The organism is Ruegeria sp. ABM4_193 (genome assembly GCF_056158705.1).
On record NZ_JBSWTT010000001.1, the window covers coordinates 2,669,635 to 2,892,961 of the forward strand.

Annotated in this window: 222 protein-coding genes, 4 tRNA genes, 2 pseudogenes and 1 riboswitch (2 of these 229 running past the window's edge); of the genes and pseudogenes, 103 read left to right on the plus strand and 125 right to left on the minus strand. The window is 57.1% G+C overall.

Going from position 1 to position 223,327, the window contains the following annotated elements; genetic code table 11:
• Together ACXADZ_RS13350 and amaB are read left to right on the plus strand one after the other, a co-directional pair.
• Positions 1-167, plus strand: partial view of a saccharopine dehydrogenase family protein gene (locus tag ACXADZ_RS13350; protein WP_475197048.1) — the 3' portion only. It extends 940 nt beyond the left edge of the window; 167 of the gene's 1,107 nt are visible here — the last part of the coding sequence; the start codon falls outside the window, past its left edge; its stop codon occupies positions 165-167.
• 18 nt (positions 168-185) lie between these two features.
• Positions 186-1,682, plus strand: coding sequence for an L-piperidine-6-carboxylate dehydrogenase (amaB, locus tag ACXADZ_RS13355; protein WP_475197049.1), 1,497 nt, complete (start codon positions 186-188; stop codon positions 1,680-1,682).
• 96 nt (positions 1,683-1,778) lie between these two features.
• Here amaB and ACXADZ_RS13360 read toward each other — a convergent pair whose 3' ends face one another.
• Positions 1,779-2,684: a LysR substrate-binding domain-containing protein gene (locus ACXADZ_RS13360; RefSeq protein WP_171091264.1), complete on the minus strand. Its 906-nt coding sequence runs from the start codon at positions 2,682-2,684 to the stop codon at positions 1,779-1,781.
• A gap of 98 nt (positions 2,685-2,782) precedes the next feature.
• Here ACXADZ_RS13360 and ACXADZ_RS13365 point away from each other — a divergent pair, with 98 nt between their 5' ends.
• Genes ACXADZ_RS13365 through ACXADZ_RS13380 form a run of 4 tightly spaced genes read left to right on the plus strand, consistent with a single transcriptional unit; the run spans position 2,783 to position 8,392 of the window.
• The gene (locus ACXADZ_RS13365) at positions 2,783-3,958 is read left to right on the plus strand and encodes a pyridoxal phosphate-dependent aminotransferase (RefSeq protein WP_475197051.1); all 1,176 of its coding nucleotides are present in this window, start codon (positions 2,783-2,785) and stop codon (positions 3,956-3,958) included.
• Positions 3,955-5,157: an acyl-CoA dehydrogenase gene (locus tag ACXADZ_RS13370; RefSeq protein WP_171668919.1), complete on the plus strand. Its 1,203-nt coding sequence runs from the start codon at positions 3,955-3,957 to the stop codon at positions 5,155-5,157. Before ACXADZ_RS13365 ends, ACXADZ_RS13370 begins: the two co-directional genes overlap by 4 nt.
• A gap of 11 nt (positions 5,158-5,168) precedes the next feature.
• Entirely contained in the window at positions 5,169-7,358 is a 2,190-nt protein-coding gene (locus ACXADZ_RS13375) for a dehydrogenase E1 component subunit alpha/beta (protein WP_475197052.1), read from the plus strand.
• A complete protein-coding gene (locus ACXADZ_RS13380; protein ID WP_475197054.1) occupies positions 7,355-8,392 on the plus strand; it encodes an ACP S-malonyltransferase in 1,038 nt (345 codons plus the stop codon). The genes ACXADZ_RS13375 and ACXADZ_RS13380 overlap by 4 nt, the downstream gene beginning before the upstream one ends.
• A 48-nt stretch (positions 8,393-8,440) precedes the next feature.
• Here the strand turns inward: ACXADZ_RS13380 and ACXADZ_RS13385 are convergent, their stop codons facing one another.
• Together ACXADZ_RS13385 and ACXADZ_RS13390 are read right to left on the minus strand one after the other, a co-directional pair.
• On the minus strand, positions 8,441-9,184 hold the full coding sequence (locus tag ACXADZ_RS13385) for a nucleoside 2-deoxyribosyltransferase (RefSeq protein ID WP_475197056.1): 744 nt from the start codon (positions 9,182-9,184) through the stop codon (positions 8,441-8,443).
• Between the two features lie 24 nt (positions 9,185-9,208).
• Entirely contained in the window at positions 9,209-12,298 is a 3,090-nt protein-coding gene (locus ACXADZ_RS13390; protein WP_475197057.1) for an ATP-binding protein, read from the minus strand.
• 180 nt (positions 12,299-12,478) lie between these two features.
• Here ACXADZ_RS13390 and ACXADZ_RS13395 point away from each other — a divergent pair, with 180 nt between their 5' ends.
• Positions 12,479-13,900 carry a metallophosphoesterase gene (locus ACXADZ_RS13395; RefSeq protein WP_475197058.1) on the plus strand — a complete coding sequence of 474 codons (1,422 nt, stop codon included), beginning with the start codon at positions 12,479-12,481 and terminating at the stop codon, positions 13,898-13,900.
• A gap of 92 nt (positions 13,901-13,992) precedes the next feature.
• On the opposite strand, the gene ACXADZ_RS13400 is transcribed toward ACXADZ_RS13395, so the two are convergent.
• From ACXADZ_RS13400 to ACXADZ_RS13425, 6 genes are all read right to left on the minus strand, one after another.
• Positions 13,993-14,067, minus strand: a tRNA-Phe gene (locus ACXADZ_RS13400).
• A gap of 79 nt (positions 14,068-14,146) precedes the next feature.
• Entirely contained in the window at positions 14,147-14,329 is a 183-nt protein-coding gene (locus ACXADZ_RS13405) for a DNA gyrase inhibitor YacG (protein ID WP_171091294.1), read from the minus strand.
• A complete protein-coding gene (locus tag ACXADZ_RS13410; protein WP_475197060.1) occupies positions 14,326-15,348 on the minus strand; it encodes a ribonuclease E/G in 1,023 nt (340 codons plus the stop codon). The genes ACXADZ_RS13405 and ACXADZ_RS13410 overlap by 4 nt, the downstream gene beginning before the upstream one ends.
• Positions 15,345-15,923 carry a Maf family protein gene (locus ACXADZ_RS13415; RefSeq protein ID WP_475197062.1) on the minus strand — a complete coding sequence of 193 codons (579 nt, stop codon included), beginning with the start codon at positions 15,921-15,923 and terminating at the stop codon, positions 15,345-15,347. The genes ACXADZ_RS13410 and ACXADZ_RS13415 overlap by 4 nt, the downstream gene beginning before the upstream one ends.
• A gap of 11 nt (positions 15,924-15,934) precedes the next feature.
• A complete protein-coding gene (gene infA, locus ACXADZ_RS13420) occupies positions 15,935-16,153 on the minus strand; it encodes a translation initiation factor IF-1 (protein WP_005978431.1) in 219 nt (72 codons plus the stop codon).
• A gap of 91 nt (positions 16,154-16,244) precedes the next feature.
• Entirely contained in the window at positions 16,245-17,120 is an 876-nt protein-coding gene (locus ACXADZ_RS13425) for a carbon-nitrogen hydrolase family protein (RefSeq protein ID WP_475197064.1), read from the minus strand.
• Between the two features lie 271 nt (positions 17,121-17,391).
• Here ACXADZ_RS13425 and ACXADZ_RS13430 point away from each other — a divergent pair, with 271 nt between their 5' ends.
• The 3 genes from ACXADZ_RS13430 to ACXADZ_RS13440 all read left to right on the plus strand — a co-directional run bounded on the left by ACXADZ_RS13430 (position 17,392) and on the right by ACXADZ_RS13440 (position 19,581).
• Complete coding sequence (locus ACXADZ_RS13430; RefSeq protein ID WP_475197065.1) at positions 17,392-18,603, plus strand: GTP-binding protein; 1,212 nt, start codon at positions 17,392-17,394, stop codon at positions 18,601-18,603.
• A complete protein-coding gene (locus ACXADZ_RS13435; RefSeq protein WP_475197066.1) occupies positions 18,600-19,253 on the plus strand; it encodes a DUF1826 domain-containing protein in 654 nt (217 codons plus the stop codon). Before ACXADZ_RS13430 ends, ACXADZ_RS13435 begins: the two co-directional genes overlap by 4 nt.
• A gap of 112 nt (positions 19,254-19,365) precedes the next feature.
• A complete protein-coding gene (locus ACXADZ_RS13440) occupies positions 19,366-19,581 on the plus strand; it encodes a hypothetical protein (RefSeq protein ID WP_475197067.1) in 216 nt (71 codons plus the stop codon).
• Positions 19,582-19,588: 7 nt separating this feature from the next.
• Here the strand turns inward: ACXADZ_RS13440 and ACXADZ_RS13445 are convergent, their stop codons facing one another.
• The 9 genes from ACXADZ_RS13445 to ACXADZ_RS13485 form a co-directional block, all read right to left on the minus strand.
• Complete coding sequence (locus ACXADZ_RS13445) at positions 19,589-20,182, minus strand: GNAT family N-acetyltransferase (protein WP_475197068.1); 594 nt, start codon at positions 20,180-20,182, stop codon at positions 19,589-19,591.
• Entirely contained in the window at positions 20,175-20,573 is a 399-nt protein-coding gene (locus ACXADZ_RS13450; RefSeq protein WP_475197069.1) for a ketosteroid isomerase-related protein, read from the minus strand. The genes ACXADZ_RS13445 and ACXADZ_RS13450 overlap by 8 nt, the downstream gene beginning before the upstream one ends.
• Positions 20,574-20,576: 3 nt before the next feature.
• Complete coding sequence (locus ACXADZ_RS13455; RefSeq protein ID WP_171091313.1) at positions 20,577-21,029, minus strand: arsenate reductase/protein-tyrosine-phosphatase family protein; 453 nt, start codon at positions 21,027-21,029, stop codon at positions 20,577-20,579.
• Between the two features lie 3 nt (positions 21,030-21,032).
• Complete coding sequence (locus ACXADZ_RS13460; RefSeq protein ID WP_171091315.1) at positions 21,033-21,512, minus strand: UPF0262 family protein; 480 nt, start codon at positions 21,510-21,512, stop codon at positions 21,033-21,035.
• 98 nt (positions 21,513-21,610) lie between these two features.
• Positions 21,611-22,912 (minus strand): histidinol dehydrogenase, encoded by a 1,302-nt coding sequence (gene hisD / locus ACXADZ_RS13465; protein WP_475197070.1) that lies wholly within the window; start codon positions 22,910-22,912, stop codon positions 21,611-21,613.
• 61 nt (positions 22,913-22,973) lie between these two features.
• Positions 22,974-23,495, minus strand: coding sequence for a GNAT family N-acetyltransferase (locus ACXADZ_RS13470; RefSeq protein WP_475197071.1), 522 nt, complete (start codon positions 23,493-23,495; stop codon positions 22,974-22,976).
• Positions 23,496-23,972, minus strand: a complete 477-nt coding sequence (locus ACXADZ_RS13475; RefSeq protein WP_475197073.1) for a DUF2948 family protein — start codon at positions 23,970-23,972, stop codon at positions 23,496-23,498.
• On the minus strand, positions 23,969-25,237 hold the full coding sequence (murA, locus tag ACXADZ_RS13480; RefSeq protein ID WP_475197074.1) for a UDP-N-acetylglucosamine 1-carboxyvinyltransferase: 1,269 nt from the start codon (positions 25,235-25,237) through the stop codon (positions 23,969-23,971). Before murA ends, ACXADZ_RS13475 begins: the two co-directional genes overlap by 4 nt.
• 6 nt (positions 25,238-25,243) lie before the next feature.
• Positions 25,244-25,399 carry a hypothetical protein gene (locus tag ACXADZ_RS13485; protein ID WP_171188337.1) on the minus strand — a complete coding sequence of 52 codons (156 nt, stop codon included), beginning with the start codon at positions 25,397-25,399 and terminating at the stop codon, positions 25,244-25,246.
• Between the two features lie 83 nt (positions 25,400-25,482).
• Here ACXADZ_RS13485 and ACXADZ_RS13490 point away from each other — a divergent pair.
• Positions 25,483-25,557: transfer RNA gene (locus ACXADZ_RS13490), tRNA-Thr, on the plus strand.
• 96 nt (positions 25,558-25,653) lie between these two features.
• Here the strand turns inward: ACXADZ_RS13490 and ACXADZ_RS13495 are convergent.
• From ACXADZ_RS13495 to ACXADZ_RS13515, 5 genes are all read right to left on the minus strand, one after another.
• A complete protein-coding gene (locus ACXADZ_RS13495) occupies positions 25,654-26,235 on the minus strand; it encodes a hypothetical protein (RefSeq protein WP_475197075.1) in 582 nt (193 codons plus the stop codon).
• Complete coding sequence (locus tag ACXADZ_RS13500) at positions 26,232-26,624, minus strand: hypothetical protein (RefSeq protein ID WP_475197076.1); 393 nt, start codon at positions 26,622-26,624, stop codon at positions 26,232-26,234. The genes ACXADZ_RS13495 and ACXADZ_RS13500 overlap by 4 nt, the downstream gene beginning before the upstream one ends.
• Positions 26,622-26,731, minus strand: a riboswitch (SAM-I-IV-variant riboswitch). It overlaps the preceding gene by 3 nt.
• A 773-nt stretch (positions 26,732-27,504) precedes the next feature.
• Complete coding sequence (locus tag ACXADZ_RS13505; RefSeq protein WP_475197077.1) at positions 27,505-28,710, minus strand: alpha/beta hydrolase; 1,206 nt, start codon at positions 28,708-28,710, stop codon at positions 27,505-27,507.
• A complete protein-coding gene (locus tag ACXADZ_RS13510; RefSeq protein WP_475197078.1) occupies positions 28,661-29,635 on the minus strand; it encodes a mechanosensitive ion channel family protein in 975 nt (324 codons plus the stop codon). The genes ACXADZ_RS13505 and ACXADZ_RS13510 overlap by 50 nt, the downstream gene beginning before the upstream one ends.
• 137 nt (positions 29,636-29,772) lie before the next feature.
• Positions 29,773-32,271: a sulfatase-like hydrolase/transferase gene (locus tag ACXADZ_RS13515; RefSeq protein ID WP_475197080.1), complete on the minus strand. Its 2,499-nt coding sequence runs from the start codon at positions 32,269-32,271 to the stop codon at positions 29,773-29,775.
• 272 nt (positions 32,272-32,543) lie between these two features.
• Between ACXADZ_RS13515 and ACXADZ_RS13520 the strand changes: the two genes are divergently transcribed.
• Positions 32,544-33,497, plus strand: coding sequence for an AraC family transcriptional regulator (locus ACXADZ_RS13520; protein ID WP_475197082.1), 954 nt, complete (start codon positions 32,544-32,546; stop codon positions 33,495-33,497).
• 428 nt (positions 33,498-33,925) lie between these two features.
• Here ACXADZ_RS13520 and arsH read toward each other — a convergent pair whose 3' ends face one another.
• The 5 genes from arsH to ACXADZ_RS13545 are packed head-to-tail and all read right to left on the minus strand — an operon-like array spanning position 33,926 to position 38,458.
• Complete coding sequence (arsH, locus tag ACXADZ_RS13525) at positions 33,926-34,636, minus strand: arsenical resistance protein ArsH (protein ID WP_171676469.1); 711 nt, start codon at positions 34,634-34,636, stop codon at positions 33,926-33,928.
• Positions 34,633-35,823 carry a MalY/PatB family protein gene (locus tag ACXADZ_RS13530; RefSeq protein WP_475197085.1) on the minus strand — a complete coding sequence of 397 codons (1,191 nt, stop codon included), beginning with the start codon at positions 35,821-35,823 and terminating at the stop codon, positions 34,633-34,635. The genes arsH and ACXADZ_RS13530 overlap by 4 nt, the downstream gene beginning before the upstream one ends.
• Positions 35,816-36,481: an aquaporin gene (locus ACXADZ_RS13535; RefSeq protein ID WP_475197087.1), complete on the minus strand. Its 666-nt coding sequence runs from the start codon at positions 36,479-36,481 to the stop codon at positions 35,816-35,818. Before ACXADZ_RS13535 ends, ACXADZ_RS13530 begins: the two co-directional genes overlap by 8 nt.
• Positions 36,478-37,491, minus strand: coding sequence for a threonine ammonia-lyase (locus ACXADZ_RS13540; RefSeq protein WP_475197088.1), 1,014 nt, complete (start codon positions 37,489-37,491; stop codon positions 36,478-36,480). The genes ACXADZ_RS13535 and ACXADZ_RS13540 overlap by 4 nt, the downstream gene beginning before the upstream one ends.
• Positions 37,457-38,458 carry a succinylglutamate desuccinylase/aspartoacylase family protein gene (locus ACXADZ_RS13545; protein WP_475197089.1) on the minus strand — a complete coding sequence of 334 codons (1,002 nt, stop codon included), beginning with the start codon at positions 38,456-38,458 and terminating at the stop codon, positions 37,457-37,459. The genes ACXADZ_RS13540 and ACXADZ_RS13545 overlap by 35 nt, the downstream gene beginning before the upstream one ends.
• A 94-nt stretch (positions 38,459-38,552) precedes the next feature.
• On the opposite strand from ACXADZ_RS13545, the gene ACXADZ_RS13550 reads away from it, so the two are divergent.
• On the plus strand, positions 38,553-38,912 hold the full coding sequence (locus ACXADZ_RS13550; protein WP_475197091.1) for an ArsR/SmtB family transcription factor: 360 nt from the start codon (positions 38,553-38,555) through the stop codon (positions 38,910-38,912).
• A 244-nt stretch (positions 38,913-39,156) separates the two neighbouring features.
• Here ACXADZ_RS13550 and ACXADZ_RS13555 read toward each other — a convergent pair whose 3' ends face one another.
• Positions 39,157-39,579 (minus strand): Crp/Fnr family transcriptional regulator, encoded by a 423-nt coding sequence (locus ACXADZ_RS13555; protein ID WP_475198574.1) that lies wholly within the window; start codon positions 39,577-39,579, stop codon positions 39,157-39,159.
• 84 nt (positions 39,580-39,663) lie between these two features.
• Between ACXADZ_RS13555 and ACXADZ_RS13560 the strand changes: the two genes are divergently transcribed.
• Positions 39,664-41,015, plus strand: a protein-coding gene (locus ACXADZ_RS13560) for an IS3 family transposase (RefSeq protein ID WP_475191855.1) whose coding sequence is annotated in 2 segments (ribosomal slippage) — positions 39,664-39,999 and positions 40,002-41,015 — 1,350 coding nt in all. Because the reading frame shifts where the segments join, the coding sequence is not laid out codon by codon here.
• 223 nt (positions 41,016-41,238) lie between these two features.
• Positions 41,239-41,919, plus strand: a complete 681-nt coding sequence (locus ACXADZ_RS13565; protein WP_171183741.1) for a GntR family transcriptional regulator — start codon at positions 41,239-41,241, stop codon at positions 41,917-41,919.
• A gap of 399 nt (positions 41,920-42,318) precedes the next feature.
• On the opposite strand, the gene ACXADZ_RS13570 is transcribed toward ACXADZ_RS13565, so the two are convergent.
• Positions 42,319-43,137 carry a dipeptidase gene (locus ACXADZ_RS13570; RefSeq protein ID WP_475197093.1) on the minus strand — a complete coding sequence of 273 codons (819 nt, stop codon included), beginning with the start codon at positions 43,135-43,137 and terminating at the stop codon, positions 42,319-42,321.
• Positions 43,138-43,318: 181 nt separating this feature from the next.
• Entirely contained in the window at positions 43,319-44,269 is a 951-nt protein-coding gene (locus ACXADZ_RS13575) for a PhzF family phenazine biosynthesis protein (protein WP_475197095.1), read from the minus strand.
• Positions 44,270-44,901: 632 nt separating this feature from the next.
• Here ACXADZ_RS13575 and ACXADZ_RS13580 point away from each other — a divergent pair.
• Positions 44,902-44,985, plus strand: a pseudogene (locus ACXADZ_RS13580) (integrase); the annotation flags it as partial.
• 438 nt (positions 44,986-45,423) lie between these two features.
• Here the strand turns inward: ACXADZ_RS13580 and ACXADZ_RS13585 are convergent.
• Genes ACXADZ_RS13585 through ACXADZ_RS13595 form a run of 3 tightly spaced genes read right to left on the minus strand, consistent with a single transcriptional unit; the run spans position 45,424 to position 47,789 of the window.
• Positions 45,424-45,903 (minus strand): GNAT family N-acetyltransferase, encoded by a 480-nt coding sequence (locus ACXADZ_RS13585; RefSeq protein WP_475197096.1) that lies wholly within the window; start codon positions 45,901-45,903, stop codon positions 45,424-45,426.
• A 51-nt stretch (positions 45,904-45,954) separates the two neighbouring features.
• Entirely contained in the window at positions 45,955-46,785 is an 831-nt protein-coding gene (locus tag ACXADZ_RS13590; RefSeq protein ID WP_475197098.1) for a carbon-nitrogen hydrolase family protein, read from the minus strand.
• A complete protein-coding gene (locus ACXADZ_RS13595; RefSeq protein WP_475197099.1) occupies positions 46,782-47,789 on the minus strand; it encodes a LysR family transcriptional regulator in 1,008 nt (335 codons plus the stop codon). The genes ACXADZ_RS13590 and ACXADZ_RS13595 overlap by 4 nt, the downstream gene beginning before the upstream one ends.
• Before the next feature lie 109 nt (positions 47,790-47,898).
• On the opposite strand from ACXADZ_RS13595, the gene ACXADZ_RS13600 reads away from it, so the two are divergent.
• From ACXADZ_RS13600 to ACXADZ_RS13635, 8 genes are all read left to right on the plus strand, one after another.
• Positions 47,899-49,233, plus strand: coding sequence for an aminotransferase family protein (locus ACXADZ_RS13600; RefSeq protein ID WP_475197100.1), 1,335 nt, complete (start codon positions 47,899-47,901; stop codon positions 49,231-49,233).
• Between the two features lie 3 nt (positions 49,234-49,236).
• Positions 49,237-50,166: a 3,5-dioxohexanoate:acetyl-CoA acetone transferase gene (gene kce / locus ACXADZ_RS13605; RefSeq protein WP_475197102.1), complete on the plus strand. Its 930-nt coding sequence runs from the start codon at positions 49,237-49,239 to the stop codon at positions 50,164-50,166.
• 3 nt (positions 50,167-50,169) lie between these two features.
• Complete coding sequence (locus tag ACXADZ_RS13610) at positions 50,170-51,201, plus strand: histone deacetylase family protein (protein WP_475197104.1); 1,032 nt, start codon at positions 50,170-50,172, stop codon at positions 51,199-51,201.
• A complete protein-coding gene (locus ACXADZ_RS13615) occupies positions 51,198-51,677 on the plus strand; it encodes a thioesterase family protein (protein ID WP_475197106.1) in 480 nt (159 codons plus the stop codon). The genes ACXADZ_RS13610 and ACXADZ_RS13615 overlap by 4 nt, the downstream gene beginning before the upstream one ends.
• 202 nt (positions 51,678-51,879) lie before the next feature.
• Positions 51,880-52,884 carry a TRAP transporter substrate-binding protein DctP gene (dctP, locus tag ACXADZ_RS13620; protein WP_475197107.1) on the plus strand — a complete coding sequence of 335 codons (1,005 nt, stop codon included), beginning with the start codon at positions 51,880-51,882 and terminating at the stop codon, positions 52,882-52,884.
• Positions 52,885-52,969: 85 nt separating this feature from the next.
• Positions 52,970-53,584 (plus strand): TRAP transporter small permease, encoded by a 615-nt coding sequence (locus ACXADZ_RS13625; protein WP_475197108.1) that lies wholly within the window; start codon positions 52,970-52,972, stop codon positions 53,582-53,584.
• Positions 53,581-54,873: a TRAP transporter large permease gene (locus ACXADZ_RS13630; RefSeq protein WP_475197110.1), complete on the plus strand. Its 1,293-nt coding sequence runs from the start codon at positions 53,581-53,583 to the stop codon at positions 54,871-54,873. The genes ACXADZ_RS13625 and ACXADZ_RS13630 overlap by 4 nt, the downstream gene beginning before the upstream one ends.
• Positions 54,874-55,579: 706 nt before the next feature.
• Entirely contained in the window at positions 55,580-55,795 is a 216-nt protein-coding gene (locus tag ACXADZ_RS13635) for a hypothetical protein (protein WP_475197112.1), read from the plus strand.
• Between the two features lie 96 nt (positions 55,796-55,891).
• Here the strand turns inward: ACXADZ_RS13635 and ACXADZ_RS13640 are convergent.
• Positions 55,892-55,967 (minus strand) — tRNA-Trp (locus ACXADZ_RS13640).
• Positions 55,968-56,109: 142 nt separating this feature from the next.
• Between ACXADZ_RS13640 and ACXADZ_RS13645 the strand changes: the two genes are divergently transcribed.
• The gene (locus ACXADZ_RS13645) at positions 56,110-56,814 is read left to right on the plus strand and encodes a lysophospholipid acyltransferase family protein (protein WP_475197114.1); all 705 of its coding nucleotides are present in this window, start codon (positions 56,110-56,112) and stop codon (positions 56,812-56,814) included.
• Here ACXADZ_RS13645 and ACXADZ_RS13650 read toward each other — a convergent pair.
• The 5 genes from ACXADZ_RS13650 to ACXADZ_RS13670 form a co-directional block, all read right to left on the minus strand.
• The gene (locus ACXADZ_RS13650) at positions 56,811-57,056 is read right to left on the minus strand and encodes a MoaD/ThiS family protein (protein WP_171105585.1); all 246 of its coding nucleotides are present in this window, start codon (positions 57,054-57,056) and stop codon (positions 56,811-56,813) included. The two genes, ACXADZ_RS13645 and ACXADZ_RS13650, sit on opposite strands and share 4 nt — an antisense overlap.
• Positions 57,049-59,304: a xanthine dehydrogenase family protein molybdopterin-binding subunit gene (locus tag ACXADZ_RS13655; protein ID WP_475197115.1), complete on the minus strand. Its 2,256-nt coding sequence runs from the start codon at positions 59,302-59,304 to the stop codon at positions 57,049-57,051. The genes ACXADZ_RS13650 and ACXADZ_RS13655 overlap by 8 nt, the downstream gene beginning before the upstream one ends.
• Positions 59,304-59,783, minus strand: a complete 480-nt coding sequence (locus tag ACXADZ_RS13660; RefSeq protein WP_171091513.1) for a (2Fe-2S)-binding protein — start codon at positions 59,781-59,783, stop codon at positions 59,304-59,306. Before ACXADZ_RS13660 ends, ACXADZ_RS13655 begins: the two co-directional genes overlap by 1 nt.
• Positions 59,780-60,646: an FAD binding domain-containing protein gene (locus ACXADZ_RS13665; RefSeq protein ID WP_475197117.1), complete on the minus strand. Its 867-nt coding sequence runs from the start codon at positions 60,644-60,646 to the stop codon at positions 59,780-59,782. The genes ACXADZ_RS13660 and ACXADZ_RS13665 overlap by 4 nt, the downstream gene beginning before the upstream one ends.
• 125 nt (positions 60,647-60,771) lie before the next feature.
• Complete coding sequence (locus ACXADZ_RS13670; RefSeq protein WP_475197119.1) at positions 60,772-63,984, minus strand: reductive dehalogenase; 3,213 nt, start codon at positions 63,982-63,984, stop codon at positions 60,772-60,774.
• 75 nt (positions 63,985-64,059) lie between these two features.
• Here ACXADZ_RS13670 and ACXADZ_RS13675 point away from each other — a divergent pair, with 75 nt between their 5' ends.
• Entirely contained in the window at positions 64,060-64,962 is a 903-nt protein-coding gene (locus ACXADZ_RS13675) for a LysR family transcriptional regulator (RefSeq protein ID WP_171091519.1), read from the plus strand.
• On the opposite strand, the gene ACXADZ_RS13680 is transcribed toward ACXADZ_RS13675, so the two are convergent.
• Positions 64,953-65,804 (minus strand): LysR substrate-binding domain-containing protein, encoded by an 852-nt coding sequence (locus ACXADZ_RS13680; RefSeq protein WP_171669530.1) that lies wholly within the window; start codon positions 65,802-65,804, stop codon positions 64,953-64,955. The two genes, ACXADZ_RS13675 and ACXADZ_RS13680, sit on opposite strands and share 10 nt — an antisense overlap.
• Before the next feature lie 103 nt (positions 65,805-65,907).
• Between ACXADZ_RS13680 and ACXADZ_RS13685 the strand changes: the two genes are divergently transcribed.
• The gene (locus ACXADZ_RS13685; protein ID WP_475197121.1) at positions 65,908-66,609 is read left to right on the plus strand and encodes an SDR family oxidoreductase; all 702 of its coding nucleotides are present in this window, start codon (positions 65,908-65,910) and stop codon (positions 66,607-66,609) included.
• Between the two features lie 2 nt (positions 66,610-66,611).
• On the opposite strand, the gene ACXADZ_RS13690 is transcribed toward ACXADZ_RS13685, so the two are convergent.
• The 3 genes from ACXADZ_RS13690 to ACXADZ_RS13700 form a co-directional block, all read right to left on the minus strand.
• Complete coding sequence (locus ACXADZ_RS13690; RefSeq protein WP_475197122.1) at positions 66,612-67,883, minus strand: NAD(P)/FAD-dependent oxidoreductase; 1,272 nt, start codon at positions 67,881-67,883, stop codon at positions 66,612-66,614.
• 167 nt (positions 67,884-68,050) lie between these two features.
• Positions 68,051-69,208 (minus strand): acyl-CoA dehydrogenase family protein, encoded by a 1,158-nt coding sequence (locus ACXADZ_RS13695; protein ID WP_171091526.1) that lies wholly within the window; start codon positions 69,206-69,208, stop codon positions 68,051-68,053.
• Between the two features lie 140 nt (positions 69,209-69,348).
• Positions 69,349-69,912 (minus strand): TetR/AcrR family transcriptional regulator, encoded by a 564-nt coding sequence (locus tag ACXADZ_RS13700; protein WP_171186290.1) that lies wholly within the window; start codon positions 69,910-69,912, stop codon positions 69,349-69,351.
• Between the two features lie 305 nt (positions 69,913-70,217).
• Here ACXADZ_RS13700 and ACXADZ_RS13705 point away from each other — a divergent pair, with 305 nt between their 5' ends.
• Genes ACXADZ_RS13705 through ACXADZ_RS13715 form a run of 3 tightly spaced genes read left to right on the plus strand, consistent with a single transcriptional unit; the run spans position 70,218 to position 71,521 of the window.
• Entirely contained in the window at positions 70,218-70,682 is a 465-nt protein-coding gene (locus ACXADZ_RS13705) for a nuclear transport factor 2 family protein (protein ID WP_171091529.1), read from the plus strand.
• Positions 70,683-70,693: 11 nt separating this feature from the next.
• Complete coding sequence (locus ACXADZ_RS13710) at positions 70,694-71,314, plus strand: pyridoxamine 5'-phosphate oxidase family protein (protein WP_171091531.1); 621 nt, start codon at positions 70,694-70,696, stop codon at positions 71,312-71,314.
• 48 nt (positions 71,315-71,362) lie between these two features.
• Complete coding sequence (locus tag ACXADZ_RS13715) at positions 71,363-71,521, plus strand: hypothetical protein (RefSeq protein ID WP_171091533.1); 159 nt, start codon at positions 71,363-71,365, stop codon at positions 71,519-71,521.
• 7 nt (positions 71,522-71,528) lie between these two features.
• Here ACXADZ_RS13715 and ACXADZ_RS13720 read toward each other — a convergent pair whose 3' ends face one another.
• Positions 71,529-71,900 (minus strand): hypothetical protein, encoded by a 372-nt coding sequence (locus tag ACXADZ_RS13720; RefSeq protein ID WP_475197124.1) that lies wholly within the window; start codon positions 71,898-71,900, stop codon positions 71,529-71,531.
• Between the two features lie 34 nt (positions 71,901-71,934).
• Entirely contained in the window at positions 71,935-72,192 is a 258-nt protein-coding gene (locus ACXADZ_RS13725) for a TetR/AcrR family transcriptional regulator (RefSeq protein ID WP_475197126.1), read from the minus strand.
• A gap of 65 nt (positions 72,193-72,257) precedes the next feature.
• On the opposite strand from ACXADZ_RS13725, the gene ACXADZ_RS13730 reads away from it, so the two are divergent.
• The 8 genes and pseudogenes from ACXADZ_RS13730 (at position 72,258) to ACXADZ_RS13765 (ending at position 83,233) form a co-directional block, all read left to right on the plus strand.
• The gene (locus tag ACXADZ_RS13730) at positions 72,258-73,574 is read left to right on the plus strand and encodes a flavin-containing monooxygenase (RefSeq protein WP_475197127.1); all 1,317 of its coding nucleotides are present in this window, start codon (positions 72,258-72,260) and stop codon (positions 73,572-73,574) included.
• Positions 73,571-74,473, plus strand: a complete 903-nt coding sequence (locus ACXADZ_RS13735; protein WP_171091538.1) for a bile acid:sodium symporter family protein — start codon at positions 73,571-73,573, stop codon at positions 74,471-74,473. Before ACXADZ_RS13730 ends, ACXADZ_RS13735 begins: the two co-directional genes overlap by 4 nt.
• A complete protein-coding gene (locus ACXADZ_RS13740) occupies positions 74,470-75,402 on the plus strand; it encodes an SDR family oxidoreductase (protein ID WP_475197129.1) in 933 nt (310 codons plus the stop codon). Before ACXADZ_RS13735 ends, ACXADZ_RS13740 begins: the two co-directional genes overlap by 4 nt.
• Complete coding sequence (locus ACXADZ_RS13745; RefSeq protein WP_475197131.1) at positions 75,399-76,163, plus strand: SDR family NAD(P)-dependent oxidoreductase; 765 nt, start codon at positions 75,399-75,401, stop codon at positions 76,161-76,163. Before ACXADZ_RS13740 ends, ACXADZ_RS13745 begins: the two co-directional genes overlap by 4 nt.
• Before the next feature lie 78 nt (positions 76,164-76,241).
• Positions 76,242-78,710 (plus strand): heavy metal translocating P-type ATPase, encoded by a 2,469-nt coding sequence (locus ACXADZ_RS13750; RefSeq protein WP_475197134.1) that lies wholly within the window; start codon positions 76,242-76,244, stop codon positions 78,708-78,710.
• The gene (cueR, locus tag ACXADZ_RS13755) at positions 78,707-79,096 is read left to right on the plus strand and encodes a Cu(I)-responsive transcriptional regulator (RefSeq protein WP_475197135.1); all 390 of its coding nucleotides are present in this window, start codon (positions 78,707-78,709) and stop codon (positions 79,094-79,096) included. The genes ACXADZ_RS13750 and cueR overlap by 4 nt, the downstream gene beginning before the upstream one ends.
• A 78-nt stretch (positions 79,097-79,174) precedes the next feature.
• Positions 79,175-80,059 (plus strand): annotated as a pseudogene (locus ACXADZ_RS13760) (NAD(P)-dependent oxidoreductase); the annotation flags it as partial.
• Between the two features lie 108 nt (positions 80,060-80,167).
• Positions 80,168-83,233 (plus strand): aminotransferase class III-fold pyridoxal phosphate-dependent enzyme, encoded by a 3,066-nt coding sequence (locus ACXADZ_RS13765; protein ID WP_475197136.1) that lies wholly within the window; start codon positions 80,168-80,170, stop codon positions 83,231-83,233.
• Between the two features lie 50 nt (positions 83,234-83,283).
• Here the strand turns inward: ACXADZ_RS13765 and ACXADZ_RS13770 are convergent, their stop codons facing one another.
• Both ACXADZ_RS13770 and hemP read right to left on the minus strand, forming a co-directional pair.
• Complete coding sequence (locus ACXADZ_RS13770) at positions 83,284-83,760, minus strand: hypothetical protein (RefSeq protein ID WP_171186309.1); 477 nt, start codon at positions 83,758-83,760, stop codon at positions 83,284-83,286.
• The gene (gene hemP, locus ACXADZ_RS13775; protein ID WP_083445319.1) at positions 83,757-83,924 is read right to left on the minus strand and encodes a hemin uptake protein HemP; all 168 of its coding nucleotides are present in this window, start codon (positions 83,922-83,924) and stop codon (positions 83,757-83,759) included. Before hemP ends, ACXADZ_RS13770 begins: the two co-directional genes overlap by 4 nt.
• Before the next feature lie 206 nt (positions 83,925-84,130).
• Between hemP and gph the strand changes: the two genes are divergently transcribed.
• Positions 84,131-84,790, plus strand: a complete 660-nt coding sequence (gene gph / locus ACXADZ_RS13780; protein WP_475197140.1) for a phosphoglycolate phosphatase — start codon at positions 84,131-84,133, stop codon at positions 84,788-84,790.
• Positions 84,791-85,112: 322 nt separating this feature from the next.
• Positions 85,113-86,813, plus strand: coding sequence for a SulP family inorganic anion transporter (locus ACXADZ_RS13785; RefSeq protein ID WP_475197142.1), 1,701 nt, complete (start codon positions 85,113-85,115; stop codon positions 86,811-86,813).
• Positions 86,814-86,823: 10 nt separating this feature from the next.
• On the opposite strand, the gene dld is transcribed toward ACXADZ_RS13785, so the two are convergent.
• From dld to ACXADZ_RS13805, 4 genes are all read right to left on the minus strand, one after another.
• A complete protein-coding gene (dld, locus tag ACXADZ_RS13790; RefSeq protein WP_475197144.1) occupies positions 86,824-88,503 on the minus strand; it encodes a D-lactate dehydrogenase in 1,680 nt (559 codons plus the stop codon).
• Positions 88,504-88,522: 19 nt separating this feature from the next.
• Complete coding sequence (locus ACXADZ_RS13795; RefSeq protein WP_171091562.1) at positions 88,523-89,674, minus strand: alpha-hydroxy acid oxidase; 1,152 nt, start codon at positions 89,672-89,674, stop codon at positions 88,523-88,525.
• Positions 89,675-89,686: 12 nt separating this feature from the next.
• On the minus strand, positions 89,687-91,750 hold the full coding sequence (locus tag ACXADZ_RS13800) for a TRAP transporter large permease subunit (protein ID WP_475197147.1): 2,064 nt from the start codon (positions 91,748-91,750) through the stop codon (positions 89,687-89,689).
• Between the two features lie 116 nt (positions 91,751-91,866).
• On the minus strand, positions 91,867-92,916 hold the full coding sequence (locus ACXADZ_RS13805; RefSeq protein WP_171176032.1) for a TRAP transporter substrate-binding protein: 1,050 nt from the start codon (positions 92,914-92,916) through the stop codon (positions 91,867-91,869).
• Between the two features lie 333 nt (positions 92,917-93,249).
• On the opposite strand from ACXADZ_RS13805, the gene ACXADZ_RS13810 reads away from it, so the two are divergent.
• Positions 93,250-94,023 (plus strand): FadR/GntR family transcriptional regulator, encoded by a 774-nt coding sequence (locus ACXADZ_RS13810; RefSeq protein WP_171669513.1) that lies wholly within the window; start codon positions 93,250-93,252, stop codon positions 94,021-94,023.
• 14 nt (positions 94,024-94,037) lie between these two features.
• Here the strand turns inward: ACXADZ_RS13810 and ACXADZ_RS13815 are convergent, their stop codons facing one another.
• A complete protein-coding gene (locus tag ACXADZ_RS13815; RefSeq protein WP_475197153.1) occupies positions 94,038-94,520 on the minus strand; it encodes an Lrp/AsnC family transcriptional regulator in 483 nt (160 codons plus the stop codon).
• Between the two features lie 108 nt (positions 94,521-94,628).
• On the opposite strand from ACXADZ_RS13815, the gene putA reads away from it, so the two are divergent.
• Complete coding sequence (gene putA / locus ACXADZ_RS13820) at positions 94,629-98,027, plus strand: bifunctional proline dehydrogenase/L-glutamate gamma-semialdehyde dehydrogenase PutA (protein WP_475197156.1); 3,399 nt, start codon at positions 94,629-94,631, stop codon at positions 98,025-98,027.
• A 42-nt stretch (positions 98,028-98,069) separates the two neighbouring features.
• On the plus strand, positions 98,070-98,813 hold the full coding sequence (locus tag ACXADZ_RS13825; protein ID WP_171669511.1) for a rhomboid family intramembrane serine protease: 744 nt from the start codon (positions 98,070-98,072) through the stop codon (positions 98,811-98,813).
• 12 nt (positions 98,814-98,825) lie between these two features.
• Here the strand turns inward: ACXADZ_RS13825 and ACXADZ_RS13830 are convergent, their stop codons facing one another.
• Together ACXADZ_RS13830 and ACXADZ_RS13835 are read right to left on the minus strand one after the other, a co-directional pair.
• A complete protein-coding gene (locus ACXADZ_RS13830; protein WP_475197160.1) occupies positions 98,826-99,611 on the minus strand; it encodes an inositol monophosphatase family protein in 786 nt (261 codons plus the stop codon).
• Positions 99,612-99,709: 98 nt separating this feature from the next.
• A complete protein-coding gene (locus ACXADZ_RS13835) occupies positions 99,710-100,615 on the minus strand; it encodes a LysR family transcriptional regulator (protein WP_475197162.1) in 906 nt (301 codons plus the stop codon).
• Positions 100,616-100,709: 94 nt separating this feature from the next.
• Between ACXADZ_RS13835 and metF the strand changes: the two genes are divergently transcribed.
• Both metF and ACXADZ_RS13845 read left to right on the plus strand, forming a co-directional pair.
• Positions 100,710-101,576, plus strand: coding sequence for a methylenetetrahydrofolate reductase [NAD(P)H] (gene metF / locus ACXADZ_RS13840; protein WP_475197164.1), 867 nt, complete (start codon positions 100,710-100,712; stop codon positions 101,574-101,576).
• 228 nt (positions 101,577-101,804) lie between these two features.
• Positions 101,805-102,470: a J domain-containing protein gene (locus tag ACXADZ_RS13845; RefSeq protein WP_475197167.1), complete on the plus strand. Its 666-nt coding sequence runs from the start codon at positions 101,805-101,807 to the stop codon at positions 102,468-102,470.
• A gap of 58 nt (positions 102,471-102,528) precedes the next feature.
• On the opposite strand, the gene ACXADZ_RS13850 is transcribed toward ACXADZ_RS13845, so the two are convergent.
• On the minus strand, positions 102,529-103,047 hold the full coding sequence (locus ACXADZ_RS13850) for a YHS domain-containing (seleno)protein (RefSeq protein ID WP_171091582.1): 519 nt from the start codon (positions 103,045-103,047) through the stop codon (positions 102,529-102,531).
• Between the two features lie 236 nt (positions 103,048-103,283).
• On the opposite strand from ACXADZ_RS13850, the gene yghU reads away from it, so the two are divergent.
• The gene (gene yghU, locus ACXADZ_RS13855) at positions 103,284-104,162 is read left to right on the plus strand and encodes a glutathione-dependent disulfide-bond oxidoreductase (protein WP_475197169.1); all 879 of its coding nucleotides are present in this window, start codon (positions 103,284-103,286) and stop codon (positions 104,160-104,162) included.
• A gap of 61 nt (positions 104,163-104,223) precedes the next feature.
• On the opposite strand, the gene ACXADZ_RS13860 is transcribed toward yghU, so the two are convergent.
• Positions 104,224-105,012, minus strand: coding sequence for an SseB family protein (locus tag ACXADZ_RS13860; RefSeq protein ID WP_475197171.1), 789 nt, complete (start codon positions 105,010-105,012; stop codon positions 104,224-104,226).
• Complete coding sequence (locus tag ACXADZ_RS13865; protein WP_475197172.1) at positions 105,005-105,592, minus strand: uracil-DNA glycosylase family protein; 588 nt, start codon at positions 105,590-105,592, stop codon at positions 105,005-105,007. The genes ACXADZ_RS13860 and ACXADZ_RS13865 overlap by 8 nt, the downstream gene beginning before the upstream one ends.
• A gap of 214 nt (positions 105,593-105,806) precedes the next feature.
• Here ACXADZ_RS13865 and ACXADZ_RS13870 point away from each other — a divergent pair, with 214 nt between their 5' ends.
• From ACXADZ_RS13870 to ACXADZ_RS13885, 4 genes are read left to right on the plus strand one after another with little or no spacing between them, the layout of a single operon-like run.
• A complete protein-coding gene (locus tag ACXADZ_RS13870; RefSeq protein ID WP_171091597.1) occupies positions 105,807-106,466 on the plus strand; it encodes an ABC transporter ATP-binding protein in 660 nt (219 codons plus the stop codon).
• Positions 106,444-108,027, plus strand: coding sequence for a KpsE/RkpR family capsule polysaccharide export protein (locus ACXADZ_RS13875; protein WP_475197174.1), 1,584 nt, complete (start codon positions 106,444-106,446; stop codon positions 108,025-108,027). The genes ACXADZ_RS13870 and ACXADZ_RS13875 overlap by 23 nt, the downstream gene beginning before the upstream one ends.
• Positions 108,028-108,032: 5 nt before the next feature.
• The gene (gene kdsA, locus ACXADZ_RS13880) at positions 108,033-108,866 is read left to right on the plus strand and encodes a 3-deoxy-8-phosphooctulonate synthase (protein ID WP_475197176.1); all 834 of its coding nucleotides are present in this window, start codon (positions 108,033-108,035) and stop codon (positions 108,864-108,866) included.
• Between the two features lie 15 nt (positions 108,867-108,881).
• Positions 108,882-110,378: a phosphomannomutase/phosphoglucomutase gene (locus tag ACXADZ_RS13885; protein WP_475197179.1), complete on the plus strand. Its 1,497-nt coding sequence runs from the start codon at positions 108,882-108,884 to the stop codon at positions 110,376-110,378.
• 41 nt (positions 110,379-110,419) lie between these two features.
• On the opposite strand, the gene ACXADZ_RS13890 is transcribed toward ACXADZ_RS13885, so the two are convergent.
• A complete protein-coding gene (locus tag ACXADZ_RS13890) occupies positions 110,420-112,375 on the minus strand; it encodes an AsmA family protein (RefSeq protein WP_475197182.1) in 1,956 nt (651 codons plus the stop codon).
• A 95-nt stretch (positions 112,376-112,470) separates the two neighbouring features.
• Here ACXADZ_RS13890 and rimO point away from each other — a divergent pair, with 95 nt between their 5' ends.
• Together rimO and ACXADZ_RS13900 are read left to right on the plus strand one after the other, a co-directional pair.
• Positions 112,471-113,859 carry a 30S ribosomal protein S12 methylthiotransferase RimO gene (gene rimO / locus ACXADZ_RS13895; protein WP_475197184.1) on the plus strand — a complete coding sequence of 463 codons (1,389 nt, stop codon included), beginning with the start codon at positions 112,471-112,473 and terminating at the stop codon, positions 113,857-113,859.
• A 112-nt stretch (positions 113,860-113,971) separates the two neighbouring features.
• A complete protein-coding gene (locus ACXADZ_RS13900) occupies positions 113,972-114,331 on the plus strand; it encodes a hypothetical protein (RefSeq protein ID WP_475197186.1) in 360 nt (119 codons plus the stop codon).
• Between the two features lie 106 nt (positions 114,332-114,437).
• Here the strand turns inward: ACXADZ_RS13900 and ACXADZ_RS13905 are convergent, their stop codons facing one another.
• Positions 114,438-114,626, minus strand: coding sequence for a hypothetical protein (locus ACXADZ_RS13905; protein ID WP_170346096.1), 189 nt, complete (start codon positions 114,624-114,626; stop codon positions 114,438-114,440).
• Between the two features lie 229 nt (positions 114,627-114,855).
• Between ACXADZ_RS13905 and ACXADZ_RS13910 the strand changes: the two genes are divergently transcribed.
• Complete coding sequence (locus tag ACXADZ_RS13910; RefSeq protein WP_475197190.1) at positions 114,856-115,098, plus strand: CDGSH iron-sulfur domain-containing protein; 243 nt, start codon at positions 114,856-114,858, stop codon at positions 115,096-115,098.
• Here the strand turns inward: ACXADZ_RS13910 and ACXADZ_RS13915 are convergent, their stop codons facing one another.
• From ACXADZ_RS13915 to ACXADZ_RS13935, 5 genes are all read right to left on the minus strand, one after another.
• Positions 115,099-115,359, minus strand: coding sequence for a DUF6455 family protein (locus ACXADZ_RS13915; RefSeq protein ID WP_475197195.1), 261 nt, complete (start codon positions 115,357-115,359; stop codon positions 115,099-115,101).
• Entirely contained in the window at positions 115,359-115,628 is a 270-nt protein-coding gene (locus ACXADZ_RS13920; RefSeq protein ID WP_171091614.1) for a DUF6455 family protein, read from the minus strand. The genes ACXADZ_RS13915 and ACXADZ_RS13920 overlap by 1 nt, the downstream gene beginning before the upstream one ends.
• Before the next feature lie 14 nt (positions 115,629-115,642).
• On the minus strand, positions 115,643-115,894 hold the full coding sequence (locus ACXADZ_RS13925; protein ID WP_475197198.1) for a DUF6455 family protein: 252 nt from the start codon (positions 115,892-115,894) through the stop codon (positions 115,643-115,645).
• 70 nt (positions 115,895-115,964) lie between these two features.
• A complete protein-coding gene (locus ACXADZ_RS13930) occupies positions 115,965-116,333 on the minus strand; it encodes a YigZ family protein (RefSeq protein WP_171091616.1) in 369 nt (122 codons plus the stop codon).
• Positions 116,330-117,037: a M48 family metallopeptidase gene (locus ACXADZ_RS13935; protein ID WP_475197204.1), complete on the minus strand. Its 708-nt coding sequence runs from the start codon at positions 117,035-117,037 to the stop codon at positions 116,330-116,332. The genes ACXADZ_RS13930 and ACXADZ_RS13935 overlap by 4 nt, the downstream gene beginning before the upstream one ends.
• A 121-nt stretch (positions 117,038-117,158) precedes the next feature.
• Here ACXADZ_RS13935 and ACXADZ_RS13940 point away from each other — a divergent pair, with 121 nt between their 5' ends.
• Entirely contained in the window at positions 117,159-117,407 is a 249-nt protein-coding gene (locus ACXADZ_RS13940; protein ID WP_475197207.1) for a hypothetical protein, read from the plus strand.
• Here the strand turns inward: ACXADZ_RS13940 and ACXADZ_RS13945 are convergent.
• Positions 117,395-117,670, minus strand: a complete 276-nt coding sequence (locus tag ACXADZ_RS13945; protein WP_475197209.1) for a DUF167 domain-containing protein — start codon at positions 117,668-117,670, stop codon at positions 117,395-117,397. The two genes, ACXADZ_RS13940 and ACXADZ_RS13945, sit on opposite strands and share 13 nt — an antisense overlap.
• Before the next feature lie 135 nt (positions 117,671-117,805).
• Here ACXADZ_RS13945 and ACXADZ_RS13950 point away from each other — a divergent pair, with 135 nt between their 5' ends.
• Positions 117,806-118,384 carry a nitroreductase family protein gene (locus ACXADZ_RS13950; protein WP_171091622.1) on the plus strand — a complete coding sequence of 193 codons (579 nt, stop codon included), beginning with the start codon at positions 117,806-117,808 and terminating at the stop codon, positions 118,382-118,384.
• On the plus strand, positions 118,381-119,079 hold the full coding sequence (locus tag ACXADZ_RS13955; protein WP_475197211.1) for an EI24 domain-containing protein: 699 nt from the start codon (positions 118,381-118,383) through the stop codon (positions 119,077-119,079). The genes ACXADZ_RS13950 and ACXADZ_RS13955 overlap by 4 nt, the downstream gene beginning before the upstream one ends.
• Positions 119,080-119,086: 7 nt before the next feature.
• On the opposite strand, the gene ACXADZ_RS13960 is transcribed toward ACXADZ_RS13955, so the two are convergent.
• Together ACXADZ_RS13960 and mce are read right to left on the minus strand one after the other, a co-directional pair.
• Positions 119,087-119,359 carry a DUF1467 family protein gene (locus tag ACXADZ_RS13960; protein ID WP_475197213.1) on the minus strand — a complete coding sequence of 91 codons (273 nt, stop codon included), beginning with the start codon at positions 119,357-119,359 and terminating at the stop codon, positions 119,087-119,089.
• Between the two features lie 24 nt (positions 119,360-119,383).
• On the minus strand, positions 119,384-119,788 hold the full coding sequence (mce, locus tag ACXADZ_RS13965; RefSeq protein WP_171091628.1) for a methylmalonyl-CoA epimerase: 405 nt from the start codon (positions 119,786-119,788) through the stop codon (positions 119,384-119,386).
• A gap of 136 nt (positions 119,789-119,924) precedes the next feature.
• Here mce and ACXADZ_RS13970 point away from each other — a divergent pair, with 136 nt between their 5' ends.
• Positions 119,925-120,644 carry a response regulator gene (locus tag ACXADZ_RS13970; RefSeq protein WP_171091630.1) on the plus strand — a complete coding sequence of 240 codons (720 nt, stop codon included), beginning with the start codon at positions 119,925-119,927 and terminating at the stop codon, positions 120,642-120,644.
• 180 nt (positions 120,645-120,824) lie between these two features.
• Here ACXADZ_RS13970 and aspS read toward each other — a convergent pair whose 3' ends face one another.
• From aspS to ACXADZ_RS13990, 4 genes are all read right to left on the minus strand, one after another.
• Positions 120,825-122,600 (minus strand): aspartate--tRNA ligase, encoded by a 1,776-nt coding sequence (gene aspS / locus ACXADZ_RS13975; RefSeq protein WP_475197220.1) that lies wholly within the window; start codon positions 122,598-122,600, stop codon positions 120,825-120,827.
• 79 nt (positions 122,601-122,679) lie between these two features.
• Positions 122,680-123,351 carry a CPBP family intramembrane glutamic endopeptidase gene (locus ACXADZ_RS13980; RefSeq protein WP_475197221.1) on the minus strand — a complete coding sequence of 224 codons (672 nt, stop codon included), beginning with the start codon at positions 123,349-123,351 and terminating at the stop codon, positions 122,680-122,682.
• Positions 123,348-123,995: an aminotransferase class IV family protein gene (locus tag ACXADZ_RS13985; RefSeq protein ID WP_475197223.1), complete on the minus strand. Its 648-nt coding sequence runs from the start codon at positions 123,993-123,995 to the stop codon at positions 123,348-123,350. The genes ACXADZ_RS13980 and ACXADZ_RS13985 overlap by 4 nt, the downstream gene beginning before the upstream one ends.
• Positions 123,950-125,077, minus strand: a complete 1,128-nt coding sequence (locus tag ACXADZ_RS13990; RefSeq protein ID WP_475197224.1) for an aminodeoxychorismate synthase component I — start codon at positions 125,075-125,077, stop codon at positions 123,950-123,952. Before ACXADZ_RS13990 ends, ACXADZ_RS13985 begins: the two co-directional genes overlap by 46 nt.
• Before the next feature lie 178 nt (positions 125,078-125,255).
• Between ACXADZ_RS13990 and carB the strand changes: the two genes are divergently transcribed.
• The gene (gene carB / locus ACXADZ_RS13995) at positions 125,256-128,600 is read left to right on the plus strand and encodes a carbamoyl-phosphate synthase large subunit (protein WP_475197225.1); all 3,345 of its coding nucleotides are present in this window, start codon (positions 125,256-125,258) and stop codon (positions 128,598-128,600) included.
• 229 nt (positions 128,601-128,829) lie between these two features.
• Here the strand turns inward: carB and ACXADZ_RS14000 are convergent, their stop codons facing one another.
• From ACXADZ_RS14000 to ACXADZ_RS14010, 3 genes are read right to left on the minus strand one after another with little or no spacing between them, the layout of a single operon-like run.
• Positions 128,830-131,871, minus strand: a complete 3,042-nt coding sequence (locus tag ACXADZ_RS14000; RefSeq protein ID WP_475197227.1) for an efflux RND transporter permease subunit — start codon at positions 131,869-131,871, stop codon at positions 128,830-128,832.
• A gap of 11 nt (positions 131,872-131,882) precedes the next feature.
• Positions 131,883-132,920 carry an efflux RND transporter periplasmic adaptor subunit gene (locus ACXADZ_RS14005; protein WP_171091644.1) on the minus strand — a complete coding sequence of 346 codons (1,038 nt, stop codon included), beginning with the start codon at positions 132,918-132,920 and terminating at the stop codon, positions 131,883-131,885.
• Positions 132,917-133,384: a MarR family winged helix-turn-helix transcriptional regulator gene (locus ACXADZ_RS14010; RefSeq protein WP_171091646.1), complete on the minus strand. Its 468-nt coding sequence runs from the start codon at positions 133,382-133,384 to the stop codon at positions 132,917-132,919. Before ACXADZ_RS14010 ends, ACXADZ_RS14005 begins: the two co-directional genes overlap by 4 nt.
• A gap of 159 nt (positions 133,385-133,543) precedes the next feature.
• Here ACXADZ_RS14010 and ACXADZ_RS14015 point away from each other — a divergent pair, with 159 nt between their 5' ends.
• The gene (locus ACXADZ_RS14015; RefSeq protein WP_171669491.1) at positions 133,544-134,668 is read left to right on the plus strand and encodes a beta-ketoacyl-ACP synthase III; all 1,125 of its coding nucleotides are present in this window, start codon (positions 133,544-133,546) and stop codon (positions 134,666-134,668) included.
• A 7-nt stretch (positions 134,669-134,675) separates the two neighbouring features.
• Here the strand turns inward: ACXADZ_RS14015 and ACXADZ_RS14020 are convergent, their stop codons facing one another.
• Positions 134,676-136,478 (minus strand): hypothetical protein, encoded by a 1,803-nt coding sequence (locus tag ACXADZ_RS14020; protein ID WP_475197233.1) that lies wholly within the window; start codon positions 136,476-136,478, stop codon positions 134,676-134,678.
• Between the two features lie 178 nt (positions 136,479-136,656).
• Positions 136,657-137,118 (minus strand): hypothetical protein, encoded by a 462-nt coding sequence (locus tag ACXADZ_RS14025; protein ID WP_171091651.1) that lies wholly within the window; start codon positions 137,116-137,118, stop codon positions 136,657-136,659.
• Between the two features lie 354 nt (positions 137,119-137,472).
• On the opposite strand from ACXADZ_RS14025, the gene ACXADZ_RS14030 reads away from it, so the two are divergent.
• Positions 137,473-138,051, plus strand: coding sequence for a thymidine kinase (locus tag ACXADZ_RS14030; RefSeq protein ID WP_171186377.1), 579 nt, complete (start codon positions 137,473-137,475; stop codon positions 138,049-138,051).
• Here ACXADZ_RS14030 and ACXADZ_RS14035 read toward each other — a convergent pair.
• The 5 genes from ACXADZ_RS14035 to ACXADZ_RS14055 form a co-directional block, all read right to left on the minus strand.
• Positions 138,048-138,998: a 2-hydroxyacid dehydrogenase gene (locus ACXADZ_RS14035; RefSeq protein ID WP_475197236.1), complete on the minus strand. Its 951-nt coding sequence runs from the start codon at positions 138,996-138,998 to the stop codon at positions 138,048-138,050. The two genes, ACXADZ_RS14030 and ACXADZ_RS14035, sit on opposite strands and share 4 nt — an antisense overlap.
• Positions 138,998-139,336, minus strand: coding sequence for a tRNA-binding protein (locus ACXADZ_RS14040; protein ID WP_475197237.1), 339 nt, complete (start codon positions 139,334-139,336; stop codon positions 138,998-139,000). The genes ACXADZ_RS14035 and ACXADZ_RS14040 overlap by 1 nt, the downstream gene beginning before the upstream one ends.
• Positions 139,329-140,144, minus strand: coding sequence for a pyrroline-5-carboxylate reductase (proC, locus tag ACXADZ_RS14045; RefSeq protein ID WP_171669488.1), 816 nt, complete (start codon positions 140,142-140,144; stop codon positions 139,329-139,331). The genes ACXADZ_RS14040 and proC overlap by 8 nt, the downstream gene beginning before the upstream one ends.
• Positions 140,145-140,183: 39 nt before the next feature.
• Complete coding sequence (locus tag ACXADZ_RS14050) at positions 140,184-140,684, minus strand: type III secretion system chaperone family protein (RefSeq protein ID WP_171091662.1); 501 nt, start codon at positions 140,682-140,684, stop codon at positions 140,184-140,186.
• Between the two features lie 321 nt (positions 140,685-141,005).
• Positions 141,006-141,254, minus strand: coding sequence for an accessory factor UbiK family protein (locus ACXADZ_RS14055; RefSeq protein WP_171669487.1), 249 nt, complete (start codon positions 141,252-141,254; stop codon positions 141,006-141,008).
• A 97-nt stretch (positions 141,255-141,351) separates the two neighbouring features.
• On the opposite strand from ACXADZ_RS14055, the gene lgt reads away from it, so the two are divergent.
• The 4 genes from lgt to ACXADZ_RS14075 all read left to right on the plus strand — a co-directional run bounded on the left by lgt (position 141,352) and on the right by ACXADZ_RS14075 (position 145,574).
• On the plus strand, positions 141,352-142,239 hold the full coding sequence (lgt, locus tag ACXADZ_RS14060; protein WP_475197239.1) for a prolipoprotein diacylglyceryl transferase: 888 nt from the start codon (positions 141,352-141,354) through the stop codon (positions 142,237-142,239).
• Positions 142,236-143,303, plus strand: a complete 1,068-nt coding sequence (locus ACXADZ_RS14065; RefSeq protein WP_475197240.1) for a class I SAM-dependent methyltransferase — start codon at positions 142,236-142,238, stop codon at positions 143,301-143,303. The genes lgt and ACXADZ_RS14065 overlap by 4 nt, the downstream gene beginning before the upstream one ends.
• Entirely contained in the window at positions 143,300-144,058 is a 759-nt protein-coding gene (pgeF, locus tag ACXADZ_RS14070) for a peptidoglycan editing factor PgeF (protein ID WP_475197243.1), read from the plus strand. The genes ACXADZ_RS14065 and pgeF overlap by 4 nt, the downstream gene beginning before the upstream one ends.
• 733 nt (positions 144,059-144,791) lie before the next feature.
• Positions 144,792-145,574, plus strand: a complete 783-nt coding sequence (locus ACXADZ_RS14075) for a Hint domain-containing protein (protein WP_475197245.1) — start codon at positions 144,792-144,794, stop codon at positions 145,572-145,574.
• A gap of 119 nt (positions 145,575-145,693) precedes the next feature.
• Here the strand turns inward: ACXADZ_RS14075 and ACXADZ_RS14080 are convergent, their stop codons facing one another.
• The gene (locus ACXADZ_RS14080; RefSeq protein ID WP_171091673.1) at positions 145,694-146,194 is read right to left on the minus strand and encodes an Lrp/AsnC family transcriptional regulator; all 501 of its coding nucleotides are present in this window, start codon (positions 146,192-146,194) and stop codon (positions 145,694-145,696) included.
• Between the two features lie 217 nt (positions 146,195-146,411).
• On the opposite strand from ACXADZ_RS14080, the gene trxB reads away from it, so the two are divergent.
• On the plus strand, positions 146,412-147,353 hold the full coding sequence (gene trxB, locus ACXADZ_RS14085; protein WP_171091675.1) for a thioredoxin-disulfide reductase: 942 nt from the start codon (positions 146,412-146,414) through the stop codon (positions 147,351-147,353).
• Between the two features lie 70 nt (positions 147,354-147,423).
• On the opposite strand, the gene ACXADZ_RS14090 is transcribed toward trxB, so the two are convergent.
• Positions 147,424-147,672: a hypothetical protein gene (locus ACXADZ_RS14090; protein ID WP_475197247.1), complete on the minus strand. Its 249-nt coding sequence runs from the start codon at positions 147,670-147,672 to the stop codon at positions 147,424-147,426.
• Positions 147,673-147,717: 45 nt separating this feature from the next.
• Here ACXADZ_RS14090 and ACXADZ_RS14095 point away from each other — a divergent pair, with 45 nt between their 5' ends.
• The 3 genes from ACXADZ_RS14095 to ACXADZ_RS14105 all read left to right on the plus strand — a co-directional run bounded on the left by ACXADZ_RS14095 (position 147,718) and on the right by ACXADZ_RS14105 (position 152,041).
• Positions 147,718-149,154 carry an adenylate/guanylate cyclase domain-containing protein gene (locus ACXADZ_RS14095; protein WP_475197249.1) on the plus strand — a complete coding sequence of 479 codons (1,437 nt, stop codon included), beginning with the start codon at positions 147,718-147,720 and terminating at the stop codon, positions 149,152-149,154.
• 196 nt (positions 149,155-149,350) lie between these two features.
• Positions 149,351-151,069 (plus strand): bifunctional sulfate adenylyltransferase/adenylylsulfate kinase, encoded by a 1,719-nt coding sequence (locus ACXADZ_RS14100; RefSeq protein ID WP_475197253.1) that lies wholly within the window; start codon positions 149,351-149,353, stop codon positions 151,067-151,069.
• 117 nt (positions 151,070-151,186) lie between these two features.
• Positions 151,187-152,041, plus strand: a complete 855-nt coding sequence (locus tag ACXADZ_RS14105) for a hypothetical protein (RefSeq protein ID WP_475197257.1) — start codon at positions 151,187-151,189, stop codon at positions 152,039-152,041.
• A 110-nt stretch (positions 152,042-152,151) separates the two neighbouring features.
• Here ACXADZ_RS14105 and ACXADZ_RS14110 read toward each other — a convergent pair whose 3' ends face one another.
• The 3 genes from ACXADZ_RS14110 to ACXADZ_RS14120 all read right to left on the minus strand — a co-directional run bounded on the left by ACXADZ_RS14110 (position 152,152) and on the right by ACXADZ_RS14120 (position 153,784).
• Entirely contained in the window at positions 152,152-153,036 is an 885-nt protein-coding gene (locus ACXADZ_RS14110) for a PhzF family phenazine biosynthesis protein (protein ID WP_475197260.1), read from the minus strand.
• A 104-nt stretch (positions 153,037-153,140) separates the two neighbouring features.
• A complete protein-coding gene (locus tag ACXADZ_RS14115) occupies positions 153,141-153,365 on the minus strand; it encodes a DUF1150 family protein (RefSeq protein WP_475197262.1) in 225 nt (74 codons plus the stop codon).
• 5 nt (positions 153,366-153,370) lie between these two features.
• Positions 153,371-153,784: an Hsp20 family protein gene (locus ACXADZ_RS14120; RefSeq protein ID WP_171091687.1), complete on the minus strand. Its 414-nt coding sequence runs from the start codon at positions 153,782-153,784 to the stop codon at positions 153,371-153,373.
• 163 nt (positions 153,785-153,947) lie between these two features.
• Between ACXADZ_RS14120 and ACXADZ_RS14125 the strand changes: the two genes are divergently transcribed.
• From ACXADZ_RS14125 to ACXADZ_RS14140, 4 genes are all read left to right on the plus strand, one after another.
• On the plus strand, positions 153,948-154,172 hold the full coding sequence (locus ACXADZ_RS14125; protein WP_050604880.1) for a YdcH family protein: 225 nt from the start codon (positions 153,948-153,950) through the stop codon (positions 154,170-154,172).
• A gap of 76 nt (positions 154,173-154,248) precedes the next feature.
• Positions 154,249-154,734, plus strand: coding sequence for a 5-(carboxyamino)imidazole ribonucleotide mutase (purE, locus tag ACXADZ_RS14130; protein ID WP_475197266.1), 486 nt, complete (start codon positions 154,249-154,251; stop codon positions 154,732-154,734).
• On the plus strand, positions 154,731-155,486 hold the full coding sequence (locus ACXADZ_RS14135) for an NAD(P)-binding domain-containing protein (RefSeq protein ID WP_475197267.1): 756 nt from the start codon (positions 154,731-154,733) through the stop codon (positions 155,484-155,486). Before purE ends, ACXADZ_RS14135 begins: the two co-directional genes overlap by 4 nt.
• A gap of 2 nt (positions 155,487-155,488) precedes the next feature.
• On the plus strand, positions 155,489-156,556 hold the full coding sequence (locus tag ACXADZ_RS14140; RefSeq protein ID WP_475197270.1) for a 5-(carboxyamino)imidazole ribonucleotide synthase: 1,068 nt from the start codon (positions 155,489-155,491) through the stop codon (positions 156,554-156,556).
• A 13-nt stretch (positions 156,557-156,569) separates the two neighbouring features.
• Here the strand turns inward: ACXADZ_RS14140 and ACXADZ_RS14145 are convergent, their stop codons facing one another.
• The 6 genes from ACXADZ_RS14145 to ACXADZ_RS14170 all read right to left on the minus strand — a co-directional run bounded on the left by ACXADZ_RS14145 (position 156,570) and on the right by ACXADZ_RS14170 (position 162,441).
• On the minus strand, positions 156,570-157,733 hold the full coding sequence (locus ACXADZ_RS14145) for an alpha-D-ribose 1-methylphosphonate 5-triphosphate diphosphatase (RefSeq protein WP_475197272.1): 1,164 nt from the start codon (positions 157,731-157,733) through the stop codon (positions 156,570-156,572).
• Positions 157,730-158,503, minus strand: a complete 774-nt coding sequence (locus ACXADZ_RS14150) for an esterase/lipase family protein (protein ID WP_171091697.1) — start codon at positions 158,501-158,503, stop codon at positions 157,730-157,732. The genes ACXADZ_RS14145 and ACXADZ_RS14150 overlap by 4 nt, the downstream gene beginning before the upstream one ends.
• 38 nt (positions 158,504-158,541) lie before the next feature.
• The gene (locus ACXADZ_RS14155; RefSeq protein WP_475198577.1) at positions 158,542-159,384 is read right to left on the minus strand and encodes a DMT family transporter; all 843 of its coding nucleotides are present in this window, start codon (positions 159,382-159,384) and stop codon (positions 158,542-158,544) included.
• 246 nt (positions 159,385-159,630) lie between these two features.
• The gene (gene groL, locus ACXADZ_RS14160) at positions 159,631-161,271 is read right to left on the minus strand and encodes a chaperonin GroEL (RefSeq protein WP_171091699.1); all 1,641 of its coding nucleotides are present in this window, start codon (positions 161,269-161,271) and stop codon (positions 159,631-159,633) included.
• A 55-nt stretch (positions 161,272-161,326) separates the two neighbouring features.
• The gene (gene groES / locus ACXADZ_RS14165; protein WP_170352338.1) at positions 161,327-161,614 is read right to left on the minus strand and encodes a co-chaperone GroES; all 288 of its coding nucleotides are present in this window, start codon (positions 161,612-161,614) and stop codon (positions 161,327-161,329) included.
• Between the two features lie 152 nt (positions 161,615-161,766).
• Positions 161,767-162,441 carry a DUF2161 domain-containing phosphodiesterase gene (locus tag ACXADZ_RS14170; protein WP_475197276.1) on the minus strand — a complete coding sequence of 225 codons (675 nt, stop codon included), beginning with the start codon at positions 162,439-162,441 and terminating at the stop codon, positions 161,767-161,769.
• Between the two features lie 124 nt (positions 162,442-162,565).
• On the opposite strand from ACXADZ_RS14170, the gene ACXADZ_RS14175 reads away from it, so the two are divergent.
• From ACXADZ_RS14175 to ACXADZ_RS14195, 5 genes are all read left to right on the plus strand, one after another.
• On the plus strand, positions 162,566-163,546 hold the full coding sequence (locus tag ACXADZ_RS14175) for a TraB/GumN family protein (RefSeq protein WP_475197278.1): 981 nt from the start codon (positions 162,566-162,568) through the stop codon (positions 163,544-163,546).
• A 109-nt stretch (positions 163,547-163,655) separates the two neighbouring features.
• A complete protein-coding gene (locus tag ACXADZ_RS14180; protein WP_475197280.1) occupies positions 163,656-164,576 on the plus strand; it encodes a manganese-dependent inorganic pyrophosphatase in 921 nt (306 codons plus the stop codon).
• Positions 164,577-164,791: 215 nt separating this feature from the next.
• Positions 164,792-165,784, plus strand: coding sequence for a DUF389 domain-containing protein (locus ACXADZ_RS14185; RefSeq protein ID WP_475197282.1), 993 nt, complete (start codon positions 164,792-164,794; stop codon positions 165,782-165,784).
• A 102-nt stretch (positions 165,785-165,886) separates the two neighbouring features.
• Positions 165,887-166,762 (plus strand): TIGR01459 family HAD-type hydrolase, encoded by an 876-nt coding sequence (locus tag ACXADZ_RS14190; RefSeq protein ID WP_171186421.1) that lies wholly within the window; start codon positions 165,887-165,889, stop codon positions 166,760-166,762.
• A 101-nt stretch (positions 166,763-166,863) separates the two neighbouring features.
• Positions 166,864-167,307 carry a MaoC family dehydratase gene (locus ACXADZ_RS14195; RefSeq protein ID WP_171091711.1) on the plus strand — a complete coding sequence of 148 codons (444 nt, stop codon included), beginning with the start codon at positions 166,864-166,866 and terminating at the stop codon, positions 167,305-167,307.
• A 71-nt stretch (positions 167,308-167,378) separates the two neighbouring features.
• On the opposite strand, the gene ACXADZ_RS14200 is transcribed toward ACXADZ_RS14195, so the two are convergent.
• The gene (locus ACXADZ_RS14200; RefSeq protein WP_475197289.1) at positions 167,379-168,389 is read right to left on the minus strand and encodes a methylenetetrahydrofolate reductase; all 1,011 of its coding nucleotides are present in this window, start codon (positions 168,387-168,389) and stop codon (positions 167,379-167,381) included.
• Complete coding sequence (locus tag ACXADZ_RS14205; RefSeq protein ID WP_475197292.1) at positions 168,386-168,967, minus strand: methylenetetrahydrofolate reductase C-terminal domain-containing protein; 582 nt, start codon at positions 168,965-168,967, stop codon at positions 168,386-168,388. Before ACXADZ_RS14205 ends, ACXADZ_RS14200 begins: the two co-directional genes overlap by 4 nt.
• Positions 168,968-169,226: 259 nt before the next feature.
• Between ACXADZ_RS14205 and ACXADZ_RS14210 the strand changes: the two genes are divergently transcribed.
• The 3 genes from ACXADZ_RS14210 to ACXADZ_RS14220 are packed head-to-tail and all read left to right on the plus strand — an operon-like array spanning position 169,227 to position 171,663.
• Positions 169,227-170,159, plus strand: a complete 933-nt coding sequence (locus ACXADZ_RS14210; RefSeq protein ID WP_171186426.1) for a bifunctional riboflavin kinase/FAD synthetase — start codon at positions 169,227-169,229, stop codon at positions 170,157-170,159.
• The gene (locus ACXADZ_RS14215; RefSeq protein ID WP_475197295.1) at positions 170,156-170,629 is read left to right on the plus strand and encodes a YcgN family cysteine cluster protein; all 474 of its coding nucleotides are present in this window, start codon (positions 170,156-170,158) and stop codon (positions 170,627-170,629) included. Before ACXADZ_RS14210 ends, ACXADZ_RS14215 begins: the two co-directional genes overlap by 4 nt.
• Positions 170,629-171,663 (plus strand): threonine aldolase family protein, encoded by a 1,035-nt coding sequence (locus ACXADZ_RS14220; RefSeq protein ID WP_475197298.1) that lies wholly within the window; start codon positions 170,629-170,631, stop codon positions 171,661-171,663. Before ACXADZ_RS14215 ends, ACXADZ_RS14220 begins: the two co-directional genes overlap by 1 nt.
• On the opposite strand, the gene ACXADZ_RS14225 is transcribed toward ACXADZ_RS14220, so the two are convergent.
• Together ACXADZ_RS14225 and ACXADZ_RS14230 are read right to left on the minus strand one after the other, a co-directional pair.
• Positions 171,650-172,474, minus strand: coding sequence for an alpha/beta fold hydrolase (locus ACXADZ_RS14225; protein ID WP_475197302.1), 825 nt, complete (start codon positions 172,472-172,474; stop codon positions 171,650-171,652). The genes ACXADZ_RS14220 and ACXADZ_RS14225 overlap by 14 nt on opposite strands.
• Positions 172,471-173,073: a DsbA family protein gene (locus ACXADZ_RS14230; RefSeq protein WP_475197305.1), complete on the minus strand. Its 603-nt coding sequence runs from the start codon at positions 173,071-173,073 to the stop codon at positions 172,471-172,473. The genes ACXADZ_RS14225 and ACXADZ_RS14230 overlap by 4 nt, the downstream gene beginning before the upstream one ends.
• Positions 173,074-173,180: 107 nt before the next feature.
• On the opposite strand from ACXADZ_RS14230, the gene ACXADZ_RS14235 reads away from it, so the two are divergent.
• Positions 173,181-174,200, plus strand: a complete 1,020-nt coding sequence (locus tag ACXADZ_RS14235) for a ribose-phosphate pyrophosphokinase (RefSeq protein ID WP_171091728.1) — start codon at positions 173,181-173,183, stop codon at positions 174,198-174,200.
• Positions 174,201-174,312: 112 nt separating this feature from the next.
• Positions 174,313-174,762, plus strand: coding sequence for a ribose 5-phosphate isomerase B (rpiB, locus tag ACXADZ_RS14240; protein ID WP_475197309.1), 450 nt, complete (start codon positions 174,313-174,315; stop codon positions 174,760-174,762).
• A 39-nt stretch (positions 174,763-174,801) separates the two neighbouring features.
• On the opposite strand, the gene ACXADZ_RS14245 is transcribed toward rpiB, so the two are convergent.
• From ACXADZ_RS14245 to ACXADZ_RS14275, 7 genes are all read right to left on the minus strand, one after another.
• A complete protein-coding gene (locus tag ACXADZ_RS14245) occupies positions 174,802-175,152 on the minus strand; it encodes an H-type lectin domain-containing protein (protein WP_171091731.1) in 351 nt (116 codons plus the stop codon).
• Between the two features lie 114 nt (positions 175,153-175,266).
• The gene (locus ACXADZ_RS14250) at positions 175,267-175,677 is read right to left on the minus strand and encodes a F0F1 ATP synthase subunit epsilon (RefSeq protein ID WP_171091733.1); all 411 of its coding nucleotides are present in this window, start codon (positions 175,675-175,677) and stop codon (positions 175,267-175,269) included.
• A 12-nt stretch (positions 175,678-175,689) separates the two neighbouring features.
• Positions 175,690-177,114, minus strand: a complete 1,425-nt coding sequence (atpD, locus tag ACXADZ_RS14255; RefSeq protein ID WP_171091734.1) for a F0F1 ATP synthase subunit beta — start codon at positions 177,112-177,114, stop codon at positions 175,690-175,692.
• 18 nt (positions 177,115-177,132) lie between these two features.
• Positions 177,133-178,011: a F0F1 ATP synthase subunit gamma gene (locus ACXADZ_RS14260; protein WP_475197312.1), complete on the minus strand. Its 879-nt coding sequence runs from the start codon at positions 178,009-178,011 to the stop codon at positions 177,133-177,135.
• A gap of 12 nt (positions 178,012-178,023) precedes the next feature.
• Positions 178,024-179,562, minus strand: coding sequence for a F0F1 ATP synthase subunit alpha (gene atpA / locus ACXADZ_RS14265; protein WP_171091738.1), 1,539 nt, complete (start codon positions 179,560-179,562; stop codon positions 178,024-178,026).
• Positions 179,563-180,123 carry a F0F1 ATP synthase subunit delta gene (locus tag ACXADZ_RS14270; protein ID WP_171091740.1) on the minus strand — a complete coding sequence of 187 codons (561 nt, stop codon included), beginning with the start codon at positions 180,121-180,123 and terminating at the stop codon, positions 179,563-179,565.
• A gap of 302 nt (positions 180,124-180,425) precedes the next feature.
• Entirely contained in the window at positions 180,426-181,160 is a 735-nt protein-coding gene (locus ACXADZ_RS14275) for a class I SAM-dependent methyltransferase (protein ID WP_475197314.1), read from the minus strand.
• A 43-nt stretch (positions 181,161-181,203) separates the two neighbouring features.
• On the opposite strand from ACXADZ_RS14275, the gene gloB reads away from it, so the two are divergent.
• The 3 genes from gloB (at position 181,204) to ACXADZ_RS14290 (ending at position 185,513) form a co-directional block, all read left to right on the plus strand.
• Positions 181,204-181,989 carry a hydroxyacylglutathione hydrolase gene (gloB, locus tag ACXADZ_RS14280; protein WP_475197316.1) on the plus strand — a complete coding sequence of 262 codons (786 nt, stop codon included), beginning with the start codon at positions 181,204-181,206 and terminating at the stop codon, positions 181,987-181,989.
• Positions 181,990-182,163: 174 nt separating this feature from the next.
• Positions 182,164-184,488 carry an ATP-dependent Clp protease ATP-binding subunit ClpA gene (gene clpA, locus ACXADZ_RS14285; RefSeq protein ID WP_475197317.1) on the plus strand — a complete coding sequence of 775 codons (2,325 nt, stop codon included), beginning with the start codon at positions 182,164-182,166 and terminating at the stop codon, positions 184,486-184,488.
• Between the two features lie 137 nt (positions 184,489-184,625).
• On the plus strand, positions 184,626-185,513 hold the full coding sequence (locus tag ACXADZ_RS14290) for a YHYH protein (RefSeq protein WP_475197319.1): 888 nt from the start codon (positions 184,626-184,628) through the stop codon (positions 185,511-185,513).
• Positions 185,514-185,531: 18 nt separating this feature from the next.
• On the opposite strand, the gene ACXADZ_RS14295 is transcribed toward ACXADZ_RS14290, so the two are convergent.
• The 4 genes from ACXADZ_RS14295 to ACXADZ_RS14310 form a co-directional block, all read right to left on the minus strand.
• Positions 185,532-186,188, minus strand: coding sequence for a BUD32 family EKC/KEOPS complex subunit (locus ACXADZ_RS14295; RefSeq protein WP_475197320.1), 657 nt, complete (start codon positions 186,186-186,188; stop codon positions 185,532-185,534).
• Positions 186,189-186,299: 111 nt separating this feature from the next.
• The gene (locus ACXADZ_RS14300) at positions 186,300-188,042 is read right to left on the minus strand and encodes a peptidoglycan -binding protein (RefSeq protein ID WP_475197322.1); all 1,743 of its coding nucleotides are present in this window, start codon (positions 188,040-188,042) and stop codon (positions 186,300-186,302) included.
• A 3-nt stretch (positions 188,043-188,045) separates the two neighbouring features.
• Complete coding sequence (locus ACXADZ_RS14305; RefSeq protein ID WP_475197323.1) at positions 188,046-189,224, minus strand: biopolymer transporter ExbB; 1,179 nt, start codon at positions 189,222-189,224, stop codon at positions 188,046-188,048.
• A gap of 69 nt (positions 189,225-189,293) precedes the next feature.
• Positions 189,294-189,824 carry a gamma-glutamylcyclotransferase gene (locus ACXADZ_RS14310; protein ID WP_171091757.1) on the minus strand — a complete coding sequence of 177 codons (531 nt, stop codon included), beginning with the start codon at positions 189,822-189,824 and terminating at the stop codon, positions 189,294-189,296.
• Between the two features lie 67 nt (positions 189,825-189,891).
• Between ACXADZ_RS14310 and ACXADZ_RS14315 the strand changes: the two genes are divergently transcribed.
• Positions 189,892-190,893, plus strand: coding sequence for a DUF2125 domain-containing protein (locus tag ACXADZ_RS14315; protein WP_475197326.1), 1,002 nt, complete (start codon positions 189,892-189,894; stop codon positions 190,891-190,893).
• Here ACXADZ_RS14315 and ACXADZ_RS14320 read toward each other — a convergent pair.
• The 4 genes from ACXADZ_RS14320 to ACXADZ_RS14335 form a co-directional block, all read right to left on the minus strand.
• Positions 190,890-191,693: an extensin-like domain-containing protein gene (locus ACXADZ_RS14320; RefSeq protein ID WP_475197327.1), complete on the minus strand. Its 804-nt coding sequence runs from the start codon at positions 191,691-191,693 to the stop codon at positions 190,890-190,892. The two genes, ACXADZ_RS14315 and ACXADZ_RS14320, sit on opposite strands and share 4 nt — an antisense overlap.
• A complete protein-coding gene (locus tag ACXADZ_RS14325; RefSeq protein WP_475197329.1) occupies positions 191,690-192,610 on the minus strand; it encodes a prephenate/arogenate dehydrogenase family protein in 921 nt (306 codons plus the stop codon). Before ACXADZ_RS14325 ends, ACXADZ_RS14320 begins: the two co-directional genes overlap by 4 nt.
• Positions 192,607-193,692 (minus strand): histidinol-phosphate transaminase, encoded by a 1,086-nt coding sequence (hisC, locus tag ACXADZ_RS14330; protein ID WP_475197331.1) that lies wholly within the window; start codon positions 193,690-193,692, stop codon positions 192,607-192,609. Before hisC ends, ACXADZ_RS14325 begins: the two co-directional genes overlap by 4 nt.
• 65 nt (positions 193,693-193,757) lie before the next feature.
• Positions 193,758-195,173: an aminotransferase class V-fold PLP-dependent enzyme gene (locus tag ACXADZ_RS14335; RefSeq protein ID WP_475197332.1), complete on the minus strand. Its 1,416-nt coding sequence runs from the start codon at positions 195,171-195,173 to the stop codon at positions 193,758-193,760.
• 102 nt (positions 195,174-195,275) lie between these two features.
• Between ACXADZ_RS14335 and ACXADZ_RS14340 the strand changes: the two genes are divergently transcribed.
• Positions 195,276-195,737 carry an Lrp/AsnC family transcriptional regulator gene (locus tag ACXADZ_RS14340; protein ID WP_171091768.1) on the plus strand — a complete coding sequence of 154 codons (462 nt, stop codon included), beginning with the start codon at positions 195,276-195,278 and terminating at the stop codon, positions 195,735-195,737.
• A 3-nt stretch (positions 195,738-195,740) separates the two neighbouring features.
• On the opposite strand, the gene ACXADZ_RS14345 is transcribed toward ACXADZ_RS14340, so the two are convergent.
• Complete coding sequence (locus ACXADZ_RS14345) at positions 195,741-196,565, minus strand: SDR family oxidoreductase (RefSeq protein WP_475197335.1); 825 nt, start codon at positions 196,563-196,565, stop codon at positions 195,741-195,743.
• 146 nt (positions 196,566-196,711) lie between these two features.
• Between ACXADZ_RS14345 and ACXADZ_RS14350 the strand changes: the two genes are divergently transcribed.
• A complete protein-coding gene (locus ACXADZ_RS14350; RefSeq protein ID WP_475197337.1) occupies positions 196,712-197,614 on the plus strand; it encodes an AraC family transcriptional regulator in 903 nt (300 codons plus the stop codon).
• A 51-nt stretch (positions 197,615-197,665) separates the two neighbouring features.
• Here the strand turns inward: ACXADZ_RS14350 and rpsD are convergent, their stop codons facing one another.
• Together rpsD and ACXADZ_RS14360 are read right to left on the minus strand one after the other, a co-directional pair.
• The gene (gene rpsD / locus ACXADZ_RS14355) at positions 197,666-198,286 is read right to left on the minus strand and encodes a 30S ribosomal protein S4 (RefSeq protein ID WP_171091779.1); all 621 of its coding nucleotides are present in this window, start codon (positions 198,284-198,286) and stop codon (positions 197,666-197,668) included.
• A 264-nt stretch (positions 198,287-198,550) separates the two neighbouring features.
• On the minus strand, positions 198,551-199,015 hold the full coding sequence (locus tag ACXADZ_RS14360; RefSeq protein WP_171669453.1) for a hypothetical protein: 465 nt from the start codon (positions 199,013-199,015) through the stop codon (positions 198,551-198,553).
• Positions 199,016-199,366: 351 nt separating this feature from the next.
• Here ACXADZ_RS14360 and ACXADZ_RS14365 point away from each other — a divergent pair, with 351 nt between their 5' ends.
• Positions 199,367-200,131 carry a DUF3299 domain-containing protein gene (locus ACXADZ_RS14365; protein ID WP_475197340.1) on the plus strand — a complete coding sequence of 255 codons (765 nt, stop codon included), beginning with the start codon at positions 199,367-199,369 and terminating at the stop codon, positions 200,129-200,131.
• Between the two features lie 125 nt (positions 200,132-200,256).
• Here ACXADZ_RS14365 and ACXADZ_RS14370 read toward each other — a convergent pair whose 3' ends face one another.
• Positions 200,257-201,090, minus strand: a complete 834-nt coding sequence (locus ACXADZ_RS14370) for an AraC family transcriptional regulator (protein WP_475197342.1) — start codon at positions 201,088-201,090, stop codon at positions 200,257-200,259.
• Between the two features lie 121 nt (positions 201,091-201,211).
• On the opposite strand from ACXADZ_RS14370, the gene ACXADZ_RS14375 reads away from it, so the two are divergent.
• Positions 201,212-202,174, plus strand: a complete 963-nt coding sequence (locus ACXADZ_RS14375; RefSeq protein ID WP_171669451.1) for an acetyl-CoA carboxylase carboxyltransferase subunit alpha — start codon at positions 201,212-201,214, stop codon at positions 202,172-202,174.
• Positions 202,175-202,177: 3 nt separating this feature from the next.
• On the opposite strand, the gene ACXADZ_RS14380 is transcribed toward ACXADZ_RS14375, so the two are convergent.
• The 3 genes from ACXADZ_RS14380 to ACXADZ_RS14390 form a co-directional block, all read right to left on the minus strand.
• Positions 202,178-203,308: a lytic murein transglycosylase gene (locus ACXADZ_RS14380; protein ID WP_475197344.1), complete on the minus strand. Its 1,131-nt coding sequence runs from the start codon at positions 203,306-203,308 to the stop codon at positions 202,178-202,180.
• Between the two features lie 113 nt (positions 203,309-203,421).
• The gene (locus ACXADZ_RS14385) at positions 203,422-204,069 is read right to left on the minus strand and encodes a GntR family transcriptional regulator (protein WP_171091790.1); all 648 of its coding nucleotides are present in this window, start codon (positions 204,067-204,069) and stop codon (positions 203,422-203,424) included.
• 30 nt (positions 204,070-204,099) lie between these two features.
• The gene (locus tag ACXADZ_RS14390; RefSeq protein ID WP_475197346.1) at positions 204,100-204,795 is read right to left on the minus strand and encodes a M48 family metallopeptidase; all 696 of its coding nucleotides are present in this window, start codon (positions 204,793-204,795) and stop codon (positions 204,100-204,102) included.
• A 100-nt stretch (positions 204,796-204,895) separates the two neighbouring features.
• On the opposite strand from ACXADZ_RS14390, the gene ACXADZ_RS14395 reads away from it, so the two are divergent.
• From ACXADZ_RS14395 to ACXADZ_RS14405, 3 genes are all read left to right on the plus strand, one after another.
• A complete protein-coding gene (locus tag ACXADZ_RS14395) occupies positions 204,896-205,222 on the plus strand; it encodes a TIGR02300 family protein (RefSeq protein ID WP_171091794.1) in 327 nt (108 codons plus the stop codon).
• A 141-nt stretch (positions 205,223-205,363) separates the two neighbouring features.
• A tRNA-Ala gene (locus ACXADZ_RS14400) sits at positions 205,364-205,439 on the plus strand.
• Between the two features lie 327 nt (positions 205,440-205,766).
• Entirely contained in the window at positions 205,767-206,363 is a 597-nt protein-coding gene (locus ACXADZ_RS14405) for a Spy/CpxP family protein refolding chaperone (protein WP_475197347.1), read from the plus strand.
• A gap of 1,262 nt (positions 206,364-207,625) precedes the next feature.
• Here the strand turns inward: ACXADZ_RS14405 and ACXADZ_RS14410 are convergent.
• Genes ACXADZ_RS14410 through ACXADZ_RS14420 form a run of 3 tightly spaced genes read right to left on the minus strand, consistent with a single transcriptional unit; the run spans position 207,626 to position 209,597 of the window.
• Positions 207,626-208,279 (minus strand): DsbA family oxidoreductase, encoded by a 654-nt coding sequence (locus tag ACXADZ_RS14410; RefSeq protein WP_475197348.1) that lies wholly within the window; start codon positions 208,277-208,279, stop codon positions 207,626-207,628.
• Between the two features lie 3 nt (positions 208,280-208,282).
• Positions 208,283-209,002 (minus strand): glutathione S-transferase family protein, encoded by a 720-nt coding sequence (locus ACXADZ_RS14415; RefSeq protein WP_475197350.1) that lies wholly within the window; start codon positions 209,000-209,002, stop codon positions 208,283-208,285.
• Complete coding sequence (locus ACXADZ_RS14420) at positions 208,989-209,597, minus strand: NAD(P)H-dependent oxidoreductase (RefSeq protein ID WP_475197351.1); 609 nt, start codon at positions 209,595-209,597, stop codon at positions 208,989-208,991. The genes ACXADZ_RS14415 and ACXADZ_RS14420 overlap by 14 nt, the downstream gene beginning before the upstream one ends.
• Positions 209,598-209,727: 130 nt before the next feature.
• On the opposite strand from ACXADZ_RS14420, the gene ACXADZ_RS14425 reads away from it, so the two are divergent.
• Complete coding sequence (locus ACXADZ_RS14425; protein ID WP_475197352.1) at positions 209,728-210,096, plus strand: winged helix-turn-helix transcriptional regulator; 369 nt, start codon at positions 209,728-209,730, stop codon at positions 210,094-210,096.
• Positions 210,097-210,816: 720 nt separating this feature from the next.
• Here ACXADZ_RS14425 and ACXADZ_RS14430 read toward each other — a convergent pair.
• Positions 210,817-211,746: a LysR family transcriptional regulator gene (locus ACXADZ_RS14430; RefSeq protein ID WP_475197355.1), complete on the minus strand. Its 930-nt coding sequence runs from the start codon at positions 211,744-211,746 to the stop codon at positions 210,817-210,819.
• Positions 211,747-211,851: 105 nt separating this feature from the next.
• Here ACXADZ_RS14430 and ACXADZ_RS14435 point away from each other — a divergent pair, with 105 nt between their 5' ends.
• Genes ACXADZ_RS14435 through ACXADZ_RS14475 form a run of 9 tightly spaced genes read left to right on the plus strand, consistent with a single transcriptional unit; the run spans position 211,852 to position 221,155 of the window.
• Positions 211,852-212,913 carry a maleylacetate reductase gene (locus ACXADZ_RS14435; protein WP_475197359.1) on the plus strand — a complete coding sequence of 354 codons (1,062 nt, stop codon included), beginning with the start codon at positions 211,852-211,854 and terminating at the stop codon, positions 212,911-212,913.
• A gap of 25 nt (positions 212,914-212,938) precedes the next feature.
• Positions 212,939-214,213, plus strand: coding sequence for an ABC transporter substrate-binding protein (locus tag ACXADZ_RS14440; RefSeq protein WP_475197361.1), 1,275 nt, complete (start codon positions 212,939-212,941; stop codon positions 214,211-214,213).
• 49 nt (positions 214,214-214,262) lie between these two features.
• Positions 214,263-214,982 carry an ABC transporter ATP-binding protein gene (locus tag ACXADZ_RS14445; protein ID WP_475197362.1) on the plus strand — a complete coding sequence of 240 codons (720 nt, stop codon included), beginning with the start codon at positions 214,263-214,265 and terminating at the stop codon, positions 214,980-214,982.
• Entirely contained in the window at positions 214,982-215,692 is a 711-nt protein-coding gene (locus ACXADZ_RS14450; protein ID WP_475197364.1) for an ABC transporter ATP-binding protein, read from the plus strand. The genes ACXADZ_RS14445 and ACXADZ_RS14450 overlap by 1 nt, the downstream gene beginning before the upstream one ends.
• A complete protein-coding gene (locus ACXADZ_RS14455; RefSeq protein ID WP_171182525.1) occupies positions 215,689-216,552 on the plus strand; it encodes a branched-chain amino acid ABC transporter permease in 864 nt (287 codons plus the stop codon). The genes ACXADZ_RS14450 and ACXADZ_RS14455 overlap by 4 nt, the downstream gene beginning before the upstream one ends.
• Complete coding sequence (locus ACXADZ_RS14460) at positions 216,552-217,649, plus strand: branched-chain amino acid ABC transporter permease (RefSeq protein WP_475197367.1); 1,098 nt, start codon at positions 216,552-216,554, stop codon at positions 217,647-217,649. The genes ACXADZ_RS14455 and ACXADZ_RS14460 overlap by 1 nt, the downstream gene beginning before the upstream one ends.
• A 1-nt stretch (position 217,650) precedes the next feature.
• Complete coding sequence (locus ACXADZ_RS14465; protein ID WP_475197370.1) at positions 217,651-219,408, plus strand: FAD-dependent oxidoreductase; 1,758 nt, start codon at positions 217,651-217,653, stop codon at positions 219,406-219,408.
• A gap of 39 nt (positions 219,409-219,447) precedes the next feature.
• Positions 219,448-220,332, plus strand: coding sequence for an intradiol ring-cleavage dioxygenase (locus tag ACXADZ_RS14470; protein WP_475197372.1), 885 nt, complete (start codon positions 219,448-219,450; stop codon positions 220,330-220,332).
• Position 220,333: 1 nt separating this feature from the next.
• Positions 220,334-221,155, plus strand: coding sequence for a 3-oxoadipate:acetyl-CoA acetyltransferase (locus ACXADZ_RS14475; protein ID WP_475197374.1), 822 nt, complete (start codon positions 220,334-220,336; stop codon positions 221,153-221,155).
• A 46-nt stretch (positions 221,156-221,201) separates the two neighbouring features.
• Here ACXADZ_RS14475 and ACXADZ_RS14480 read toward each other — a convergent pair whose 3' ends face one another.
• Together ACXADZ_RS14480 and ACXADZ_RS14485 are read right to left on the minus strand one after the other, a co-directional pair.
• Positions 221,202-222,179, minus strand: coding sequence for a pirin family protein (locus ACXADZ_RS14480; protein WP_475197376.1), 978 nt, complete (start codon positions 222,177-222,179; stop codon positions 221,202-221,204).
• 81 nt (positions 222,180-222,260) lie between these two features.
• Positions 222,261-223,327, minus strand: partial view of a xanthine dehydrogenase family protein molybdopterin-binding subunit gene (locus ACXADZ_RS14485; RefSeq protein ID WP_475197378.1) — the 3' end only. 1,114 nt of this gene lie beyond the right edge of the window; 1,067 of the gene's 2,181 nt are visible here — the last part of the coding sequence; the start codon falls outside the window, past its right edge — the gene reads right to left on this strand; the stop codon is at positions 222,261-222,263.

Sequence of the window (223,327 nt, forward strand, 5' to 3'; positions counted from 1 at the left end):
CGACAGCCGCAGGCGTTCTGGGTGTTGTCGACCTGATGCGCACGGGTGCGCTGCCTTCGAAAGGCTTTGTCCGGCAAGAGCAGGTGAAGCTGCCCGACTTCCTGAACACTGAATTTGGCGCGCTCTATCGCGCTGGTGATGCAACCCCTCAAAACAAAGCGGCTTGAGACATGAAAGACGTTGTAATGACAGCAGAAACCACACTTTCGAAACTGGACCTGACTGTGGCTGAATTGACCGGCGGCACCTTGCAGGTGACGTCTCCGATCGATGGTCGTGTATTGGCCGACGTACATGAGACGCCCGCCGCTGAGATGAACTCGATCATCGCCCGGTCGCAGGCTGCGTTCAAAGCCTGGCGCGTGGTGCCCGCACCGCAGCGGGGCGAGTTGATCCGGCTGCTGGGTGAAGAACTGCGCGCAGCCAAAGACGATCTTGGAGCACTTGTGAGCTGGGAGGCCGGCAAGATCACGTCCGAAGGTCTGGGCGAAGTGCAAGAGATGATCGATATTTGCGACTTTGCCGTTGGTTTGTCGCGGCAGCTTTACGGTCTGACCATCGCGTCCGAGCGTCCGGGCCACCGGATGATGGAAACCTGGCACCCTGCCGGGCCGGTCGGTGTCATCTCGGCCTTCAACTTCCCGGTCGCAGTCTGGTCGTGGAACGCGGCGCTGGCGATTGTCTGTGGCGATCCGGTGATCTGGAAACCGTCCGAGAAGACACCGCTGACTGCAATGGCATGCCAGAAGATCTTTGAACGCGCTCTGGCTCGTTTTGGCGACGCCCCTGACGGTCTGTTGCAGACCGTGATCGGCGGCGCGGCTTTGGGCGAGGCTATGGTTTCAAGCGAAGATGTACCCGTGATCTCGGCAACCGGCTCGACTCGCATGGGTCGTGCGGTGGCGCCCATCGTGGCGGCGCGCTTTGGCAAGTGCATTCTGGAACTGGGTGGTAACAACGCGATGATCGTTGGCCCCTCGGCAGATCTGGAAATGGCCGTGCGCGCCATTGTGTTCTCGGCCGTTGGCACCGCAGGTCAGCGCTGCACAACCTTGCGCCGCCTGATCGTTCACAACTCGATCAAGGACGAATTGGTGGCCCGCCTCAAGAAAGCTTATTCTGGTTTGCCCATCGGCGACCCAATGGCTGAAGGCACTCTGGTCGGGCCTTTGGTGGATGAAGCCTCGGGCGCAGCCATGACAGCTGCGCTGAAGGCGGCAGAGGGTGAAGGTGGTAAGGTGTTCGGCGGCAACCGCGTGACCGAAGGTGTCCCCGGCGGCGTCTATATGGAACCCGCGATCGTCGAGATGCCCGGACAGTCCGATACTGTGAAGACCGAAACATTTGCGCCTATCCTTTATGTCTTGGGCTATGAGGATTTCAACGAGGCCATCGAGCTGCAAAACGATGTGCCACAGGGGCTGTCTTCTTGCGTGTTCACCCTGAACATGCGCGAGGCCGAGCAGTTCCTGACCGCAGCCGGATCCGATTGTGGCATCGCCAACGTCAATATCGGGCCATCAGGGGCCGAGATCGGCGGCGCGTTCGGCGGTGAAAAGGAAACGGGCGGCGGACGTGAAAGCGGCTCGGACGCGTGGAAAGCCTATATGCGTCGGCAAACAAACACAGTGAACTACTCTGCTGAATTGCCTCTGGCACAGGGTGTGAAGTTCGACATCTAAGACCTGTGCAACTCACAAAACAGCAGCCTTAGAAATCAAAACAAGGTGGCCGCATCAGGAGGGCAAACCCGGTGCGGCCTTTTTTGATCCTCATAGCTACCCGGCTGATCGCCGTTGCTTCGACTGTTTGATCAACCAGTTCGAAAAGAGCTGAACCGCTTCATTTTTCTGCCCTGTTGGAAAAGCGACGTAATACGCGCTGCCCGACATGTTCGCGATCTGACCAATCTCGACAAGCGTTCCCGAGGCCAACTCGGCCTCGATCAGATAAGACGGCAGGATCGCAGCCCCCAACCCGGCCACGGCCCCCTCGATCAGCATCGAAAACTGATCAAAACGCATACCTGGGAACACAGCACGCGCATCCAACCCCAGACTCGCATGATAATCTGACCATTGCTGGGACCGAGACGTGAGATGCAACAGCGGAAGATCGAACACATCTTGTTTTTCCTCCAGCCCAGCGCTGCCCACCAGTGCAGGCGCAGCCGTGACCACCAGATGTTCCGGGAACAGCTTGCGCAGCGTGGCACCCGGCCAGTCTTCGTGACCAAAGTGAATGGCAACGTCCACGCGTCTTTCTTCCAAGCTAAATGGCGTCGTATAGGAATGAAGGTCCAGTACTATCTCGGGATGTGACGCTTTGAAATCGGCCAGGCGCGGCACCAGCCATCGCGACGCAAAGGTAGGCAGTACAGCCATGGTCAACAGCGTTGCACCATCCCCAGCAGCAATGGCGCGGTTGATCGTGCCGCTAAGGCGTTCAAGATCACCTGCCAGTTCCTCGCGCAACGCGCGTCCTGCCTTGGAAAGGCGCACCGCGCGCCCGACACGTCGAAACAACGTGACACCAATCGCCGCCTCCAACTCGCGCACCTGACGACTGACCGCGCCCTGCGTAACGCCCAGTTCCTCTGCCGCCATGGTATAGCTTTCATGGCGCGCGGCGGCCTCAAAACTGCGCATCAGGGCAAGAGACGGAAGAGCGTTAATCCTGGGCATGACATCCATGAGCGTTAGTCACAGAAAAGATACCTATTGAGGTGTTTTTCTCAAGTAATTTAGGCATTAGTTTCATGCTGAATTTCAAAGGAAATGCCATGTTGTTCCAACGTGCAGAGCGGCTAAACGGGATCGAACTCTCTGAGATCGTGCAGATTTCCGAGGGTGCTGCCCGTTTACGCGCGGATGGCCGCGATATTGTGGCGCTGTCAACGGGTGAGCCGGATTTGCCCACGCCGCCACATGTGGTTGAGGCGGCCCACGCCGCAGCGCAAGACGGGAAGACAAAATACCCGCCAACCGCAGGTATCCCCGATCTGCGTAGCGAGATCGCCCGGCAGGCAAGGGTCGAGATGGCACAGGTCATCGTGTCGACCGGTGCAAAACAGGTGATTGCTAATGCCATGCTGGCCAGCCTCAACCCCGGCGACGAGGTGATCATGCCCGCGCCCTATTGGACCAGCTATTCCGATATTGTTCGCATGGCGGGCGGAACGCCGATTGTCCTACCCTGCCCGATGCAACAGGGTTTCAAGCTACTGCCTGAACAGCTTGAGGCCGCGATCACGCCCCGTACCCGCTGGCTGATGCTCAACACACCGTCGAACCCGTCCGGGGCCATCTATTCGCAAGATGAAATCGCCGCGCTGTCCGCCGTTTTGGCACGGCACCCGCAGATTTGGGTTCTGGCGGATGAAATCTATCAGCACCTCAGCTTTGTCCCTTTCACCTCGGTAGCCGAAGCCGCACCAGAACTTACCGAACGCATGTTGGTCGTCAATGGCGTGGCCAAGGCTTGGTCCATGACTGGCTGGCGCATCGGGTGGGGGATCGGACCGGCCGAATTGATCAAGGCGATGGTGGCAGTGCAAGGTCAGGTGACCTCGGGCGCGTGTTCGATTTCGCAATGGGCCTCTTTGGCGGCCATCACCTGTGACCCAAGCTTACTGGAAGAACGCCGCGACCTGTTCGCCCAACGCCGTGATCTTGTGGTTGCCGGGCTGAACGCGGTTCCTGGATTGCGTTGTGACGCGCCAGACGGGGCCTTTTATGCCTTCCCCTCTTGCGCGGAATTGCTTGCAGATCGCGGCGGACCCTTCAAAAATGATGCGGACTTTTGCGGCTGGGCCCTGGAAGATGCCGGTGTCGCCCTTGTCCCCGGTCGTGCTTTTGGCTTGCCCGGACATTTCCGCCTGAGCTTCGCTTACGCCCAAGATACAATTGTAGCTGGTCTTGAACGCCTTAAATCAGCTGTAGAAAGGAAACTCTCATGAAACCACAATCCCGCCCGCAGCTTGGCCCCTTCACCTGGGAAGACCCCTTCTTGCTGGAAGATCAATTGGCCGAAGACGAGCGCATGGTGCGCGACGCCGCGCGTGCTTATGCGCAGGACAAGCTGCTGCCGCGCGTGACCGAAGCCTTTGCCAAAGAAGAAACCGACCCTGGCATATTCCGCGAAATGGGTGAGATGGGGCTGCTGGGCACCACCATCCCCGAAGAATTCGGCGGCATCGGGTCTAGCTACGTGACCTATGGCCTTGTGGCGCGTGAAGTTGAGCGTGTCGACAGCGGATATCGCTCGATGATGTCTGTGCAGTCCAGCCTTGTGATGTACCCGATCTATGCCTACGGCACCGACGAACAACGCCAGAAATACCTGCCGAAACTGGCCAGCGGCGAGTTCATTGGGTGTTTTGGCCTGACCGAACCCGACGCAGGTTCGGACCCTGGCGGGATGAAGACCGTCGCGAAAAAGACCGAAGGCGGGTATGTGCTAAATGGCTCGAAAATGTGGATCTCGAACGCGCCAATCGCGGATGTGTTTGTGGTCTGGGCCAAGTCCGAGGCACATGATGGCAAGATCAAAGGCTTTGTTCTGGACAAGGGCATGGCGGGACTGTCTGCGCCCAAGATCGAAGGCAAACTGTCACTGCGCGCCTCGATCACCGGTGAGATCGTGATGAACAATGTCGAAGTCTCAGAAGATGCGTTGTTGCCTAATGTCGAGGGGCTCAAAGGGCCGTTCGGCTGTTTGAACCGCGCGCGGTATGGCATTGCCTGGGGCACCATGGGCGCAGCCGAAGCTTGCTGGTACGCCGCACATCAATACGGGATGGATCGCAAGCAATTCGGGCGGCCTTTGGCGCAGACCCAGCTGTTCCAGTTGAAACTTGCCAACATGCAAACCGAAATTGCGCTTGGCCTGCAGGCCGCCCTTCGCGTGGGTCGCCTGATGGACGAAGCCCGCGCCGCGCCCGAGATGATCAGCCTGATCAAGCGCAACAATTGCGGTAAAGCACTTGAGATCGCGCGCCACGCCCGTGACATGCATGGCGGCAACGGTATCAGTCAGGATTTCCACGTCATCCGGCACATGGTCAATCTGGAAACGGTGAACACCTATGAAGGCACCCACGACGTACACGCGTTGATTTTGGGGCGCGCGCAAACGGGCCTGCAAGCCTTCGCCTAAGGACATTCGATATGGATCGCGCAGCCATTGTGCACGAAAACTTCCTGCGTCGCGTGGCGGCGCAGGATTTCCCCGCAGGTAACGCCCCTGCTGGCCCTTTGACCCAGACCGAGGCCGTTGGGCTGTATCGCGCACAATGCCTCAGCCGGGCGCTGGATCGGCAAAGCCGCGCGATGCAGAAAGCCGGTCAGGGGTTTTACACCATCGGCTCTTCCGGGCACGAAGGCATGGCGGCTGTTGCCGCCGCCTTGCGTCCGACCGATCCGGCCTTTCTGCATTATCGCGATGCTGCCTTTCAAATCGCCCGCTCTGATCAGGTTCCAGGGCAAAGCCCAACCTGGGATATTCTGCTGTCCTTCGCCTCATCCTCTGAAGATCCGATCAGCGGCGGGCGGCACAAGGTACTGGGGTCCAAGGCGCTGAGTATCCCTCCGCAGACCTCAACCATTGCCAGCCACCTGCCCAAAGCGGTGGGCGCGGCTTATGCCATTGGCGCGGCCCGCCGCCATCGCCCCGAACATGCTGACATGCCGGATGATGCGATTGTCTATTGTTCCTTTGGCGATGCTTCGGCCAACCATTCAACCGCGCAAGGGGCGTTCAACACTGCACAATGGACGTCGTTCCAATCGGTCCCTCTGCCATTGCTGTTTTGCTGTGAAGACAACGGCATTGGCATTTCGACCAAGACACCTCAGGGCTGGATCGCAGCCACCTTCCGGAACCGGCCGGGACTGAAATACTTCAGTTGCAACGGGCTTGATCTGTTCGACACATTCCGCGTCGCGCAAGAGGCGGCCGACTATGTGCGCCGCCGTCGCAAACCCGCCTTCCTGCATGTCCGCACTGTGCGTCTTTACGGTCATGCCGGGGCAGATATGCCGACCACCTATCTGCCGAAGTCAGAAGTTGAGGCAGAGGAGACCAACGATCCCCTGCTGCATTCTGCCCGCCTGCTGGAACAATCCGGGGCGATGCAGCCCGAGGACGCCTTGGGCGTCTATATCGACACCTGCGCACGAGTCGCTCGTGTCGCAGACAAAGCCGTCACTCGCCCGCGACTGAAAACAGCAAGTGACGTGATGGCCAGTTTGATCCCGCCCACGCGTCCCTGCGCGCAGACCAATGGCCCAAGCCCAGAGCAAAGAGCCGAAGTTTTCGGCAGCGATCTAAAGGCGCAATCCGAGCCTCAGATCATGTCGCGCCTGATCAATTGGACACTGACCGATCTGATGCTGGAGTACGGCGAAATCGTGATGATGGGCGAAGATGTCGGACGCAAGGGCGGCGTATATGGTGTGACACAAAAATTGCAGGCCCGCTTCGGCCCCGACCGGATGATCGATACTTTGCTGGACGAACAATCGATCCTAGGTCTTGCCATCGGTATGGCGCAAAACGGATTTGTTCCGATGCCGGAAATCCAGTTCCTGGCCTATCTGCACAATGCCGAAGACCAGCTGCGTGGCGAGGCGGCCACCCTGCCCTTCTTCTCGAACGGGCAATACACCAACCCGATGGTCGTGCGTATTGCCGGGCTGGGATACCAGAAAGGCTTTGGCGGGCATTTCCATAACGATAACTCGGTCGCAGTACTGCGCGACATTCCGGGCCTGATCCTAGCCTGCCCGTCGAACGGCGCTGATGCCGCGCGGATGCTGCGGGAATGTGTCCGTCTGGCGCGCGAAGAACAGCGGCTCGTTGTCTTCCTTGAGCCCATCGCGCTCTATCCGATGCGGGATTTGCACGAAACGGGCGATGGTGGGTGGATGCAAACCTATCCCGACCCTTCCGAGCGCATCGAGTTAGGGGAGGTCGGCGTAGAAGGTGGCGGGGACGATCTGGCCATCGTGACTTTTGGCAATGGCGTCTATCTCAGCCACCAAGCGCAAAAGGCGTTGCAGGCGGATGGCATCAAAACCCGGATCGTTGACTTGCGTTGGCTGTCACCCTTGCCAAAGGATGCGCTAACCCAAGCAGTTGCCGAAGCCAAACGTATCTTGATCGTTGACGAAACCCGCCATCATGGCGGTGTGGCCGAGGCCCTGATGGCCCATTTCCACGAAACGGCAACTGTGCCACTGGCCCGCATCACGGCCGAAGACAGCTTCATCTCAACCGGCCCGGCCTATGCCGCCACAATGCCGTCCAAAGACAGCATCGAGGCCGCGGCGCGGCGCCTGATGGAGACTGAGGTATGAGCAAAGGAAAACAGACCGCCGTTGTCATCTGCCCCGGTCGGGGTACGTATAATAAATCCGAACTTGGTGTGCTGGGGCGGCAATTTTCGGACAAGGCTCTGTTGTCGCGGTTCGACCAGATGCGCAGCGCGCAGGGACAAAAAACTCTGACTGCGCTGGACGGCGCGGCACGGTATTCGGTTGCGAAACACACACGCGGCGACAATGCATCAGCCTTGATCTATGCCGCTACACTGGGCGATTTCCGCACCATCAACCCTGAAAAGATCGACGTGGTGGCGGTGACGGGAAACTCGATGGGTTGGTATTCGGCCCTGGCCTGCGCGGGTGCGCTAACCGCCGAAAGTGGGTTCGAGGTGGTCAACACCATGGGCACGCTGATGCAGGACAACATGATCGGCGGGCAACTGGTTTATCCATTCCTGAACGCGGATTGGCACCCGGATCCTGTCCGCAAGGCTAAGCTTTTGGCTCTGGTCGATCAGATCAACGGAACGGGCGCGACGCTGACTCTGTCAATTGATCTGGGTGGAATGCTTGTGCTGGCCGGGGATGAGACCGGGCTGGCCGCGTTCGAAAAAGCCGTACCGGTGGTACAGGACCGCTTCCCCCTGCGCCTTGCCAATCACGCGGGCTTTCATTCACACCTTCAAGCCCCCGTGGCCGCACAGGGTCGCGCGCAGTTGGGCGCAGACCTTTTCCAACAGCCGAGTCTGCCAATGATCGACGGTCGAGGCCAGATTTGGTGGCCTGGGGCTTGCGACACAAACGCTTTGTGGGAGTATACGCTGGGTCATCAGGTCACGGAGACCTACAACTTCACCCACGCGATAGCGCAGGCCGCACGTGAGTTCGCGCCTGACCTGTTTATTGTCGCGGGTCCGGGCACCACGCTGGGCGGTGCCGTGGCACAATCCCTGATCCTAAGCAACTGGGACGGGCTGAGCGCTAAGGCATCTTTCCAGAACAGGCAGCGCGAAGAACCACTGCTGGTTTCAATGGGTATGGATGATCAAAGGGCGCTGGTCACTTAACCTGACGCCCGATCTCAAACGGGGCCAATAGCCGAGAGTTATCGCTGGCTAGAGGCTGACAAGTTTATGCTGTCCGTCAGCGCCCAGGAAACTTGTTTGACCAGACCCGAAAGCCGCTTGAAAGGCCTTGTCCGTCTTGGCCCATTCCAAAAGTGCCTTGGCTTCTTTCAACGCATCCGGCCCCGTTGGTGCAGCAGCAATCGCCGCGAGGATTTGCCGAAGTTTCGAGTTCTTGTCTGCGACGCTTGAACCAACCTCAAGTACAAGACCAACGACCGGTGGCGGGGTATACACATAGTCCGCATCGGATTGCGCCGCGATACGGGCCTGCAGGGCCGGAACGATATCGACTGTGTCATGGACATAGGTCCAACTGGTAGACAGCCCCTCGATCATGGGGTTGTCGGTCCCGGCCAGCATTGTGATCGGCGTGGTTTTGTAAATTACGATTGGTTTTCCAGCCGCATAGGCAATGGAAAATTCAACAAGACTGCCACCGTCAGGCACACGCCCATCCATGTTGAAGACCAGACATGTGCACCGGCCGATTAACTGATAAATATCCAGCGAATAAGTGACTTTGCGCACGATCGAGAGCGCAATTTGCCCTTCCTGCGAAGAAATCTGGGGATCAAGAAGCAGCGCCATTAACTTGCCCACTTCAAGCCCGTCACGCTGCGGCAAATAGGTTGTGAACCCTCCGGCTTCTAGCACGGCGGCAATGTTCTGCTGCTCCCAAAGGTCCCCGACGCTGAACATCGGCCCCGAGCAATACACGATCTGTTCTGACATTTGAAAAAGCTCCACAAATTGACTTCAGGAATTCACAGAAGCGAGGACACGGGATGCCTTTTGCGCATCCACAGTGTCAGTCCCAGGCTCAAGTGCTTTTAGGACAGTCGCCAATCGATTTCGGGTGGTCCGATCCTCGGACCCAAGCACATCGTCCAGGGTTAGTAACGCGCGCAATTCCAACGAGCGGGCGTGGTTACCGCGTGCCAAGTCCACGGCTTCGGACACGCTTTCAACCGCCGCTGTGCGGTCGCCCATTGTTGCCTGAACCACGCCCAACAATCGTTTTAGTTCAGCGTCCCAGAAATGCTGACCCAACATCGCCGACATCTGGCTGCCCGTTTGCAACACACCCAACGCGATCTCGGGGTTGCCCTGATCTGCCTGCGCGCTGGCCATAATGGAAAAACCCAATCCCACAGCGGATTGGCTGCCGCTGCCCGACAGAATTCCAAGCCCCGCTTCTATGTCTTGCAGACGTTTTGCAGGCTGATCGACTTTTTGACCAGCGCGCAGCAACAGGCACAACCCTTGCCAAAACGGTATCCCAAGGTTGGCGCAGAACAACACTGTTTCGTCAGCAACCTCGTATGCGAGTTCTTCATCCCCGCGGTAGTGGTGAATAAGTGCCAAATAAGACTGGGCTGCAGCAAGGCTCAGGGCGGATTCAAGCCCCTCGGCAAGAGCGACACCCTGACGGGCCCGTCTCAGTCCGGTTTGCGCGTCCCCTAACCACCAATGCGACGCCGCTGCAGCCCCATAGGCGACAACGCCCTGATCGGTTCCAACACCATATGTTACGTTTGCAAAGTCATCAGGTTGATAGAGTGAGACCGCCGTTTCGGCATGATCCAGCGCATCTTTCACATCGCCAATTTGAAACTTTGCATTCGCAAGCGATGAATGCGCCCGAAGCATACCAATGCGATGGTTGGCAGGTTCTGACCACGACAATATCTGAAGTGCAAAATCGCAGGCCTTTGCGCAATCGCCTTTGCCAATCCAATATGCGGCCAGACCATTGAGCGCCGATGACCGCTCATCGTAATCCTTCAGCGTTTCCGCAATGCTCAGGGCGCGTTCCCAAACCGGTACAATTTCATCGGATCCAAATCCACGCACACCCATCAATGCGTTGCCCAACAGTATCTGCAACGACAGTTCTGAATTGTGGCGTTCGGGCGTTTCCGAAGCACCCTCCAACGCTTCCAGAGCACGTCTGTACAGTGTCGCGGCATCCTCTACCGCAGCCTGCTTTGCAGCACTCCGCCCCGCTTTTTTGAACCATTCTGCGGCTGGCGTGAATTGTTCGGACGCCAGAAGGTGATAGGCGACGACAGACGGGTTCAAGTCACCCTGTCCGCTGAATTGCGTCATCAACTGATCCGCCGTCGCTGCGTGAAGGGTCTTGCGCCTTTGCCGCAGCAACGTGCCATAAGCACCGTCGCGTGTCAGAGCATGGCGGAAGAAATAGCTGCCCGGTTGACCCGCATGACGCCGGATCAGATCAGCATCCAGCAAAACATCAATTGATGCATCCAAACCTTCCGCATCAAGTTCAGACACCGCCGCAAGCAGCGTCTGATCAAAAGCCTGCCCCAAAACCGCAGCAACCTGAGCAGTGCCTTTGGCGCTCATGGGCAAGCGATCAAGCTGTTGCATGACAAGGCCGTCGAGCGACGTAGGAATGAGAGATTGGTGCCCGACCTCGTCACGCAGCGCTTGCCGTGTCAGTTCTTCCAGAAACAGCGGCACACCCTGCGCCCGCTCAATCAATTGCTGAATGTCTTCGGTGTTCAGACGCTGCGCAGCGTCAATCGCGCGAATAAGCTGGTGCGCCTCTGAATTTGCAAGTGACGACAGCTCAATCACACGACCAATCAACTTTTTGTCGATACCGTGTTTGGCGTTCCGCGACGTGACAAGGCACAACAGCTTTGCCGGCGTTTCCCTCTGCAACATCAGATTTAGCAAGTCGATCGTTGTTGCATCGCTCCAATGCAGATCCTCGCATACCAAAACAACAGGGCGTTGATTGGACAAAAACTCGATCCAGAGAACCAGTGTTTCCAGCGTCAGTTTGCGCAGGCTTTCAGGGCTTTCACTGGCCAAAACCGATAACTCTGGCACCCGGAGTCCCAAAAAATTGGCGATGACGGGAAACGCGTTTTCCGGCCTTTCATCCCAAGCTGCCAACCCCTCGTTCAACCGAAACGCAGCGTCTTCGGTATTCTGTGGGTCGGCTATTCCAAGGCTTTTCAACCCCAACTCGATGAACGGATGCAAAGCCGCGCCGGTTTGCAAAACATCACATCTCGCCTCTAGCCAGGTATGCGGCGTTTCGGACAGACCAGCCTGAAACCTGTCGATCAACGTGCTCTTGCCCACGCCGGGGTCAGCCACAAGGCTAACACTGGACCGTGTGCCGCTAAGCACAGCCTCGAATTCTGAGGTCAGCGTGGATAGCTCTTCCTCTCGTCCCACCAGCGTGCTGAGGGGCCGCGCCACTGATCGCTTCGCTGGCGTGGATTGGCGCAATTGATGAAGAACAACTTCATTCACAAGCCCCTTTAACCGGGCCGGGGGTTGCGGTCGGGACGCGAATTTTCCTTTCAGAAGATGCAGGGCAGATTCGCTTGTAAAGATCGTTCCGGGCGATGCGGCTGATTGGATGCGGGCAGCAACATTCACCGTTTCGCCCAATAGGATATCGCCCAAACCATCGCTGCTTTGCCCCACGATCACGGGTCCGGCGTGGATACCCACGCGCGCTTGTAGTGGCGATTTAAGCCGGGGCTGGCCAACTTGACCCAATCCTTGCAGCATCTCAAAAGCCGCGCGCACGGCCCGTTCGGCATCGTTTTCCTGCGCCTGTGGATATCCAAAATAGACAAGAAGACCATCGCCCAGATAATGGGCAATTTTTCCACCAAATTTCTCGAATGTCCGGCTTCCGAACTTTTGAAACGCCAGCATCAAGTCAGCGAAATCTTCGGAATCCATCCTGGTGCTTAACTCGGTTGAGCCCACAACATCGACAAACGCAAGAACAAGCCGCCGACGCTCACCGCTAAGCCCAGAGTTGTTTTGAGTACCAGCGGAGGTCTTCGCCATAAAGTCACCTGCGCGCAAAAATGAAAAAACATTCTGGTCAAAATCCAGGTATTGTTCAAACAAACACGCAAAGGTGTCACAAGGTCAAGTTTTGTGATAAGTCAACGGAATAGTCAGACCTCGTGTCAAAACACCGATGCGACGCAATAAATCGTAGTTTAAACATGTTTTGGGTGGATTATGGGCGACATCAGATATGTCTGTCTTTCAGATATGCATTTTGGGGCAGATAACAGCATTTTGACGCGCCTGAACGCGACGGACGGCAGTGTTGATCCGATGCACCCCAGCGATGTTCTGATACACCTGGCGAACTGCCTGAGGCACCTCATCAACGACAATTCAGGTGATCGCCTGCCGACACTCATTTTGAACGGGGATATTTTCGATCTGGCCTTCAGTACGGAAAACGTGGCTGCGATGGCCTTTCGCCACTTTCTTGAGCTGACCATGCCGGAAGATCCCGCCGCCCGGCTTTTCGACCCCGAGATTGTGTTCATTCCCGGCAATCATGACCATCATCTTTGGGAAACCTGCCGAGAGCGACAATATGCGGATTGTCTAAGCTCAGCAGATTGGAGCACCGCCCTGCCCCGCCCACCGCACATCACTCCGATGCGCGAACCCGATGGTGTTCCCAGCTATTTTGTCAACGCAATCGCACACAGTCTTCCCTGGCTTGCTGACGTCAAGATCAAAACCGTTTATCCCAATTACGCCATCACATCCGGCGACACGCTTATTGTGGTCAGCCACGGGCACTTTATCGAAGACGCATATCTGATGGTCAGCGAATTTGCGGATCTCCTCTACCCGAAAACAACACCGCCTGAGACGATGGAAGCCTGGGAAGCCCAGAACTTTGCCTGGATTGACTTTGTCTGGTCCGTTCTTGGCCGTTCTGGCCACATCGGTGTCGATGAGGAAAACGTTTACAACACTGAAAACAGCCCCAAGGCGATTGGATCACTGCTGGGCAGTGCAGCCCGAAATCTGGTTCTGAAAAAAGGCGGTGAGACTGGGAAAACACTTGCCAAGGGCGTCGGCGAAATGGTCAGCGCGTTGGTCACTGATTATTTTGAACGCGGGCAGACTGACACGTTGCTCAGCGACGATGGCGCAGGCGTCAAGCGGTTCATGCAGGTTCCGGTTCAAGAGCAAATCAGATCGGAATTTGGCGAGACAGTTCCGTCAAACGTAGCACTTGTTTTTGGGCACACTCACAAGCCTTTTGAAGCAATCATGCCGTTGGAGCATTTCTTTGCCGCAAGTTTCGCCGCCTACAACAGCGGTGGATGGGTCGTGGACAGCCCTGAGGTCAAACCGCTCATCGGAGGCGCGATTGTGTTGATCGACGATGACGCCAACCTTGCCTCGCTGCGTATGTATAACGAGGGTGACGACACCTCGGACTATCGCGTTTCGGTCCAAATCGCCGAGACGACGGACGACGCAGACAATCCGCTGTTTTCACAACTGTCCAAATCCATTGACCCCCAGAACTGGCCTTGGTCAGACTTTTCCAAAGCCGCCGCCGTTGCCGTCAAACAGCACAACACACGACTGGCCAGTTTTCTGAAAAACGCAGGTGATACCAGTTAGCGTCGGCGTGCAGTTGATTGTCGGAACGTCATGAGACTGCTCAGTCTGCGGAAAAGCACCTGCCGACAAGTTTTGCATAGCTGATTGCAAAATGGTGCCCGGGGGCGGAATCGAACCACCGACACGAGGATTTTCAATCCACTGCTCTACCCCTGAGCTACCCGGGCACGGGAACGACATTCGTCGTTAGGTGGAGGCGTTCTATGACTTGCCACCGGCAGTGTCCAGAGGCTTTTTTACATTTTTTCAGTGCGGTCGTTTCGGCATAAGGTCTTGGGCTTCAGCGTCTGCTTCAAGGTCGTCTTCGCGCTGCGAAGGGACTGCGTAAGAACCGTTCAGCCACTTGGCCAAATCAATGTCTGCGCAGCGTTTTGAGCAGAACGGACGGAACTTCTGCACTGTGTCTTCTCCGCAGATCGGGCAGCTCATTTCAGGATCTCCGCCAGCGGCAAACGGCTGCGTTTGCGTTGCAGTTCGAAATGTCCCAGCGGGGTCCAGCCTACCAGAATCGTCTCGTCCGGATCCGACTTGAAAGCAGCGCGCAGAGCGGATTCAAAACCACGCCGGTCCTTCTTGGGCATCGGTGCCAAATCCAGGGTGATCTGCCCTGCCAATCCACGCACGCGCAGGGCGCGGGGTAACAGCTTGGCACAGGCAAAGTTGGCTTTGGTACCAGCCGCCAAGGATGTGTCCGCGCCGGTATTCACATCCACTGCAACCAATGCGCGCGTAGGTTCGATATAAAGATATCCGCCACCCGGCAAAGGTTCGGAAACACCATGCGCAACATCTAACGCGTCCAGCACACCATGAGTTTCGAAGCCTCCGGCCCGCGTGACAACCTCGGCCGGGTCTGTCCAGTCCCGCCAGGCCAGTATGTGAGGGCTGTCGCCTTCACTCAGAATCTCTGGTTCGGTGCCATCGTCATTCATCACCTGATCCGCTTGCGCCAACATGGCCGAGATGTCTTCGGCAATGTCATCCGCATCCGCACCCACGCAGCAGGAGCGAAGGATCAGGCCGTAACGGCTGTCACCCATCTGTTCGTGTGCAATTTCCAGCAACCGGTCACGGACTTCTTCATCCCTGATGCTGCGCGAAATGTTCAGGCCCGGCGCTTCGGGCGTGACAATGGCATAGCGGCTTTTAAACAGGATCCGGTTGCTCACTGGAATGGCTTTGCCTGGTTCGGCATAACCACTCACCTGCACCAGAAGCATGGCACCAGGGGCCAACCCTTTGACTTGTCGCAAGAAGGCAGGCCCATCCGGGGTTGTCAGGAACATACCCCCCTGCCCTTTGACCGGACGGTCGGCACGGGCGCGATAGATCGTACCGGGCGTAGGCGCGTCCGCTGCAATCAGGAAGTCATCAAGCTTGCCGTCAACCATAAGGGCCGCGGCTTCGCGGTCCTCGATATGGTCCAGAACGATAGTGCGGCCCTTCATGATGCCTCGCGATATAACGGATAGCCGATACCCTGTAGCAGGGCGGCGGTTTCGGACAGCGGCAGTCCGACAATGCCGGTGAACGACCCTGAAATCCAGGGAATGAACGCGCCTGCGGGGCCTTGAATGGCATAGGCACCCGCTTTGCCCTGCCAGTCCCCTGTCGCCAGATATGCGTTGATTTCGACATCCGACAGGCGCTTGACCTTCACCTGCGAGACGACGTCACGCTGCAATATTCGCTCCCCACGCCGTATCGCGACCGAGGTTATGACCCGGTGACGGCGACCGGACAACGCGTGCAGAAATTCGGCGGCCTGGCCTGCATCTTCGGGTTTACCCAGAATGCGACGCCCTAAAGCAACGGTGGTGTCTGCGCACAACGTGATGTCATCGCTATCCGCTTGTACCGCCTTCACTTTTTCGCGTGTGATACGGCTGCAATAGGGAACCGGAAGCTCGCCTTTCAGCGGTGTTTCGTCGATGTCAGGGGGGTGGATGGCATCGGGCTGCACACCAAGCTGGGCCAGCAGGTCCAGCCGTCTCGGGCTGCCCGATCCTAAAATAAACGCCATTGCGGCAGGCGTTACTTGAAGCGGTAGTTGATCCGACCTTTGGTCAGATCGTACGGGGTCATTTCGACCTGGACTTTATCGCCGGCCAGAACACGGATGCGGTTCTTGCGCATCTTGCCTGCCGTATGTGCGATGATCTCATGGCCGTTTTCCAGCTCGACCCGAAACGTCGCATTAGGCAGGAGTTCCTTCACGACACCGGGAAATTCGAGCGTATCTTCCTTGGCCATGTTGTCTCCATCATTACGTTGCACCCGCAGAATCTGCGGGGATGTGCGCTTAAATGAGCCTATTTCGCCCTTATTTCAAGGGCGGAATCACCTAAAGGCTGGATATTGTGACCGATTCGACTCGGGGGGCTTGTTCCTGCCAATGAGTGCGGTTCAGCACATGGCCGTCCGCACGGACATGTGCAATTGCTTCCAAATCGACCTCGGCATAGGTCCAGCCGGGTTGGTTCAGCACGCCTTCGGCCAGCACTCCTGTGGCTGGAAAGCCCTTGTCCGGCGGGCCGAATATGCCACCCGTACCAGTGTTTTTGTCCACGGCCTCGGACCATTCGTTATTTCCGACCAGCGAAGCCATCACTGTAACACATTGATTTTCCAATGCTCTTGACATCGCTCCGATGCGGACACGCCAATAGCCGGAAAGGGCTTCGGTGCAGGACGGAACAAGGATCAGATCCGCCTCGCTAAAGGCGCGGCCCAACAAAGGGAACTCGCTGTCATAACAGATGAGCACCCCGATCTTGCCCAGCGCGGTGTTGAACAGCTTCAGCGGACCACCGGGGGCAATGTCCCAATCTTCACGCTCGAACCGGGTCATGATCTGCTTGTCCTGATGGTCGCAAGCGCCGTCCGGCGCATAGAACGCGGCGCGGTTCACTGGACGACCGTGGCCATCCACAACCGGGGCGGAAGCGCCCAGAATGTATGTGTTGTATGTCTTCGCAAGGCGGCTGTGCAGAGTTTGCACATCCCCCATTCGCTCAGACACTGAATGGATCGAGCGTTCCAGATCGCCTGCCACCTCGACCCCATCGAGGGTCGAAAGCTCCATCGCTCCGTATTCGGGAAAGACCAGCAATTCGGCCCCCTGCCCTGCGGCTTCGGCGACCCAGCGGTCCAATTTGTCTTCATACTGTGCCCAACTGTCGAGCCAGCTGAGATCGTAAGCGGCAGTGGCGATTTTCATGATTTGGCATCTACTAAGACTCAGTTGCCGCGACACTAGAAGAGGACGGCGCGGCATGTACAGGGCATTTGTTTCCGCACCGTCCTTCTGGCCCGCACTCAAACGCTGTGGAGGTTTTGCGAGACGCTGGTTCAGCAATCAAACGATAACCCGTCAAAAACCGGCTTGTCATTAATAATGTAATAACATTACATGATCGGCAATTTATAGCGGGAGAGGATAGGCAACCGCCTGCGCCCCGAAACGAGCCATATACACAGGAGCACATTCCATGAGTGACACCCGACTTCCGGTCACAGTACTGTCCGGCTTTCTGGGCGCGGGCAAAACAACCCTCTTGAACCGCGTACTCAACAATCGCGATGGCCGCCGGGTGGCCGTGATTGTCAACGACATGTCCGAAGTGAATATCGACGCCGATCTTGTTCGCGCTGATACCGAGCTTTCCCGCACAGACGAGACGTTGGTCGAAATGTCGAACGGCTGCATCTGCTGCACTTTGCGCGACGATCTGTTGGACGAGGTGCGGAGACTGGCATCCGAAGGTCGGTTTGATTACCTGTTGATCGAATCCACCGGTATCTCCGAGCCTCTGCCCGTAGCGGCAACTTTCGATTTCCGCGATGAGCTTGGCGAAAGCCTGTCGGATGTTTCACGCCTGGACACGATGGTGACGGTTGTAGACGCGGTCAATCTGCTCAATGACTTCTCAAGCCATGATTTCCTGCGTGACCGGGGCGAGACCATGGGCGAAGAAGATGAACGCACGTTGGTACATTTGCTGACCGATCAGATCGAATTTGCCGATGTGGTCATTTTGAACAAGGTTGCCGACGCCGAGCCGGACCGCGTGGATGCTGCGCGCAAGATCATCCGCAGTTTGAACGCGGATGCTAAGATTATTGAAACCAACCACTCAGATGTTGCAGCAGACGAAATTCTGGATACCGGGCTGTTCGACTTCGAAAAGGCGCATGAGCACCCGATGTGGGCTAAAGAGCTGTATGGATTTGCCGATCACGTACCGGAAACCGAGGAATATGGCGTTACCAGCTATGTCTACCGGGCGCGGCAGCCCTTTATCCCCGAAAAGATCCTTGAAATCTTGAACGGAGATCTGCCTGGTGTGATCCGGGCCAAGGGTCATTTCTGGATCGCCACGCGCCCGGACTGGGTGGCCGAGTTTTCACTGGCAGGCGCGTTGTCGTCCGTGCAGCCTCTGGGCACTTGGTGGGCAACAGTGCCCGAAGACCGCCGCCCTGATCATGAAAGCGCACGCGCGTACATGCAGGCCCATTGGCAAGAACCCTGGGGCGATCGTCGGCAAGAGATCGTATTCATCGGCAGCGGTATCGACTGGCCTAAACTGAAAGCCCGATTGGATACAGCACTGCTGCCCGCTGTCGCTGCAAGCCGTCTTGAAGACCTGCCAAAGCTGCCAGACCCCTTCCCGATCTGGCGCCGTGCCGAGGCTGCGGCATGAGCATTGTTCAGAACATCGCCCAAGACGCGGCTATGGGGATCGAGATTTGCACTACGCCGGACAGTCTTTCAGCGATTCATCAGCCCGGCTGCGCAGCGGCCGTATGGAACAGACAACCTTTGCAGGGTTTTCAATCGTGGCTAAATGGGCTCGAACCCGAACAACTGCCCAAAACCCGCGTAATCCTACGCCCCGAGTTGGTGCGCGAGGCTGTTTCTGAGGTATGCGACGCGCGCGGCACCCCACCGGGTGCAGAGCGCGACCGGCTGGTGGATGACGTTGCAGCTCTGTCCGATATCTTTGCCGGTCTGATGAACGCGAAATGGCTGCGGCTGCGGTTGGACGTGATAACGACCAATGCATGCCGCAGGTTCCACATCGATGCCGTGACCGCGCGCCTCGTATGCACCTATAAGGGAACGGGAACGCAATATGGGGTCTCGACAGGTGGCGCAGACCCATCGCGCGTTTTCACGACCCCAACCGGCGCACCAATTCTGTTACGTGGCACGCTCTGGCCCGCACAACCAGACCCCGGTTTTCTGCACCGCTCGCCTCCGATTGAAGGCACGGGCGAGACGCGGTTGGTGCTTGTTCTGGATCCGGTCCTTGACCCTGAAAGTGAGTTTGACCCGATCTTGGGGCACTGAAAACAAATGCCCGGGCATGCTCTGCCCGGGACCTGCTCTAAGTCCTGCACAGACGGGAACGTGAATTGGCATCTGCGGTCTGACGTGCTTGAATGTACGAAGGAGGCTGGTGATGCAAAAACAGGAAGAATTCGAGAAGTTCTATTTCGCCAAGGTTGGGATGGGTGAAGCCTGCGGATGCGCCGAGCGTGTCATTGACGTCTATGAGTTCAACCGCAAAGGCGGTCAGCAATCCGAGAAAGCCGTGAAACAAGACAAGCGCAAACGCCTCTCGCTTCGGGCTTGGGCCGTGAAATACGGTTTCTTAAGCCGTAGGCGCGCACCGTAAATGGTGCCTATAGATCCCTGATCCAGAACTGTAGCGGTTTGAGCGTCTCGCCGTCTTCTCCAATGTCTTTCCAGGAAAACTGTGCAATGACACCGGGTAGAGGCGTGTAACCACGCGCGCGCCAGAAGGTGTCGAGCGGGCGGTATTGTGCAGGTCTCATCGGGTGGTCGTCCGGGCGTTGCACCCCGCAGAATGCAGCTTTGGAGAACCCAAGACGGCGAGCATGGGCTTCACGTTCGTCAAAGAATTTGTGGCCGACACCTTGCCCACGATACTCCGATAACAGTACCGACTCTGCGCAATAGAAGATGTCGCCCAACTCAAGGCCTGTGCCTTCAAACGCTGCGGCGAAATCTTCGGCGTGATCCGTCAGGGGGGCACCGGTTGACGCGCCGATCAGGCGGTCGCCGTCGAAAGCACCCACCACGATGGCCTGATCGCTCTCGCGATAGGACTGCAGGTATTTACGCTCGTATTCGAGGTCGCCATCATAGAGATAAGGCCAGTCGTGAAAGACCTTGATCCGCAGACGGGCGACATCGTCCAAAGCGGCTTCAAGCGCCGCTCCGGTCAGGGGGCGGACAGCGCTGACCTCAGCCATTCGAGACCTGTTTGGTCCAGTCCGCAAGGTTATAAAAAGTGGTGACGCGGGTGATTTTGCCGTCTTTCAGATCAAAGAATGATCCGGCAGGCAGGCGATAGGTCTGGCCGTGCGCTTCGGGCAGGCCCTCGTCGGTTTCCAGATAGGTGCCGTTCACGACGAATTCGGCCGCAGCGCGGGTGCCACCTTGGGCGTCGAAAACGACGATATCGGTCAGATTCTCTTTGTAGCAGCGATTCATATGGGCGCAGAAGGCCGCGAACTTTTCCTTGCCCACACGGATTTGGCCCTCGTTCATGTGATGGGCCACGTCGTCGGACAAACAGGCCAACATGCCATCGACATCACCGGCGTTGAATGCCTCGAAATAGGTTTGAACGGTCTGGTTCATGGGTCACTCCGTTGGTTCGCCCCAGCGGTCTTTCAGATGCTTGATGATCTGATCGCGGGTCTGTCGGTAGTGGTGTAGCTTGGTTTCTCGCGTCTCACCCATCCCGGTAGGGTCCATTATTGGCCAATAATCGACATCGAGGTGAAAAATCCGGGTCAGTTCCAGCGCTTTGCGCTGACTGGCAGGTGACAAGGCGACAATCAGATCGAACGAGCTGAGGTCGTCGCCCCACTCTTCCATCTCGTCGAAGGATCGAGTGCGGTGGCGGGACAACTCGACGCCGATTTCGTGGCATACAGAAATACAGAAACCGTCAATATCAAGATCGTTATGAACTCCGGCAGACTGCACATAGGTGCCGGTGCCGTAGAATTTCTTCATGATGCCCTCGGCCATCGGGGACCGAACCGAGTTGTGGTCGCAACAGAACAGGATCGACTGCGGCAGAGGCGTCACCCGTTAGCCTCCGAAATGCAGCACGCAAATCAGCGTGAAGAGGCGGCGGGCGGTGTCGGTGTCTACATCGGCTTTACCCTCTAACCTCTCCTGCAAGACGCGGCTGCCTTCGTTGTGGATGCCACGTCGGGCCATATCGATGGTTTCGATCTGGCTGGGCGGCAGCGATTTCACCGCGTCGAAATAGCTTTCGCAGATCTGGAAATAGTCTTTGACCACTTGCCGAAAGGGGCCGAGCGATAAATGAAATTCCGCCGCTTTCTGCTCTTCCTCTGTTGCAACGTCAAAGACCAGCCGCTTGTCGCGGATCGACAATTGCAGGTGATAGGGCCCATCGGGCACAACGCGGTCATCGCGTTTGGGTAGAGAGAAACTGTTCTCTTCCAGCAAATCATAGATGGCAACCTTGCGTTCCTGCTCGATCTCTGGCGTCGGCGGAGGCAGGTTTCGGTCATCCAGTTCGATATGCGAGATGCGGGTCATCTTTACAGCTACAATCCTTGTGTCAGCACAGACCTATAACAACGAAATTCGCGTAGCAACGCACAGAAACGCCATATGGGCCCGGTCTTTGCGTCAATTCAACCATTCAAGCGGTTCAGCCGGGCCGTAACCGACAAGCCATGCGCCTCAAGGCTTTCTGAATGGGCCAGTTGTTCGGCGCGCGGTCCGATGGCGCGCAGCGCTTCGGGGGTCATCTGGCTAAGCGTCGTGCGTTTGAGGAAATCCATCACGCTGAGACCCGATGAGAACCGAGCAGACCGGGCAGTCGGCAGCACGTGATTTGGGCCGCCGACATAGTCGCCGATGGCTTCGGGCGTGTATTGACCCAGAAAAATCGCCCCGGCGTGGATTGTCTTCTCGCTCAACGCCACCGGGTCTGCGACGCACAGTTCCAGATGTTCTGGGGCGATGCGGTTGGACAATGTTGCAGCCTCGTCCAGATCACCGACCGTGATGATTGCGCCGAAGTCACGCCAACTTGCCCCAGCGATGGCGCGACGTTGCAGAGTTTCGAGGCGTTTTTCGACTGCCTCAGCTACGCGTTGACCGAAAGTGGCATCATCGGTGATCAGAATGGATTGCGCGCTTTCGTCATGTTCGGCCTGACTGAGCAAATCCAGCGCGATCCAGTCGGGGTCATTGTCCTTGTCGGCAATAACCAGAATTTCCGACGGGCCAGCGATCATGTCGATTCCGACCTTACCAAAGACGCGCCGTTTGGCGGCTGCGACAAAGGCATTGCCCGGGCCGGTGATTTTGTCGACCGGCACAATGGTGTCGGTGCCATAGGCCAGCGCTGCCACAGCCTGCGCTCCGCCGATGCGATAGATCTCGTCCACGCCCGCCAATTGCGCGGCCAGCAGCACCAGCGGGTTCACTTGTCCATCCGGCGTAGGCACCACAATGGCCAGCCGCTCCACACCTGCCACTTTGGCCGGAATGGCGTTCATCAACACCGACGACGGATAGGAGGCCAGACCACCCGGCACGTACAGCCCTGCAGCAGAGACCGCAGACCAACGCCAACCCAACGTGGCTCCGGCTTCGTCCGTCCAGCTGTGATCGGTGGGCATCTGTTTTTCGTGGTAAGATCGGATGCGGGATGCGGCAAGTTCCAGCGCCGTACGATCTTCCGCCCCAACCTCAGCCACCGCGTCTGAGATTTCTTGCGCGCTGAATGCTAGTGTTTCAGGTGTCAGCTCTAGCCTGTCAAATTTAGCAGTCAACTCGATGACCGCCGCGTCACCGCGGTTGCGAACATCATCGATGATCTGAGCCACGACTGCGTCCACATCCGGGCTGTCTTCGCGCTTTGCTGACAGCAGCGTTTGGAAGGCACTCTCAAAATCGGGCGATGTGGTGTCGAGGAAAACGGGCATGATCAGGCACTCCGGGCGTTGCGCCATGGGACATATCGCTGCGAGGGTCGGGTCTCAACCCTCAGTCGCCAGGGTGCAACGATTTGCGCATCGCCAAGCAGGACAAATCCTGGCGGTCACTGCACCGTCCGGTATCTTCCCAACCATGGCGTAGGTAAAACTCCCGTGCCGTCCGGGTCGCATCAAGATGCGCTTCGGTGCAACCGCACGCAGCCAGTTGCTGTTCCAACTGACTGAGCAGAGCGGCCCCAACCCCGCTGCCCACATGACCCGGATCAACGTAAAGCAAGGTGATCTTCCCAGTCTCGAACAAACCTCCGACGGCAGCCACCTGCCCTTCATGCTCGGCCACCCAGATCTGCGACCCTGATTTGAACCAACCCCGGATGGTTTCCGGATCCTTGTTTGCTGTCCATTTTTTCAAATGGCCAGGATCATTATTGTGGTCGGCCACACAAAGCTGCGCGATCGACCGGATCAACACCTGGCTGATGTCGAACACGTCGAATACGGTGGCCGGACGCAGCGCGACGCCTCCTGACGGTTTGGAAAACGCCTGAGAGATACCGCGCTTGTTCTGCATCTATTCGGGGTGATGTGGGGCCTGACCCGACGGGGCCTGATAGGGGCGGGTTACGTCCTTGAGGGTCACGTCGACGGCTTCGACCTTAAGACGGATCACACCGTCGCCCGCCAATGTCAGCAAGATTTGACCAGCGCCATCCTTACCCGCTTCGAAATCGACCGAGAGAAGGGACATAATCATATCTGTGTCACTTCGATCAACGCCTTGGCTGGCCACGGAAAGGACCGAATCAAAGACCAGCACGGACTGCACACGCTCGAACGGGCGATCACGGCGGGTGGCCGCGTCCTTATCTTCCCAGCGAAAGCGGTTCAGCAACAGGCCAAAACGGCGCTGCGACGGATGCCATTTCATCTCGGTCACCGGGAAAACCGCGTCCTGCGCCAGGGTTGAGATGACCTGAAGGTCGTCGCCGTCCTCGGCACCAAGATTTAATGGGGCCTCGCGCCCGTCTTCAAAACTTGCGTCTGTCATTGGCCCTTGATCCGTTCGATTTTTGCACCCACGCCTTCCAGCTTGCGCACCACATGCTCATATCCGCGGTCCAGATGATAGACCCGGCTGACCGTTGTTTCACCTTCTGCCGCCAGCCCCGCCAGAATCAGCGAGACCGAGGCGCGCAGGTCCGTTGCCATAACAGGCGCACCTTTCAGGCTTTCAACACCCGTGACAGTGGCCGTACCGCCATGCACCTCGATATTCGCGCCCATGCGCACCAATTCGGGCGCGTGCATGAATCGGTTTTCGAAAATGCGTTCTTCCAGCACCGAGGTTCCTTCGGCAGAGCACATCAGCGCCATCATCTGCGCCTGAAGGTCCGTTGGGAAGCCCGGAAACGGCTCTGTCACCACATCCACGGCCTGAACGCGACCATTCTTGCGCGCCACTTTCAGTCCCTTTTCGGTTTCCGCGACGCTGACTCCTGCTGCGTCCAGCTTCTCGGCAAAGGATTCGACCAGAGACATACGCCCGCCCAGCAACTCAACCTCACCGCCGCAAATCGCCGGAGCCAGCATATAGGTACCCAGTTCGATCCGGTCCGTAACGACCTGATGCGTGGCACCATGCAACCGGTCGACACCCTGGATTTCAATGGTCGAGGTCCCCTCGCCTGAAACCTGGGCCCCCATCTTGCGCAGACATTCGACCAGATCGACGATCTCAGGCTCGCGCGCGGCATTCTTCAGAACAGTGGTTCCCTTGGCCAGCGTCGCAGCCATGACGATGTTTTCAGTTGCCCCAACCGAGGCAAAGCGCATCTCATGCACCGCGCCTTTCAACCCGCCCGGGGCCTTGGCGTGCAGATACCCGTCTTTCAGTTCGATCTCTGCACCCAACGCCTCAAGCCCTTCGACATGCAGGTCCATAGGACGCGCGCCGATCGCGCACCCACCAGGCAGTGACACAACCGCCTGACCAAAGCGCGCCAACAAAGGGCCAAGCACCAGGTTCGATGCGCGCATCTTGCGCACGATGTCATAGTCAGCTGTCTGACTGGTCAGGCTGTGGCTCGACATTGCGATCACCTGCCCGTCCTGCAGCGAAGACACTTCGGCCCCCAGCGATTGCAGCAAGGCGGTCATGGTTTTGATGTCGCTCAGTCGCGGCGCATTGGTCAGCGTCAGCGGTTCTTCGCTCAGCAAAGTTGCGGGCATCAGCGTCAGGCACGCGTTCTTGGCCCCCGCGATCGGAATTTGCCCGTTCAGCGGGCCGTTGCCCGTTACAAGAATCGAATCCATCTGCTCTTATCCCTCGTCCTTATCGGCTTTGTCCCCCGAGGCCGCCCGCGCCTTGGCCTGCGCCTTGCGCCGCGCCATATTCGCCTTCAGCGCCGCCTTCAAACGCTCTTCCCGCGCTTCCCCGGATTTGCCTTGTTTTTTGGGTGAATTTTTATCTGTCATGATCTTTCTCTACAGGAGGCGAAAAAAACCGTCCAGACACCCTTGCGCCGCGTTTCGTTTGAGTCTAATCACCCGCCCACAGCGCTGCTGTAGCTCAGAGGTAGAGCACTCCCTTGGTAAGGGAGAGGTCGAGAGTTCAATTCTCTCCAGCAGCACCATAATTAACCTATCAATTACAGCTCACTAGAGATGCTATCGGCGAGCACAATTGCCGATGTATTGGCTCGGGTCCCCGTAGGGTCCCCGCTACCCTCTCATTTATGCTGCGACACCGCTTTCAGCACCCGACGCCGCGCCAACTCGCCTGCAGCAACCTGATCGTCATTCGCGTGCACCTGATACAGCAAAGCCTCGTCCGTCAGCACTGTATAGTCTTCTATGATCAGTGGAGGGTTCATCGCCCGACGCATCGCCTCGGTACCAGCACGCTCCATCAGTTGTCCGCGCGCATCCAGTTCCTCGAACGGGACAAGCAGGTCGTTGTTGAGGTATTGCAGGGTATCCTCCTGCGCCATGTGGATCGCCCACTCGTGACGCACCTGCGCAGGGGTCATGGTGCCACCGCTCTGGATGAACGTCGCGGCCAACTTCAGGACACATCGCCACTGGCGCTCGGACACTGCAGGTGGATCGATGTCGATGTCATGACCACCGATGCCATAGACCACCTTGTTGTAGGCCTCGGCCACCCGGTGAATTTGACGGACGGCGTTGAGGTCATGACGGCGGTGTTGTAGGTCGGACTGCGTCAGCGCCTTGGCCAGTGCGTCATCCTGCTCGGCCTGTGCTGGATCGATGATCTGCTCCTCACCGGAGCCCGCCATGTGAATGCTCATACTCGACCTCCTTCGACTTGGGCGTTGATAAGGGCACGCAGCAGTTCTTCCTCTGAAAGCTCGTCAGAGATCGGGGCATCAGTGTCTTCTTCAATCTCGTCCGGCAGTTCGCCCGCCCAGAGACGGTACCAACTCGCCACATGGTGCGTGGCTATTGCGTCGGGACAGTCCAGAACAAAACTCTCACCGTCACGTACGCGCCAGATTTGATCCGGGTAATAGATTGGGTAGCCTAGCTGTTGTGCCGTCTCTACCTGCTCGGGCCGCACGATCAGGTCAGACCGAACCCATGTCTCAGGTTTGATGTTATCGGGTTTGGCATGTGGGTCACGGTCTTGGCCCCACGGGATTAGCTCAGACCATCCGAGCAGTGTGTTGATGTCAGCCATTGCTGATCCCCTTCTTCAACTGAAGCGCATGCCGCAACGTGCGAAAACCACCGGTGGAGTGCCGGTTGGTGGCCGGACGGAATTGTCCGGCGCTCTTCATGCTTTGGTTTGGGTTGGGAAGATGGGACTTCCTATAAGGACCCTATAAATTCGGAGAGCTTAAGAACACTGGCGCGCGACAAAAACCTGCAAATGGTCTGTTATGCGCCGACAGCCATCATCGGACCAAAAGCTTCAGATGACGGTATTGAGCCCAAACCGAGAGTGACACGGCGCTGACACTCGCAGCTGCAGCAATGCCACAAGTGAAGCCGATAGCCGCATCGCAGAAGGAAAAGCTGCCGTTCGTCCCAACCGCAGCAAGATTTTGGCGGCCGATGTCTCACTTGCGGACCTTGCCGACGTACAGCTTTCCGGCTTGAACGGCTGGTATCTGCAGTTCGCGACCGTGGCTCGCGTCTCTGAAGGCGCTACTGGAGGCTGCTGCGGGTGCAAAAGAGAAAGCCGGACGAAAGAAGAAGCGGTCGTTCAAGTATCCAATTTCTGACCGAAACATTCGGATGCCCGGGTCGAGCCCGAAGCGGACGCTAGGCGGGCACTTTTTCGCCTCAGTATTGCGCTTTCGCCGTATCTCTGAGTTAAATTGGGCGACGCTTTGGAAGTCGCGTCGCCCAGACATTGCTTAAATTAATCCTGGTTACCCCACCACAATCATTTACCGTGCAAAGAATAACCCCAAGTGAGCAGAAATCCGCTCGAATTTTTAACGCACATGGAAAAACTTCGTTTCTCTTTCAGAAGCAATAATCAAATTTTGAGATGTGTCCGATGAGAGCTTACCAAATTGCTGGCCCGGTAAATTGCAGGGCGCGATACGCACTTACTGCGTCAGAACAACGCCGGTCTGAGCTTCCAGTGTTTCCGCATCGATAGTAATGACGCGACCTGTCGCTTCGCCGCTGATGACGCCGCCTCCTGACTGGTGCAGCGACTTCAGAAATTTAAGAACCTCCGGAGACGTGCCGATCTTAAAGTGTTTGAGTGGATCGCCGGATTGAATATTGGTCAAATCGAATACGGCCACCTGCAGGCCACCAAGCTCCGACACGGACGTAATGTCGCCAACTCTATCCCCCTGCCGCCGGATTTTTGAAGACAGGCTGAGCGCCAGATCATCGTTCGTTGTGAGCAGCACAATGGGTATGCCTTGATCGAGGACGGGCTTTGCTTGCTTGCGAAAGACATCAATATCCAGATCGGCTGATATGAGGACCAACGCTCTTACTTTCCTCAGAACCGACGTTTTGTTTTGCTGGGCCAATTCACGCATCGTGTCCATTGCCACAAAATTCCCCATGGAATGGGCGACAACCAGATAGTTCGACAGACGCGACGCCGACATGGCCGTCAATGTCTCGTTGAACGAATCCCGGGCGAACAGCGCGCTTTCGCGGTCATCCAGGTACTTGAGCACACTTCCAGCTGACGGCCAGGAATAGACAACCTCGACACCTTCGCGCCCGGTGTCTTCTGCCAGAGCCGTGGCACGTATGACAGCCTCCGCCGAGTTTGTGTTAAAGCCGTGCACAAAGACAAAGCCTTGCCGCTCACCTGCTGGAAGTTGGCTGGCCTCGGCATTGATCGCACGCACAAAGGCCTGTTCGTTGTCGAGCCGTGACATAGAAGAGACAAGAAATTCAGTCTTCGGATCAACGTCGTCGCCTCTGGGATAGTTAACTTCACCAATCTCTCGTTCGGGCGGTATGGAGATTTCAAACTTGGAATAGCTGGTTTGATAGGACCGAGTTTCGGCAAAAAAATCAGGGGGTGGGGCTGGTGTCCGGGAGGCAGCGACCAACACTGTTCTTTCACGTGTCGGCGTAGCTTGTTCCGGCATCAGAGCCAGAGTTCCACGTACACCGCAGCCGCTAAGGGTTGTCACAGAAACGATAAATATCAAAGTCAAAATTCGCATGGCCAGGTTCTTTCCGGTTAGCTTATCAAACACTGAAGATGATCCACTGATACACATTACATCAGCGAACAGCCGGTACACGCGGTGCCTCGATGTCGTCAGCGGTAGCAATTATGTCGTCGGTTCGATCAACTTTAACCGTCCGTTCGGCAAACTCTATTCCGTTTTCTGCGAAACCTTGTTGGACAAGCCTGTAGACTTCTCGCCGGATGAGAAACTGTTCCCCCGGCAAAGTTGTAAACTTGACGCGAACAGTCAGCCCATAAAGGTCAACGCCGTAAATACCTTGGAACTTTACCGGAGCCAGCATTTGCTGGCCAAAATACTCATCCTGTTCAATTTCCTTGGCAACCTGCTTGATCACTCGTTTGATTTTCATGATGTCGCTGTCGTGCGGCACCTGAAATTCCAGTTTCGTAATGACCCAATCTCGGCTCAGATTCTTGACCGACTGAATTGCGCCATAGGGGAGTGTTTGCAGAGCCCCCCGATGGTGCCGGATTTGCATGGAACGCAAGGAGATCTTCTCAACGGTACCGCGCGTCTCACCAATCTCGACGTACTCGCCAAGACGAAAGGCATCATCGACCACAAAGAAAATACCAGCCAAAATATCCTTGAGGAGGCTCTGTGCCCCCATGCCCAATACGATTCCGGCAACACCGGCACCCGCAAGCATTGGACCGATGTTCACCCCAATCTCAGACAGAGCGACGAGCACGGACAAGACGAGTATAAATGATATGAGAATGGCTCGGATCAGCGGCAGGACGCTCAGCGTTCGGGTCGACTGTTCGCCTTCGCGGTCCGGCTCTTTTAGTTGCGACATCAAGTGACGTCTCAAGCACCCTGTCAGCAGCAGCGACAGGACGCTGCCGACTGTAAGCACGACAAGGACACGCATCGTTGACGTCAGTTCTTTCGTCTCTCCATGGAATAAGACGTCGTTGAGGAACAACTCAGCCAAGCCAAACCCAACAGTCAAAAGGCCAAGGCCGATCCAGTACTTCTGTCCATGTTTTATTTCACGGTCCATGCGTTTTCGTACCTTCGAGTCTGTGCGTTTTGGTCCTCGCCAGGTTGGCTTTTGTCTTTTTGACCTCAATGTCGAGAACGTTTGACTGAGAGCTGAAGTGCCGGGCCCCGAAGCCGTCCGCGGCCCGGCAAGCTTAGCTAGTCACTGGCGCGTTGCATGGCGTCTTCCAGCCGTTTCTTGTCGGCGTCCGACAGCTCAGGACGGTCGATTTTCAGCGTCAGCTTGTCGAGCTTGGCCGTCAGCTTGAAGGGAGGTTTGTAGTCGTCGTCATATACCCCTGTCAGCGTATCCTGTCCGATGTCGAACGATTCATCCCACTGCAGAATAACTGGGATGGTGTTCTTCATTTTCTTGGTCGCGACGACCTTGCCATCCACGCTCAAAGTACCGGTTCCGCCTTGTCCGATGCCGCTCGGATCACCGTAGGCCAGTGTCCCGTCACCCAGTCCATCATATTTGAAATCGAACACGACAGTGTGTTTTCCTGGTGTCAAAGCGTCTTCACCTTGCCACTGGATGCGTTCAAGATTGAGCATGTTCCAGGTGAAAGTCGGTTTGCCGTCTTTCAGGTAGAACCCGTAGCCTGCGAACCTGCCGCCCGACGTTACGATCATCCCTTCTGCTCCACCATCAGGCACCTCGATCTCGGCCGTGAAAGTGTAGGACGAGTTCAAGATACTCGGCGAGTCGCCCTGAGGCACACCAATCATTGGTTGCGTATAGACAAACTCGGTGCGACCTGCGGTGATGCTGGGGCGCGGCTTGGCGAGGCGCGACGTCACAGAGGCATCCAGCGGAAAAACCTGGTATTTTTTGGCTTCCTCGATGAAGATCGCTTTCAGTTCTTCCACCTTCTCCGGATGATCCTTGGCCACGTTCTTTTGCTGGTTCATGTCCGATCTGAGATCATAGAGTTCGAACTCCTGATTGTTCAGCGGGTCGGGGTTGGGTGTCTTGGGGGTTTCCCATGGCATCCGGTTGACCTTGGTGCTCAGGAACCAACCTTCGTGATAGAGCGCCCATTGGCCCATCATCTCGAAGTACTGTGTGCGGTGACGGCTGGGTGCATCCGCGTTTGCCTTGTCGAATGTATAGGCAAAGCTGGTGCCTTCGATCGGCGACTGAACGATGCCATCCACCTCTTCGGGTTCGGCGATGCCTGCAACTTCAAGGATTGTCGGAACCACGTCGATCACATGCATGAACTGGTCCCGCATGCCGCCCTTGTCGGCAATCCCGTTGGGCCATGCTACGACCATGTTTTGACGCACACCGCCAAGCCGGTTGGCGTTTTGCTTGAAGTAGTCAAACGGTGTGTCAAACGCCCATGACCAACCTGCGGACATGTGGTTGTAGGTCTCTTCGGTGCCCCAGTCATCGTACCACTGAAGTTGGGTCTTTGCGGGCATGGCCGAAATACCGTTGAACCATGCAACTTCGTTTGGCGTACCCAGAGGGCCGCCTTCGGCGGAGGTTCCGTTATCACCGTTGATATACATCACCAGCGTGTTATCCAATCGGCCCAGATCGTCGATGGCATCGACAACGCGACCGATCTCATGGTCGGTGTAAGCTGCATAAGCGGCAAAGACCTCCACCTGCTTGATGAACAGCTTCTTCTCGTCATCGGTCAGTTGATCCCAAGGCTTGATCTTGTCCGCCGGCCATGCCGTCAAGGTCGCGTCTTGCGGCACAAGCCCCAGCTTCTTCTGGTTTTCAAAGATCGTCTGACGCAACGCTTCATAGCCGTCGTCAAAGAGGTTCATTGCCTCGATCTTCTCGACCCATTCCTTGGTCGGATGGTGCGGAGCATGGGTCGCGCCTGGGGCGTATTTTACAAAGAACGGCTTTTCGGGTGCGATCTGCGTCAGCCGTGTGATGTGTTGGATTGCGTCATCCGCCATGCCCGTGATCATGTTCCACTCCGGATCACCGTCATAGGGATAAATCTGCGTCGTATTGCGGAAGAGGTTCGGCTGCCACTGGTTTGCGTCACCGCCGACGAAGCCGTAGAAATACTCGAACCCGAGGCCCGTTGGCCATTTATCGAAGGGGCCAGACTGGCTGGCTGCAAATGCGGGTGTGTTGTGGTCTTTGCCGAACCATGACGTCGCATACCCGTTGTCCGTCAAAATCCGGCCAATGGTTGCCTTATTTTCGGGGATGATGCTGTTGTAGCCGGGAAAGCCGGTTGACTGCTCGGAGATTACGCCAAAGCCGACTGAGTGGTGGTTGCGCCCGGTGATGAGCGCCGCCCGCGTCGGCGAGCATAAAGCGGTTGAGTGGATATTGGTGAAGCTTAGACCTTCTGCGGCGAGTTCGTCCATTGTGTCCGTCGGAATCACACCGCCGAAGGTGCTCGGCACGCCAAACCCTGCGTCATCAAGGATGATCAGCAGCACGTTGGGCGCGTCTTCCGGTGGCACCACTCTCGGTGGCCAGTATTCAGTCGATTTGAGTGCTTGCGGTTCAATGGTGCCGCCAAAGTCGGCAGGAGGAGGTGGCAGTTGCTTGCCATCAATTGTTGTCGTTGCACCTGGAGCACCTGAAGGCGTCTCAGATTGGGCGCAATCGCCAAGGCTTACGAATAAAACCGAAGCTGCTGCCACCATGCCAGTCAAATTGGAATTTATCATATGTGTTTTCCCACTCAATTTTCATTGCTCATAGCGAGTTGGTGCACACCTAAGTGCAGAGATTGTTCGGCAGGTGTGCTGTCCCGATTCCTCGTAGTTGGCGAACATGTGGAGAATGGACGGCGCGAGTATTGATTTACATCAAGCGAGCACCCAAGATTTGACTTCAGCGGCCAAAATCAATTCCATACAGAAGGAGCGATGCTGTGGCTTATTCAATTCCCCTCATTCGCGCAGCATCGATTCATCCGATGCGCCGTTGGGCGACAGACATGAAACTTGATCTTGAAGGGCTACTGGCGAAATCCGGTCTGGATTGGGTCCCTGATGGCGACCCTTATCTGCCGATCCCGCTGCGCGGTGCAGTTCAGTTTCTCGTGGAGATTTCGAAGGAAGCGGGGCGCGACGCCCCGCATCGGATGGTGAATGGTCGTGGCGGTTTCGAAATCGGCCTGATTGGTGCCGCGGCCTTTGTCGGACCGACGGTCCGCGATGGTTTTCTTAGGATTTCAAAGAAGATGCCTAATCATTCCACGCATGAGATATTCTCCGTCATTGACGAGCCTCATGCGCTACAAATCACGGATGGGTGGGCTATGGACATCGGCGATTTGGAAGTTGTGCATTGCGTTCAGCAATACGTTGCGTCTCTGATCGATATGATCTGCAGCGTGGCCACAGGACAAGCACCGTCTGTCGCTCGTGTCGCGTTGGTACCTCATCCGGAAACCGGCCTTTCTCACCTGAAACCTTGGCTCGGGGACCGCGTGCAAGCGGCCGAAAACCGTGCCCTCAACGTCTTAATCGACGACAGTGTTTCAGGTGTTCCGTTTTCAGACGCAGTGATAAAGGCCGCAACCAAAATAGATGCGACGAACCAAACTGCTTTACGCTTGGGGCATACTCTTTCAGATCAAGTCGCAGTACTGGTCGGAAGCATGCTCGGAAAAGCACGACCGACCCAGGGCAGAATGGCTGCGGCAGCTGGAACCAGCGAGCGAAGTTTCAGACGGCAACTCTCAGAAGAAGGGACGACCCTCGCTCAGATTGTAGAGAAGGTGCGCACTGAGAGAACCCTCGATCGGCTTCGCAACGACCTCAGCACTTCCCTGAGGGAATTGTCGCACGAACTCGGCTATGCAAATCAAGAAACCCTCTCCCGTGCCGTCAAACGGTGGACGGGTGAAACGCCGAGCAGCTATCGCAGGCAGCACACCCAGCCGTAAGTGTGTTGATATGGTTTCAGGGGCAATAGCCAGTCACATTGATGAGTGGAATGGCACGTTACTTTTCTGCTCCATCTCGCATGGCGGCTTCGTCCGCAACTCAGTCATTCGCCTAGCCCATCGCGCGGCTCAGCGCGCCAACGGCCGGTTTGGTGAAGCTGCATTGCAGCGACGCGGCGATCCACGAGAAATCGCAGTCGGCTGCCTATTTCATGTGCAATGTCCGCAAACCGCGCATCGCGTTAGTTCCGCTCTATTCAGCATGGTCTGCAGTGGGCTCACTCCTGTTGTTGGAGCGGACGCAGCAACTTACTTGACGGCCCAGATGTAGGTGTTGGGGACGGCCCGAACCAGACCTTGAGCGGACGGGCTAATGCCGCGGCGCAGCTTCACCAAAGCGGACTTTGGTTGCTGTCTTAGGCAGCAAATCAACTTGCAGTTCTGTTGACCCGCGCGATCAGCGCTTCGCCTGTTTCTTTTCGTTCGCTGTAGCGATCAACGAGGTAAGAAGACACGTCGCGGGTCAGCAACGTGAACTTCACCAGTTCTTCCATCACATCGACCATGCGGTCGTAATATGAGGACGGCTTCATTCTGTCGTCGTCGCCAAACTGTTGAAACGCTTTCGGAACCGAAGATTGGTTCGGGATAGTCAGGCACCGCATCCAGCGCCCCAAAACGCGAAGCTGATTGACGGCGTTGAAGCTTTGCGAGCCGCCACAGACCTGCATGACCGCCAGTGTCTTGCCTTGTGTCGGGCGCACTGCGCCAATGGACAGTGGTATCCAGTCAATCTGGGACTTCATGATACCGGTCATGGCACCGTGGCGTTCTGGTGAACACCAGACCATGCCCTCGCTCCACGTGACGAGATCTCGTAGTTCCTGCACTTTCGGGTGGTCGGCGTCGGCATCGTCCGGCAGCGGCAGTCCGGACGGATCAAAGCTGCGAGGTTCCGCACCAAGCCGTTCCAAAACACGTGCGGCTTCCTCGGTCATTAGTCGGCTGAAGGATCGCTGCCTGAGCGAGCCGTAGAGTAACAAGATACGCGGTCCATGAGTTGATCGTTTTTCGGCAAACAACCGGTCGTTGGCGAATGGCTGGAAATGATCTTCGGACAACTGAGGCGTGTCGGTCATGTTGCGTCCTTTCGGTGCTCGGCCATTGCGCGTTCCAGAGTCTCCAACGCCGCGATAAGTTTACTTCTTGGGCAAGCAATGTTCATGCGGCCAAATCCAGCCCCTTGAGGGCCAAAAGCGATGCCTCGCGTAATTGCCCAACCGGCCTTTTCGCGAAGAACGGTTGTTAGCTCATCCGGCTTGAGGCCCAGTTTCCTGAAATCGAGCCAAAGCAGAAACGTGCCGTCTGGCTCGATCAACTTTACCTCTTGTAGCTTTGCGATACGGGTGCGCACGAGAGCGAGGTTGCCCAGAATGTACCGGTTTGCAGCGTCCAGCCATGGGCCACCCTCGGCGTAGGCCGCCTGCATGGCGACAGAGGCAAAGGCGTTGTTTTTATTGACCGTGAGGCGGCTATTTTCGGCCTGAAAGGCCTGTCGGCGGGCCTCATCAGGGACGATTGTGAAGGCCGAACAGCACGCGGCGATATTGAAACTCTTGGCGGGCGACAGGCAGATGATTGCGTTGCGAGCATCCGCCTCTGACACGTTGGCAAAGGGCGTATAAGCATGGCCGGGAAAGGTGATGTCGCCATGTATCTCGTCCGCGACAACAAGAACACTATGGCGGCGGCAGATGTCACCCAGCCGGGCAAGCTCATCTCGGGTCCAGACACGGCCCACTGGATTGTGCGGGTTACACAGAAAGAGCATGCGCGCCCGCGGATCGCACGCAGCCCGCTCCAGCCCATCAAAATCCATATGGTAGCGACCGTCTTCCAGGATCAGAGGGTTCTCGACCAGAACGCGGCCGTTCTCGGCGATGATATCCGCAAAATCGAAGAAGACGGGCGGCTGCACGATAATCCCGTCACCCACTTCGGTGAACAGGTTCGCGGCCATGGAGAGCGCATTGAGTATGTTCGGCGAGCGCAGGATATGGGCGGGATCGACTATCCAGCCATGTCGGCTTTCCAGCCAGCCGGTTAATGCAGGCATCAAGCCATCCGGCACGGTTTCGTATCCGAACACGCCGTGCGCGGCGCGTTCTGCCATTGCATCAGTGATGCAAGGGGCTACGCGGTAATCCATATCAGCGACACCTGCCGGAAATAGATCCATCCCGTCCTCGCCCAGTACCATCTTATGGTGCTTCAAACCGGGAACCACGCGCCGGTCGATCACTTCATCAAAGTCAAACTCAGCCATCGGACGCGTCCTCAAGCATCCAGCGGAAGAACCATGTCGCGAGGACAGCCGCGACCAGCTGCATCGCAATGAAAGCGGCGACGTCTCCCGGCGCAATTCCAGCGAAAGTGTTCGAGAACCCGCGCGCGATGGTGACGGCAGGGTTGGCGAAAGAGGTAGAAGACGTGAACCAGTAAGCCGCCGTTATATATAGCCCAACGGCCATCGGCACCGCCTGAGGGCGCGCCTTGATGCAGGCAAGGATTGTGCCAATCAGACCAAAGGTCGCAACGAATTCGCCCGCCCATTGGCCAATGCCCGTCCGCGCTGTCGTAGAGGCATCAATCAACGGGTGTTCGAACATGACGTGCGCCGCGAGCACGCCTATGATGCCTCCGAAGATCTGCGCCATGACATAGAGAGTGGCTTCTTTTGGTGCGATCTCGCGCCGCAAGACAAAGGACAGCGTCACGGCAGGATTAAAGTGCGCACCCGAGATAGGCCCGAACACGGTGATCAGCACAACGAGGATCGCTCCGGTGGGGATCGTGTTGCCCAACAGGGCTACCGCCACGTTGCCGCCTGCCAGTCGTTCGGCCATGATGCCGGAACCGACGACTGTCGCGAGCAGGGAAAAGGTGCCGAGCCATTCGGCCATCAGGCGGCGATCAAGGGTCATTGGGGTGTCTCCAAAAGCTGTGCAAAGCGCAGGGGGTCGATATTGCCACCCGTGATCACGGTCGCGACGGTGCGGTTCTCAATCGGCACCTGTCCGTTTAGAATGGCGGCCAGACCCACCACCGCGCCGGGCTCTGTCACGATCTTGAATTGTTGATACGCAAAGCGCATTGCGCCTCGTACCTCGTCATCCGTGGCGGTCAAGCCACCGGCCAGAAGGTCGCGATTGATGGCAAAGGTCATTTCGCCGGGGATCGGCGTCATGATTGCGTCACAGATGGTTCGCTGGCCTTTTGGGTTCGGCACGCGTTTGCCCGTTGAGAGCGAGCGGCGCGTATCATCGAAAAGCGTTGGTTCGGCGGCAAAGACTTCGGTTCCGGGTGAGGCTTCTGCCATGACCACAGCCGTCGCCGCCGTGAGCCCGCCGCCGCCGCAGGGGATTAGGACTGCATCAATCGGCCCGCCCGCGGCCTCAATAATTTCCAAAGCAGCGGTTCCCGCCCCGGCCAGGATTTGCGGGTGCGCACTCGGGGGAACTTCAATCCGCCCAGTATTGGCGATGATCTGCGCCACAACATCCGCGCTGTCCTGTGTGTCGCGGTCATAGGTTGCGATCTCGGCCCCCATGGCCCGGACGGCGGCTTGCTTGGCCTCGGGCGCGTCCGACGGCATGACGATCACTGCCGAGGTTCCCATGATCGCGGCCGCCTGCGCCAGCCCGAGCGCGTGGTTGCCGGAGGAATAGGACACCGCGCCCCTCGCCCGCTCCTCATCCGTCAGGTTCAAAAGCCGATGATAGGCACCTCTGATTTTGAAAGCTCCGGTGCGCTGCATATTCTCGGCCTTGAGCAGCAGACGCCCTCCGAGCATCGCGTTCACATCCGGGTTTTCCAGCAGCGGCGTGCGGCTCACCACGCCGTCCAAGGCGGTCGCTGCCTCGCGCATGTCACTGAGGGATACCGGATGCCGCCCCATATCAACCCGCATCCGCCGCGATTTGACAGAGCGCATCGCCACGCCTGACCTGTGCCATGGCGCGCTTCGCCAGAACGATGCCGTCGTAGGGCGATGTAACCTCATCCGGGGCGCGGCCCGGAGTTTCGGGATGATGGATCCGCGCGATGACCTCGCCTGCAACAACAGCATCGCCGATGGTTTTCAGCGGCTCGAACAGGCCTGCGTCATAGGCGTAAACAGAGCCCTTCGCATTGAGCGCACGTGTGCCCTGCGCTTCATCGGGTTCATGGCCAGGCAACATACCAAGGGCGTGCAGGATCCGTCGCAGCCCCCTCTCTGTTTGGCGCAGAATGTCCGGCGTTACGCAGTTGCCGCCACCAAGTTCCGCCATGACATTGACGACGCCCTTACGGTTGGCAGCCCCCATGGCCGTCCGCGCTGAACTGTCTTTTCCACCACCACTGGTAAACACCCACGCATAAGGCAGATCGAAGGCCTCAGTCAGTAGCGACAAACCCTGTTCTTCTTCCGGCGAATGGGACGGACCTCGCAGAACGGTGGAGGGATAGATCAGAGACGATCCGCCGGAATGCAGATCGACCGCGTAGTCAGCCAAGGGCAGGATTACCTCCTCATGATAGTGCGCAATCATTTCAGAGGGCGTTCCCTTCGGATCACCCGGATAAAGCCGGTTCAGGTTGCCATCATCGATTGGGGACACTCGGCAACCGGCCTCTGCGGCCGGAAGATTCACCATCGGCAGCAAGATCAGCCGTCCGCGGATATCGGACGCGTCGAGCTGGCGCGCAAGGTTGGCCACCGCGATCTGGCCCTCGTATTCGTCTCCATGCACGCCGGCTGAAACAACCAGTGTCGGTCCGTCATCATTGCGCAGGACAGTGATCGGCAACGGGATCCACCCATAGGCGGAGCGATGGACCGAATGCGGCACCCGCAGGTAGCCCTGCTGTTTGCCTATCGCCTCAAAATCAACTTCCGATGTGATCGATGTTCCGCTCATGCGCCCCTCATTTCGGCGATTGCCGAATTGGCTTTTGGGGTATTGCAGTCTTGCCCACTGGTCAAGCTTCGATATTTCGGGCATTGACGAAATTATGGACCAAAACTCCGCTATCGACACCTTTGCCGCTCTCGCCCATCCGACACGATTGGCTGCGTTTCGGCTTTTAGTGAAAGCGTCGCCCAATGGTGTTCCCGCGCTGACAATTGCAGAGCAGCTCGATGCGAAGCCTTCGACACTATCAGGCCATCTTGCCATCCTCAAACGCGCCGGTTTGTTGACAAGCACCCGTAACCAACGTGAAATCCGCTACGCTGCACATCTACCTGCGATCAACGGCGTCGTCGGCTTTCTCCTGGCGGACTGCTGCGGTGGACGTATAGATAACTGCCAGGACATTCTGACATTGCTTAGCGCCGGAGACGAAGGCGCTATAGACCAAAAAGACTTGTGAGTTGCTCGGCTTTACTTGAACGGCCCAAACCTGCCGTTGGCGCCTGAGTCAAGATGCTGCGGCGCGGCCCGTCAGAGCCGACTTTCGCTGCAGCGCCGAAATCCTTACCCACCCGAACTTACAAATCGCGGACGGAGCGCCATTTCGCTGCGCTTGCTCCAATGGCTGCTCCCACAAACTGTGAACTTTTAGAAACGGTGGTTATTGCCTGCGCCAGAAACGTATGGGGTTATTCACTCGAAGCCTATTTGCGCCGCCCGGCGAGTTCACGATAGAGCGCCTCGCGCGATACGCCGAGAACGCGCGCCAGGTCTTGTATCTCACCTTTCGGCGGCAACTTATTTCGCAACCCGAGCCATGCGTCCAATCGTTCAGCCACGGTTTTGAGCGACCTAATTTCGGACTGCATCCGCGCGTTCTGCAATTCGCGAGCCAACTGGGCAGCCCAAGTGCGCGCAACGTCTGAGGAGCTATGAAGCCCTTCCAGGAACTGCGAAACCGGAAGCGATTTTAGCTGGGTCTTCGTGCTGGCTAAACCGTCGCAATGGTATTGCGCTGAATAGGCGGAAGCTTCGGCCAGAACGTTGCCTGGGCCGACACGGTTCAAGATCAACGAGATGCCGCTCTCTGTATAGCGCACAAGGTCGACCCCACCTTCGACGACCAGTGTCTGACGTCAGCACCCACCGGACAGATTTAGGGTTTGAGCAACGGAGGATTTCTGGTTCGTCGAAGCCATTATGGAGCGAAGATGAACAAGAAATCCGGAACATCGAAGGATGCCGCTGACAAGTTGGTCAGGGGTATCAAACGCAAAACGCGCAAGCACTACTCTGCTGAAGAGAAGATCAGGGTCGTCCTGGCGGGCCTGCGGGGCGAGGAAAGCATTGCTGCACTGTGCCGTCGCGAGGGGATTGCAGAGAGCCTGTATTACTCCTGGTCGAAGGAATTCCTCGAAGCTGGGAAGAACCGCTTGGCGGGTGACACGGCGCGACAAGCGACATCCCCGGAAGTCAAAGAACTGCGGTCGGAATCTGCCGCCCTGAAGGAGGTGGTTGCCGAGCTGACGCTTGAGAACCGACTGCTCAAAAAAAGCATGATCGGGGATGGGGGCGACGAAGAATGAGATACCCCGCCTCAGAGAAGCTTGAAATTATCCGCACGGTTGAAGCGTCACATCTGCCGGTAAAGCAAACCCTGAAGATGCTCGGCATCCCCAGCAGCACATACTACGACTGGTATGCCCGCTGGAGCGACGGTGGCGTTGATGCCCTGGCTGACCGTTCCCCACGGCCCAGGTCAGTGTGGAACCGCATCCCAGAAAAGGTACGCGAGGATGTTGTCGATTTTGCCATTGAGCATGAAGATCTGACGCCGCGCGAACTGGCGGTCAAATACACCGACGAGAAGCGGTACTTCGTATCTGAATCCTCCGTGTATCGCATTCTCAGCGCCGAGGATCTGATCACCGCCCCGGCCCATGTCGTGATACGCGTGGCCGATGAGTTCCGGGACAAAACAAGCCGACCAAACGAGCTCTGGCAGACTGACTTCACGTACCTGAAGGTCATCGGTTGGGGCTGGTTCTATCTCAGCACCATCCTCGACGACTACAGCCGCTACATCATCGCCTGGAAGCTCTGCACCACGATGAAGGCTGCGGACGTCACTGATACGTTGGACCTGGCACTGGAGGTCTCGGGCTGCGATCAAGCCACGGTCGTACACAAACCCCGGCTGCTCAGCGACAATGGCTCGTCCTACGTCGCCTCTGATCTTGCCGTTTATCTTGAGGACAAGGGCATGGACCATGTTCGCGGTACGCCGCACCATCCGCAAACCCAAGGCAAGATCGAACGCTGGCACCAGACCATGAAGAACCGTGTCCTCTTGGAAAACTACTTCCTACCGGGCGACCTCGAATGCCGGATCGGGGCGTTCGTCGATCACTACAACAACCATCGCTACCACGAAAGCTTGGACAACCTAACCCCTGCGGACGTCTATCACGGCCGCGGCGCGAAGATCCTGAAGATGAGAGAGGAAATCAAGAAACAGACAATCCGAAAACGCCGGTTGCAGCACCAAGCCGCTGCTGCCTAAACTCAAACAGAAACCGAACCAGAGCCTCTGTTACGAAAACGCTTCAGCTTTCCGAAAAGCTCTGACGACGGACACAATCCATGTTTCTAGAGTTTGCAAAGACGCCCCTCCCGATGCCGTCTCTTTGTGAGAATCAAAACTGGCATACAGTATGCTAATGTGTCAACACTAACACATTGTATGCCAGATACATCGCTGCTACTGTCGAACTGAGGAGAGCGACATGAGCCCATTCAACAGACCGAAATCATTGACGGAATTGGTGACAGAAAACCTGCGCGAGCGGATTATCAAAGGCGAGTTCGAACTGGGTGAGCAGCTGTCTGAGGCTCGAATCGCCAAGAACCTTGAGGTCAGCCGCACACCTGTTCGTGAGGCAATCAATCGACTTGAAATGGAAGGGCTGCTCGTAGTCGAACCGCAACGTGGGTCCTTCGTGTTCAACTTGGAGCCCGAAGAATTGGCAAAGCTCTGCGACGCGCGTGTCTGCCTTGAGACAACCGCTTTAACCTCGGCCATGCAGGCAAACCCGCAAGAGCTGTATACCGCGCTTAACGATTGCATCAATCGGATGAAAGCGGCGCGAGGGGCGGCGGATGATGCAGAATACCTGTATCAGGATACTCTTTTCCACCAATGCCTGTTTGATTGTGCGGATAATCGGTTTCTGAATGACGCGTACCAGACGATTGCTCTTAAAATGGCAGCATTGCGCAGCCGGTTGGGGCACCACCCGGATCACATGGCTAAGTCCTATCGGGAGCACATTGAGTTGCTTCAGTGCGTCGAGAATGGCGATGTTTCAAAAGCGCTGGACGTGCTGAAACTCCACATAGACAGGAAAGAAGGGTCCTATTGGAGTGACGCAACTAAAGCGGACAGCCAGACCCAGCACGTGAATTGAGCGCTTCTGTGTCCTGCCTGCAGCACGCACGACGTCTCAACTCGCACCCGCAGCGAAGGTCGGGTTACCCTCGCGATTGACTAGACCACGCGAAAAAGTCGAGGTCGGCGTTGGGCTCGAAACAGCCATTCGCTACAGCTTGCATGAATGTCCGCTCTGCGGACGAAGCTGCCATTTGGAATATGCTTGGGAATGACCCCTGTCGACCCCAAGCGGACCTTGAGCACGGTCGTTGGTTCTACGTTTGCATTCCGCTTCTAGGCATTCGCCGCGAGTGCAAAACACACATAGATCGAGTTGGTGAAACGCGGGCCTCTACAGTCTTACAATTTGAAAATCAGAGCGTCCGTTTGGGTTGGAATGTACTCTTAGCCAATTGGGATTTTCGTAGAGGTCACTTCATACATTTGTCTGTTTGGTTTGTATTTCACCCTTCCAAGACTGTTCCGCAACACGGGCGAAATTCCCTCCAACGACACCCCGAATTTCCTCCCCGGTCAGTCCCCAGCTTTGCATCGCTTCAACCAAAACCGGAATACAGTCGGGCCCTGCGTGGCCAATCATAGATGTGTCATACTGTTGGCCAGCGGGCCAATAGTCCGGCCTGGCAGACAGGATGACACTCAGATCAATTTTCAAGTCTGGGGTGTAGTCAAAACCAAGACCAACATGCTGCCAACCTGCTACGTCCAACAAGTGCTGTAGGTGTCGTAACAGCGCAGCTTTGCTAACGTCATTTTCACCAAGGAATATACCAAGTCCGTTCAGGCCGACGACGCCCCCCTTTGCGGCACAGGCTTTGATCTGATCATCGCAGATATTGCGCTGATGCCGCCAAACCGATGCAGGGTTTGAATGAGAAAAAACAACCGGCGTGGCAGATCTTTCGATCAGTTCCATACTTGTTTGATAACTGGTGTGACTGGCATCAACGATCATGCCGACACGGTTCATTTCACTGAGTATGTCGCATCCAAATGGAGTAAGCCCGGTATCTGCATTATGGCAGCCCCCTGCTGCGTCATTTCCAAGGTTGTAGGCAAAAAGCATCTGCCGAACGCCCAGAGCATGGTAAATGCTGACCATGTTCAAGTCACCGCCCAGTGCGTTCATCCCCTCTATATCGAAACTTATCGCCAGTTTACCTGTTTCGTGGGCCGCTTTGATATCTTCCAATGTTCCAGCCAGAACGTAGTTTTCGGGACGGCGAGTATCCATCTGCGATAGGCTGCGAGTGTCGCCAGTGTTTCATCACGTCGCATGACGTCGAAACCGACGTTAATGCTCAGATAGTTAACGTGGTGGGTCTGCCAAGTGCCAAGAGTGTCCAGATCAACGTTTGGCGACGGAAAAATTCCAGCGTGGGCATCCCACACCAGAGCTTCACTTATCAAATTTATCATGTCTGTGCGAACGCGACGTTTAGCGTTCCCTCCATTACTTGTGTAGCCACCCCACCGACCTGAAGTCGCAAGACTTGCCCTTCATGCATTTGAACCCGACTAGTCACTTTGCTCGGCCTGCCAAGTTCAATCCCCTGTTCCGCCAGCACAGTAGCGACCCCTTCTGTATTGGCCTGCACAAGCCCGTGACGCAGGGCGTAAGTTGCGAGAGCTGCGTTCGTCGTTCCAGCCGCAGCGGATTCCGCCACCCCGACTGCTGGGCAGAAATCGCGAACATGCAAATGCCGGTCTGTATTCATAACGTCAGTTGAAAACGCGGCAACCGTCTCTAGGCCATGCGCAACGCAGAAAGAAGCAAGCCTGCTGAAATTCGGCCTTAGAGCTTCCATAGCGGCGAGGTCACGCATTGGTAGGCAAAGATGGACAAAATCACCACGCGCCACTTCTACTGGTAATTCTGTCGACAAATCGGCCGTTTGAATGCCCAGCAAGTCTGCGAGTTTTTTCATGTCTAGGTCTGCCGATGAGAAATCCGCCACGGCGACATCCAGCATCGCTTCGACACGAGACATCTCATTGAGGTGGTACTCAACGTTTGCTTCACTGTTTGGAAGAACCAAAGTGATATTTCTGGCGCCTTTGTGCGGCAGATCAAGCAGGCCAGTATCCACCAAACGGGTAACCAAGCAAATTGTGCCGTGCCCACACATCGGCAACTCCATCACCGTGGAGAAGAATTGAAGAACAACGCGGCCATCTTCAACACAGTCCACAAATGAGGTGGCGGGCGCGCCAATCTCTTGCGCAATACGCGACCTCTCTGATCTTTCGAGACCTGAAGCATTCAATACGATGCCAGCTTGGCTTCCGGAGTATGGAGTGGCCGTAAACGCATCATAAAGCGCGAAAGGGAGTTCACGGGCTCTATTGTTGTGCTCATTTTCCATTGCGCAGTTCCAATTGAAGGAAGAGGTTCTGAGTGAATAGCTCAACAGGAAAACGTGCACCTAGGCAATCAATTGAGAGAGGTGGCATCACACTTACGGAATTAAACGTTGAGCGCGCGGTAGGTGAAAACAGTCGTTAGTGTTTTGCGCAGCATTCGGTAAAATTGGGCTCGATGCCGACATCGGAGCAGGTGCGGCAAGCCCCTTGCCCCATGTCATGCTGCCACCGAGGGCGGCCCATAGCCGACTTTGAGTACTCTGCTGGATTTCTGCAGCCGCAGACCGCAGTCCGGTTATTGGCTGCAAGCGCGAAATTGATAAATCTGTCGTAGAGGATCGCGTGAGAAAGGCGACAACTGGCCCCTGATCGTGACTTTCGATTTCATTTCTGCATTCTGCGTTGGTTGTCGAATTTGACCATCCTACGAATGGTGTACCTACCAAAACTTCACTTTGCAGCATTTGGGAGTTAAGGCTTGATGCGGACCTTAGAGGCGGCACGGCATCCTGTGATATCCTCTCTCGTCAACGCCGGGTTGTCGTTGTGGGCGGGAATGGCGGATCGGATGATCAGTTATTGAAACACCAAACTTACCTGTCATTCGCGCGCTTCGCCCAGCTTGGAACATAGGCATACAAAGATGGACAGTACTGTTCGGTATCTCGGTGTTGAGCCTGAGGATGCACTGGCCATAGCAGAAGCCACTGAAATTTGACCACTACTGACCGCTTTCGTCGGCGGGTCGTTGCTTCAGCTGGCTATCAGTTGGTGATGCTGCGACACGACCCGTCGAACCTGCCGTCCACTGTAGGCGCAGAGCCAGAACCTGTTCGAAGTGATACTTTGCGGACAAAACAGTCAATGATGGTGCGCGCATCAATGACCACTTCGGATAAAGCCATACCTAGGACCATAAAATGGTGGTGCCAGTTCAGTTCTCCAAAATCAGAATTCCACTAAAGCATCGACGCACTAACCTAAAACAGTATCGATTCTTTGCCCGACTGACCTTGCGATAATTTTGATTCAGATATGGCAGCTGAGTTTCTCGCCATCGCTCCAAACGCACTATCGTCGCCTTATAGGCTACTAATACCTGGATTGAGAAAGTTCGAATACTTGAGCACGATAATGGTTTCGTCACCACTGACGTTCAGAGCTTCTTGAAACGCTGTAAAAAAGCGCCTTCGAGGATCATGGCCGACATGTCGGTTTCTTCCTTAAATCCAATATGAGTGTAAAAGGAAAAGGCAGAGGGGTTGGTGCGATGGACTGCCAGTTTAACAAAACACGCGCCAGAAGATTTGTCCGCATCGAAAACCGCGCGAGACAGCAGTCTGCTTCCAATACCTTGCCCTCTCGCCGAAGAGGAAACCCAAAGATCACTTACAAATAAGCCGCCACCCCCTCTGGTGGTTGAAAACAATGGGGTCCAAACAAGTGCACCGACGGCTTCGTTACCACTGTGAGCGAGCAACGCGTTGAAGGCCGGATGGTCACCTGCGAAGGCCGCTTTCAAAATGTGGACATTCGCGACATGTCTGTCGCCCATTTCAGACGACAACGCCCTTAGTGCAAAATCCAGATCGCGTATTTTGTCGAGCGTCACCCCAGCGATGGTAACCTGTGTCATTCGAGACCTTACCTATGTTTCGCTACCGCCAACAGAAGGCTGTCCGACCCTTCAGAGTGAATCGTAATCCGCAAGTCGGTCGTCGAGGAATGTGTAGCTTTCTCTTGCCTGCAAGAGTTGGCTCTTACCTAAGGTCACGTAGCGAAAATCCTCATTTGTCTCGGCAAACCGCACCGGCAGAGTATTTTCATCCATCCAAGGCCAGCAAAAGATCGAATTGCCCCAGTTTTCCCCGGCCCGGTTAATGGAAAGGAAGAAGACCTGGTTTTCCATCGCGCGTGACATGGCGAAATTGTGCCAGGTTTCGAAGGACTCATCGCGATAATAGGCCCCGCAATGCAGAATGAGATCGACGTCGTGCTTTAGGGTCAGGGTGCGTGCAAGCTCGGGAATACGAATGTCATAACAAATTATTGGTGAAATCTTTAAACCATTGATTACAAAAGTGAAAATGTGATTCCCGGCGTCAAAATACTTTTTCTCCATTGAAGCGCCATAGTGGCAGAGGTGAAGCTTGTCGTAATGGCCGTCCAGCGCACCGTCCGGGTTGACGACAGCAACTGAAATATGCGTCCCCGATGTCCCCCGGCGCGCAAAACTGTAAGAGACATGGACACCGAATTCCTTGGCGATCTCGCGCCATGTTTCAAAAGAAGCTCCTTCCAAGGGTTCCGCAATCTCATTGAGCCGGTCGAAGGCTGCGCGCGAATAATCTATACTGGAAAGCTCAGGAAGAACCACGAGATCCACGTTCCGGCGGCTGAGCTGATCGCGCACTTTCGCCGCGCTTTCCGCAAGATGTTTGTCTCGCGCGGCAGCGCTCTCGGTGGCGGGGATTTCGATCTGGCAGGCCAGCAGGGACAGAGTGTCATTTGAAGTCATTTTTTGGCTTTCCCCTCTTGAACCTTTGGCCGGATTGTTTCGGCTGGATGGTAACTGCGCTGTTCAAGTGGCACCGATGCAAGCCGGCTTCGAAACATTTCAAGCAGTGCTTTTTCCGCCCGGTTCAGGCGTGCGCTTTTGTGGTGCACGAGATGAATATCAATTGCCAAGGTGTTTTCGTATGGCGGCAAACGCCACAGTTCGCCGCGATTGACGAAGCGTTCGGCGACGTGAACAGGCAGCGGACCGAACCCGAGTCCCGCGCCTATCATCCGCTGTGCCTCACCCAGATCAGATGTGTAGCCGATCACCTTGTTGTCGAGCTTGTGCTGCGCTCGTAGCAATGCCACCGGACGCAACGCATCCCAAAGCTGGTCTGTCCGAAATGAAACCGACGAATGGTCTCGCAGGTCGTCGAGTTTCAGATCATGTTGCCCGAACAATGGATGGCTCGGACCACAGTAAAACCCAAAGTAAGAACGATAAAGAACCTCATGCTGCAAACTCGGGTGCGTGTCGTGGACCAAGCAAACGCCAAGTGTCGCTGATTTTTCAAGAACCGCCTGCCTGACGGCTTTGCTGGACATAACCTCGACATCAAAGCTGACTTCGGGAAATCGGCGATGAAAATCTGCCAATATCGCATCAAAAAACTCGCTTTCAATCCGGCTTAGAAGAGCAAGCTTGATTGTGCCCGTCACGATATCTTCTGTACCCTGTGCGCTCTGGATCGCCCGCGCCAGACTGCCGAACATGTCCAAACATTCCTGGTACAGCTTCTGCCCGGCCGGAGTGATGCGGAAATGCGATGGGCTGCGATCAATAAGAGGCATTCCAAGCCTTGTCTCAAGACGTTTCAGTGCCTGGCTGACGGAAGGTTGTCGCCGCATCAGTCGCTTGGCGGCCAGTGTGATGCTGCCTTCCTGAACAATGACCATAAAGGTGCGCAGCAGATTCCAATCCAACTCTCTGATCAACTTGTCCTGTTCAGTGGCGTTGTCCATTGATCCCATCAATATGCTTAATTCTCATTATCTATTTGCCGTATAATAGAATCCAACACAAGGTTGGGTATCGCTCCTGCAACGCCACACCTGTCAAAGAAGAAAAACCGTGAAGGCATCGAACCTTTTCTATCAAAGTCGCGCGCGCCGCCCCGAGGTTGATCGCGCAGAAGGAATCTATATTTGGGGCAAGAACGGCCAGCGTTATATTGATGGTTCGTCCGGGGCGATGGTCAGTAATATCGGCCATTCAAACCCTAATGTTCTGGCTGCGATGAAAGCGCAGATGGACAGCGCAACCTTTGCCTATCGTTTACATTTTGAAAACGCCCCAGCCGAGAACCTGGCCACAGCGATTGCAGATCGCACACCGGAAGGCTTGGACAAGGTCTTTTTTGTTTCGGGCGGGTCCGAGGCCATGGAATCTTGCGTGAAGTTCGCGCGGCAATGGGCGGTTGCTGGGGGGCAAGCCAGTCGGTGGAAAGTCATTTCGCGCTTTCCATCCTATCACGGTTCTACCTTGGGCGCGCTGGCAATTACCGGATACGGGCCGCTTACAAACGCGTTTGGGCCGCTTTTCAAGGAAATGCCGAAAATTCCTGCGCCCACTTGCTATTTGGACCGCGATAACCTGTCCGACCACGATCGTGGTCTGAAGTATGCCGAGATGCTCAGGGATGAGATCATTGCCCAGGGGCCTGACACGGTTCTGGCCTTTGCCATGGAACCGGTGGGCGGTGCATCCACCGGCGCGCTAGTTGCGCCCGACAGCTATTACGGTCGGGTGCGTGAGATCTGCGACGAGTTTGGCGTCATGCTGATCATGGATGAGGTCATGTCAGGTGTTGGACGCACTGGTACGTTCTTAGCATCGGAGCACTGGAACATCCGCCCAGACCTTGTGGCTCTGTCAAAAGGGTTTGGTGCGGGTTATGCACCGTTGGGGGCCATGATTGCCGATGATCAGATGGTCGAAACAGTGCTGGACAGCGGCGGATTTGCCCACGGCCACACTTATGCCGGAAACCCGCTTGCTTGCAGCGCCGGATTGGCGGTTCTGAACGAGATCGACCGACTGGACCTGATGACCAATGCGCGCATCATGGGCGACGTGTTGATGGCGGGGCTCATGGACCTCATGACGCGTTACCCGTTTATCGGTGATATACGCGGAAAAGGCCTACTAACCGCCTTTGAAATGGTGTCGGATCGGGACACCATGTCACCATTGGGCAAGGACATTAACGCCTATGAACGGTTTGTAGAAATCTGCTACGAGCGCAACCTGATCACTTATTCGCGCCGAACCCGCGGCGGTATAAAGGGCGATCATTTCCTGATTTGCCCGCCTTTGATCGTTACCGAACCGCAGATCAACGAAATACTGAATATACTAGACGACAGTCTCCGAGACTTCGCCGGTGAATGCGCATTGGGGGTCTGACACATGGCGCAAAAAATTATCTTGACTTGCGCTGTGACGGGCTCGATTCACACGCCGAGCATGAGCCCACATCTGCCTGTTTCGCCCGACGAAATCGCCAAGTCTGCAATCGAGGCAGCGGAAGCCGGTGCATCTGTTTTACATCTGCATGCGCGCGACCCGGACACCGGCCGCCCAAGCGCGGATATCAAAGTATTTCGCCAGTTCCTGCCGAGGATCAAGGACGCGAGTGATGCCGTTATTAACTTGACCACGGGTGGCAGCTCACAGATGAGTGTGGAACAACGGCTTTCGGCCCCTGTAGAACTGGCGCCAGAGATGTGTTCGCTCAACATGGGCTCCATAAATTTCGGCCTCTTCCCGATGAAGGACCGCTATTCCGATTGGACCCATGATTGGGAAGAGACCTTTCTGGAGAACACGCGCGACACTGTGTTTAAGAATACATTCCATGACATAGAAACCGTGTTTCGAATGCTGGGCAATGCCGGTGGAGCGCGGTTTGAATGTGAATGCTACGATGTGGGGCACATTCAGACGCTCGCCTTCTATCTGAAACAAAAGCGCATTGTGCCACCGGTCTTTTTGCAATTTGTGATGGGAGTACTGGGCGGGATCGATGCCAGCCCACACAGCCTGATGTATTTGAAGGAAACGGCTGACCGCCTGTTGGGCGACGCCTATGAGTTTTCGGCACTTGCCGCTGGGCGACAGCAGATGCCACTGGGCGCGATGAGCGCCATTCTAGGCGGGCATGTTCGTGTAGGTCTTGAAGACAGCCTGATGATCGGGCGCGGGCAGCTTGCAACTAGCAACGCCCAACAGGTCACTAAAATTCGGTCCGTTCTGGAAGAGCTGGGATACGAGATCGCTACACCTGATGAGACGCGCGTGATGCTCGGTCTCAAGGGAGCAGATAAGGTGGGGTTCTGACACATGAAAGTCTTTTCTGATCAGGAACGGCAACGCCAGCATAATCCTAGCGGGTTTCTGGTAAACGGTGTGATGCAACCCAACCCCGAAAAACCTGAGCGGTTGGAGCACCTGCTTGCAGGCGTCGCGGCAGGCGGTCACGCGGTGTACACGCCAACTGATCATGGCCTAGCTCCGATCGCAGCGGTACACACCCCGGCCTACTTGAAGTTCCTGTCGACGGTCTATGAACGGTGGGCACGCATTCCCGACGCCACGCCCGAGATTTTCCCGAACGTCCACCCGGATCGCCGCACGGCCAGCTATCCCTTATCGGCAGTTGGTCAGGCGGGATTTCATGTCGCTGACATGTCCTGCCCCATCGGCGCGCACACCTGGGAGGCAGTGCGTTGGTCCGCAAACTGCGCCGTGAGCGCAACCCAAGCAGTATTGGACGGGGACAATGTGGCCTATGCGCTCTGCAGGCCACCGGGTCATCATTGCTTTAGCGATCTAGCCGGCGGTTTTTGTTATCTCAACAACAGCGCTATCGCTGCTCAATTCTTGCGGCAAACCCACGACCGAGTGGCGATTGTCGATGTTGACCTGCACCACGGCAACGGAACGCAAGGCATCTTTTACGAACGCAACGACGTGTTCACCCTGTCAATCCACGCGGACCCGGCGCGGTTCTATCCGTTTTTCTGGGGCCACGCTCATGAGGTCGGCGAAGGCGCAGGCCATGGTTATAACTTGAACATTCCGCTCCCGCGCGGCACCGGCGATGACGGCTTTCTTAAAGGGCTGTCGAGCGGTTTGACCCATGTCAGGAGCTTTGCACCTGGCGCCATCGTCATCGCGCTCGGTCTCGATGCTTTTGAAGGGGACCCATTCGGAGGTCTTGCCGTCTCAACACCTGGATTTTCCGAAATGGCAAAGATGCTCTCAGCGCTGAATCTACCCACCGTGATAGTGCAGGAAGGAGGTTATCTTTGTGATGAGTTGGGCGACAATTTACATGCATTCCTGCAGGGCTTCGAGGGCGACGTGGAATGACAAACTGGGTAACATCAGAAAACCGTCGAGTACCGGACGCATGGATTGACTATAACGGCCATATGAATCTGGCTTATTACGTCATGGCCTTTGACGAGGCCCTGGATGTCATGCTGGATCGAGAGCTTGGCGTTGGCCCAAGTTACGCGAAGGCTTTCAATGCCGGACCGTTTGTACTCCAAAACCACGTCCACTATCTGGGTGAGCTATTGGTAGGCGAAGAGTTCTTTTGCCAGTTTCTAATGCTGGATGCCGACGTTAAACGTCTGCATATCGCGGGATCGATGATAAAGCTGAAAGATCAAACAACTGTCTGCGTGATGGAGCAGGTATTCGTGAACGTCGATCACGGCACACGCCGCTCCGTCCCTTATCCGGTCGACATTCAAAACCGAATCGCCACTTTGATGGCTGAACACAAACCGATCGCCTGCCCTGCTCAAGTTGGAAGTCCAATCGGATTGATAAGACGATAATGGATCCGACGAACGGTCGTAGCCACCTCAGAACACACCCCCAAAAATCCAAAATAGGGAGGAAACCGATCCAAGCAAGAATAACCCGTGAATAAAATTGCACTGCAATTTGTGTTCGCATAGTGTGACCAAACGCAACAATTCACAGCGGTCAGCAAAATAAGCCAACGTAAAGAAGAACCGCAAACTGGGAGAAATCTAGATGAAATTCAAAAACGTTACCAAAGGCCTGATGCTTGGTGCCGTAAGCGCTCTAATGTCAACCGCGGCGCTGGCAGAAGACATGAAGCTGCGCTTTGCCGGTGTGTTCCCGATCGACCATCAGGGCACCAAGATGATGGAGCAGGTCGCCGCAGATGTCGCTGCGGCGGATGTCGGCCTGACAATTGAAGTTTTTCCGGCCAACCAGCTTGGGTCGGGCGAGGCGCTCTTTGAAGATGTAGCACGTGGTAACATCGATTTGGCGGCGGCATTTATCTATGCCGACACTGACCCGCGTCTGGAATTCCTGTCGATGCCGTTCCTCGTAGGTGGCTGGGACGACATGGACAACATCATGCGCAACATGGACTCCGAGTATAATAAAATCTTGCAGGAAATCACCGACGAGTACGGTGTGCGCGTAATGGCACAGAATCCCGAAGGGTTTGTTGGCATCGTGGCCACGCAGGAACCGACCAACTGGAACAACTTCGACGACAAAGGCATGAACATTCGTGTTTGGTCGTCGCCCGCCGTGAAAGCCATGGTGGAAGCGCTTGGTTTCCAGGCCACGACCATGGCATGGGGTGATATCTTCCCCGCGATCCAGTCCGGTATCGTTGATGGTGCAATCTGCTGTACCAAGACGGCAACCTACTCGATTTTCGCCCAGTCGGATGTTGGTACGCACTTTGTCGAGTACAACTCGATCTCGGAGCTGACCACGTTCTACGCGTCGCAGCGTACTCTGGACAAGTTGAACGACGAACAGCGCGCCGCTCTGCAGAACGCGATGACCAAGGCGTCAGACGACTTCTTCCAGTATAACCGCGACAATGACGCGGCTTTTGGACAGAAGCTGATCGACAAAGGCTACACCATCCTAAGCCTGAGTGATGAAGAGCAAGCCGCCATGGCCGCACATATCCAGGAAAACATCTGGCCCATGATGGCCCAGAGCGTTGGCCAGGATGTGATCGACCGCCTGCTGGCCAGCAAAAACTGATAGTTAGCACAATCAATCGGGCCGGCATCTATGCCGGCCCTTTCGCTATTTACTCTCTAAAAAAGAAAAAAGCGGGGGGACAGGCATGTCGATTGAGAAAGATGACATGACGACATATGTCGGCGACGACGACGCTGATAAACCGCAGAAAATCACGGACGAACTTCCACCTATCATCGGGTATCCCATGAAAGCCATTGCATTTGTCATGCGGCAAATAGTGATGGCTTGTGGCTTCTTGATGGCTTTCACGTTTGGTGCAGTCGTCGTGATCAGATATGGATTTAGCGGCGATCTTTTTGCCTATGAGGAATGGCTATTGGCCTTCTCCATCGTGGGCTTCTTCGCCGGAGCGGTTCTGGCATCTGCGCGGAACCTGCACATCAACGCCGACATCCTTGGCATCGTGATTCAAAACCCCCGGCTCATCTGGTGGCGCGGCTTCATTGTTTTGCTAGTTGAGCTTATCGTTATCCTCTTTCTGGTTTGGGCCTGCTATGTATCGCTGCTTGACGACTTCTCGTTCCCACGGTTGAGGTCGACACCGGTGTTGCGCATTCCGTTTGTCACCTGGCGTATCGCGATCATGTGCGCATTTGGCTTCATGGCGATGTTCACCTCGGCATATCTTTACGTGCATATCCGAAAGGGGCTCGGGCTTCCTTTGCGGTCCGAAACCCTTAAAGGAGCCGCGAAATGATTATCGGCGGAAGTCTTATTATTGTCTGCCTGATGCTCTTGCTGGGCGTCAGCGTCTATGTGGCGTTTGGAGCCGTTCTGATCTTTATTGCGCTGGTTGGGGATCAATCCATTACGGGTTACCTACCGACCGGTGCAACTGGGATCCGCTCTTTGGTGCTGTTGGCAATTCCTCTCTTCATGATTGCCGGCGGCATCATGGAGAAAGGCCGGATTGCGGCGCCGCTGGTGGCGCTGGCCGAGATGTTCATCGGTCACATCAAAGGCGGTCTGAACGCGGCATCCGTGCTGGCCTGTGGGGTATTCGGCTCAATTTCGGGCAGTGCGAATGCGACTCTGACCTGCATCGGCGGGATCATGATGCCGCACCTTAAGAAGGCGAATTATCCGAAAGGACAGTCCGCAGCGCTTATCGTGTCGGCAAGCCCTCTGGGCCTTTTGATCCCACCCAGTTCATCGCACATCCTTTATGGTTGGGTAGCACAACAACACGTACTAAAATGTTTCCTGTCTACGGTCATCCCCGCGATTATTCTGATCACGCTTCTGATCATTACCAACCAGTTCATGTTACGGAAGTATGACGATATAAAACTGTCTGATCGTCCCGATCCGTTTATGCCTGCTCTCTTGGGTCAGGGCCGTCTGGCCGGACCTGCGCTAATGATGCCGCTTATCATTCTTGGGGGTATTTATGGCGGTATCATGACCCCGACCGAGGCTGCTGGCATCGCGGTTTGCTATGCGATCCCGGTTGCGATCTACTTCTATCGCGGCTTGACTTGGAAAACCCTTGCGCAAACGATCCAGAACTCAGGCGTGACCATTGGCGTAGTTATGGTCATGATTTTCATGGTTCTGATCGTGTCGGACAACCTGATCTCGCAGGGCGCTCCGCAACTGGCCAAGGACATGGTTTACTCGGTTTCAGACAACCCAATCATCATCCTTTTGATGATCAACTTCGTGATGATCTTAATCGGGATGCTGATGGACGACATCTCAGGCTTGCTGTTGGCGACGCCGATCCTGCTGCCGATCGCCCAAAGTGTCGGAGTTGATCCGATTCATTTTGCCGCAATCATCGGCGTAAACCTTGGGATGGCCAACATCACCCCGCCCACAGCACCACTACTCTATCTAGGGGCTCAGATCTGCGACACGCCGGTGTCCAAGATGCTGTGGCCGACTCTGGTCTTCATAGTGTTCGCTTGGCTGCCGACGCTGATGTTGACCACGTTCATTCCTGAGCTTGCTCTGTGGCTGCCGGATCTGCTGCTCAGCCGATAAGAGAACCGGCCGTGAACAGTAAAAGGCGCCCGAATTCCGGGCGCCTTTTACGTTACCGGATGGTCATGTGACCAACCTATTCCAAATCAATCATTCTGCATACTTTAGATCAAACGCGGCCGCGTTTGACTTACTGAACATACAACCAGGAATGCAGACCGATCAGCGACGCGGTTACAACGACCAAGCTCAAGAGGCTGAGCGCGTCTCTATATTCTTTTGCCATTGCTTTGATCCTAATCATGAGCTTCATTTACTCGGCTTACTTATGAGGCCATTCTCGTTCTGACTACCAAGAATTCTCGCATACTCGCTTTGCAAATTCTGCATACCAGAGATGTTTCGCAAACTATTGAAGAGGTTGTAATCGACCTCTTACGTGCCAAGCTAATCGTGGCAGCTGATCCCTTTTGGGGGTTTGCTTCAGACCCTGAGCCTCCCCAACTGAACGGGTCCACCGTTATGTTTATGAAACGGAGGACTACGAAAGGCTGCCTCGCGGACAAAGCCGTCGTTTGCTTCGGCAACGATCAATTGGGGAGATCAACCCATCAACCCAGAAAGAACTCGAACGGGTTATCTTAAGGCGTCACAAACCAGACAAAATTGGCTGCACAGTCGCCGACATGGCGGTATTACTGCACTGCTAGAGGCAGGTGTTCCGCTGGAGATCGTGTCCAAGCACGCGGGCCATGCAAATACGGACATGACTGAGACCGTTTATGGCTGGGTGACTGACGACCTCGCAAAGAAGCAGGTGGCAGCGATCACGGGCGGTTTGGCCAAGCCCGACACGAATGTCGCGCCACTGTCCGATGATGTGATGAAAATGGCGCTGGATTACGCCATGAAGACAGGCCAGCCGCTAGACCAGGTCATTGCGGTGCTGACGGGTGGCAATGCTGCGAAGGCTGCGGAATAGGTTGCAAAGATCGGATTGTTACACCTCCGCGTTACACGCACGCGAAAGTCTCCAAAGCCGTAAAGCCTCAAACGCCTTGTTTCATTGGGAGGTTAATGGCAGGGGCAGCAGGGTTCGAACCCGCGACCTACGGTTTTGGAGACCGTCGCTCTACCAACTGAGCTATACCCCTGTGGTGAGCACCCAGATATGCCAGCCGCGCGGCGGACTCAAGAGGCTTTTTCAGATTCCACACCACTATCTGATCCGACAAACAAGTTGCGCAAAATGTGCAGTGCGCTAAGACAAGGTCCGGTCAGCAAAAGGAAGCCCGTGTGAACCTCCGCAAGAAGATCGCAGACAGCGAAGTGGTGCTGAACTGGGTGGCACGACGGATTGCCAGCTACATTCGATGGGTCAACCGCAACACGCGCTGGCAACGCATCGGGTACGAAGAACTGGACCAATTGGCCGAACAGGGAGAGCCGGTTATCGTTGTACTGTGGCACCAGCGGTTGGCGCAGTCCCCGTATTTCTTTCCACTGGACAAAGGCAGGATCTGTTCGATCACGTCCGCAGCCCGCGCCGGCAGCATGGTGGGCCGGGTGCAGGAACAGTTCGGTATGGACACAATCGCCATGTCCAGCCACAAGCGGCACGTGGCCCTGTCGCGTGAAGTGCTTGGTAAGATGAAGCAGGGTATTTCCATCGGCATTGCTGCGGATGGACCGCGCGGGCCTGAACGAGTGCTGTCGACTGTACCTCTGGTCTGGGCGCGTACATCGGGCAAACGGGTATTTGGCATCACCTTTTCTGCGAAACACGGGCGCGAGGCCGGTACATGGGACCGCCTGCTGATGCCGCGCCCCTGGCGCAACGAAGGGGTATTTTTGTGCCGCGAATGGACGGAGAAGGTATCTCGCAAGGCCAGCGAAGAAGAGTTTGAGACCCTGCGCCTGAGCCTTGAACAGCACATGAACGATATCACAGCCGAAGCCGACCGAATGGTGGGGCGTGAGCCGTGGTCGCCTGATGCCTAACCGCCCCTGAGGCGTTGCATCAAATAGACTTCGCTGCCCTCGGGGATTGGTTCCGTAAGCCCGGTGGCAATGACGCGCCCGTCAATCGCGATGGAGACCCCCGCATCGATGGGGGCCTGCAATTGCGGGTGGGCCTGAACCAACGCCCGCAAAAGTTCGCCAGTGGTTTTGGCCTCAACCTCCACTACCTGTTGGCCCCCGGTCAATGACCGGAGGCCGGACCAAAGGTGGACCTCAACCATTGTCCTTGAGCGCAGCCAGAATGCGCGGTGGTGACATGGGCAGTTGCTTCAACCGCACGCCAGCCGCGTTGGACACAGCGTTCGCAATAGCAGCCAATGGCGGCACGATGCCTGTCTCACCCACGCCGCGCACACCAAACGGGTGGCCGGGGTTGGGCACTTCGACAATCACCGTGTCAATCATCGGCAGGTCGCTGGCAACGGGAATGCGATAGTCGAGGAAGATCGAGTTCTGCAAGCGCCCGTCCTCGCCATAAATGTATTCCTCGTTCAGCGCCCAACCGATGCCTTGTGCGGCTCCACCCTGGAATTGACCCTCAACATAGGTCGGGTGGATCGCTTTACCGGCGTCCTGAATGACCGTGTAACGGGTGATAGAGGTCTTGCCGGTTTCAGGATCGACTTCGGCATCGACAATATGAGTGCCAAAAGACACGCCCGCACCTTCCGGGGTGGCTTCAAAGTGACCCGAGATCGGGCCGCCGGTTGACCCCATATCCGCAGTGATGTCGGCCAGCGGCATCGGATCGAAATCGCCTGCATTGGGGCCCGAAGGCACCGCGCAACCGTCTTCCCATTTCACCGCATCAACCGGGATGCCCCACTTGGCCGCCGCGCGTTCGCATAGTTTCTCGACTGCATGTTTTGCGGCTTTGATCGTCGCCAGACCGCTTGCATAGGTCACGCGCGAGCCGTGGCTCACGTCGTTGTAACCCAGTGTCGCGGTGTCGGCGACGGTGACACGGATGTTCTCATAGGCAATACCCAGAACCTCGGCCGCCATCAGCGCCATCGACGCGCGCGACCCGCCAATGTCAGGCGTTCCGACCATCAGCTGGGCCGAGCCATCTTCGGACAGGGCCAAAGATACGCTGGTCTCACCACCATGGTTGAACCAGAACCCGCAGGAAATCCCCCGCCCCTGCCCTGGTTTCAGCGGTGCTGCGTAATGCGGATGTGACTTGGCAGCCTCAAGCGTTTCGACCAGACCGATGCGTTCATAGGTCGGGCCATAGCTGGCCTTGGTACCCTCATGGGCGGCGTTTTTCAGGCGCACGTCGACGGGGTCGAGACCAAGCTTGTTGCACAGCTCATCGATGACCGATTCAACCGCAAACGCCCCCATCGGCGCACCAGGTGCCCGGTAGGCCGCCTGCTTGGGCCGGTTCGACATCACGTCATAGCCAATTTGCTTGACGTTGGTCAGGTTATAAGGCGCGAAGGCGCACATAGCGGTCATGTCGCCCGGTGCGCCAGGGAACGCCCCACCCTGCAGGCGGAACACGCCTTGTGCTGCCGAAATCGTACCGTCCTTCTTCATCCCGATCTTTACGTCCATCGATGCGGAAGACGTCGGACCGGTTGCTCGGAATACCTCGGATCGCGTCATGACGATCTTAACCGGACGATTGGCCTTGCGGCTCAGCGCCAGTGCAACAGGTTCAATGAAAACTGTGGTTTTGCCACCAAACCCCCCGCCAATTTCAGACGCGGTGACACGCAGTTGCGAGGTTTCGATGCCCAGCAACGCGGCACAGGTTTTCTGCGCAATCCAGTGGCCTTGCGTTGTGCACCACAGTTCGCCCTTGCCGTCATTACCCAACATGCCCAGACAGGCGTGCGGTTCGATATAACCCTGGTGGGTCGCCTCGGTCACAAAGCTGTCTTCGATCACCAGATCGGCCTCGGCAAATCCGGCCTCGACATCGCCGTGACCGCTTTCATGGTAGCGGACCACGTTGGGGGGCATCCCTTCGGGTACGGAATAGTCTGCCGCGCCTTCGCGGATGATAGGTGCGTCCGAAGCCATTGCCTTGTCCACGTCGGTGACATGGGGCAGTACTTCGTATTCGACCTCGATCAGCTTGAGCGCATCACGGGCCGCCAGCGCAGATGTCGCCGCCACGGCAGCTACCGCGTGACCGTCATAAAGCGCCTTCTCACCAGCCATGACGTTTTCCAGAACATTCCAGAACTCGCCTTCCAGCCCCGGCTTGAAGGGCACGTCCGCAAAATCCGCACGGGTCACAACGGCTTTGACATCCTTATGAGCCTCGGCCTTTGACGTATCGATCTTCACAATCCGTGCATGGGCGTGAGGAGAGCGCAGAACAGCGCCGTGCAACATTCCAGGTGCCGAAATATCCGCGCCGAACTTGGCACGGCCTGTAACCTTGTCCAGACCGTCAGGGCGGTTTGGGCGAGTGCCCACAAATGTGAAACCTGATTTACGATCGTCCAGAGCCATTACGACGCCTCCCGCATCTCAGCCGCCGTATCCATCACGGCGCGAATGATCTTGTCATACCCGGTGCAGCGGCACAGGTTGCCTGCCAGCCAATACCGGGTTTCCTCTTCGGTCGGGTTCGGGTTTTTCTCCAGCAGCGACTTGGCCGCCACCAGAATACCCGGAGTACAGATACCACACTGCAAAGCAGCGTATTCGATCATCTTCTTTTGCAGCGGATGCAGAACGTCGCCGTCTGCAATGCCTTCGACGGTTTCGATTTGCCTACCCTCGGCCTCGACGCCCAGCATCAGGCAAGAACAGACCAGACGGCCATCAACGGTGACGGAACACGCACCGCAATCCCCGGTGCCGCAGCCCTCTTTCGCGCCGGTCAGGTTCAGCTTGTCGCGCAGACAATCCAGCAAAGTTTCGCGCGGGTCACAAAGGTATTCAACCGTGTCCCCGTTCACGGTAGTGGATACGTGGAGCTTGCTCATGCGTTTTCTCCCTTTGCGCGGGTATAGGCGATTTTCGCGGCGCGCTTGGCCAGAACGCCAGCCACCTCGGTTCGGAATGCGATCGTGCCGCGTTTGTCGTCGATCGGATTGCAGGCGGCAGAGGCGGCGGCAGCCAGCGCATCCAGCGCGGCATCGTCCAGCGTGCTGCCGATCAGGGCTTTCGCGCAATCTTCCACCAGCAGAACCGTGGGGGAAACCGCCCCCAAAGACACCCGAGCTTCGGCGATGGTGTCTCCGTCCAGACGCAAGCTGACGCCAACGCCAACCACGGCGATGTCCATTTCCGTACGCGGGATGAATCGAAGATAGGCATCACCCGCGTTGTTACCCCGAGCAGGAATATGGACGGCCGAGATGACCTCACCCTTCGTCAGTGAGGTCTTGCCAGGGCCAGTTGGGATATCTTCGACTGCAACCTCTCGGGTGCCCTCCGGGCCGGTGACCGTGACCGTCACACCCGCTGCAACCATCGCTGGCACGGAATCAGCCGCCGGAGACCCGTTGCACAAATTGCCGGTCAAAGTCGCGCGCCCCTGCACCTGAGTTGACCCGATCAGGTCCATCGCCTCAACCACGCCGGGCCAGTCCTTGCCCAGTTCAGGATGCTCGCTCATCTCGGCGCCTGTTGCGGCCACGCCCAGCGTCCAGCTGCCATCTGCATTGCGGGTGATGTCGTGTACACCGTTGATTTTCTTGATGTCGATCAGCGTATCGGGCGTCACCAGTTCCGAGCGCAACTGCACCAAAACATCGGTGCCACCCGCCAGAAACCGTGTAATACCCGTCGCATTTGAAGCCAGAGCCGAAGCTTCGGCAAAGCTGGCGGGGCTGTGATAATCCATGAAGCTACCTCGTACCTGTTGATCAGGGATATCTGGGTTCGGGGCGACGTTAATTCACCCCTCGTCCGGCGTCCATGGGCCGAGCGACCAAAATTCAAATTCCAGATGTCGCTTTTAGGAAGGGTTCAGAGATCGATTTCAATCACACCGTCGGGTTCCGCTGCTCGGCTTTGGCACAGGATCATCGCGCCTTCGCGCTGTTTCTTGGACAAAACGAAATCCCGATGCTCGACCGTACCTGAAACGACACCGCATTTGCACACGCCGCAGATGCCGTCAGCACATTTCACATCCACGTGAAACCCAGCTTCATTCAAGACCTGAGCGGCGTCCTTTTCTGCGGGCACAGACAGCGTTTTCCCCGAGCGGGTAAGCTTGATTGTAAATGGATGGTTTTCGTATTCGGGCGTTTCGGGAACCGAGAAATATTCCAAATGTCGCGTCTCTTCCGGGAAACCTTGGCGCTCAGCCGCTTGCATCACCCCGTCCATGTAGCGATCCGGTCCGCAGGTGTAGACATGCCATCCGTCCTGATAGCCAGACAGGATCGCACCCAAATCGGCGCGGGTATCTTCATCTGAGAAATGATAATGCACGCGATCTGCCCAGGGCATCGCGGCCAGATCCTCCAGATACCCGGCCCCGCCCCGCGTGCTAGCCGAGTAATGCAACTCGAACTCTCGACCCAAGGCGTGCAGGCGATGGGCAAAGGCAATCATCGGAGTGATGCCGATGCCACCGCCCATCAGGAAGGTCTTGGTTGCCGTTTCATCCAGTTCGAAATGGTTGATCGGCTTCGAGATGAAGACTTTGCGCCCCTCGTTGAAGATGCGATGCAAAAGCGCCGAGCCGCCGCGCCCTTCATCTTCGCGCAGCACACCGATCTGATAGGTCGACCTGTCTGACGGATCGCCGGACATGGAGTATTGCCGCAAGAATTCCGGCGCGACCAATACGTCCAGATGTGCGCCCGCCGCCCATCCCGGCAGGGGCGCACCGTCCAGCGTTGAGAATTCATACTTCGTTACATCGGCGGTCATCTTATCGACCTTGGTCACGGCAACCCGCATCACCGGTGCGTCACCGGCGATCTGATAGCGGTGGATGACCGACATATCCCCGCTGGCCTTGTGGGATTTGTATTCATCGGCTGTCACCATGGCCTCGTAGGCCGCAATCCCAGCCTCGCGATCCATGGCAAAGGGATAGGGCCACGGGTGTGGGGCCAGATAGGCCGGATAGACGGCCAGCGTCTGATCTTCGTATTTCAGGTTCAGATCCGTTTGCAGATCACGCCGGTTCAACGGGTGCGTTGTGGGGCGATAGGAACCGTCCGGCTGAAGCTCGATATCCCACCACCATTTCTTGATGTCGTTCAGACCGCCATTGCCGACCGCATCGTCCAGCTTGGCCAGTGCGGGCGCGGCAGAGGGGATGTTCATCGCGGCCCAGCGGAACGGGCGTTCCTTGAAGATGCCTTCAAGGTTCCAAGGGCAGGTCTTCATGCACCGCCCGCACATCGCCCCTCCTGGTGTTGTCACACGATAGGTGGCGCATTTCTGACTGTCGGATTTCCAGATTTCATAGCCGTTGAACATCAGCTTCGGCCCGGCCGTGATCGCGCCCGACGGACATTCCCGCGCGCATTTGTTGCAAGACTCGCAAAAGCTTTGCAGACCGAAGTCAATCGGCTTGTCATGCTCCATCGGCATATCGGTGGTCACAGCCCCGGACTTCAGTCGCGGGCCGAGATAAGGGTTCAGGATCACTTCTCCGATCCGACTGACCTCACCCAGACCAGATAGCAACAGCAACGGAGGTTGCAGCACCTCGCCATCCATCACCGTATGCGCTTTGGCCTTATAGCCAAGGTTGCGGATTTGCTGTGCAATCACGCCGCCCAGCAGCGAAAAGCGCAGATAGGCACGCATGGACTGGGCAACGCTGATCCAGTCATCACCGCTGGCGCCTTCCATCGTTTCATAGCCCTGATCGATGATCATGCTGATCGCCTGATCATGGGGCGGTACGATTTCTTCACCCGTCGCATCATGAGAATACCACGCCCATTCTGGGCAGCGGCTAAGGCCCACCGCATCGACCCCGAGGAAATAGGTCGCCGCTTTTATATTCGCTGCATTCCGAGCGGCATCCGTTGGCTTTGCAGCCTCAGCGCTTTCACCATCTTGTAACAACACAAAGGCCCCCAACGCGCGGCGTTGCGCGAAGCTGGGCGCGGCCTTGCGAACGTAGTACCCGCCTTTCGCAGCGTCCTGCAGCGACTTGCCCATATCCCCGAATTGCGCGCGAGCAAACATGTCAGCGCGTTTGGGTACACGGGCGACGTTTTCTTCGTCGATATACGTGGTCGGCGTCTCGACCCGTTTGAGTTTCTCGAACGGATGGGCTCCGTCCACATAGCGCCGTTTGGAATACGGATCACGGTTCAGGGCATTTTTGGCAAAGCCAGTTCCCAGCCACCATGCCGGCCCATGTGTGTGAAACCAGGGCTGTTGCGCCATGGGCTTGAGCGGTCGGTCATGGGCAATGGGCATCTCGGTCGTGACGGCAACCAGACCAAATCGTGTCCCCAGCCACGGAGCAATCAATTCCCCGTCTTCGACCGAGGCCAGCCCGGCGGCCACGGCCAACTTGCCCAAATCAACTTCTGACGACATCACGCTGTGCGCCCGCGCGTCAAAACCCAGCAGACGGATATAGTTGGCGATGACCACGGCATTTTCGGTGGCCAGCAAACAGGCGCGATGATCCTGCGCATCTGTGATCCAGTCTGCGCCGGGTTCTGATGGGTCTGGGTCGCGATTGTATTCGTACAGAAACACGATGCTGTTCCGGTGGCTGTCGATCGGCTTGGGCGCAGCCTCCATACTGTCTTTCAGATCCGCCATGATGACGTCGATCCCCGAGGCCAGAGTCTTGGTCTGGCGTGTGCGCAACGCATAGGCAAGCCGGTCGATATCCGGGTTGCGGCGCGGCTGCGCCAGCAAAGCAGCCGACGGCAAAGGCCCGCAGCCCATCATTGACGCATCGTTGAAATACCCAAACGCTTTCAGATGGTTGGCACGTTCCTGCGGATCCGAAGGTATCTCTGACGCAACCGGGTTCACCAGCCCGTCGCGAATGGCGTCCATCATCGCCTGAAATTCGCCCATCGCGTTGACGATGCTGCCCGGATGTTCCGGTCGGTGAAAACTCAGTTCAGCCATCGAAGGCACAAGCGACAGGTCCGGCCCTTCGTCCGTCCGGGCCAAGCGCTCCAGCGGGTAACGCCCCATGTGAACGGGCCGGTTTTTATCCGAGAAAAAGCGGATTCCCATTATGCGCCTCCTGTTGCTTACCATCTCCTATCCCGGCATGGACAGCAGAGCCATTCATGCATAATCATAAACGGTATGAGCAAAATCGATTTCACGGACCTCGATGGAAAGGTCCTGCGCACATTTCTCACTATACTCGAGGAAAGCTCGGTCTCGAAAGCTGCGGACCGACTGGGCGTCACACAATCCGCGATCAGCCATACCTTGGCCAAGCTGCGGCTGGTGTTGGGTGATCCGCTGTTTGTCCGTTCCGGTCAGGGCCTGATTCCGACCGAGCGCGCCTTGTCCCTGAAAGACCCGGCCCAAAGAGTGTTGGACGGGATGCGCGCACTGACCGAGGGCAGACCGTTCAACCCCTTGTCCGAACAGATCGACATACGCATCGCTACCAACGACATGCCGCGTGAGTTGATCTTTCCGCAACTCCTTCGCGAAACCCGCGCCGAAAAAGTGCGCCTGAAACTGGAGTTCATCCCCTCGGGCGTTCCAGATTCTGACCTGCTGCGCAGTGACCGGTGCCAGTTGATGCTTACCCCGCTGCCACCCGATGGGCCGGATATCTTTCAGAAACGCCTGATGACCAGCCCGCTGATGATGTTCTACGACGCCGCACAACGCAATCCGCCGGACAGTTGGCAGGCATATTGCGACAGCGATCACGTCGAAGTGCGCTTTGCCGATGGCCGCAACGCCCGCGCTGTCATGCGCGGCGTCGATCAAAGCCAGATCAGACCTGCCGTTGTGACCTTGCCGCACTTCAATGCAATTCCGGCCTTCGTACGGGGCAGCGACCTGATCTCGACCGATACAGCACTGATGAAACAGGGTCCGCTTGCCGCGCTGGATTGCGCACCGCTGCCTTTCGAATGCCCGCCTGTGTCCATCTACATGGTCTGGCATCAGCGATCAGCAAATGACCCCGCACACCGTTGGCTGCGCGCCCGGATCGAAGCCATCGCAGCCACCCTTCAGACCTGAGACAACAGCCAGTTGCGAATGATCTCAACCATTTGCGGCTGCCGTGGCTTGCGCGGCGCGACAATGTAAAACCCCAGATCTTCGATCAAGACATCCTCAAGTGGCTGGACAAGACGGCCCGAAGCAAGCTCGGACGCAACCAGCGGCGCATTGGCAAGTGCGATCCCTTGCCCGGACAGTGCGGCATCAATCGCAAGACTGGTCTGGCTGAAGCTCATCATCCGTGGCTTGCCGCTTACGCCCACCCTATCAAGAAACAAAGGCCACAACCCGTGAGTGTCATTGAGCAATACTTGCCCAAGCAGATCAGAGGGATGGGTCACTTGCCCGGCAATGGATGGGCTGCACACCGGGACGAATTCTGTTGAGAACAACGGCACGGCATCCAGGTCGGACGCAAAGGGCGCCCTGCCCTGCCTGACCGCCAGATCCACGCCATCCGATTTGAAATCCGCCAGACGTTCGCGCGCGTCCACCTGAACCGAGATATCCGGATACGAGTCGATGAAATCCGATAGTCGTGGCACCAGCCATTTTGAGGCAAAGCTAGGCGTGACCGACAATATGATCTGGCGGTCCTGCGATAACTCCTCTACAGCCTCTTCAATTAACCTGAAGGCCCTTCGTAAAGGCGCATGAAACTTGCGTCCGGCTTCAGTCAGCCGCAAACCACGCGGCAAGCGGTCGAACAGAACATCACCCAGCCTGGCCTCTAGCCCCCTCACTTGTTGTGCAACCGCGCCTTGCGTCACGCCCAGTTCTTCGGCGGCCAGTCGAAAATTCAAATGTCGCGCAGAGGCTTCAAAGGCTCGCAAAGCATTCAGAGGAGGAAGAGCTACCATGAAATGGTCCTGTAGATTTTCTACAGCATAGCGTCAGCATAACTGATTGGTCAAACCAGGCCTTGATCGCCATCTTGGGATCAAATGAAAACGGAGATGTCAGATGGAAAAAGTAGCTCTTATAACAGCCGGCGGCAGCGGGATGGGTGCAGATTCCGCACGCAGACTGGCAGCAGATGGGTTCAAGGTTGGCATTTTGTCGGCCTCTGGCAAAGGCGAAGCCTTGGCCCACGAGCTGGGTGGCGTCGGTGTGACCGGCTCGAACCAGTCCACCGAGGATTTGCAAAAGCTTGTCGATGCCGCGATGGCCCATTGGGGGCGTATTGACGTACTGGTCAATTCCGCTGGTCACGGCCCCCGCGCCCCGATCCTTGAGCTGACGGATGAGGATTGGCACACCGGCATGGATGTCTATTTCCTGAACGCGGTCCGTCCGACCCGACTGGTCACGCCGATCATGCAGGCGCAGGGTGGTGGGGCGATCATCAATATCTCAACCTTTGCCGCATTCGAACCTGATCCGGTATTCCCTACCTCGGGCGTGTTACGGGCCGGGTTGGCCGCATTCACCAAGCTGTTCTCGGACAAATATGCCGCCGAGAACATCCGCATGAACAACGTCCTGCCGGGCTTCATCGACAGTCTGCCCGAGAAAGAAGAATTCCGCAGTCGCATTCCAATGGGGCGTTATGGGCACAGCTATGACGAGATCGCTTCGGTCGTGGCCCTGTTGGCATCCGAAGGGGGCGGCTACATCACCGGGCAGAATATCCGGGTGGATGGCGGCATCACCCGGTCTGTCTGACCTCAGAACCGTGCCTTTATCAGATGTGTCAGCGCCGCGCCGGATTCAAAAAAAGCGCGGCGCAGGCGTGTCCAGCTTTCGCGATGCTCGGGCACGGCGGGCACGGGTAATCGTGTGGGATCTTCGGCAAGAAGGCTTTCGGCCATCATGCGACCAAACACCGTGCCGGGTCCGATGCCGCGACCGGAATACCCGTGGGTGGCCAAAGCGTTCGGGCCGATCTGCGTGATCTTCGGGATATGGTCCGAAGTCATGGCGATCCGCCCGTGCCAACCCTGTTCAAACGGCTGGTCGGCGAGTTGAGGGTAAAGCTCTGCCAGTTTGCGTCGGACCCAGGCGGTGTGTGCACTCCGACCTGCATTGCCAAGGTCGCCCATGCCGCCAATAATCATGCGGCCTGCCTGATCCAGGCGAAACGACGTCATGATCAAACCAGTGTCCCAGCACCCTTCTTCTTGCGGCAGAATACTGGCGCGCAAGTTATGCGACAGCGGAGCGGTCGCGTATTGGAAGTAATAAACCGGCACATAGGCGGGCGCGGTATTTGGCAAACCAAGATGATAGGCGTTGGTCGCCTGAATGAGGGACTTGGCCCGCACCACCCCTTTCGGTGTATTCAGCACCCATTGGCCGTTTTCATGGCGCATGGTCTGCACCGGGCTTTGCCCATGTATCTGCGCCCCAGCCTGCGCCGCCGCTCGCGCCAACCCGACCGCATAAGCCAGCGGCTGTATGGTTCCGGCACGAGGGTCGAACAACGCTCCACGGAACGCATTGCTACCGGTTCTTTCACGCGCCTGATCCGCCGACAGCAGTTCAACCGGCGCACCTGACGCGCTCAGCTGTGCGTGGCGCGTTTGCAGGTCTTTCAGTCCGGCAGCGGAATGCGCGCAATGCAAGGTTCCGTTGCGCACAGGTTCACAGGCGATGCCGTGCTTCTCGATCAACGCGAACAGGTCTGAGGGCGCTTGGGCCAGCAGATCAATAAGGCGGTCACCCGCCACTTGTCCGATATGAGCACGGATTTCTTCAGGCGGAAGCCAGAGGCCAGCATTGGCCAAACCGACATTGCGACCCGATCCGCCAAAGCCGATCTCTTGTGCCTCAAGCAGACAGACCGACGCGCCATTTCGGGCTGCCGTCAATGCCGCTGAGCATCCGGTATATCCGCCCCCAATGACCGCCAGATCAACTTCCGTGTCGACGCTCAGAGGCGGGGCTGAAACCGTCTCGGAGCATGTGCTGCGCCAAAGAGCATTTTCGGGATCGTTCACATCTGGCCTCTGAGTTTTTTGCGCGGATCATCTTACCGAAAACAACGCTTTGCAAGCGGACTCGTTCAGGCGTAGTCGCAACGAAAAAGACCTCTTGATGCATACGCACCAAAGAAGTCTTTTTTTTGAGAAAGGACGTAAACGGGCGGGTCGCCGCTCGGAAACCGTCAAACGTCGATCGAGCGAGCGATCAACTCTTTCATCACTTCATTGGTGCCGCCGTAGATCATCTGTACCCGCGCATCCGCATATAGACGCGCAATCGGGTATTCCATCATGAAGCCATAGCCGCCGAACAGCTGCAGACACTCATGCATGATCTCGTTCTGCACCTCTGAACCCCAATATTTGGCCATCGAAGCGGTGGCAGCGTCCAGCTCGCCGGCTTCCAGCTTGGCAACACAATCGTTGATGAAGCTGCGCAGAACCTCGGCTTTGGTCTTGCATTCCGCCAGCTTGAACCGGGTGTTTTGGAAGTCCATCACCCGCTGTCCAAACGCTTTACGCTCCTGCACGTATTTGACCGTTTCAGCGATGGCGAAATCAATCGCGCCCAGCGCCATGATCGCGATGTTCAGCCGCTCCCACGGCAGTTGTTTCATAAGCTGGTAAAAGCCCTGCCCTTCTTCATCCCCCAGCAGGTTGGTCATCGGCACTTTGACATCTTCAAAGAACAACTCCGCCGTATCGTTGCCCTTCATGCCCAGTTTTTTAAGGTTCCGCCCCCGGCGAAAGCCATCGGCCCCTTCGGTTTCGACCACGATCAAAGACACACCACGCGCGCCTTCGGATTTGTCTGTCTTGGCCGCTACGATAATCAGGTCAGCTGACTGCCCATTTGTGATGAAAATCTTGGATCCATTCAGCCGATAAGAGTTTCCGTCTTTTTCAGCCGTCGTCCGCACCGCCTGTACGTCTGACCCGGTGCTGGGTTCCGTCATCGCCAACGCGCCAACCATCTCGCCCGAAGCAAGTTTCGGCAGCCATTTGTGCTTTTGATCTTCGCTGCCATAGGCGGTGAGGTAATGCGTCACAATCGACTGAATGCCATAGCCCCAACCGGCATCGCCACGCGCGCCCTGTTCGTAGGCGGTGATTGCATCGAACCCCATGCCGCCGCCGACACCACCATACTCTTCGGGGATTGCACCCGCCATCAGCCCGGTTTCACCCGCCTTGCGCCAAAAGCCGCGATCCACCACGCCGTTTTCGACCCAGGTTTCGATATTCGGCGACAGTTCATCATCCATGAACCGGCCTGCCATATCCGCAAACATGCGGTGTTCGTCGGTGACCCACGCTGCGGTGGAAGTGAAAAGTGGCATCGAACGCTCTCCAGACAATCTTTCCAGTAAGCCTAGCGTTCCGCCTGATTCACGCCAATGCATGTGACGCCGCGTCCTGCCGTCGAACAACGCAACGTCTAATGCCCAAAACTGAAAGAACCATTTTTTCTTGAGCAGGTTCAGGACAATGCCGCATCCAGCAGATTTGCCGCTGCATCCTTGGCGTCTTGCGCCGGATCGCATTGTTGAAGCAGAACGGCCGAGACAATAGCCCCTTCTTGCAACAGTACGATCTGACAGGCCAGTTTATGCGGGTCTGAAGCACCGGCTTGCTCGGCAACCGAAGTGAAATGGTCCAGCAGGAATTGCTTGTGTTCGGCAGCCTGTACATGGATCGGGTGATCCGGGTCCTGGAATTCAGCGCCTGCCTTGATGAACATGCACCCCCGGAACTCATCTTCTTCGAACCATTCTTTCAGCGCATCGAAACTGGCGAGGATTTGCTCGGCTGGCGTTTCCGCCATCTCGTCAATTCGCTTTAGAAACCAATCACGAAAGCTTTCGTCCCGCAAACGCAGAGCCGCAAGGATCAGCTCTTCCTTGGTGCGGAAGTGCTTGTACATCGACGTTTTGGACACACCCGTTTCCACCACCAGCTTGTCCATGCCAGTCGCGTGAAACCCATCGCGGTAAAAGACCTTCAGGGCCTTGCTCACCAGTTCGTCCCGTTTGTTTGGGCGCATGATTCGGCTCCATAGTGTACCGTTCTGTACATATTAGCCCGAAACGCGAAGTACAATAACACCAAATCAAGCGTTTGATTTTAATATGCTTTATTTGATTAGACAGCCCCAATCTGAAATTTTTTAAAGTTTGCCCTTGCAAAAGTTAACAGATCGGTACACTTTGAATTCGAAAGTTAACCGATCTGTACACCAGAGGATTTGACCGATGAAACGTCGCGCCAGCATCTTCCCACCTCAGTACGTTCCGTTCCTTCTAACCATGGCCCTTTTGGCCGCTTCACTTACTTGAAAGCCCTTGCCCCATGTCTCGCCCTCCTCTGCCCCCATTCACGTTCGAAACCGCAACTCAAAAAGTGCGGATGGCGGAAAACGCCTGGAACAGTCGCGACCCCGACCGGGTGACGCCCGCCTACACTGAGGACAGTCAATGGCGAAACCGGGCTGAGTTTCTGTCAGGCCATGCCGACATCCACGCCTTCCTGACGCGCAAATGGCGCAAGGAACTGGACTATCGCCTGATCAAGGAACTCTGGGCCTTTGCCGGACATCGCATTGCTGTACGCTATGCTTATGAATGGCGAGACGACAGCGGCCAGTGGTTCCGCTCTTATGGCAACGAGAACTGGGAATTTGCCGAAGACGGGCGCATGTCGTACCGCCACGCCTCGCTGAACGATCTGCCGATCACCGAAGAGGACCGTCTCTTTCACTGGCCGCAAGGTGAACGCCCCGAAGATCATCCCGGACTGTCAGATTTAGGTCTTTGAAAGGAATCACCATGCCCCGTGCCTTTTCCGAACGCGCCTTCACCCCTGCCGTCCGCGCCCATCAAGAGCGCATGGGGTCGGCAAAAACCTATGCCAAGTTCATCGAAAGCGGGCCACAGCAGGGCCACTTGATCGGCGAGCCCGAGAAAGAGTTCATTCAGGCACGTGACGGGTTCTATCAATCGACGGTGTCCGAAACCGGCTGGCCCTATGTGCAGTATCGCGGTGGGCCTGTTGGGTTTTTGAAAGTACTGGGGCCGCAGACCATCGGCTATGCGGATTTTTCCGGCAACAAGCAGTATATCTCGCGCGGCAATCTGGATGGGAATGATCGGATCGCGATGATCCTGATGGATTACGCCAACCAGCGCCGCCTGAAGATCCTGGGACGTGTCGAATTTACTGAAGGCGAAGCCGCTGCAGCCAGTTTGTATCCCGAAGGGGCCGAGGCCCCGGCGGAACGGGCAGCAATCATCCGTATCGAGGCACTGGACTGGAACTGCCCGCGTCACATCACCCCTCGCTTCACCGAAGCCGAGCTGCGCCCCCATCTGAACACTCTTGGACAACAGCTGGCCCAGCTGCAGGCCGAGAATGAGCGGCTGAAGCTGGAATTGGCAAAGTCCAGCTAACGCGTTGGGCGACCCGGGTTTACGAATTACAGGAAAGGATTTTGCGCAATGGTTCGTTCAGTCGTTCAACTCTCGGTCGTGTGTCTTGCAGCGGCGGCCTTGATATTGCTGATCCTGATGTTTGGGTTTTTCGCGTCACCCAGCGCCGTGCGCACATCGCCTTCCGTATTCAGCACAATGCTATTTGATCACCTGCAGCAGGATTGAAAGGCGATCAGCCTCGACCGGCTTGGACCATTGCTGCAATGCCTGCGGCGCAAAACTCGACCAGCGGCTCTATGTCAGGCTGTTCACCGCCCTGCGACAGCGCCCTGACGCGCCAGCCGCTGTTGAGATGCGCCAGCATGGCCGAAACCGAATAAACCTGACCACTGGCCAACACCGCCGGATCTATATCTGGGTAAAGCGCAGCAATCTCTGCGATAAAATGCTGGGCCGTCGGATCGAAACACTCGGCTGCTATGTCGCTCCACCGTGGATCGACGGACACGTGCGCAACCAGTCGACCATAAGCCATCCACCCTGGACCACCCGTTTCAGCCAGCTCCACATAGGGACGGATAAAACTGTCCAAAATGCTGTGCAATGTCAGCGGCCCCTCGGCTCTGGCTTTGTTCAGTTTATCGAACTCGTAACTGCGCCAGTTTATCCGCGCGGCGGGCGACGGTACGATAGAAAAGCTCCTCTTTCCCGCCGCCGTGATGGTGTACAAGGCCAATCTGCACACCCGCCAAAGCGGCAATATCGCGGATCGAGGCACCTTCGAATCCCCGTTCGGCAAAGATCAATTCCGCAGCATCCATGATCCGCGCGCGCGTCTCCAAGGACCGCTTGGATGGCGCTCTTTGCCTTGGTTTTTCTATGTTTTTTAAACTCATGATTTTCACCTTGCCTTATTTTGGTCGTTCGTTCAAGTTAAGCCTCACGAACTTCGGGAGGGTTCATGACAGAAACGCGCGACGCATTCGCCCTGATCGGGGCGGGACCGATGGGATTGGCCGCGGCCAAGGTGCTGAAAGAACAGGGCATCGCATTTCAAGGGTTCGAGCTGCATTCGGATGTGGGCGGTCTGTGGGACATCGATGCCCCCAGATCAACCATGTACGAGACAGCGCATCTGATCTCGTCCAAGCGCATGACCGAGTTCGAAGATTTCCCGATGGATGAGGCCGTGGCCGAGTACCCTTCTCACCGGGCGATGCGCGACTATTTCCGTGCTTTTGCAGATCATTTCGGGTTGCGTAAGGACTATAGGTTTAACACAGAAGTCACCCAGATCACGCCGCTGGGCAACTCGGGGGATGGTTGGCGTGTCAGTTGGAGGGATGCCGAAGGTGACCATCAGGCCGACTTCGCAGGTGTTATGATAGCAAACGGCACCTTGTCGGAACCGAACATGCCTGAATTTCCCGGAACCTTCGACGGAGAATTGATCCATGCCTCGCACTACAGGTATCCCAGTCAATTCGACGGCAAACGAGTATTGGTTGTAGGTGCAGGCAACTCCGGTTGCGACATTGCGGTGGATGCGATCCACCATGCAAAACGCTGCGACCTGTCGATGCGGCGCGGATACTATTTCGTCCCGAAATATGTCTTTGGCAAACCTGCTGACACGATGGGTGGCAAGATCCGCCTGCCCATGTGGCTAAAGCGAAAGGTCGACAGCCTGATCCTCAGCTGGTTCGTCGGAAATCCCCAAAAATACGGCTTTCCCAAACCCGATTATCAGCTTTACGAAAGCCATCCTGTGGTGAATTCACTGGTCCTGTATCACGCGGGTCATGGCGATTTGCGCATTCGCCCCGATATCGACCGGCTGGAGGGTCACACCGTTCACTTCAAAGACGGTTCCAGCGAAGACTATGACATGATCCTCGCTGCCACCGGATACAAGCTGCACTATCCGTTTGTCGACAAGGACCTGCTGAACTGGCAGGGCGATGCACCGCATCTGTACCTGAACACCATACACCCCGAACGCGACGATCTGTTTGTGCTGGGCATGGTCGAGGCCACGGGTCTTGGCTGGCAGGGGAGACACGAACAGGCCGAGATGGTGGCGCGCTATATCAAGGGTCTTCAAAGCGGTTGCCCGGCGGCGGCCGATCTGAAAACCGAAAAACAAAAAGACTACAGGCGCGCCACCGGAGGCATGAACTATATCGACCTACCCCGCATGGCTTACTACGTTGACAAGGCCACCTATAGAAAAGCCGTCACTGGCTGGATCGACCGGCTGCGGAAAGCCGCCGCATGAATGGTATCGACGAAGTCACGCTGAATTTCAGCCCGGCGTCGCTGACGTTGCTGAACTCTATTCTGGCCATTGTGATGTTCTCGATCGCGATCGACCTGACGCCTCGGGATTTTGATCGCCTGAGACGCGCGCCAAAACCTGTGATTGTCGGGCTGGTATCTCAGTTTGTGGTCTTGCCCGCACTGACCTTTGCGCTGGTCTGGTTCACAGAGCCGCGTGCTTCCATAGCGTTAGGGCTGATCCTTGTGGCAGCTTGTCCGGGCGGCAACATCTCGAACTTCATAACACATCGCGCGGGCGGCAATGCGGCGCTGTCCGTGTCGATGACCGCATTCGCCACCATTGGCGCAATCTTCATGACGCCTTTCAACATCGCGCTTTGGGGCGGGCTGTATCCACCGACCCGTGCGATCCTGCAGCAAACCCAGATCGATCCGGTGCAAATCGCCATTCTCGTCGGCTTTATGCTGATCCTGCCCCTTGTTCTGGGCATCACACTGAATCAGCGTCGTCCCGCCCTGACCGCACGTTTACGCGCACCGCTGCAATACTTGTCGATGGGTATCTTCGCGGCTTTCATCTTGCTTGCCCTGGCCGCCAACTGGGGATTCTTCCTCAGCTTTGCCGGGGCTGTCGCCGGGCTTGTGATCCTTCACAACGCCCTGGCACTGGGGGGCGGTTGGGTCGTGGCCACTCTGACCCGGCTGTCCCCCTTTGATCGTCGCGCAATCACCATAGAGACCGGCATTCAGAATTCAGGGCTTGGACTGGTCTTGATCTTCGCCTTTTTCCACGGGCTGGGCGGCATGGCCGTTGTGGCCGCGTTCTGGGGCATCTGGCACGCGATATCGGGCATTGCGCTTGCGTCGATCATGGCCCGAACCGAGGCCGCGCGATGACCCGTATTCTGATCACAGGCGCCGCCGGTATGGTCGGGCAAGCACTATTGCCGGAACTTGGGGGGCATGAGGTCTTTGCCACCGACCTCAAGCGCCCGGAGTCTTTGCCTGAATGTATCGCCTTCCTGCCCATGGACGTGACAAGCGATGCCCCTGCCCGCGTGATCACCAAGGTGAAGCCGGATGTCATCGTGCATCTGGCCTCAATCGTGACGCCCCCGCCCAAGACTGGACGCACCGCAGCATACGCTGTTGACGTCGAAGGAACGCGCAAGGTGGTGAATGCAGCGATTGCCAACGGCGTACGCAGACTGGTGGTCACATCATCCGGGGCGGCATATGGGTATCATGCGGACAACCGCATTCCGCTGCGCGAGCGTGACCCGCTGCGGGGCAATCCGGAATTCCCTTATTCCGACCACAAGAGACAGGTCGAGGAATTGTTGGCGGAAGCCCGTAGTGCTGCCCCTGATCTTGAACAGGTCGTTCTGCGCGTGGGGACGGTGTTGGGGGCTGGCACTGAAAACCAGATCACCGCCCTGTTTCACAAGCCCCGCCTGCTGGCCGTAACCGGCAGTGAAAGTCCTTTTGTCTTTATCTGGACACACGATCTGGCCCGCATCCTGCGGCGCGCAGCGACAGACGGGCCACCCGGTATCTTCAATGTCGCTGGGGACGGTGCGATGGGCGTCACAGATCTGGCCGATGCCTTGGGGAAATCGGTTCTGCGTCTTCCCGCTTGGGCCCTGAAAGCGGCCCTGACCGTGGCACGCCCGCTTGGCTTGTCTCGCTATGGGCCGGAACAGGTGCGGTTTCTGCAATATCGACCGGTTTTGGACAATTCCGCCCTCAAATCAGAATTCGGCTATACACCCGAAAAAACCAGCGCCGAGGTGTTCGCGTTCTGGCAAAAGCAGGCCGGGCTATGAAGACAGCTGTCATATCAGGTGGGGCGGGCGGTTTGGGGCAAGCCCTGAGCCATGCCCTGCAAGCCCGCGGTTGGCGGGTCGTGTTGCTGGACCTTGACGTCTCAGGCTTGGACACAAGGCCAAACCAGTTGCCAATTGGTTGCGATCTGACAGACCCCGAACAGCTTGCTGACGCAACCCAAAGGGTGATCGAATCCAGCGAGAGTATCGATCTGGTCATCTACAACGCCGGGGTCACGCAAATTCGGGGGTTTGATCAGTCCGACGCCGCCAGCCACCGAATGGTGTTCGACATTAACTACTTTGCGGCCGTTGAAATGGCCCGCGCGTTTCTGCAAGCGGTTCGGGTATCACAGGGAACGCATCTTGCAATTTCGTCCGTGGCAGGGTTTGCGCCGCTCTATCACCGAACGGCCTATGCGGCCTCGAAACACGCGCTTGAGGGTTTTTTCAAATCGCTCCGTTCCGAAGAAGCACCTCATGGCGTTCAGGTTCAGATCGCGGCGCCGTCCTTCGTGGCCACCAACCCGGGCAACGCACAAGAGCAGGCCGATGGAACGGCAAGACCCGGATCGGCAAAGGACGGTATGGACGAGATGAGCCCTGAGGCCGCGGCCAAAGCAATCCTGCGAGGATTGGACAAATCGCAGCCGATGATTCCGGTTGGACGTGTGGCGCGTTTGTCTTGGTGGCTGAACAGCCTCTCACCGCGCCTGTATCAACGCATGATGGAGCGCAACATACGCGGGCCAGCAGAATAGATTTTTGCCATGACCCCTTGACCTTCCCGTGACTGGAACCCTCATTTGGAGGGCAAGGCAAGCTGCGGAACGAGTTGCATGGCACATAAAACACTCACAGAGCTAAAAATCACCGGCATGGGCTGCGCGTCCTGTGTGGGCCGTGTCGAAGCCGCCCTGCGCGATGTGCCAGGTGTCGATGCGGCCTCAGTCAACTTTGCAACCAAATCAGCGCAAGTGGCGTTTGACGGGCCGGTTACGGCTCTGACTGCGGCGCTGGACGTAGCAGGGTATCCTGCTGAAACCAAATGCGTTGATCTGAATGTCGACGGGATGAATTGCGCCTCGTGCGTGGCCAAGATCGAACGCGCGCTGGTAGCCAACCCGGGTGTAATCGAGGCTCAGGTCAATCTCGCAACTCAAACCGCCACAGTGACATACGCGGCGGGGACAACCACGCCAGAGCAGTTGGCACAGGTCATCACCGGAATCGGATACCCCGCGCGCCTTCAAAACGCCCATGAACCTGAAAGCCGCGAAGATGACGAAATTCGCAGTCTGGTCCGCACCACGATGCTTGCCGCCGTCCTCGCGCTGCCCGTGTTTATTCTTGAGATGGGTGGGCACATGATCCCCGCATTCCATCACTGGGTACACGCCACCATCGGTGCGCAGACCAGTCAGCTTATCCAGTTTGCTCTGACCTCGGCCCTGTTGATCGGTCCGGGACGGGTGTTTTACCGCAAGGGCATCCCATCCCTGTTACGCGGCACGCCAGACATGAATGCGCTGGTCGCGCTTGGGACCGGGGCGGCCTATCTCTATTCCGTGGTGGCCACATTCGCCCCGGGTGTGCTGCCGCAAGGCACCGCGAATGTCTATTTCGAAGCCGCAGCAGTCATCGTTGTATTGATCCTTCTGGGCCGACTCATGGAGGCGCGCGCCAAAGGCAGAACCGGCGCCGCAATCCGGAAGCTGGTAGGCTTGCAGCCCAAGACCGCAAGGGTCGAAGTGGATGGCCGAACAGAGGACCGTCCTATTGCTGAAATAGTTGTGGGAGACATTTTGCGCGTTCGTCCAGGCGAACGGATGCCAGTGGACGCCGAAGTGCTTGAGGGCACATCTTACGTCGACGAAAGCATGATCACTGGCGAGCCTGTGCCGGTCGGAAAATCGCAAGGGGCCTCTGTTGTTGGCGGCACGGTGAACGGGACCGGCGCCTTGCGGGTACGCGCCGCGCGCGTTGGGGACGACACGGTCCTGGCTCAGGTTATCCGCATGGTGCAGCAAGCACAGGGGGCCAAATTGCCCATTCAAGGGCTGGTCGACCAGATCACCTATCGTTTTGTCCCTGCTGTCATTCTCGTCGCTGTGGTCACCGTCATACTCTGGTTGGTTTTCGGTCCCAGCCCCGCTCTACCGCTGGCGCTTGTGGCAGGTGTTTCGGTCCTGATCATTGCTTGCCCTTGTGCGATGGGACTGGCGACGCCCACTTCTATCATGGTGGGCACGGGGCGTGCAGCAGAACTGGGGGTATTGTTCCGCAAAGGCGATGCATTGCAGCAGCTTCAACAAGCACGCATCGTCGCGCTGGATAAAACCGGAACTCTGACGCTCGGACGTCCCGAGTTGGAAAGCGTGATGACGACGAACGGGTTTGACCGGGATGAGGTTGTGCGGCTCGCTGCGTCCCTAGAAGCACAGTCGGAGCATCCAATTGCATCAGCTATCACTCGGGCCGGTCCTTCTGCTCTGCCCGAGGCGTCGAATGTCCAATCAATCACCGGACTGGGTGTACAGGGCCTCGTTGAAGGTCGAGAAGTGTTGGTCGGGTCGTACAGGCTGATGGAAAACCGGGGGATTGATCTTGGCCGTTTGGCGGACGAGGCCGAAGAGCGCGCCTCTGAAGGGGCAACGCCGCTATTCGTTGCTCTTGATGGGCAGGCCGCTGCTACGGTTTCTGTGTCCGACCCGATCAAGCCCGGCACTGAAGAAGCGCTGCAAAGGTTGCACCAGATGGGGTTAACTGTGGCCATGATCACCGGAGACAACGCGCGGACGGCACAGGCGCTGGCTGATCGGTTGGGGATCGATCACGTCACTGCCGAGGTGTTGCCGGACGGCAAGGTAGATGCGATCACGGCTTTGCGGGATAATTTCGGAACGCTGGCTTTTGTTGGCGACGGGATCAACGATGCCCCGGCGCTTGCATCCGCGGATATCGGCATCGCCATTGGGACAGGTACGGATGTGGCCATCGAAACGGCCGACGTGGTTCTGATGTCGGGCGATCTGCGCGGCGTCGCAAACGCGACCGAGATCAGCCGTCGCACAATGCGAAACATTCGCCAGAACCTCGGATGGGCGTTTGGTTACAATGTCCTGCTGATCCCGGTGGCGGCTGGCGCGCTGTATCCGTTTGGCGGTCATCTGTTGTCGCCTGCTTTGGCAGCTGGCGCGATGGCGCTGTCCAGCGTTTTTGTGGTCTCGAATGCTCTGCGTCTGCGTCGCGTCCGCGCCAGCGTGCCGGAAACCCCGACCTTGGCCACCAACGAGGTGCACGCATGAATATCGGAGACGTGTCTGCCCGCACTGGCCTGCCCGCCAAGACGATCCGGTATTATGAGGACATCGACCTGATAAAGCCCCTGCGCGACGACAACGGGTATCGCCGGTTTCGCGATCAGGACGTGCATAAACTGAACTTTCTGGGCCGTGCCCGCGCGCTTGGGTTCACCATCGAAGGTTGCCGTACCCTGTTGGCGCTGTACGAGGATGAAACCCGCGCCAGCGCCGATGTAAAACAGGTTGCGCGGGATCATCTGGCGCAGATCGAGGCCAAGATCGCGGACCTGAACGCCATGCGCGACACGCTGAGTCATTTGGTTGACGCCTGCGCCGGGGATGACCGGCCCGATTGTCCCATATTACAGGATCTGGGTGGGAAAGGCTGACTTGGGGTTGCCCTTTGGGCGCAGCTTTGCTTTGTCTTCGTCGAAGATTTCGGCCCCAGACAACGGTCGAACAGCCGAGAGGATCACAAAATGGCAAAAGTCGCGTTCCTTGGCCTTGGTGTCATGGGCTATCCCATGGCCGGATTTCTGAAGGCCGCAGGTCATGACGTCACCGTCTACAACCGCACCACCGCCAAGGCTGAAGCCTGGGTGGCACAGCATGGCGGTGCCATGGCAATTACTCCGAAAGATGCCGTCAAAGATGCAGAGTTTGTCATGGCCTGTGTCGGCAACGATGACGATCTGCGCATGGTCTGCACAGGCGAGAACGGCGCGTTTCATGGCATGTCGGACGGGGCCATCTTTGTTGATCACACAACGGTTTCCAAAGTTGTCACATTAGAGCTTTATGCGGCAGCAGCAGCGCAAGGGTGTGCCTTTGTCGACGCCCCGATATCGGGTGGTCAGGCCGGGGCCGAAAACGGGGTCCTGTCTATCATGTGCGGCGGCGATCAGGACGCTTATGATGCGGCGGAACCCTTGATGCAGGTTTACTCTAAGATCTGCCGCCGTATCGGAGAGAGCGGCACGGGCCAGATGACCAAGATGTGCAATCAAATTGCCATCGCCGGTGTCGTACAGGGCCTCAGCGAAGCGCTGCATTTTGCGGAAAAGGCCGGCTTGGACGGGCGCTCTGTGGTCGAGGTGATCAGTCAGGGCGCGGCTGGAAGCTGGCAGATGGTGAACCGCCACGAGGCGATGCTGGACGATCATTTCGATTACGGCTTTGCTGTGGACTGGATGCGCAAGGATTTGGGGATTTGTCTGGATGAGGCCAATTCCAACGGGGCTTCTTTGCCTCTGACGGCTTTGGTCGACCAATTTTATAAGGATGTGCAGAAACTTGGCGGCGGGCGCTGGGATACGTCGTCGCTGTTCAAACGCCTGCGCGCTTTGGATTGAGGGATCAGGGGGCTGTCTGCCCCCTCTTGGCCCGGTGGGCCAATTCACCCCCGAAGGTATTTTTAGCCAGATGAAAAGGATCCCGCGCGTGACGGGACGGAGAACGACATGAGCGAATTGGTGAAGTTCTGGGCGGATGCGCTGCGTCAGCATTGGGGGTTGGACGCACGGTTGACTCGTCTGGACGGTGAATATGACCTGAACTTTCTGGTGCAGGCCACCAATGGGCAGGATTATGTGCTTAAGGTTATGCGTGCGGGCTGTGAGGCGGATCTGGTGGATCTGCAGATACAGGCGCTGGCTCATATTGCGTCGGAAGCACCGGGTTTGCCTTTTCCCAAGGTGTTTCCCGATTTGAATGGCGCTCTGTTGCCCGAGATTGCGGATTCTGAGGCCCAGCCGAGGCTGGCTTGGTTGCTGGAATGCCTGCCGGGGCAATGCTATGCGAAGGCGGCACCAAAATCCGAAGAACTGATCCTGAAACTGGGGCGCGTGTTGGGGGCAACTGACCGGGCTCTGGAAGGGTTCCAGCATGAGGGGTTGCATCGGGCCGGCTTCAAATGGGACCTGATGCAGGCGGATTGGATTGCGGAAAAGCTGGGCGCGATTTCAGATCCTTCGCGGCAAGCCTTGCTAAAGGAAATCTGCGGCGGGTTTGCAGCGATTTCCGGTACCCTTGCGGATCTGCCCAAGCAGGCCATTCACAATGATGCCAATGACTATAACATTCTGGTCGAAGGGGAGTTGAGCGAACGGCGGCGGATCTCGGGGCTGATTGATCTGGGTGACATGTGCGCGGCGCCGCGGGTTTGCGATCTGGCGATTGCCGGGGCCTATGTCGTTTTGGACCATCCCAAGCCGGAACGGGCGTTGGCTGCGTTGGTGAAAGGGTATCACGCGGCCAACCGGCTGCGCGAGGATGAGGTGGATTTGATCTGGCCGTTGTTGCGGATGCGGCTTGCCGTGTCTGTTGTCAACTCGACCCTGATGGCCGCCGAGACCCCGGATGATCCTTATGTGACAATCTCTCAAGCGCCCGCATGGCGGTTTCTTGAGAACGCTTCGGTCAATGGTGGCCTCATGTCGGCGCGTTTGCGGGCGGCTTGTGGATTGCCGGTTGTCGATGGGGCAGACCGTATCCACGCCTATCTACAGGAGCATCGCGGTCAGTTCGCTCAGATGTTCGATCAGGATCTGAGCGATGTGCCCATGGGCTCACTGTCGGTTGAAAACTGTGTCTGGCCGCAGAATCCGTTCCACATGCCTCTGGCCGAGGCCGCACGAGTGGGCGAGGAATATGGGCAAGATCTGTGGCTGGGCTATTACAACGAGCCCCGCCTGATCTATGCCGAACCGGGGTTCCGCAAGGGCCCGTGGAAAGCCTCGGACCGGCGGACAGTGCATTTGGCCGTGGATGTGTTTGCGCCTGCCGGGACGGTGCTGCACGCGCCCATGAGCGGGCGGGTTGAGGTCGTCGAGAACCGCGACAGCCACCTCGACTATGGCGGGGTGATCATCCTGCATCACGAAACGCCCGAAGGTGATCCGTTTTACACGCTCTATGGTCATCTGGATCCAGAATGCTGTGACAGGTTGAAACCCGGCGATCCGGTAGCACAGGGGGCGGCGTTTGCCCGGCTGGGCGATGCCAGCCAGAATGGCGGATGGTCCCCTCATGTTCATTTCCAACTGGCCTTGACCACCGATGGCATGGAGGCGGACTGGCCCGGTGTAGGCGATCCTGACGAGATGGAGCTGTGGCACGCGGTCTGTCCGAACCCCGCCGCCTTGCTGAACCTGCCGGATGACAAGGTGTTTTACCAACCCACTGACAAGCAGGCGATCCAGCAAGGGCGACGCGATCATTTTGGTGGTAACCTGTCTCTGACCTATGACGATCCGGTCATGCTGGTGCGTGGGTGGAAACACCACCTGTTCGACGAATGGGGCCGCCCTTATCTGGACGCCTATAACAACGTCCCTCATGTCGGTCATGCGCATCCGCGTATTCAGGCCGTGGCAGCGGAACAGCTGAGGCGGATGAACTCGAACACCCGCTATCTGCATCCAGCCCAGACCGCTTTTGCCGACAAAATCCTGTCCAAACTGTCAGATCATTTCGAGGTCTGCTTCTTTGTCAATTCCGGGACCGAAGCCAATGAGCTGGCTCTGCGGCTGGCCCGTGCCCATACCGGAGCGAAAGGGATCGTGACACCGGATCATGGCTATCACGGGAATACAAACGCGGCTGTGGCGATCTCGGCTTATAAGTTCAACAAACCGGGTGGCGTCGGCAAAGCCGACTGGGTTGAACTGGTTGAGGTTGCGGATGACTACCGTGGTTCGTTCAAGCGCGACAATGCGGATCGGGCCCAGAAATTTGCCGATCTTGTAGATCCGGCAATCACGGCCTTGAACGCGCGCGGGCAAGGCGTCGCCGGGTTCATCGCCGAGACCTTCCCCTCGGTCGGAGGACAGATCATTCCACCCAAGGGCTATCTGCCTGCGGTTTATGAAAAAATCCGCGCCGCAGGTGGTGTCTGCATCGCCGATGAGGTGCAGACAGGTCTTGGTCGTCTGGGCGAGTACTACTTTGGTTTTGAACACCAGGGCGCACTTCCCGATATCGTTGTGATGGGCAAACCTATCGGAAACGGGCACCCTCTGGGCGTGCTAGTAACGACCAAAGAAATCGCGGACAGCTTCAACAACGGGATCGAGTTCTTTTCCACCTTCGGCGGCTCGACCCTGTCCTGCAGGATCGGCAAAGAGGTGCTGGACATCGTCGACGACGAAGCTCTGCAAGACAATGCCCGCCTGATGGGAGACCGTCTGATGACCGGGTTGCGTCAGATCGAAAACGACTTTGGCTGTGTTGGCGACGTGCGGGGCATGGGGCTGTTCCTTGGTGTGGAACTGATTAACCCTGACGGATCAGAGGGAACCGAGATTTGCAGCTATGTCAAAAACCGGATGCGCGACCATCGTATTCTGATCGGTAGCGAAGGACCAAAGGACAACATCCTGAAGATCCGCCCGCCGCTGACCATCGAGGCCGAGGATGTGGACATGGTCCTTTGGGCGTTGCGAGACGTGCTGTCAGAGGTGGGCGATTACACCCCTGCCCCGGTTTGCGATCACGATCATCATCATGCCGGATGTGGGTGCTGCTGAACAAAATAACCCCGGCGCAATGCCGGGGTTAAGCCGTCCTGAACCGGGGATCAGTGGAGAACGGCCGAGGGGGTATGGTGTCCCGTAGTAGGGATCCTGAACCCGGCCGTCATGCGTCTGAGGGCAAGGCCAAGTTCTTCTGACAACGCGGCAAGCGCAGGTGCAAAATCCGGGCGTACGATCAGAGATGCCATCATCATTGCGTCTTCACGCGCACCTTCAGAGGCGGCTGAAATCATCTGAGCGAAACAGTTTTCGTCCGCGCCAAGACACGCACATCCCAACCCATGCCTGATCAATGGACGACGACCGTAATTTGCGCAAAGTGAACACAGGCGATCCAGTGTCAGCATCGCGGCCTGCCCGCTCTCTGCCCCCAAAGCGATCTGAAAGTCACTGGCAGCATCGGCCCTTGCACCTTCACCCGCGCTCCACATGCGCAGATACATGACCGCCCCCGCCTCAACGAGGTCCAAGTCAGCAAGGCGACCTACCGCAGCGCCGCCGCGCGTTTTGCCAGCGCTCATTTCGTCAGGATCAGTTTGCCCGCGCGGGTAATGCGCAGGGTGTAGAGTTGGTCGCCCAATTCGATATGTGCCAGGTTGCCGCCTTTTGTCAGGTCTTCGGCCTTGTGCGCGGGAAGCATCGAGACAGCGTAACCTTGGGTTGGGGTCGGGTTCTGAACGTTCATCGGGACATCTCCAGAGCGTTTCGGCTTAGTGCCAATTCAGTTGCGTTTCATGTGATCTGGCTGACCTCGAATGGGCTGGCTTTCTGTTCCTGCGGTTAATCTGATTATTTTAGTAAGGATTGTCAAGTGTCGTTTCACCACAAGTGATTGCGCCCAGAAAAAGGGCGGGTTACCTCTGTGGGCAGAGGGGAAAAGGCAGGAAAAACATGACCGCAACTGTTGTATTTGATCTGGATGGAACGCTGGTGGACAGTCTGGGTGATTTGGCTTCGGCGACAAACCGAATGCTGGATGACACCGGGCAGGATCCCCTGTCCTTCGAGATCATCAAGGGATTCGTTGGAAATGGTCTGCCCAAACTGGTCGAACGCGTGATCCGCCACTGCGATCTGTCGATGGATCGTCACGCGGAATTGGCGCAATTGACCCTCAAGCTCTACAACGCCGCTGCCAGCGAAACGACCGTTCCCTATCCCGGTGTTCCCGCCGCGTTGGAACGTTTGCAACAGATGGGCTGCGTTCTGGGCGTGTGCACCAACAAGCCCGAAGCCCCGGCGCGGCATGTGCTGGAGGCATTGAACCTGTCGCAGTTCTTCGACGTCGTGCTTGGTGGCGACAGTCTGCAGACACGGAAACCAGACCCCCAACATCTGTTTGCAAGCTTCGACGCCCTTAACGGCTCAGGTCCACGTATTTTTGTCGGAGACAGCGAGGTTGACGCTGAAACCGCTGTCAGGGCAAAAGTCCCGTTTCTTCTGTTCACGGAAGGATATCGAAAATCCCCCGTACAGGACATTCCGCATGATATTGCTTATGAGGCTGCCGCCGACCTGCCCGCTCATGTGACAACACTGGCCACGGCCTGAGCGCAATCGGTTTTCCAAGCCCGGCGCGTCTTCACGTCTCCAAAAAGTTAAGAGGGGCCGGCCGAGGGGGTGTGACCAGCCCCTCATCGGGGAAAGTAATTACCGTGTGTTTGTGTGGTAAGTACGGTAGGTCATGTTTACCCTTGATAGGCGGCGCGCGAAATTGGGGGTTTCCCGTAGTTGTGTAAAATTCCCTGAAAACCTGTCGAAAACGGCTGCAAAGTCATCTCGATTTACCCCTCTTCCCTTGCATTCATCCCGACCCGGCGCTCTGGTGGTATGAAAGGTGGAAATGAAGGACAAATCGGGCGAAAGGTAACCCATGGAAAAACCGGGCAGAAATAGCAACCTGTCGGCTTTGCCCGTGCTGCAAGGTGTCTTGCCCATAGACCGATCGCGCCTTCCTGCCGAGATGCTAGCGGGGCTTACATTCGCCTGCCTCGCGATACCCGAAGTGATGGGGTACACCAAAATTGCGGGTACACCGGTCGTCACCGGGCTTTATACGATCCTGATTCCCATGGCCCTGTTCGCCCTATTCGGCTCATCACGGCACCTGGTGGTCGGGGCCGATTCGGCAACGGCAGCCATTACCGCGTCGGCCCTTGCGGGGATGGCGGTTACAGGCTCGTCCGAGTATCTGGCTTTGGCATCGCTCCTCGCATTGATGGCAGCCGTGTTTTTGATTGGCGCACGGATCATCGGACTGGGATTCCTGGCCGATTTCCTGTCTCGTACCGTTCTTGTTGGTTTCCTGACCGGCGTAGGCATTCAGGTCGCCACGGGTGAAATACCCGGTCTATTGGGGATCGAGGCCACGGGGCACGGCACGCTTGCGCGACTGACCGATGTTTTCAACAATTTGGCTCAGGTCAGTTGGCCAACCGTTTGTGTATCGGCGGCCGTTCTTGGTATTGTGCTTGCCTGCACAATGTTGTCGCGAAAAGTACCAGGACCTTTGATCGCGATCGTGGGGGTGATCTTATGCAGTTGGGCCTTTTCCTTCGAAACGGTGGGAATTGCCCTGCTGGGAACAGTGCCCGGCGGCTTGCCATCGATCTCGATCCCCGAGGTGGATTGGAGTTGGACCCTGTTCAAACAACTCCTGCCCACTGCACTGTCCATCTTCGTTGTCATTCTGGCCCAAAGCGCTGCGACCTCGCGCGCGTACGCGGCCCGATATGACGAGAGGTTCAGCGAGAACACAGACCTGATCGGGCTTGGGCTTGCCAATTTCGGAGCGGCATTCACCGGCACATTTGTGGTCAACGGCAGCCCCACCAAAACCGAAATGGTCGCCAGCGCGGGTGGCCGCAGTCAGGTGGCGCAACTGACCACGGTTGCCATAGTCCTGCTTGTGATCCTGTTTCTGACCAAACCGCTTGCCTATCTGCCGAATGCCGCCTTATCCGCTATCGTCTTCCTGATCGGGTTGAAACTGATCGATCTGCGTGGTCTGACAACGATTTACAAACAAGCCCGATCCGAGTTCTGGGTGGCCACTGCGACGGCAGCTGTGGTTGTCGTGGTCGGCGTGGAACAAGGCATCATCTTTGCCATGGTCCTGTCGCTGGTCGATCACACCCGCAGAGGGTATCGCCCAAAGAACGCTGTGATTGTCAAAACCCAGTCCGGTGGCTGGCATTCAAAAGATCTGGCCCCACCTAACCAGTTCGAGCCCGGCCTCGTGATCTATCGGTTTTCGCACGGCATGTATTACGCAAACACGCAGCGATTTACCGATGAAGTCACCGCCATTGCGCAAGGCCCGGACGCCAAACCTGAATGGTTCTGCCTTGACGCGTCAGCCATAGATGAGGTCGACTTCACCGCTGGATACGCCTTGCGCAACATGGCCGGGGTCCTGAAGGAAAACAACATCCAACTGGTATTCACGCTGGTTGAGCCGGACGTAAAGGCCGAGTTGGATCGCTATGGCGTGACCGACATTGTAGGTGAGGCCGCGTTTTTCGACAGTGGCACCAGCCTTCTCGAAGCCTTTCACAAGCGTCAAAAGGCGTAACGATGTTCACTTAGTGATAGTGTTTCGCCTTCGACATCTTTCCAATGCCGGGATTGAACGAGTTGGTTGGGTCGCAGCACTTGTAATGCGCCGCCAGATCAGGCTTGGCCGGATACAAATGGCCCACATTGTGCTCGGCTGGGTATTCCGCACCGCGTTCGTCGAACAGTTTGAGCATCGCCGCCTTCAGCGCCTTGGGGTCCGCGCCCTTTTTGACAACGTAATCCTGATGCATGACGTGGCACATGAAGTGGCCATAGTAGAGCTTGTGCACCAGCTGGTTCTCGATCTCGGGCGGGAGTTTTTCGAGCCAATCCTGATCGTTGCGGCGCAGCGCGACGTCCAATGCGATAATGTCTTCTACGTCCGAGTTATGCAGAGCCATGTAACGCACGGCGGCTCCGGCTGCGGCGAAACGGTGCAAACCTGCAATCTTAGCCTCGCGGGCGTCACATTCAAAAAAACCGGCGTCGCGGTCTTCCAAGAAACCCGGCAACCACGCGGCAGCCTCTGCGATACCGTCATCTTTCATCTTCAGGATCAGGTGATGTTCATACTTGTCGCGGAACTCGACCATCCGCTTGGGCAGAACACGCGGCCATAGCGCCACGGCCATTTGCATGAACCGGTCGGTGAAATTACCCAGCAACGGGATGCGCCGAAGACGTGCATCGACCGCGCCTTTCATTGCAAAGAAAAACGGTAAGCGGTCGGTGCCCAGTTTGTCGATCATCACAACCGTGTCCTTGCCGTATTTGGCAGTGATGTCGAACACCTCACGCTGCATATATTCGGCCGAGACGGGCAGAGATTTGAACCTGGACAGGATATGACGGCGCAAAGCGGCCAGATCATCGGGGTTGTTTGTTCCGATATAGAACACTTTTTCCGCGTCATTTTTCTTGAAGGTATCAAGACGTACGGCAAAGACCGCCAGTTTACCGGCAGAGCCAGCGGATTCGAACAGTTTAGCCTTGTCTGCATTGAACCGCGCAGGCGTTTCCGCGTCCACATCCCGCACGATCTGCGCATAATCGCTGGCTGAAGCGCGCTTGTTTGTGGCACCGGGGTTGCGGTCGAACTTGCCAGCGTCGAGGCTTGCCAGGATTTCCTCGGGCGTGTCGCCCAGATCAATGCCCAGATGGTTGACCAGTTCCAGCTCGCCTTGCTCGGATATCCGGGCGTACACGGACAGTTCGGTGTAAACGGGCCCACGCTCGACCAAAGACCCGCCCGAGTTATTGCAGACCCCACCCACAATCGATGCACCGATGCACGAGGATCCGATCACTGAATGCGGCTCGCGCCCCAGTGGAGCCAGCAGTTTTTCCAACGCGAAAAGGGTGGCACCGGGAAAGCTGACGATTTGCTCGCCATTGTTCAACGGGACCAGCGTGTCCATCCGGCGGGTATTGATCAGAACGACATCGCGGTCATAGCTGCCTGATGGAGTCGACCCTTCGGTCAAGCCGGTATTGGCCGCTTGCATGATAACAATCTTGTCCGAGGCAACGCAGGCTTGCAGGATTTTCCACTGTTCCAATAAATTACCGGGCTGAACGACACACAGCGCCTCCCCCTCGCCCGAGCGGAAGCCACGCCGGAACCGTTCGGTCGCGCGCTCGCCAGTCAAGACGTGGCGTGATCCGACGATAGAACGGAAGTGCTTGATCAACTCGTCATTGGTCATCTCGGCCCCCAATTTGGGTTCAGGCGTTGCGGAAACGGATATTCTCGCGGCTCAACTGGTCGACGCTGGTGACACCCATCAGTTTCATGTCGCGTTCAATCTCGGCCCGCATCAGGCCAAGGGCGCGCTCAACCCCCGCCTGCCCTGCGGCAGCCAACGGGTACAGGTAGTGACGACCAACACCCACGGCCTTGGCCCCAATCGACAGCGCCTTCAGCACATGGGTGCCACGTTGAATGCCGCTGTCCATCATCACATCCAGCTTGTCGCCGACGGCATCGACGATCTCGGCCAGTTGATCAAAGGGCGTGCGTGAGCCGTCCAACTGGCGACCACCGTGGTTAGACAGGATGATGCCGGTGCATCCTATCTCGGCCGCGCGCTTAGCATCTTCGACGGTCATGATGCCCTTAAGGCAGAACTGACCGTCCCAGTCGCGCACCATCTGTGCCACGTCATCCCAGTTCATCGACGGGTCGAGCATGTCGGTAAAGTAGCCGCCGATCGAGCTGGCGCCGCCACCCATATCCACATGCTCTTCAAGCTGAGGCAGACGGAACTTTTCGTGCGTAACGTAATTGATCCCCCACATCGGCTTGATCGCAAACTGGATCATTCCGCCCAGCGTCAGCCGGAACGGGATCGAGAACCCTGTGCGCAAGTCACGCTCACGATTGCCGCCGGTGATGCTGTCGACGGTCAGCATCATGACCTCGACACCCGCCTCTTTCGCGCGCTGCATCATGGCGGCGTTCAGGCCCCGATCCTTGTGGAAATAGAACTGATAGACCTGCGGGTTCTTATGCTTTTTCCGAAGCTCCTCCAGCGACACGGTCCCCAGCGACGAAACACCAAACATCGTCCCGTATTTTTCAGCCGCCGCCGCGACGGCGCGTTCGCCCTGATGGTGGAACAGGCGCTGCAAGGCAGTGGGCGAGCAATAGACGGGCATGTCCAGCTTTTGCCCCATCACCGTGACCGACATATCCACGTCTGACACTCCGCGCAGGACCGACGGCAACAGATCACACCGGTCAAACGCATTGGTGTTTTCCCGATACGTCACCTCATCATCCGCGCCACCGTCGATGTAGTTGAAGATGGGGCCCGGCAGCCGCTGCTTGGCCAGCCGCCGGAAGTCGTGGAAGTTATGACATTGGCTCAGACGCATCGGGCAGGCTCCTTAGTAAGCGACCGAGGGCAACCAGGTGGCGAGCGTCGGCCAGAGGAAGACTAACGCCAGACCGGTCAGCTGCAAAAGCACAAAGGGGATGATGCCTTTGTAGATGTGGGTCAGCTTGATCTCCGGCGGGCAGACGCCTTTCAGGTAGAACAGGGCGAAGCCAACCGGCGGGGTCAGGAAGCTGGTTTGCAGCGTTACCGCGACCAGGATCACGAACCACACCAACGCCGGTTCATCCAATACGCCGAAGCCGGGGATGTCGATGCCCAACCCGTTCACGATGGGGCGCATCAGAGGCAACACGATCAGCGTGATCTCGATCCAGTCCAGAACGAAGCCCAGCAAGAACACGATGAACAGGATGAACAGGATCGTACCGTTGGCTCCGAAACCGGTGGACTGCACCACATGTTCGATCAACTCGTCCCCGCCCAATTCACGCAGGACGTAGGAGAATACGGTCGCGCCAAGGAAGATCGCGAAGATGTACGCAGTGGTGTTGAAAGTCGACACCAGCACGTTCCACAGTTTGGCAAAGGTCAGCTTGCGATAGCCCAGCGCCAGCAGCGTGGCGCCCAGCGCACCGATGCCCGAGGCTTCGGTCGGTGTGGTCAGACCCGCAAAGATCGAACCTAGCACGGCGAGGATCAGCATCAGCGTCGGGATGACGGCGATCAGAACGTCCTTGACAGCGGCCCAGTCGGGGGCTTTTGCGCCCTCGGGCACAGGGGCTGCGTCACGTTTGATCAAGGCTAGTAGGAAGATGTAGGTCAGGTACAGCCCGCCGATGATGACACCGGGGAAAACGGCTGCCATGAACAGATCGCCGACAGACAAGGCCATCTGGTCGGCCATGATCACCAGCATGATCGAGGGCGGGATCAGGATACCCAGCGTACCGGACGCTGAAACAACGCCAGCAGCCAATGTCGGTTGATACTTCTGCTGCATCATCGACGGCAACGACAGCACGCCCAACAGGACCACCGAGGCTCCGATAATGCCTGTAGAGGCTGCCAGAATGATCCCAATCAGGGTCACGGTAATCGCCAGACCTCCGCGCACGGTGCCGAACAGGCGCTGCATCGAGGACATCAGACGCTCGGCCACACCGGATTCGTCCAGCATCAGGCCCATGAAGATGAACATCGGCAAGGCGACCAGAACCGCGTTGGACATGGTGGCATAAACGCGGTTCACCACAGCACCAAGGGTCAGATAATCAAGCCCGGTAAAGGTGCTCTCAAGACCCGTCCACAGCATCAGATCGTTGTCGAACAGGTAAGCCAGACCGCAATAGGCCACACCGACACCGGCCAGCACCCACGCCACCGGGTAGCCAGTGAACAGCAGCGCAATGAAGGTCAGGAACATCGCGATGACCAGCTTTTCCTCGGTCGTTTCGACAAGGAAGGTCAAGCCCACGCAAACAGCGGCGAACACGACCAGAACCAGCAGGATACGGCGCAGCGGCGCGCCTTCCCGTTCCGAGGCCGGTCCATAGAGCAGCGCGTGCCCGTCGTGGATCAGCCGTGCGAGTGCAGCCAGTGCGAGCAGGATGAAACTGATCGGAATGACAGCCTTGAACGCCCAGCGCGCAGGCAGGCCAGTTGGGCTGTCCGAGCGTTCATTCACGCGGAAGCTTTCGTAGAAATAGTCATACCCCTGGTCGACCATCAAATAGATGAAAGGGGTCAACAGAGTCAGGATGCCGATCACTTCGATGATCCGCTGCGCCCGGCGGGACAACTGCATATGCAGGACGTCAACGCGGACATGGCTGTCGGTGATCAAGGCATATGAGATGCCGATCATCGTGACGACGCCGTAGAAATGCCACTGGATCTCATCCAGCTTGGGATAGTTCTGGCTGAACAGGTAGCGCAGCGAAACCTGGCTAAAGATCGCGGCCATCAGCAGGATATTCGCCCACATGACCACATGTCCTACCGCTTTGACGCTGGTGTCGATGGCGACGGCGATCTTCTGACGGTCGGTATCTGGATGTTCCAGGATGCCTTCATAGGCTTCGACCGGATCATTTGTATATTTTTCGTTGGCCATGGTCATTCCTCGCTCAGCACCCCGGCGCGCGGGACGGTGAAGGGTTAGAAATTCCGTTTTTGGGAGAGTTCGGAGCGGCGGACTCCGCCGCCCCGGTTACGTCAGTTAGGGAGAGTTTACTGACGTGGGAGGAACGCGTTAGTCTTCCAGAGGTTATAGCCGTCGCGGAATTCGTTCATGTCCGCCAGGACTTGGGCAAAGAAAGCATCGTTTGCGGCTTCTTCAGCAGCAACCTCGTCCCACGTTGCGCGGAATGTATCCAGCATCTCGGGCGACCACTGCTTGATGGTGACACCGTTGTTTTCAACGTTGTCGATCAGTGCGGCATGCTGGATCGCTTCACCTTCGGCAAAGCTGTCTGCCATCGACGCTTTGCAGGCGCTTTCGATGATCGCCTTATGCTGGTCGCTGGTTTCATTCCAGACGTCTTTGTTGATCAGCAGCTCAAACACAGTCGCCTGCTGGTGCCAGCCGGGGAAATAGTTGAACTTGACCAGTTTATGGAAGCCCAGGCGCGCATCAATGGCGGGCATCGAGAATTCAGTCGCGTCAATCGCGCCTTTTTCCAGCGCGGGGAAGATCTCACCACCTGGCAACAGCGACGTTGCAACACCCAGCTTCTGCATGACTTTGCCGCCCAGACCAAAGAAACGCATCTTCAGACCGTTCAGGTCTTCGGGCGAGTTGATCTCGGTCGCGAACCAACCCGAGGTTTCGGGTGCGATGATCGCGCAAGGCAGAACTTTTACGTTGTAACCGGCCTGATCATACATTTCCTGATACAGGGTCATGCCGTTGCCGTAATAGAGCCACGCCATGTATTCACCCGCTTCGGGGCCGAAAGGCACAGCCGAAAACAGCGGCGCAGCCGGGATTTTACCGGCCCAATATCCAGCTGTGGTGTAGCCCGAGTTGATCTTGCCAGTGGATACCGCGTCCAAAATCTCGAACGGCGGAACCAGCTTGCCCGGCTCGTACACTTTCATCTTCAGCGTGCCGCCCGACATCACGTCAAGCTGTTCTGCAACACGCGGGATCGGCGAGCCCAGGCCCGGCAATTCGGTCGAGAACGCAATCGGCGTTTTCAACAGCAGTTTGTCTGCGGCAACCGCAGGTGCGGCCATAATGCTGGCCGCCACGGCCAAGCTCGTCAGGGTCTTCTTCATGAGATCTCCTCCAGGGTTGGTCGGGGTTTCGGCCCGATCATTGGCGCAGGCTCTTCCAGCGCCGCTCCGGTGGTAAACTAACTTTACCATTACGATCCAGTCAACAATTTTGTTTACCAATGGATATGAAGCTGCTTTCACTCGCAGCGTGACCGCGCGGTTCGTCAGCGTGTTGCGTTTTTGGTTCAGATTTTAAAATCTTGCAATTTTCCCAATCAATTCTGGCAATTATGCCTAGGAATTCAGCGAACCGTGTTTTCTTGAAAATTACCGCGATATGGTTATATTTATTTACCAGTAATATGATCTTCGCATTTCATATGAGGCAAAACCATGAGCACCAAGGCGATTTTTGAACCGGTCGGACACGAATCGCTGGCAGACGCTGTTGTCTCACAAATCGAAGATCTGATCGCATCGGGTATTCTTAAACAGGGGCGCAAGCTGCCTTCCGAGCGTGATCTGGCAGAGATGCTGCGCGTGTCGCGCCCGAAACTGCGCGAAGCGCTGGCCGCGCTGGAAGAGCGCGGCTTGGTGACCACTCAGCACGGAGAAGGTACATTTGTAGCCGCCCTGACAGGGCAGGCGATGCTACCGGCGTTGCTCTCACTTTACGAACGGCACGAGCCCGCGTTTTTTGACTATCTTGAATACCGTCGCGAGCAAGAAGGGTTTGCCGCCCGCCTGGCCGCCCGACGCGCGACCAAGGCGGACAAGGAACGAATTGCCGAGATTCTGGCCGAAAACCAACGCGCCTGGGAAGAAAATGATGCCTTGGCCTCGCGCGAAGCAGATTTCGCGCTGCATTCAGCCATTGTTGATGCCAGCCAGAATGCAACTCTTATCCATATGATGGCGTCCATCTATGAATTGACCAAGCAAGGCGTCTTCTACAACCGCAGCTTTTTGAAGTCGATTGACGGGTCTGGCAAGAAATTGCTGGAACAGCATCTTGAATTGGGTCAGGCCGTGATCGACAGCGATGAAGAGCGTGCGGAACAGGCTGCGTTTGCACATATCGATTTCGTTGAAGATTCCTTCAAACTGGGAATCGAACAGCAACGCCGCGAAGCCATGGCTGAAAAGCGTCGGATATTGTCGCGCTGATGATTTGTGGGCGGTCAGCCCGTCACGTCCAATGCGCCCAACATGCCGGTTTCCTTAACCGCCTCCATCGCCACAAAGGTGGATGTGCTCGCCACATGTGGCAGAGACGAGATCTTTTCTGCCAGCACCGCGCGGTATTCTGACATGGATCCGGTTCGAACCTTCAAAAGATAGTCGAAGTTTGACGCAATCATATGGGCCTGCTCGACTTCTGCGATCCGGCGAACGGCGGCATTGAACTCGGCCAGTGCATTTTCTCGCGTGTCTGTCATACGCACCTCGACAAAAGCCACGTGATCCAGGCCCAATCTGATCGGGTCAAGCATTGCCCGATACCCTTTTATCACGCCACTCGCCTCGAGCCGCTTTAGCCGCGCTTGCGTCGGTGATTTCGACAAACCGATCTCGCGCGCAAGATCAGCAACCGAAACACGGCCATCCTCAGCCAATATTTTCAGAATCGACCGGTCGAAGCGGTCCAGATCAGGGAAGTTCATTTGCACTGTCTTTCGCCGTAAATTCGGAACACTCGCCTCTTTTTACGCAAAACTCGGTCCATTGTCCCGTTTCTTCCGACATATATTATCACAAAGACCGGAGGACCCATGTCACACAGCCTGCGTACACTCATTGACACCCCAACCTATGCCGATCAGTCGGCTGTTCTTGATACCCTGATCACTCAGGCCAACCTGACGAACACAGATCGCAACGCCATCTGTGCTGCTGCCGCGCAGCTGGTTCGCGACATCCGGTCCAGCACCTCACCCGGCTTGATGGAGGTATTTTTGGCCGAATATGGCCTGTCCACCGACGAAGGCATCGCCCTAATGTGTCTGGCCGAAGCACTGCTGCGCGTACCCGATGCCGATACGATCGATGCGTTGATCGAAGACAAGATCGCGCCATCCGATTGGGGCAAACATCTGGGGCAATCCTCATCATCGCTGGTGAACGCGTCGACCTGGGCGCTGATGCTGACCGGCAAGGTGCTGGACGAAGGCCAGGCCTCTCCGGTCGGTGCGCTGCGCGGTGCAATCAAGCGCTTGGGCGAGCCCGTGATCCGTACCGCCGTGGCGCGTGCGATGAAAGAAATGGGGCGGCAATTCGTTTTGGGTGAAACCATTCAGTCCGCCATGAAACGTGCGCGGGGGATGGAGGATAACGGCTATACCTATTCCTACGACATGCTGGGCGAAGCCGCACGCACCGAGGCGGACGCCGCGCGCTATCACCTGTCATACTCGCGCGCCATTTCGGCCATTGCCGAGGCCTGCATCCATGACGACATCCGCGCCAATCCCGGCATCTCGGTCAAGCTGTCCGCCCTGCATCCTCGCTACGAGCTTGCGCAAGAACAGACGGTCATGGACGAGTTGGTCCCGCGCCTGCGGGCTCTGGCATTGCTGGCCAAAGCCGCTGGCATGGGTCTGAACGTCGATGCCGAAGAGGCAGACCGCCTTTCGCTATCACTGCAAGTCATAGAGGCAGTCATGTCTGATCCAGCCCTCGCCGGGTGGCACGGGTTCGGTATCGTGGTGCAGGCCTACGGGCCACGCGCCGGTCTGGTTCTCGATACGTTATATGACATTGCCGAACGCCACGACCGTAAGCTGATGGTGCGTCTGGTCAAAGGCGCCTATTGGGACACAGAAATCAAACGTGCGCAGGTCGAAGGGGTGGATGGGTTTCCGGTCTTCACCCACAAGGCGGCAACCGATGTTTCCTACATCGCCAATGCCCGCAAACTGCTGAACATGACCGACCGGATCTATCCGCAATTTGCGACCCACAACGCCCATACGGTCAGCGCCATCCTGCATATGGCCGACGATCAACCTTATGAGTTCCAGCGCCTGCATGGCATGGGTGAGACTCTGCATCAGATCGTGATGGGTAAGCAAAACACCCGGTGCCGCATCTATGCGCCGGTCGGGGCGCATCGCGACCTACTGGCCTATCTTGTGCGACGTCTTCTGGAAAACGGGGCGAACTCGTCGTTCGTCAACCAGATTGTCGATGAAAACGTGCCGCCGGAAGAAGTCGCCGCAGACCCGTTTGTCACTGTACAGACGCCGCCGCCCGCCCTGCCGACAGGACCCGAGCTGTTTCAACCAGAACGCCCTAACTCCAAAGGGTTTGATCTGCACCACACGCCCACTCTGGATCGGATCGAGGCGGCGCGGGATGGGTTCCGGGCGCATCATTGGTTTGCTCAACCTCTGTTGGCTGACAAGGCCAAGCCAGAGGCCGAAGAACCTGTTACCAACCCGGCCAGTCCGCAGGACCGGCCCGGGTCCGTTGCGCCAGCCAGCGCGGCGGATGCAGAGCTGGCCCTGGCCTCGGCCAACCCCTGGGACGCACCGGCTGCTGAGCGTTCGCGCGTTCTGAACGCCGCTGCCGATCTTTATGAAGCGAACTATGGCGAGCTTTTCGCCCTTCTTGCTCGCGAAGCCGGGAAATCACTGCCTGACGCTGTGGCGGAACTGCGCGAGGCGGTGGACTTCCTGCGGTATTACGCAGCCAACATTCCTGCGGCCAAGCCTGCCGGAATCTTTACCTGCATCAGCCCCTGGAACTTCCCTCTGGCCATTTTCTCAGGTCAGATCGCAGCGGCGCTGGCCACCGGAAACGCTGTGTTGGCCAAACCTGCGCCTCAGACGCCTTTGGTTGCGCATCGCGCCATTCAATTGATGCACGAGACAGGCGTGCCGCGCGATGCGTTGCAATTGCTGCCCGGTGGACCTGCTGTAGGCGCCGCGCTAACGTCGGATGAACGCGTTTCGGGCGTGGCCTTTACCGGGTCTACGGCCACAGCGCTCAAGATCAGGGCCGCGATGGCCGGGAACATGCGCCCCGGCACGCCGCTGATCGCGGAAACCGGCGGTCTGAACGCCATGATCGTCGACAGCACCGCCCTGCCCGAACAAGCCGTGCAATCGATCGTCGAAAGTGCCTTTCAGTCGGCGGGCCAACGTTGTTCGGCCCTGCGGTGTCTGTATCTGCAGGAAGACATCGCCGACGACGTTCTGACCATGCTCAAAGGCGCAATGGACGCCCTGAGCATTGGAGATCCCTGGCTCATCTCAACCGATTGCGGCCCGGTCATCGACGAACGGGCCCGGCAAGGCATAGCTGATCACGTGGCCAAAGCCCGTGGCGAAGGGCGGGTTCTGAAAGAGCTTCCGCTGCCGCCCGAAGGCACTTTTGTTGCCCCAACACTGATCGAGGTTTCTGGCATTACCGCGCTGGAACGCGAGATTTTTGGACCCGTACTGCACGTGGCCCGGTTCAAGGCGCAGGACATCGACAAGGTCATCGCCGATATAAACGCCACTGGATACGGGCTGACCTTTGGCCTGCATACGCGCATCGACGACCGGGTCCAGCATGTGACCGAGGCGATCCATGCGGGCAACATCTATGTCAACCGCAACCAGATCGGCGCCATCGTCGGTTCGCAACCCTTTGGTGGCGAAGGTCTGTCGGGCACCGGCCCCAAGGCGGGCGGGCCGAACTACATGGCCCGCTTCTGCGCGCCGGATCGTCAAAGCACCGCAGATACGTGGAGCACCGTGGCCGACCTGCCAGCCCCTCAAGGGCAACCAGCGCCAGTCAAAACCCAATCCTTGCCAGGTCCGACCGGAGAATCGAACCGCCTAAGCGAATACCCTCGCCAGCCATTGCTGTGTATGGGGCCCGGAGAGGCCGCAGCGCGCGCCCAGGCCAAGGCTGTTCAGGCGCTGGGTGGCACCGCCATTCAAGCAACCGGAATGCTTGACCTGCATCGGTTGGAAAACCTGACCGGCATCTCAGGTGTACTGTGGTGGGGGGATGACGAGACCGCCCGGCAGATCGAACAACATCTGGCACGCCGCGACGGCCCGATTCTGCCTCTGATCCCTGGCAAGCCCGACCGCGCGCGGGTTCTGGGCGAACGTCATGTCTGCGTCGACACGACAGCTGCGGGCGGAAACGCTGCGTTGTTGGGAGGTGCGGCATAAGCTTGCCTTGACGCTGGGCGCGCAAAAGCCCAGCGTCGCACCATGTTTCCGATCCGTGACCATAACCCTTCGGGGCGCACGCCGTATGTTGTCTATGCTCTGTTGGCGGCCAACATCCTGATCTTCCTCAGCTATGTGGGGATCATGGATGACGGGCCGCGGATCAGCAGGCTGTTCTTCGACTACGCCATCATCCCAGCGCGCGTCAGCGATGGGTTTGGGTTGGAAACCCTTGTGACTTCCATGTTCCTGCATGGCGGCTGGATGCATCTGGCCGGAAACATGCTTTTCCTTTGGATTTTCGGTGACAACCTGGAAGACGAGATGGGACACCTGCCCTTCTTGCTGTTCTATCTGGCAGCCGGGATTGGCGCTGGCCTCATTCACATCATCACCGGGCCGGACTCTCAGGTGCCGACCGTCGGCGCCTCGGGCGCAATTGCAGGTGTGATGGGTGGGTATCTGTTGCTGTTCCCGAAAGCGCGGGTGGATATCCTGCTGATCCTGATTGTCTATTTCAGGGTCTTCACCATTCCGGCCTTCATCATGCTGGGGGTCTGGCTGGCGATTCAGTTCTTTGGCAGCGTCACCAGCAACCCCGACGAAGGCGGCATTGCCTATTGGGCCCATACCGGAGGGTTTGCTGTGGGCCTGATCCTGTGCATACCGCTTTGGCTGCGGCGCGGAGGGGTGCAGTTTTGGGACCGCACCCATGGCCACCCGCCCCACCCAGAAGCGAAATACAAGCTTTCGCAGTCACGTATTCCACGTGTTCCGCGCAAGTAACCTGAGAACTGTTTAGCCCCGGATAACCTTAGAGAACTGATCAAAGATCGGTTCGTTAGAACAGATCACTTCACCATCCTCCAGCACACTGCCTTCGGGGTTCAAAGCTTGAACGAAGCCGCCAGCCTCTTTCACGATGATGATACCGGCCGCCAGATCCCACGCGTTCAGGCGGCGTTCCCAGAAGCCTTCGTACCGGCCAGCGGCGACATACGCCATATCAAGCGCAGCAGCACCCCAGCGGCGTACACCAGCGCAAGCGGGCATGAGACGTGCCAGATCCTGCAGAGTCGCTGGCAGGTCCGAACGACCGCCAAAAGGCAGGCCAGTCGCAAAGACCGATTCAATCATGCGGTGACGGCCCGACACGCGAATACGCATATCGTTCATCCATGCGCCCTCGCCTTTTTCGGCAAAGAACATCTCGTCCTTGGCGGCATCATAGATCACACCGGCAACAATCTTGCCCTTGTGTTCCAGCGCGATCGAGATCGCCCAATGCGGCAGGCCGTGCAGAAAGTTGGTGGTGCCATCCAGCGGATCGACGATCCAGCGACGAGTCGGGTCTTCGCCGTCAATCGCACCACCTTCTTCGGCCAGCCAGCCATAGGTGGGACGTGCGCCCAGCAACTCCTCTTTCAGGACAGCCTCGGCGGCGATATCAGCTTTGGAAACGAAGTCCCCCGCGCCTTTCATCGACACCTGCAAATTCTCGACTTCACGGAAATCTTTGACCAAAGAACGCCCCGCTTTGCGCGCGGCTTTGATCATGATGTTGAGATTTGCACTGCCAACCATTGTCAAAAGGCTCCTGTCCGGTCAAACCGCGCGTATACTGCCGCAATGCGCCATTGCCAAGAGGAATGATACGCATAACGGACCCGCAGGAAACGCCGTTACTGGGATTGCAGCTTGCGGGCTTCTTCCCGGGCCAGTTTCACCAGTTCCTGAACATAAGGCTTCTCAAGATCCTCCGACCGGATCGCAGCGTACAGGCGGCGCGTGATCCCTTCCTTCGTCAGGGGCCGGGTGACGTAGTCCGAGTTGTACTTAACCTCGCGCACGACCCAATCCGGCAAGACTGAAATCCCCCGGTTAGACGCGACCAAAAGCAGAATGACAGCGGTCAACTCGACCTGCCGGATCGCGGCGGGTTCAACCCGAGCAGGGATCAGCAACTGGCTGAACACATCCAGACGCGTACGTTCCACCGGATACGTGATCAAGGTCTGACCGCGAAAATCCTCTGCCTCGATGTATTCTTTCTCGGCCAGTGGATGGGTCGAGGCGGCCACAAAGACGGCGTTGTAGTCGAACAGCTCCACAAACTCGACACCCGGCATGTCTTCGGGGTCGGACGACACCACCAGATCAACCTCTTCCTTTTGCAAGGCCGGAAGGGCATCAAAGGCCAGACCGGGACGAATATCCACATCAACGTCGCCCCAGGATTTCCTGAAAGCCTCAAGAACCGGGAAAAGCCATTCAAAACAGGCATGGCATTCAATGGCGATATGCATCCGCCCGGTGCGCCCATCCCTCAGCGAAGAAAATTCATGCTGAGCGGCCTCAACCTGCGGCAGGATCTGTTCAGCCAAGCGAAGCAAGCGCAACCCGGCGGCCGACAGTTTCATGGGTTTCGAGCGGCGCAGAAACAGTTCGACCCCTGCCTGATCCTCTAACCCTTTGATCTGATGGCTTAACGCAGACTGAGTAATGTTCAACTGGTCTGCTGCACGCGCCAGTCCACCGCATTCATGGATCGCTTTGATGGTACGCAGGTGCCGGAATTCAATGTGCATTTCGAACAGCATTCATGTTGTTGTTGAATAATATGAGTTTGTCTCACATTGCCTGCCATGGCACAAGAGGCTCAGATGATCCAGCGAGGCCGTTATGTCCAAACCTGAAATTTCCTTTGAGTTCTTTCCGCCCAAAACTCTGGAAGCCTCATTCCGTCTTTGGGACACGGTTCAGACTTTGGCCCCCCTGGACCCTCGCTTCGTGTCCGTTACCTATGGCGCTGGTGGGACAACGCGCGAGCTGACACGTGACGCAGTTTCGACCCTTCATAAGTCGTCGGGCCTGAACGTCGCTGCACATTTGACCTGTGTCGATGCCTCACGGCAGGAAACACTGGAAATCGCCGACACATTCGCACGCGCCGGTGTGCAAGACATCGTCGCCCTGCGCGGCGACCCGCCGAAGGGTCAGGACAAGTTCGTTCCGCACCCCGACGGGTTTGCCAGCTCGGTCGAGCTGATTGAAGCGCTGGCCGAAACCGAGATGTTCAGTATTCGCGTCGGTGCCTATCCTGACAAACACCCCGAAGCTGCCGATTTGGCTGCGGATGTGGATTGGCTGAAGGCCAAGCTTGACGCGGGCGCGGACGAAGCCCTGACGCAGTTCTTCTTCGAGGCAAAAACCTTTTTCCGTTTCCGTGACGCCTGCGCCAAAGCGGGCATCGACAAGCCGATTGTGCCCGGCATTCTGCCGATCGAGAACTGGGCAGGTGCCCGCAATTTCGCCAAGCGCTGCGGCACACATATTCCTGTGTGGATGGAACAGGCTTTCGAAAAGGCAGTGCGTGACGGACGCGAGGATCTGCTGGCAACCGCGATCTGCACCGAGCTGTGTTCAGATCTGATCGAAGGCGGCGTGGACAAGCTGCATTTCTACACACTGAACCGTCCGGAACTGACCCGTGATGTGTGCTTTGCGCTTGGCATTACGCCGCGCGTTGAACTGGAAAACGTCGCCTAAGTCGGAAAAACTCAACGATTCGCCCGGGTTACGCTCACCTCGGGCGACTTTCGTTCTATTTTGTGTGAACTGTTTCACACTCATATTCGCAAAATTGCAGTCTTACAGGACAATTGAATCGCAAGATCGCGATTGTTGTCTGCACCCTCGCAAATCCACCTCGGAATTTGACAAAACTATGACCTGGGCGACACTGGAGGCGTGTAGTTTGTAACGAGTGTTTTGAGTATGGAACCTGTAGATAAAGTGCGGGCGCGCACTGATGCCCTTGCAGATTTGGGATTGCCCCCATCTGCCAGTTCCAATGAAATCAGAGAGGCGTGGCGGCAGATCGCCTTTCATTCGCATCCCGATCACCGGGATGGGGACAGTTCCGGGTTTTCGCGCGCCAAGGCCGCCTATGATTTCTTACGCAACGAAGGATTGACGAAAAGGGGCGGTGGCAAAGCTGGCCAGGCTCAACCGCGTCGTCCGCGTTTGAAAAAGCGGATCATTGAGTTGCCGCAGGAAGACATCGCCGCCTGCAAAGCAATGCTGAGCCCTGAGGAAGTCTTGTCTCATGAGCACAGCCCAGCAGATGCGTTTGACGTACCCGAAGCGTGCATTTCGGACCATGTTCCAGATGCGGTAGGCTGTTACGGGCGGCATTTGACCTATTTCGTCACCACACCCGTGCATCACGGTGCAAATCGTGTGGCCTTGCCAACAACAGTCCTGAGCGGTGCGCGGCATACCGAGGCAGAGATTCTGAGCTTTCAGTCCAAGGACACCGGTGCCGGAGAAGTGGTGATCCCGGACACGATTTGCGAACGCAAATTTCCAGGCGCCAAGAGCGTGAAGATCCGGTTTGATGCCGATCAGGACATCCGCGATCAATTCTGGCTGGCGGGCTGAATGCAAAAAAGCCCGGCCAGATCAGCCGGGCTTTGAATTTTTCAATCCAAGGCGTCGATCAGTTTGTGACCGGGCCTTCCGAAGTGAATTTCGGGATCACACTTGTCGATGCGTCCGAGGACTCGATGCCCGGCCAGTTGCCTTCAGCGATGTTGATGTTGCCGGGCACATCTTCTTCCCAAAAGCCAACAACCACATCGGTGATGTTCAGGTACAGCTTGTCATCGACAATGCGCCACAAGTTGGGGTTGGCCGGAACCTTACCGCCTTTTGACACGCCATAAGCACAGTGGCCATCATATTGCGGCGCATAGAAGGCCGGGTTTTCCAGGAACGTGTCGCGGTTTTCTTCGGTCGCAAAAGCCCAGGTTGCACCGTTGTATTCCGCTGTAATGTCGGCTTTTCCGCGCACGGCTTCGGGCTGCGATTGGCCGACCGGAACCTGATCCAGGCTGCGATATGCAACCACGTCGTAGCCCGAGACAGCAAAGCCGGTGCCATCAACATATTGAGGCCCGGCAAATGCCGGAACCGCCAGAGCCATGGCCGCAGCGAAGGTCAATGCAAAGCGTTTCATGTGGTCTATCCTTTTCGGGTCAACTGTGTCCGTGATGCCGTTGTGGCAGGTCTGACAAGACAATATGCGATTCCCGTGCAGTTCGTAGTCCCCCTAACGCCGCTGTGACCCGACACGAGAAAACGTGAGAGTTTGGACGGCGATTGTTACAGAATAAGGCAACTGCAGCGGGTTGGACTCGGCGGTTTGCAATATTAGCTTTAAGACAGCCCTGATAACGGCAAGAAAGGCAAGAGATGAGCGACCAATCCCCGTACACCCCCCCAGCGGTCTGGACCTGGGACAGCAAAAGCGGCGGCCAGTTCGCCAATATCAACCGGCCGATTGCCGGAGCGACCCACGACAAAGACCTGCCAGTCGGACGCCACCCACTGCAACTGTACTCGCTGGCCACACCCAATGGCGTGAAGGTTACGGTCATGCTGGAAGAACTGTTGGCACTGGGTTACGAAGGCGCTGAATACAATGCCTGGCTGGTCAATATCGGCGAGGGCGATCAGTTCAGCTCGGGCTTTGTCGGAGCCAACCCAAATTCGAAAATCCCGGCCCTTTGGGACCGGTCAGGGGATACACCGACGCGCGTGTTCGAAAGCGCTTCGATCCTGTTTCACCTGGCTGAAAAGTTCGGCGCGTTCCTTCCTGCGGCGGGCCCTGAGCGCACTGAGGTGATGAACTGGGTGTTCTGGCAAATGGGCAGCGCGCCATATCTGGGCGGCGGGTTCGGCCATTTCTACGCTTACGCGCCCGAGAAGTGGGAGTACCCGATCAACCGCTTCGCGATGGAGACCAAGCGGCAGCTGGACGTTCTGGATCGGGAATTGGCGGACAAGACCTACATTGCTGGTGACGAGTACACGATTGCCGACATGGCGATCTGGCCTTGGTATGGCCAACTGGTGCTGGGCCGTCTCTATAGCGCCGCCGAGTTTCTGGACGTTGAATCGTACAAAAACGTCATGCGTTGGGCCAAGGAAATTGACGCCCGTCCGGCGGTTCAGCGCGGGCGTATGGTCAACCGTGCTTTTGGCGAGCCGCACACGCAGCTGCACGAACGCCATGATGCCAGCGATTTCGAGACCCGCACGCAGGACAAACTGGAACCAGCGGCGGAATAACTAATCCCGCTAGCACAACAACACGCGGTGCGGTCTGCGCCGCGTGTATGCGTTTAGACGTCTATTTCAGAATTGGCGGATTGTCCGGGTTACTGCCGGGGGCCTCTCTTACCTGCTTGACGCTTTTGGGCTCGGGCAGATCAAAGCGAAGTCCAACCTTGGCCAACAACGCAGCAGCAGGCTCGCTGGCGGCGAAAAAACCGACATCCATCGCGCCCGCCTCGATCCCGGAAAAGGTCAACGCTTCGGACGCGGCCTTGGCAAGCGCGGGCTCTGCCCCGTCGAGAACATCGACAAAACCCAACAAATGTCCCTGCGCGCCAGCTTCTGACTTGGTGGCTACCAAATAGGCCGCAGTGGCCAACCCGCCTGCGGTTGCCAGTTTGGTATCCAAAGCGGCCAGCAAATTATCAGGCAAACCAGACGGCGGCATGAACTCAGCCAGTTTTTCCTCGACCTCTTTTGGACTGTGTTGCAGCGTTTCGGCCAACCAACCCAATGCTTCTGCCGGGACCAGCATCGAGGATGGCGCAGTTTCCAGATTCAGGCCTAGCCCGATCCCCTGCCCTGCCAGCATCCCGGAAAGCACCCGCCCCGAAAGCGCCACGTAAGGTACAGGCCGACCTGCGAACTGCGCCAACCGTTCCTCTCGGTCAAAAGCCAGCACAAAGCGCCCGTCCGCAACGTCGAATAATTCGGGCGAGATATTCTCGTCCTGCGCTTCCTCGGTCAGCATCAGGAACAGCTCGCTGTCGGCCAGCCGCTCAAAAAATCGCAACCGGGCGGAATCGTTTTGCAGATCTGCCTGCATCGCGGCATGTGCTGCGTCCAACGCCGTGGGTTCAGTCATTCAACACCTCTTGGACCCGCGCGCGCAGAACCGGTAAAAGCTCGGCCTCGAACAACGGGTTTTTCTTTAACCATGCCGTATTGCGCCAGGACGGATGAGGCAAGGCAAAGACCCGCGGCGCATGGTCCTGCCAGCTTTGGACGGTGCTTGTGACCGAACCGCGTACGCCAAGGTGGTACTTATGCGCATGCCCCCCGACCAGGACGGTCAACGGCACCTGGCCCAGAACGCTCATCACCCGATCATGCCAGGTGTTTCGGCACAGGGCGGGCGGCGGAAGGTCGGCGCTGCGGGCATCATAACCGGGAAAGCAGAACGCCATGGGTACAATCGACACGCGGTCGCGGTCATAAAAGATCGTCTCATCAATCCCCAACCAATGCCTCAATCTGTCACCCGATGGGTCGGTGAACGGCCGCCCCGACTCATGCACGCGTGCACCCGGCGCCTGCCCTGCGATCAGAATTGGCGTGCCAGACCGAAACCAAACAACCGGGCGTGGTTCATGCGCCGTTGCTGTTTGTGAAAACCTGTCTGCGCACAGGCGACAGGCCCGAATTTCGTCGGCTAAGCTGTCCATCGGATGTCAAAACCTCTTTTGGCCCACGCGTCACGACGGGGAACATAAGGCCCGCCGGACACACCGCCAATCAGGTTGTCACAGGTTTTACCTCAACGCATTGATCATTTGTTTCATAATTCGACATAATGTAGCCAACATGGAACGGTAAAAAAACCTTCTCCGGCCGTCCCAAAGAACGGCAACACAACGGAACACGAGCAGCAGGCCCCGAATGTTAGAGTTCGACAATGTCAGCAAGTCCTTCTGGACCGGAACCCGCCGCAAGGTGATTCTGGATCAGGTCTCGTTCCGGGTCGAGCTGGGCACGTCACTGGGGGTTCTGGCCCCGAACGGCACTGGAAAAACCACGCTAATCAATATGATGGCTGGTTTGGAAAAACCAGACGAGGGCGTGATCCGACGCGAATGTCGCGTCTCTTTCCCCATGGGGTTCACAGGTGGTGTGTCGGGAAAGCTGTCCGCTCTTGAGAATGCGCGCTACATCGCCAAGATCTATGGGATGGACCCGGATTATATCGAAGCCTATTGCAAATGGCTTTGTGGTCTGGGCGAATATTTCGATCAACCGCTGGCGACCTATTCCTCGGGGATGCGTTCCCGGTTCACCTTCGCTTTGATGTTGGCGCTGGATTTCGACATGTATCTGATCGACGAAGGGATGCCCGCATCAACGGATGTCGAGTTCAACGAAAAAGCCGGCTCGATCCTGAAAGAGAGACTGCGCACCACAACTCTGGTCATCGTATCACACAGCCCGTCCGTGTTAGAAAAGTTTGCCCAACAAGCCGCCGTCCTTTTGGACGGGCAATTGTACATGTTTGAATCCTTGGAAGAGGCTAAGCAGTTATATGACTACGAATCCCAAGGTTAGAAAGTACAACTGGCGCCGCAACCAGCAGGCTGACGGTTCCGCCGAAGCGCGGGCCGACGCAATTTCGCGCATTCGCAACGCAACGCATGGCCAACCTGCTGCGGATCAGGCGCAGCCAGGAACACAGTTGGACGACATCAAACGCGAAGGTTTGACGGGACGCCAGTTGCGTATTGCACGACGGTTGGCGCAGAAACATGGGCTGGCTGCGACCTCGGATTATGATGCGGTGCGTTTGTTGCGTCAAAAGGGCATTGACCCGTTCCAGCGCACCAATCTTCTGGATCTTGCTGCCGCCAGGCCCCCGGCCAACGACGAAGAGAACAACACCAAGGACAAGGTCAGTATCAAGCTTCCGCAGGCTGTGGGTGCGAAAAAGTCCAATTTACCAGGACCCGACCTGAGCCCCGCTGAACGACGCAACCTTGAGATCGGGGAAATCCAGAAAGACATTGCACGCAGACGCAGGCGCAAACTGTTTGCCTTGTTTGCGCGGCTGGCCGTCTTTGTGTTTCTGCCGACCTTTGTCGTGGGTTTCTATTTCTACCGCATCGCCACCCCGATGTATGCCAGCGATTCAGAGTTTTTGATCCTGCAGGCAGACGGTGGACCGGGCAGTGTTGGCGGTTTGCTGGCGGGAACTCAGTTTGCCACAACGCAGGACTCGATCTCCGTGCAGTCCTTTCTTGAATCGAAAGAGGCGCTGCTGTTGCTGGATCAGGATGCAGGATTTTCGGACGTCTTCAAACAGGACTGGATCGACCCGGTTCAAAGGCTGGCCGCCGATGCGTCACTTGAGGACGCGTACAAACTGTTCAACCGGATGATCACCATCGGCTACGATCCAACCGAAGGGGTTATTCGGATGGAGGTCGCGGCCCCGGATCCACAGACCTCGACCGAGTTCTCGGAGCGTCTGATCTCGTACGCCGAAAACAGGGTGAACGCGCTTTCCGGTAAAAAACGTGAAGACCAGATGCGTGATGCGGTTGAAAGCTTTGAGGCGGCTCAAGAGGCGCGCAAACAGGCGCAGGAAGAGCTGATTGAACTTCAGTTGCAGGGTGCTGTGCTGGATCCGGAAAACGTAATCGCCAGCCTTCGAAGTCGTATCAACGAGATCGAGATACTGGTTCAGGACAAAGAGTTGGAGCTAGCGGCTTTGCAGGACAATCTGCGCCCGAACAAAGCCAAAGTAGATGGCGTTCAGGCTGACATTGCCCGGCTGGAAAAGGTGCTGGAAGATTTGAATGCCCAAATGCAGGACGCCTCTGCCGGCGAAAATTCGCTGGCCCGGCTAAGCGTGCGCATACAGATCGCCCAGGCCGATCTGGCGGCTCGGGATATGATGCTGCAAACGGCAATGCAGCAAATGGAAACAACCCGGTCCGAGGCCAACCGGCAGGTTCGGTATCTGACTGTTTCGGTGAACCCTATTCCCAGTCAGGAACCCAGCTATCCGCGCAAGTTTGAAAATACGATTTTGGCATTCCTGTTATTTGCTGGTATCTACCTCATGATCTCGCTTACTGCGTCGGTCCTTCGTGAACAGGTATCCTCATAAGACCCATGAAACATGTAAAAATCTCCGACCTGACGGTCGGCAACGACCTTCCGCTGACCATCATTGCCGGCCCCTGCCAGCTTGAAACAGCAGACCATGCGCAAATGATTGCAGGCAAGATGAAAGAAGCCTGTGACGCCGTCGGTGCGCAATATGTATTCAAGGCGTCTTACGACAAAGCGAACCGGACGTCTCTGTCAGGCAAGCGTGGTATGGGAATCGATGCGGGCCTGCAGGTTCTGGATGACATTCGCAAAACCATGGGCATCCCGGTCCTGACAGATGTCCATACCGAGGCACAATGCGCCCTCGCAGCCCAGGCTGTGGATGTTCTGCAAATTCCTGCCTTTCTGTGTCGTCAGACCGACATGCTGCTGGCCGCTGGCAATACCGGCGCTGTGATCAACGTGAAAAAAGGCCAGTTCCTTGCCCCGTGGGAAATGCCAAACATCATTGCCAAGATCGAAAGCACGGGAAACCAGAACATTTTGCTGACCGAACGCGGTACGTCGTTCGGGTACAACACCTTGGTGGCCGATATGAGGTCATTGCCGCAGATGTCCCAGACCGGGTATCCGGTGGTTATGGACGCGACCCACTCGGTGCAACAACCCGGTGGGCAGGGCGGCTCTTCCGGCGGTCAGCGAGAGTTTGCCCCCGTGATGGCACGCGCAGCGGTCGCCGTCGGCACAGCTGCTGTGTTCATGGAGACGCATCAGGACCCCGACAACGCACCGTGCGACGGGCCCAACATGATTTACCTCGACCAAATGCCCCAACTTGTTGACACATTGATGCGTTTTGATGCGCTTGCCAAAGCGAATCCTATTCAAATTTAACGATTGAGACTTGTTATGACCAAACCCCTCCCCGAGGTGACACCCAACACCTGGAGTTTTCTGCGCGACGCGATGATTAAGCCCACCGGGTTTCGCGAGTATGACGCGCGCTGGAAATACCCCGAAGAGATCAACCTGCCCGGCATGACCGCGCTTGGACTGGGTCTGGGCACCCAGATGCGCAGGCGCGGGATTGAGCCCGTGATTGCCGTCGGCAACGACTACCGCGATTATTCGCTGGCCATCAAAAACGCGCTGATCCTTGGTCTGATGCAGGCCGGTATCCGCGTTAAAGATATTGGCCCCGCGCTCAGCCCGATGGCTTATTTCGCGCAGTTTCATCTGGATGTGCCTGCTGTTGCGATGGTCACGGCCAGCCACAACCCCAATGGCTGGACCGGCGTGAAAATGGGCTTTGATCGCCCACTGACCCACGGCCCGGACGAGATGTCGGAGTTGCGTGACATCGTGCTGAACGGTGAAGGCCAACAGCACGACGGCGGATCATACGAGTTCGTTGAGGGTGTGAAGGAAGCTTACATCGATGACCTCGTCGGTGATTTCAAAATGTCCCGCCCGTTGAAAGTGGTCTGCGCCACTGGCAACGGCACCGCTTCGGCCTTCGCGCCCGAGATTTTCGAACGGATCGGGGTCGAGGTCGTGCCCAGCCACAACCGGCTGGATTATACTTTCCCAAACTACAATCCGAACCCCGAAGCGATGGAGATGTTGCATGACATGTCCGACACGGTGAAATCCAGCGGCGCTGATCTGGCGCTTGGGTTTGACGGGGACGGCGACCGTTGCGGCGTGGTCGATGACGAAGGCGAAGAGATTTTCGCCGACAAGGTGGGCGTGATCATGGCCCGCGATCTGGCCAAGCTGTATCCCGGATCGACCTTTGTCGCGGATGTGAAATCCACCGGCTTGTTTGCCAGTGATCCCGAATTGCAGGCTTTGGACGTCAAGGCGGATTACTGGAAGACTGGCCATAGCCACATGAAACGGCGCGTTAAGGAAATTGGCGCTTTGGCCGGGTTCGAAAAGTCAGGCCACTACTTCCTGGCCGAGCCTGTGGGTCGTGGATATGACTGTGGAATGCGCGTGGCTGTTGAGATCTGCAAACTGATGGACCGCAACCCGGATCAAAGCATGTCGGACCTGCGCAAGGCGCTGCCCAAGACCTGGTCGACCCCAACCATGTCACCTTACGCCGCAGATACCGAGAAGTACGATATCCTTCAGCGCTTGGTCGACAAGCTGGTCGCCAAAGGCGATGCGGGCGAAACCTTTGCTGGGCGCGCAATCAAAGAGGTTGTCACCGTCAACGGCGCACGTGTCATTCTGGACAACGGCAGTTGGGGGCTGGTTCGGGCCTCGTCCAACACCCCTAATCTGGTGGTTGTGTGCGAGAGCAGCGAAAGCGAGGCTGAGATGCGCGCGATCTTTGCCGACATCGATGCTGTGATCCGCACTGAGCCTGGTGTTGGCGACTACGACCAGACCATCTGACCGTAAAGGCTTGGGGCGTGTCCTCGCCCCAAGCGCCGCGCTCAGTTGCCGCCGAACAGCTTGAGCAAACCTTTCTTTGCCTCGTCTTCCAGCTTTTTCTTCAACGCATCTTCGATCTGGTCGCTGTCGGTGATGGTCGTATCCAACTCGTTCCCGACTTTCTCAAAAACCTTCTGCTTGGCGTCGTCTTCCAGCTCCTTGACCTTCACGTCAGCTGCCGCCTCGATGACTTTGGTCAGATCCGGCTTGATCGACGGATTGCTCCACGGGCCGACGATGCGCACCGGAACCGATATGCCCTTACCGGAGTTGGCTCGCAGCGCTACGGGTGTGAACAAATAGTCGATATCGCGCGCGCCTAGTCCCACGGTTCCCGTGCCATCCGCGCGGAAGTTTTCCAGCGACATGAGCAGATCATTGTTGGTCAGCACGCCCTGATCCATGGTGAAGCTGCCGGTCAGGCTGTTGAATACGGTCGTTCCACCCGATCCGGTCCCACGTCCCATCAGACGGTCCAGATCGAAACCGGAAATCACTCCTGACCCGACATCCAGATTTCCCTTGCCGCTGAGCGAACGCATGATCTGATCCTCAGACTGGCCAACGCCCAGAAACTCCAGACTGCCCGCAGCCATGCCCGACAAGCGTTCAACACCGGCCAGTGTGGTCAACGCCTGTTTCAGATCGATACCGCTGGCCGAGATTTTGCCGCCAACAGACAGGCCATTGCGATTATTGGCGACCACCTGCCCGTTCAACTGACCTGCAAACAGTGTGGCCGGATGCATTTCCAGCACCGCCCGAGAGCGATCCAGAGACAGGGTCAGATCACTTTTGCCAAATTCCATTCCCGGCACAGCAATCGAGTTAGCCGTCAGGCGGATCTTACCATTCGCCAGCGCCAGAGCAGAGGCGTCAATTGGGTCTTGCGACCACCCGTCCACTGCAGAGGTACTTGGCTGAGAGGCACCGCTCGGTGCTGGTGCCGTTTCAGAGATCCGCGAAAGATCCAGATCACCCGCATCCAACCTGGCTAGGATCTGTGGTGGGTCCGAAATGGTAATATCTGCCTCACCCAGAAATCGGTTGTCATCCAGTTGAGCGGTCATATCCCGCAACGAAATACGCCCGTCCTGCGTATAGGTCATATGGGCGGCGATGTTGGCCTTTTTACCCAAACCCGGCGGGATATGCACACCGGCCTGACCAAAAGCTGCAAACATCTTTTCGCTGTCCCGAGCCTCGACCCTTGTTGTACCGTCCATTTCACCGGCCAGATTGACACGTCCATCGAAACCGATCTCACCCCCTGGCGCAGCCAAAGACAGTTCCAGCGCCGTGACGTCGCCATTGGAAAAGGCAGGCAGGTCCGGGATTTTCAAGTCAACTTCAACGGCTCCGCCAGGCACAGCCATTGTGGCTTGCATGATCATGGGAGATGTGACCTCGGGCCAGCTTGCGGCCAGTGTCACACCAGAAAAATCCATCTGTGTGATACCATTCTCGACGAAAATCAGCTGCGCGTTTGTCAGCTCTAGTTGGTCCAGGGTGACCTCACCCGTTGTTTCCGCAGGCACAGCTGCCCCAGAGGTTTCGGCAGGTGGGGTCGAAGTCGGGGCGCCAAATTGCCAGTTCGTTCGCCCCTGTGATTGCTCCAGCCGCAATATCGGGTTTTCAGCAAACACGCGTTTGATACGCAGATCCCCATTCCACAGCGCAGCAGCGTCCACACCGACGGCAAGACTGTCTGCACTCAGCATTGGCTCGGACCCTGCCCAGCTTGCATTGCCAAAACGTACCGGGCCGGTTTCCATTCCCAGCACGGGCCAGAAGGACAAGCGTACGTCCCCGCTCAATGTCAAATCACGCCCGGTTTGCGCCTTCACCTGCTCGGCCAGAATCGCGCCCAGCTTGTCCCCGGGCATCAGCAAAAGCGCGCCAATGACGAGCCCGGCAACAGCCACAACTACAAATAGAATGCGCATCAGCCACTTCATGATCTGCTCTCCACCTCTTGGCTTATCTTTGCCGTGATCATTCAAATCACACGTCACATTTGCAAGGGGAAGCGTTCCCCACTATATGCCGCGCCATGACAACGAACCCGCCAAACCTCCGCCCCGACCTGGCGCCCTCCGCCCGGATCACCGAGACGCCCCGTTCCGACCAGCCGACCATTGGCATGGTGTCGCTGGGTTGCCCCAAGGCGTTGGTGGACAGCGAACGCATCCTGACCCGGCTTCGCGCTGAAGGATACGGCATTTCGCCCGATTATGCCGGGGCCGATGCCGTCATTGTGAACACCTGCGGATTTCTGGACAGCGCCAAGGCGGAATCGCTGGACGCAATCGGAGAGGCACTGGTTGAAAACGGCAAGGTCATTGTAACCGGCTGTCTGGGGGCGGAACCGGATTACATCCGGGAACATCACCCCCGCATCATGGCCGTCACCGGACCGCATCAGTATGAACAGGTTTTGGATGCGGTACACGTCGCCGTGCCGCCCTCACCCGATCCGTTTGTCGATCTGCTGCCTGCCAGCAGCGTGCAATTGACCCCGCGCCATTACAGCTATCTGAAGATCTCGGAAGGCTGCAATCACAAGTGCAAGTTCTGCATCATCCCAGATATGCGCGGGAAACTGGCCAGCCGCCCGGCCCATGCGGTTCTGCGTGAGGCTGAAAAGCTGGTCGATAACGGCGTGCGCGAGCTGCTGGTGATCTCGCAGGACACGTCGGCCTATGGGCTGGACCGGAAATATGATGTGAACCCGTGGAAAGACCGCGACGTGCGCAGCCATATCACCGATCTGGCGCGGGAGCTGGGACAGTTGGAGGCGTGGGTGCGCCTGCATTATGTTTACCCCTACCCGCATGTACGCGAGTTGATCCCACTGATGGCGGATGCAGGCTGCAATGTGCTGCCCTATCTGGATATTCCTTTCCAGCACGCGCACCCCGACGTTTTGAAACGTATGGCCCGCCCGGCCGCCGCAGCCAAAACACTGGACGAAATCCGGGCCTGGCGTGACATCTGCCCAGACATCACCCTGCGATCGACCTTTATTGTCGGTTATCCCGGAGAGACTGAGGCAGAATTCCAAACTTTGCTGGACTGGATGGACGAAGCGCAGCTAGATCGCGTCGGCTGCTTTCAGTACGAAAACGTGGATGGCGCGCGGTCGAACGACCTGCCCGATCACGTCCCGGCCGAGGTCAAGCAAGAGCGCTGGGATCGCTTCATGGAAAAGGCCCAAGCGATTTCCGCAGCCAAACTGGAGGCAAAAGTCGGCCAAACCTTGCAGGTCATCGTGGATGAGGTCGATGACGAAGCCGCCACCTGCCGCACCAAAGCGGACGCGCCCGAGATTGACGGCAACCTGTTCATTGATGAAGGGTTCGAAGCACTTAATCCTGGCGACATCGTAACGGTTGAGGTGGACCAGGCCGGAGAATACGATCTTTGGGGCAAGCTCGCTTAGAACTGTTTCGCCTGCCCGTTTCACCACAGATGGGCAAAGCGTGAAGCGAGTTTATTGGTCCAACGCACCTAAAGACGCGATCTTAGACAGAAATCCATAAACGGAGGGTTTCATGTCTGGATACGACAAACTCGGCCTGAACGGCGTGGTTTTCCTGTTGGCCATGTTTTGCCTTGTAACACCTTCTTCCGCACAAATGGCGTCGGGCGGTCCAAACGGCTTGATCGTGGTTAGCGATAAGCAGCTCAGCTTTCACAAGACCGGCCACCTCAAGATAAAGCGCTATTATCTTGCGCCAAAATCCAAAGCACATGTCAAACAGCCGAAGGTGCACCACAAAAAGCACCACAAAACATATCGCTTTCACAGCCCGAAACGGCGGGTGATCGGGCATGTGCCCTACGGGCAGATCAAACGGCACAAGTTCAGTTCTTTCAGGTTCAAACACAAATACGGTTTCAGGAAATACTGAACCGCTGAATGGTGAGCACTTAGTACCAGCAAAAAAGCCGCCTCAAAGACGGCTGTCCATCGAGTAGTGGTGCAGGCGGCCCGGTCGTGGACCGCCTGCAAAAAGCTTACTGAGTAACCGGGTTACAGACAGTCTGGCCTGCTTCGGTTGTCGCCAGCTCATAGCCGCCCGGACAGCTGGGTGTGCCGGCTTTGTCATAGCTGGGCTGTACATAAACAGGTGTCGGTTCTTCCTGCTGCGCGCAAGCAGTCAGAATCAGGGCAAATGCGCCAACGGCAGCGAGTTTCAGTTTCATGTCCGTCAATCCTCTATTACTTTTCTGATATTGCCCAACTTTTCGGGGCCACATCCAGAATACGGGCTGAGCTTCGATCTGGCAACTGAATCGATCACGTCTTTGTGAGTCAAAGCGATTCCATGCCGGTTTTAGCTTTGGACAAGTGCATTTACCGCTTCGAAGCTACCTTTTTGGCCGCACTGCTCTACACTGTTGTCACGACATCAGCCAAAGACGGAGAAGCCACATGTCAGACGCGCCAAATATTGCCCAGAAATCACCGATTCCGGTCGAGGTTGTCGAAGGGAAGACCTATTTTTGGTGCTCATGTGGAAAATCTGCGCGACAGCCGTTTTGCGACGGGTCCCACAAAGACAGCGCATTTGAACCAATAAAATATACGGCGGATGCCAGTAAAAAGGTCTTTTTCTGCGCGTGCAAACATAGCACAAAGCAACCTCTATGCGATGGCAGCCACAGTAAATTGTGATCAGGTCTTCAGACCATTCAGGGTCTCGGCATTTGCGCAAAAATCCGGGGCCTTTTCGACCAATGCCTGTTGATCAGCCAGCCACAAAGCGCATTTGCCGTCACAACTTGAAGCCCGACACCGTGTGACCAATTCTGCATAGCCCTCTGGTGTCAAACGACCGTCCGCCATCACCTCGGTCAATGAAATTCCCATACATCGCGAGACAGACCGCGTTAGCCAGAAATGCTTTTCAATTTCGCCCAGCGGGACCTGTGCCATCACACGTTCTCCAGCTGTTGCGCCTTAAGTGCCGCGAATCGCTCTCGGTTGGGACAGCTGCTTGGAGCTTCATCGATCTGCCCCCTCTGCTCCAGCCATTCCGGGCAGTCATGAGCCCAGGCGCAACCCCGGCATTGTTGTACGATCTCGGCCCATTCTTCGTGATTCAAATGACCCTTGCGATATGCCCCGGCCAGATCAGTGCCGGTGGCTTGCCCCATTCGCAGCACGAGCCGCAAATGGGTCATGATGTTGCCTAGACGTGGCATGACAAACCTTTAGATTAAGGCATTAATTTATGGAGTAATTCCTGGTTCCGGCAATATTCAGGCGTCCGCTGTGCGGTTGCCGCCTGGCTCAACATAGCCTGACAATGTTGTGGGTTCGGGCAGTCTGTGCACCGTAAAACTGCCTCGGAAATCTGATCCACTGAAACCGAACCGCCAATGGCCGCTTCTTCAAGATCAATGTCCAGCATGCTGGCCATATCGTCCACCAAACCGGCGTGCAGTCGCAAGGTCTCTCGGGTGGGCATGGTGTTTTCCTTTCCCTTTCGCGCTTTGGCAAAAGGGTAGCGAATTTGCACCTTCAAACATTGACACAGGTCAAGATTGGACGCCGATGTGATCCAGATAGGCGCGGGTCGCATCCTGAACCCTGCGAAACCGGTCGCCGCCCAGTTTCTTGCCGCCATACCAACGGGTGACAATGATCACATGGTTCTGCAATTCCGCCCGTTCGATCATGCGCAGGATCACCATACCCGCCCCGCTTTCCCCATCATCCGCCTTAAGCGCGCCGGTCGGCAGAGTCGCGGCCCACGTGTTGTGGGTCGCCTTGGCATAGGTTTTGTCCGATTTCAGATCATTCAGAACACTGTCGATATCGGCCCGCGAAGCAACTGTCGCCCCGGACACCGCGTATTTCGAGCCGCGATCTGTCAGGATCACCCCAAGACGCACAAGGTCGCTCACTGTGTCAGGCCCAACTGTGCTGCAGTTTCAAGCACGATCTGAACGCGCTGCTCATTGGGCGGGTGGGTTCCCAGAAATTTGTCGCCGGGATCCGGGATCCGGTCAAAAAACTTCGCCCCAACCAACGGGTTGTATCCTGCATTGTAGGTGATGATCGTACCCAACTGGTCTGCCTCCAGCTCGAAATCCTTCAGGTAAGCTTGAACGCCAACCTTGGCCCCCAGCTTTTGCGCCTCTTCTATGGCGGCTGCATCACCGCCGCGCAACTGTTCTCGCCTGCCGAATTCTGCGGCGCTGGCGCTGGCGTTTTCACTTTGCCGGGCAATGTGCCCCAACACATGGTGGGCCGCTTCATGACCCATGACAAAAGCAAGCTCATCCGCGTTTTGCGCGGACCGGATCATAGACCGCGTGAAAACAATCACTGGTTGCCCGTTTTCGTCCAGAGTCTGATACGCGTTTGCCGGTGCCCGCGGGTTTAGATCAACCAGGATCCTAAACTCGCAATTCTGGCGCCTGGGTTGTTTCAGACATTGTTTTCGTGCTTCCGCACCAACAGCCTGGCTAACCTGCTGAAAGGTCTGCGCCGTCGGTTCGGCACCCGACGCATCACCCAGCCAGTCCTCGGGCGTTTGTACACTGAAGACACCTTGTGCACAGGCCGACAACAGCAGTAACAGCGGTAAAACAAAGCATCTGCGCATGATACATCCTTTGGGCCAATCGGGCCGCCATTTCAACATAGTACGCCCCGTCAGCTGATGCCACTGCGCCGCTGGCAAGGAACGGCTTGCATTGCGCCTCGGCGACTTGCACTGTGGACACATGTTTTCGATTGAGCATGAATTCAACTCGACGGTCATTACACTTGTGGACGAAGGTGAAAAACCTTTGCAGGAAGATGTCGTGATCAACAATTTCGCCGAATGCGTCACGCTAGAGCAGCTGGATCCACGCACTGAACAGGTTCAGAAGATCACGCTGTCGCCGGAACAGGTACGCGATCTGGCTGCCGCGCTGGACCTGCCCGAAGGCGTTTATCAGATACGGGAAACCGGACCTCAGGGGTCATAGAGAAACACCTTGTTTCGCCCGGTCTGCCCCTGTTTCAGCGTCAGCGTCGAAGGGGCAACTCCAAGACACTTGGCGAGCAAACTCAGAACTGCCTGATTGGCCTTACCGTTCTGGGGCGGGGCCGTGACAAACATTTTAATCTGATCTTTTTCACAGATCACTCGATCCCGCGCTGCCTTGGGCGTCACCCTGACGCTGAATACCCTCCCGGGCGTTGCCAGCGCGCTGAGATCGGGCAGATCACGCAGTTTGGATTTCGCCATTGTCACCCCTTTTCCTTCAAAACCTTGCATGACAGGCGTCGGAATGAAAATGATCCACGCAATGTATCGGCACACCCTTGAATTGGGCGGGTTGCCGACCAAGATACAGAGTCGTGATGTAAAGGAAGTTAACATATGTCCCTGAAAAGCCCCGCCGCTCTGGAGTTTTTACTGTCGCGCCGGTCCCGCCCCGCCAAGACATTGATTGCTCCGGCCCCAACACGGGACGAATTGCTGCCCTTGCTCACCGCTGCTGCACGCAGCCCCGATCATGGTAAGTTAGAGCCTTGGCGCTTCATCGTTTTGGAAAAGGGTGCCATGCCGCGTTTGGCAGATTTGACCGAAGCATGTGGTCAAAAGCTGGGGAAAAGCCCCGAGGACATCGCCAAAGCGCGCAGCCAGTTCGACATGGGGCACTTGGCGGTTGCGGTGATCGAAGTGCAAAAACCGTCCGAAAAGATCCCCGCAATTGAGCAAACCTATTCTGCCGGAGCTGTCTGTCTGGCCCTGCTGAATGCTGCGCTGGCGGCAGGATGGGGCGCAAACTGGCTATCGGGCTGGCAAACCCATGACCGCGACTTCTGCACCCAGGCGCTTGGACTGGCAGACAACGAAAGCGTGGCCGGGTTGATCCATATTGCGACCGAAGGATCGGCCCCGCCCGAGCGCCCCCGACCTGATGTGGCGGCCTTGACGGAATGGGTCAGCGAATGACAATCCTGAACGCCTTTTTCAACGCACTTGGCCAGATCGGAGACCCAAAATTCCGGGGGGTCTTGTTAAGGGGTGTCGGATTGACGATCCTGCTCCTGATCGCTGCCAGTGCCGGGGCGATCTGGTTGATCAACTGGTTGTCAGGCAGTGAGATTTCCCTGCCCTTCATCGGTGCTGTCCCCTGGCTGAATGACGTTCTGAACTATTCCGGAATCGTGCTGGTCCTGATATTGCCGGTTTTCCTGATGGTGCCTGTGGCCTCGGCCATCACGTCGATCTTTCTGGATGAAGTGGCCCAGGCAGTTGAGGACAAGCATTTTCCAACCTTGCCACCCGCGCGGCGCATCCCAATGTCCGAAGCACTTTTGGACGGTCTCAGCTTTCTTGGCGTGCTGATTGTCGCCAACCTGCTGGCGTTCATTCTCTATGCGATTTTCACCCCGCTGGCGCCCTTTATCTTCTGGGCGATGAACGGCTTCCTGCTGGGGCGGGAATATTTTACGTTAGCAGCCATGCGTCGGGTCGGGCGTGAAGGCGCGCGAAAGTTGCGCGCCAAGCATTCAACAACGATCTGGGTGGCGGGTACTTTAATGGCGGTTCCGCTTTCGGTACCGCTGGTCAATCTGGTGATCCCAATTATCGGGGCAGCCACGTTCACCCACATCTATCACGCAGTGTCAGGCCCACGGGCCTGACATTGGGTCAGCGGGGCTCTAGCTGGTTCAACCAGTCGAAATCCCGGACCGAGATCAATCCCGACAAAATAATACCTGCAATGATGGCCCATAAAACCAGGGAAATACCGGTCGTGATCCACATCTTTTTCTTCATGTGATGCACTTCCGGGGCACCAGCATGAGTGCCCGGAACGATATCGCCCAGATCGCCTTGTGTTTTAATGCGAACGGGCAGCACGATCAGCAGCGTCAGGAACCAGATGACGGCGAACAGTACAAGTGCGGCAGTGATGGTCATTTCATTCCCTCCGGCGCTGGGGGGTTATACTTGCTCAAGCTCGACAAGGCAGCCGTTGAAATCCTTCGGATGCAGGAACAAAACCGGCTTGCCATGCGCACCGATCTTGGGCTCGCCCGAGCCAAGAACGCGGGCACCGGTTTCCTTCAGATGATCCCGGGCGGCGATAATGTCCTCAACCTCATAGCACACGTGATGAATGCCGCCCGACGGGTTCTTTTCCAGGAAGCCGTTGATCGGGCTGTCTTCACCTAACGGATATAGAAGCTCGATTTTGGTATTGGGCAGTTCAATGAACACAACCGTGACGCCGTGATCCGGTTCGTCCTGCGGCGCGCCGACCTTGGCGCCCAGCGCATTGCGATATTGCGCCGAAGCTGCTTCAAGATCCGGCACGGCAATGGCGACGTGGTTCAGACGTCCAATCATATCTCACTCCTGATGTCCTGCGTTGCATGGGTTATGGGGGCTGTTAGGCCAAAGGACAAGTGCGCCAAATCGCGCGTTAACGTCGTGTTAGCCAGAAGTTCCTAGCGTGAAGCATCTGCTGGATAGGAGAGCTGCCATGGACGATTCGGGCCTACTTGCCACCACCACCGTCACGCCCACCGCAACGCGGCCCTTGCTGGGTCAGACCATTCTGGTTGTTGAAGACAGCCGATACGCGTGCGACGCAATCCGACTTATGTGTCTACACAGCGGCGCACGTATTCGCCGCGCGGATTGTCTGAAATCGGCCCGACGACACCTTCAGATCTATCGTCCCTCGGTCATATTGATCGATATGGGTCTGCCGGATGGGTCCGGGGCCGATCTGATCGCCGAACTGTCCGAGGCAACGCCCCGTATCAGCGTCATCATGGGCCTGTCAGGCGATGATGCCAACGAAAGTCAGGCACTGGCTGCCGGAGCGGATGGATTTTTGGCCAAGCCGCTAAAATCAATGTCCTACTTTCAGAAATCCATTCTGGAGCGGTTGCCCGAGGATCGGCGTCCAAGCGGGTTACATGCAATCCGGGACGAGGTCATCAAACCGGACCCGTTGGCCTATCAGGATGACATGGCCCATATCGCTGATTTCCTGACCGGACCCAACGATCAACACACTCTGGATTATGCCGCCCAGTTCCTTCAAGGCGTCGCACGAGAGGCAGGTGATAAACCGCTGGCCGAAGCTGCGCGCAAACTGGCTCTGTCACGTGCAAGCGGGGCACCGCTCACGGCACAGGCGGCGCAAGTCGCTGGGATGGTGCAGAACCGATTGGAACAGCGGGAAGCGATTTGAAATGATTACGGCTTATTTCATTACCGCAACACTTCTGTGTGTCTGGGCTTATCGTCAGACGCGCCAGACGGCACGCAGTATTCGGGGCAATCGGGATCATCTGGAAAACCCGCTGGACTGATACGCGGAACGTTTCCTGCCGCCAAATGAAAATCGCCCGCTTACTGCGGGCGATTGTTCTTAGTCCTGAGGGATGATGCGCAGACCAAGTTCCATCAACTGATCCGAAGTTGGATCAGAGGGCGCATCCATCATAAGGTCTTCGGCACGCTGGTTCATCGGGAACATCATGACTTCGCGGATATTTGCCTCATCCGCCAGCAGCATAACGATCCGGTCGATACCTGCAGCACAGCCACCGTGCGGCGGTGCGCCGTAGTGGAAAGCGTTGAACAGAGCGCCGAAGCGGGACTTGACCTCATCCTCGCCGTACCCCGCCAGTTCAAAGGCTTTCAGCATGATTTCAGGCTTGTGGTTCCGGATCGCGCCCGAGACCAGCTCATACCCGTTACAGGCCAAGTCGTACTGGTATCCGCGCACGTCCAGAGGATCACCATTCAGCGCATCCATGCCACCCTGCGGCATCGAGAACGGGTTATGTTCAAAATCGATCGCGCCAGTTTCTTCGTCTTGCTCATAAATCGGGAAATCCACGATCCAGGCAAAAGCAAAGCGGTCTTTTTCGGTCAGGTTCAGTTCTTCACCGATCACATCGCGCGCCTTGCCAGCAACCTTCTCAAAAGCTTTCGGCTTGCCGCCCAGGAAAAACGCCGCATCGCCGACGCCAAGACCCAGTTGCTGACGGATCGCTTCTGTGCGCTCGGGGCCGATGTTCTTGGCCAGCGGGCCAGCGGCTTCCATGCCTTCACCCTGATCGCGCCAGAAGATATACCCCATTCCCGGCAGACCCTCTTTCTGGGCAAACGCGTTCATGCGGTCGCAGAATTTGCGGCTGCCACCCGTGGGCGCGGGGATCGCGCGGATTTCAGTGCCGTCCTGCTCCAACAGCTTTGCGAAGATCGCAAAGCCCGACCCGCGGAAGTGGTCCGAGACCACTTGCATTTTGATAGGGTTCCGCAAGTCGGGTTTGTCGGTGCCGTACCACAACGCCGAGTCCTTGTAGGAAATCTGCGGCCACTCCTGATCGACCTTGCGACCACCGCCGAATTCTTCGAACACGCCGGTCAGAACGGGTTGAATCGTGTCGAACACGTCCTGCTGCTCGACAAAGGACATCTCAAGGTCAAGCTGGTAGAAATCGGTGGGCGAGCGGTCTGCGCGCGGGTCTTCGTCACGGAAGCAAGGCGCGATCTGGAAATACTTGTCGAAACCCGACACCATGATCAGCTGCTTGAACTGCTGCGGGGCCTGCGGCAGGGCGTAGAATTTACCGGGATGCAGACGCGACGGTACCAGAAAGTCACGCGCGCCTTCGGGCGAGGATGCTGTGATGATCGGCGTCTGATACTCGCGGAAGCCCTGATCCCACATACGTTTACGCATGGATGCCACAACGTCCGAGCGCAGGGTCATGTTACGCTGCATCGCTTCGCGGCGCAGGTCCAGATAGCGATAGCGCAGGCGCGTCTCCTCGGGGTATTCCTGATCGCCGAACACCATCAGCGGCAGTTCGTCGGCCGCACCCAACACTTCCAGCTCACGCACGTAGACCTCAATCTCGCCGGTCGGCAGCTTCGGGTTCACCAAGTCGGCATCGCGTGCTTTGACGGTACCGTCGATGCGGATGCACCATTCGGACCGCACTTTCTCCAGCTCGGCAAAGGCTGCGCTGTCGCCGTCGCACAGAACCTGAGTTACGCCGAAATGGTCGCGCAGGTCGATGAACAACACGCCACCGTGATCTCGAACCCGATGCACCCAGCCGGACAGGCGGACAGTTTCACCGACATTGGCGGCGGTCAGAGCGGCGCAGGTGTGGCTGCGATAGGCGTGCATGGATCATATCCCTTCGGGCGCAGAATTCGTCGCGCCGATACACCCTGTCAGGCCCGGAAAGTCAAGGCGCGTCGCCCCGTCAAAACGGCCTTTGCACGTTGCCCGAGTAGAAATAGACACCCAGTCCCACTGCAAAGATGATATTGCCCGCGATTGCGTGCAACAGCACTGCATAAAAGAACGACCCGCGCCGCCGGTACGCCCACGTGAACAGCAGCCCGCCCGCAAAGGTCATCACGGCGACGATCCAGCTCCAGTACATCAGATGCGCGAACGAGAATATGGCCGCGTTCAGCAAATAGGCCGCGCGTCCGTCTGGCAGGATCGCGTGATAGCGGCGGAAGAACAAAGGACGGAACAGCAGCTCTTGCGGCAGGGCTGACAAAAGCGGATAGCCAATCCAGATAAAGACCAGCATCTCGGGTCGGTGAATAGCCAGGAAAAACGCTGCATCCGGGCGTGTGATCTGGATCAGGCCGGTACAGAAGACGGCCATAATAACCGTGAACAACAGTACTTCTCGAAAGGACCAGTTGGCCCACTCATACCGCAGTTCGGACCATTGAAAGCCCAGTGTCTGATGCAGCAATACGATGCCCAGCCCGGTCAGCGCGAACAGCGCCGGAAACATCCAGTTCGGTGGAAAGAGTACGGCAATCAGCAGTGGCAGTCCGATATAGAACAGCCCAAACTCCAGCCGCAGCCGCAACAGCGCCACAGGCGGGCCGATCAAAGTGCTGTCTTTGGTCACGTATCTATCAGCTCCACCCGGATCAACCCGCGCAATGAATTGCCCATATACACAGTCCGCGCGTTCTGTAGATCGGTCAAGGTCAGCACGGCCTCGGTCACTGTTTCTTTATCCAGCAGCTCTTCACGCAAAATACCCGGCAACAACCCGCAGGACAGCGCAGGTGTCAGAAACCGACCATCGGTCATTTCAGCAAACAGGTTGGTGATGGTGCCTTCGCATAGCTCGCCAAGTTCGTTTTGGAACAACAGCTCGTCTGTATTTTCCGGCAGCGAGGCACGTGCCTTGTCATACAGCGCGCGGTGGGTGGTCTTGTGCCGCAACCACAGGTCATTCGATGCCAGACGTTCTTTGGACACGGCCACGCGCCAAATCGGCGGGTTTTCAGCCAAGTCACCAGTCGTCAGCTCAAATGCGCCGCTCGCACCCAGCGTCAGTCGACAGCGTAGTGGTGCATCCCCCTCGGCAGCGGCCAAAGTCTCGCTTGCGGCATCCAAGTTGAACGGAAGATCGAAAACTCGGGCCGTGCGGGCCATACGCGCCAAATGGCGGTCCTGCCGCACAAAACCCTGATCCGGCCAGAAAGCCAGTGTTTCGATTACGCGGAAATCAGGCTCATTTGACGGGCAAAGCGGGCTTTCCATAGCGCCTCCTCGTATTCTGAAGGGGCGGTGCTGTCCCAAACGAGACCACCACCCACATTCAGCGTGGCGTGATCATCCTCTCGCATCAGGGTACGAATGGCCACATTGAACTCGGACCGGCCATCCGGCGCGGCCCAGCCGATAGTCCCACAATAGATGTCACGCGGCCAGGGTTCCAGGTCGGCCAGAATTTCCATCGCGCAAATCTTGGGTGCGCCTGTGATCGAACCGCACGGAAACAGCGCTGTCAGAATCTCACCCAGCCCTACATATTTGTGCAACTGAGCACGCACCAGCGAAACCATCTGGTGCACAGTGGCGTAGGTCTCGACCTTGAACAGCTCGGGCACATGAACTGATCCGGGCAATGCTACACGGCTGATATCGTTGCGCAGCAAATCTACGATCATCAGGTTCTCGGCGCGATTCTTTTCGTCCGTGGTCAGAAAGGCCCGGCGCTGCGCGTCTTCTTCCGGGTCATCGCTGCGCGGTTGGGTGCCCTTCATTGGGCGGGTTTCGATCCTGCCCGCCTCATCTGTGCGAAAGAACAGTTCGGGCGACCGGCTGAGCAAATCGGGCAATCCGTCCTGCTGCACTAACGCTCCGTGGCCAACCGGTTGCCCTGCAGCAAGCGCTGCATACAGCGTTTCACTGTCGCCCGAGACTGTCAGATCGATCGGAAAGGTCAAGTTGGCTTGGTAAATGTCGCCAGCACCGATAGCATCGTGTACGGCCTGAAACGCCTGCGTATAACGCGCCTCGTCCCAACGGGGCTCAAAAGTGCTGACCTCTCCTGCTGCTGCTGGCAGGGCAACACGATCCGGCGCGTCGTATACTCCAAAGCACAACAAGGGCAGACGGCGATCCTTGGGCAACAGGTTCAGCAACCGGGGTTCCAGCGCATAACCAAGCTCGTAACTCGCATACCCCGCCACCCAGGAACCACCTGCGCGCACCTCATCCAGCGCCGCCAAAGCCTGGGGCACTTCTTCCGCAACATCCGCGCGGATGATTTGAGACGGACGCTCGAACCGGGTTCCACGCCCGGCCGGTCCTTGATCGAAACGAATACGCAATTGCATCCTCATTTGCCGTGTGGGGCGATATAGGGAATACTCTGCCAAGGGAAAGGGGGGAAAGCGGCAATTTCGCTTCTGTTTCCGATACCCCTTGAACCTTTTTGCGCGGTCCCTATAACGCACGACAATTTGGGCGCTTGGGCGGTGCCCGCGACTCATGCAAAATCGAAGGGGCCAGACCATGCCGAAGAGAACCGACATTCAGTCGATCATGATCATCGGGGCGGGTCCCATTGTTATCGGACAGGCTTGCGAATTCGACTATTCCGGTGCTCAAGCCTGTAAGGCGCTGCGCGAGGAAGGCTACCGGGTCATTCTGGTGAACTCGAACCCCGCCACGATCATGACGGATCCCGGGCTGGCGGATGCCACCTACATCGAGCCGATCACACCCGAAGTAGTCGCCAAGATCATCGAAAAAGAACGCCCCGACGCCCTTCTACCCACAATGGGCGGGCAGACCGGTTTGAACACATCGCTCGCACTGGAAGAGATGGGTGTGCTGGACAAGTTTGGTGTCGAGATGATCGGCGCCAAGCGCGACGCCATCGAAATGGCCGAAGACCGCGCCCTGTTCCGTGAGGCGATGGACCGGCTGGGACTGGAAAACCCCAAGGCGACCATCGTAACCGCGCCCAAGCGCGAAGACGGTTCCACTGATCTGGATGCCGGCGTGCAGATGGCGCTGGACGAGCTGGAAGAGATTGGCCTGCCTGCCATCATCCGCCCCGCCTTTACCTTGGGTGGCACAGGCGGTGGCGTGGCGTATAACCGCGAAGATTACATCCACTTTTGTCGTTCGGGCATGGATGCCTCGCCCGTCAACCAGATCCTTGTCGATGAAAGCCTGCTGGGCTGGAAAGAGTATGAGATGGAGGTGGTCCGCGACACCGCAGACAACGCCATCATCGTTTGTTCCATCGAAAACGTCGATCCGATGGGCGTGCACACCGGTGACTCGATCACCGTGGCCCCTGCCCTGACGCTGACCGACAAAGAATACCAGATCATGCGCAACGGCTCGATCGCCGTTCTGCGCGAGATTGGGGTCGAGACCGGTGGCTCGAACGTGCAGTGGGCGATCAACCCCGATGACGGCCGTATGGTCGTGATCGAGATGAACCCGCGCGTGTCACGGTCTTCGGCATTGGCTTCCAAAGCAACCGGTTTCCCGATTGCGAAGATCGCCGCAAAGCTGGCCGTGGGCTACACGCTGGACGAGTTGGACAACGACATCACCAAAGTCACTCCCGCCTCGTTTGAACCGACCATCGACTATGTCGTCACCAAGATCCCGAAATTCGCGTTCGAGAAATTCCCCGGCTCTGAGCCCTACCTGACCACCGCGATGAAATCGGTGGGTGAGGCAATGTCCATCGGTCGCACCATCCACGAATCGATGCAAAAGGCGTTGGCTTCGATGGAGTCGGGCCTGACCGGCTTTGATGAGATCGAAATCCCCGGCCTGAACGTGGGCGTGTGGGAGGAAGCCGACGACAAGGCTGCCGTGATCAAGGCGATCAGCCAGCAAACGCCTGACCGCCTGCGCACCATCGCGCAGGCGATGCGTCATGGTTTGACTGACGACGAGATTTTCGGCGTTACCAAGTTCGATCCGTGGTTCTTGGCCCGTATCCGCGAGATCATCGAGGCCGAGCGTCAGGTGCGCAAAGACGGTCTGCCGATGACCGAAGACGGTATCCGCAAGCTGAAAATGCTGGGCTTCACCGATGCTCGTTTGGGCAACCTGACCGGCCGTGAAGAAGACAACGTCCGCCGCGCCCGCCGCAATCTCGGCGTTTCAGCCGTGTTCAAACGCATCGACACTTGCGCCGCCGAATTCGAGGCGCAGACGCCCTATATGTACTCGACCTATGAGGCCCCGATGATGGGTGAAGTTGAGTGCGAAGCCCGCCCGTCAGACCGCAAAAAGGTCGTCATTCTCGGCGGTGGCCCCAACCGGATCGGTCAGGGTATCGAGTTCGATTACTGCTGCTGCCACGCCTGTTTCGCGCTGACCGAAGCTGGGTATGAGACCATCATGGTCAACTGCAACCCCGAGACGGTCTCGACCGACTATGACACCTCGGATCGTCTGTATTTCGAGCCTCTGACGTTTGAGCACGTCATGGAAATCCTGACGAAAGAGCAGGAAAACGGCACGCTGCACGGCGTCATCGTTCAGTTCGGCGGCCAAACACCGCTGAAACTTGCCAACGCGCTTGAGGCCGAAGGCATTCCGATCCTCGGAACCACCCCGGACGCCATCGACCTGGCCGAAGACCGCGAACGGTTCCAGGCGTTGGTCAACGATCTGGGCCTGAAGCAGCCCAAGAACGGCATCGCGTCTACCGACGAACAGGCGCTTGAGATCGCCGAAGAAATCGGCTTCCCTCTGGTTATTCGCCCCTCTTACGTGCTGGGCGGCCGCGCAATGGAAATCGTGCGCGATATGGATCAGTTGCGGCGCTATATCAACGAGGCCGTTGTGGTTTCGGGCGACAGCCCCGTTCTGCTCGACAGCTATCTGGCCGGTGCCGTGGAACTGGACGTCGACGCGCTGTGCGATGGTACTGACGTCCACGTCGCGGGCATCATGCAGCATATCGAAGAGGCTGGCGTTCACTCGGGCGACTCGGCCTGCTCGCTGCCGCCCTATTCGCTGTCCGCAGAGATCATTGACCAGATCAAGGATCAGGCGTTCAAGCTGGCCAAAGCGTTGAACGTTGTTGGCCTGATGAACGTGCAGTTCGCGATCAAGGACGATGAGATCTATCTGATCGAAGTGAACCCCCGCGCCTCACGCACCGTGCCATTCGTGGCCAAGGCGACCGACAGCGCGATTGCCTCGATCGCAGCGCGGGTGATGGCGGGCGAGAAACTGTCGAACTTCCCGATGCGCCCTGCCTACAAGGAAGGTCAAGACACCAAGATCGCGGACCAGATGACTCTGGCCGACCCGGATATGCCGTGGTTCTCGGTGAAAGAGGCTGTAATGCCCTTCGCTCGTTTCCCTGGCGTTGACACCATTTTGGGCCCGGAAATGCGTTCGACCGGTGAAGTCATGGGCTGGGACCGCGACTTCCCGCGCGCCTTCCTGAAGGCGCAGATGGGCGCGGGGATGGTACTGCCGTCCTCGGGGCGGGCGTTCATTTCCATCAAGGATGCCGACAAAGGGAACGCCATGCTGGAAGCGGCGCAGGTTCTGGTGGATCAGGGCTTTACGCTTGTGGCGACCCGCGGCACACAAAGCTGGCTGGACGAACAAGGCGTTGCCTGTGAGGTTGTGAACAAGGTCTACGAAGGCCGCCCGGATGTGGTGGACATGCTGAAAGACGGTCAGGTGCAGTTGGTGATGAACACTACCGAAGGCGCGCAGGCGGTCGAAGACAGCAAGGCCATCCGCTCAATCGCGCTGTATGACAAAATCCCCTACTTCACCACCGCCGCCGGAGCCAACGCCGCCGCGCTGGCGATCAAGGCGCAGGCCGAAGGGGATGTAGAGGTGAAGTCGCTGCAGGGGTGATCCACGTCGCCTGAGCTACAATCGGCTCATTCAAGAACATAAAGATACGCGCCCGTTGACCTGAAATCAGCGGTCGCGCTTTTTTTGCAGAACTCAGGAGTACGAATAATGCGCACAATTCTGGTTCTCGCTGCACTCACAATTCTGGCCGCCTGTGATGTGCCGTTTGTTCCATTAATTTGATGCAACCGGGCCTGGGAGTTCAGCCGGACCCGGTTGCACCTTGACTTCAAGCTGCTTGCGCCTCGCGTCTTTCATCCCGCTTGAAAAACAGCAGGTAGAAGACGGGTGCTGCGACCATTGTTAGAATGGTGGCGAATGCCAGACCACCCATGATCGTCACGGCCATCGAAACGAAGAACGCGTCGGTCAGCAATGGTGCCATACCCAGAATGGTCGTGATTGCCGCCAGCATCACTGGACGCAAACGAGAGACCGAAGCTTCGACAATAAACTCACGCAGAGGTTTGCCAGTGGCGCGGACAAGGTCGATCTCTTCGACCAGAACGATGCCGTTTTTGATCAACATACCTGACAGGCTGAGCAGACCCAGCAGCGCGGTGAACGTAAACGGCAGCCCTGTTCCCAGCAGGCCGATGACCACGCCGTTCACTGACATCGGCACCAGCAGCCAGATGATGATCGGCTGACGGATTGCATTGAACAGCAGGACCGAGATCAGCACCATAATCAGCAGGCTCAGCGGCAGTTGCTTGCCCAAGCTTTCCTGCGCATCGCGCGAGTCTTCGAACTCTCCACCCCATTCCATCTTATAGCCCGGGGGCAGTTCGATGGCTTCGATGGCGTCGCGGACTTCGGCATGGACCTGTGCCGCCGTCAGATCGGGCGGAATGTCTGCTCCGACGGTGATCGTCAGAACACGGTCGCGGCGGTGAACAAGTGTGTTGAGCGACTTGTACTCGAACCCATCAACCATCTGTTCGATTGGGACAAACCGCTCGGTCTGATCCGAATAAACCACCTGATCGACAATCGAATAATCGCCATCGGCCGGGCGGCGCAGAATGATCGGGATCTGACGATCACGTTCGCGCAGCACGCCACCGGTGATGCCGTCGGTCGAGAATTGCAGTGTCGCGGCGATGTCTTCGCGCGTGACGCCGGCAGTTTGCGCACGTTCGGTGGCATAGATCGGTTGTACTGCCAGCTCCTGTTCACGCCAGTCGTGATGGACAAGCAGCGCGTTCGGCGATGCTGCAGCCATACGCTGCACCGCCTCGTCCGCAAGCTGACGCAACACAACCGGATCACTCCCCGAGAACCGAGCCTGGATCGGATCACCGCCGCCAGGACCAAAGATCAGACGTTTGGTTCCAAACTCACCTTCGGGAAACTGAACAGATCCGAACGCCTCAAGATCCGCCTGCAAAGCCGGTATGTCTTCAAGGCTTTCGGTGCGGATAATCATGTGTCCGTAGCTTGGGTTCGGCTTTTCTGCCGAATAGGTCAGCATGAATCGCGTTGCACCCTGCCCCACGAAAGTTGTGACCGAAACCACATCCTCACGTTCGGCCAGCCAGTCCTCGAACACCGCCATGTCCTGCGCCGTACGTGCAATCGGCGTGCCTTGCGGCAGTTTGTAATGCACAAAGAACAAAGGCGTGTTCGAATTGGGGAAGAACTGCTGCTTCATAAGTCCAAACCCGGCGTAGCACGCAACAGTCACGGCAATGAGGCCCGCAACGACCAGCCACCGGAACCGCAGTGCAAAATGCAAGATCGCGCCATAGATGCGGAACAGTATGCCTCCGTAAGCGTCGATCTCACCTTCTTTGCCTTGCTTGAAGAAGTAGTGGCCCAACAACGGCGTGACGGTGATGGCCAACACCCAGCTAAGCAGCAAAGAAATACCGATCACCGCAAACAGAGAGAACAGGAACTCACCTGTTGCATCAGGGCTGAGACCGATGCCTGCAAACGCCATGATACCGATTACGGTGGCCCCCAGCAGCGGGATTTGAGTTTTCGAAGCCACATCTTCGGCGGCATCGCGCGAGGACTTGCCGCGCAACATCGCGATCTGCATCCCCTCGGCTACCACGATAGCGTTGTCCACCAACATCCCCATGGCAATAATCAGGGCCCCAAGCGAAATTCGCTCCATCTCGATCGAGAATAACGACATGAACAGGAGCGTACCAACCACGGTAAGCAGCAGGGTCGAGCCGACAACGATGGCGGCTCGCCACCCCATGAAGATACCCAAAACAGCAACCACAATGGCCACGGACATGGCAAGATTTACAAGAAAGTCGTTCGAAGCCTTCTCGACCACTACATGCTGCTGATAGATCGGCAAGATATCGACGCCAAAGGGAATGGCCGTGTTCAGGTCTTCGAATTTGGCATCAACCCGTTTGCCCACTTCAACGATATTTTCCGTGGACAGCCCGGCGATACCGAGTGTGAAGGCTTCGGTCCCATTATAGCGTATCATGATGTCGGGGTCGTTCTGGCGGGCACGATAGACGTTGGACATGTCGAACAGGTTGATCACCTGCCCCTGCGAGCCAACCGAAAGACCTGCGATGGCTGATACGCTGTCCGAGCCTTCTGCGGTCAGTATGGTTGTCCTGTCGCTGTCCGAACGCAATGAACCCGAAGAATTCACCGAATCCGCATTGGCGATGGCTTCGTTGATCGCCTGAAGCGGAACGTTCTGGTTGACCGAGATCGCCAAATCCGGTTCGACAAAGATGGCCTCGTTCGGCAGACCCTGCACCTCAACGTCCGCCACACCGTTTACGGCCAACAACTCGCGCCGAAGGAATGTTGCCAGCTCATGTTTCTCAGCGTCGGAAAACCCTTCGGCAGTGACGGCGTAGAACAGGCCAAACACGTCGCCGAAACCATCATTTACGTAAGGTTGGCCAACACCGGAAGGCAGCCCACGCGCGGCATCGCGCACCTTGGCCCTGAGCCGGGTCCAGATGTCGGGCAATTCGCTTCCATCGTAAGTTGATTTGATCTCAACCTCGATCAGAGACTGTCCAGGCTGGTTGACCGAGGTGATAACGTCAACTTCACCCATCTGCTGAATGGCAGACTCAAGCGGCTCGGACACCTCAAGCGCCACCTGTTCCGCCGTAGCGCCAGGGTATTGTGTTACGATAACCGCGTTTTTGATTGTGAAGGCCGGGTCTTCCAACCGGCCCAAGGACAGGAAACCCCAGATGCCGCCAAACAGGGCAATGAGGATGATCAGCCAAGTATACAGAGGCCGATCAATTGAGCCACGAGCGATGTTCATCCGTCAGCCCCTTAATTCGCAAAACCTGTAAACCGGCGCACCGCTTGGCCGTCGGTCAACACGGCACCTCCGGCGACGACAACTTCGTCACCATCAGAAAGTCCAGTTAGAACCCGTATATCGCCGGTTTGCGTGGGTTCGATGGTCACAGGTACACGGCGAACGGAGCCTTCATCAGCGCCGGTCGGCGAGAACACCATGACGCTCAGCTCACCGGTGGCATCAACGACAATAGCCGTTGCCGGCACGACAATACCTTTACGTTCGTCCTTTACATGTACGTTTACGGTGACCGACGAGCCAGGGAGGATCTGCAGGCCCTCGGGTGGGGTCAGGCCGAACTGGATGCGGAAGGTCTGTCCGACGCTGGAGGTTTCCGCGTCGAATTCGCGAATCTCCAGCGGGAAGACCTCTTCACTAACCGGGAATTTTGCTGTGATCGCGATGTCTTCATTCTGGTTCGAGCGTTGGAACAAGATTTCAGGAACGTCTACCTCGATACGCAATTCGGACATGTCGTGAATGCGAACGATGGGAGAGCCCGACGAGACGGTGGTGAAGGCCTCGACCGCACGGCTGGAGACCAGCGCGTCAAAAGGTGCGGTCAGTGTCGCATGTTCCAGATCATATTCCGCATCGCGCAGGGCAATCGCAGCCAATTGCGCCTCGGTCTCAGCATCATCGACGGCCACCTGGCTAGCGGCTGTACCCCGCAGACGTGAGAGGCGCGCAACGGTGCGATCTGCCTGTTCCTTTTGTAACCGCGCCCGATTCAGACGCAGTTCAAACGGTTCCTGATCCAAACGTGCGATCAGGCCGTCTTTCGGGATCACGAACCCTTCGTTGACAGGCATCTCGACGATCTGGCCTGCAACCTGAAAGGCCAGATCGACGGTTTGACGTGCGGCGACGCGACCAAAGAACTGGCGGGTAAAGCCCGGCGCCGTTTCGTGCACCTGCATAAGCTTTACTGGTTTCGGAGTGTCTTGCGCGGCAATGGGGCTTGCCAGAACGGCCAGAGCAAGGCCGATAGAGGTCAGGAGTTTCATTTCTTCAATCCCTCGGGAATTCCCGTTTTCAAAACGTTGTCACGGATCTTGCGCGCCAGGCGCGCGAATTCGGCAGTTTCTTCTTTGTTCAGACCAGAGGCTCTGTGGAAAAGTCCTCCGGCCTCATTGACCAGCATGTTGCGCGCCTCTTCACCTTTTTCGGTCAGCACCAAAAGCCAGGCCCGGCGGTCTTCGGGGTCGCGTTCGCGGGTCAGATAGCCAGCCTTTTCCAAAGCGTCGGCTGTGGCAGTGATCGTGGACGGGACGCTCAGCATATCGGCGGCCAGCACCCCCATGCGTTTCGGCTGATCCAGTTTGATCAACATGTGGCATTCTGGATGGCTCAGATCTGTTTCGATACAGTCAAAGGTTTCTTCAAGCTTCCAGTATAGGGCATACACCCCCATGATCGCCTGAATCTCGGGGCTGAGGCGATTTAGCCGGACGCTGGTGTCATCTTGCATAAGTAGTCTCCGCGCGAGTTTGGGGGCCATATACTTCGAATTCTGAACTATTCAAGATATGAAGTTAGACTTGTGAACACATTCCCTTAAGTCAACATACCTTGATCAAATCACACCATGACTGCATTTTGGGCAGATCCGAAACATTCAGGGCTCGCCATGTATACCCCCGCCATCACCGGTACCGGTGTCTTTACGCCTCAGAACGTCATCACCAATGCCGAACTGGTCCAAGCGTTCAACGCCTATGCCGACAAACAAAACGAAAAGAACGCCGAGGCCATCGCGGCCGGTCAGATCGAGCCGATGCAGCATTCCTCGGAAGAGTTCATCGTCAAGGCATCGGGGATCGAGAATCGTTTTGTGATGGACAAGGCTGGTGTGCTGGACCCCGACGTCATGCATCCAGCCCTGCGCCAACGTAGCGATGAAGAACCCGGGATTATGACCGAGATGGCGGTTGATGCCTGCAAGAAAGCGCTGGCACAAGCCGGGCGTACGGCCGCGGATGTCGACCTGGTGATTTGCGCCGCCTCAAACCACGAGCGTGCCTATCCAGCGATAGCAATCGAAATACAGCAGGAACTGGGCATCGATGGTTTCGGCTTTGACATGAATGTCGCCTGTTCTTCGGCAACGTTCGGCATACAGGCAGCGGCGGACATGGTGCGGTCCGGATCGGTGCGCGCGGCGCTGGTGGTCAATCCCGAAATCTGTTCGGGCCATCTGGAGTGGCGGGACAGAGACTGTCACTTCATCTTTGGCGACGTCGCGACGGCGACCCTGATCGAACGGATTGATGAGGCCAAAGGCCCGCATTTCGAAATCCTGTCAACGCGCTGCGCGACTGCGTTTTCGAACAATATCCGCAACAACAACGGATTCCTGCGCCGCTCGCGTCCGGATGGGATGATTGATCGACGCGACATGCAATTCATGCAAAACGGTCGAAAAGTGTTCAAGGAAGTGCTGCCGATGGTCAGCAAACACATCAGTGATCACATGGAAGCAGAAGGGGTCGGGAACACCGACCTGAAACGCCTTTGGTTGCATCAGGCGAACAAAACCATGAACGATTTCATCGGTAAAAAGGTTCTGGGCCGTACGCCAGAGGCGGATGAACAACCCAACATCCTTCAGGATTATGCCAACACCTCATCTGCAGGGTCGATCATCGCATTTTCGAAGTATTCGGATGACCTGCAAGAGGGCGATCTGGGTTTGATCTGTTCTTTCGGGGCCGGGTATTCGGTGGGCTCGGTGATCGTGAAGCGCCACGCCTGAACAACGCCTAATTTTCGGCCGTCACCTTGAAAATCTGGAACGCAGCGCCGGGTGCGCCCTGAATACTGCTGAGGTAATCAGGCACCTCGCCTTCGACCAGCCGAGTTTGTAGGCCATGCCCTTCCGACGCCCATGCCCAGAACTCAGCCCTTGGCGCTGACGTGCAGAGCATAACGTAGTCGACACCCAGCTCAGCCAAGCGCGGCGCGGCTTGCGAGGCTTCGACCCGGAACAGGTCAATTTGGGCCAGAATTCCAGCCTGATTCCGATGGTAGTTTCCGCCCAGAACCGAATGGTCCGTATATCGCAGCACATGCGCGGCAAAGTCGAAATCAACCAGAATCATGCCGCTGGGCAGACTTTGCAAAGCAGCGTAAGCTTGAGGCGTGCGGCAAGAGGCACCTGCTTCTGACGTATCCTGCCCAACAGCGGCGGTCGAAGCGGTGAACGAGGGTCGCGAAAGCGCGCCGATCTGTTCTTCCAAACTGATGCCGACTTTGGGCGAGGCGCAGATTACAAACGCCACCATCGCCAGACCGGCAGCCATTCGGCGATCCCGTGCGTAAGACACATAAAGCACGCGGAGAATCTGTGCCTGAACCGCCACAAGCGAAACGCTCAGGAAGGTCATCATTCGGCTCTGGTAGAGGAACACAACGAAACCGGCAGCAATCAGTACCAAAAACAAGGTGTAGCCCAATCTGGCCTGCGATCTTGCGGCGAAGGCAAGTGCCGCGCCCATCGAAAGAATGGACATGGCGATCAAAGCCACGGCTTCACCTCTGTGTCGCTCGAGCACGACTGAGATATTCTGAGCCTCAGCCACCTGGCTCAACCAGTAATCCAGCATATCCTGGGGCAGAGCGTCGATTGGATTGCTGAGACAATGGGGGGCAGACGCAAACGCAACGGCAAGTGTCACCACAGCAAGCGCCATGCAGGCCCCGAACCGACCCGGAACCGACCAGCCAGAGCCGATCCAGGCCGCAGCCAATAGTCCAAGCGCGGCAACACTTGCGGGCAGGGCCACGCTCAGGGTCAGTGCGTCACAGCTCGGGTATAAAAACCCTTCTCGACCGGTTGTGACAAAGCTGGTCAGCGCAAGTGTCGCTGTCAACGCAGTCGCGAAGGTCATTGTGCGCTGACGGGAAGACGCACCATTTGTAATCCAGTCGATGGCGCAAAACACAGCAATAAGGGCAACTTGAAGGATCGACTCGGTGCCGACAGACACTGAAAGCGCCAGGCAGACGCCCAGCAGCCCGGCGGCATAGGGCCTGTCTTTTCGTAGAACAAAAAACGCAAGCGCCGCTGCAAAAAGAAGGATCTGAAGATTGTGGTGATCGAACGAGAAATAATCGAACTTGCGAGAGTGTTCGAGTGTCAGAACTCCGATAACCAAAGCCGAAATAGCGCCCTCGCGCCCACCCAACACACCGCCTGTTACTGCAAAAGCCCAAAGGGTTAGCGCTGCCAACAGCGCAGGCCAAGCAAAGGCCGTGATCTGAAAGGCGATTTCCGGTGCCATAACCGCGCTCAGCACACTATAAAGCCCGGCGATCGGGGCATCGACCAAACGCGACCAATGCATCAGGGTGCCGTCGTCGGGTCCCAACCGATGCTGATAGGGGTCAAACCAGCCCTGCCCTTCCAAAAGGTCGCGCACACCAACCCAACGCATCACATCGTCAGATCCTTCGTAGTGGCCGCTGAGCGTCATCAGAACCACCAGCATCGCAAAGGCGCACAAGAAAGCCCACCGAACCAACGGGTCGGCGCAACTGCTATAACGCTTTTGCGATATCTGCATGCTTTTTAATCCTCGACAGCACAGTCTGCGCCAGAACTCTATCGCATGGGCGTGACTGAATTGAGGCACGCTGCACCGTGTGGGACCATGTTTTGACCGTAAATCAGTGTCACGCCATGAGGCCAAAGCAACCGGCGGTTTTCAGCCAGTGCGCGAGAACTCACCTAAGACGGTAAGCTCAGCTAACGCTTTCTTCTTCCAAGTGCAACTTCATCTCAATCAGGACCTGTTGCAACAGACTGGTTTCTTTCAGCAGCCGTTTGGCCTCGTTCACGGTAATAATGCCGTCTTCGATAGCAGCCTGATATTCTGTCATCAGCATCGCAAACCGCTGGCTGAGCGCGATCACATCCGAATTTACACCACCTGTGCGCGGTTCATCCGAGTTGCGATCGCCATATGAAAGAGTGATGTTCTTCAGGTCAGCCAAAGCAGATGTCACATGCGGATAAGACGCTGCATTTTCAAGGCGAGCCACTGCATCCACAGGCATGAATCTGTCCGCATGTTCAGCATTGTCGGAGTAATATCGCCCTAATGTGGCCTTCGATTTCCCCGTAATTTCACATGCCGCCTCGATTCCGACGTCCTTGACCAATGCTTCAGTGTGCTTCTTCAGATAGGCCCCGATATCTGCCATTTTTTTACCTTTGTTACCTGCAAACGCCCGCCCGATGTCCAAACGGGGGAAAGCGTCGGGAAATTTCCCATAACTGAGTCATAATTGAAATGTCATACATTGACTATCCCTCAGATAAGCGGGGGATTTTGTGAGTGAGTGGCGGCAGTTCAAGCCGGTAATGAGTGATTGCGAGGTGGTATTGTTTGGCCTCGCTGCGTTTTGGCCACATGTTGGCCGACGGCGTCGCTGTTGCAGATGTGGGGGTTCCATCCCCTAGAGCGTAGCTCGGCCTCTGCAGAAACAACGGCGACGTCGCTCCATCAAATTGATTGCTGTCTTGTTCCTTTCCGCCAAGCGATTTAGACCCGCGCCATGGCAAAGCTGTATTTCAACTATTCGACCATGAACGCGGGCAAATCGACCGTGTTGCTGCAAGCCTCGCACAACTATCGCGAGCGCGGGATGCAGACCTATCTGATGACGGCTGCTATTGACGGGCGTGCGGGCGCCGGTAGGATAGCCTCGCGTATCGGTATCTCGGAGCAAGCCGACACGTTCACTCCTGACGACGATGTATTCACTATGATTCAGAATCGCCTGAACGAAGGCGTGGTGGCGTGCGTGTTCATCGACGAGGCCCAGTTCCTGTCCGAAGAACAGGTTTGGCAGTTGGCACGCGCAGTCGATGATCTGAAAGTGCCAGTTTTGGCCTATGGGTTAAGGGTGGATTTTCAGGGAAAACTGTTCCCCGGATCAGCCGCCTTGCTGGCCCTTGCAGACGAGATGCGCGAGGTGCGCACAATCTGCAAATGCGGCCGCAAGGCCACAATGGTGATTCGTCAGGACGAAAACGGGAATGCCATCACCGAGGGTGCTCAGGTACAGATCGGCGGCAACGAGACCTATGTCTCGCTCTGCCGCAAGCACTGGCGTGAGGCGATGGGCGACTAAACCGGATTGGGCAGTGCCCTGCCTGCGACAAAGGCCGCGACGTTGTCCAGCGCCATGTGCCCCATGCTGCTGCGGACTTCTTCGGTGGCCGTACCCAGATGGGGCAGCAAGGTGACGTTTTCCATATCGCAAAGGGCCCGAGGTACTTTGGGTTCAAACTCGTAGACGTCCAGCCCCGCCCCTGCAATCTGACCGGATCGAAGCGCCGAGATCAGAGCCATTTCGTCCACGACCTCGCCCCGCGCAATGTTGACCAGGATGGCCGAAGCGCGCATCGCCTCAAGGACCTGAGCGTTGACCAGATGGCGAGTGTCGGCCCCGCCAGGAACCGCCAGCACAAGGAAGTCGACCGAGGCGGCCAGAGCCTGCAAATCGGGGATGAACTCTGCCGGGAAGTCCAAGTCCTTTGCGCTGCGGGACTGGTATGCCACCTGCATTCCGAACCCGAAATGACAACGCCGGGCAATGGCCTGCCCGATGCGGCCCATCCCAACAATGCCGACGCGCTTGCCGGTAACGTGATGTCCCAGCATCTGCGTCGGGTGCCACCCCTGCCACTGGCCCGATCGGACCAGCCGCTCGCCTTCGCCTGCGCGACGCGCCGTGGTCACCAGCAGGGTCATAGCGATGTCTGCCGTCGCATCGGTGACGGCACCAGGCGTGTTGGTCACCTCAACCCCTGCTGCGCGCGCGGCTTCGACGTCGATATGATTGTAGCCAACGCCGAAATTGGCCAACAGCTTGCAGCGCACTGTACCCGCATCTGCTAAAACCTGCGCCGAGAACAAATCGCCCAGTGTTGGCACAACAACGTCGAATTTCGTCAAAGCAGACAGCATCTCCAGCCGCGACAAGGGCAGAGTGTTTTCACGTATCTCTACGTCGAACTCGGTACGGGCGCGGGCCTCGACCGCCGGTGTCATTGGGCGCGTGATCAGCAGTTTCATCAGTGCATCCGTCCACCAGTTGGAACTTTGCCATCCGGTCCGATCAGAACGATCTCGCCGTTTTCATCGGGCAGGCCCAGCACCAGAACTTCGGACATGAACTTGCCGATCTGGCGCGGTGGAAAATTGACAACGGCCATGACCTGCTTGCCCACCAGAGCCGACGGATCGTAATGTGCCGTGATCTGAGCCGAGGTTTTGCGCTCGCCAATTTCGTCACCAAAGTCGATCCACATCTTGATCGCAGGCTTGCGGGCTTCGGGAAAGGGTTCGGCGCGGATCACCTCGCCCACACGGATGTCGACCTTGAGAAAGTCGTCGAATGAAATCTCACTCACGTGACAGCTCCTTGGATCGGTCAGTTGCGGCTTTGACGGCACGGTGAAGCAGATCGGGAAAGCCCTGCTCATCATGCATCAAAACTTCAAGCGCGGCCTGCGTAGTACCGTTTGGAGAGGTCACATTGACGCGCAGTTGCGTTGGATCATCCTCAGCCGCCATGGCCAACGCACCGGCCCCCGCGACCGTGGACTTGGCCAGTTTCATCGCCAGTTCTGCAGGCAAACCCTGCGCCTCACCCGCTGCGGCCAGAGTTTCGATCAGGTGGAAAACATAAGCCGGGCCAGAGCCGCTGAGGCCGGTCACGGCATCCATCTGCGCTTCATTGTCCAGACGAACGGTCTCGCCCACCGCCGACAGCAGGCTTTCAGCCAGTGTCAGATCATCTCCTGAGGCTTGGTTGTTGCCGATCAGTGCCGTGATACCCTGGCGGATCGCTGCAGGCGTGTTGGGCATCGCGCGAATGATCGGAGTGTCGTTGCCCAGAACGGTTTCAAATGTGGCAATCGATGTGCCTGCTGCCACCGAAACAAACAGGCTTTTACCACCGCCCAGCGCCTGAATGGCTGGCAATGCCTCGCCCATCATTTGCGGTTTAACGGCGACAAGTACCACAGCGGGCGCTTCGGGCAGTGGGGTGTTGATGTTGACACCCTGCGCTTTCAACCAGTCTGACGGGTACGGATCGATCACCCAAACGGACGCTGGCGGAAGGCCGTGTTCCAGCCATCCCGCCAGCATTGCGGACCCCATCTTTCCGCACCCCAGAAGCACAAGCCCCTGTTCGGCCACACGCGTCATGTCCATTTGCCCCTCCCGCGTTACATATCGGTCTGGGGCAAAGCTTTACGCCCGGCCGTAGGCCTCTGCAATGGCCACTTGCATGGCTTCTTCTGGCTCTCGATTACCCCAAGTCACCAGTTGGATCGCCGGATAATACCGCTCGGCGCTCATGACAGCGGCTGTGATCATCGTGTTGATCTGATCCGCGCTGGCTGTCTGTCCCCCTGCAAGGACCAGCCCATAGCGGTAGACCATAAGCTTTTGGTTTGCCCAATAGGTAAAGGCACCTGCCCAGCACTGGTCATTCATCTTGTTGAGCAACTCATAGAGCTGCATTTCACGCTCGGCCGGCGGCTCCATTTCGAACGAGCACACCATGCGCAGCGTTTCGTCATAGTTGGACCAGGCCAGAGTGATCGAATAGGTCCGCCACTGGCCTTCGACGGCCATGGCAATCTGATCGTCCCCAATGCGATCAAAATCCCAGTCGTGATGTTCGGCCAGATGTTCAACAATGTCGATCGGATGAATGTCTTCTTCGAGATACTGCTCGGAAAGGGCCATAATGCCACCTCACTAATCTCTAGCATTTTGGGGCTGGCAGCGCCCCAGCGCTAGTTGCCTGCTCTACAAGCCGGGCTTCCCCCGTGGGCCTGTACTAAATATGGTGCGATGTGGCGTGAGTTCTGGCAACCCTATTTCTTGGGGATAACAGCAATAAGTTGTGGACAGTCGGCAACGGCGATCAAAATATTGGCAGTCGCACGAGCTTTGTCTTGATTAAATTCTGCGACGCGTCAAAATACACGTCACCGCACAATCCGGGCTGGATTGCGCGGCTTTAAGCTTTGTCCAGACAATTTGAAAACGGAAAACGCCCGGGCGTTATTTTTCCAGTTTCGCCTCGAGCGCAGCAATACGCGCCTCAAGCGCTGCATTTTCTTCGCGCGCTTTCTGGGCCATGGCGCGGACAGCGTCAAATTCTTCGCGGGTAACGAAATCGCGGTCGGCCAGCCAGCGGTCGATCATCGACTTCATCGCGTTCTCGGCCTCTTCCCGCGCGCCTTGCGCTACGCCCATGGCGTTGGTCATCAGTTGGGACACGTCGTCCAGGATCTTGTTGCGGGTCTGCATGTGTACACTCCGGTCTCACGGTTTATCTGTATATGGGCAAAGAATGGCGCAGGCTCAAGGTTGACTTGCCCTGCAAACCCCGGGCAATGAGACGCACATGCAGGCTGTTCTGAACTTCCCCGATCTGTCGCCCGAATTGTTCTCGATCTCATTGTTCGGGATGGAGTTCGCGTTAAGGTGGTATGCGCTGGCCTATATTGCCGGAATTCTGATCGCCTGGCGACTTGCCGTTGTGGCGCTGCGGCGTCCTGCCCTATGGCCCGCGGATTCCCCTCCGATGAAACCGGATCAGCTGGAGGATCTGGTCACCTGGATCATTCTGGGCGTGATTCTGGGTGGCAGGCTTGGCTTTGTCCTGTTTTATCAGCCAGCCTATTACTTATCGAACCCGTTAGAGATTCTGAAAGTCTGGCAAGGCGGCATGGCGTTTCATGGCGGCCTGCTGGGCGTTATCCTCGCGTCCTACATGTTTGCCCGCCGACATCAGATCCCCTCCCTGTCGCTGGGCGATCTGGTCGCCTATACCGTTCCGCCCGGCCTGCTGTTGGGGCGGCTGGCCAACTTCGTCAATGCAGAACTGTGGGGCCGACCAAGTGAGCTACCTTGGGCCGTGATTTTCCCCGGCTTCGCCGCACAGGATTGTCCCGGCGTGGTTGCGGGAATGTGCGCAAGGCACCCGTCACAACTGTATGAAGCCGCGCTTGAGGGCGTGTTGTTGGGCACATTGCTGCTGTGGCTGGTCTATCGCAGAGGGGCCTTTAAAAAACCGGGCATGATCATGGGCCTGTTTCTGGCGGGATATGGCGCGTCGCGTTTTATTGTCGAGTTCTTCCGTCAACCGGATGCTCAGTTCGTGTCACCCGGCAACCCGCTGGGGCTGGCCTGGCATGTGGGCGGCTATGGCCTGACCATGGGTCAAATCCTGTCGCTGCCGATGATCGCGATTGGCCTTTGGTTCGCCCTGCGCGCGCGGCGAGCGACATGACCCTGACCGATCATCTGGTCGCCCGCATTCGGCAGGATGGGCCGATGAGCGTGGCAGACTACATGGCCGAATGCCTGTTGCACCCCACGCTGGGCTACTACACAACCCGCGATCCACTCGGGACCAAGGGGGATTTCACCACCGCGCCCGAGATCAGCCAGATGTTTGGAGAACTGGTTGGGTTGTCTTTGGCGCAATGCTGGATGGATCAGGGAAAGCCTGCGCCGTTTACCTTATGCGAGCTGGGTCCGGGGCGCGGCACACTTATGGCCGACATTCTACGCGCGACGCGGGGTGTACCCGGGTTCCACGATGCAGCAAGAGTGACACTGGTCGAGGTCTCACCGGCGTTGAAACAGGTGCAGGCCGAGACCCTGAAGGATTACGCGCCGACCTGGATAGACAGCGTCGCAGACCTGCCGGACCAGCCTCTGTTCTTGGTGGCAAACGAATTCTTTGATGCCCTGCCTATTCGTCAGTTTCTGCGTGATGGCGACGGGTGGAGTGAACGCTTGGTGGGTGAGCGGGACGGCGCGCTGCTGTTTGGGCGGGGCCCAATCGGGCCGCAAGCAGCGTTGAAGGACAGGCTTGCAGACACTAAAGACGGTGATCTGATCGAGCTATGTGCGGCAGCGATTCCCATTTTGACCGTGATTGCTGGCCGGATCGCCAGCCATGGTGGTGCGGCTCTGATCGTCGATTATGGCGACTGGCATTCGCTGGGCGACACGTTGCAGGCCCTGCAAAACCACGAACGCACTGAACCTCTGGCGGCACCGGGTCAGGCCGATCTGACTGCACATGTGGATTTTGAGCCTTTGGCCGAAGCATCCCGTGCCTGTGGGTGTCGCCATACACGCGTGACACCTCAGGGCGTGTTTCTGGAGCGGCTTGGAATCACAGCGCGCGCGCAGGCATTGTCCAAGGCGCTGAGCGGTTCTGAGCTGGATGTATTGATTGCCGCGCATCGCCGGTTGACGCACCCGGATGAAATGGGAAATCTGTTCAAAGTGATGGGCCTTTTCCCGGCCTATGCCGCCCCAACGCCAGGACTAGAGCCATGACACTGGAAATTCTGACCTCAGACTTGCTGTCGCCAATGCGTCATGGGTTCTTTACCCGTCGCGGCGGGGCCTCGTCCGGCATCTTTGGCGGTTTGAATTGCGGCTATGGCTCGTCTGACCAGACTGAGGTCGTGGCGCTGAACCGCAAGCGGGTGGCGGACGCAATGGAGGTTACACCCGAGGCGATGATCGGTGTGCATCAGGTCCATTCTCCGACAGTTCTGACAGTTGAAGGCCCGGTTCAGGGCGAACGGCCCAAGGCGGATGCAATCGTCACTGCGACCCCCGGCCTCGCGTTGACGATTCTCACTGCGGATTGTCAGCCGGTTCTGTTTGCGGACCCAAATGCTCAGGTAATCGGCGCCGCCCATGCGGGCTGGCGCGGGGCGTTGGACGGCGTGCTAGAAGCCACGCTGGATGCCATGGAAGCGCTTGGTGCCACTCGAAACGACATCAGTGCCGTGATCGGCCCCAGCATTTCGCAACGCGCATATGAAGTGGGTCCCGAGTTTCTGGACGCATTCATCGCCGATTCTCCAGAAAACACGCAGTTCTTTGCAAACGGGCAGGATGATCGGCTGCAATTCGACCTGCCTTCTTTTGGCCTGCACAGGCTGCGGCAGGCTGGCGTTGGGCAATCAGAGTGGACCCGACATTGCACCTATTCCGACCCGGATCGGTTCTATTCCTACCGCCGTGCAACGCACAGGAACGAGGCCGATTACGGCAGGCTGATCTCGGTCATAAGATTGTGATTCAAACCCAGATTTAGGCACCCCGCCACTTTTCCGCCACATTTGTTGTGTTTACCAGACTCAAGATTCGTAACGAGTTTTGCCAGCAATCAGATGGGTATCTGACGTTCGTGCTTTGAACGCTGGCGTGTTGAGTGAAAGGACTGCGCCTATTTATTTCTTGTCTGCAAAACATCCCTGTTAAGCCTTATCCGTGCCGCAAATCGCCGTCACAAAAGGTTCATGAAGGATGTGGGAATGACCTTCCCGCGCAATGCAGGACCAGAAACATGAAACCCAAATCCCGCTTTCTCAAAGCCATGGTAGCCGCCACTCGGGACCATAAGCTGGAAATGCCGTGGAAACGGGTATCAAGCCATTCTGCCAGGGTTGCCAGCCGTATTGCGGCCCGGCGATGAAGCAGGAGAACCCCAAGACCAAGCTGCCGGTCTGAATACGGGGTAAACGCAAATCGGGCAGGCTCCGGCCCGATGTCGCGTAAGTCGTAAGTAAAAATTTACGACTTTTTTCAGGAGTTTGTGTGTGTGCGGGCAATTGCCGCCCGTGAAGTACGAGTTTGTCTGGGGGGTCAATGTGTTGACCATTGGAAAGCGAGATTTTGTCGCCATGCGGGGCCAGAACGGTCACCGTCCAAGGGTCTTCCATTCGTTTCAAGACAAAGAACCTGTTCGTCAGGTGGGCCTGTACGGGGGTACGCCAGGCCTGTTCGGACATTTGAGGGGACGGAATATTAATGACTATTCCTAATTCATTGGCCCGTGCGGCCAGAAATGCCATCGAAACGTCGGCCATTTTGCGGGAAGCACCGCGGCCGGTCGCAAAGCCCAAGGCGCAGCTGCGCCGATACGAAGTCAGCAGCCTGCTGCCAAACGGAGACGTGGCTCAAACCCGTCACATCGCACCCGCTCTGCCGATGTTTGAAGACGCCTTTTGCGCCTTTTCGCGCGGATCGCTGGTTGAAACGGAACACGGACCGATTGCGATTGAGGACCTGATGCCAGGCGACACAGTTCTGACGCAGGATGGCAGTTCACAAACCGTGCTATGGAAGGGGTCGGTCACTCTGATCCCGGGGCGCGAGGATTCACGTGGGCGGACCCGCCCACTGACTCGGATCATGGCTGACACGTTTGGGATGCAAAAGCCGATGTCGGGCGTAATCGCCGGACCAGCGGCGCGAATCGTCGGGGCTCCGGGGCATTTGCGGCATCTGCATGGCGGGGAACCGATTCTAACGCCGGTCTCTGAATTTCAGGATGGTATGGGCGTGATTGAAACAATGCCGCCAACGCCAGTCGAACTGTTTCACATTTGCCTCAAACGGCATTCCGTTATTCGTGTAGATGGTTTACAGTTCGAGACATATCACCCAGGTGTGAACGCGGTTCGCATGATCAGCCATTCGTTGCGGTCGATTTATCTGAACCTGTTCGCTCACATCGAGTCGCTCAACGATTTTGGTCCGCTGCTGATGCCGCGCGCCGGAGATGGTGAGATCGACGCGATGTCAGCCTGAGTGTGATAATAGGTACTGCATTATGGGGGGCATCATGCAGCTGGTACTAAGTTGGGTTCTATCCCTTGCGGTGGCTGCGATGCTGCCACCAAACACCGCACATCCGAAACGTGTCGGCGTTACGCCATCCGGTTCATACGGTCTTCCAGAACGTCGAACGGCACGCCTGGCTCGTCTTTTGCGCCGCGGATAACAAGCGAAGTCTTGACGCTGGCCACGTTCGGCGTGGTCAGCAGTTCGCCGGTCAAAAACTGCTGGAAACTGCTAAGATCGGGTGCGACGCATTTCAGAATGAAGTCCACTTCGCCATTTAGCATGTGGCATTCCCGAACCAGCGGCCATTCGCGGCAGCGTTCCTCGAACGCGCGCAGTTCGGTTTCGGCCTGGCTGTCCAGCCCGACCATGGCAAACACCTGCACTTCGAATCCAAGCTCACGTGAATTGACCTCGGCATGATAGCCGGTGATATAGCCGGATTCTTCCAGTGTGCGCACCCGGCGCAAGCAAGGTGGAGCCGAGATGCCAACTCTTTTGGCCAGTTCGACATTGGTCATGCGACCGTCTGCCTGCAATTCCGCCAGAATCTTGCGATCAATTTCATCCAGCCGAGTCGTGACCATAAAATGCTCCTGATTTTTGCGGTTCTTATATCAGCCCCCTAGGCGCGCGCAATAATGTTTCGCACATGCGCAATTTTCTTTGTTTTCAAATCGCTCAATTCCTTCCAGTGCAGTGCACAGGGCCATGATCAGGATGGGGGTTTAAGCCGGGTCGGTCGGGCGCTATATCGGGGCAACGGGCTAACGGCCCAATTCAAGCAATTCGAGCGGGGTTAGCATGGCCGACACACGACACACCAAGGTTCTGATCATCGGGTCAGGGCCCGCAGGATACACCGCAGGGGTTTATGCAAGCCGTGCCATGCTGGAGCCTATTCTGGTTCAGGGGATCGAGCCCGGCGGCCAATTAACCACGACTACCGAAGTTGAAAACTGGCCCGGCGATACCGAGGTTCAGGGCCCGGACCTGATGGTGCGCATGCAGGACCATGCAAAGGCGATGGGTTGTGAAGTGATCGGCGACATCATCAGCGATCTGGACCTCAGCCAGCGCCCCTTCACCGCCAAAGGCGACAGTGGCACAACATACACCGCAGATGCGGTTATCCTGGCCACTGGCGCGCGCGCCAAATGGCTTGGCCTACCGTCTGAAGAGAAATTCAAAGGCTTTGGTGTATCGGCCTGCGCCACTTGTGACGGGTTCTTCTATCGCGGGCAGGAAATCGTGGTGATCGGCGGCGGCAACACTGCTGTGGAAGAGGCCCTATTCCTAACCAACTTCGCCAGCAAAGTCACTTTGATCCACCGCCGCGATGAGTTGCGGGCGGAAAAGATCCTGCAAGACCGGCTGATGAAAAACGAAAAGATCGAACCGTTGTGGTTCCACGAGTTGGACGAAGTGATCGGCACTGACGCGCCTTTGGGTGTGGAAGGCGTGCGCGTCAAACATGTCAAAACCGGCGAGATTACAGAGATCCCGTGCAAAGGTGTTTTTGTTGCCATCGGTCACGCCCCGGCGAACGAGCTGGTCAAGGACACGCTGGAAACCCATATGGGCGGCTATGTCGTGACCAAGCCGGGCACTACTGAGACTTCGGTTCCGGGTGTATTCGCGGCAGGTGATCTGACAGACCACGTTTACCGTCAGGCCGTCACTAGTGCCGGTATGGGCTGCATGGCCGCGCTGGATGCCGAACGTTTCCTGGCCGAAAACGAATAATAGCGATCTTTGGTCCTCGACACGGGTTGGGGACCACGCCGTGCCGCCTTGACCCTGTCACAGTGCCGTATCAGGATTGTCGAAAGACAGGCGAAAAACGGGTGAGCTTTTGAACAACGCTCTTTGGCGCGGCGGGTGGGCAACCCGACTTCGGATCGGCAGCGGCCTGATCCTGTTTGTCTTTGCGTTTTTTCACTTCATCAACATCGGCCTGGGCCTGTTTCATACCGATTATCTGCACGGTATGCAGGACGGCCGGAAAGAGGTGACGCGCCACGACGCCATAAGCGTACTTCTCTACGCGGCGCTGTTCGTTCATGCCGGTCTTGCCCTCGTGTCTATCGCGCAGCGCAGGACATTGCGCATGCCATTCAGCACAGCACTTCAAGTCGTGCTGGGCCTGCTGATCCCTTTGCAACTGATCTCGCACATTATTCACACCCGGGTTGCGCATGAGGTTTATGACGTCAATGACGAGATGGGGTACATTATCATCCTGATGTGGCCCAGCATTGCGGTCTGGATGCAAAGTGCGCTGCTTCTGATCGTCTGGGTGCATGGGTGCATCGGCCTGCATATGTGGCTGCGACTGACCAAATGGTGGTCGCGTTCCGTACCTTATCTGATCGGCGTCGCGGTCTTTGTTCCACTGTTCGCACTGGCTGGCCTGCTGACCGAAGGGCGCCGCATCTGGGCCGATTTTTCTGACGAATTCCTGCGCGAGCAGTATATCGAGCATTATAACTGGCCGTCCCCCGAAGCCTTTCAGACGCTGTTCAGCGTCAAAGACAACGCCCTGATGGCCTTTTGGATGGCTTTGGGCGTAACGGGCCTCGTGTTCATTGGGCGTAAATTATGGCGGCGCAGGCATTCCGTACGTGTCTCCTATGCCCGAGGACCCGAAGTGGTCGCGGAAAAGGGCATGACATTGCTTGAGATTTCCCAAGCCAACGGCGTCCCCCATGCGGCCTTGTGTGGTGGCAAAGGACGCTGCACAACATGCCGTGTCATAGTCGAAGACGGCGGCAACGCGTTGCCGCCACCCAGCGAGGTCGAGGCGCGCAGTCTGGCTGCGGTTGGCGCTTCGCCCCAGACGCGGCTGGCATGCCAGATCCGCCCCACAGAGCCGACCACCGTTTTCCGTGTCTTCCGACCAGATGGAGGACGCATTCGTGGACACGCCAGCCAGGGAGAGGAACGTCAATTGGCGGTTCTGTTTCTGGATATGCGAGGCTTTACCGCCCGCACAACGGGGCAGCTGCCCTATGACATCGTGTTTTTACTGAACCGGTTTTTTGATGCGGTGGTGCCCGCCATTGCAGGCGAAGGCGGAATCGTGGATAAATATATGGGCGACGGGCTGCTGGCGGTTTTTGAAAAACGCGATGCGGCAACCTCGGCCCGCGCCGGGTTAAATGCGGCGATCGCGATCAGCCGGGCGCTGGATCTGTTCAACGAACAGCTTGAGGCTGAAGGAAGCCCCGGAATACGCATCGGTATGGGACTGCATCTTGGCGATCTGGTCGTGGGCGAAATCGGCGCGCAAGGTCACGCCGCAAAAACAATCATCGGTGATGCAGTCAATGTGGCCAGCCGCCTGGAAAGCGAAACCAAAGCTCTGGGCGTCGAACTGCTGGTTTCCGACGAATTGCTGCGCGCCGCAGGTGTGGATGTGGCACAAACAGAGATCAGAGCTTTCGAACTGCGTGGTGTATCGGCACCGATTCCCGCCCTGCCAGTGATGCGCGCCTCGCAACTAGAGCCAAACGGACAAAAACAGGAACAGTCATACTCTGCCTAAGGGAATTCATTCCATTCCGAAGAACCATGTCACACGGCGTGCTTCCACGTTAGAAATTCCTTCCAATTCGGAAAAAATCAGCGCATATCCTCCTTTGTTTCATTGACGCCGGTGGACTTTGCCCAACAGTCAGTGCAAATGCCCCGAAAACGCCTGATACCCACTGGCTAATCAACACTGCGATAAGAGTATTCCAATGACGATGTTAAGCAATCTGGCCCCGATCCCAGAACTTTATGTGTCCTACGAGTCCGCCCAGAAACTGAAGGTTGAGGCGGCGGATCTGACCAGCCATGACCTGAGCCCGCGCCAGATCTGCGATCTGGAACTGCTGATGAATGGCGGGTTCAACCCTCTGAAAGGGTTCCTGGCCGAGGCCGACTATGACGGTGTGGTCGAGAATATGCGTCTGGCCGATGGTACGCTCTGGCCGATGCCGATCACGCTGGATGTCAGCGAAGACTTTGCCGACAGCATCCAGCTGGGCCAGGACATCGCCCTGCGCGATCAGGAAGGCGTGATCCTTGCCACCATGACCGTGACCGACCGCTGGACGCCGGACAAGGCGCGCGAGGCCGAGAAGGTGTTCGGCGCAGACGACGACGCACACCCCGCAGTCAACTATCTGCACAACGTGGCCGGTAAGGTCTATCTGGGCGGTCCGGTGACGGGTATTCAACAGCCCGTTCACTATGACTTCCGCGCCCGCCGCGATACACCGAACGAACTGCGCGCCTATTTCCGCAAGCTGGGTTGGCGCCGCATCGTGGCCTTCCAGACCCGCAACCCGCTGCACCGCGCGCATCAGGAACTGACCTTCCGCGCCGCGAAGGAAGCACAGGCCAACCTGCTGATCCACCCTGTGGTAGGCATGACCAAGCCCGGAGACGTGGATCACTTCACCCGTGTCCGTTGCTATGAGGCTGTACTGGACAAGTACCCAGCCTCGACCACCTCGATGTCGTTGTTGAACCTGGCGATGCGCATGGCGGGCCCGCGCGAGGCGGTCTGGCACGGTCTGATCCGCGCCAACCACGGTTGCACGCACTTCATCGTCGGGCGCGATCATGCTGGTCCGGGGAAGAATTCAGCCGGGGAAGACTTCTATGGCCCCTATGACGCGCAGGACTTGTTCCGCCAATACCAAGATGAAATTGGCGTCGAGATGGTTGATTTCAAACACATGGTTTATGTGCAGGAACGCGCCCAATACGAGCCGAATGACGAGATTCTCGATAAGGATGATGTCACCATCCTGAACATCAGCGGCACAGAACTGCGCCGCCGTCTGGCCGAGGGGTTGGAAATCCCGGAATGGTTCTCGTTCCCAGAGGTTGTGGCCGAACTGCGCAAAACCAAGCCGCCACGCAGCCAACAGGGCTTTACCGTGTTCTTCACCGGCTTCTCAGGCTCGGGCAAGTCGACCATCGCCAACGCGCTCATGGTCAAGCTGATGGAAATGGGTGGCCGTCCAGTGACGCTGCTTGACGGCGACATCGTGCGTAAGAACCTGTCGTCAGAACTGGGTTTCTCGAAAGAGCACCGCGACCTGAACATCCGCCGCATCGGCTACGTGGCATCCGAGATCACCAAAAACGGTGGTATCGCCATCTGTGCACCGATCGCCCCATACGCCACCACACGCCGGGCGGTTCGGGAAGAGATCGAACAGTTCGGTGCCTTCTGTGAAGTACATGTTGCGACCTCGATTGAGGAATGCGAACGCCGTGACCGCAAGGGCCTCTACAAACTGGCGCGCGAGGGCAAGATCAAAGAGTTCACCGGCATCTCTGACCCCTATGACGTGCCCCAGAACCCAGAGTTGTCCGTCGAGACAGAGAATGTCGACGTCGACAACTGTGCCCATCAGGTGCTGTTGAAACTGGAAAGCATGGGCCTGATCGCTGCAAGCTGACACCAGCGCACCAAGACCTTTCGGCCTCCGGTTTCCGGGGGCCGTTTTTGTTTGTCCTGATTGACAAGCGCTGCACGGGTTGGTGCTGTGTGGCGGGATGCCGGGTAGACACGAACCATGACTCGCACTTTGCCAACCATTGCCAGTTTCTGGTTCGGGTCCGATCTGACCTGGCTTGAGCAGATTTGCATTCAATCCTTTCTGGACCAAGGGCATGCGTTTGTTCTGTATCTCCCGCACGAGACACAAGGCATCCCCGCAGGTGTCCAGACGCGCCCTGCCAGCGACGTCTTCTGGCCCCCGCCCTTTCCCCTGCAACCCGGCGACCGACAGGGCGTAGCCGTATTTTCAGACATCTTCAGATTGCATCTGATTCAGCAAAGCGAGGTCATCTGGGTCGATCTCGACGCATATTGCGTGAAAGCCTTCGACTTTGCGTCTGATTGGGTGTTCGCGCGTTCCAAAGCCGACGACTTTCCAACCGGGGTTCTACGCTTGCCCAATAACTCCCAAACGCTTGGGCTGATGCAGGATTTCGTGATGTCGGCAAACCCAACCCAACCATGGCGTGGTCGGCGTGCAAGACGGCATAATCGTGAGCGTATCGCAAACGGTGAAAGTTGGGGTATAGAAAGCCTGCCCTGGGGCAGCTCTGGCCCAAAAGCCTTTGGGCATTTCTTGCGCCAAACCGGTGAAGACAAGTACGCGATGGCGGCCGAGACCCTCTATCCGCTGGCACCTGCCGAGCTTTGGAAGTTGCATGACCCGAACGTGGCGCTGGACGAGATCGAGGGCGAAGTTACGCATTCGGTTCATGTCTACGGTCATCAGAAAAAGCTGTTGGCAACCCAACTGGCCGGACTACCGGTTCCGGGATCATATCTCGATGCGCTTTGCGCCCGACATGGAATCGACCCTCGGTCCGCGTCGATCAAGCCACTGGACTGGATGCGACCTGCGCCAAGGCGGTAAAGACAGTATAGTGTGCGATTTCACATCGCGGCGTGGCCATGCGCGGCCAGTTCAGCGGAGGTTCTGTTGATCAGACGTTCCGCTCAAAATTGCGAAATCCCGGTTCCTGTCTATTTATCCGTCGGCAGATCGACCTGCCCGCGCATCAACACATGCCCTCGTCCAGCGACCTTGATCCCGGTCATTCCATCTGTCGGGCCAACTCGCGTGACAGTGGCCTGTCCGGGACGTCCCATGTCGTGGCCCTGTTCCGCGATGAAACTGTCTTTGGACATCAATCCATATTTCCAAAGATACGCCGCCATGGCGCCCGTAGCAGACCCAGTGAACGGGTCTTCGGGCGGGCTGGGAGGGGCGAGCAACAGACGCGAGAACGTATCACCTGCATCGGTGGCTCCTTCCAGCGTGACCAGAAAGGGTTCAGCCATATCCGAACCCGAAAATCCGGCGGCCTCGGCTACTTTTCTCAAAGGACCCTCGACCAGTTGAGCCGCGCGCAAGGCCTCATGGTCGCGCAGAACGGTGATGCAGAACGGCAGACCGGTTGAAACAAACTGAGGCGGAGAGATTATAGCGCTTTCAGGAAGGCCGATAGTCGAAGCCACCAGATCCACCAGAACATGTGCACCAAATTGCGGTGCGACCTGGGTCATTTCGATCTCATCACCTGTCAACCGAATCGAGACGACCCCTGCCCCGGTTTCCAGCGTCAGGCTTTCGCCTTCGATCATCCCACGCGACCGCATGGCAGCGACAGTGGCAATTGTTGGATGCCCGGCAAAGGGAATTTCCCGGCTGGCCAGAAAGTACCGTACGCGGATATCGGCCACGTCAGATGGGCCAGTAAATGTGCATTCGACCAGAGAGGTTTCGCGCACATAGGCCATGCACACCTGCTCGGGCAGATGTGCACCGTCATGAACCACAGCACATCCATTGCCACCAAAGGCGCGGTCACTGAAGGCGTCTACCCAATCGAATTCGAACCAGCTCATGCGATTATATCCCGGTGACAGGTGAAAGCGGCATAGTCCGCCAGTTCGTATGTGTCGCTTGTGTTACGGGAATTGTCACGCCCCAAAAGGCGCGGAGAGGCCGTTCAGTGAACGGCCACCGGGGACAAGTCATGCTGACGGGCCAGCACAAAAGCCAGCTTGCGGTCGGCCACCAGCGCCAGTTGCTGCCCATCGGAATCATGCACAGCGTAAAGCTGGTCCAGATCCCCTGCCTGATCGCGTAGATCACGCGGCAGATCGGCAACCTCGACCGTTTTGACATAAACGATACGGTCGCCTTCGGCGTTGAGTTCTATCGGTGTATTCATTGCTCTTACCCCTTCCGTATGTTGATGGTCTGCACAACAGCTTCCGGCACGGCGCGGGTCAGATCCACGTGCAGCAGACCGTTTTCCATGATCGCCTCGCCCACTTCGACACCGTCAGCCAGCACGAACATGCGCTGAAACTGGCGCGCCGCAATGCCGCGATGCAGGAATATACGCCCCTCGCTGTCGTCGCGTTGACGGCCCCGGATCACCAGCTGGCGATCCTCGATCGTGATCGACAGATCCTCTTCGGCGAACCCTGCAACCGCAAGAGTGATGCGATAGGAAAAGTCCGAAGTCTGTTCGATGTTATAGGGCGGGTATCCTTCGTTGCCAGCCTTTGCAGACCGTTCCAGAAGGCGTTCCAATTGCTCGAACCCCAAAAGATGCGGGTATGAGCCAAGAGTAAGTTTCGACACGTATTTTCGTCCTTTATTGTCAAAGCGACGTGGTGTGCGGCCCCGTTCTGGCAACCGCCTGTAATAGAATATGGGAAGAAACCAGGATGTCCACAAGGTCTGGCGCGATAACGTCTGACACACTATCTTGTTGGGCAAGCACCACAACAACCCCGAGTCGCCAATGAACGCGCCCACTGATCTTTCCATGAAAACTGACGAAGTTCTGCGGGTTGAGCTGGAAGTTTTCCGCCGTCAGCACCGCGATCTGGACGAAGCGATTGAAGCGCTGCATGACCGGGGAACTGCGGATCAGTTGACGCTACGACGACTGAAAAAAGAGAAACTGCGTCTGAAAGACATCATCCGCATCATCGAAGACCGCCTGACCCCCGATATCATTGCCTGAACACCCTGTAGCGCATTGCCAGAGAACCGGATTTGGCTATAGTGCGCGCTCTTTCTGAGCGCAGGGACAAGAGCGGATGAGCGAAGTGAAAGTCGGGATCATCATGGGCAGCCAATCTGACTGGCCCACGATGAAAGAAGCCGCAGATATTCTGGACGAACTGGGCGTCGCTTACGAAGCGCGCATCGTATCGGCCCACCGCACACCAGACCGGCTGTGGGACTATGGCAAGACCGCCGTATCGCGTGGATTGCACGTTATCATTGCGGGCGCTGGCGGCGCTGCGCATCTGCCTGGCATGATGGCATCGAAAACGCGGGTGCCGGTGATCGGAGTTCCCGTACAGACCCGCGCCCTGTCAGGCGTGGATTCGCTGTATTCCATCGTGCAAATGCCCAAGGGTTTTCCCGTTGCGACCATGGCAATCGGGTCCGCTGGAGGAGCCAACGCCGGCCTGATGGCTGCCGGTATTCTGGCTCTGCAAGACGAGGCTCTGGCCGAACGGCTGGACAACTGGCGCGAGGCGTTGTCAGCCTCAATCCCTGAGGAACCGCAGGGATGAGCCGCATCGGCCTCATCGGCACAGGCCATATCGCCGCCCCAATCGCGCGGCTGATGGCTGCCAAAGGACATGAAATCTGCGTGACCGAGCGCAATACCGAGGTATCAGCCGCTTTGAAGGCCGAGTTGGGCGTGAAGGTCGCTGAACCCCAGGCAGTGCTCGACGCCTCGGACATTGTGTTCCTGTGCCTGCGCCCGCATATCGCCGCTGAGGTTCTAACCCCACTAACCTTTCGCGCGGACCAGCAGATCGTTTCTGTTATGGCTGCGGTTTCCGCCGAGCAACTTGCTCGGCTTTGCGCGCCGGCGGCAGATTTCGTGCAGACCATTCCGCTGGGTTTTCTGGAGACCGGCGGCTGCCCGATGGCTGCTTTTGGCAACGATCGGTTGTTGGCCGATCTTTTTGAGCCCGAGAACCCTGTGGTCAAGGTTGCGGATGAATTCGCGCTGAACGCACATTTCGCCATTTGCGCCATGGTTCCCGGCATTCTCGATCTGATGGCCACCGGAGCCAAATGGCTGGGCGATGTAACTGGTGATGCCGATAAGGCCGAGTTCTATACCACTCAATTGATGTCAGGCTTCCTGGCCACGATGGAAAAAGGCAACGCAGGTCGGCTGGCGCAGGAGCGTGACGCGCTTGCGACAGAGGGCACATTGAGCTTGCAGATGACAGACACCCTGAGGGATCAGGGCGCGCATGACGCGCTGCGTTCGGCGTTGAGTGCAATTGGCAAACGTTTGGAGAGTTGAAGATGGCAGAAATGCTTGCCCAAGGTGCGGTGATCGGGATTCTTGGGGGCGGTCAACTGGGCCGGATGCTGTCAGTGGCGGCGTCAAGGCTAGGCTTTGTCACACATATCTATGAACCGGGCGCGAACCCGCCTGCCGGGCAAGTCGCGGATCGTGTCACGACGGCAGCTTACGACAACATCGATGCCTTGAAAGCATTTGCCGATGCAGTGGATGTCATCACCTATGAGTTCGAAAACATCCCGACCGAGGCGCTGGACATTCTGGAAGCCCACCGGCCGATACGTCCGGGGCGCGAAGCGCTGCGGGTCAGTCAGGATCGTTTGACCGAGAAGAATTTCCTGCAAGACCTGGGCCTGAAAACGGCCCCGTTTGCGGATGTTTCCAATCTGGACAGCCTGAATACGGCAATCGAACAAATCGGGACACCGGCCATCCTGAAAACACGCCGCTTTGGCTATGACGGAAAGGGGCAGGCGCGGTTGCGCAGCCCCGAGGACGCCAAGGCCGCTTTGGCCGACATGGCGGGCGCGCCTGCTATTCTGGAAGGGTTCGTAGACTTCTCACACGAGGTGTCGATCATTGCAGCACGCGGGTTGGACGGCCAGGTGGCCTGTTTCGATCCGGGCGAGAATGTACATCGCGACGGTATTCTGCATACCACCACGATTCCCGCCCGCCTGTCTCCTGCCCAGCGCACCGATGCAATCCTGCTGGCGGCCAACATTCTCAATGCGTTGGAGTATGTGGGTGTCATGGGGGTAGAACTGTTCGTCACGCCCGCTGGTTTGATCGTGAACGAGATTGCACCGCGCGTACACAACTCGGGCCACTGGACGCAGAATGGCTGTGCGGTTGATCAGTTCGAACAACATATCCGGGCCGTGGCAGGCTGGCCTCTGGGCGACGGGCAGCGTCATTCGGATGTGGTGATGGAGAACCTGATCGGCAACGACATGGATCGCGTGCCCGAGCTGGCCCGCGAGCGGGACGTAGCACTTCATCTATACGGCAAAGCCGAGGTCAAAGCCGGACGCAAGATGGGGCATTTCAACAGGATTAAGCGATAAAGTAATACTTTATCTACGGCATCGTTGCGTTCAGAAAGCGTGCCGCAATGTCCCCTGACATGTGGCTGATACGCCCACTGGCCATGGTCGATGCGACCCGGTGGGTAGCCGCATCGAGAATGACCAAATCACCCCGTTTGCCGGGGGTAAGTGTGCCCCGGTCCGGCAGATCCAGCACTTTGGCCGGACCCGAAGAAATCAGGCTCCACGCGCCTTCGAAATCAAGCAAACCGGTTTTGAACAGCATCAATGCAGCCCGGCGCGGGCTGGGGTAGTGGTAGTCTGACGCCAAGGCATCGCAGAGGCCCATAGCGATCAGTTCGACCGCACTCGCGTTTCCTTTATGCGATCCACCCCGCACTACGTTGGGTGAACCAAGGATGATGTGATCCCCGACAGAACGTGCCGCCTCGGCTGCCTCAAGCGTTTCCGGGAATTCAGCAATACGGACACCTCGATCGCGCCACCATGCCCTTGCATCAGCGGTGGCGTCATCATGGCTGCCCAGACGTACGCCCATTTCCCCTAGGTCAGCACACAGCGCCTCGACCGCCGCTGGCACCTCGTGACGACGCGCATGCATGTTGAGCAACATCTCAAAATGCGCATCTGGATTGCGCCCGGCCTTCAGCGCCTGCCCGGTCAGGCGTGGAGGCTTTTTACCCTGCGCCAAGCGATCATGCGGCAGATGATCATTAAACACTACGTAAGGCACCTGCCAGTCAGCGATGCGACGGGCCAATCCGGCATAGTCCTCCAACATATTGGTCTCAAACCGCAGTTGAGGGATCAGATCCGTGACGGTGCTGTCTTTTACGGCGGCAATGGCCTGAAACACCTGCGCCGCAAAGTCCGGTCCTCGCACGCCGCCTTCCCAGCTGTAAAACTGAGCCAGCACTGCGGTGGTAATGCCGTTCGCAGCTAACTCGGCCTCGACCGAAAGAATGCCTTCGTTCATCTGCTTCATTGCACCGCGACGTGGGGCGATATGGCGTTCGAAACCGTCCCCGTGCAGATCGATAATGCCGGGCAAGACAAGATAGCCGCTCAGATCAACCCTGCGCCCGGTTGGTTCTGCCTGTATCGCACCTTCTGCTATGGTCAGATCAGCACGAGCCAAACCCTCACCCGGCAACAGAACCTCTGCCCCGGTCAATGTCAGGTTCAAAGCAGTCATCGTGAACGCTCCGAGTCCGGGTCTGGGCAGTCCTGCCCGATACAGATCTCGTCTATTATGTCCATCACACCATCGAGCCAAGTGATCTGCGGATCAAACCGACCGAATTCGATGAAATGCAGTGCCTGTGCCATGACCTGCGGGTTGTTCATCATGAAAGTATGCGTCACCGGTAAGATAAGATGATCGGTCATACCTTCGACCTTGGTGCTTTCAATCGAAACCTTGCCATCGTCGGGACCATCGATAATCGAGGAAAACACAAGGTTCAGAGATTCACTTCCTGCGATAACACCCAGTTCGAAATCCACCGGGGGCAGACGACGAGGGATGCCTTCGGGCCCTGTGCTCAGTTGCAGCCCTGCTGGGCCGTTCAGATACCCGAACACCTCCCACGCGCTGAGCTCGTCAACCAGCTGGCTGCCTTGGTTCGGAGGGCCAAGCATGACAGCGCGGCCCATGTTGGCGGGGTGATGATCCTTGAGCCAATACCGCAGCAGGATGCCGCCCATGGAATGCGCAACGACATTGACTTTATCCTCTCCGCAAGCGGCGAAAGCATCAGGCAGGGTCTGTTCAGCAAGTTCCGGAATGCCAATTTCGGTCGATGGGTACCCGGGGCGCACAACCTTATAGCCATGTGCCTCGAACAACTCCTCCATCACGGCAAACGAAGCCTCAGTCCGCGCCAGCCCATGCAAAAGGATCACGCATTTCGCGCTGGCGGCGGCAGGGAAAATGAAAAACAGCAGGGCAATCAATAGTCTCATACGCGCCAGATAAAGCCTATGAGACGCCGATGAAAGCCCTAGCTCCGCTGACGTTGCAGCACGGCCAGCGCAATACCGCCCAGAACCACCGCCGTGCCCAAGACCAGCCGGGCGCTGGCCATTTCACCAAGCAGCACAACACCCCCCAGGATCGCAATGACAGGTACGCTGAGTTGAACCACGGCCGCCACTGTTGGTGCAAGGTTCGGCAGCACGCGATACCACAAAGCGTAACCCAACCCTGACGTAATACCCCCGGACACAACTGCCAGCACATAGCCCATACCAGTCATGTTCCATTCTGCCCCTGTGATCAGCAGCGTTAATCCGGTGACAGGCAAAGCGATAAGGAAATTTGCAGCCGTGCCCTGCAAAGCATCTGGTTCGGATCGCCCTGCCAAAGAATAAGCGGCCCATCCGACACCTGCGGCAATCATCAGGGCGGTGCCTGCCGGGTCAACCCGCACCGTGCCCGATGGCCACAGGACATAGGCCAACCCCACCAAGGCCATGGCCGCGCCCGCCAACTGTCGCCGGGTTGGAAGCATACCCTTGACGGCAGTGAAGGCAAACATCGTGATTTGCACCACGGCAAACAAAACCAACGCACCAAGACCTGCATCCAGTGTCAGGTACGCCAGGGAAAACCCGATCATGTACAGAGACAATGATCCCGCCCCAATGACCCGCCGACGGTTGAGCAAAGGCAAGTGCCCGCCACGCGCCAAAACCAACGCGGTCAAAACCAGCGCGCCCGCCAGCACCCGCATAACCGCGAAACCGGCCGGATCACTGGCGCCGCTGTCGATAGCCAACCGGTTCAGGATGGAATTCGCCGCAAAGGCGCACATGGTCAGGGCGGTCAGAACAAACAGTTGCATGGAACCCGCATATCCGGTTGCAAGCGATATGGACACTCACAATCCTTGGACATGCGGCCCGTTCTTCATCTTTTCCAAAATACTCCCGCCGGAGGCATAGCCGCATAGCGGCTATTGGCAACAAAAACGGGGCCGCCCGAAGGCGACCCCGAAAACAAGCACTATGGCACCCCCTCTTGGTAGCTCGGCCATTCAGCCAATCACCTGTCGGGGCCGTCAGAATTCGCCGCAGCGAATTCGACGTGGTTACATCATGCCACCCATGCCGCCCATGTCGGGCATGCCGCCTGCCGCAGGTGCGTCTTTCTGAGGCTTGTCAGCAACCATAGCTTCGGTGGTGACCAGCAGGCCAGCAACCGATGCCGCATCTTCCAGAGCGGTACGAACAACTTTGGCCGGGTCGATCACGCCGAACGAGAACATGTCGCCATATTCTTCGGTCTGAGCGTTGAAGCCAAACGTTACGTCGCCGGATTCACGAACCTTGCCAGCAACTACCGCACCGTCAACACCTGCGTTCTCGGCGATCTGGCGCAGCGGCGCTTCGATGGCTTTGCGAACGATGTTGATGCCTGCGTTCTGATCAGCGTTTGCACCTTCCAGAGCGTCCAGTGCTTTACCGGCCTGAACCAGAGCAACACCGCCACCCACAACAACGCCTTCCTGAACGGCAGCGCGTGTTGCGTTCAGAGCATCGTCCACCCGATCCTTACGCTCTTTCACTTCAACTTCGGTCATGCCGCCGACGCGGATAACGGCAACACCGCCTGCCAGTTTGGCAACGCGCTCTTGCAGCTTCTCACGGTCGTAGTCGCTGGTGGTTTCTTCGATCTGAGTGCGGATCTGGCCAACGCGGGCTTCGATCTCGGCTTTCTCGCCAGCACCGTCGACGATGGTGGTTTCGTCTTTGGTGATTTCGATCTTCTTGGCGGTGCCCAGCATGTCCATGGTGACGGACTCGAGCTTCATGCCCAGGTCTTCGCTGATGACCTGACCGCCGGTCAGGATCGCGATGTCCTGCAGCATGGCTTTACGGCGATCGCCAAAGCCCGGTGCTTTGACAGCAGCAATTTTCAGGCCGCCGCGCAGTTTGTTGACAACCAGAGTTGCCAGCGCTTCGCCTTCAACGTCTTCCGCGATGATCAGCAGCGGCTTCTGCGACTGGATCACCTGCTCGAGCAGCGGAACCATCGGCTGCAGCGAGGACAGTTTCTTTTCGTGCAGCAGGATCATGCAGTCATCGAGTTCTGCGATCATCTTGTCTGCGTTGGTGACGAAGTAAGGCGACAGGTAGCCACGGTCGAACTGCATACCTTCGACAACATCGGTCTCGGTTTCCAGACCTTTGTTTTCTTCGACGGTGATAACGCCTTCGTTGCCAACCTTCTGCATCGCGTCTGCGATCTGCTGGCCGATTTCTGCTTCGCCGTTGGCCGAGATGGTGCCAACCTGAGCAACTTCTGCCGAGTCTTTGACTTCGCGCGAGGCCGACTTGATGCCTTCAACAACTTTCGAGGTTGCCAGGTCGATGCCGCGCTTCAGGTCCATCGGGTTCAGACCCGCTGCAACCTGCTTCAGACCTTCGCGCACGATGGCTTGGGCCAGAACGGTCGCGGTGGTGGTGCCGTCACCGGCTTCGTCATTGGTGCGGCTGGCGACTTCTTTCACCATCTGCGCGCCCATGTTTTCGAACTTGTCTTCCAGTTCGATTTCCTTGGCAACCGAAACACCGTCTTTGGTGATGCGCGGTGCGCCGAAGGATTTGTCCAGAACCACGTTGCGGCCTTTGGGGCCCAGGGTCACTTTAACAGCATCGGCCAGGATGTTCACACCTGCCAGCATGCGGTTACGGGCATCGGTGTCGAACTTGACGTCCTTTGCAGCCATGTCGTTTCTCCTTGAGAAATAAGTTTGTGATGAAGATCAGAGAAAGCGCTTTGGCTTACTCGATGATCCCCATGATGTCGCTTTCTTTCATCATCAGCAGCTCTTCGCCGTCGACCTGAACCTCGGTGCCCGACCATTTGCCGAACAGGATCTTGTCGCCAGCTTTGACCGCCATTGCGATCAGTTCGCCGCTGTCCTTGCGCGCGCCTTCGCCGGTTGCGACGACTTCGCCTTCGCTGGGCTTTTCTTTTGCGCTGTCAGGAATGATCAGGCCGCCTGCGGTTTTCTCTTCGCTTTCGGTACGGCGAACCAGCACACGGTCATGAAGCGGTTTCAATGCCATCTTTGCAGCTCCTTGGGCTCAAAGTTGTTAATCCTCCCCTCGCCTTCCGACGGGGCGTTAGCACTCAGGGTATGTGAGTGATAACGACGCATAGCTAGGGAGTCTAAAACCCCGAGTCAACAAGTTGTGAGGGTTTTTTTTCGCCGATCGGATCAGTCCTGCTGTTCCCAGCTGTAAGCCCAGTGCTTCAGCCCTTCGCTTCCCTGAGAAGTAAGGCCGTAGACGCCTTTTTCAACCTTCTCAAACCACCCGTAGTGGTTTTCTCGCATAAGCCGGGTCGCAGCCGGAACGCCCGCCGATTTGGCGACCTCTGCACCTTTGGTTGCTCCATGTTCGGCCAGAAAGGCCGCGCATTTCAGCGCGTCTTGTCGATAGGCGGTCACGATGCCATGACGCGTGGCGCCACCCGCGTTCGGGTCCCCTTCCAACCGGTCGAATTCACGCAGCAGCCGCGTGGTCCTGGCTTTGTTCTTGCGCGGCGCATAGGGGCCGGGATCGCACTGTACTTCGACCGCATTGTCAGCGCGCACTGTGATCAGGCCCAGGCCCAAACGTCGGCACAGCGCCAGATTATCTTTAAGCGCCCGTCGCGCGCTTCGACCCGTGGGCTTACGAACAGCCACATAAACCTGATCTGTCAATTTCAGCCGTGTGATCGCCTGGTGGAACAGCGACAGCGTGAACCTTAGTTTCAGTTCGACGATCACGGGTTCCTCACCCTCGCGCACCGCAACAACATCAGCCGCACCCACCTCGCCTTTTACGGTGTACCCCTGGCGCTCCAACAGTGCTTTGATCGGGGGATAGAGGTCCTGCTCGCGGGTCATGGGTTTATGCTACGCAAACTGCGGTGGATTACCAGCCCGCCGATCGGAAAACGCAATCGAACTTGCAACATCCCATCCGCCAGTACAGTGTTGCAGCAACTCTGATTTCAAAGGAAATTCAACGATGCGCGTGCTTCTTTTCTTCCTCGGCCTTTTGTGGCCCGCCATAGTGCAGGCTGGCTGCGAGGGACGCGACCTGAGAGGCGATTTGTCCCCTGCGGTCCAAGCCGACCTGCAGGACGCTTTAGCAGACATTCTGTATCCCGAAGGCAATCATTGGATTGCGACCAAAGACGACACTGTGCTGCATCTTGTGGGCACCATGCACCTGAACTACCCGCAGATGGACGCAATCGTCGAGCGTCTGACTCCAACGCTCACGCAGGCTGATGCGTTCTATTTCGAAATCCTTCAGGAGGAAATGAAAGATTGGGAGCAGAAACTTGCAGCTGACCCAAGCCCTGTCCTGATCACATCGGGGCCCACACTTGTGGATCTGATTTCCGAAGAGGATTGGGCCACTCTTTCATCAGAGATGGCTGATCGCGGCATTCCCAGCTGGATGGGCGCCAAGATGCGCCCATGGTTCCTGAGTATGACTTTGGCTTTGCCGGCTTGCATCATACAGGATCCCAACGGAACCAACGGATTGGACGCGCGTCTGACACAGTTGGCAAAAGAGCACGGTATCCCGCAATATTCGCTGGAAAGCATCGAAGACCTGATGACCATGTTCGACGCTTACTCGATCGAAGAACAGGCTCAATCACTCGCTCGGATGGCCGGAACCTTCCAAAACATCGAAGACCAGATCGCCACCATGGCGAGCTCGTATTTCGAAGAAAAACACGCGGAAGTCTTTGTATTGGGCAGAATGCTGGGGCAAGAGCTTTCAGGTTTGACCGAAGCAGAATTTGAGGCCGAATGGGCAGAGTTCGAACAGCAGTTGTTGATTGAACGCAATGCCAACTGGATGACGCATATTCTTGAGATCAAAGATCAAACTGCCGTCATTGCGGTAGGCGTCGGCCACTTTAGCGATGAACATGGTCTGCTGAACCAGTTAGAGCGGGCAGGATACAGCCTAACGCGGGCGGAATTCTGAACCGCTGGGCCATTTTCAGACCAACGGTCGCACATTATCGACTGTGTCGTGACAACCGCGTTTGCTCGCCCTATAAGGCGCGCAAATTTCCAATCCGCAGGACGCTGACATGACAACGCTAGTATTTGGCCACAAATCCCCTGATACCGACTCCACCGGCTCGCCGATCCTGTGGTCGTGGTATTTGAACGAGATCAAAGGTGAACAGACCGAGCCGGTTCTGCTGGGTGAGCCCAACACCGAAGCGGCCTTTATGCTTGAAAACTGGGACCTGCCCAAGCCACGCATCATCGAAGATCTGGCTGCGGACACCCCCGTTGTCATCGTCGACACCAACAACCCGGCGGAACTGCCCGCCAGCATCAACGACGCTGATATCCGCGCCATCATCGACCACCACAAGCTGGTCGGTGGCCTGGAAACCAAAGGTCCGATCGACATCACCGTGCGCCCGCTGGCCTGCACCGCGACCATCATGGTCGACCTCATGGGCGACGACGCTGCCAAGATGCCCGACGCCATCAAGGGCGCGGCCCTGACCTGCATTCTGTCGGACACGCTGGAATTCCGCTCGCCCACCACCACAGCGCATGACCGTGCGGTTGCTGAAAAGCTGGCGGCCGAGCTTGAGCTGGACATCTCGGCCTATGCGGCCGACATGTTTGCTGCGAAATCAGACGTCTCGTCCTTTTCTGACGCCGAGCTGATCCGCATGGACAGCAAGGAATACGAGGTCGACGGCACCAAGTTCCGCGTCTCGGTTCTGGAAACAACAGCCCCCGGCGTTGTGCTGGATCGCAAAGCCAGCCTGGCTTCATCGATGGTTGACGTGGCCGCTGAAGACGGTGTCGACCAGGTTCTTCTGTTCGTCGTCGACATTCTGAACGAAGAGGCCACGCTGCTGGTGCCGAACGATCTGGTCAAATCTGTTGCCGAGAAAAGCTTTGGTGCCGCCGTTGATGGCGATGCCGTTGTTCTGCCGGGCATAATGAGCCGTAAAAAGCAGATCATTCCAAACCTGAAGGTTTGATCGGCAATTGAAGTCAAAAGAAAGGCGTCCAATCGGGCGCCTTTTTTCTTTTTGTTCGGCCATTTGCGGAAACGGTAACGATTGTTAATCTGTCTTTGGGTACGGAACTCAAATTAGGTCAGGCACACACCATCGTTATTCGAAGCCTCAGTACGACCAAAGGCATCCTCCGATTTGAGGGGACAGACAAAGCCGCATATTGGCGGCGCTTTGCGATGCTGCTGACCCTGTCTGTTGTGATTGCCACCATGGGATTGCTGCGCAATTCCGGGGCCGTTGTCATTGCGGCCATGCTTGTCGCGCCCCTTATGACGCCAATCCTGGGGGTGGCTGCCGCGATGGTCATGGGCTGGCTAAAGCGCGCAGTTGCTCTGGCCCTAACGGTATGCTTGGCGGCATGTGCCTGTGTGCTGATGGCATGGTTCATGGTCTATGTCGCAGACGTCCCACGCGGTATTCTGATCCCCGATCAGGTCCTTGCACGTACAGATCCCGGAACCGAAGACCTGATCGTTGCGCTCGCGGCTGGCGTTGCCGGTGCCTATGTTCAAATCAACAAATCCGAGCTGAGTTTATTGCCCGGCGCAGCCATTGGCGTTTCTCTTGTGCCGCCTCTCTCAGCAGCAGGTATTTTGTTGTATTTTGGCGAGCCTGCCGAGGCCTACGAGGCGGGCTTGTTGTTCGCAACAAATCTTGGCGCAATTATTCTTTCGGCCTGCGCCGTTTATCTGGTCTATGCGGCACGGTCGGTGGTTTTCAGCAAGGGCAAGCGCAAACTGAATTTTACAGCAAGCGTGTTTGTTGCACTGGCATTCCTGGTCGTCGTGGTGCTGCAACTCGGGAAGTCCACATACAATCGATATCTTGAAACGCGCACCGAGGCCCAACTGGCCGAAGCCATCAGAGAATGGGCCGATCCAGTTTCAGTTGAAATCATTCGGGTAGATGTCAACGCCCAGCGCAAACGGGTCGAGGTCTGGCTGATCGTCGACCTGCCTGTCGAAGCACAGTTCAAAGTTTCTTCCGTTGCAGGGTTACTGCCTGAAAACCTGCGTGATCCCCCCCTTGTTGATGTATTGCAGGAGGAACTCGGGCCCGGATATCTGGCCGTTATTCGGTACCAGACCCGAATTGGAGCACAGATCATTTTGGGAACTGAAAACGTCCAGCAGGCCCCGGATGTTTCGGACGTTACTGAAGACGACTAGTGGATTCACCATTTCCCCAGCGCAAAAGGGAATGCGGGATGGTGTTTGGGTCTCAGCTTTGCCATAGCTGTCGCAACCGCGAATTTACTTACAGAGGCCCCAATGACCCAGATCGTTTCCTCGCTTGCCGAGATCTCTGACCGCTACAAGGCGCTGTTTGTCGACCTTTGGGGCTGTGTCCACAACGGCATTACCGCCTTCCCCGAAGCCGTTGCGGCATTGCAGACCTATCGTGCAAAAGGCGGGGTTGTTGTACTTGTGACGAACTCACCGAAGCCTCGGGCAGGCGTGGCTGAACAGTTGGGTCAGTTCAATGTGCCCGCCGATGCCTATGACACCATTGCGACCAGCGGAGATTCCGCGCGTTCAGCGATGTTCAGGGGCGCTGTCGGACACAAGGTCTACTTCATGGGTGAATGGCAAAGGGATGCGGGTTTTTTCGAACCTTTGAAACTGCTGCATCACCCCGTTCACATTGAACGTGTGCCGCTTAAAGAGGCCGAAGGCATCGTTTGCTGTGGCCCGTTCGATCCAATGGCAGACCCGGATGTGAACCGACCCGACTTCCTCTATGCCAAGCAGATGGGAATGAAGCTGCTTTGCGCCAATCCCGACATTGTTGTCGACCGAGGAGAGGTCCGGGAGTGGTGCGCGGGGGCGTTGGCAAAGCTCTATACCGAAATGGGTGGTGAAAGCCTGTATTTCGGCAAACCGCATCCGCCGATTTATGATCTGGCCCGCCGCAGATTGCAGGAGCTGGGGCATGATATCCCGGACGGCGACATTCTGGTGATCGGCGACGGACCCCATACTGACATTCTGGGCGGCATGGGAGAGGGCATTGATTCCCTGTTTATTTCAGGCGGTCTGGCCGCAGCCGAGACAAAAACGTCGCACCACCCACACCATGAATCGCTAACTGACTATATCAAAAGGGAAAAGATCAACCCGACCTTTACAATCGGTCGCTTGCGGTAATCAGAAAAGACTTGATTTTCTGCAGTTGCGAAGTAATAAAGTTGCCAACCTTGGCCTAAAGATGGTTTTTTCTTTCACGGCCGATTTCGAGTGAGGGCAACATGTTGGACAATCTTCCACGCGGAACGATCTGTATTGAAGACATCGAAATGGGCATGTCCCGCTACCTGCGCAAAGTGGTGACGGATGAAGACATCGAGATGTTCGCACAGGTTTCAACCGACCGTAATCCGGTGCATCTAGATGACGATTATGCCCGAGACACGATCTTTGAGGGCCGTATCGCCCACGGGATGTTGACGGCGGGTCTGATCTCGGCCGTGATCGGCGAACAACTGCCCGGCCATGGTACTGTTTACATGGGTCAGTCGCTCAAGTTTCTGGCACCTGTACGCCCCGGCGACATGGTTTACGCCGAAGTGAAGGTTGTCGACATCGATTTTTCCAAGCGCCGGGTCAAGCTGGACTGCCATTGCTCGGTCGAGGGCAAGAAGGTTCTGATTGGGGAGGCCATGGTCCTGGCACCGTCGCGCAAGTTCGACTGATCTGCGTGCCAACTCAAACCAAAGAAAGGCATCCACTGACGGGTGCCTTTTTGTTTTGGAGCTCACTAAATCTAACTTTCTGCACGAAGTCCTGAAGAAGGGCGCGCGCGCCTGCGCCCTTTCAAAGCACCGGATTCCAGAATGATTTCTGACACCACGTGTTCGCGTCTGTAGGCCATCACATGAACGCCCGAGACGCCAGCGATCTCACGGATCTGCTGGATCAGCTCGATACAGATTTTTTTGCCTTCTTCAGCAGGTTTTTCGGCCTTCTCCATCCGCTCAATAACCTGATCCGGGATGTGAATTCCAGGCACATTGCTGCGCATCCAACGCGCCGCGCGCGCCGAGGCAATGGGCCCCACGCCAGCGATTATGAAGACTTTCTTGTCCAAACCGGCATCCCGCACCCGAGCCATGAATTTCTCAAAAAGTGGAATGTCGTAGATATAGTTGGTCTGAATATATTCGGCCCCTGCTTCAACCTTCTTCGCCAGACGATCAGGACGCCAGTCATAAGGCGGAATGCAAGGGTTCTCTGCCGCACCTAAGAACAGCTGAGGGGGACGTGTGATCTTGCGGCCCGAGAGGAATTTTCCCTGATCGCGCATGGTTCGGATTGTTCGCAGCAAGGTCAGGGAATCAAAGTCGAATACCGGCTTTGCCCCCGGTTGATCCCCCACGCCAACGCCATCACCGGTCAGACACAGAACATTGCTCACGCCCAGCGCTGCAGCCCCAAGCACATCGCCCTGAATGGCAATGCGATTCCGGTCCCGGCAGGAAATCTGATACACCGGAGAATAGCCGGCGCGTGTCAGCAATGCGCAAATTCCAATCGAAGACATATGGCAATTCGCGCCCGAAGCATCGGTTGCGTTTATTGCGTCTGCCACCTCTCCAAGCGGCTGCGCGGCCTGAAAAACATCCTCAGGGTCAGCGCTGTCGGGTGGGTTCAACTCGGCCGTCACCGCAAACCGACCCGAGCGCAAGACCCTTTCCAATCGACTGTGCGATACATACCCGTCAGGAACAGGAACATAGCCGATTGGCTCTACCGCGTTGCGATGTGGGTCGTTCATTTCTTCAGTTCCCGGTTCATTGCATTGGGCGGCTCGGTGGCCAGCGGCGCTGAGGAAGGTTCGTTTTCACGTGCCTCCGGGAAGGCTTCGGCAAGGGTTGCACGCGCGACATCGCGGGCCTCGCGTTCCTGCGCGGCAATCTCGCGGCTGACCCGCAACCACGATGACGATCCCTTCAACGTGTGTTCCACTGGCGGCAGAACTTCCTTTATCTTTTCGCGCCCGTGTCGCATGCGGCTGGCTCCGTCCCAGGCCAAGGCCCACACGCATTTCATGTCAGGCTTCACTTCGCAGAACTCGCCTGGACGCACGCCACCACACGGACCATTTCGCAACTGCTTTGGGCAGTTCATCGGGCAGGACATGCCGGTCGATGACAACACGCATTGACCGCACATCTTGCAGTCGAACAACAGGGTTTTGACGCCCTTTTCGACCAGCGCTATGGGGCGTTCGACTCGGTTGTAGCCGATCTTTGCAAAAAGCGGATCCATCGCGACCATGCCGCGTTCGACGCACTTATAAATCCACTCGAATGTGCGGGCATGGCGAATCGCGAACAGTCGCAATCGATACATGGTCTGCCTCCTGTGCTGGGTTCTATTGAACCTGGCCGGGCCTGAACCGGGTCGCAGCGCATCCTGAGATCCGGATGTTCAGTCTACACGCAAGTATTTTTTTGAATCAAGCAGTTGGCTTTGCGCATAATGACATGTGCTGGATGCTTTGGCGCGGTTGTTGGGCGTTTTGTCGGGTTCGGGGGAATTCAGACCGAGGCATTTGCAGAATTCAAACTGCCGCTTGAACTCATCGCAACGCAACGCTACGCAATCGCTTATGCACATCATCCGGGATTTCCAGTTTGTCGAGCCAGAAGATCGCGGCGCCAGCGTAGCGATCGGGAACTTTGACGGCGTTCATGTGGGGCATCGGTCGGTCATCGAAATGGCCCGCCAAGCAGCTCCTGACGCGCCGCTGGGTGTCATGACCTTTGAACCGCATCCGCGCGAATACTTTGCGCCGGATTCGCCTCCGTTCCGCCTGATGCGCGGTAATGCACGAGCGCACCGGCTGGAAAAACTGGGTGTAGAAAAGCTCTACGAGCTGCCCTTCAATGCAGCGCTGGCCGGGCTTTCACCGGAAGAGTTCGCGCGCACCGTGATTTGTGACGGGCTGGGCCTGTCGCATGTGGTGGTGGGGGCTGATTTCTGCTTTGGCAAAGGCCGCAGCGGTTCAGCTGATGATCTGGTCCGATTTGGGAAAGAGATGGGGTTTGGCGTGACGATCGCCCCACTGATGGAGCGGTCCGAGAACGTGGTCTCGTCAACTGCAATTCGGACCGCGTTAAGCGAAGGTCGCCCGCGTGATGCAGCCGCAATGCTGGGCCATTGGCACAGGATCGAAGGCGAAGTTGTCGGCGGCGAACAGCGTGGGCGCGAGCTGGGGTTTCCCACTGCAAACATGTCCATTGAAGGTCTTCACCTGCCGAAATTTGGTGTCTACGCCGTTCTAGTCGACGTACTGGATGGCCCGCATCAGGGCAGTTACCACGGTGCGGCCTCGATTGGGGTTCGCCCAATGTTTCAGGGTGAAGTGCCCAATATCGAAACCTTCCTTTTCGACTTTTCCGGCGATCTTTATGGCGCGACCTTGTCTGTCGGCCTGATCGATTTCCTGCGCCCAGAACTTACCTTTGATGGGCTGGACGGGCTGATTGCCCAGATGGATGCGGATTGCGAAAAAGCCCGTGGCATTCTGGCCGCCTTATGAGCACGGATCCGATCGAACGCACCGGCCTGCCCGCCCGGTTCTGGGAACGCAAACCCCTGCTCAAGATGAACCAGCGCGAATGGGAAGCGTTGTGTGATGGCTGCGGCAAGTGCTGCCTGAACAAGCTGGAAGACGAAGACACCGGCGAGGTTGCACTGACCTGTGTCGCCTGCCGGCTGCTGGACGATGAAAGCTGCCGCTGTACGCAATACGATATCCGGCACCAGTTCGTGCCCGAATGTATTGTGATGACCCCCGACAACATAGACGAACATGCCTATTGGTTGCCGCAAACCTGCGCTTATCGTCTGCTGTGGGAGGGCAAGCCCCTTTACGACTGGCATCCTTTGATATCTGGTACGCCCGACAGCGTGCACGCGGCAGGCATGTCGGTTCAGGGACGTACAGTGTCCGAGTTCGAAACCCCCATGGAAGAGTGGGAAGACTATATTATTGAGGAGCCATCCTGATGTATTTCGCCTCTGACAATTCCGGCCCGGTACACCCTCAGGTCATGGCAAAACTGGCCGAGGCCAATCAGGGCTATCAGATGGCCTATGGTGCTGACGCGCTGATGAACGAGGTGCGCGACCGCATTCGCAGCATTTTCGAAGCACCGGGCGCTGCTGTGTATCTTGTGGCCACCGGGACCGCGGCGAACTCTCTGGCTCTTGCGACGCTGTCGAACCCGTGGGAGTCGGTCTTCTGCTCTCCGGTTGCCCATATCCACGAGGATGAGTGCAACGCGCCTGAATTTTACAGCGGTGCCAAGCTGACCCTTGTGCCTGGCGGTGACAAGATGACACCCGAAGCATTGCGCGGATCGATCCTGGGTGAAGAAACACGCGGTGTGCATGGACCGCAACGCGGGCCTGTGTCGGTCACTCAGGTCACCGAGCGCGGATCAGTCTATTCGTTGGAAGAACTGCAGGCGCTGTGCGGGGTGGCAAAGGAATACGGCCTTCCGGTGCATCTGGACGGTGCGCGCTTTACCAATGCGCTGGTCGCGTTGAATTGCTCCCCGGCTGAGATGACCTGGAAATCAGGCGTGGATGCTGTCAGCTTCGGCGGCACAAAAAATGGCCTGATGGGGGTCGAAGCGGTCGTATTTTTCGACGAAAGCAAGGCTTGGGAATTTGAGCTGCGGCGCAAACGCGGGGCGCATCTGTTCTCGAAACACCGTTATCTGTCAGCACAGATGGCCGCCTATCTCGAAGATGATCTGTGGTTGAAACTGGCGCGTCAGGCCAACGCCAACTGTGCCCGTCTAGCCGACGGGTTGCGCGCCAAGGGTGCCGAATTCCTGCATGAACCGCAAGCCAACATGGTCTTTGCCTCTTTCTCGCGCGCCATGCACAAGCAGTTGCATGAGGCCGGTGCGATCTACCACCTCTGGGGGGATGAGCTGGAGGGTGAGGATGACGGTGAAAGCCTGGCGTGCCGGCTGGTCTGCGACTGGTCCATCAGCGTGGCCGAGATCGACCAGTTTCTCAATCTTCTGTAGAACCGGACCACCAGAACGCTTGAAGCAGCGCCGCTGTTTCATGAGGGTGCGAAATGGGCAGCATGTGCCCTGCGCCCGGAACCACCGCATGGTGCGCTTGCGGCAGGCGATGCTCCAAACCCGCGCAGATGGCGGGGATTACGGGATGGGTTTCTGATCCGCTCAGAATCAGGGTCGGCATGGCGGCACGTTCCAGCATCTCGGCTTTGAGCAAACCGGCCTGATCATCATAAAGCACCGAGTGCACAGCTGGAACGGCATGTATCCCACGCACCATGTTAGCGCGCGTCCGTTCGGGTAAATCGGGCCATTTCGGGCTGATGCCAGTACTCCACATCCGGTTGAACAGTCGCGCGGCCAGAGCGTTATCACCCGCATTGAAGGCGCTGTTTATCGGCTCAAGATCTTTCTCATGCTGGTCGAAACGTTCCGGGGCGTCTTGACCCGCGATGGCGAAGAACACGGGCTCGATCAATGTCAGACTTCGGACGCGTTCGGGATGTTCCAAGGCCAGTCTCAGTGCAATAATCGCCCCAAAAGAATGGCCAACGACGTCCATCTGCCCCGTCAGTTCAGCCGCAGCGTTATTGGTGACTTGATCAAAGAAGTTCCCCTGCCCGTCCCAATCCGGACTGCGCCCATGTGACAACATATCTGGCGCGACCAAAGAGACTTTGCCGTCCAAAGCCTTGACCAATCCCGACCACGCCCCGGAATGCGCAATGGTGCAATGGAGGGCGAGCGTTTTTCGCTCGCCCTCTCCCAACCGCCTGACGAAGACGGGTTGCGGTGAGACAGCCGAAGCTGTCATCCCTTCGTCTCAGCCAGATGCTGGTCCAGATCATCCAGACTGTCCTGTCCCCAGAACCGCTGCCCGTCCGGCGTGATGTAGAATGGTGCACCAAAGGCCCCATGTTCCACGGCCTCTTCCAGATTGGCAGCGTAGGTTTCCGCCCCAACAAGCAACCCGCTATTTACCAATTCCGGATCAAATCCTGCATTTGCCAGGCAATCGCGGATCACGTCATCCTGGGCCACGTCTTTCTCTTCGGCCCAGCAAGCGCGCAGGATCAATTGGCACAACTTGCCCACATCCCCTGAACCGTCCTTGGTCGCAGCGATAACCGCATATGAAGACGGCGCCATATTGGTTGGCCAATGCGCGGGTTTCAGGTTGAATTCCACCCCAAGGCGTTTTGCTTGGCGCAACAAATCCTGTGCACGGTATTCGATGCGCGAGGTATGACGGTCTTTTGGTGCTGTGCCCCCGGTGCGCCCGAACAGGGCCATGATGTCCAGCGGCTTGTAATTGATGGTCGCGCCATGTTTCGCCGCAACCTCTTCCAGTCGGTTTCCGGCCAGATAGGTGTAGGGCGAAATTGTCGCAAAATAGTAGTCAATCTGGGTCATGTTCACTTTCTCCGCTGCGTTGCCTTTGCGGGACGTTAGACCCGTGCTAAGCGGTGTCAACATCACGAATCTGTCACATTGCCAAAGCTGCCCGGGGACCTCAGCCGATGCCGACACTCCACGAACCCAAGCTTATAGCTGGGAACGCCAATCTTCCGCTTGCCGAATCCATTGCCCGCCGCATGAGCCTGTATCGCGGCGTCGACCAGGGTCTGGTCGATGCGCGGGTCGAGCGGTTCAATGACGGCGAGATCTTTGTCGAAGTGTTCGAAAACGTCCGGGGCGAGGATATGTTCATCGTCCAGCCGACATCGAACCCGGCGAATGACAACCTGATGGAACTGCTGATCATTGCCGATGCGTTGCGCCGTTCGTCAGCGCAGCGGATCACCGCTGTAATTCCCTATTTCGGCTATGCCCGCCAGGATCGCCGCACCAAGGCCCGCACACCAATCAGCGCCAAACTGGTGGCGAACATGCTGACCGGTGCCGGTATTGAACGTGTTCTGACCATGGACCTGCACGCCGCGCAGATTCAGGGCTTTTTCGATATCCCGGTGGACAACCTCTATGCCTCGCCAATCTTCGCGCTGGATGTGAAACATCAGTTCAAGGACAACTTGGACGAGATCATGGTTGTTTCGCCAGACGTGGGCGGCGTAGCCCGTGCTCGTGAGCTGGCCAAGCGGATCAGTGCACCGCTGTCGATTGTCGACAAGCGCCGCGAAAAAGCGGGTGAAGTGGCCGAAATGACGGTGATCGGTGACGTGAAAGACAAGATCTGCCTGATTGTGGACGACATGTGTGATACCGCTGGCACACTCTGCAAGGCGGCACAGGTCCTACTGGATAACGGCGCGAAAGAGGTTCACTCCTACATCACGCATGGCGTCATGAGCGGCCCTGCGGTTGAACGCGTCACCAATTCAGTGATGAAATCGCTGGTTCTGACGGACACGATTCAACCGACCAAAGAAGTTGCCAAAGCCAAGAACATTCGCATCGTTCCAACCGCGCCGATCTTCACCCAGGCGATCCTGAACATCTGGAACGGCACCAGCGTGTCTTCGCTGTTTGAAGACAAAACGCTGACCCCGATCTACGAGTCCATGTACCAGATGGATTGAGTTCCAACGGGCGGCCAAACAAGCCGCCCTTTTGCTTTTTGAAACACTGATCTGCTCTGCCTTGCTTTCGCTGGCATGAGCTTGGATCCGCGAAAGAGGAAAGTGACCTCCGATGTCCGCAAACAAACGCATTGTTCTGTCCAGTGATCACGCCGCGATCGATCTGCGTCAGGCCGTGGCGAAACACATCGCCCAACAAGGCTGGGAGGTGGTCGATATCGGCCCGACAACACCTGAAAGCACCCACTACCCTAAGCATGGGAAAGCCGCAGCCCAGGCTGTTGCATCCGGTGATTGCGGTTTAGGCATCATCCTTTGTGGTACCGGTCAGGGTATCATGATGGCGGCAAACAAAGTGCCGGGCGTTCGCTGCGGCGTTTGTTCAGACGCCTTTTCGGCCCGGATGATCCGCCAGCACAACAACGCCAACATGCTGTCCATCGGGGCGCGCGTTGTGGGCGAAGGTCAGGCGCTGGACATTGTTGATGCGTTTCTGGGGGCCGAGTTCGAAGGCGGTCGCCACGCCACACGTGTGGATATGATCGAAGCACAGGGCGACTGACGGCCGCGCTTCCTTAAAGCGCGATGGTCTGAACCTGGATCAGGAGATATTCCAGTCATCCGGGTGCGCGACCTCTCCTATCGCGGTCCAACTTGCCCGGATGCGGGCAATACGCGTGTCGGACCATGTGCGAAACACTGCTTCGAACCCTTCGGTGGTAATGTTTTCAGCCTGCACTTCGGCACGCAGCGCTGACGATGTGTCGACATCCCAAAGCGAAATTCCGATCTGAACAATTGGCGGGGTCCGAAACGGTTCTTTGAACTGAATGGGCGTGCGACGCTCACGAGGGCCCTGCCCCGTCCACATTTCACCGCCTTCGGCAAATTCCGAAAACAGTACATCTTCGCCCTGATCAATGCCAATTGGATGGGTTAGGAACTTTTTCATTTTGTCATCATTATTCTTGAATTCCCGCAAGTTATCCCGGCAATTCGGCAAAATCACGACAAAAAAACGGCCCCGCAAATGCGAGGCCGTTCAAATCTTTGACTATAGAGCCGATTACAGGCTCATATGCGTCCCAAGCGCTTCCATATCGGCCAGAAGCTTGGCGGCATCGTCGACGATGGTCTGATCATCGCCACCCTTGGCCGCCTCATGCGAGGCGCGGGCGTCTTCGATCAGCTCGTCCAGATGCGCGCGGGTCACTTCTGACACCGGAATGGCCTTTTCGGCCAGAACCGAAAGGCTGTCGCCGTTGATCTGGGCAAACCCGCCGGTGACCAGGTATTCGCTGGACCCTTCGGGTGCCTCAACCTTCAGCAGACCGGGGCGCAGCGTGGTGATGGTAGGGGCATGATCGGGCATCGCCGTCATGTCCCCGTCCGCGCCGGGAATCTGGACCGCCGTCGCGCTGAGCGAAGCAAGGCTTCGCTCGGGGCTGACGAGGTCGAATTGCATCGTGTTTGCCATCAGGGATACTCCTTAGGCGGCTTCTGCTGCCATCTTCTCGGCTTTGGCGATCACTTCTTCGATGCCGCCAACCATCAGGAAGGCCGCTTCGGGCAGGTGATCGTATTCGCCAGCAACGACCGCTTTGAACGACGCGATGGTGACATCCAGAGGAACCTGGACGCCGGGCGAACCGGTGAAGACTTCGGCCACGTCGAACGGCTGCGACAGGAAGCGTTCGATCTTACGGGCACGGGCCACGGTCAGTTTGTCTTCTTCCGACAGTTCGTCCATGCCGAGGATGGCGATGATGTCCTGCAGCGACTTGTAGCGCTGGAGGATCTGCTGAACGTCGGTCGCAACTGCGTAGTGCTCTTCGCCAACGATGGCCGGGTCGAGCAGGCGCGAGGTCGAGTCGAGCGGGTCAACCGCGGGGTAGATACCTTTTTCCGAGATCGCACGGTTCAGAACGGTGGTCGCGTCCAAGTGAGCGAACGAGGTTGCTGGCGCAGGGTCGGTAAGGTCGTCCGCAGGCACGTAGATCGCCTGCACCGAGGTGATCGAGCCCGATTTGGTCGAGGTGATGCGTTCCTGCAGCGCGCCCATGTCGGTCGCCAATGTCGGCTGGTAGCCCACCGCCGAAGGAATACGACCCAGCAGAGCCGAAACCTCGGAACCCGCCTGTGTGAAGCGGAAGATGTTGTCGACGAAGAACAGAACGTCGGTACCGGACTGGTCACGGAACTGCTCGGCCAGGGTCAGACCGGTCAGAGCAACACGTGCACGCGCACCCGGAGGTTCGTTCATCTGACCGTAAACCAGGGCCACTTGGCTTTCCGACAGGTTGTCCGGCTTGATAACGTTCGATTCGATCATCTCGTGGTACAGGTCGTTCCCTTCACGGGTCCGTTCACCAACACCCGCGAACACCGAGAAGCCCGAGTGCACTTTTGCGATGTTGTTGATCAGTTCCATGATCAGAACGGTTTTACCAACGCCGGCGCCGCCGAACAGGCCGATCTTACCGCCTTTGGCGTAAGGGGCCAGCAGGTCAACAACCTTGATGCCGGTCACCAGAACTTCCGATTCAGTCGACTGTTCGTCGAAGGTCGGTGCAGGCTGGTGGATCGCGCGGGCCTCAGATGCTTCAACCGGGCCCTTCTCGTCGATCGGCTCGCCGACAACGTTCAGGATACGGCCCAGGGTGGCGTTACCAACCGGAACCGAGATCGGCGCGCCGGTGTCGGTTACTTCCTCGCCGCGGACCAGACCTTCGGTCGCGTCCATCGCGATGGTACGTACGGTGTTTTCACCCAGGTGCTGAGCAACTTCCAACACCAGGCGCTTGCCGTTGTTGGTGGTTTCCAGCGCGTTCAGAATTTCAGGCAGCGCGTCATCGAACTGCACGTCGACGACGGCCCCGATGATCTGTGTGACTTTGCCTTTTGCATTCGCCATGTTTCGTCTCCGGTTTTCTTACAGCGCTTCGGCGCCGGAAATAATTTCAATCAGCTCGTTGGTGATCACGGCCTGACGCGAGCGGTTGAACTGGATCGTCAGCTTGTCGATCATCTCACCCGCGTTGCGTGTCGCGTTGTCCATCGCGGACATCCGTGCACCCTGTTCAGACGCTCCGTTTTCGAGCAGAGCCGAGAAGATCGCGGTCGCAACCCCCTTGGGCAGCAAGTCGGCCAGGATGGCCTCTTCGCTGGGCTCGTAGTCGAAAATTGCACCGCTGTCGTCACCCGCCGCTTCGTCTTCGAACGACGCGGGAATGACTTGCTGTGCCGTCGGGATCTGGGTCACAACGTTGACGAACTTCGAGTAGAAGATCGTGGCAACGTCGAACTCACCCCCGTCGAAACGAGACAGGATCTCCTTCGCGATGTCTTGCGCGTTGGAATAACCCAGACGCTTGACCTCGCTCAGATCCACATGTCCGACGAACAGATCGCCCAAGTCACGCTTGAGCGCGTCGCGGCCTTTTTTGCCGACGGTCAGAACTTTGACCGACTTGCCTTTGCCGCGCAGCTCTTCCGCTTTGGCGCGGGCAAGCTTGGCGATGTTCGCGTTGAAGCCGCCACACAGGCCGCGTTCAGCTGTCATCACAACCAGCAGATGGACATCATCACTGCCCGTACCACGGAGCAGCTTAGGGGCGCTGTCGCTGCCCCCGACCGAAGCCGCCAGCCCCGCCATCACGGCATTGAACCGTTCGGCATAGGGGCGCGAGGCTTCGGCAGATTCCTGGGCGCGGCGCAGTTTTGCAGCCGCGACCATCTGCATGGCCTTGGTGATCTTGCGGGTCGATTTGACCGACTCGATCCTGTTTTTAAGGTCCTTCAGACTAGGCATCGGAACCTCCTATCAAGCGAAGGTTGCGGCGTATTCGTCGATCGCTGCCTTGATCTTGTCGGACGCATCACCTTTGATCTTCGGATCTTCGTCGGTGAGCCACTTCAGCAGGTCCGCATGTTTGCCACGCAGGTGTGCCAGAAGACCGGCTTCATAGCGGCCAACATCCGAGACTTCGATCTTGTCGAGGTAACCGTTGGTACCTGCGAAGATGACGCAGACGATTTCCGCGTTGGTCAGCGGCGAGTACTGGGGCTGTTTCATCAGCTCGGTCAGACGCGCACCACGGTTCAGCAGCTGCTGAGTTGCGGCGTCGAGGTCCGAACCAAACTGGGCAAAGGCCGCCATTTCGCGGTACTGAGCCAGTTCCAGCTTAACCGGGCCAGCAACCGATTTCATCGCGTTGGTCTGGGCCGACGAACCCACACGAGAAACCGACAGACCGGTGTTCACAGCAGGACGGATGCCCTGATAGAACAGTTCGGTTTCAAGGAAGATCTGACCGTCGGTGATCGAGATCACGTTGGTCGGAATAAACGCCGAAACGTCACCACCCTGAGTTTCGATAACCGGCAGAGCGGTCAGCGAGCCTGCGCCGAAATCTTCGTTCAGCTTCGCCGAACGTTCCAGCAGGCGCGAGTGGAGGTAGAAAACGTCACCCGGATACGCTTCACGTCCGGGCGGACGACGCAGCAGCAGGGACATCTGACGATAGGATACAGCCTGCTTCGACAGGTCATCATAGATGATCAGCGCATGGCGGCCGTTGTCACGGAAGTATTCAGCCATCGCGGTCGCGGCGTAAGGTGCCAGGAATTGCATCGGTGCCGGGTCGGACGCGGTCGCGGCCACAACGATCGAATATTCAATCGCGCCGGACTCTTCCAGTTTCTTCACCAGCTGCGCAACGGTCGAACGCTTCTGACCAATCGCGACATAAACGCAGTACAGTTTCTTCGACTCGTCGTCGCCTGCTGCGTCGTTGTAAACTTTCTGGTTCAGGATGGTGTCCAGAGCAACGGCGGTTTTACCAGTCTGACGGTCACCAATGATCAGTTCCCGCTGGCCACGGCCAATCGGGATCATCGCGTCGACCGATTTCAGGCCGGTTGCCATCGGCTCGTGCACCGATTTGCGCGGGATGATGCCGGGCGCTTTGACGTCTGCAACGCCACGCTTGGACGCGTTGATCGGACCTTTTCCGTCCAGCGGGTTGCCCAGACCGTCAACAACGCGACCCAGCAGCTCGTCACCAATCGGAACGTCCACGATCGAGTTGGTGCGCTTAACAGTGTCACCTTCTTTGATGTCACGGTCAGAACCGAAGATAACGACACCAACGTTGTCGCTTTCCAGGTTCAGGGCCATGCCCATGATGCCACCGGGGAATTCGACCATCTCACCCGCTTGCACGTTGTCCAGGCCGTATACACGGGCAATCCCGTCACCGACGCTCAGCACGCGGCCGATTTCGGCCACTTCGGCTTCCTGACCAAAATTCTTGATCTGGTCCTTCAGGATTGCAGAAATCTCTGCAGCTTGGATTCCCATTTATCCGACCTCTTTCATTGCATTCTGTAGGGAGTTCAGCTTCGAACGGATCGAGCTATCGATCATCTTCGAGCCCACTTTAACGACAAGACCGCCGATGAGGCTTTCATCCACGGTCGCATTGATAGTCACGGTCTTGCCCACACGCTCGGACAGCGTCTTGGACAGTTTTTCCAGTTGTGTTTTGGTCAGCGCCTTGGCCGAGGCAACATCGGCCGTCACTTCGCCACGCTCGTCAGCCAGCATGTCGCGCAGAACCTGAACCAGCTGCGGCACAACAAACAGGCGGCGCTTCTGCGCCATCAGGCCCAGCGTATTCCGCAGAATCGCGTTCAGACCCATTTTGTCGGCAATAGCGGTGATTGCACCTTCCTGCTCGGCGCGGGAAACCAGCGGCGAGGCGATCAGGTCGCGCAACTCTGCGCTGTCGCCCAGTGCTACTGCAAGATCATTGATGCCAGATTCCAGACCTGCGAGGTCTTTGTTCTCTTTTGCGATCTCGAAGATCGCCGTAGCATAGCGCTCGGCAATGCCCGTGGAAATCGAAGCTGGTTCGGACACGTCCACCCTTCCGATATTTGAGGCCCCGAATTCGCGTGCGGCAGCTACCCGGGGGCGTGAAGAAACCCCGTCCATAAAGGGCGGGGATCAAAATCACCGGGGATGTAGCAGAGGTGTTCGAACCAAGCAATACGCTATAGCGGTAACATATTTATCCACAAAACGTTACTTTTCATGCACTTAGCTCAAGTGCGACCGTTTGAACCCGTTGGCTCAGTTGAAAAATGTTACGAATATGCAGGTTTTTGCGATTCCTGTGACTTTTTTCCCGCATTATTGCCGCGTCGGAAAGCCCGTGATTGTCACGCAGGCTTCAACAAGCCGTCCAGTGCCTTAATCGGCTTTTTGACTGCATCTTTGGTCACGCTTCCGCTGGGGGGGCGTATGTGCTTGCTGACCTCAACCATCAGCACACCGCCTGCCATCACAGTGGGAATTCTTTGTCCGGTTTTTTCGATCAAACTTCCGGATTTCAGCCAAAAGCGGCGGAACGAAGGTGGCCGGTACAACGCCGAACAGTGCGCCTCGGGCAGAAAGTGATGCGCCTTAAGCTGGTTTTCCAGCTGCGTGGCTGTGTAAGGACGCCCAAAGCCAAACGGCGTTTTGTCAGTGCGTGACCACAGACCACCGCGGTTGGGAACGATGAACACGGCCCGACCTCCGGGTCCCAAAACACGCCAACATTCATCCAGCAACTGGTTCGGCCTCTCTGACGTTTCCAGCCCATGCATCACAACAAGCTTGTCCACATGACCGGTTTCAACTGGCCAAAGCGTTTCTTCGGTCAGAACAGAGACATTCGGCATCCCCGCAGGCCAGGGCATTACGCCCTGAGGTCCAGGCATCAGCCCAATGACGCGGCGCGCATCGGCCAGGTACGGGCGCAGCAAGGGCACAGCAAAGCCGAATCCGGCCACTGTCTGACCCTTGGCCTCGGGCCAAAGCTCTAACAAACGCCCGCGAATGGCCGCCTGCGCTGCACGCCCCAACGTGCTGCGGTAGTAAAAGTTCCTCAGATCCTGCACATCAAGATGCATTGCGGACATCCGGTCAATCGGCTTAGCTGGGCGCAGTCTAGCAATGAAAGGGCAAAAAGCCATGCCTCTTGAGATCGTTACAATCCCATGCCTGAGCGACAATTACGCCTTTCTGGCCCACGACGCCACAAGTGGCCAAACCGCGTTAATTGACGCCCCCGAGGCTGCACCGATTCTGCAGGCGCTGGATGATAAAGGATGGGCGCTTTCGCATGTGCTTTTGACACATCACCACTGGGATCACGTCGACGGGCTGGCAGGTATTCTGGAAAAACACCCTGCACAGGTTATCGGAGCCGCGGCGGATGCCCATCGCTTACCACCACTGGATCTGCAGGTGACCGAGGGCGACAGCTTTGAAATCGGAGGGGAACCAGTTCAGGTTCTGGATGTATCCGGCCACACTGTGGGGCATGTCGCATACTACATGCCTCAAAGTGCCGCGGTATTCACCGCCGACAGTCTCATGGCGCTGGGCTGTGGTCGTCTGTTCGAGGGCACGCCAGAACAAATGTGGGCATCTTTGAGTAAACTGGCGGCCCTGCCTGATGACACACTGGTATGTTCGGGACACGAATATACACAATCCAATGCAAAATTCGCGATTACCGTCGATCCGGACAACCCGGACCTAGAGGCGCGCATCGCTGACACTGACCGGGCACGAGCAGCCGGAGAGGCCACGGTTCCGTCGATTCTGGCATTGGAAAAGGCCACAAACCCGTTCCTGAGGGCGGCTGACCCGGCGATTCAAGCCCATTTAGGCATGACAGGCGCGAGGCCCGAGGCCGTATTTGCGGAGATCCGGGGTAGAAAAGACCGCTTCTGATGCCTATTTGACCCTCTTCACGGCCACGGTCACAACAAATGTGACTGTCAAGTGAAAGAAAACCCTTGAAGCCGGACGCCGATCAACCAAACTCTAATAGTATGAGGACATGGTTGGGATGGGGTTCCGGCCGCAAGCCCGCCCCCTTCTGACCCAAGACAGAGGAGCACCCGCGTGCCTTCATTCTCGAGCACACTGGAACAAGCCATCCACGCGGCCTTGGCGGCTGCGAATGAACGGCGTCATGAATTTGCAACGCTAGAGCATCTGCTGCTGGCGCTTCTGGAAGAACCCGATGCGGTGCGCGTCATGAAAGCGTGCAGCGTCGATCTGGACGATTTGCGCAGCACTCTGGTGGAATTCATTGACGAGGATCTTTCGAATCTAGTCACGGATATCGACGGATCAGAAGCCGTTCCAACGGCCGCGTTCCAACGCGTGATTCAACGCGCTGCGATCCATGTACAAAGCTCGGGCCGGACCGAAGTGACCGGCGCCAACGTACTGGTCGCCATTTTCGCCGAACGCGAAAGCAATGCCGCCTATTTCCTGCAAGAACAGGACATGACCCGCTACGACGCGGTCAATTTCATCGCTCATGGCGTGGCCAAGGACCCTGCTTATGGCGAAAGCCGCTCGGTTTCGGGCGCAGATCAGGTGGAAGAAGACGCTCAGACAACATCTGGCGAGGCCGAGCAGAAAGAAAGCGCGCTTGGGAAATACTGCGTCGACCTGAACGCGAAATCCCGCGCAGGGGACGTTGATCCGCTGATCGGACGCTCGGCAGAGGTAGAACGCTGTATCCAGGTGCTGTGCCGCCGCCGCAAGAACAACCCTCTGTTGGTTGGCGATCCGGGCGTGGGTAAAACCGCCATCGCCGAAGGTCTTGCGCACAAAATCGTGGCAGGAGAGGCACCTGATGTTCTTGCCAACACCACGATCTACTCACTGGACATGGGCGCGCTGCTGGCCGGAACCCGCTATCGCGGTGATTTCGAAGAACGGTTAAAGGCCGTTGTCACCGAGCTGGAAGATCATCCCGATGCGGTTCTGTTCATTGACGAGATCCACACCGTGATTGGTGCAGGTGCAACATCAGGCGGGGCGATGGATGCCTCGAACCTGCTGAAGCCTGCGCTTCAGGGTGGCAAACTGCGCACCATGGGATCGACCACGTACAAGGAATTCCGTCAACACTTCGAAAAAGACCGCGCGCTGAGCCGACGGTTCCAGAAGATCGACGTGAATGAGCCTTCGGTCGAAGACAGCGTGAAAATCCTGCGGGGTCTGAAGCCCTATTTTGAAGAGCATCACGCGATCAAATACACCGCTGACGCGATCAAAACCGCAGTGGAATTGTCTGCGCGTTACATCAATGACCGCAAGCTGCCGGACAAGGCGATCGACGTCATCGATGAAGCCGGTGCCGCACAACATTTGCTGGCTGAAAGCAAGCGTCGCAAGACCATTGGCGTGAAAGAGATCGAGGCCGTTGTTGCCAAAATCGCCCGTATCCCGCCAAAGAACGTCACCAAAGACGATGCTGAAGTGTTGAAGGACCTAGAAGCTTCGCTGAAGCGCGTGGTCTTTGGTCAGGATCTGGCCATCGAGGCCTTGTCCAGCGCGATCAAACTGGCCCGTGCCGGTCTGCGCGAACCTGAGAAACCCATCGGCAACTACCTGTTCGCGGGTCCGACCGGTGTGGGTAAGACCGAGGTTGCGAAGCAGCTGGCGGATACGCTGGGTGTTGAACTGCTGCGCTTTGACATGTCGGAATACATGGAGAAACACGCAGTCAGCCGCTTGATTGGTGCGCCTCCGGGCTATGTCGGGTTCGATCAGGGTGGTCTTCTGACCGACGGTGTCGACCAGCATCCACATTGTGTATTGCTGCTGGATGAGATCGAGAAAGCACACCCGGATGTGTTCAACATCCTGTTGCAGGTCATGGACCATGGCGAGCTGACGGATCACAACGGACGCACGGTGAACTTCCGCAACGTGGTGCTGATCATGACCTCGAACGCGGGCGCGCAGGAACAGGCCAAGGCAGCCATCGGTTTTGGTCGCGACCGTCGCGAAGGCGAAGACACCGCAGCGATCGAACGCATGTTCACGCCGGAATTCCGCAACCGTCTGGATGCAGTGATCTCGTTCGCACCGCTGCCGAAAGAGGTCATCTTGCAAGTGGTCGAGAAGTTCGTCTTGCAGCTTGAGGCTCAATTGCTGGATCGCGGCGTGACTATTGATCTGACACCCAAAGCCGCCGAATGGCTGGCCAACAAAGGCTACGACGACAAGATGGGTGCGCGTCCGCTGGGCCGTGTCATTCAGGAACACATCAAGAAACCTCTGGCCGAAGAGCTGCTGTTTGGCAAGCTGGCCAAGGGTGGCGTGGTTCGTGTCTCGGTCAAAAAGGGCGACCTGGATCTGGAGATTCTGGGCCCGGATCAGCCGCGCATCCCCGGTGACAAGCCTCCGCTGCTGACGGCAGATTGACCCGAAAACAAAGTGTTAAATAAGCCCGGCGGTCCAAATCGTCGGGCTTTTTTCTATTATTCCCTTAAAGTTCGACGGAACTTCGGTCTTGCTGCGTGAAACTCTCAATAACGAACGCAAAAAGCAGGGTTTGGTTCATGAGCAAGATTTCAGTTGTCTGGGGCGCTGCCTTTGCGCTGTCTGCAGTAGCGGCAATTGCAACAGCACAACACAGGTTCCGCTATCACGACGAGACGGCAACTGAACCTCTAAGATTGGTACCTGCAACTGTTGATCCCGGGGAAAACATTGCCTCGGTGAAAGAGAAAGGCAGCAAGATCAAAGTGACAGGCAACGGAATTCCCGATCATCTGGTTGGCCAGTTTCCAAACCGGGGAAATCCACACCAAATTGAAACGCAGAAGGTTAAGCTCAAGCTTCCAGCGAACCCTACTGCCAAAGGAACCTCCACACCGCTGCGCATGGGTTGGAATTTTGGCGTCTCTCTCAACGGGGTCGTGTTCGACCCACTGGCTGCCGAGTTCTGGCATGGTGACCCGGGATCGGGGTGGTCCTACAACGCGTTGGGCGGTGCTATTGCGCTGGGTTTGGATGCAAATTACGCACATGTTCAGCCGAACGGAAAGTACCACTATCACGGTGTGCCGACCGGGCTGATCGAACTGTTGGGATGGTCCCCTTCAGATCATTCACCCCTGATAGGATATGCCGCTGACGGATTTCCAATCTATGCGATGACTGGAAAAATCGATGGCAAAGTAACTGAAATGAAATCGTCCTATCGCCTGAAGTCCGGAAACAGGCCCGGAGGTTCCCAGCCGAACGGTCGATACGACGGCACTTTTAACGAAGACTATGCATATGCTCAGGGTCACGGCAATTTGGACCAATGCAACGGCGCTTTCACCGTATCAGCCGAGTATCCCAGCGGAACCTATGCCTATTTCCTGACCGAGGATTATCCTGTGGTGCCTCGGTGTTTCATGGGCACACCGGATCAAAGCTTTAAGTTTGGACGACAGTAACGCGAACTGTCGCATCCGTCACCGAATACGCGGGTGACTGTTTCGCACCGCCACAGGATATGGCACCGGCAGCGCTTTTGGTTTCCTGCCCCGCGCCGCAACGTAAGCAGACAGCACACTATAGGCGTAGTATAAGCCCATACCGCCCTGTGCCAGAGATGACAGGGTCGCAATACCCAGGTCGCGGGCTTTGCGAAGCCGACCGGCTTTGGTGGGCGTAAAATACTCAAAATCAATGAAGCGAATTTGACGTCCATCCCAGCACATATCCCGAAACGCCGGGCGCCCATGGACCAGATCCATCGCATGCAGCCTTGCCAGCGCCTGACCAGCAGCACGACAGGCTCTGAGTTTTTCAGTGCTCGTAACTGATTTGTCAGCGCAAACCTTTGTCAAGCTGGCTCCGGCGTCTTGGACAGCGAAGTACCCTTTGCCTTCCGCCACAATTCTGGGGACCGGTGCACCGTAGTTCCACAGGAACCGGTGAGAAGATCGGTCTCTGTCGAAGGCTTGTTCGGGTTTGCCCTTCACCAGCCAGAGATGGGGCGCGAAGCGTTCGATGCGTTTCAGCCAAAATCTGTTTCCTTGTGGGGTTTGGCACAAGGCTACGCGCTGATAAGGGGCTCGCAGGGCGTTACGGACCGCTAAGTGTACATCTGTCGCCTTGTTTGTCACGCACAACTCCAATCAACCTATGGTTTGATATAGGGTTCATGCGCCAATTTTCATCGGCCATAAGATGAAATCCCGTTAAGACAGGCCCGTCTAAGTCACGGATTGGCCGGATTACCGCTCGGTCAGTTTTAGTTCGATCCGGCGGTTCTGCGCGCGGGCTTCGGGTGTGTCAGCTGGATTGACCGGCTGAAACTCACCAAACCCATTGGCGGCCAAACGGTTTGGCGGGATGCCCAGCGCGTCGACCATGTAACGTACCACCGAAAGCGCACGACCCTGGCTGAGCTCCCAGTTGTCGCGGTATCGGCCACTGCCAGCAAGCGGGACGTTGTCGGTGTGGCCATCAACGCGGATCACCCAATTCAATCCGGTCGGAATCTCAGCCGCAACGCTGCGCAGGATGTTTGCGACTTTGGCAACCTCTTGCCGTCCTTCGGTGGACAGCACGGCCGAACCCGTTGGGAACAGAACTTCGGACGAGAACACAAACCGGTCGCCTTCGATCCTTACGCCTTCCTGATCTCCAAGGACATCCCGCAGACGACCGAAGAATTCCGAACGATAGCGTTGAAGGTCTTCTGCCTGCGCTGCCAGTTCTTCATTCTGACCGGCCAGTGCTTCGGCTTCGGCCTCAAGGCGCAGGCGTTCGGCTTCTTCCAACAGGCGGCGGCGGCGTTCTTCAGATGCGGCACGGGCCAGCGCCGCGTTCAGATCCTGCCCCAAAGTTTGGATCTGAATCTCTGCGGCCTCATTCCGCTCTTCAAAATCGTCGAGCAAGGCCTGTAACGACCCCAACTGCCCGCGCAGGGCGGCGATTTGTTGGTTCAACAAGGCCGCCTCGCGTTGTGCCTCGGCCGAGATTTCTTTTTCATCAGACAATGTCGACTCGGCCAATGCCAGAAGAGCCTGACGTTGTTCAGCCAGAGTGCGTTGTTCGTCAGCATCAGCTTGCGCTTGCGTCTGCGCCTGCAACGCGGCTTCAAGCTGAGCCTTCAACGCGTCCGGATCCAGATCGCCGAACCTGCGCTGCAACTCGGCCTGCGCAGCTTGAGCGGCGGCCAGCAGTGTCAGTGTGTCTTCGGCCTCTTGGCGTTGCGCTTCCAATGCAAGGGTCATGGCCGTCAGCTCAGCATCCGCGTCTTGCAGCCGATTTCGCAACGCCTCAGCGGCGGCAGCTTCGGCTAGGCGGGCGGCTTCTTCGTCGCTCAGTTGCTGTTCAAGGGTCGTGATTTGCGCTGCACGTTCCTCACCGCTTTGTTCCAGATCCGCGACCAAAGCTTCCAGCGCTTCGCGACGCGAAGCAGCCAGTCGGGCGGCTTCGGTCTGCGCATCAATTTCTTCACGGCTTTGGGCCAGAGCGAGGTTCAATGCCTCCTGCTCGGACAGCAATTGCTCGCGCTGTGTCTCAAGCGCCGCAATATTGCCCAGCGCCTGTTCCTGTTCAGCCAGCAAAGCAGCAACCTGTGCTTCGAAATCGGTGATCCGCGTCTGAGCTTGGTCTAGCGCCGCGGCCTGCCGGTCGCGTTCGGTGGTCAGCGATGCGATCAGCGATTGCGCTTGGGCCAAATCGTCCTCGGCTTGCGATAAGGTTGTGTTGAGCGCCCCGAGGCGGGCCTGCAGACGGCTGTTCTCACGCTCTTCCAAACCCAGAGCACCAGCAAGCGCCGCAACTTCGTCGGCCAACGTGGTCAGTTCGTCTTCCTGACCCGAGATGGTTTCGCGCAGAACAAACTGGATCACCATGAAGATGGTCAGGACAAAGGTCAGCACCATCAACAGCCCCGTCATCGCATCCACGAATCCGGGCCAGACCGAGCCCTGGAACCGTTGACCGGTGCGGCGGGACAGCGCCATGGATTATTCTCCTTCCGGCGTGGTGCGCACCGCACCGCGCGGCAGAGTCAGGGCCTTGACCAAAAGTTCGATGTCCTTGCGGAACTCGTTCATACTTTCCTGTCGACCCGCTGAAATCTCTTCGAGAATCCGCAGCAATTGCACATCCATCGAACGCAAGCGCATACGGCTTTCGGCATCGATGCCTTCACCTGCACCATGATCGCGCATGTGATCCAAAAGCGCGTCCTGCCCAAGGGCTACGCGCTCCAAAGCCGAAGTGACACTTTCGCTATTGGCTTGGCGATTGTTCATCTCACCGATCACATCAACCAGTTGCCCAAGCTTGGCGGAAACCTCCGCCCTCTCACTTTCCTGAGCGGAAAACAGATCCTGCATCGCGTCCATCTGTTCGGACATGGCATCCAGAACAGGTGTCAGTACGGCGATCTCGGCACCGCCGTCTTCGCCGCTGGCAAATCCAACGCGGGTGATCGATGACAACCATTCCTCAAGCTCGCGATAGAATTGGTTTTGCCCGTGACCCGCAAAGACTTCCAACAGACCAACGATCAAAGACCCGGCCAGACCTAGCAGAGACGAACCAAACGCCACGCCCATGCCCTGCAACTGCGCCTCGAGCCCGGTCATCAGTCGGTTGAAGACGGCCAGACCTTCTTCACCCTCCTGCGGGTTCAAGCTGCGGATGGTGTCGACAATGGCTGGAACGGTTGTCGCTAAACCAAAGAATGTGCCCAAAAGACCCAAGTAGATCAGAACGTTGGTGATATAGCGGGTAATTTCCCGCTCTTCCTCGACCCGCTCAGCCACGGAATCCAGAATGGATCTGGTCGAAGTAGAACTGATCTGAGACCGGGCACCCCGTTCGCGCAGAAGTGACGCCAAGGGGGCCAGCAGTTGCGGTGTGCGGGCGTCTTCGCGTACCACGCCACCGACAAAAGCCTCGATCCAGCGGACGGACCCAATCAGCTGTGTCACCTGATAAAAACACGCAAAAACGCCGATCAGGAAGACCAGCAAGATGAATCCGTTCAGATACGGGTTGGCGAAGAATACCGGCAGCACGTAAGGCAGCGCCAGAAATACACCCAGCCCGGACAGGCCGATTGCCATCAACATCAACAAGATTTGTCGTGTTGGATGCGAGAAATGGGGTCTCGCGCCCTGATGTGCCTGCGCCATGCGCGTGGTTCCCGGTCTTTGCCTGCTCTGCGGCGAATCTAGCGAAATTCCGCGGGTGACGCCAAGAGTTTATGCGGAGATGCTGCGCACCCGTTGCGCCAACCACTCAAGATCGGGGTCGCGCAGACCGATCTCGGCCAGATGTTCGGCGGTATTGTACAGGTATTCGTCGTTGGGACCGCGCCCACCAATCGCGTGGGCGATGATCTGGGCCTGTTCCTCTAACGGCATCCCACCGCAATACTGTACGTGGTCGGCATCGATCACATAGGTGACGGCATTGACGATGTCTCCGGTTTCCAGATGCACATCCAGCATCCGCTCGACATAGGCCGAAGAAATCAGTTCGCGTTCGCGCAACTCGTGCAGGGTGCGGTCTTCGTGGCCAGTTTCAACCGCCAGGGCCAGACCCGTGCAATTTGCGTTTGCCTGCTCGTCCAGCGCCAGCACCAGACCCGGGTTTTCTTCGGTCCCGCGATGGTGGATGGAACTCATGCAGAAGGACCGGGCAAAACCGTGCAACGTTGCGCGTTCGCTGCGCGCCACCGGAAAGCCCGGATTCCACAGCAGCGATCCATATCCGAATACCCACATCGTCATTGCACTGGTCCTTGCCTGTTTCGGCCTATAAACATCAAATCCGAGGCAGGAAAAAGGGCCAAAGCTCATGCGTCGTCTATTACGAGTGTTCATCTTTATCGCCGTTCTGTGGAGCGCATATTGGTTCATTGCCGGATATGGGTTGCGCAATGCCATCACCGGTTGGTTTGATCAGCAGCAAGAGCTGGGCTGGCAAGCGGACTTCTCGGACGCTGCCACGGCGGGTTATCCGACCCACCACACGACACGGTTGAACAATCCAGCCCTTGCCGACCCAGTAACGGGCACCGCCTGGAGCGCAGATTGGATTGAATTTGAAAGCCCCGCGATCTGGCCCGGGCGTCAGATCCTGCGCTTTGCCGATACACCGCAGCGCCTGTCTTACTTTGACCAGACCGCAACGATCGAGGCAGACGCGCTGCAGGCGCACTTGCAATTGCGGCCCGGCGTCGCGCTGGTTTTGGAAAAAATGGCACTGACAGCAGGCCCCTGGTCCATTACCGAGAACGCGCAGGCTTTGGCCGCAGGCGGAACGCTGGAACTGCTGATGGAACAAACCGCAACCCCCGAGGCTTATAGCATGGTTGTTCGCGTGGATGGCTTCACGCCCGGTGATGACCTGCGCAACCTTATGGAATCCGCCACTTCGCTACCGCAGTCCTTCGACACGCTGGAATTGGATATGGTGGCAGCATTCGACAAGCCCTGGGACCGGTCCGCGCTGGAACAGGGTCGTCCTCAACCGGTCAGGATCGACCTAAAGCTCGCCGAGGCCAAGTGGGGTGGGCTCAGGTTGTTTGCAACCGGTGCGCTGGATGTGGATACGCAAGGAATCCCAACGGGAGAGATTGCGGTCAAAGCGGAAAATTGGCGGGACATGATCGCCATGGCTAATGCAGCGGGTGCCTTGCCGGACCAAGCTGTCGATCCGGTTACGCGCGCGCTCAACTTTATGGCTGGGCTAGGTGGAAACCCGAATGCACTGGACTTGCGGTTAAACTTCCGCGACGGGTTTGTGGCACTTGGACCTTTGCCCTTGGGACCTGCCCCGCGCTTGATCCTGCGTTAGCGACAATAAGGTCCGCTGCGGTAGCGGGCCGTGTCCAGATGGAAATGATCCCGGTGATAGCGATCTGAATTCGGCCCCAGAACGGTGCCAAATGGCCCACACGCGCCGCGCCAGATTTTCTTGAGTTGTTTCTGCGAGGGGTTCTTGCGCCAACCGTTTAGAACGGTCACCACCTCTCCATCTGCCATTTTGAACCCAGATATATCGATCGCGCGCCCCTTGCCATGCTCAGATATCCGCGCGCCTTTTCGATTGTTACGCGTCCGACAGGCGTAATGGGCAGCCACTTGCAATTCGATCACAGGGCCACGACGTTTGAAGGTAGGCTTGACCGTTTTGTCGACCCATTTGTTCAGCGCAATCGCGGTGCCGCAATCCATTGTCGAAGGACGGCTGAGCACGACGCCCGAAACCGAAGTGATCTGAACTGCATCTTTAACGCCACAAGCTGAGCTTTTTTTGCCGACCCGACCCACGGGTTTGCCCTGAATTGCGATGTCACCGCAAACTGAGCTTTTCCGCAGCTTGCGCTTTTTGAACAGCACCTCTTGTTCCAGCCATTTGGGGCGCATCAAGGGTCTGAGCGGCAGATCCGACGGGCGCATTGCGGCGGCTGTGACCTGCGGTGCAATCGGGCGAGGCATCGGCCGCACTGTGGGTTGAGAAGCGGCTGGCAAGGCCGTCTGGTCCGACGCCGGGCGCGACAAAGGCACAAGGGATTGTTCCAAAGGCGCAGCCTGTGACGTCATAGCCGCAGCAGCCAAAACCCCGATCAGAACGTGCCTCCAGCCTAGCTTCATGAACCCGCTTTCCCTCGTCCGAAGTCCGGAGCATCCGTGTCCTGCCCCGCATCGATAATGCCGCGACGAATAGCACGGGTGCGGGTGAAGTAGTCAAACAAATGCTCTCCGTCGCCGGTCCGGATGGCCCGTTGCAGCGCAAATAGCTCTTCGGTGAAGCGGCCCAGAATTTCCAGCGTCGCATCCTTGTTGGACAGGAAAACATCCCGCCACATGGTCGGGTCGGATGCTGCGATGCGGGTGAAGTCCCGGAAACCGGCGGCCGAATATTTAATGACTTCGCTGTCGGTTACGCGTCGCAGATCGTCCGCCACGCCAACCATTGTATAGGCAATCAGGTGCGGCGCATGAGAGGTCACGGCCAACACCAGATCATGGTGACCTGCATCCATTTCATCGACGTTTGACCCCATGCCTTCCCACAACGCACGTAGGCGGGCAATCGCCTCGGGGTCCGAGTTCTCGACCGGGACCAGCAGACACCAGCGGTTGTCAAATAGTTCTGCAAAGCCAGATTCCGGGCCGGAATGTTCGGTCCCTGCCAACGGGTGTGCCGGGATAAAATGCACGGCTTCGGGGATGTGCGGCTGCACAGCGTTGATCACGTGGCGCTTGACCGATCCGACATCCGATACTGTCGCGCCGGGTTTCAAAACGGGTGCAATCTCTTCTGCGACAGCCCCCATCGCCCCAACCGGGACACAGAGTACAATCAGATCGGCGCCCTCAACGGCCTCTTGCACGGTATCGCACACGCGGTCGCAAAGTCCGATCCTGCGCGCAGTGTCTCGCGTGGCCTCGGACCGGGCATAGCCTGTGACTTCACCGGCCAGCCCTGCCCTTTTGATGGCCCAGAACATGGACGAAGCAATCAGGCCCAGCCCGATCAGCGCAACACGGTCGTAAATCTGGCTCATGCTGCGCCCTTCTTAAATGCAGTGATCGCCGCAACCACTCGGCGGCAGGCTTCTTCGTCGCCGACGGTGATCCGCAAGGCGTTCGGCAGGTTGTAGCCCGCAACCCGGCGGACAATCAAACCCTGCGTTTTGAGGTAGTCGTCGCAGGCTTCTGCCTCGGCCTGATCAGCAAACCGTGCAAGGATGAAATTGGTGCAGGACGGGTCAGAGGGCACGCCGATCTTGGCAAGTTCCTCTGCCAACCACACACGCAGACGTGCGTTCTCCGATTGGCAAAAGGACAGAAACTCGACGTGGTTCACCGCAGCCTCTGCCGCTGCCAAAGCAGTGAGTGACAGGTTGAATGGCTGGCGCACCCGGTTCAGCACATCGATAATTGATTGGTGCGCATAGCCCCAGCCAACCCGCATTCCACCCAGCCCGTAAACTTTGGAAAAAGTTCGGGTCATGATGACATTCTCATAGGCGTCCACAAGCGATGCACCGCCGTCGAACCCATCCACAAACTCGGCATAGGCCCCGTCCAGAACCATCAGGCAAGTGTCAGGCAGCCCCTGTGCAAGCCGTTCCAGTTCGTCATTCGAGATCATGGTCGAGGTCGGATTGCCCGGGTTGGTAACAAACACGATCCGCGTCTGCCCTGTCACTGCCGACAGAATGGCATCCACATCCACCTTGCGGTCACGCTCGGCTACCATGACCGGCGTCGCGCCCGCCATACGGGCGATGATTGGGTACATCGAGAACCCGTGCTCGGTGTAAATCACCTCATCCCCCGGCCCCGCATAGGCCTGAGCGATGAATTGCAACACCTCGTCGCTGCCGACACCGCAGATGATCCGCGCCGGGTCCAGCCCGTGGCGCGCGCCGATTGCTGCGCGCAGGCTTGCGTGGTCGGTGCTGGGATAACGATGCAACGTGGCAGCACTGTCGCGTACCGCCTCAATCGCCTTGGGGCTTGGCCCGAACGGGTTTTCGTTCGAGCTCAGCTTGATCACATGCTCCACCCCGGCCACATGCGACTGGCCGCCCTGATAGAGCGCGATGTCCATAATGCCGGGTTGAGGGGTGATCTTGGTCATTGAGAGGCTCCGTTGAATGGGCCTCTCATACCTGTCTCAACGGGTTGAGAAAAGCGGCAATTCCATCATGCGGCTTTGAAGCGCGCGGTCGCCGGGTCGGCATCGTAATACGGCGCAAATTCCTCGGTCCGGCGGGACAGGTCATTAACGCTATCGATGATGAACTGTACCGTTTCCTCGCTCATCAGATACGAGAAATTCAGCCGCACCCAGCCGGGCTTCTTCATCTCTTCCCCCGCAGACAAGGCCGCGTGCAATGCCTCTGAGGCTTTACGATCAATACCCAGCAAGCGATGCGCGTATGGCCCTGCGCAGGCACAGCCACCGCGCGCCTGAATACCATAGATGTCGCTGAGCATCCGGGTGAACAGCTGCTGATGCACCGGTTGTCCAGCATTGTCGCGAACAAGGAACGAGAAGATCGGCAAGCGATGCGGGTTATCGACCCCAAGCAAAGTCAGGTGCGGGTTGTCCTGCCAAACTTCCAGAGCCATCTGGTTGAACTGCGCCTCGCGCTCGGCAATTTCCTTTGTTCCAATCACATCCTTCACGATGAACGCCAGCGCCGCACGGATGTCTCCGATCACATTCGGCGTTCCGGCCTCTTCCCGCGTTGACAGATCGGCGCTGTAATCGTGGCGCCAGGGCGATACAAAACTGACGGTGCCGCCACCTGGCCAGCTTGGGCAATCGCGCTGCACAGCAGTTTGATTTACGACCAAAACACCCGATGCGCCCGGACCACCCGGGAACTTGTGTGGCGACACCACAATCGCATCCTTGCGGGCATCTGCTGGCCCCATATCCATCGGCAGATACGGCCCACCGCCGGCATAGTCCCACACGGCCAAAGCCCCATGTGCCTTGAGCAAACGCGTTACGGGATCAGGGTCGGTTATGATGCCGGTCACGTTGGACGCCGCTGAGAATGACCCGATTAACAGATCGGCATCTGCATGAGCCTCAAGAGCAGATTCCAGCGCTTGCAGATCTACAGCCCCACCTTCGCCTTCAGGGACTTCGACCACCTGCGCCTTGCTCTCGCGCCATGGCAGAATGTTTGAATGGTGTTCGTAAGGTCCGATTAAAACAACCGGCTGGTCAGCCTCTTCCACTCCCAACAAACTGACCAACCGGTTGAGCCCCGCCGTGGCACCGGACCCGGTGAAGATCACCGCGTCTTCTCCCCTCGCACCAATAAGGCGGGCTATCTCATTGCGCGCCTCGCGACGCAGACGTGTCATGTAAGAACCGCAGTAGGAGGCCTCGGTATGGCTGTTCGCGTAGAACGGCAACACATGCTGCGCGACATAGTCTTCGACCTGCCGCAAGGCACGGCCCGAAGCGACGTAATCCGCATAGACAAGCGGTACGTCCCCAAGCAGACCCGGGATCAGAACATTTTCTCCGATCAACCCATCGCGCAGGTTGGAATTGTGAGTGGTCGAACAAAGATCCGCACGAAATTTGGACAGGGTCATGGCATGGGCTCCTAACTGCCCAACCAATGTGATTTATTCGCACCGGGGAAACTTCACCTATCTTTGCGTAGATTTCGAAAATTTTGTGTCATATGATCAAGTATGACTTCAAAATTAGATCAAATTGACACGCGCATTCTGAAAGAACTGCAAAAGGACGCCACCCTATCCCAACGGGAATTGGCAGATCGCGTTGGTCTTTCTCAAAATGCCTGCTGGCGGCGATTGAAGGCCCTCAACGAAGATGGCGTCCTGATTGGATCCACCGCTCGTATCGCGCGCGAGAAACTAGGGCTGAGCTTAGTGGTCTTTGTCATGCTGCGCACACGGCATCATTCGGCCGAATGGCTTCAGGCGTTTCGCAGCCATGTTCTGACAATTCCAGAAGTCGTGGATTTTCACCGCATTGGCGGCGATTACGATTACCAGTTGAAAGTCGTCACTGAAGATATGGCGTCTTATGACAAGGTCTACCAACGCCTGATCGAAAAGGTCGAACTGGACAGTGTGACCTCGTATTTCGCGATGGAAGCGATCGCCGAAGGGCGACCGCTGCCGATCTAGACCTCAGGCCAGCCCGAGCATTGTTTTCATTCCACCGATGAAGGTTGCATCGTCCAGCGCCTTGCGGTTGTCGAGATATTCGACCGCATCTTCGCCCGCGCGATACCGCAAGGTGTCAGTCCCATCGGTCACCGCTTCCCAGATCACGTCGGCCACAACGCTGGGTGGTGAGGTGCGCGATGCCATCTCTTCAGAGCCCCAAGTGCCGAACAGGGCCTGAACCACCGGCTGGTATTCCGTCATACTTTCATCATTAACGAAATCAAACGAGCGGCCGCCGAAATCTGTGGCGATCAGCCCGGGCTCGACAATCTTGACCTTGATGCCAGCCGCAGCGAGTTCGTAGTGCAGCGACTCTGACAGACCTTCGACTGCGAACTTCGTGCCGTGATACAGCGCCCCAAGCGGGAAGGTGATCTGACCGCCGATGGAAGAAATGTTCACGATGCAGCCAGACCCGTTTGCCCGCATATGCGGCAATACCGCTTTGGTTACGGCCAGCAGACCGACGACGTTGGTGTCAAATTGCCGGCGAATGCGGTCCAACGGGAACGCCTCCAACGGCCCATAGGCCCCATACCCCGCATTGTTCAGCAGAACATCGATCTGGCCGAACCGCGCGATCCCGTCTGCAACGGCCGTTGTGATCGAAGCTTCGTCGGTTACGTCCAGACGCGTAACCAGAACGTTTTCCAATTGCGAAAGCTCGGTTTCCTTTTCCGGGCTGCGCATGGTGGCAATGACGTTCCAACCTTGCTTTTGAAACCGTAGAGCCGTGACTTTGCCGATACCAGACGACGCGCCGGTGATGAGGATGGTCTGTGCCATGATCTTTCTCCGAAGTGATTAGCCTGCCCGAGACATATGCTGTTCTTCCATTCCGCGCCTGCCAAATTCTCCGCATTACTTGCCTAATTCTCCAGCTTTTCGGAATTCTACTGGTCGCCAAGTTTTCCACTAATTATACTGAGCACATGAGACAGACCAACCTGAGTCAATCCGAACTGATCACGGAAATCTGCAATTTTGTAGCAGAAGAAGCAGAAGACGCGCCGTTTTACCCGACTGCGCTCGAAGGCTTTGCACTTCTGCACGACGTTAAAACCAAGTCCATCGAAGCACAGGTTTATGAACCTATTGTCTGCCTGGTTCTACAAGGGCAGAAAGAAACACGTATTGGCAATCGGCTTATCCATTTCGGAGCCGGGGACTCCCTGATCGTCAGCCATTCAGTTCCCGTCATGGCAGCCGTCACTGAAGCCAGCCGTCAGGCACCCTATGTCGGCCTCGTTCTTTCACTCGATCTGTCCACCTTGCGCAGCCTATATGATGAGGTCGGATCCACCCCCGGAAAAATTGAAGCGGCGCATAGCCTGGCTGCATCCCAAGCCTCACCCGATCTGATCGATGCTATGACCCGCCTGTTTCGCGCCAGCCAGAGCCCGATCGAGGCAAAGGTTCTGGCCCCAATGATCAGCCGTGAGATCCATTACAGGTTGCTACAGGCCGATCACGGCGGAATGCTGCGGCAAATGCTATGGCGCGACAGTGCAGCCAGCCGGATCGCGCGGGTCATTGACGTTATCCAGACGGATTTCAAAACCTCACTGCCCGTGTCCGAGCTTGCGCAAATTGCAGGCATGAGCGTTTCAGCTTTTCACACGCATTTCAAAGAGGTGACCGCCAGATCACCACTGCAATACCAAAAAGAACTCAGATTGCTGGAGGCGCGCCGCCTACTGTCTCATGGATCGTTCAGTGTTTCGCAAGCGGCCTTTGACGTGGGGTATGAAAGCCCGACCCAATTCAGCCGCGAGTACTCCCGCAAGTTCGGTGTTTCTCCACGGCAAGACCTTAAAGCGCAAAGCGCGGCATAAAAAAAGGCCGCGCAACTTGCGCGGCCTCGAAATTCTTGGTGTCGGCGAAGATTAGTTCTTCGCGTAGAATTCGACGACCAGGTTCGGTTCCATCATCACCGGATAAGGCACATCGCTCAGGCCCGGTGCGCGGACGAAAGTCGCGGTCATTTTCGAGTGGTCAGCGTCGATGTAATCGGGCACGTCCCGCTCGGCCAGAGCAGCAGCTTCCAAAACGATGGCCAGTTGCTTGGACTTGTCACGCACTTCGATCACGTCACCTTCTTTGACGCGGTAGCTGGGGATGTTGACCCGCTTACCGTTCACTTTGACGTGGCCGTGGTTCACGAACTGACGTGCAGCAAACACGGTCGGAACGAACTTGGCGCGGTAGACAACGGCGTCCAGGCGGCGCTCCAGCAGACCGATCAGGTTTTCACCGGTGTCGCCTTTGACACGCTCGGCTTCAGCATAAATGCGGCGGAACTGCTTCTCGGTAAGGTCGCCATAGTAGCCTTTCAGCTTCTGCTTGGCGCGCAGCTGCAGACCGAAGTCCGACAGTTTGCCCTTACGGCGCTGGCCGTGCTGGCCGGGGCCGTATTCACGACGGTTGATCGGGGATTTCGGACGACCCCAGATGTTTTCGCCCATCCGGCGGTCGATTTTGTACTTGGCAGACGTGCGTTTGGTCACGGCTGATCTCCTTCGTTTTGAACGAAGCCCTAAAGGGCCACTATGAAGGGCGTTGTCCTCTTGAGGTTTCCCCCATGACAGGCATCCCCTTGCGGGGGCCACCAACACCAATGAAGCCGCGCTTATATCCGCAGAGTTCACAGAGTCAATAAGCGAAATCAGAAAGGGATGTAGCTAAGTGCAAACGCATCAGTAGCTAAGTGCAAACGCATCAAAAGAGTGCGGCCCGTAACCGGCCAGCGGAAAGCCGGGTGGCGATTGGGCTTAGGTCTGCCGCGATGCGGCCTGACGTGGAAAGCTTACAACTGTCGAGTCATAAGTAGGCTGAGCAAATGTTGATGCAGCGAAGTCATTTACTTCGCTGACCCAAAATGCCTGATCCCGTGGCGGACATCCGTCGACAAACACAAATGTCGGGTCAATTTCGCCCTCTTGTACGACCAGATCCGCTCTGAACCGCTGTGCACCGTTGGTCAACACGACTGAGCCGCACACGTCTCCGGTAACATCACGAACAACGGCAAACCGATCCTTTGTCACAGATGTGATCGCACCTGCACTGCCGGATCGCTCAATTGCCTGCTCGACGTCATTCGTCAGGAAAACGGCCTGACCCCGCCAGGACCACGCTGCTCCAACGACCAGAAACGCCCAAGGCGGCGCTTCGAGCTCATCAAGCTCTGTCTGCTTCCATGAAATGGCTATTTGACCGTTTGCACCGGCTCTCATCTGCCCACTCGCACTTTTTACCACCCCAACACTAATCCAACGCTTATCAGCACAAATTTCGGCGGAAAAGAGACAGAATTGCAGCATTCACGAGAATGTTGCATATGTGAATCACAACCCTGTGAAGTGCGCCCAAAGTTTTGCTGCAGCGTCAAAGGCTTCGTGACAAATTCCCTTTGCAAGCCGAATTGCATAGATGTTTCCAACAAATATCCAATTGATACCCGAGACCCCGGAAAACGCTGATCCACGCGCGCGCGGCAAGTGACATCACAAATACAGAAGCAACCTACAAGACTGCGCTGGAATGGCCTAAGACTATTCTAACGATGATCGTTTCGGAGAAGGTGCATGCGGAACTGGCTCAGGTATGCAACCATGGCCGCGCTGGCCTTTGCAACGCAACCCTCGCTCGCGGCATCCGGAATTGCGCTTGAATGGTCTGACCTTCCCGACCCCTCCGCGCAGGTGTTTGAAGACCCTTTTCGCGACCTCAGCGCTGAGCAGATGGACGACCTACAGTTTGCCGTACGCTTACGGGTCAGGTTGCAACAAAATACCGGCAGCGCTGAAGAACGCATCAAATGGCAAGAGTTGCTGAACGAGACAGAAGCCGCGCTGGCACAAGATCAGATTGATGTCGACTGGATGCTGAACCAGCGCGAGGCTGTCATCCAGAGGCGCACAGTTGCGGGAACAGCCGGTAACCCATTGCATGATGGTCAAACCATCACTCTGGACGGTTTTGCGATTCCCGCGCCACCGGACGCAGATGGTCATCCTGTCGCTTATCTGGTGCCCGAGCCAGGTATGTGTAGCCACAGGCCCCCGCCACCGCCAAACCAGATGATCCGCGTGCTGCTGAACGACGACTGGACACCGACCTACTACCACGAACCGGTCCGCTTGACCGGGATGCTGTCGATTGCACCCACAGAAGAGCAGATGGTGGTTGTGGATGGCCTGATGCCGATGCGCGCGACCTTTCTGCTGGAAGTTGATCAGGCCAATCCACTGGCCTCACCTGAAGAAAATCTGGAATGGAATGAAACCCTGATGGATCGTATCCGCGCGGCAGATCATCGTAAGACCGGAGGCTTAGGGGAAAGCGATTGATCGATCGACACAAGCCTTAAGGAAGCGCCTTTGCCGCGCGTTTCTATTTCGGAGTGAAATGCCAGAAACTTCAAAGAAAGAGAAACCGACAGGGCCCCAAACGAACCCTGCCGAATCGTCGTAGATCACTTCAAAGGTAAGCAGATCTCGGTCAGCAAATCCTCGGGCGCTGTATCGCGCGGATCGTTGAGGTAAATCTCGTAACAAGGTTGATCCGCAGGTTCTTCACCAGACTCCGGCAGCCAATTACCGAACAGGCTGTGATAGGCCGCCGCGATCCCTGAATATGGCCCTTTGTAGGTCAGCACAGCCGTCTTGCCGCCGGGTATCGATAGTTCGTCCAGACCTTCTGGGGTTTCTTCGCCCCGATACTCAGCTCCTGCATAGCTGCGCAGTTGATCTTCTGGCACGTCATCGGGGCTATCAAAATACATCGCAAGCACAGGCCCAATCTGCGGCCAAAGCTGACGGGATTCGCACATTGCCCCAAACGCTTCAAAGCTTTTGCCGATCTCGGAATAGGCCCCTTTATGCGGCAGCGCGACGACGCGGCGGGCGGGTTCAGTACGTGTGGTAACAGGATGCATCGGATATCCTCCGGTTTTGAAATCAGGATGAGCAGGCCGAAATTGACCCGCCTTGCGAAAGGCAGCGGGGTTGCTGCCATAAGCCTCAGAAAAGGCGCGCGCAAAGGAACTTGGATTGGGATATCCGACAGATAACGCGATATCAGAAATCGCCCTATCTGACTGTACCAGCCATGTGGCGGCACGGTGCAGGCGCACCCGGCGCACCGCCTGTGCACAGGTTTCACCGGTCAGGGCGCGAAACACCCGGTGCCAGTGAAACCGTGACATCGCCGCCACGTCAGCAAGCACATCCAAAGACAGGTCCCCGGCGGGGTTGTCATGGATATACGCCAGTACGCGCAACACGCGGTCTTCATAGCTGGTGGGCATCCGTGTCGTTCCTTCTTGCTGCCAATCCGTAGTCGCATATCCCCAGCCCACAAATCTTGCTGAGTTGCATCCCGGCGAACGTCAGGTCATATAGCAAAGAACTTCCGCGTTGAGAGGCGTCATGACCCAGTATCTGGATTTCGAAAAACCGCTGGCCGAGATTGAAGGCAAAGCTGAAGAGCTGCGCGCGCTGGCCCGCGCAAACGAAGAAATGGACGTAGCTGAAGAAGCTGCCGCTCTGGACGCCAAAGCCTCCAAGCTGCTGGACGAGCTTTATGCCGATCTGACCCCCTGGCGGAAATGCCAGGTGGCGCGTCACCCGGAACGTCCGCATTGTAACGACTACGTGGATGCGTTGTTTACTGAATTCACGCCGCTGGCAGGTGACCGCAACTTTGCAGACGATCTGGCCGTGATTGGTGGCCTGGCACGATTCAACGATAAGCCGGTGATGGTGATTGGGCACGAAAAAGGCTCGGACACCAAATCGCGGATTGAGCGTAATTTCGGCATGGCCCGGCCAGAAGGGTATCGCAAGGCCGTTCGCCTGATGGAGATGGCCGGACGTTTTGGACTGCCGGTCATCACCTTGATCGATACTGCCGGCGCCTACCCCGGCAAAGGGGCCGAGGAACGCGGCCAATCAGAAGCCATCGCGCGTTCAACTGAGATGTGTCTGAAGATTGGCGTGCCCTTGGTTTCTGTCATCATTGGTGAAGGTGGGTCAGGCGGCGCTGTGGCATTTGCGACGGCAAACCGCGTCGCGATGTTGGAACACTCGGTCTATTCGGTGATTTCGCCCGAAGGCTGCGCATCGATCTTGTGGAAAGACGCTGAAAAGATGCGCGAAGCCGCCGAAGCTCTTCGTTTGACCGCGCAGGACCTTTATAAGCTGGGCGTGTGCGACCGGATTATCACTGAACCCAAAGGCGGCGCGCATCGCGACCGTCCGGCAGCCGTGGAAGCCGTACGCTCGGCCATCACCGCCATGCTGCAAGAGCTGGACGGCAAGGATGCAGCGGCCCTGATTCAGGACCGCCGTCAGAAATTCCTGGATATCGGTTCAAAAGGGCTGGCGGCGTAACCGTCAGCCGCCCAAGCGGCGCAACAATCCAACCGAAGGTTCACCCGTGACAGACAGTCCATTGGCGCTTTGATAAGCGCTGATGGCGGATGTGGTGTTCTTGCCGATCACCCCATCTGCGCCTTTGGTGTCATACCCGGCGGATGTCAGACGGCGTTGCAACTCTTTACGGTCTTCTAATGTCAGACCATTTGCGTCCGGCCCAAACGAGGCCTGAAACGGCGCGCCACCTGCGATCCTGTCGGCCAGATGGCCCACACCAATCGCGTAGCTGTCCGAGTTGTTATAGCGCTTGATCACTTGAAAATTGCGGAACACGGCAATACGCGGCCCCGGCGTCTGAGGTTGCAGCACAGCGACGGGTGTGCCGGATACGGTTCCGGCCTCTCCACCCCAAGGTTGACCCCGCACCCAACCGGCGCGCGCCAGATACGACGCCGTAGAAGCCAGCGAGTCCGTCGGATCCTCGGACCAGATATCGCGTCGCCCGTCACCGGTGAAATCCACAGCATAAGCAAGGTATGAGGTGGGAATGAACTGCGTATGCCCCATTGCCCCGGCCCAGCTGCCGGTCATGTTGGCGGGTGTTGTGTCGCCTTCTTGCAGAATACGTAATGCCGCCACTAATTGCTTTTCAAAAAACGCGCCGCGCCGTCCGTCATAGGCCAGCGTCGAAGTGGCTGAGATCACGGGCACATCGCCGCGACGCGCGCCATAGCGACTTTCCAGACCCCACACAGCCACGACAACTTCCTTGTCCACGCCGTACTGCGCTTCGATCTGCGACAGGGTGCCGTTATACTGTCGAAGCACCTTTTGACCGGTTTCAATCCGTTCATCCGATGCAGCAATGGCCAGATAATCCTCGAGCGAGCGCTTGAACTCGACCTGGTTGCGGTCGCGCTCAATCACGTCGGGCAGATACCCTGCCCCGCGGAATGCCTGATCAAGTGTGGTCTGTGAAATTCCTTGCGATGACGCGCGGGTCTTGAACCCGGCAACCCAGGCGTCCCAACCAGCGTTTGGAACCGCCCGCATGCGCGATGCAGGGGCGCTTGACGGAGCACTGCCGCCCGAACAGGCAGCCAATAGCGATGATCCAAGGCAAATAGAAAAGGCACGGCGTGTAATCATGGTTGGGGTCTGCTCTTGTTTGTGATTTGGCACAAGCGTACCTCAGCAGAACCCCACAAGCCAGAAGCGTGATGCCGTGAATGGGCAGCATTGTGATGTCGGCGGGAAGCCGCTCAGCTTACCAGCAAACGCAACCCCTGCGTTACATCCGAGCGAACCGCCAGTCGCAAACCGGGCTCGTCCCCGGCCTTTAGCGCAGCAATGATCAGCTTGTGATAATGCGGGGGCTCGGTCCGCCGCAGACGCCCATACAGTGCCCGCATTGTTGGTCCCAATTGCAACCAGACCGTTTCGGCAATGGCCAGCATCGCAGGCGCTTGCGCACGCAGGTACAAAGTACGGTGAAACTCCAGGTTTGACCGAATGTAGCCAACCGCATCCCGCTTGGTCACCATTTCAGCAACGGTCATATTGATGCTCTGCAACCTATCAATCAGTGCGATATGCGCGCGAGGTAATGCCCGGCTGGCCAACTCGACCTCTAGCAACGCACGCAACGCCGCCAACTCCTCGATCCGGTCATTTGTCAGCTCAGGGGTCGATACGCGGCCCGAGGTCGACAGGAACAGCGCACCTTCAGCAGCCAGACGGCGCACCGCCTCGCGCGCTGGCGTCATTGAGACGCCGAACTCCTTCCCAATTCCACGCAAGGTCAGAGCCTGACCCGGTGCCATCTCACCATGCATGATTCTGGATCGCAGAGCCCGGTACACCCGGTCATGTGTGGCAGTTTGGGTTTCGGAAGAGCGCGCGCTTATCATCCACTTATGTGATCACAAAATGGCGCAAGGTCAACTCGGATCAGCGTCAAACCTGTAGCGATGCAATTCGGCCCCATTATCGCGCAACCAGCGGCGGGGTTTCTGATACGGGCCAAAGATCTTCTCGACCTGTTCCCAAAACGCGCGCGAATGATTCATCTCAGCCAGATGCGCCACTTCATGGGCCGCCACGTAATGCAACACTTCAGGCGGTGCCAGTATAAGACGCCACGAGAACATCAAGCCGCCGTGCGAACTGCAGGATCCCCAGCGGGACCGCGTGTCGCGCAGGCTGAGCGTTGTATACGGGCGTCCAAGCATCGCAGCATAGTCATCACACGCACCAGACAAACGGTCACGGGCCAGCTCCTTTAGAAACCGGGCCAATCTCCGCGCCTCGGCACCTTCAGGAACCGCGACTTCATGTGCCTGAAGCAAAACGCGACGACCAGTTGCCGGAACGATTCGCCGATCAATGCCTTCAATTGGGATCGTTTGCCCAAACTGAACCCGGGCCATATCCGGTCGATCCTGCAGATGCTGACGGATCCACTCTTCCTTGGTGCGTGCAAAATTCAGGGCTTCGGTTTCAGGTACTCCGATCGGGTAGGTCAACGTAACCCGCCCATCCAGTTGGGAAATACGTAAACTGATACGCCGCGCCCGGGCCGATTTGCGCAGCCTCAATGGTACCGGCGGCGTCCCTGGCAATGCGTGCTCTCCCATATCGCGACACCTCCTGCGCAAAGACTTTGACAGTACCCGCCAGCTGTGGCACGTGGACTGAATCATTTAGACGACTCACCTGATATCAAGGGGAATTGACATGCCCAAGGAAGAATGGGGCGTAAAACGCGTTTGCCCGACAACCGGTAAGCGGTTCTACGACCTAAACAAGGACCCGATCATCAGCCCCTACACTGGCGAGATCGTGGAGCTTGAAACATCCAAAAGCCGCATGATCGCGGCGGATTCAGAAGATGCAGCTTCGGTCAAAGCGCGTGAAAACGCGTCGGAAGAAGATCTGGTTCTGGACGATGACGACAATGTCGATGTCGAACTGGATGACGATCTGCTGGACGATGATGATGACAATAACGATGATGTATCTTTGGACGACATCACCGACATGTCGTCGGACGAAGACAGCTGATCAAGCAAAAGGCGACCCGCGGGTCGCCTTTTTCATTCGACTTTGTGTCTGAACGGAAAGTTGCCGGGATTTCCATTTTTGACTTGCACTCGCCGTCACTGTCTCCTAAACGTCCGCTCACCGCATCGACGGTACCATGATGGGGCCTTAGCTCAGTTGGGAGAGCGCTTGCATGGCATGCAAGAGGTCGGGGGTTCGACTCCCCCAGGCTCCACCATTACAATATCAATGACTTACGGGCTTTCTGCGCTTTACGTTAACACCAGCATTTACGGGCTTGTTGCTTACTCAGTGCTATCTGAACCCAGGCCGCAACGGGCGAAACATTAGGGTCAGGACCCATAAACTGGCCCCAACCTCAACGGTAGCTATTACTAAACAGCGGACGTTCAGCAAAATCGGGGCAACGACGGAGTTGCGGACAAATCTGCCGTTCGGAAAAACAAATCCAATGTCAGCTTGCATTCGTCGTGATGTGATCTGACTATTGTGAATAGCTTCGTGCATATCCCCCTCGCGGACGACAAAAAGAAAGAAAACACCGATGCAATCATTGATATTGCCGATCATCGCTCTGGCGTTCCTGCCACTCGCCGCTCTGGCACAGGACCACGAGCATGGTCACAGCAACACACCTTATGCGGGCTTCGAAAAGCGTGAGATCAAGAGCCTCTCGGAACAGGACATCGAAGAGCTTCGTCGAGGGGGCGGCTGGGGGCTCGCCTTACCAGCCGAGTTGAATGGCCGACCGGGCCCTGCGCATGTACTTGAGCTTCAAGAAGAGCTGAGCCTTTCAGCGGATCAAGTGGCAGCGATCTCTGCGCTTTTTGAAGAGATGAAAACGGCCGCCATCGCTGCTGCTGAACGTTTCATTGCTGCCGAGGCCGCACTGAGCGACGCTTTTGCCGCTTCCGAACTATCCGAAACCGCATTGCATAACTTGCTTGCTGAGGCAGCAGAAGCACGCGCTGCATTGCGGTTTATCCATCTGTCACAACATCTTTCGACACCCGAACTTCTCAATGCCGAACAAATCCAAAGGTACAATGTACTGCGTGGGTATTCGGATGACCCCTGTGCCAGCGTGCCGGAAGGACACGATCCTAACATGTGGCGCCGTCATAACGGATGTGAAGACTAAGCTGACATTCATGCGACGAACCGTAAACAATACTTTGGGCTCGAAGCAGACCTAAGCCCAATTTTGGTGAACATCTGCATTGTCGCGATTAGCGGTCATTGAAAACTGAAGTTTTGGAGTTTCCAGTCCGAACGGCTGCTTTCACCAGCGGCGGACACTCACGAAGTTTCGGCGAAGGTTCGAGTTGCGGACGAAGCAGTCAATCACTTTGAGCGAGTCATCCGCGCATTGTCGCGATGCAGTAAGTATAAGTCCAAGCATACGAGGCTGCAAAAACGATATCACCGAGTTTCCCAAAGTGGCTGGCAATCAGCGGCAAAAGGGAAAACGCCTTCGTCCCAAGGCGCAGTTGGGTTTTCATCCCGAACGATTGTGCCCGGCCGGGAAAAAATTCGCATGTGGATCCCACGGCCGTCATCAAAGCAATTCAGGCATTTATAACGTTTGGAACGATAAGCCTTGTGTATGGATTTCAGTTCAAACTCCGACCGCGGTTAGCACGCATGTTGGCTTACGTAGGTACGCTGACACTACCGATCTACATGCTGCATGTTTTTGCAGTTGCGGCAGTGCAACGTGTTGGAATCGCACATGCTGATCCAAACTGGCCAAATTGGCTTTTGTTCTTAAGCACTTTCATTTTGAGCATCGTTGCCGCGATGGTCGTGTTGCCCATCGAAAAGCGTGTGGTTGGCGCCATCGCTTTCTCAAAAAACCGTGCAAGGTCTGTTTGGAAGAAAGCAGCCAGGTGAGATTTTCTTGGATTGCTTGCTTGTCAGTGGCTCTTAGGTGCGACTTTCGAAGCAGTCGCTCAAGTTGACAAACGATGGCTGTCAAATACCGCGCAGTACGGCCATATCTAGCCCACACGTTCTGTGCCCCTTCGGATTTGAGTTTCGGGGTCTGTTGGCAGTCCGGTCCGGGCGCTCAAGCCACCAATACACTCGTCTTTAAAATCCGCTCGAACCCGTGATAAAACAGCTCGGCCCAGCGGACATAGTCATGCGCGCGGTCATGGTCTTGAAGATGTTGCGGCTTTCGCCACATGGGATGGTCATGCAGTGCCAAAAATCGGAAACTCTTGAGAGTTAACAGACTGTAGTGGCCGACATGCAGCCACCTTGATTGAGTTGCTTTTAAAAAATAACTTTGCCGCGGAGACAACGACCTTACCCCCGTGCCGGTTGTTGAACTTGGGCATGCCGGAAGACACCCAGTTGATCGCCCGGCAACCACGCAACCCGGGCTGGCACTCACCCGCGTCACGCGGCCCTGTTATCTTGCAGATGTAACAGGATGCGGGCGTAGTTTTCCTCGCCCTGTGCGCCGGTCACTAGGTGACGTTGGTCGAACACCATTGCGGGCACACCCTGAACACCTCGGCTGATCCAGAATTGCTCTTTCTGGCGTATGCGGTCGGTCCGGTCACGGCTTTGCAACATTGCCTGCGCGTCCGCGTGGTTCAGCCCGATGCCAGCGGCCGCATCGGCCAGAACCTTTATGTCAGAGACGTCCTCGCGGTGTGTAAAGAACGCCGAAAAAAGCGCCTGCTTCATTTCGTGGCCTTTGCCTTGCTCGGCGGCCCAGTCAATCAATTGATGCGCGCAGAAGGTGTTATACATGCGCATGTCATCGGCGTAATTGAACGTGAACCCCAGTGCTGCGCCCATCTCAGTCAGGCGGGCTCGTGCCTGGATCGACCCTTCCAACGTGGTCCCGTATTTCGATGCCAGATGGTCGCGCAGGTTCTCGCCGCCTTCTGCCATCTGAGGGTTCAGCTCGAACGGGTGCCAGTGGAGATCAAGTTCGACGCCGGTGTCGCGTGCGGCTTTGGCCAGCTGGTAGTAACCAATCACACACCACGGACAAACAACGTCTGACACGACATCGACACGGAGTGGGGGAGCATCTGACACGGCTTAGGTTCCTTTCACGTCGCCGGAAAAACGCGCCGCGTTTTCCTTGGCAAAGGCGCTGGCATCTGCGCTGGTGTCCCAGAACTGAGGGTTAGCCTTGGGGATGGTCAGCGCTCTCTGCACAGCGGGCCGGGCATCGATACGGTCAAACCAGGCGTTCAGATGCGGAAGGTCCGATACATCCACCCGGGCCCAGACATAGGCACGCGCCCACGGGTACAGCATCATGTCAGCGATGGTGTATTCGTCCGCTGCAATCCATTCACGCCCGTCCAGCCTTGTGTTCATCACCTCCATCAATCGGCGGCTTTCGTCCACGTAGCGACGGATCGAGAACGGCTCTTCATGGCCATTTGGCGCGGCGATATGCTGGAAATACATCGCCTGTCCCATCATGGGGCCTACATGGCCGACCTGAAACAGCATCCACTGCACAACCTCGGACCGCTTGACCGGGTCCGACGGCAGGAATTTTCCGTATTTCTCGGCCAGATGCCACAGGATCGCGCCGGATTCGAAGATCGCACGGCCTTCCGAGCGGTCCTCAATCGTTGGGATCTTTCCGTTTGGATTCAGCGCTAAGTAATCCGGCGCCTTCTGTTCCTGTTTGGAAAAGTTGATATGGGTCAGGTCGTAGGGGATACCTGCCTCTTCCAGAAAAATGACCGGCTTGTAGCCGTTCATCGTGCCTGCGGTATACAGGTGAATATCAGGCTGGGACATGTTCAACCTCGACAAAAGTGGATTTCAGATGCGCGTCAAATCGAGCGAAATCGGCCTCGATTTCGGGGTTCTTCATAACATCGAAGGCAGCGAATGTCGGTAGGGCCTGCATACCGAAGAACTTGGCGTTCAGATGCATCGGGCGCAGCAGATCGTCGACGCTTGCTCCGGCAAAGAACGGCTCGGCGGGGTTGTCGAATGCTTCTTTCGGCGCATTGAATGTCACCGACAGCATGTATGTCTTTCCGTTCAGTGATCCACCCATGCCGTAATTGGCTTTCGGTGCGTCGGCGGTGCGACCGTCGCCTGTGCATAGGCGGCCATCCATTCCGGCTGTGTAGACCTCATCCATATATTTTTTGAAGATCCATGGGACGCCCATCCAGTTTACCGGGAACTGCATGATGACCGTATCTGCCCAAACATGTGCCTCGACCTCTGAATTTGCGTCATAGCCATCAGCAACGGTGGTCATGCGTATTTCTTGGCCCATTGCGGCCAACGTTCTGCGTGCGCGTTCGACGAGGCTGGCGTTCAATTGTCCGGGGGCGAATTCGTAGGGCTGGGTGCCGTTCACGATGAGGATTTTACTCATGTCCGTATCCTATATGTGCAATCTCTGAACCCTTGACTTTAGCGGGGTTCAGAGAGCATTTGAGAATACAGGTGTGAGAAATCAACTAGTATACTTTTAGTAACCTAGTTATCTGAGCGGAAGGATGACGATGCGAGCGCGGATTGAAGAGGACGCCAAGGGCCGTCGGCAGGTCTCAGAGGCCTGTCTGGAGCCATGCGCAATCGAAAGAGGTATGCGGATCATTGGTGGAAAATGGACCGGATCGATCTTGTGGCACCTCAAAGATGGTCCCGTACGTTTCAACGATCTGTCGCGTATGATCGGTGGAGCAAGCAAGAAGATGATCGCAGAGCGGTTGCGCCAGCTAGAGGATCAGGGGCTGGTGAGCCGACACGTGATGGATACCGCGCCGGTTTCCGTGCAGTATTCTATCACTGACCTTGGCCGCACGGCGCTTGGGTTTCTCGATGAACTACGAAAGTGGAGTGAAGAACTACGCGACGGATTGAACCGATAGGTTAGGCCTGTATTTTAGTTTCTTCTGAACGCCGTTTGTCAAAATGCGACGAGTCGATCTTGTTGTGAGCAGTTCCTTACAGGCGCCTTCGTAGCGTCAAAGATTTCTTCCATCATAGAACACTTCAGGCAGGCTAAGTGCGTCCAACTCATCTATGTGGGACTGCCCAACTGAACTGGTCCACCGTTATGCTTAGGAAACGGAGGGTCGCGACGGGCAAAAAATAAGAGCCCGGAGCCCGATGAGATTGTCTCGAAGTTACCGCAGGTTGAAGTTCTGATGAGGCAAGGGAAGCCCCGTTTTTAGGCGACCAGATAGATCGTTGTTGTTGAACAAATCTACTGCCGCCGGCGAAAGGAATGAGCCGTTGAAGGTGTGTGAACGATACTTGAAAGATTGGCGGATAACAGGAAAAAAATCGCCGTTTTCTCCAATAAATTCTGAGCTTTGTAACGTCACTGACTCTTGCCTCAATCGACTTCCAAAAACCTCAACAAACGGGTAAATCGCGCCATTCAATTCTGACCCAATCGTCAAGCAGTTCTGACTCAATCGTCAAGCAGTTCTGACTCAAAATGAAAAGGAAAATAGAAGCCCATTAAACACAAAAGACCTCCTGAGACAGCGCACGTTGAACAACATCCGTTACAAACTGCGTGCAGGCTTTAGAGAAAAAACTCAATCTCTCATGTCTTTAGAAGGCTAGAGCGTTCAGTGAGATTATCCCGCGTTACAAATCAATCGATCAAGCATTTCGAACTTCTGTTTTATGAACTCAAGCACGCGGTTTGACGAAGCTGGCATGCTTCGGGCGCTTAGCGTCACGCAACCCAAGTGTCGGTCGGGATCACCGATTTTTATCGGCAGCGCTGTCAGGGTTTTTTGTTTTTGCATCATGTAGACTACAGAAAAAGGCAAAACGGTTAGGGAATCTGAGCCCGTCAGAACGTTGACAACCGCACTCAAAGACCCGCCTGTGAAACTGATTTTGAGGTCGCGCACACCGATGCCGTCCAGCGTGTTCCTCAAGTCACGAAACAGCGGGCTGTTCGCAGGTGGCGCGATCCAGGAAAACTCGGTGATATCTTCCAGCTTTACCTCTTTTTTGCGCGCCAATGGATGCCCAATGCGGCACGCAATGACGTTTCGACCAGGCAGAATTTGACGAAATTCGTACTCATCAGAAACGTCGGCCGGGCGCATTGGAAGAATGGCGAGGTCCAGAGTTTCGGCGGACAGTTGGGACAAAAGTTCAGTGGGGTACCCATAGGATTGGTCGATCCGAATATTGGGGTACTCGGCCTGAAACTCTGCAATCACGTTCGAGATGACGCCGTCCATGAAGATCGGTGTGCCAGCAACCCGAACCGCACCAGCAAGGCCTTGACGGTGCTCGTCGACCAGTCGGCTCGCATGACGACCCGCGTTCAGAATTCTTTGTCCCTCCTGAGCCAAAGCGAGACCAAGCTCAGTTGGTTGCAAGGGCCTTCGGGTGGGCAGGAACAAAGGCTCCCCCACTCGGTCTTCTAACAACGAGACACTTCTGGAGACACTGGGTTGAGATTTCCCAAGTAAAGCAGCGCCTTCGGTCAACCCTCCGGCCTCGACAATAGCCGCGAGAATCTCGAGATGTCTTGGATCAAGCTTCATACCCCAAAGTTATATTAACAGCCGATAATTCGATCAAGAGCGCTGTCTTTGCCTGCTAGCGTTCCCGCCAGACCCGCAATCCAACGCTTGTCAGGAACCCGCCCAATGGCTCTCAGCACTACCAGCATCAATGGCCAGAAAGTCCGGTTCGGCGCAGGTTTGCGCTACGACATCTGCGCGGAGCTGGCGGAGCTGGGATCGAACAAGGCGCTGATCCTTTCGACGCCTCAGCAAGTCGATATGGCAATGGAGCTTGCAACATCTGTTGGGGATCGAGCGGCAGGTGTCTTTACCCGGGCAACGATGCACACACCTGTCGACGTGACTGAAGAAGCGGTTGAACACGCGTTGTCAGTCAAAGCCGATAGCATTGTTTCTATCGGTGGAGGTTCGACGATTGGCTTAGGCAAAGCGATTGCTCTTCGGACAGGTTTGCCGCAAATCACCATCCCGACCACATATGCCGGCAGCGAGGCTACTCCGATCCTGGGTCAGACTGAGGATGGCATCAAAACCACCCTGACAGATCAGAAGGTTCTGCCGCGGGTCATTCTGTACGATCCCGAACTTGTGGCGTCATTGCCACCCGCAATGACCGTGACCAGCGCCTTGAACGCAATGGCTCATGCAGCTGAAGCGCTTTATGCCAAGGATCGTACGGATCAGACCACGGAATTGGCTATCGATGGCCTTAAAGCGTTTGCGGAGGGCCTGCCGACCGTTGTGGCAAACCCCAACGACCTTAAAGCCAGAGAAGAAACGCAGCGTGGCGCATGGGCCTGCGGTACGGTGCTTGGTCTGGTCGGAATGGCGTTGCATCACAAGCTTTGCCATACGCTGGGCGGGTCCTTCAATCTGCCACACGCGGAAACCCATGCGATCATTTTGCCCCATGCCATCGCCTACAACGCAGTGGGTGTGCCAGACCTGCTGGCACCCGTGTCAGATATTCTCGGTGGCTCTGAGCCTGGCCAGGCGCTTTGGAGTTTTTCCCAATCCATGGGCGCACCGATGGCTCTAAAAGACTTTGGCCTGTCTGAGGCCGATCTGGACCGCGCCACAGAAATCGCACTCAAGAACCCGTATTGGAACCCGCAGCCGGTCACTGCTGATGGGCTGCGGGCGCTTCTTCAAAACGCGTGGGCGGGCAACGCCCCCAGCGTTTGAATTCACCGTGTCAAGGGAGGGACACATGATCACACGACGCAAATTGCTGAAATCCAGCGCTGCAACCGGCCTCGGGCTGGCCGCCGGCACGCTCGCCGCGCCCGCTATCGCTCAGGGCGCAAAGATCAAACTAGGCTACGTTAGCCCACAATCAGGGCCTTTGGCTGCGTTCTCTGAGGCAGACAGGTACATTTTGGAAGACTTCGCCGCGGCCGAGGCCGGTGCGAATTTTGAGGTCATCGTTAAGGACAGTCAGTCGAACCCGAACCGCGCCGCAGATGTCGCGGGCGAGCTGATCGTGGACGATGAGATCGACCTGATGTTGGTTGCCTCGACACCCGAAACCACCAACCCGGTTGCCTCAACCTGTGAGGCTGAGGAAGTGCCGTGTATTTCCACTGTTGCACCCTGGCAGCCATGGTTCATCGGCCAGCAGGGCAATCCCGGTGATCCAGCCAGTTGGGAGCCGTTCTATTACGCTTATCACTTCTTCTGGGGCCTTGAGGACGTGATCTCGGTCTTCACGGCAATGTGGAACCAGTTGGAGACCAACAAACAAGTCGGCGCTCTGTTCCCAAATGATGGTGACGGCAACGCCTGGGGCGACCCGAATGTTGGCTTTCCGCCGGTCTTGTCCGAGCTCGGATACACACTGACCGACCCCGGACGGTATCAGAACCTGACCGATGATTTCTCGGCACAGATCAATGCGTTCCGACAGGCAAATGTTGAAATTGTAACCGGCGTTCCGATCCCGCCCGACTTCATCACCTTTTGGAGTCAGGCTAAGCAACAAGGCTTCACCCCGAAAGCCGCGAGCATCGGCAAGGCCATCTTGTTCCCGCAAGCCGTCGAAGCATTGGGCGACGCAGGCAACAACCTGAGCTCTGAAGTTTGGTGGTCCCCCACCCATCCGTTCTCGTCATCGCTGACCGGCGCAAGCTCGGCTGAACTGGCACAAGGGTACATGGCCGCCACCAACCGTCAGTGGACCCAACCCATCGGTTTTGTGCACGCGCTGTTCGAAATGGCAGCTAACGTTATGGGCCGGGTTGATGACGCGGGTGATGGGGATGCAGTGGCCGAAGCCATCGCAGCTACGCAGCTGGACTCGATTGTCGGCCGTATCGCTTTTGATGGTGCGGGCCTGCCCCCCTTCGCCGCTCAGAACGTCGCAAAAACACCATTGGTAGGTGGGCAGTGGAGGCTTCTCGACAATGGCAGCTATGACCTTGTGATCGTTGACAACTCTTCAGCGCTGGAGATTCCAACCGCAGGTGTGATGGAAGAAATCTCCTGATCGCAATGAAACCAACGCCTCGGACCCTGTCCGGGGCAGGAACACGGCTATGACCATTCTTTCGCTCAAAAACGTCTCAAAAAGCTTCGGTGCGCTCACTGTCACTGACGATGTCAGTTTTGATGTCGCGCAGGGGCAAGCCCTTGGGATCATTGGCCCGAATGGGGCGGGCAAGTCGACTCTGTTCAATCTGATAACGGGCAATCTGACTTCTGACGCGGGATCGATCCATTTTGACGGGACGGATGTGACCCGCGTGCCCCCCATGCAACGCTGCCTGTCAGGTATAGGGCGCTCGTTCCAGATCCCTCAGCCGTTTGATCATCTGACGGTGTTCGAAAACCTACTGGTGGCCGCAACGCATGGGCAGAGCAAGTCGGAACACGAGGTCGAACAGGACTGCGCCCGCATTCTTGAGCAAACGGAGTTGTTGGATGTGGCCAATGACACGGCCGGTGGATTGCGGCTGTTGCAACGCAAACGGTTGGAGTTGGCCCGTGCGATGGCAACCAATCCTAAGCTGCTGCTGCTGGATGAAATCGCTGGGGGGCTGACCGACGCGGAATGCACCGCGCTGATCAACACGATCAAAGGGCTGCATAGCAGTGGCGTCACGATCATCTGGATCGAACATGTCCTGCATGCGCTCACCTCAGTCGTTGAACGGCTGCTGGTTCTGGATTTCGGCAAGGTCATCGGTCTGGGCGATCCGGACGAGATCATGAACAGCCGGGAAGTCAAAGAAATCTATCTGGGGATCGAAGTCTGATGAGCCTGCTGGAAACCCACGCGTTGACCGCCCATTACGGAGATTTCCAGGCCCTGTTCGGAGTGGACGTCCACCTGAACGAAGGTGAAACCGTCGCCATCATCGGCGCAAACGGGGCCGGGAAATCGACCCTCATGCGCTCGATCTCGGGGGTTCTGACCAACGGGCCTGACCAGGTGCGTTTTGATGGCCAATCCATTGGAGGTCTTGCCGCGGACGAGATTATGGCGCGCGGAGTGGCCATGGTGCCCGAGGGGCGTCGGCTGTTTCCTTCTCTCAGTGTCGAGGAAAACTTGCTGATCGGCACCTATGGCCGAAAGGTTTCGGGCCATTGGTCCTTGCAAACGATCTACGATCTGTTCCCGATCCTGAATGAGCGCCGCAACCACCCAGGCACAGCCCTGTCCGGCGGGCAACAGCAGATGGTGGCCATTGGCCGCGCGCTGATGAGCAATCCCCGCGTTCTGCTGTGCGATGAGATCAGCCTCGGGCTCGCACCTGTTGTCATCAAGGACATCTACGACGCCGTCCCCCGCATTCAGGAGGCCGGGGCCAGCCTGATCGTGGTGGAGCAGGACATCGGCCAAGCGATGAAAGTCGCAGACCGCGTCTACTGCATGATGGAGGGGCGCGTCACGCTGGAAGGCACCGCAGACACGCTCAGCCGCGATGCCATTCACGATGCCTATTTCGGAGGAGCCGCCGCATGATCTGGATCGACACCATCATTCAGGGCGTTCTGTTGGGCGGGCTCTACGCGCTGTTCGCCGCAGGTCTGAGCCTCGTGTTCGGGATCATGCGATTGGTCAACTTGGCCCATGGCGATCTGATTGTCTTTGCCGCCTATCTGATCCTTCTGCTGGTCTCACTGCTTGGTCTTTCTCCGTTTCTGGCCGCGATCATAGCCGCGCCGATTATGTTTGGCGTGGGCTGGGCCTTGCAGAGACATGTGCTGAACCGCGTGCTGGGGCCTGATATCCTGCCGCCCTTGCTCGTGACGTTCGGTTTGTCTGTCGTCTTGCAGAACGCATTACTCGAAGGGTTCTCGGCGGATAGCCAACGTCTGCCTGCGGGTGAAATCGCAACGGCGTCCGTTCAGATGGGCGGGCTGAACCTCGGCGTGCTGCCGCTGCTGACCTTTGCCTCGGCGATCCTTGTGATCGTCGGTCTGAACCAACTTTTCTACCGCACGGAGTTGGGCCGCGCGTTTCGCGCGACCTCGGATGATGCGGTGACGGCGGGTTTGATGGGTATCCGCCCAGAACGTATTTTCGCCAGCGCTACAGCCATCGCAATGCTCGTGGTGACCTTGGCAGCGCTTTATCTGGGCATGCGGGCGAATTTTGACCCCAATATCGGCCCAGCGCGCCTGATCTATGCCTTTGAGGCTGTGATCATTGGTGGCCTCGGCAGCCTATGGGGCACGCTTGTCGGAGGCATCATTATCGGTGTCGCTCAGACTGTCGGCGCGGCGATCAATCCCGAATGGCAAATCCTGGCCGGTCATCTGGCCTTTCTCATCGTGCTTCTGATCAAGCCCAGAGGCCTGTTTCCAAGGGCGGTGGACTGATGACTGATACTGCAATGTACCGCGTCCAGACACAGACCCGCGCGTCCTACAGCGCAGGAGCGGTCTGTATCGCCCTGATCATTCTGTTCATCCTGCTGCCAACCTTTGCCAGCCGGGGATTGATCCAAGACCTGTTCTTTATCTTCACTATGTTGGTTTTGGCGCAATTCTGGAACCTGCTCGCAGGATATGGCGGGCTGGTGTCCGTCGGGCAGCAAGCCTTCGTAGGCATGGGAGCCTACGCCATGTTTGGCGGTGTCATCCTTTGGGGGATGGACCCGGTTCCGGCGATCCTTTTGGGCGGTGTTGCAGCCCTGATTGTAGCCATACCCACAGCCTTTTTCGCCTTCCGCCTGCAAGGAGCTTACTTCGCCATCGGCACATGGGTCATCGCCGAGGTTATGCGTCTGCTAGTGGCGCAATGGAAAGTGCTCGGCGGAGGCACCGGAACCTCTCTGCCGCGCACCGCAACGCGTGAGATGTGGGCCACCGAATGGATACAGACCACGTTTGACGTTCGCGGTGCAGCAGCGCGGGACATCCTGACCTATTGGCTGGCCTTGGCGCTGGTGATCGCGACGATTGCGGGCATCTACTGGCTGCTCAGAACAAAGCGCGGGCTGGCGCTTGCTGCAGTACGTGACAATGTTGAAGCCGCGAAATCCGTTGGCGTCGATGCGGTGCGGATGAAATGGCTGGTCTACTTGGTCTCAGCCGCAGGAACCGGGCTGACCGGTGCTCTGATTTACGTACAGAAATTGCGCATCTCTCCGGATGCAGCGTTCTCGGTCACCGACTGGACTGCCTATGTGATCTTCATCGTCGTGATCGGCGGAATTGGCACCATTGAAGGCCCGATCCTGGGCGTGCTGATCTTCTTCATCTTGCAGAGCCTGCTGGCCGACTACGGCTCGTGGTATCTCATGGTGCTTGGTCTAATCGGGATCGCCGTCATGCTTTTCGCACCACGCGGTCTGTGGGGGCTGATCTCAGAAAAGACTGGGCTGCAGATTTTCCCTGTGCGCCGTCGCCTTGTGCTGACGAACCCAAGGGACGGCCTCAACTCAATTCAATCTGACAAACAGAGGGAGGCGTAACATGGCCACCATCACAACGGATGTTCTGATTATCGGGACCGGACCTGCGGGGTCTGCAACGGCGGCTTTGCTGTCGAGCTATGGCGTCGAGAATATGGTCATCAACCGCTATCGCTGGCTGGCCAATACGCCGCGCGCGCATATCACCAATCAGCGCACGATGGAGGTGCTGCGCGACCTTGGTCACGAGGTCGAGGCCGAAGCCTATATGCATGCCGCGCATCAGGACTTGATGGGTGAAAATGTGTTCTGCGAAAGCCTCGCGGGTGAGGAAATCGGACGGATGAAAAGCTGGGGCAATCATCCTCTGTCCAAGGCCGAGCACCTGCTGTCCAGCCCGACGATGATGAACGATCTGCCGCAGACGTTCATGGAACCGATCCTGTTTGGCACCGCTTGCCGCCGAGGCACGCAAGCGCGGATGAGCACCGAATACTTGCGACATGAGCAAGACGCAGATGGTGTGACAACGACGTGTTTGGATCGTTTGTCGGGCGAAGAAATCACGATCCGGTCGAAATATCTGGTGGGCGCGGATGGGGGCAATTCTCTGGTCGCCGAACATGCCGGTCTGCCTTTCGAAGGTCAGATGGGCGTCGGCGGGTCCATGAACATCCTGTTCCGGGCAGATCTCAGTAAATATGTCGCGCATCGGCCTTCGGTCCTATACTGGGTGATGCAACCGGGTGCGAATGTCGGTGGCATCGGCATGGGTTTGGTCCGCATGGTCCGCCCTTGGAACGAATGGCTCATTGTTTGGGGCTATGACATCAACCAACCAGCACCCGAAGTTGACGAGGCCATGGCAACGCAGGTAGCGCGCCAGCTTGTTGGCGACCCCGAGCTTGAGATCGAACTGATCAGCGCCAACACCTGGACCGTCAACAACATGTACGCGACCCATATGCAGAAAGATCGCGTCTTCATCATGGGCGACGCGGCGCACCGCCATCCGCCGTCAAACGGGCTTGGGTCGAACACGTCGATTCAGGATAGCTTCAACCTCGCCTGGAAACTGGCGGCTGTCCTGAAAGGCCATGCCGGAGAGAACCTGCTGGAAAGCTACAGCGAAGAACGTTCGCCAGTGGCAAAGCAGATCGTCACACGGGCCAATCAATCCATTGGCGAATTCGGACCGATCTTTGAGTCACTCGGAATGGCCGAAGGCGTCGACCCAGAGGTCATGCAAAGCAACCTAGAGGCACGCTCGGGATCAACGCCTGAAGCCGCAGCACAAAGACAGGCCATCCGCGAGGCGATTGCCTTCAAGAAATATGAGTTCGATGCGCATGGCGTTGAAATGAACCAACGCTACGACTCTTGTGCGATTGAAACGGATGGTCAACCGAACCCTGGTTTTGATCAGGATGCTGAGTTGCACTACCAGCCGACGACATGGCCCGGCGCGCGCATTCCGCATGTCTGGGTGTTTGATCATGATACTGGGAACAAGCATTCAACATTGGATTTGTGCGGTCGCGGAGAATTCACTGTGCTGACCGGAATTGGTGGCGAGGCCTGGGTAAAAGCAGCCGAGATGATCGCGAAAGAGCTGGGCATGCCCATTCGCTGTCACGTCATCGGCCCGCGCCAGACCTTTGTTGACCACACCGGGGATTGGGCGCGGGCGTCCGAGATTTCAGATACGGGCTGTTTGTTGGTCCGCCCTGATCAACACGTCGCATGGCGCTCAGCCGAGATGGCTACGGACGCCGAAGCCGAACTGCGCCGCGCTTTGACCAAGGTGCTTTCGCGATGACCCAATCCGGAGCAAACTTATACAAGTCAGGAGGCCAAAATGGACTCGCATGAGATGGGATACTTTACCGAAGAAAACTCGGCCGAGGTCGTCACCGCACGGAACAAAAACGCAGAAAGCGAACGGCTGAAGCAAGTGATGGAGGTCATCACCCGAAAGCTCCATGAAGCTGTGAAAGAAATCGAACCAACACAGCAGGAATGGTTCGAGGCGATCATGTTCCTGACCAAGGTCGGGCACATGTGCGATGACTGGCGGCAGGAGTATATTCTGTTGTCCGACGTTCTGGGCGTGTCGATGCTGGTGGATGCCGTGAATTCTCGTCGCCCAACCGGAGCCTCCGAGAACACTGTTCTGGGTCCTTTCCACGTGGGCGGCGCGCCGGAATATGAGATGGGGCACAACATTTGTCTGGACCAAAAGGGTGAGGACATGGTGGTGCGGGGTCGTGTCACCGATGTAGACGGCAACCCGTTGGAAGGCGTCAAGATTGATGTCTGGCAGGCCAATGATGATGGCTTTTACGACGTTCAACAGAAGGGTATTCAGCCCGATTTCAATCTGCGCGGCGTCTTCACAACCGGTGCTGATGGGACATATTGGTTCCGTGCGGTGCGGCCAAAGAATTACCCAATCCCGGATGACGGGCCGGTCGGCGATCTGTTGAAGCGTCTGGGACGGCACCCGTACCGACCAGCACACCTACACTACATAGTATCCAAAGACGGCTACGACGACCTGACCACCCATATCTTTGATCCGGATGACCAATATATCAATTCGGATGCGGTATTTGGGGTCAAAGAAAGCCTGATCGCCGAATTCAACCGGGTTGATGATCCGGCGCGATCTGCGGAAGTTGGCTTTGAAGGTCCTTACTGGGATGTCGAATTCGACTTTGTCCTCGCACCGAAAGAGGTCTGAAATGTCCGAACCTTGCATCATCTGTGTTGCAATAACCGGGTCCTTGCCGACCAAAGCCAACAACCCGGCAGTGCCCATAACAGTCGAAGAGCAAATCGAAAGCACACAGGCCGCTTTTGAGGCGGGTGCCGCCATCTGTCACGCACATGTGCGTAATGATGATGAAACGCCTTCAAGCGACCCAGAAAAGTTCGCAAGGTTGAAAGAGGGGCTCGAGAAACACTGCCCCGGCATGATCATCCAGTTTTCGACAGGAGGGCGGTCGGGGGCAGGCAAGACGCGCGGCGGCATGTTGCCCTTGCGGCCGGATATGGCCTCGTTATCGGTAGGATCGAACAACTTCCCCACGCGCGTTTACGAAAATCCACCTGATCTGGTCGAATGGCTCGCGGCAGAGATGGTGACTTATGACGTCAAACCAGAGATCGAAGCCTTCGACCTGAGCCACATCCTGAAGGCGGCCGAGATGCACAAGAAAGGGCAAATCAAGGACACGCCTTATGTGCAATTTGTCATGGGTGTGAAAAACGCAATGCCTGCGGATCGGGACGTATTCGACTTCTACGTGAAGACAGTTGACCGACTGTTTCCGGGTGCACCGTGGTGCGCTGCTGGCATTGGCGCCCAGCAGGAGGTTCTGAACCACTGGGCAATTTCGTCTGGCGGCCATGCACGAACCGGCCTCGAAGACAACGTACGCCTGGATCGCAATACGCTGGCACCATCAAATGCAGCGCTTGTAACGCGCACTGCAGAGATCTGTGACCACTTCAATCGCCCGGTTGCGACAGCTGACCAGGCACGAAAAATTTTGGGCCTCTAGACCGGGTTTTGCGCACTTTGGAAATCCTACAAACCCGGTCTGACAGTCAGGCCGAAGGCTCGGTTTCTCTATTGGGCAAGGTTTGCTCAAGTTCTGGCGTAATCGGGATATGCTCGGCGTCGTCACCCGGCGGCAGTTTAAAAGGACCATTGGCCCAATCCGCCGCCTTCCAAGACTCTTTGGCGTCTTCAATCCTGTCTCGGGACGATGAAACGAAGTTCCACCAGATATAACGCTCCTCGCTCAGGGTTGCACCGCCCAGCGCCATGAGACGCGCACCCTTTTCACCAGCCCGAACGCTGATTTTGTCACCGGGTCGAAAGACCATCATTTGCCCGGCTTCGAAGACGTCTCCAGCAACCTCAACCGACCCTTCAGTGACATAGATTCCACGATCCTCCTGATCGTCAGGCAATGGAAAATGCGCGCCCGGAGAAAGAATGACATCGACGTAAAACGTCTCGGACTGCATCGTAACGGGGCTGGTTTTTCCATAGGCAGATCCGAGTATGAGCTTTGCTTGGATGCCTGTATCTTGAAGCTCTGGAAGAGCCGCATTTTTGTGATGTTCAAAGTCCGGTGCCATCTCCTCGCGGTCTTTTGGCAACGCGATCCAGGTTTGAATACCAAACAACCTGTTGCGCTTCGCCCGCGTTTCCGCGCTGGTGCGTTCGGAATGCGTGACGCCCTTGCCTGCAACCATCCAATTCACTTCGCCCGGATAGATCATCTGATGGGTGCCGAGGCTGTCGCGGTGTTCAAATTCGCCATCATACAAATAGGTTACGGTTCCAAGACCAATATGCGGATGTGGGCGAACGTCTATGCCGCCTTCCGTGATGAACTCTGCTGGACCCATCTGATCGAAAAAGATGAATGGCCCGACCATCTGGCGTTCAGGCGCAGGCAACGCGCGCCTGACTTCAAAGCCACCTAGATCACGGGCGCGCGGAATGATCAGAGTTTCAACACTGTCTGCCGAGGCATTTGGGCACTCAGGGTTATGCGTGGGGTTCCAACTCATGCAGTGGGTCCTTTGTTTGTAGTCGGGTCTTGCCAAATGCGCCGCCGGTCACAGGAAATGACCGGCAGCATCCCTAGGCCCCTACGTTTCCAGCGTGGCGGTGACGCGATCCGGTGTAAATGGCATGTGGCGCAGACGCTTGCCTTGTGCGGCGTAGAACGCGTTGGCAATGGCCGCAGGCACCATCGGAGTGCCAACCTCGCCGACACCAACAGGCGGCGCATCGACCTTTGCGACGTAGATCTCTATCTCAGGCATCTGCGACGCGCGTGTGATCTCGTAGTCCCAGAAGTTGCTCTGCACCACCTCGCCATTTTCGATGTCGATCTTTTCGGAAAGAGCCATCGAGATACCAAATACGATGCCACCTTCGATCTGATTGAGCGCGTTGTCCGGCGTGACAATCAGTCCCGCATCTATCGCGGCCCAGAAGTTGGTGATCTGTATCTCTCCGCTGTCCGCGTCGACTTCAACTTCCGCCACACCTGCCGCCATGGATGAACTGTAGCCAGCGAAGGAAAGACCTAAGTTTCGATCACCCCGATTGTACCAATCGGACATTTCGGCCACCTTCTCAAGCAGGTGCCGCCCGCGCGGGTTTTCTGAAACTAGATCCAGCCTGAACTCCAACGGATCCCGCCCGGCCTGTTCCGCCAGTTCATCCATAAAACACTCTGCCGCAAAGGCGGTATAGGACGCACCAATACCGCGATAAGGGGCAAGGCGCGCGTGCCTTTCCATGATCAGGTGGTCGGCGCGGAAATCCTTAATCCCATAGAATTTGCTCTCTGCACCGCGCATCGAGATCACATCGTTCGGGTTAACCGCGTCCCAACGCACGGGATTGAAAAACCCGATCACCGTTGGTGTAGCGACCTTGTGATACCACCCGTCGAGTTTTCCGTCCGCAGTCAGACCTGCCTCAAGCTTTTGCGCTGCAGCGGGACGGAAGGTTCCCTGCTTTAAGTCGTCTTCACGCGGCCAGATCACTTTGACAGGGCGTCCAATAGCTTTCGAGCACAGCACTGCATCGCGCACATAGTTCTGCATCAGGGCTGTACGTCGACCAAATCCTCCGCCCATTGTCATCATGTTCAGTCGAACGTTTTCGACAGGGATACCCAGCACCTCGGACACAGTGCGCGCGG

What these genes read in the sequence shown, in the direction of transcription:
- ACXADZ_RS14050 (WP_171091662.1), bottom strand. Translation starts at nt 140,684, where the DNA reads ATGGCCCTTTCCGAGCAGTATCTCGAAGAAGACATTCATCCGATCGAC.
- ACXADZ_RS14300 (WP_475197322.1), bottom strand. Translation starts at nt 188,042, where the DNA reads ATGGCGCTGTCCCGCCGCACCGGTCAACGGTTCCAGGGCTCGGTCTGG.
- ACXADZ_RS13445 (WP_475197068.1), bottom strand. Translation starts at nt 20,182, where the DNA reads ATGGCTGAGGTCAGCGCTGTCCGCCCCCTGACCGGAGCGGCGCTTGAA.
- ACXADZ_RS13565 (WP_171183741.1), top strand. Translation starts at nt 41,239, where the DNA reads ATGAGCCCATTCAACAGACCGAAATCATTGACGGAATTGGTGACAGAA.
- ACXADZ_RS14425 (WP_475197352.1), top strand. Translation starts at nt 209,728, where the DNA reads ATGCGAGCGCGGATTGAAGAGGACGCCAAGGGCCGTCGGCAGGTCTCA.
- ACXADZ_RS13770 (WP_171186309.1), bottom strand. Translation starts at nt 83,760, where the DNA reads ATGAGCGCTGGCAAAACGCGCGGCGGCGCTGCGGTAGGTCGCCTTGCT.
- ACXADZ_RS14325 (WP_475197329.1), bottom strand. Translation starts at nt 192,610, where the DNA reads ATGAGCCAGATTTACGACCGTGTTGCGCTGATCGGGCTGGGCCTGATT.
- trxB (WP_171091675.1), top strand. Translation starts at nt 146,412, where the DNA reads ATGGCCGACACACGACACACCAAGGTTCTGATCATCGGGTCAGGGCCC.
- rpiB (WP_475197309.1), top strand. Translation starts at nt 174,313, where the DNA reads ATGTCCGCAAACAAACGCATTGTTCTGTCCAGTGATCACGCCGCGATC.
- ACXADZ_RS14310 (WP_171091757.1), bottom strand. Translation starts at nt 189,824, where the DNA reads ATGACGATGTGGGTATTCGGATATGGATCGCTGCTGTGGAATCCGGGC.
- ACXADZ_RS14335 (WP_475197332.1), bottom strand. Translation starts at nt 195,173, where the DNA reads ATGACCCTGTCCAAATTTCGTGCGGATCTTTGTTCGACCACTCACAAT.
- hemP (WP_083445319.1), bottom strand. Translation starts at nt 83,924, where the DNA reads ATGAACGTTCAGAACCCGACCCCAACCCAAGGTTACGCTGTCTCGATG.
- ACXADZ_RS13670 (WP_475197119.1), bottom strand. Translation starts at nt 63,984, where the DNA reads ATGGGAATCCGCTTTTTCTCGGATAAAAACCGGCCCGTTCACATGGGG.
- ACXADZ_RS13830 (WP_475197160.1), bottom strand. Translation starts at nt 99,611, where the DNA reads ATGGTTGGCAGTGCAAATCTCAACATCATGATCAAAGCCGCGCGCAAA.
- ACXADZ_RS13380 (WP_475197054.1), top strand. Translation starts at nt 7,355, where the DNA reads ATGAGCAAAGGAAAACAGACCGCCGTTGTCATCTGCCCCGGTCGGGGT.
- kdsA (WP_475197176.1), top strand. Translation starts at nt 108,033, where the DNA reads ATGAAACATGTAAAAATCTCCGACCTGACGGTCGGCAACGACCTTCCG.
- ACXADZ_RS13945 (WP_475197209.1), bottom strand. Translation starts at nt 117,670, where the DNA reads ATGGCGAAATCCAAACTGCGTGATCTGCCCGATCTCAGCGCGCTGGCA.
- ACXADZ_RS13585 (WP_475197096.1), bottom strand. Translation starts at nt 45,903, where the DNA reads ATGACACAGGTTACCATCGCTGGGGTGACGCTCGACAAAATACGCGAT.
- ACXADZ_RS14005 (WP_171091644.1), bottom strand. Translation starts at nt 132,920, where the DNA reads ATGAAACTCCTGACCTCTATCGGCCTTGCTCTGGCCGTTCTGGCAAGC.
- ACXADZ_RS13940 (WP_475197207.1), top strand. Translation starts at nt 117,159, where the DNA reads ATGTTTTCGATTGAGCATGAATTCAACTCGACGGTCATTACACTTGTG.
- ACXADZ_RS13725 (WP_475197126.1), bottom strand. Translation starts at nt 72,192, where the DNA reads ATGAGTTTAAAAAACATAGAAAAACCAAGGCAAAGAGCGCCATCCAAG.
- ACXADZ_RS13685 (WP_475197121.1), top strand. Translation starts at nt 65,908, where the DNA reads ATGGAAAAAGTAGCTCTTATAACAGCCGGCGGCAGCGGGATGGGTGCA.
- ACXADZ_RS13610 (WP_475197104.1), top strand. Translation starts at nt 50,170, where the DNA reads ATGAAAGTCTTTTCTGATCAGGAACGGCAACGCCAGCATAATCCTAGC.
- ACXADZ_RS14420 (WP_475197351.1), bottom strand. Translation starts at nt 209,597, where the DNA reads ATGAGTAAAATCCTCATCGTGAACGGCACCCAGCCCTACGAATTCGCC.
- ACXADZ_RS14210 (WP_171186426.1), top strand. Translation starts at nt 169,227, where the DNA reads ATGCACATCATCCGGGATTTCCAGTTTGTCGAGCCAGAAGATCGCGGC.
- ACXADZ_RS14440 (WP_475197361.1), top strand. Translation starts at nt 212,939, where the DNA reads ATGATCACACGACGCAAATTGCTGAAATCCAGCGCTGCAACCGGCCTC.
- ACXADZ_RS13660 (WP_171091513.1), bottom strand. Translation starts at nt 59,783, where the DNA reads ATGAGCAAGCTCCACGTATCCACTACCGTGAACGGGGACACGGTTGAA.
- ACXADZ_RS13665 (WP_475197117.1), bottom strand. Translation starts at nt 60,646, where the DNA reads ATGGATTATCACAGCCCCGCCAGCTTTGCCGAAGCTTCGGCTCTGGCT.
- ACXADZ_RS13730 (WP_475197127.1), top strand. Translation starts at nt 72,258, where the DNA reads ATGACAGAAACGCGCGACGCATTCGCCCTGATCGGGGCGGGACCGATG.
- ACXADZ_RS13795 (WP_171091562.1), bottom strand. Translation starts at nt 89,674, where the DNA reads ATGCGTCTGAGCCAATGTCATAACTTCCACGACTTCCGGCGGCTGGCC.
- ACXADZ_RS14250 (WP_171091733.1), bottom strand. Translation starts at nt 175,677, where the DNA reads ATGGCAAACACGATGCAATTCGACCTCGTCAGCCCCGAGCGAAGCCTT.
- dctP (WP_475197107.1), top strand. Translation starts at nt 51,880, where the DNA reads ATGAAATTCAAAAACGTTACCAAAGGCCTGATGCTTGGTGCCGTAAGC.
- ACXADZ_RS14095 (WP_475197249.1), top strand. Translation starts at nt 147,718, where the DNA reads ATGCCATTCAGCACAGCACTTCAAGTCGTGCTGGGCCTGCTGATCCCT.
- ACXADZ_RS14395 (WP_171091794.1), top strand. Translation starts at nt 204,896, where the DNA reads ATGCCCAAGGAAGAATGGGGCGTAAAACGCGTTTGCCCGACAACCGGT.
- ACXADZ_RS13985 (WP_475197223.1), bottom strand. Translation starts at nt 123,995, where the DNA reads ATGGAAAGCCCGCTTTGCCCGTCAAATGAGCCTGATTTCCGCGTAATC.
- ACXADZ_RS14010 (WP_171091646.1), bottom strand. Translation starts at nt 133,384, where the DNA reads ATGCAAGATGACACCAGCGTCCGGCTAAATCGCCTCAGCCCCGAGATT.
- ACXADZ_RS13615 (WP_475197106.1), top strand. Translation starts at nt 51,198, where the DNA reads ATGACAAACTGGGTAACATCAGAAAACCGTCGAGTACCGGACGCATGG.
- ACXADZ_RS14480 (WP_475197376.1), bottom strand. Translation starts at nt 222,179, where the DNA reads ATGAGTTGGAACCCCACGCATAACCCTGAGTGCCCAAATGCCTCGGCA.
- putA (WP_475197156.1), top strand. Translation starts at nt 94,629, where the DNA reads ATGTCACACAGCCTGCGTACACTCATTGACACCCCAACCTATGCCGAT.
- ACXADZ_RS14035 (WP_475197236.1), bottom strand. Translation starts at nt 138,998, where the DNA reads ATGAAACTGCTGATCACGCGCCCAATGACACCGGCGGTCGAGGCCCGC.
- ACXADZ_RS13440 (WP_475197067.1), top strand. Translation starts at nt 19,366, where the DNA reads ATGCAAAAACAGGAAGAATTCGAGAAGTTCTATTTCGCCAAGGTTGGG.
- ACXADZ_RS14450 (WP_475197364.1), top strand. Translation starts at nt 214,982, where the DNA reads ATGAGCCTGCTGGAAACCCACGCGTTGACCGCCCATTACGGAGATTTC.
- ACXADZ_RS13575 (WP_475197095.1), bottom strand. Translation starts at nt 44,269, where the DNA reads ATGGAAAATGAGCACAACAATAGAGCCCGTGAACTCCCTTTCGCGCTT.
- ACXADZ_RS13545 (WP_475197089.1), bottom strand. Translation starts at nt 38,458, where the DNA reads ATGAGCGGAACATCGATCACATCGGAAGTTGATTTTGAGGCGATAGGC.
- ACXADZ_RS13680 (WP_171669530.1), bottom strand. Translation starts at nt 65,804, where the DNA reads ATGGTAGCTCTTCCTCCTCTGAATGCTTTGCGAGCCTTTGAAGCCTCT.
- infA (WP_005978431.1), bottom strand. Translation starts at nt 16,153, where the DNA reads ATGGCCAAGGAAGATACGCTCGAATTTCCCGGTGTCGTGAAGGAACTC.
- ACXADZ_RS14350 (WP_475197337.1), top strand. Translation starts at nt 196,712, where the DNA reads ATGAGACAGACCAACCTGAGTCAATCCGAACTGATCACGGAAATCTGC.
- amaB (WP_475197049.1), top strand. Translation starts at nt 186, where the DNA reads ATGACAGCAGAAACCACACTTTCGAAACTGGACCTGACTGTGGCTGAA.
- hisC (WP_475197331.1), bottom strand. Translation starts at nt 193,692, where the DNA reads ATGACCAAGATCACCCCTCAACCCGGCATTATGGACATCGCGCTCTAT.
- ACXADZ_RS13535 (WP_475197087.1), bottom strand. Translation starts at nt 36,481, where the DNA reads ATGACCCTTGATCGCCGCCTGATGGCCGAATGGCTCGGCACCTTTTCC.
- groES (WP_170352338.1), bottom strand. Translation starts at nt 161,614, where the DNA reads ATGGCATTGAAACCGCTTCATGACCGTGTGCTGGTTCGCCGTACCGAA.
- ACXADZ_RS14455 (WP_171182525.1), top strand. Translation starts at nt 215,689, where the DNA reads ATGATCTGGATCGACACCATCATTCAGGGCGTTCTGTTGGGCGGGCTC.
- ACXADZ_RS13530 (WP_475197085.1), bottom strand. Translation starts at nt 35,823, where the DNA reads ATGGCTGAGTTTGACTTTGATGAAGTGATCGACCGGCGCGTGGTTCCC.
- ACXADZ_RS14190 (WP_171186421.1), top strand. Translation starts at nt 165,887, where the DNA reads ATGACCCAGATCGTTTCCTCGCTTGCCGAGATCTCTGACCGCTACAAG.
- ACXADZ_RS13650 (WP_171105585.1), bottom strand. Translation starts at nt 57,056, where the DNA reads ATGGTTGAGGTCCACCTTTGGTCCGGCCTCCGGTCATTGACCGGGGGC.
- murA (WP_475197074.1), bottom strand. Translation starts at nt 25,237, where the DNA reads ATGGATTCGATTCTTGTAACGGGCAACGGCCCGCTGAACGGGCAAATT.
- ACXADZ_RS14275 (WP_475197314.1), bottom strand. Translation starts at nt 181,160, where the DNA reads ATGCATCTTGATGTGCAGGATCTGAGGAACTTTTACTACCGCAGCACG.
- ACXADZ_RS13850 (WP_171091582.1), bottom strand. Translation starts at nt 103,047, where the DNA reads ATGAAACGCTTTGCATTGACCTTCGCTGCGGCCATGGCTCTGGCGGTT.
- ACXADZ_RS14385 (WP_171091790.1), bottom strand. Translation starts at nt 204,069, where the DNA reads ATGATAAGCGCGCGCTCTTCCGAAACCCAAACTGCCACACATGACCGG.
- ACXADZ_RS14020 (WP_475197233.1), bottom strand. Translation starts at nt 136,478, where the DNA reads ATGCAGATATCGCAAAAGCGTTATAGCAGTTGCGCCGACCCGTTGGTT.
- dld (WP_475197144.1), bottom strand. Translation starts at nt 88,503, where the DNA reads ATGACCAATGACGAGTTGATCAAGCACTTCCGTTCTATCGTCGGATCA.
- ACXADZ_RS14305 (WP_475197323.1), bottom strand. Translation starts at nt 189,224, where the DNA reads ATGGCGCAGGCACATCAGGGCGCGAGACCCCATTTCTCGCATCCAACA.
- ACXADZ_RS13890 (WP_475197182.1), bottom strand. Translation starts at nt 112,375, where the DNA reads ATGAAGTGGCTGATGCGCATTCTATTTGTAGTTGTGGCTGTTGCCGGG.
- ACXADZ_RS13415 (WP_475197062.1), bottom strand. Translation starts at nt 15,923, where the DNA reads ATGGCGTTTATTTTAGGATCGGGCAGCCCGAGACGGCTGGACCTGCTG.
- ACXADZ_RS13485 (WP_171188337.1), bottom strand. Translation starts at nt 25,399, where the DNA reads ATGACAGATAAAAATTCACCCAAAAAACAAGGCAAATCCGGGGAAGCG.
- ACXADZ_RS13405 (WP_171091294.1), bottom strand. Translation starts at nt 14,329, where the DNA reads ATGAGCTGCCCGATCTGCGGAGAAGACACAGTGCAGAAGTTCCGTCCG.
- ACXADZ_RS14180 (WP_475197280.1), top strand. Translation starts at nt 163,656, where the DNA reads ATGACAACGCTAGTATTTGGCCACAAATCCCCTGATACCGACTCCACC.
- ACXADZ_RS13595 (WP_475197099.1), bottom strand. Translation starts at nt 47,789, where the DNA reads ATGGACAACGCCACTGAACAGGACAAGTTGATCAGAGAGTTGGATTGG.
- ACXADZ_RS13435 (WP_475197066.1), top strand. Translation starts at nt 18,600, where the DNA reads ATGAGCATTGTTCAGAACATCGCCCAAGACGCGGCTATGGGGATCGAG.
- ACXADZ_RS14110 (WP_475197260.1), bottom strand. Translation starts at nt 153,036, where the DNA reads ATGAGCTGGTTCGAATTCGATTGGGTAGACGCCTTCAGTGACCGCGCC.
- ACXADZ_RS14170 (WP_475197276.1), bottom strand. Translation starts at nt 162,441, where the DNA reads ATGACCCGCGAGCAGGACCTCTATCCCCCGATCAAAGCACTGTTGGAG.
- ACXADZ_RS13695 (WP_171091526.1), bottom strand. Translation starts at nt 69,208, where the DNA reads ATGCCACTTTTCACTTCCACCGCAGCGTGGGTCACCGACGAACACCGC.
- ACXADZ_RS13765 (WP_475197136.1), top strand. Translation starts at nt 80,168, where the DNA reads ATGAGCGAATTGGTGAAGTTCTGGGCGGATGCGCTGCGTCAGCATTGG.
- ACXADZ_RS13990 (WP_475197224.1), bottom strand. Translation starts at nt 125,077, where the DNA reads ATGCAATTGCGTATTCGTTTCGATCAAGGACCGGCCGGGCGTGGAACC.
- ACXADZ_RS14445 (WP_475197362.1), top strand. Translation starts at nt 214,263, where the DNA reads ATGACCATTCTTTCGCTCAAAAACGTCTCAAAAAGCTTCGGTGCGCTC.
- ACXADZ_RS13590 (WP_475197098.1), bottom strand. Translation starts at nt 46,785, where the DNA reads ATGACTTCAAATGACACTCTGTCCCTGCTGGCCTGCCAGATCGAAATC.
- gph (WP_475197140.1), top strand. Translation starts at nt 84,131, where the DNA reads ATGACCGCAACTGTTGTATTTGATCTGGATGGAACGCTGGTGGACAGT.
- ACXADZ_RS14080 (WP_171091673.1), bottom strand. Translation starts at nt 146,194, where the DNA reads ATGGTCACGACTCGGCTGGATGAAATTGATCGCAAGATTCTGGCGGAA.
- ACXADZ_RS14430 (WP_475197355.1), bottom strand. Translation starts at nt 211,746, where the DNA reads ATGAAGCTTGATCCAAGACATCTCGAGATTCTCGCGGCTATTGTCGAG.
- ACXADZ_RS13410 (WP_475197060.1), bottom strand. Translation starts at nt 15,348, where the DNA reads ATGAAGGGCCGCACTATCGTTCTGGACCATATCGAGGACCGCGAAGCC.
- ACXADZ_RS14185 (WP_475197282.1), top strand. Translation starts at nt 164,792, where the DNA reads ATGCTGCTGACCCTGTCTGTTGTGATTGCCACCATGGGATTGCTGCGC.
- ACXADZ_RS13740 (WP_475197129.1), top strand. Translation starts at nt 74,470, where the DNA reads ATGACCCGTATTCTGATCACAGGCGCCGCCGGTATGGTCGGGCAAGCA.
- hisD (WP_475197070.1), bottom strand. Translation starts at nt 22,912, where the DNA reads ATGCCCGTTTTCCTCGACACCACATCGCCCGATTTTGAGAGTGCCTTC.
- ACXADZ_RS13705 (WP_171091529.1), top strand. Translation starts at nt 70,218, where the DNA reads ATGTCTCGCCCTCCTCTGCCCCCATTCACGTTCGAAACCGCAACTCAA.
- ACXADZ_RS14220 (WP_475197298.1), top strand. Translation starts at nt 170,629, where the DNA reads ATGTATTTCGCCTCTGACAATTCCGGCCCGGTACACCCTCAGGTCATG.
- ACXADZ_RS13905 (WP_170346096.1), bottom strand. Translation starts at nt 114,626, where the DNA reads ATGAAACTGAAACTCGCTGCCGTTGGCGCATTTGCCCTGATTCTGACT.
- ACXADZ_RS14155 (WP_475198577.1), bottom strand. Translation starts at nt 159,384, where the DNA reads ATGCAACTGTTTGTTCTGACCGCCCTGACCATGTGCGCCTTTGCGGCG.
- ACXADZ_RS14405 (WP_475197347.1), top strand. Translation starts at nt 205,767, where the DNA reads ATGCAATCATTGATATTGCCGATCATCGCTCTGGCGTTCCTGCCACTC.
- ACXADZ_RS14475 (WP_475197374.1), top strand. Translation starts at nt 220,334, where the DNA reads ATGTCCGAACCTTGCATCATCTGTGTTGCAATAACCGGGTCCTTGCCG.
- ACXADZ_RS14090 (WP_475197247.1), bottom strand. Translation starts at nt 147,672, where the DNA reads ATGAACGAACAGCGCCGCGTAGAGAAGTACGCTTATGGCGTCGTGGCG.
- ACXADZ_RS13885 (WP_475197179.1), top strand. Translation starts at nt 108,882, where the DNA reads ATGACCAAACCCCTCCCCGAGGTGACACCCAACACCTGGAGTTTTCTG.
- ACXADZ_RS14345 (WP_475197335.1), bottom strand. Translation starts at nt 196,565, where the DNA reads ATGGCACAGACCATCCTCATCACCGGCGCGTCGTCTGGTATCGGCAAA.
- rimO (WP_475197184.1), top strand. Translation starts at nt 112,471, where the DNA reads ATGACAACGAACCCGCCAAACCTCCGCCCCGACCTGGCGCCCTCCGCC.
- ACXADZ_RS14380 (WP_475197344.1), bottom strand. Translation starts at nt 203,308, where the DNA reads ATGATTACACGCCGTGCCTTTTCTATTTGCCTTGGATCATCGCTATTG.
- ACXADZ_RS14115 (WP_475197262.1), bottom strand. Translation starts at nt 153,365, where the DNA reads ATGAATACACCGATAGAACTCAACGCCGAAGGCGACCGTATCGTTTAT.
- ACXADZ_RS14030 (WP_171186377.1), top strand. Translation starts at nt 137,473, where the DNA reads ATGGCAAAGCTGTATTTCAACTATTCGACCATGAACGCGGGCAAATCG.
- ACXADZ_RS14465 (WP_475197370.1), top strand. Translation starts at nt 217,651, where the DNA reads ATGGCCACCATCACAACGGATGTTCTGATTATCGGGACCGGACCTGCG.
- ACXADZ_RS14105 (WP_475197257.1), top strand. Translation starts at nt 151,187, where the DNA reads ATGACTCGCACTTTGCCAACCATTGCCAGTTTCTGGTTCGGGTCCGAT.
- ACXADZ_RS14390 (WP_475197346.1), bottom strand. Translation starts at nt 204,795, where the DNA reads ATGGGAGAGCACGCATTGCCAGGGACGCCGCCGGTACCATTGAGGCTG.
- ACXADZ_RS14370 (WP_475197342.1), bottom strand. Translation starts at nt 201,090, where the DNA reads ATGCCCACCAGCTATGAAGACCGCGTGTTGCGCGTACTGGCGTATATC.
- ACXADZ_RS13835 (WP_475197162.1), bottom strand. Translation starts at nt 100,615, where the DNA reads ATGCACATTGAATTCCGGCACCTGCGTACCATCAAAGCGATCCATGAA.
- ACXADZ_RS13900 (WP_475197186.1), top strand. Translation starts at nt 113,972, where the DNA reads ATGTCTGGATACGACAAACTCGGCCTGAACGGCGTGGTTTTCCTGTTG.
- mce (WP_171091628.1), bottom strand. Translation starts at nt 119,788, where the DNA reads ATGATTGGACGTCTGAACCACGTCGCCATTGCCGTGCCGGATCTTGAA.
- lgt (WP_475197239.1), top strand. Translation starts at nt 141,352, where the DNA reads ATGCAGGCTGTTCTGAACTTCCCCGATCTGTCGCCCGAATTGTTCTCG.
- ACXADZ_RS14235 (WP_171091728.1), top strand. Translation starts at nt 173,181, where the DNA reads ATGCCGACACTCCACGAACCCAAGCTTATAGCTGGGAACGCCAATCTT.
- groL (WP_171091699.1), bottom strand. Translation starts at nt 161,271, where the DNA reads ATGGCTGCAAAGGACGTCAAGTTCGACACCGATGCCCGTAACCGCATG.
- ACXADZ_RS13390 (WP_475197057.1), bottom strand. Translation starts at nt 12,298, where the DNA reads ATGGCGAAGACCTCCGCTGGTACTCAAAACAACTCTGGGCTTAGCGGT.
- ACXADZ_RS14150 (WP_171091697.1), bottom strand. Translation starts at nt 158,503, where the DNA reads ATGAGACTATTGATTGCCCTGCTGTTTTTCATTTTCCCTGCCGCCGCC.
- ACXADZ_RS14145 (WP_475197272.1), bottom strand. Translation starts at nt 157,733, where the DNA reads ATGACTGCTTTGAACCTGACATTGACCGGGGCAGAGGTTCTGTTGCCG.
- ACXADZ_RS13715 (WP_171091533.1), top strand. Translation starts at nt 71,363, where the DNA reads ATGGTTCGTTCAGTCGTTCAACTCTCGGTCGTGTGTCTTGCAGCGGCG.
- ACXADZ_RS14290 (WP_475197319.1), top strand. Translation starts at nt 184,626, where the DNA reads ATGAGCAAGATTTCAGTTGTCTGGGGCGCTGCCTTTGCGCTGTCTGCA.
- atpD (WP_171091734.1), bottom strand. Translation starts at nt 177,114, where the DNA reads ATGGCGAATGCAAAAGGCAAAGTCACACAGATCATCGGGGCCGTCGTC.
- ACXADZ_RS13910 (WP_475197190.1), top strand. Translation starts at nt 114,856, where the DNA reads ATGTCAGACGCGCCAAATATTGCCCAGAAATCACCGATTCCGGTCGAG.
- ACXADZ_RS14225 (WP_475197302.1), bottom strand. Translation starts at nt 172,474, where the DNA reads ATGACAGCTTCGGCTGTCTCACCGCAACCCGTCTTCGTCAGGCGGTTG.
- ACXADZ_RS13395 (WP_475197058.1), top strand. Translation starts at nt 12,479, where the DNA reads ATGGGCGACATCAGATATGTCTGTCTTTCAGATATGCATTTTGGGGCA.
- ACXADZ_RS14100 (WP_475197253.1), top strand. Translation starts at nt 149,351, where the DNA reads ATGACGATGTTAAGCAATCTGGCCCCGATCCCAGAACTTTATGTGTCC.
- ACXADZ_RS13845 (WP_475197167.1), top strand. Translation starts at nt 101,805, where the DNA reads ATGGAACCTGTAGATAAAGTGCGGGCGCGCACTGATGCCCTTGCAGAT.
- ACXADZ_RS13500 (WP_475197076.1), bottom strand. Translation starts at nt 26,624, where the DNA reads ATGGCTGACATCAACACACTGCTCGGATGGTCTGAGCTAATCCCGTGG.
- ACXADZ_RS14125 (WP_050604880.1), top strand. Translation starts at nt 153,948, where the DNA reads ATGAACGCGCCCACTGATCTTTCCATGAAAACTGACGAAGTTCTGCGG.
- ACXADZ_RS14065 (WP_475197240.1), top strand. Translation starts at nt 142,236, where the DNA reads ATGACCCTGACCGATCATCTGGTCGCCCGCATTCGGCAGGATGGGCCG.
- atpA (WP_171091738.1), bottom strand. Translation starts at nt 179,562, where the DNA reads ATGGGAATCCAAGCTGCAGAGATTTCTGCAATCCTGAAGGACCAGATC.
- ACXADZ_RS13825 (WP_171669511.1), top strand. Translation starts at nt 98,070, where the DNA reads ATGTTTCCGATCCGTGACCATAACCCTTCGGGGCGCACGCCGTATGTT.
- ACXADZ_RS14315 (WP_475197326.1), top strand. Translation starts at nt 189,892, where the DNA reads ATGCGTCGTCTATTACGAGTGTTCATCTTTATCGCCGTTCTGTGGAGC.
- ACXADZ_RS13935 (WP_475197204.1), bottom strand. Translation starts at nt 117,037, where the DNA reads ATGCGCAGATGCTTTGTTTTACCGCTGTTACTGCTGTTGTCGGCCTGT.
- ACXADZ_RS13540 (WP_475197088.1), bottom strand. Translation starts at nt 37,491, where the DNA reads ATGCGCTCTGTCAAATCGCGGCGGATGCGGGTTGATATGGGGCGGCAT.
- ACXADZ_RS13360 (WP_171091264.1), bottom strand. Translation starts at nt 2,684, where the DNA reads ATGCCCAGGATTAACGCTCTTCCGTCTCTTGCCCTGATGCGCAGTTTT.
- aspS (WP_475197220.1), bottom strand. Translation starts at nt 122,600, where the DNA reads ATGCACGCCTATCGCAGCCACACCTGCGCCGCTCTGACCGCCGCCAAT.
- gloB (WP_475197316.1), top strand. Translation starts at nt 181,204, where the DNA reads ATGAAAGGGCAAAAAGCCATGCCTCTTGAGATCGTTACAATCCCATGC.
- purE (WP_475197266.1), top strand. Translation starts at nt 154,249, where the DNA reads ATGAGCGAAGTGAAAGTCGGGATCATCATGGGCAGCCAATCTGACTGG.
- ACXADZ_RS13750 (WP_475197134.1), top strand. Translation starts at nt 76,242, where the DNA reads ATGGCACATAAAACACTCACAGAGCTAAAAATCACCGGCATGGGCTGC.
- kce (WP_475197102.1), top strand. Translation starts at nt 49,237, where the DNA reads ATGGCGCAAAAAATTATCTTGACTTGCGCTGTGACGGGCTCGATTCAC.
- ACXADZ_RS13515 (WP_475197080.1), bottom strand. Translation starts at nt 32,271, where the DNA reads ATGATAAATTCCAATTTGACTGGCATGGTGGCAGCAGCTTCGGTTTTA.
- ACXADZ_RS13815 (WP_475197153.1), bottom strand. Translation starts at nt 94,520, where the DNA reads ATGAACTTCCCTGATCTGGACCGCTTCGACCGGTCGATTCTGAAAATA.
- ACXADZ_RS14340 (WP_171091768.1), top strand. Translation starts at nt 195,276, where the DNA reads ATGACTTCAAAATTAGATCAAATTGACACGCGCATTCTGAAAGAACTG.
- arsH (WP_171676469.1), bottom strand. Translation starts at nt 34,636, where the DNA reads ATGACCGACACGCCTCAGTTGTCCGAAGATCATTTCCAGCCATTCGCC.
- ACXADZ_RS13865 (WP_475197172.1), bottom strand. Translation starts at nt 105,592, where the DNA reads ATGGACAGCTTAGCCGACGAAATTCGGGCCTGTCGCCTGTGCGCAGAC.
- ACXADZ_RS14245 (WP_171091731.1), bottom strand. Translation starts at nt 175,152, where the DNA reads ATGAAAAAGTTCCTAACCCATCCAATTGGCATTGATCAGGGCGAAGAT.
- ACXADZ_RS13625 (WP_475197108.1), top strand. Translation starts at nt 52,970, where the DNA reads ATGTCGATTGAGAAAGATGACATGACGACATATGTCGGCGACGACGAC.
- ACXADZ_RS13550 (WP_475197091.1), top strand. Translation starts at nt 38,553, where the DNA reads ATGGACCAAAACTCCGCTATCGACACCTTTGCCGCTCTCGCCCATCCG.
- ACXADZ_RS13875 (WP_475197174.1), top strand. Translation starts at nt 106,444, where the DNA reads ATGACTACGAATCCCAAGGTTAGAAAGTACAACTGGCGCCGCAACCAG.
- ACXADZ_RS14000 (WP_475197227.1), bottom strand. Translation starts at nt 131,871, where the DNA reads ATGAACATCGCTCGTGGCTCAATTGATCGGCCTCTGTATACTTGGCTG.
- ACXADZ_RS13635 (WP_475197112.1), top strand. Translation starts at nt 55,580, where the DNA reads ATGACTGAGACCGTTTATGGCTGGGTGACTGACGACCTCGCAAAGAAG.
- ACXADZ_RS13520 (WP_475197082.1), top strand. Translation starts at nt 32,544, where the DNA reads ATGAAACTTGATCTTGAAGGGCTACTGGCGAAATCCGGTCTGGATTGG.
- ACXADZ_RS13450 (WP_475197069.1), bottom strand. Translation starts at nt 20,573, where the DNA reads ATGAACCAGACCGTTCAAACCTATTTCGAGGCATTCAACGCCGGTGAT.
- ACXADZ_RS13495 (WP_475197075.1), bottom strand. Translation starts at nt 26,235, where the DNA reads ATGAGCATTCACATGGCGGGCTCCGGTGAGGAGCAGATCATCGATCCA.
- ACXADZ_RS14360 (WP_171669453.1), bottom strand. Translation starts at nt 199,015, where the DNA reads ATGAGAGCCGGTGCAAACGGTCAAATAGCCATTTCATGGAAGCAGACA.
- ACXADZ_RS13870 (WP_171091597.1), top strand. Translation starts at nt 105,807, where the DNA reads ATGTTAGAGTTCGACAATGTCAGCAAGTCCTTCTGGACCGGAACCCGC.
- ACXADZ_RS13785 (WP_475197142.1), top strand. Translation starts at nt 85,113, where the DNA reads ATGGAAAAACCGGGCAGAAATAGCAACCTGTCGGCTTTGCCCGTGCTG.
- ACXADZ_RS13630 (WP_475197110.1), top strand. Translation starts at nt 53,581, where the DNA reads ATGATTATCGGCGGAAGTCTTATTATTGTCTGCCTGATGCTCTTGCTG.
- ACXADZ_RS14435 (WP_475197359.1), top strand. Translation starts at nt 211,852, where the DNA reads ATGGCTCTCAGCACTACCAGCATCAATGGCCAGAAAGTCCGGTTCGGC.
- ACXADZ_RS13710 (WP_171091531.1), top strand. Translation starts at nt 70,694, where the DNA reads ATGCCCCGTGCCTTTTCCGAACGCGCCTTCACCCCTGCCGTCCGCGCC.
- ACXADZ_RS13675 (WP_171091519.1), top strand. Translation starts at nt 64,060, where the DNA reads ATGAGCAAAATCGATTTCACGGACCTCGATGGAAAGGTCCTGCGCACA.
- ACXADZ_RS13925 (WP_475197198.1), bottom strand. Translation starts at nt 115,894, where the DNA reads ATGCCCACCCGAGAGACCTTGCGACTGCACGCCGGTTTGGTGGACGAT.
- ACXADZ_RS13475 (WP_475197073.1), bottom strand. Translation starts at nt 23,972, where the DNA reads ATGACAGACGCAAGTTTTGAAGACGGGCGCGAGGCCCCATTAAATCTT.
- ACXADZ_RS14470 (WP_475197372.1), top strand. Translation starts at nt 219,448, where the DNA reads ATGGACTCGCATGAGATGGGATACTTTACCGAAGAAAACTCGGCCGAG.
- ACXADZ_RS13920 (WP_171091614.1), bottom strand. Translation starts at nt 115,628, where the DNA reads ATGCCACGTCTAGGCAACATCATGACCCATTTGCGGCTCGTGCTGCGA.
- ACXADZ_RS13745 (WP_475197131.1), top strand. Translation starts at nt 75,399, where the DNA reads ATGAAGACAGCTGTCATATCAGGTGGGGCGGGCGGTTTGGGGCAAGCC.
- ACXADZ_RS13470 (WP_475197071.1), bottom strand. Translation starts at nt 23,495, where the DNA reads ATGCAGAACAAGCGCGGTATCTCTCAGGCGTTTTCCAAACCGTCAGGA.
- pgeF (WP_475197243.1), top strand. Translation starts at nt 143,300, where the DNA reads ATGACACTGGAAATTCTGACCTCAGACTTGCTGTCGCCAATGCGTCAT.
- ACXADZ_RS13955 (WP_475197211.1), top strand. Translation starts at nt 118,381, where the DNA reads ATGACAATCCTGAACGCCTTTTTCAACGCACTTGGCCAGATCGGAGAC.
- ACXADZ_RS13375 (WP_475197052.1), top strand. Translation starts at nt 5,169, where the DNA reads ATGGATCGCGCAGCCATTGTGCACGAAAACTTCCTGCGTCGCGTGGCG.
- ACXADZ_RS14215 (WP_475197295.1), top strand. Translation starts at nt 170,156, where the DNA reads ATGAGCACGGATCCGATCGAACGCACCGGCCTGCCCGCCCGGTTCTGG.
- ACXADZ_RS14200 (WP_475197289.1), bottom strand. Translation starts at nt 168,389, where the DNA reads ATGAACGACCCACATCGCAACGCGGTAGAGCCAATCGGCTATGTTCCT.
- ACXADZ_RS13805 (WP_171176032.1), bottom strand. Translation starts at nt 92,916, where the DNA reads ATGAAGAAGACCCTGACGAGCTTGGCCGTGGCGGCCAGCATTATGGCC.
- ACXADZ_RS14025 (WP_171091651.1), bottom strand. Translation starts at nt 137,118, where the DNA reads ATGGCAGATATCGGGGCCTATCTGAAGAAGCACACTGAAGCATTGGTC.
- cueR (WP_475197135.1), top strand. Translation starts at nt 78,707, where the DNA reads ATGAATATCGGAGACGTGTCTGCCCGCACTGGCCTGCCCGCCAAGACG.
- ACXADZ_RS14415 (WP_475197350.1), bottom strand. Translation starts at nt 209,002, where the DNA reads ATGTCCCAGCCTGATATTCACCTGTATACCGCAGGCACGATGAACGGC.
- ACXADZ_RS13915 (WP_475197195.1), bottom strand. Translation starts at nt 115,359, where the DNA reads ATGGCACAGGTCCCGCTGGGCGAAATTGAAAAGCATTTCTGGCTAACG.
- ACXADZ_RS13385 (WP_475197056.1), bottom strand. Translation starts at nt 9,184, where the DNA reads ATGTCAGAACAGATCGTGTATTGCTCGGGGCCGATGTTCAGCGTCGGG.
- ACXADZ_RS13430 (WP_475197065.1), top strand. Translation starts at nt 17,392, where the DNA reads ATGAGTGACACCCGACTTCCGGTCACAGTACTGTCCGGCTTTCTGGGC.
- yghU (WP_475197169.1), top strand. Translation starts at nt 103,284, where the DNA reads ATGAGCGACCAATCCCCGTACACCCCCCCAGCGGTCTGGACCTGGGAC.
- ACXADZ_RS14195 (WP_171091711.1), top strand. Translation starts at nt 166,864, where the DNA reads ATGTTGGACAATCTTCCACGCGGAACGATCTGTATTGAAGACATCGAA.
- ACXADZ_RS14205 (WP_475197292.1), bottom strand. Translation starts at nt 168,967, where the DNA reads ATGTATCGATTGCGACTGTTCGCGATTCGCCATGCCCGCACATTCGAG.
- ACXADZ_RS14140 (WP_475197270.1), top strand. Translation starts at nt 155,489, where the DNA reads ATGGCAGAAATGCTTGCCCAAGGTGCGGTGATCGGGATTCTTGGGGGC.
- ACXADZ_RS13510 (WP_475197078.1), bottom strand. Translation starts at nt 29,635, where the DNA reads ATGGACCGTGAAATAAAACATGGACAGAAGTACTGGATCGGCCTTGGC.
- carB (WP_475197225.1), top strand. Translation starts at nt 125,256, where the DNA reads ATGCCGAAGAGAACCGACATTCAGTCGATCATGATCATCGGGGCGGGT.
- metF (WP_475197164.1), top strand. Translation starts at nt 100,710, where the DNA reads ATGTCCAAACCTGAAATTTCCTTTGAGTTCTTTCCGCCCAAAACTCTG.
- ACXADZ_RS13735 (WP_171091538.1), top strand. Translation starts at nt 73,571, where the DNA reads ATGAATGGTATCGACGAAGTCACGCTGAATTTCAGCCCGGCGTCGCTG.
- ACXADZ_RS14055 (WP_171669487.1), bottom strand. Translation starts at nt 141,254, where the DNA reads ATGCAGACCCGCAACAAGATCCTGGACGACGTGTCCCAACTGATGACC.
- ACXADZ_RS14135 (WP_475197267.1), top strand. Translation starts at nt 154,731, where the DNA reads ATGAGCCGCATCGGCCTCATCGGCACAGGCCATATCGCCGCCCCAATC.
- proC (WP_171669488.1), bottom strand. Translation starts at nt 140,144, where the DNA reads ATGGACATGACGCGTGTGGCCGAACAGGGGCTTGTGCTTCTGGGGTGC.
- ACXADZ_RS13365 (WP_475197051.1), top strand. Translation starts at nt 2,783, where the DNA reads ATGTTGTTCCAACGTGCAGAGCGGCTAAACGGGATCGAACTCTCTGAG.
- ACXADZ_RS14260 (WP_475197312.1), bottom strand. Translation starts at nt 178,011, where the DNA reads ATGCCTAGTCTGAAGGACCTTAAAAACAGGATCGAGTCGGTCAAATCG.
- ACXADZ_RS13860 (WP_475197171.1), bottom strand. Translation starts at nt 105,012, where the DNA reads ATGACTGAACCCACGGCGTTGGACGCAGCACATGCCGCGATGCAGGCA.
- ACXADZ_RS14230 (WP_475197305.1), bottom strand. Translation starts at nt 173,073, where the DNA reads ATGACCCAGATTGACTACTATTTTGCGACAATTTCGCCCTACACCTAT.
- ACXADZ_RS14015 (WP_171669491.1), top strand. Translation starts at nt 133,544, where the DNA reads ATGTATACCCCCGCCATCACCGGTACCGGTGTCTTTACGCCTCAGAAC.
- ACXADZ_RS14460 (WP_475197367.1), top strand. Translation starts at nt 216,552, where the DNA reads ATGACTGATACTGCAATGTACCGCGTCCAGACACAGACCCGCGCGTCC.
- ACXADZ_RS14175 (WP_475197278.1), top strand. Translation starts at nt 162,566, where the DNA reads ATGCGCGTGCTTCTTTTCTTCCTCGGCCTTTTGTGGCCCGCCATAGTG.
- ACXADZ_RS13370 (WP_171668919.1), top strand. Translation starts at nt 3,955, where the DNA reads ATGAAACCACAATCCCGCCCGCAGCTTGGCCCCTTCACCTGGGAAGAC.
- ACXADZ_RS13570 (WP_475197093.1), bottom strand. Translation starts at nt 43,137, where the DNA reads ATGGATACTCGCCGTCCCGAAAACTACGTTCTGGCTGGAACATTGGAA.
- ACXADZ_RS13655 (WP_475197115.1), bottom strand. Translation starts at nt 59,304, where the DNA reads ATGGCTCTGGACGATCGTAAATCAGGTTTCACATTTGTGGGCACTCGC.
- ACXADZ_RS14365 (WP_475197340.1), top strand. Translation starts at nt 199,367, where the DNA reads ATGCGGAACTGGCTCAGGTATGCAACCATGGCCGCGCTGGCCTTTGCA.
- ACXADZ_RS13950 (WP_171091622.1), top strand. Translation starts at nt 117,806, where the DNA reads ATGTCCCTGAAAAGCCCCGCCGCTCTGGAGTTTTTACTGTCGCGCCGG.
- ACXADZ_RS13700 (WP_171186290.1), bottom strand. Translation starts at nt 69,912, where the DNA reads ATGCGCCCAAACAAACGGGACGAACTGGTGAGCAAGGCCCTGAAGGTC.
- ACXADZ_RS13800 (WP_475197147.1), bottom strand. Translation starts at nt 91,750, where the DNA reads ATGGCCAACGAAAAATATACAAATGATCCGGTCGAAGCCTATGAAGGC.
- ACXADZ_RS14320 (WP_475197327.1), bottom strand. Translation starts at nt 191,693, where the DNA reads ATGAAGCTAGGCTGGAGGCACGTTCTGATCGGGGTTTTGGCTGCTGCG.
- ACXADZ_RS14375 (WP_171669451.1), top strand. Translation starts at nt 201,212, where the DNA reads ATGACCCAGTATCTGGATTTCGAAAAACCGCTGGCCGAGATTGAAGGC.
- ACXADZ_RS13960 (WP_475197213.1), bottom strand. Translation starts at nt 119,359, where the DNA reads ATGACCATCACTGCCGCACTTGTACTGTTCGCCGTCATCTGGTTCCTG.
- ACXADZ_RS13425 (WP_475197064.1), bottom strand. Translation starts at nt 17,120, where the DNA reads ATGAAAATCGCCACTGCCGCTTACGATCTCAGCTGGCTCGACAGTTGG.
- ACXADZ_RS14075 (WP_475197245.1), top strand. Translation starts at nt 144,792, where the DNA reads ATGACTATTCCTAATTCATTGGCCCGTGCGGCCAGAAATGCCATCGAA.
- ACXADZ_RS13970 (WP_171091630.1), top strand. Translation starts at nt 119,925, where the DNA reads ATGGACGATTCGGGCCTACTTGCCACCACCACCGTCACGCCCACCGCA.
- ACXADZ_RS13810 (WP_171669513.1), top strand. Translation starts at nt 93,250, where the DNA reads ATGAGCACCAAGGCGATTTTTGAACCGGTCGGACACGAATCGCTGGCA.
- ACXADZ_RS13460 (WP_171091315.1), bottom strand. Translation starts at nt 21,512, where the DNA reads ATGACCCGCATCTCGCATATCGAACTGGATGACCGAAACCTGCCTCCG.